Here is a 230,686-nt window from a genome sequence, read left to right on the forward strand (position 1 = left end):
GTGTTGCCGTTATTAGCGTTGCGCCTATTAATTTCGCAGGTGAACCAATCAGTTTGGCTGGCGATACAGTTGAACGGCTAAGCAAAATTTTCATTGTCTCTATCCTTCTGGACTAGGTCAGTAAGTTCGTTTTGTATGCTATCGCCAGAATATGACGCTTTCGCGCAACTTATTTGACAGTTAGGATGCATTTCCGTGGCAGTTATATTTCACTCATATGACAGCAAGCCTTTGTTTACTGTCACATTCCTGTTAACTCCGTGGTTTACCTTATTGAGCACACGAACTTATGGACTAGATCAGTAATGAGAACATTGGCTACAGGGCAATCAGGGACACAGCTAGGCAGAATTAAGGCGAGCATAAGAGAACAGCTTCAATCTGGCATCTTCACCGAGGGACAAAAACTGCCATCCGAAAGAGAGCTCAGCGAGCTATTTTCAACCACACGAATCACGCTCAAAGATGCGTTGGTCTCATTAGAAACCGAAGGTTTGATATATCGAGAAGAGCGTCGAGGTTGGTATGTGTCACCCGAACGTGTTCGCTATAACCCATTATCACGTTCCCACTTTCATCAAATGATTCGAGAACAAGATCGCATAGCAGAAACACGCCTGCTGAGCACTCGCACAGAGATGGCCGCGGGCAACTACGCCAAAGCATTAGAGATAGAACAGATAACCCCGATACACGTAATTGAGCGATTGCGCTTTATTGATGGCAGAGCGGTACTGTTCGTTGAAAACGTTTTGAAAGCGCCCCTATTTGAAAAGGTGTTGTCGGAAAACCTCACCATGTCGCTGACAGGCATCTACCGAGAAAAATATGGCTACGAGACTAAACGATCGCGCTTTGATGTGATTCCAACTTCTGCACCCGCACATGTCGCCAAGGCGCTGAATTTAGCCGAAGGCCAGCCTGTTCTAAAGATCTGCCGAGTGAACTACAAACAAGATGGCGAGTTGATGGACTGTGAATTGGAGTACTGGCGACCCGATTCGGTAGTGATTCATATCGACAGTATTGGGTAGTGCAATATTGATAGAGAGGCTTTGGTTTGTGATGCACTAGTTAGCCAAAACCAAAACTCCGACAGATTCAGTCGGAGTTTTATTTTAACAGATTTGCTTAGCAAGCAACCCTAACCTAGACAATTTTCTGTTCATGTTTGTTGGTTGATTCAGGATCTTCAGACAAGAAGCGCTCTACTATATCTCTCAACCTACCTTGATTGACAGGCTTTGATATAAACTCATCCATACCAACATCAAAACACAAATGCTTGTCTCTAGGTACAACGTTAGCGGTCAAAGCAACGATTGGAATATGCTTTGAAGAACCTTCTTCTAACGATCTAATTTGCTTAGTTGCTTCGAAGCCATCGAGAACCGGCATTTGACAGTCCATGAAGATCATCTCGTATTCGTTAGCTTTGAATTTCTCGACACCAATTTCACCGTTGTCGGCAATATCAACCTCAAAACCAAGCTTCTTAAGCATCATCTTGGCCACTTGTTGATTCACTCTAGAGTCTTCAACAACCAAAACCTTACCACTGAATGAAGCAGTGACCACTTCTGGTCTCGGGTTTTCTTTGATTGGATCTTGTTTCTCTGCTTGTTTGGGTGGAACAGAGGCTGCAGATTTAGTTAGTGGTACAGGTTCATTGTCTTTGAACGCGACTTCACCTCTGTTTGGATAGGTAAAGGTTGAGGTATCCTCCGCTCTTGCGAGCACCTCGCTAATGGTCCATTTAATCTGGTTATCTTGATAAGGACGAGCAATGTAGGCAACAAACCCCACTTGTTTAGCGTACACTTCATCTTGCTTTCTGGGATCGGCAGAGATCATCACCAACTTAGGGCATTCTTTACCAAAACGTTCTATCAAACGAGTAGCCAGCTGGAAGCCATCTATAGAAGGCATCACTTTATCAATAAGCACCAAGTCATAAGGTGCTGACTTGGCGATAGATTCTGAAACTAACTCAAGCGCTTGATTTGCCGTCTCACAACATTCAGATGCGACGCCAAAGGATTGAAGCTGTGTGGAAGTAATTCGCATGTTCAACTGACTATCATCAACCAATAACACGGAGAGTTTGTTGAAATCGATACAGCTCTCATCTATATCCAAACACGGATCAAAATCAGCAACAAAATAGAATGTACTGCCCTTGCCCTCCTCACTAGTTAATTCTAATTGACTGCCCATCAAGCTAACGATTTTATCACATATTGTGAGACCAAGTCCGGTTCCACCGTAAATACGCGTGGTACTGCCGTCAGCTTGTTGAAACTTATCGAACACCGATTTTTGCTTGTCTTCTGCGATACCAATACCACTGTCGATAACCTCAAACCTCACCCTTAGCTTTTGCTCTGGTTCAACTACTTTTTCTAAACGAAGCGAGAGCGTGACATGGCCATACTCAGTAAATTTGATTGCATTCCCCACTAAATTATTCAGCACTTGTCTTAACTGAGTGCCATCACCGATAACCATGGTTGGAATTTTAGGATCAATCGCCAACTGGAACCTGAGCCCTTTCTGTTCAGCCTTAACTCTAAACGTCGATTCAACATCCGCGACAATCCCCATCATCTTCATTGGTTCTTGCTGCAACTCTAGGTGACCCGCTTCAATCTTCGAATAGTCGAGAATGTCATTAATAAGGTCAAGAAGTGTCAGTGAAGAGGTATTGAGCATATCGATATACTCTTTTTGCTCTTTAGGCATATCCATTTCAGAAAGCAGGGAGGAAAGACCGATAATTCCGTTCATCGGAGTTCGGATCTCGTGGCTCATGTTGGCAAGAAATTCACTCTTGTTTCGGTTGGCAACTTCTGCTGTATCTTTGGCTTTCACCAACTCTTGATACTGTTTACGGATACGCTCAATAGATTGGTTATAACTGACTTCTAGCGTTGATATCTCGTCTTTATATGTGCGTTCGGTTGGCGTTAAGTAACGTGGCTTGTTGTCTTCTAATTGCTGTTGATTGATTTGAGAAGACATGGTCATCAAGCGCTTTACAACGAGACGATATACAATAATTAAACACACCACAGCTAACAAGAAAACTTTAACGGCTTCGAACGTAAGTAGTAAGAGGGCATGTTTACCTAGATGATAGAGGATCATACTTAAATCAGCCTGCACCGTTAAAGTCGCAAGAGGGTAACTTTTATCTCCCATCTGATGCACCATTTCCCATGACTGAGAATAAGAATGTTCAGAAGATATTTGCCCCAGTTCTAAGATTTTTTCATCGGGATTTTCAATGAGTAGATAACTTACAGAAGGTAGGCGTGAGATCCCCTCAGCTTGCACAAGTAATTGATCTCGATCTTCAACCCACAAGCTAGCCGTTAAACCGGAGAGGTAACCAGCTTTAACCTGTTCGATCTGAGAACTGATAAAAGTCACTCGGTTTTGATATTCCACATACAGCCCCAAGCCTGTCACTATGACTGTGAATAAGGTGCTAATTACGACAATTACCCCGATCAATTGTCGAGAGAGCCCAATATAGCGCTTTCCTTTTTTTACCATACAAAAATTACCACTATTGTTATCCCAGTAAACTACAATTACTCAATTAGTATAATAGTACTCATTCATCAAATAACTAGGGAAGGTTATGAAAAAACATCTTATCTTTTCATCCATAGTCAGTTTGTTTTCAAGCAGTTATGCTTTTTCAAGCGAACCTATTCACTACTACATTATTGCGAGCCAAGCGCAACCTTTTCAGATCGAAACTGACGATTCATCTCACAGAGGAATGGTTTCAGATATTGTTAAGGCGGTATTCGATAGTAGCCAATATGAGATCAACTATCACACCTACCCTTTTAACCGAATGATCGATAAGCTCAATGTGAGAGAGAACCCCAACTGGTTGACCTACGGCAGCCCTAGCTGGGGAAACATCCAATCCGTTAACTTGTCGAAAGACCCGATTTACAATGTAAAACACGTGTTACTCAGCAGCGGTAAAAAGCCGTTTGAGTTCAATACAATCGATGATTTAGATGGAAAAGCAGTGGTATTGCTAGTGGGATTTGAATATCCGAACTTAGAGCCTTACATCCAACAAGGTAAGCTCAACGAGATCCGAGTTAAAGATTACGCTGCCGCTTTTCGTGTCCTGAATCGAACACCAGGCGATACCGTGTTTGTGGAGATGGAATCACGAATCAAATACAACCTAAACGAGCAGAAGCTACGTATTGAGGACTACCAGATGCAAGAGTTTGGTTCTGTTATCAATAACTACCCAATCCATTTGGCGTTCGACCCTGAGATGGATCCTAAGCTGCAATCTTTCATTAACCAACGTCTAGGCCAGATGAAAGACGATGGGCAACTCAATGACATTGTGCAGAGTTATTTATAAGACCTGTACAATGTGTATCTTTGGTAGCGTACTTTAGCTCCCTCTGATAACAAGTGTTCGCCAAAAATAGTGTTCTTACTAAAACAATATTCTCACCAAAACACTATTCATACCAAAATAAGAAAGGCCGCCCTGCTCAGCTCATATACCAAATTGCAGAGTGGCCTTTATGTTGACTCTTTAAGGACACTGTCATTTATATAGTAGAGCTATTAGTGATTAATGCTAAGAGATCAAATCCAATTGTTGATTTCGAAGTTGTTGACGCACCTCCATCAAGATCTCGCCTAAACGGTTCTCACCAGTTCCATCCCCCCCATCGCCCCAAAAATGGTCTTTATGAGAATGCTCTTTGATCACTGAATCTCCAGTGTTAACAAGAAACCGCGCAAATCTGTGGTTCTGTCTAAACTTCTCGGTCACAATGAATTGCATGACTTCGACACGAATGTCATACCAATCTTCACGAACTTGCCCTTCATAATATCGGCTCAAAGAGAATGCTTCAGCAGGAGTGCTGGCTTCGAAAATGGTATTGCGCAGCGCTTCAGAGACAAATTTCATCGCTTGATAGTAGTGTTCACTGGTTGCCCAAACTTTATCATCAACTTTGATAGGACAAGCCGCAAAATTTGAAAGGTATCCGTTCGGATCTTCAGGTTCATAAAACAACACTTCTTTATTTTGGGACACAGAATTAGACATAGCCTTTTCCTTACCAAGGACATCACATATTTATACTTCAACTTTAAAACTAGTGGCGTTGCATATTGCTGTCAAACGACTTAGTTCAAGAGTACGCCATGTGCGGTTTTTAAATCTGAAGGTCGTAACTTCAAAGAGGAAATAGTGAAGCGGTACAGTGGTTTAGAGAGAAAATTTGTTGATTTAATACAGTTAGGTGTTAAAGGAAAGTGGTTATAAATTAAAGGGTGGCGTTGTGCCACCCTTCTAAATGCAATGGAGATTATTAGTGAATAAGGCCTAGTTCCCTCGCTTCTTCCAGACTAAAACCGCTTTCTCTGATTTCTCTTAGAGCTTCTATACGACGACGAGCTTCAGCAGACTTCATTTTCTTTTCTGGTTTGAAAGATACTTCTTCTTCAGCATCCCACTTATTTGCAATATTTGTCATTTCATCATGGTTGATAGAATTAATGGACATTTTTTCCTCCGAAACACCATGTAATGGACAGGTAATCTGTAGCAAATGCGATTTCGCTTGTTAAGAAGTTCTGTACTGAAATGTGATGATTCCGACGCTTCACAAACCTAATTAACAAATACCTCATTTAAACTTTGCCAAAGGCATTTTCTGCAATTACATTAAAAAAATTACCCATAATAAATGTGGTTTGATCCAACTCTCATTTTCCCCTCTTTCAACTCTTCGTTTCTTCTGAAAATTCGTGAAATAACCCAAGATAAATTTCGAGGCACTTCATTCTTTTTGTGCTCATCGCTTTCACTAAATTCACTTCATGTTAATGATAATAGTTATCAATATCATAAGTGAGTATTTATCATATCTGTGGAAAATTTGGATACACCACTTCTCGAAGTAAAGAATCTATGTGTCGACTACATCACCGATGACGGTGATTTCAATGCGGTCAAATCCGTTAGCTTTAGCATAGGCCAAGGCGAGATTTTCGGCTTAGCCGGAGAGTCCGGTTGTGGCAAAAGCACCATCGCGTTTGCCATTAACCGCCTGCATAAGCCGCCAGCTTTCATTTCTGGAGGTCAGATAGTCTTTGACGGACAAGATCTGTTGAACTTATCGGACAACCATTTGAATACATTGCGTTGGAGCGAGATCGCGATGGTATTCCAGAGCGCCATGAACTCGCTCAATCCCGTTTTAACCATCGAAGAGCAGTTTGCGGATGTGCTGCGCCACCATAAGGGCATGAATAACGAACAAGCTAAAGATCGCGCCGAGAAACTGCTCGACCTTGTGAATATTCCACGCCACCGCCTAACAGAATACCCGCACCAGTTCAGTGGCGGCATGCGTCAACGTTTGGTGATTGCCATCGCTCTCGCCCTCAACCCGAAGCTGATCATCATGGACGAACCCACCACAGCACTGGATGTGGTAGTGCAACGCGAGATATTGCAGCAGATACACCAACTCAGGGAGGAGTTTGGTTTCTCGATACTCTTCATCACCCATGACCTCGCACTGATGAGCCAGTTGTGCGATCGCATTGCCATCATGCGCCACGGCAAGATAGTTGAGGTCAATAACGCCCATGAGATTCGTAACAACCCACAACACTCCTACACCCAAAAGCTATGGAGTTCTTTCCCTAATATTCATGAACATGCTCACGCGACGGCGTGCTAGGAGAGCTCCATGTCACAACCTATTTTTCAAGTAAAAAACCTCGTTAAAGAATTCACTGTTGGTGGTGGACTTGGCAAAGAAGAGATCTTTAGAGCACTGCATGGTGTGAGTTTTGACTTGCATGCAGGCCAAACACTGGCACTGGTTGGAGAATCTGGCTGCGGGAAAAGCACCTGCGCACGATTGATGACCAAGGTTTACCCTGCGACAGAGGGAGAGATACTGTTCAAAGACAGAGACATCTCTACGCTGAAAAGCCGTAAAGATATCTTGGATTATCGCAGCCGTGTGCAAATGGTTTTTCAAGACCCCTTTGGTTCACTCAATCCCACTCACACTATTGAGCACCATTTAACGCGCCCACTTAAGATCCATAAACAGGTAGCCACTAAACAGGCTCTCACAGAGCGCCTCAAAGAGTTGTTAACGCTGGTGGAGTTACCCATCGAAACTCTCGCCAAATACCCGCACGAGCTCAGTGGAGGCCAAAGACAGAGGGTTAACCTAGCCAGAGCACTGGCCGTTGGCGCTGAGGTTATTCTTGCTGATGAACCCACCTCGATGTTGGACGTCTCGATTCGACTTGGCGTGTTGAACCTAATGCAAAAAATGAAAAAAGAGTTGGGGATTGGCTTTTTGTACATAACCCACGATCTTGCCACGGCACATTACATCGCAGAAGAGACAGCGGTGATGTACAAAGGACAGATCGTCGAGTGGGGATCAACTCAGTCGATCTTGACCAATCCACAACACCCGTACACTAAGTTGTTGATCTCTGCCGTGCCCGATCCCGATCTACCATTTGGCGAACTCGTCAAAAATGAACCAAACTATTCAATAGACGCTGATCGTATTCGAGATCAGAGCAGTGAAATACAGCATGAAATCAAACAAGTTGCTGATAATCACTTTGTAAAACAGTGGGATAACGTTGCATGAATGAACTAGACACTTGGTTAGATCGGATCGGAGATTGGTACAAAAACCGAAAGCATGATCAAGTGGACCGGTTAGAACCTTTGATCTTAACGCCTCCAGATGCACTCTGGGGGCCTTTGATCACGGATGAGCAGAGCAAAGGCATCGCATGTTGGCTAGATGGATGCCTGAGAATCTTTACTTTCTATCGCCACCTCGCGGATTCATCGAATCCGGAGTTGGATTCGCAGGAGGCTAGCAACTCAAGCCATCAAGAAAAAGCCTACCAATACCTGATGTTCGCCTATAGCAAACTGCAAGCGGTGTCATGTGATCCAAAATCAGAAACTGGATTGCAAGAGTGGTGTACACAGCGGCTACAACACTTGTGTGTATTGGCTTTGGAGTTTACAAACCAACAGCAAGAACCGCGTTGGGAAGCAGAATCAGAAAAATTGATCGAATCGCATGTACGCTTTATGACAACCCATCCCCGAAACGATGATCAAGGTACTATTGAACGTCACCTACACTGAGCAAGCCCTTCTAGATCAAACATCAAACCAGAGTCTCATCAAAGTTAGATCCATAAAAAGCATGATCTAGCCTTGATCATGCTTCGGCGTTTAATTCAGTAAACCATTGATTTTTAATGATTTACTAAATTTCAGGCAAAAAAAAGCGAGTCCTTCAGGAACTCGCAAAAATCTATTCAGTATGATGTAACAAAATATGAGCCAATCTATTAATCATAAGAAAGGACAAAGGTTGTCTATTCGGGATAAATAATAATCAACTGGATGCGTTACTTTGTCATCATTTTGTCAGCGTTAGGTGCGATTTTAATCAGCACCTAATGTGTTCAAAACTATCCATTCAGCGACGGTAAAACAGGACTATCGCGATAGGATAATGACTAGTGGCCAATCGCCATTTCATCGAGTGCGAGGAACACGTTCTCGTCAAGGTGACCTTCATGAACTTGTTTACACACTTTACGACGCACAGCTAAACCAGAGATCAAACGCTCAATGGACAGGTGTCGGTTGCTGGTGCTATCACGGTCGTTGTAAAGCTCAATTAAGCGACTCAGTGTTTCGTATGGGATAACCTCCTCCCCTACTCTCAACCAATCAAGCTTCTCAATGAGCTCTGAGCACTCTTCTTTGATTGAGGCATGTGAGTGCCCTGTCATAGCAGATAAAGCCGTTATACTGCGTTCTAGAGCCTCTGCAGAGGTATATTTAGAGAGAGTAATCATGATCTCGTCAGCGTTGATCTCAACAGAATGTTTACGCTGCTTAACTCGACGTCCCAATTTACCTCTTGGCGACGGTGCTTTACGCTGAATAGGCTCAAACTCACCATCAATAATTTCAGACAGCTCTTCCAACTTTTGTTTGGAAACCATCTCGTTGCGTAATGGGTTCGGCAGCGTTGGTGCCATATTACGCTTACCTGCGTTAGTGGTACGCGCTCTTGAGTAACGTAAGACTTCTTCCACATTACATTTGATATCTACCTGATAATCGGTCGTTTTCCCTTTTTCGACCAACGATGTGATCGTTAAATGATAACCCCACAAGTTTACTAGGAAGGTATCTTCCTGATCTCCAACTTCACCCAGCTTTCTAAGTTCGCGAATCAAATCCATAGAGAAGCGACGCCAATCGATGTTACGAGCTAACTTCTGATTCAGTTCACTCAGTAACATGCAATCCGTATGGCGACGAGCCATCCGGCTTCTAAAGTAAGAGTACATTTGGAAAACCAAGGTATGTTGCTTCAGAATTTCTGGCGGAAATAAGAAGAAGTAATCACGAGTCAGTAACTCTTCGTAGAACGAAGGTTCCCAAACGAGGATGTAGAGGTTCGGTTTAATACGAATTTCGCCGTCAGAGCCCTCTGTAGGCGCTTCTTCCGATGCGGTAATGGTTCTAGCTAAGAATCGGAAACGATCACTCTTGAAGCCTTCTGGCATGTTTTCACTAAGCCAACGACCGGTCAGCTCATGCAATTGAAAATCCGTAAATTCGATACGATCAATACTATCGCGGATCGAATCACGTGCAGGGCCACTGTCTTTCTTGCCGCGTAAAGACAAAATATCAGTGATGTAGAGTGGTGTTTTGTTCGGAGTGTGTTTCGCGTCTAAATGATAATCATCTTGGTGATGATCATGGTACTGAACGGTTAGCGTAAATAACGCGAAAAGTGTCATCAGATCATCAACCGTCATAATATTTTTAGAAGATCGTGTCTCGATCACAGCTCGAGTACCGGAGATCGAAACCATAGATTTCTGGTAACTCTTACGCGTTCTAGGTGGTGCTAGTGCCTGATCAATAATCCCAGCCCAATTTGTTGGAGAAACAATGAATTGATCGGCTTCGTCTTTCATTGTTGGTGGGGTATTAAGACCATGCTCATTCAATAAACGTTTGTTTACTTTGGTTTGAGCAAGAGCTTTGGAACGCTTTTGCTTTTCATTTTGTTTAACACTTTCTGTGACTAGGCTAGTAGCGCCTAATACCGATATCAATTGGTTTGGGTTAACAAATCGATGCAGCATGGTTTTACCCGCAAGGCCTTCTTCAAAGCGAACTGGAAGTTGTTTAAAAAGACCAATATTTACTGCGGCTCTTAACCTTTGTTGTAAGGCAGCACGAGTTACCTGACCATCGGTTGATTCAATAATCTCTGTGGTAGAAACATAACCATCTTTACTACTAAAACCACGAAGTGAAATTAAGTTAAGAAGTTCAACTATGCTCTTGGTGACACCTTTGAAGTGTTGGTATTGCTCTATCCATTCTACGGCTGTTTCTGATACCTCAAATAAATGACCATCTTTGTGGCTTCGTGCCTTAATTAACAATTTTTCTTCTGGTTTCATTTTTGATCCGTATCACACTAACCGTAATATCACTATAGTTCCTGAATGATAAAGAAAGAATGATCATAAATAAAGAGAATTTATTGGCTTTTAAATAACTGATCTTTTTGATTAATATGATCTTAAATGATTAAGTGATCTAATGATCTGGACCTTGATTTCCTTATAAGTTACTGAATTAAAATAATTAAAATAAATCCTATTGGAAAGCATGATCATAAAAAATACGAAACTATGATCATTAAACTAAAGAAAGCATGATCACAAACAATCAGAACTATGATCATTAAGTCATTGTAAGCATGATCATTATTACTTAGAAAGCATGATCATTGTACTTGTACAGCTTATCCACAGCCTCAGATTGATCATGCTCTTTTTAGCCGACGGTGTGGATATTTTTAGCGGCTAGTTTATCGGAACAATGATCAAGTAAGTGTATTTTTCTATTATTTACACCCTTTCAAATGCGAAACATAGTCATTATCGCGTGTTAGTTGCTCGCTATGATGTATATAGAGCGAACTCGCACTAGATAGGAAGCATGATCATGAAATTGTCATGTTTGTGTATTATTTATCTGTGCAGATTGAATTTCCAAGCTGTGAGGCTTGATAAGCCTTGAATCCCCATTACAAAAGCATTTGTCCGTAACTTAGCTCTCAATTTATATGCTTCCGGTACTAGATTTACTTGATCATTTTTCCGTAAGTTGATCGTTTAGAACGAACATTCACTTGGATTAATATTCAAGAGGTTATCCCTTGATCATGCTTCATAATATCGTCTTCTCAATTCTCAAGCCGGTGATGTACCCCCATGATCATTCTTCCGGTTACTCTCCTCCACTCTTTATTTATGATGCTCAGTTGTTAGGTTTATTTCTTATTCGATTGACCCCTTTGTGATTTTTTCATTGCCTTATTGAGATTCCTTCTATTTTTAATGCAACTCACACGAACCGTAATCTATGGTTGTATTTCAATCGTTCCGCCGTTTTTCCCTTTTCAATACATTTACATTGTAAATAAGTGATGCTGTAACATTTTAAATTTGATAAAGAAATAGCACGATTATGCATGGTAAAATACCCATTTTCTGTGTTTGTTTAAATCGATGTTTCATCTAATTGTAATAACATAGTCTATTTTATGTGATTTAACTCATAAATGAATGTTCATGTTTTTGTTGGATTTACTGTTAATTGCTGTACAATTTTATAATTAGTTAATCATTACGGAAACTGGCAATGAAAAGAGAACAAACGATCGATAAGCTCTATCAGCTGGCCGAACAAACTCAACAAGTTCAGGCTGACCGAATTGAGATTATTCTGGAAGAGCGAAGTGATGAACATTTTCCTCCAATGTCTAAAGCTATGATGGAAACACGTTCAGGCTTAACTCGTCGAAAATTGGATGAGGCTATTACTAAGCTTGAAGCAGATGGTCACCAGTTTACAAAGAACAACGCTAATCATTACTCGATTTCATTGACTGAAGCACACATGTTGATGGACGCGGCTGAAGTGCCAAAGTTCCACCAACGTAAGCAGCATACAGACAACAAACCTTGGGTTATCAACGTACAGAACCAGAAGGGTGGTACGGGTAAATCAATGACAGCGGTTCACTTAGCGGCTTGTTTGTCTTTGAATTTAGACAAGCGTTACCGTATCTGTTTGATTGATTTGGATCCACAAGGCTCACTGCGCCTTTTCTTAAACCCACAAATCAGTGGCGCAGAGCACGACAGTATATACTCTGCCGTTGATATCATGTTGGACAATGTGCCTGAGGACCAAGATGTTGACCTAGAGTTTCTTCGAAAAAGCGTGCTCTTGCCAACTCAATACCCAAATCTTAAGACCATTTCAGCTTTCCCTGAAGATGCGATGTTTAACGCTGAAGCATGGCAAAGCCTCTCTCAAGATCAGTCACTTGATATCGTTCGTCTTCTAAAAGAGAAGCTTATCGATAAAATCGCCGATGATTTTGATGTAATTATGATCGATACTGGCCCGCACGTAGACCCTCTCGTGTGGAACGCAATGTACGCGTCGAACGCACTTCTGATCCCATGTGCTGCAAAGCGTTTAGACTGGGCTTCAACGGTTAACTTTTTCCAACACTTGCCAACCGTGTACGAGATGTTCCCGGAAGATTGGAAAGGGCTTGAGTTTGTTCGTCTAATGCCAACCATGTTTGAAGACGACAATAAGAAGCAGGTTTCGGTTTTAACTGAAATGAATTACCTGTTGAATGACCAAGTAATGATGGCCACCATTCCAAGAAGTCGCGCGTTTGAAACTTGTGCCGATACCTACAGCACGGTGTTCGATCTTACGGTTAGCGACTTTGAGGGCGGTAAGAAAACTCTGGCAGTCGCTCAAGATGCGGTACAAAAAAGTGCTCTAGAATTAGAGCGTGTATTACATAGCAACTGGCCTTCACTTAATCAGGGATAACAAAAATGGCAATTAAAACATCTGACTTAAATGCAAAGCTATTTGGTAAAGCAAACAAACGTCGCGTGGCAACGCCGCAAGAAGCGCAAACCGCTGCTAAAGAACAGGCTCAAGTGATTGAGCTTTCTGTTGCTGGAGAAGACCTCGTTTCATTTGAACTAGTTCGAATCCCTGCTTGTGATGTAGAAACTAGAACGGTCGTTTTTGAGGATAATGCTCGTGAGCAGTCTTTCTTAAATGAACATGCTCTTTCTGATGTTCTTACAACATTAAAAGAGCGCGGTCAGCAATATCCTGCGGTTGGTCGTAAGAACAAAGATGGTACGATTGAAGTTCTTGATGGTAGTCGTCGTCGTATGTCATGTATTTTGGCTGACAAAGAATTTCTAATCTATGTTGCTGAAAACATTAACGGCGAACACGCTAAGTTTTTATCAGATGTCGCAAATGCTCATAAGCCTTTGTCTTTATATGAGAAGGGTAAAGAGATGCAAGCGAAGCTTGATAAAGGCGAAGCTGAAGACCAGAAAGCACTGGCGAAAATGTTCCAGTGCAGTGAGGCTTTGGTGAGTGGCGCATTGAAAGCTGCGGCTTTACCACTTGAATTACTTCAGGCTTACCCAAATGTGAGCGACCTTGGTCGTCCAACTATTGTTAAACTACACAAGCAGTTTGGTGGATTGACGAGTGAACAGCAGCAATCACTGCTGACTAAGTGTGATGCTTCTGAAGGTTTTGTATGGCAGCGTAGTGAAGCTCAAGGTGTAACTCGTCTAACCAAAGACGTGACAGAAACTTTGGAAGGTTGGATTCTTGAATTGGCGCCAGCGCCAGCGAAGAAAACTTCTCCAAAAGTTGAGCTTATTAAGGGCCGCGCATCATACAGCCGTAAGGGTTCAAACTTGGCGTTGAATCTTAAGAAAGTTGATGATGCAACAATGGAAGAAATCCTCGCCTTCGTTCAATCGAAGCTCGACTAACTCGACGACTTTTCATTACTCCTCTCAAGCCGCTTTATGCGGCTTTTTATTTGGCTGTGATAAACTGTGTTTAGACGAATCTGGACGCTAACTATGACAAATCCAACCAACACTTTTCTGCACACCCTTTCTAACATTGCCAACCATAACGACCATCGCTATGGCGTGGTCTTTAATGGTGATTTAGATTGGCAAAATACTGCTATTTCCACCTTCCTTCACGATGCTAAATCTCAAACCATTTTCCAGCTTGGTGGCGTTCCTTTTGATGGTGTGACTCATGCATCGGTAAAAAAAGGTCAGCAACTTCTTGGTCGGGAATGCCAGGTTCTTGTTTGTGACTTTAGAGAGCAGTTTGACGCGAACGGTTTTAGCGCCGCACTGGGTTCGTTAATTGGTGGCGGATTATTGTTGGTGCTGCCACCAAGCGCCGATAAGTCTGAGTTCGACGGAAGTTCGGGGGTTGGTCAACGTTGGTTAAAAGGACACTTTGACAAACTGATCCCTGTTTCGCAGAGTGACGAAGCTTCGGGCGTAATACCAGGTGTTAACTTATTTCCTCAAAAACTGGATCGGACGAATGGTATTGGTCGATTTGAACAGCAAAACACGGCGATTGAGTTGGTCAAAAAAGTTATGCTTGGCCGTCGAAAGCGCCCCTTGATTCTGACCGCCGATAGAGGTCGTGGGAAAAGTTCGACACTTGGTATTGCGGCGTCACAGCTTTTGGTTGAGCGCCATGGGTTAAATATTATTGTTACAGCACCTACTGTTAGAGCCATCGAGCCCGTTTTTTCTCATGCGCTACAGCGACTCGACTCTTACGAAGTGATTAACGCTACTCACATTGGCCATCAAGGTGGAAGCTTAAGGTTTGTTGCGCCAGATGAATTACTTAAATCTAAGCCTGATTGCGATCTGTTGTTGGTTGATGAGGCGGCTGCTATTCCAATCCCTATGCTCAAATCTATGGTTGGTATTTATCATCGTTTGGTCTTTTCAACTACGGTTCACGGATACGAAGGTAGTGGACGAGGGTTCGGAATCAAGTTTGAGGCTTGGCTATCTGAACATCGCCCGGGTTGGAAGGGGTACAAACTTGAACAACCGATCCGATGGAACAATAACGATCCACTAGAGTGTTGGCTGTTTGACTGCTTCCTGCTTAGCAACGATGTTCCGCCTAGTGATTTGCTCGCCAGCGACATTGCTAACTTAGGTGATGTTTCTGGTAATGCAATGAGTCACTTAAACTTGATCAAGTTGTCAAAAGCCGACTGTTTGATTAACCCAGTAAAGCTTCAACAGTGCTTTTCTCTGTTAGTTGACGCTCATTATCAGACGTCACCCAATGACTTAATGCAGTTTCTTGATAATCCTGCAATTCATTTGTACGCAGTATGGCTACAAGGTGAGTGCTTAGGTTGTATGTTGGTGACGGAAGAGGGTGGGTTAGATAAAGATTTGATTGCTCAGATTCAAATTGGAAAACGCAGGCCTCAAGGACACCTTGCTCCTGTGTTACTGGCAAACCAACTTGGCTGCAGAGAAGCAGCGACTAGTCGCTGCCTTCGAGTGATGCGCATCGCCGTTTCAACCAGTTATCAAAGCAGAGGGATCGGTAGTTGGATGTTGAGTACGTTAGCGCAACAAACTGACCAAGTAGATTATTTGGCGACAAGTTTCGGTGCCACTAGTGAGTTGATTTCATTCTGGCGCGATAACGATTTTGTACCTGTCCATATTGGCCACCAACGCGATCAGGCAAGTGGCTGTCACTCGGTACTGATGGTTAAACCGCTTCACGGAAATGCTCTGGATTGGATTAACCAACTGCAAAGCCACTTTGAAAATAGTTATTGTTTTCTCGTGTCGGGTTCTTTGTCTTCTCTTGAAATTGATATGGTACGTGCATTATTGCCAAAGGGTGTACGCGCAGTGAGCGAGTTGGAAATTCAATTAGTCAGGAATTATGTTGAGGGCGGAAATAGTTATGACAGTATTGGCTTTAGCGTATTGAAATTAATTTTGCTAGATAACGCTCGTGATTCCGTAGGTCTTCAAGCCTCGTCTTTGAGAGCTCAAGACTCTGCTGTTTCTGATTTACTCATCGCAAAGGTTGTGCAACAAAAAGAGTGGGGGACTTGTATCGACCAACTCAATCTTGTTGGGCGCAAGCAAGCCGAGATTCAGTTTCGACAAGATATCGATTTTCTATTGTCAAATTTACACTGTAAATAGAGAGGCTGGATTTTAAATTTATTTACAGTGTAAATTTAAATATGAGATTTACACTGTAAACTAAGCATCAATATAGGTGTCGCGTTAAACCGCATTCGTGTTTTTTATCTTTGTCAAAATTACCAGTCTTTCTACTCCGGCTCCGCGCTTATCAATTGCTACTTTGGTCAAGCAGCCTGTTCGTGTGGCTGCTTGCCAACGTAGCCAACCTCTCTTTATGGGTAATAGAGGAGCGAATGATTAAATAGCTCAATATTATTTATAAGTCATCTTTGAAGAATCAAAAGTAAGTGATGTAACGCTGATTATTCAAATGTGGTGATTTTAAGGTCAGAACGAATTATATAGACTAATTAATAACTGAGTCATTAGGGATACTCAATTCGAATGTGGGATAACATCATTACATTATCAGAAGATAAGCAACAAGTGATTGCGTGTCTTCCGTCGGGAATAGTGGTTGACGCAAACTTTGACAGCAAGACACTATCACCGGCCTTGGAAGCGCTAGGCGCATCTAACTATTTTATTTTCGAAGAAGAGGTGTTGCGTTTTGTTGTTCTTGCCAAAGAAGGCAAGGGTGAAGCGTACGAAGGCGTTTTGATTGCCGAAGTTCGTAATGCAAGTGTTGCGGTTGAAGTGTCTGATGATGAGATGCTCGCCACTCTTGTGGTTACTGGGCCATATAATGGGAGCGTATTACGTGGCAGCGACATCATTCACAGCTTAGCTCAGGCACACATAACAAAAGGCATTAATAAGTTAGCGCTCAGAAAAGTACTGATGATGAGTGGCAAGCTTAAGCCTGGTGAAAAGTTTACTCAGCCAGTAGCGAAGGGCACTCAACCTGTGAAGGGGAAAGATGCTAAGTTTACCGCTTTGGTTGAAGATATTACCCGCCAAGTATTGAAGCCTCATAGTGAAGATGTCGGCAAGATTGATATGCGAGATTTGGGCGAGACTATTACCGTTGGTAAAGATGACCAATTGATGAAGCGAACGCCAGCCACCAAAGGTATCGCTGGTTTTACGGTCCAAGGTCGAATTATCCCACCGCTCCCTGGACAAGACATTTTAATCAAACCTGGAAAGGGCACTTATATTTCTCCTGACGATCCCAATTTATTATTGGCTTCATACTCTGGTTTACCCATCATCAAAGAACGAACCATTGAAGTCGATGACGCCCTGTGTGTTAGCAATGTTGACGTATCAACCGGACACGTTAAATTTAAAGGTAATGTGTTTGTTTCTGGAAACATTGAACCGGGGATGATAGTTAAGGCGACGGGGAGTATTACTGTCGGTGGATTTATCGAATCGGCAGAAGTTCAAGCTCAAGGAGATATTAAAGTCGCGAAAGGAATTATTGGCCACACGACCAAAGAGGGTGATCCTAAAAGCTGCAAGGTATTCAGCAAAGGCTCCATTACTGCAAGTTATGCGCAGAATGCGGAGCTACAAACGGTGAATGATATCCGACTTAGCGTACATAGCATGAGTAATGACATTCGATGTGGCAAGAATCTTATCGTGATGGATGCTTTGAAGAAGCACGGTACACTCAGTGGCGGTGCTGCTAAAGTCGGCGGAAAAGTGGAATGTGTTTTCTTAGGGGTTGAGGGAGATACCGCAACCAAGGTTCACTGTTTTGCACGTTACGATGGATACCGACAAAAGATAGCCGAGTTGAAGGAAACCTATAAACACGCCCAAGAACAAACCATGGATGTGATCCGCCAAGAGCTAGAATTCAAAAAGCAACCAAAAGCTGAGAGAAGCGAAGAGCAAGCGTTGACCATTGAACAGCAACGCGAAAAAAACAATCACGCGATTGAAAGCACCAAGTCACAACTTGACACGCTTGAGGCTGAATTTGAAACAAACCTTGCTGAGTGTACAGTCGAGGCTCATGAAAAAGTATATACCCGAGTCACGATTCAGTTTGGTGATGAGACGGTCACAACCAAGCGAACGCATGGCGGAAGTGTTTTCTCATTCAATCAATACGAGATCCAATGTACGTTCAAGATGGAACAAGAAGATATCTCCTTGTAATTGAACACTGCTGAATAAGGCGGATCTACTTTTCTATCTAATTGAATAAATAAAGAGAGGGAGCTGACGCTCCCTCTCTTTATTTTTACTTATGTCTTAAATTTTGGCTCGTTTACTTGAGATCGGCTTAGCTTGCAGCTCTTACTTTTCCTTGTTTGAGGTCTGACAAAACTTGCGCTTTTGGACCATCGGCAATAATGCTTCCTTTTTCCATGACAATCACTCTATCTACAATGTCCAACATTGAAGTCTTGTGAGTGATTAGAATCAAGGTCTCACTTGGTAACAGTTGGCTAAGCTGATGCTTGATGTGCATTTCTGAGCGGTTATCCATGGCACTGGTTGGCTCATCCATCAATAAAACCGGTGGGCGTCCTAGGAAGGCTCTAGCAATCGCGACAGATTGACGTTGGCCACCAGATAGTAATCCTCCCCCCTCGCCGACCTGACGCTCTAGCCCTGCAGGATCTTGCTGAGTAAAAGCAGTCACACCTGCACGGTTAGCTGCATCCATCACATCACGGTCATCCACTAAAGGACGACCCAAGGTAATGTTGTCTCTTACTGAGCCATAAAATAGATTACTGTCTTGTGGTACACAGCCTATATTACGTCGTACATCGACGTGGTGAAGTTGTTCCATATCTGTGTCATCAATGCGCACATGGCCCTCTGTGGGCTTGTATAGGCCCATAATAAGGCGCTCTAAAGTCGTTTTACCTGAACCAATACGACCAATGATGGCGACTTTTTCACCTGGAGTGATATTCAGAGTCAAATCTCTTATAGAAGCCATTGGAGCGTCTGGGTAGTGGAAAGTCACTTTGTCTAGCGCAATATGACCTTGAATAATAGGACGGTGAATATAACGCTTACCTTCTTCTTGCTCGTCTGGCATCGACATTACTTGCTCGATCAAGGTCATCGATGATTTTGCTTGGTTATAACGAGTTGAAAGTAGTGATAATTGAACCAGAGGACCAATCGCACGGCCACTCAACATCGTTGCTGCAATCAATCCACCCATGGTGAGTTCACCTTCTGCTATTAGGTATACACCAAAGATGATCATCCCAACATTGGTACTTTGCTGAACAAAGCCAGCAGTGTTTTGGATACTGTCGGTAATGCGGCGACTTTTAATGTTCCAATTCGCCATGTGAGCAACGGCTTCTTCCCAACGGAATTGAAACTGGCTTTGAGCACTGAACAGCTTAACGGTTTCTAGTCCTGCCAAACTCTCAATCAAGTTCGCGTATTTTTGAGAAGCGAGACGAGAGCCTTCTTCAATCGTGCGACGCAATGGTCCCTGGATTAACAGCGCATAGATGACCAGAATGACTACACCTGTGACAGGAACAAACACAAGATTTCCGGCCATTAACCAAATTAGTGCCAAGAACATCAGTGCGAAGGGTAAGTCGATTAGCGAGCCAATGGTTGCAGAGGTAAAGAACTCACGGATGGATTCGAACTCTTGCAAGTTTTTAGCGAAGGCACCGACAGAAGCAGGCTTCGCTTCCATACGAATTCCCAGCACTTTACTAAAAAGCTTAGAGGAAATGAGAATATCGGACTTCTTACCAGCGACATCAATAAAGTAGCTTCGCATTAATTTTAAAAGTAGGTCAAAAAGGAAGACGACAAAAATACCGCTCGCCAACACCCAGAGTGTTTCGAATGCGAGGTTGGGCACCACTTTGTCGTACACCAAACGCGTGAACATTGGCGCAGCAATGGCGAAGATGTTGATCAGAATAGAGGCGATCAACACATCACGATAAATGTTTTTAGACTCCCAAATGGTGCTCCAAAACCAGTGTCCTTTACGAGTCTTTAAAACTTCGGGTGATCGTTCGTCATAGCGAAACTGTTTCTTTACTAGGAAGTAACGACCAATGAACTGCTCTTTCAGCTCTTCGACAGGAATGATGATAGGAACCATTCCACTCTCCGCTGTGATAATTTCAGCTTCTTGTTTTTCAATGTCGATACTGTTGAGAACGCATGCCTCGCCTTGTTTTAGCAATAAAACGGCAGGCAGAATCAGGTGAGGGATATTTTCTAAGTCGGAACGGTTCTCTTTTGCCACTAACCCCGCACGTTCAGCAGAACGTGGAAATAGGAAAGGGGTTAGCTTACCGTCTGATAGTGGCAGCCCATTGATCAGCGCTTCGGGTGAGTTAGCTAATCCGTAATATCGGCTAACGTAGATCAGTGAGTTTAATAGTGGATCTTGCATGCGATATAACCCTTACAACTATTTATCAACAATGAAGCCTTGGAACACTTCTACGTAGTTATCAGACAGGATATCTAGCTGAGTCTGAGTTTCTATTCGAGACGCAATGGTGGTTATGCCTAAGTTGTGAGCGGTTCTAGATATTGATGTTAAGGTAAACTTCTGTTTTTCATCATCAAGGTTATGCGTGAACAGGTAATCTAGCTTCACATAGCTTGGGCGGTACTCGTTGATGTAATCCAGCGATTGGAAGTTACGTCCGTAGTTATCGACACCAAACATGGCTTCAGTGTTGCGAATGGTGTTACACAGCAGCGCTGTGTAGTGCGGAACGTTAATGAAGCAGTTTTCTGGAATCTCAAAATGCAGCAGGTGAGCGATTGAAGCATTTTGTTCAAGCATTTTACCGATCCAACGGATGAAGCTTGGTTGAGAGATACTGCTTGGTGAAATGTTGATAGCAATCGGGCTCGTCACCTCGTTTGCATTGAGCTTTTCAATCATTTTCTCGATAACGTATTGGTCGAGAATGTGGCTCATTTCAAGTTGTTCTAGCGCGTATAGATACTGGTTGGCACCGTAACGAACACCGTCTTTCTCAATAGCAGAAAACACCTCTTGGTGATACGTTTTACCAAAGGCATTGTTTGCGGCCTGGAGACGGAAGGTAATGAGGTCGTTGATGATCGCTTCTTCAACTAACATACGCCATTGTTGTTTACCCATCACGGCACCATGGTCGTCTGCTGTTACATAACCATAAGTAAGCTCACGGTTCGCCTTGGAACTTGAGAGCGCGTTATCGACTAACGACATGATTTCAGTACTGGTTTTACGAGTGTTGCTGTAGGTGACGCCTAATGCAAGGTGTGGATTAGCCATACCTGTTGGATCTGAGCCAAGGCCTTGAATGCAGTTTACAATGCTACTCGCGACGAGTTTAAGTTCGCTCTCATCGATGTTTGGCATAATGAAGCCGAACTCGTCGCTAGAAATACGAGCAATAGTGATGTCTGGTGATGAAATTGAAGCTTGCAACTGTTCGGCCAATTGGTGAACCAAGGCATCACCTTCTTGGTAGCCTTTTTCATCGTACTCTTCACTAATAAACTCGGCCTTTAGTACTGCTAAACCGCCTAAACTGGATTCTTCTAACCACTGAGTTAGTTGGGACATGTAGTAAGCACGGTTACCTAATTGAGATACAGGGTCGATATACGCTCTTTCACGCAGCTTTTGTGCTTCTTTCGCTTGATTTTTAAAGGCCAGTTCAACTTGAGTCGACATGTGGTTGATACCATCGACAACTAGGGTTAGATCTTTTGTCTTAGGGCGGGCCAGTGGTTCGCCAAACTGATTTTTCGCGATCTGATCCATTTTAGTAATGATCATAGAGAGCGGGCGTAATGCTCGCTTAAGGATCCAAGAGATAGAAACTAAACCCAGCAGGAAGATCGCTCCAAAGGTGGTCAATAAACGGGTGAATGCTTGCCAAAGTTGATCGTAGGCGGGACCAGGGTGGCTGACAATCTCGACCTCCGCCAGCTGCATCCAGCCACTTGTTATCACACGGCGATCATGAACAGGTTCAAACAGGTTCAGATTAGTAAACCATTGCGGTACTCCTGTAGGTTTAACAGGATATGAGCGGAGAATGTCTTCACCGCTGTCGAGAAAAATCAATCGAACGACTGAATAAGAACTGCCATCAAACAGGGCGTTGATGACAGACTCTACGGCCACCTTGTCCTTTTCTTCTAGGTAAGGGGCAAGGGCCAGCCCAACAGTATTAATGGTATTACTTACCTCAGAGCGTTGCTGCTCCTCTAAGTATCCACGGGTAGTATTGAATTCGATCATAAAAACTGATGTCATCAGCAATATGAAAACCGCAACCATCCCGACCACAAGCTGTTTATATAAAGTCATTGTACTTACTCATCGTAATTTATAATGGGTTTATTTAATTTTAGAGAGCGTTCACGAGAACGTAAGTCGTTCCATAAGCTCAACCTTGAAGATTTACCTGCTAGCTTACCGCTGCCTGCTGCCGACTTGATTAACCAAAGGTTCCTACCATTGAAGCTGTAAATCGGTCGTAGATCTTGCCGCTTAGAGCCGCGTTTTATTTCAGGATTTAAGTTGTCCAGAATTAGTGGCTCCGCACTGGGTGTTGAGTAATACGCCAGCACCATATGGAACTGGTTTAGCTCAAGTGCTTTTACATACACCAAGCGTAGTTTTTTATCTGGGACGCCCAGTTCAAGCAAAGAAAAGTACTTTGCTATAGTGAAGTCTTCGCAATCACCGGCATTGCTGCCTAAAAACTCTAGTGGTGTCGCCCAATAATCGTTCTTTCCCCAAAGTATTCTGTCGTCGACAAAGTACATTTGGTTGAAGAATTGGTTAACCGACCTGAGCTTATCTTTCTCACTTAGCCCGTCGTATGACGTCATATTTGAACGCCAGGTGGCGACGCGTTTTCCTGCTCTCTCTCCGTAGGTTTCAGAGACAGCATCTATCCATCGTTGATCACTCTTATTGAGCGCCACAGAGGTAAAAGAGGTGAGTACTAGCAACAATAACGAGGCTCGAGACTTCATAGTCTTTGCTCTTGTCTATTCGTTGTATGCTGCAAGGCGTTATTAAACATCAAACGTCCTTACTCTTTTAATGCGTTGTTTTGAGCGCTTAATATCGGTTTCAACATGTATTCAAGCACGGTTCTTTTACCTGTAATGATATCGACAGAGGCCGTCATTCCCGGAATGATAGGCAGCTCTTCATTGTGCCCGAAACTGTATTTTTCAGTACGTACACGCACGATATAGAAACTGTTGCCTTCTTCATCTTGCGTAGTATCGGCGCTGATGTGTTCTAACACGCCTTCTAATCCACCATATTTAGTAAAGTCATAAGCACTAAATTTAACAATAGCGGTCAACTCTGGGCGAAGAAAAGCGATGTCTTGCGGAGCGATTTTTGCTTCAACTAGTAGCGAGTCTTCAGTTGGTACAATCTCAACAATGTCCATACCAGGCTGAATGACTCCACCAACGGTATTAATGCCCAATGTTTTTACTGTGCCTGTGACGGGGGATACCACCACGGTACGATTGACTCTGTCTTCCAGGCCAACCGAAGATTCGGTCATTGCTGAGAGTTTGTCTTGTGCTTGGTTCAGTTTTTCTTGTTGTTCTGAGCGGAAGCTCAGCGCAGCATCAATACGACTTAGCATGGCTTCTTTGATTGCGGAGCGCAGTAGAGGAATTTTGAGTTCACTAGAGGTCATTTCTCGACGAGTATCGTTTACTTGCCTTTGAAGCTTGAGTAGTTCAATTCTTGGTACTACCCCTTCGTCGGCAAGCGGCTTTGTTATTTCTAGTTCTTGGCGGGCGAATCGGTAACTCTGTCTTAAGTTATCGACGCGTGCTTTTATTTCAATAAGATCTTGTTGCTTCTGCTCAACCTGTTGATCAAAAACGGAAAGTTGATTTTTTAGATTATTAAGGTCTTGGCGATATTCTGCTTTTTGGCGGTTAACCAGTTTTGGATGAAGCTCGTAGAACTTTGGAGGGAAGGCTAATTTACCGTAGTCGAGTGAGACACTTTGTTCCCAGTTTTCGACGGAGAATTCTTCGTTGATGACCACACTGCTAAATGAAGCAGAAAGCATCAGCACGTTGGCTGTTAAGTTGGCGACTTGTTGTTCGCGTTCACGAAAGTCAGAACGGAATCGAGTGTCATCGATCAAGAGAAGCTGTTGACCTTTTTTAACGCGTTGACCTTCTCTAACTAATATCTCTTTTACTAGGCCACCCTCAAGGTTTTGGACAACTTGGATTTGGGACGAAGGAATAACTTTACCTTGACCAACGGTGACTTTATCGACTTCAGCCCAAGAGGCCCAAGCAATAGCAGCAATAAAAAACAACACGATTATCCACAGCATGATACGCGCACTGGTGGGCGTATTGAGTAGCAGTGCCGCTGTTTTATCATCGGCATACTCAAGTTCGGTGTCGTTCAGTTTGCTGTAATTCTTCTGGCTCATGACAGTCCTTGGTTACTAAATAAAGTACAAGCTCATTGAGTGTATTCTTACTTTTGATAAATGTTAAGATTTGGCACCTTTAAATATTTGAATTTATATATCTTTCAATTCTTATCGGTTTTTGAAATCCGTTTTATCGAGCTGATGCTTTCTTAGCTTGTCATAAAGTGTTTTTCGCGACACTTGTAGTTCTTGTTGTACCTCTTTTAACCGCCCTTGATGGCGATGTAATGCCTCAATCAAGATAATTTGCTCAAAGCTATCGGTACGTTGGTTTAATGATAGCTGTTGCTCCTCGATGCTCGTATCAAATTGGTGCTCATCACTTTGCTCATTTTTATCATTGCCGAGTGCTGGCTGTTTTACTTGAGTTAACACCCTGAGTTCAGCATGTTGACGAAGCTGTCGAATGTTTTCGCTCCAATGAGTGGCAATTAGCCGTTGAATCTCTTTTTCTGTGATAACTGGCGGCGGCAGCTGATAGCGGCTTGCTGCACCACGAGCAAAATGTTTGAACAAAGAGCCAATATCTTCTGGCCTTTGTGCCAACGGTAATAAATCAAAGCGGCGCAGTGCACTTATAATTGTAGTTGGAACTATTGTGCTTGCTAAAATGATACAGGTTGCATTGGTCTTGCATGAGTTTTCACGAAGTAGAGTGGGTTTTAGGTTTGCTAACCATAACCATTGCTCCTGAGTTAATACCTCTGTCTCATGGATATAGAGTGTTCCGCCCTGGTGTTTGAGAAATAACTGCAAAACAAACTGATGAAATGACGCTTCATCACTGCGTGGTAAATTGAACGCGGCGATAGGACAAAGCTCGGCCGTTTGATGGCTGTGTAAGTCATGTGTGTACTGCGCCGTAATTCTTTTGCCCGTTCCGACGTCACCGACAAACAGTAACAACGGGTTTTGTTTGCAATCTAGAGTGATTAACTCACGGCGTAATTGCTGCATAGAAGGGGATTGGCCAATGAGTTTCGGCCCCACCTGATTCTGCATTGCTAACTCTTTTCTTAATAGATTATTCTCTTCAACCAAGGCGAGTTTGTCGGCGGCTTTTTTTACTGCGGTAAGTAGAGCATCGACAACAAACGGTTTCTCAAAAAAATCATAAGCGCCGGATTTCATTGCAGACACTGCAGTTTGTACATCGCCGTGTCCTGTGAGTACGATGATTTGAAAGTTGGGGTTTTGGTTTAACAACTTTTGAGTAAATTGAATACCATTCATCACTGGCATGTGAATATCAGTGATCACTATGCCTGCCTGTGTCACATCAATTTTATTTAGCGCTTCAATGGCATTTGGGAAGCAGACAATGTCGATGCCTTCAATGAGCATCGCTTGTTCTACGGAGTCTCGGATGGCTGGTTCATCGTCTACAAAATAGAGTTTGGTCATAGAGTGCAAGAGCCGAGTCCTTAACAGTCGGTCAAAATTAGGCGTTAGCCCTCTTTTTATAAAGTGGAATATCTAGCGAGAATAGCATGCCTGAGGGCGCTCGCTGTGTTGCTTTAATCGTGCCGTGATACGCTTCAATAATCCGTTTCGATATTGAGAGTCCCAACCCTAAGCCTTCTGGTTTGGTGGTGAAAAATGGATCAAAAAGTTGCTCAAGTTTATCATCAGAAATACCAATCCCGTTATCCCAAATGATCAGCCGGCATGTACCGTTTTGCAGTTGCCATTCAACGCCAATCTGCGGGCTAGCCAGCTGATTCAAATGGTGGCCCTGGGCTTGCTGTTCTTTCAAGGTTTCCTGTTCAAGGCATTGCTGTTGAAGTGCTTGAATGGCGTTGTGAATGAGGTTAACCAACACTTGCTCAAGCTCTGTAGGGTGAATGGCAATATTAATGTCATTTGGCACTGTACTTAATCTAAGGGTAATGCCGTGCTTGAGCATCAATGTACTGAGAATAGTGGTGGCGTTGTTTATCGCTTGATGAAGATTTGCCTTGTGGTGCTGTTGTTTGGTGACCTTACGGGTGAAAACTTTCAGGCGGGTGATGATCTTTGTAATAGATGCATTCAAAGCGATCATTTTATCTAGGTTGCTTTTGACTAAGTCGGAACGTCCCATTTCAAGCAGTTTTACGCTGTTCTCACTATAGGTTCTCAGGGCCGCAAGTGGTTGGTTGATTTCGTGATTAATGCTGGCTGACAGCTCCCCAAGCACGGCTAGTTTGGCGGTTTGTGTCAGTTCTTGCTCTGTTTGTTTAAGCTTTAGCTGAGACTCTTGATATTGAAAGATGGTTTGCTGAAGCTGCTGGTTAGATTGTTTTAAATATTGGGTGCGTTTATCAACGGCTTGCTCTAAGTTTTGGTTAAGCCGAGTTAACGCCACTTTCGCTACATAGGTCTGACGCCACGACCAAGCAATGAGCACCACCAAGCTGTAAATGACGACAAAGATTACGTCTATCTGTAGAACTTTAAGGATTTCAGCATTGGTCTCTTTTAAAGCAATTACTTGGTATTGATTGTGGCTAATTTCTGTGGGGTAAAGGTTGAAATTACCAAGCTTAAATAATTGATTCGCTGTGAGGTTTCTTTGAACTTGGCTTGCTGGAATACCATTGCTCTGATTTGCTTCGTTAATTTCTTTTGCAACGCTTGAAGAGCGAAAAGCTTCGATAATCGAAATTTGGCTTTGACCATATTGGCGTTGAAGGGCGATATCTTGTTGCTGCTGCTCACTTAATGGCAGTAATGAGTGATAAAGCCAGTGAATCTGGCTTGAAAGAAAAACCACTTGGTTCGAGTCGAGTACTATGATCTCAAAGTCGTCGCTGGTTAGGATGTTTTCGAGATTCTCTAAACTCACCTTTACGGTAATAACCCCCACAACTTCCTTCGCGATATACAGCGGTGAAGATAAAAAATAACCTCGCACGTTCGAGCGAGCACCTAGCGCGACATATTGCGTATTGTTGCCTTTAATCGCAGAGGCAAAGTAGGGGCGAAACGAGAAGTTCTCACCGACAAAAGTTTGCGCTTTTTGATAATTACTTGAAGCGACCACTGTGCCGCTTGGGTTGTGGATATAGATGGTATCGGCCTGGCTTTGACTCGACCACTCAAACAACAGTTTATTGAGTTGTGTTGTGGTCATTTTATCTGACTGTGGTGACTGGTCAAAATAAGAAAGTAGGCGTGGATCGTGACTGAGTAAATCTGGGATTTGTTTGAACTTATCCAACTCAGAATCGATTTGCAGATTGGCTTTATTGGCAGCTTCGTTAAGTTGCTGTGTAACGGCTTTTTCTTGAAATTGCACTGCTAAAAAGTGAGTGGCGGTGAGTCCTGCTGTTCCCAATAACAATGAGAGTAAAACAAAAGGGGTCATCAGGTTAGACAGTATCTTAGTCACTAGGATCTCAGCTTATAATCGGTTTATATAAATATTATCAATATCGTGTCTAGAGTACCGAGATCTCGTTAACACAGCGAACCTTCTTTGAGACAAAACCAAGGCTGAGACTTGTGTTTCAAAGCATTACGGCGCAAAATCACAAAAAATTAAAAGGAGCAATCAAATGGAACTGACAGACATTCGTCGCGAATACGCTAAGGGTGGTTTGAGACGTAAAGACTTGGCCGCAGACCCGATTGAGCAGTTCAATCTATGGCTAGAGCAAGCCATTGAAGCTAAGTTGACTGACCCTACTGCCATGACAGTTGCTACGGTAGATGAAAATGGTCAGCCATTCCAACGAATTGTTTTGCTGAAGAATGTGGATAAAGATGGCTTCGTTTTTTATACCAACTTAGGTAGTCGTAAGGCGCACCAACTTGAGCACAACAGCAAGATCAGCCTGCATTTCCCTTGGCACCCGTTAGAACGACAGGTTCACATTACCGGCACGGCGGAAAAGTTGACGGCGATGGAAAATATGAAGTACTTTTCGTCTCGTCCGAAAGAGAGCCAGTTAGCCGCTATTGCCAGTAAACAAAGTAGTCGTATTTCTGCTCGTGGGATTCTAGAGGGTAAGTATCTAGAGCTAAAACAGAAGTTTGCGAAAGGAGAGATCCCAGTCCCTTCTTTCTGGGGGGGATTTCGAGTGCGCGTTAATAGCATCGAGTTTTGGCAAGGTGGCGAACACCGTCTGCATGACCGCTTCTTGTTCTCACGTCAAGACAACCGCTGGGACATTGATCGCCTAGCGCCTTAGTCTCATTAACCTTAGTTTGCTTCATCGAAATAAAAATACCGTTGATTTTGTGTTTACTCACATCAACGGTATTTTTTCGATATAGAGACACTATTTGGCTACTTAAAGTAAACCCTGAGAGTTTACAGCTCTCGTAATACTCTGAATCCTAGATAGTTGGCTGCGGTTGAAGGTGCAACGTTCAGTTCGTTATACACTTTCGCCTCTTCTGGAGAGAAGCTCCATGCGCCACCTTTCGCTAAGCCTTTCTGAGTGGCTGTCCATTCCCATACGTTCCCCACCATGTCGTAGAAGCCCGTTGGTGTTGGTAAGAATGATTTAACCGGGGATGTACTGACGTTTGACCAAGGAGTACCAGCCCAGCCGGTATTGGCTTTACCTGAACGAAATTCATTGCCCCACCAGAAGTTGGTATTCTGACCTGCTCTTGCAGCAGCTTCCCATTCTTGTGGCGTTGGTAAGCGGTAGGTGAAACCTGTGTTGTCAGATAGCCAACGAGTGTAAGCCTTGGCATCGTTTTGGCTCACACAAACGACAGGAGAGTTATTTGCTTGCATAAAGCCAGGGCTCTGCCAGTCGTTGTCAGAAACCGTCGTGATCTCGGCATTGACGAACTTATCACAAGTATTCATCAGCTCTGCGTCAGTCTGGTAGCCAGTGCTTTCAACGAACGCTTTAAAATCTTGAACACGGGTTGGCGTTGCTGCTAAAGCAAATGGTTGTTTGATTGTGACTTGCTTGGCGTTGTGTTCGCCCAACAGGTAACGACCAGAGCCGACAACAATCATTTCTGGGCTCTGAATGTTGCTCCCCATTGGGTCGGCAAACTTAGTGCCAACGTTCAATGAGTTCCGTTTGGCTTGTAATACCGCTCTTAGGTTGTGATCGCGGGTTATCTTCAATTCTTGATTGAAAGGAAGGTATCCTTCTTTCACTATCGTGACTATGTGTGGGCCCGTTGGTAACATCACTTCAACCGGAGTACTGCCATAGTTCACGCCGTTGATAGAAACTTTGTCGTTGTACTTATTTGAGCGAACCACTAAGTTGACCCAAGCGACTTCTTTTTGTTGATCGTTGGTTTGTTGCTCACTTTGCGTGAAACAGTTGGACGATTGAATATCAAGTAGGCGGCAAGGTGTATTTTTGTCTGGACGCGTTTCTAGGTTTGCAGCAATAACCGCTCGGTAACGATTATTTTCAGAGAAGCCAGAGGATTTTACTTTGTGCTGCAGAACGTGAATGTTTAGTGAAGCAGATGCGAGATGTTCTCTCACCGCTTTTGATTCAGTCGCGTTGTCCACAAGGCTTTTCTGAAATTGTTTCACCGCTTTTTGAAGCGCTAAGGTCACGGTTTGCTCTGAACATTGCGCCAATGTCATGTCATGGCTACAACGGTTAGTAAAGCTGACCGTTTGTTCTTCGGCTTGAGTTATCTCGTTTCTTAGTCGCTCAGCTCTTGCTCTTAACTTGTCTTGATCTAGATTTGCGATTGAAGCCTCTACAGCCGTTTTCTCTGCTTGAATAGCTTCTAGCTCCATAGCTAAGCCTTGCTGTTTCTGTTCTGCGTCTGAAATAGCAAGCTTGCTTTCTTTTACGGTCTTCCAAGCGTCTTGGAATCGGTTTTGAGCTGGCGAAATATCGAAATCTGGCTCATCAATCATGCGCGAGTAATCTTGCTCTAGGTCAGTTTTTGCTTTTGCGAATGCCTGCTCTGTTTGAGCTGATAACTTAGCGAGACGCGCGGCTTGCTGTGCCTGATTGTCGGCTAGATTTTGTTTCTCAGACATCTTCTTTTCAATGGACGTTAAATCGGCATGTTTTTCGAAAAGTAAGCTTTCAATATCGGTGACAGATGCTGCGATCACTGGTGGCGTCTCAGCAAAAACAGCAGGCGTCATTAAGCAGGGAGCAAGTGCAAATAGTAGAGTGGGGAAACCTTGGCGCATGTTGGGCTACTTCAATCGTAAGTTAGGTTAATCGAATAATCTAAACTAACACGCCATTTCGTCTGTAGCTACTTTCTATAACTATCAACAAAATGGCGAGTCATCATTCAGCTTTGTGAAATAGGCACGGCTATTTATATCGAGCTTAGCTTTTTATGTCGGCTGAGCTCTCTCTCACTATAGAGAGGGTTTAACTTTCCTTGCTAGGAAGGAGTTTAACCCAAATAGTATCGCTGCCGCTGATGGTTACAGTGCGGTTGTAAGACTCATAACCTTCTTTTGAAATAGTTACTTGGTGACGACCGCTTGGTAGAGCAACCTCAATAGGTGTGCTGCCGTACTTAATGCCGTTGATGGTGACTGAGTCATTGTATTGATCAGAGCGCACTGTCACATTAGCCCACTGTTTGTCACTTTTTTTAACCACAGCTGCGTCACTGCCTGTTAAACAGTAGCGTGTTGAGACATTCAATAAGTTACACGCTGCAACCGCTTCAGGTTTAGCTTGAAGTTGAGCCTGCATCTGCATGAAGTAAGAATTATTACCAGAGAAGCCGCTCTTGATCGCTTGGCTATCTTGAACATGGATATTCAGTTGAACACCTTGTAAATTTTGTTTCGCGAGTGCACTTTCTGTGAGCTGATCAAGTAATTGAGACTTAAACGTCTGTACTGCTTTTTGGTTTGTTAAGTGCTTGCCTTGAGCTGTACACTCACCCAGTGTCATTGTTGATGAACATGTGGTGGTGTAGCTGGTTTCAAGAACAGCACTTTCACGAAGTTCTGTGGCGATACGTTTAACTCGAGCTGCAACTTTGGACTCTCTCAAGTTAGCCAACTCATTATTTAGACGAGCTTGTTTTTGCTTGATTTGAGAAAGGTGAATCTCGCTCTCGTTCATCGCTTGTTGGTTATCTAGCTGAGACGATTGGTTTTCTTTCACGGCTGCCCAAGCATCTTGGTAGCTTTTCTGAAAAGAAACCAAATCTGTTTCTGGATCTTCAAGTAAGCGGCTGTACTGTTTGTCTAGCACAGACTTAGCTCTGTTGCGTTTTGCCTTTAGTTCTTCACCTTCGCGTAACAACTTGCTGTTTTGGTTCTGTAGTTGTTTTAAGTTTTCAGTCGCCGATACTTTGGTTGCTGAAATACGCTCAATATCTGAGTTTTTCTCTGTTAGCTTTGCATCGATAGCTGAAACGGGATCGACTTGATTCAGTTCTTCAGCGGATAACGATGCAGATACCCAAAGAGGGGATAGCGCAAGTAAAAGCGCTGAAATTCGAAAGTTAGTCATAGGTCCCTGCAACTTATAGATTGAAATTGGCTCGTTAATAAAGTGTCAACTTTCTAGTTGTGAGTCACTAGTTATTATCAATTAACACAGTACCCGTCTTTATACCGTTTTATTGCCATCCAATCTACTCAAAAGCCAAGTTTCGGTACTTCGGATACACTTTTTACGGGTTAAAGGTTAATTATTTGAGCTCTATAAGAAAATTCTGACGTGATTGTGCTGTTGTTACGTTCTCATCTATGAATCACTGTGACGGTCTGTGTGAGTGCTTTTAAGCCCCTAAAATTACCGGAACGATTGGTTCTACAATGGCCGTAGTTTATACACTCATGATCATCTTTCCGGAGGCATGATCACAACGATCACGGTCGTGATCTTTTCGTAAAGTGTGAAGAAATGACTCTCATGATCATTTACAAATTCATCTTAAGTAGATTTCAGAGTAGTATTATTAATATGTCGACTTCAGTATTTTGATGCCATGCCAAAACCTTTACCTTTGCCAAACCTAGATTTGTCTCCGATAGGCCTTACTGTGCCTCGTCCGGCTGAGATCATTACTTTGCCATCTCACATGGATTGCCACGATCACCATTATTCGCAGGTAGTCATTGGTTTAAAAGGACGGGCTGAGTTTGAGATCAACGGGAAAGGTAATCTTGTCGGGCCTGGGCAAGGTTGTGTGGTGACGGCTAGCTCTGATCATGCTTTCGGGGGAGTGGTCGGTCAATCGGATATTCTAGTGCTTAATATGCCAATGCCAACCGATGATGACCCTCTGATGCTAGAGAAGATTAACCAGTTAGCATCATCGAATGTCTACTTCCAATTAGACGCGCAAATTCAAAAGCTTATTCATATGCTAGTGCAAGAGATGCAGGCGAGCCCTGATGATCTCCTGTTGAGTCGTGCGTGTAATGATACGGTGATAGCGTTGATGCAAAGACATATTTCAGCATTTGAAACCTTAATAAAAGACTCGCGTTTTGATCTTGATGCATTGGATCGGTACATCGAGCAGCACCTAGTGAACAAGATCTCGGTCGCGCAACTTGCGGGTAGTGTGTTCTTAGGTGAAAGTCAGTTCCACATGCTATTTAAAGCTCAAATGGGTATTACTCCACATCAGTATGTTTTGGGTAAACGCATCGATCGCGCCCGCCGCTTAATCGAACAAGGTAATCTTAGCCTTGGTCAGGTAGCAGAACTTGCTGGTTTCTCCGGTCAATCCTCTTTTACTCACACCTTTTCGCGCCTTCAAGGCATGTCACCATCTCAATACAAAAAGCAAATTTCTGTTAAATAATGGAATGAAATACCAGGTTATATTAAAGTTTCATATGTGACGTTGTGTTTGTTTTGTTAATAAAGCGAGCTTTTGGCAAAAACCCCGGAGTTTTTGACAAGTAATCCTTATATACTCAAAATACACTGCTGCCATTGTAGAGAGCCCGAACTCTTTTCGGGTGTGAGATTAAGGAAAACGCATGTTTACAGCTACTGATGTGTTAAAACCAGAATTCAATGAGCAATCGCTTGATGATCTATGGTCGCTTATCTCACCATTGTATATGGTGGATGAAACCCAATGGCTAGAGCAGCTCCTGCCACTAGCTACCCCTTCTGAGTCTGAAAAGAAGCAAATCGCAGACAAAACGACATCATTGATCGAATCTATCCGCGCGGATAAGACTTCTATCCAGATGATCGATGCCTTGTTGCTTGAATACAGCTTAGATACTCAAGAAGGCATCTTGCTGATGTGTCTGGCGGAAGCTTTGATGCGTATTCCTGACTCAGCAACGGCTGATGCGCTGATTCGTGACAAACTCAGTGTTGCGGATTGGAAATCTCACCTGAAGAATTCTGACTCGGTTTTTGTTAACGCATCAACTTGGGGCCTAATGCTAACAGGCAAGGTGGTTGGACTTTCATCTAATGAGCAGAGTGCGGGTCAAGCCGTTAACCGTTTAGTCAACAAGCTTTCTGAGCCGGTAATTCGTAAAGCGATGCACCAAGCGATGAAGGTGATGGGTCACCAATTCGTTCTTGGCCGCAGCATTGCTGAAGCGCAAAAGAACGGTAAATCTATGCGTGACAAAGGTTTTACCTACTCATACGACATGCTAGGTGAAGCAGCGCTGACTACGGCAGACGCAAACAAATACTTCAAAGATTACCTCATGGCGATTGAAGCCGTGGGTCGAGATACCTACGTATCTTCAAAATCGAGTCCTGCTCCATCGGTTTCTATCAAGCTTTCTGCGCTTCACCCACGTTATGAAGTGGCGAACGAAGATCGCGTATTGACTGAACTTTGCGACACGCTAGAGCAGCTATTGCGCCGCGCCGTAGAGCTTGATGTTGCGATTACGATTGATGCTGAAGAAGCGGATCGCCTAGAGCTTTCTCTTAAATTATTCGAAAAACTGTACCGCACTGACCTTGTAAAAGGTTGGGGTAAATTTGGTCTGGTTATTCAAGCCTACTCAAAGCGTGCACTGCCTGTTTTAGTATGGCTAAATCGCTTGGCGAAAGAGCAGGGTGATTTAATCCCGCTTCGCTTGGTGAAAGGCGCTTACTGGGACAGCGAGATCAAATGGTCACAACAGGCTGGTTTCACTGATTACCCAGTTTATACACGCAAAGAAGCGACAGACGTAGCTTACCTTGCATGTGCGCGTTACCTATTGAGCCCAAGTGTTCGTGGCAATATCTTCCCGCAGTTTGCGAGCCACAATGCTCATACGGTTTCTGCTATCGCAGTGATGACTGAGCACAAAGATTTTGAATTCCAACGCTTACACGGCATGGGTGATTCTCTTTACAATCATGCGATGGAAGCTTACCAACAGTCAGTACGTATCTACGCACCGGTTGGCAGCCATAAAGACCTTCTGCCATACCTAGTACGTCGCTTGCTAGAAAACGGCGCAAACAGCTCGTTTGTACACCGTTTGGTTGATGCTCGCTGCCCAGTTGCTGAGTTGACACAACACCCTGTCGATATGCTTCTGGCATTTGATACGCTAAACAACACTAAGATTCCTCTGCCTCCAGCGGTATTCCCTGAGCGTAAGAACTCTTACGGTGTGAACATTGATATCGAAAGTGAAGCTCACCAGTTTGAAGAGCAGGTTAAGTCTTACCTTAACAATCAATGGACTGCAGGCCCTGTGATCAACGGTGAATCTCTTGCTGAAAGCATGATCAAGGCTGATCAGAACGTTGAGCAAGTAACCGCACCTTACGATCGTCGTATTAATGTGGGTCAGGTGGCTTTCGCTAACCTTGATCATGTTTCCGCAGCGATCACTGGCGCAGATGCGGCATTCGCTGATTGGAACGCAACATCGGTTGAAACCAAAGCGGCTGCGCTTGAGAAGTTGGCTGACCTGATGGAAGACAACCTTGCTGAGCTAGTGGCGATTTGTCATCAAGAAGCGGGTAAGACGATTCACGATAGCGTTGATGAAGTACGTGAAGCGGTCGACTTCTGTCGTTACTACGCAAAACAAGCAAACAACCTACAAGGTTTCGAACTAAAAGGTTTTGATGGCCAAACACGAATCGCTTCACGACAAGGTCGCGGTGTGTTCGTTTGTATCAGCCCTTGGAACTTCCCTCTCGCTATCTTCCTAGGCCAAATTACAGCGGCACTAGTCGCGGGTAACACGGTTGTGGCGAAACCTGCTGAGCAAACAAGTTTGATTGCAGCTCGCGCCGTTGAACTGATGAATGAAGCGGGTTTCCCTGCTGGCACCATTCAGTTACTTCCAGGTCGTGGTGCTGAGATCGGCAGTGCGCTAACTAGTCATGATGCGATTGCGGGTGTTGCCTTTACCGGTTCAACACCAACGGCACAACGAATCAACGTGTCTTTGGCAAGCCGTAACGCTAAGCCTGTTCCGTTTATCGCGGAAACCGGTGGCCAGAACGCGATGATCGTCGACAGTACCGCACTGCCTGAACAGGTGGTTCGTGATGTGATTCGTTCTGCATTTGCTTCGGCAGGTCAACGTTGTTCTGCACTGCGTGTGCTTTACATCCAAGAGGACATTGCAGACCGCGTGATTGCATTGATTCATGGCGCGATGGACGAGCTTAGTGTTGGCATCCCACATCTTCATAAAACGGATGTTGGTCCTGTTATCGACCAAAATGCGAAGCAGAAGTTGTTGGCGCACTTAGAAAACATGACCAATACCCAGAAGAAGGTGGCTCAACTTTCTCTAGGTACGGATTGTGAACATGGTGATTTTGTTCCACCAAGTGCATTTGAAATTGATGACATCAGCTGCTTAAAAGAAGAGCAATTTGGTCCTGTGCTGCATATCGTTCGCTTCAAAGCGAGTGAGTTAGCGCAAGTTGTAGATCAAATTAATCAAACAGGTTTTGGCCTAACTATGGGGATCCACAGCCGTAACGAGACTACTTACCGTTGGATCGAAAAACACGTTCGTGTGGGGAACTGCTACATCAACCGTGACCAAGTGGGCGCTGTTGTTGGTGTTCAACCATTTGGTGGTCAAGGTTTGTCGGGTACTGGCCCTAAAGCGGGTGGTCCTCACTACCTGTATCGCTTTACCGATGTTCATTTTTCTCAATCACAAGACAAGGCATAAGGAGCAGTATCATGGTTCATCAAGTGACAGGTTTTTCTGATGCTTTGCTAGCGTGGGAACAATGGAATCTTACTGACTTTGATTATAAGAGTGCTCAGGTACTTTCATTTAAATCAGAGATCGAAAGCCAATCTGCACCTTTGGCAGCAGTAGCGACTTATCATCTAGAGCAAGCGTCAGCATTACTTGCAGAACACCACCTTATGCCAGGTCCTACGGGCGAAACCAACGAGTTGTATGCTGCAGGTCGTGGTGTGGCTTTGGTGATTGTTGATGATTGCGAAGAGAAAGTGCCAGCACTGCAAACCGCAATGGCAATGATTATTGCGGCACTATTGGCTGGGAACAGCGTTCAGTTGTGCAGTGATGACGTGCAGTTCAACACCTTAATTGCCGATGCGGCGACACAAGCGAATCTGCCAACTAACTTGGTGCAAGTTGCCTCGTATGACGCTGCACAACAGCTGCTGTCTTGCGATGTACGAAGCGTAGGTTATGTAGGTAACTCAAAATCTGCACAAGCTATCAATTTACAGCTTGCTAAGCGTGACGGTGCAATCGTTGGTTTAGTAGCTGAAACGGATCTTACGGCAATGAATGTTGCTAACGATCCACACTTATCGCTGCGTTTTATTACTGAGCGTACGCGAACTATAAATATAACAGCCGTGGGTGGTAACGCGACCTTGCTCGAACTGGGAAGCGAAGCTCACTAACCTTCAGTAAAACGGGCTTTGAGGTTCCTCAAAGCCCTATATCTCCTAACTAAATGATTAACCTTTTCTCTCATGGCGAGATTAATCCATATAGTCAGGCATGGAAGGCATTCTACAAAATGAGGACTATCAAATGATAGAAAACAGCTTTGCAATAACGACGACGTTTATTGCGTATCTAATTATGATGCTAGCAATCGGTGTTATTGCTTACAAACGTACATCTAACTCAACTGACTACTTCCTAGGTGGTCGTTCGTTAGGCCCATGGCCTGCTGCACTTTCTGCTGGTGCATCAGACATGAGTGGTTGGTTGCTACTTGGCCTACCAGGTTACGCTTACGCTGCTGGCTTTGAAGCATTCTGGCTTGCTGGTGGACTACTTGTTGGTACTTGGGCGAACTGGTTAATCAGTGCTAAACGTCTACGTACTTACAGTATTACAACAGAATCACTGACGTTGCCTGAGTTCCTATCTCGTCGTTTCAATGATAATTCGAAGTTGATTCAAACGATCTCTGCTTTCTTTATCCTTTTATTCTTCCTTTTCTACACAAGTTCAGGACTAGTAGCGGGTGGTAAATTGTTTGAAACGGTATTCGGCCTAGATTATACAACAGCGGTTATTATCGGCACGGTATGTGTGGTTTCGTATACCCTGTTTGGTGGTTTCCTTGCGGTATCTTGGACTGACTTGGTTCAAGGTCTGTTGATGTCTGCTGCGCTATTGATTGTACCAATCGCAGCTATGAACGGTGGCCTTGGTCAGCTATCTACTGACCTTCATAACATCAACCCAGAGCTACTCACGCTATGGAATGATGCGAAAGGTGAGCCTCTTTCTGCTATCGCGATCATCTCGCTAGCTGCATGGGGTCTAGGTTACTTTGGTCAGCCACACATCCTTGCTCGTTTCAAAGCAACGCGTAGCAATAAAGACCTAACAACAGCGCGTCGTATCGCTGTGGTATGGACTGCACTGTCTATGATTGGTGCAATGTTGGTTGGTCTTGTTGGTTTAGTTTACGTGACTAACTCTGGCGCGCCTAAGCTAGAGGATGGCGAGAAGATCTTCATGCTTCTTGTGAACGCGATGTTCCACCCAGTAATCGCAGGTATCCTACTGGCGGCAATCCTAGCGGCAATCATGAGTACTGCGGATTCGCAACTTCTTGTTTCTTCATCTGCAATGGCAGAAGATCTGTACAAGCAAGTACTTAAGAAAGATGCGACGTCTGAAGAGATCGTTCGTGTAGGTCGCTTCGCGGTAATCCTAATCTCTCTTATTGCACTTGCTCTAGCAATGACACCAGACAGTTCAGTACTTGGCCTTGTGTCTTACGCATGGGCTGGTTTTGGTGCTGCATTCGGTCCTGCTATCGTATTGAGCCTGTATTGGTCTCGTATGAACCGCAACGGCGCTCTAGCGGGTATCGTGGTTGGTGGTGTAACGATTGTTCTTTGGAAACAGTTCACGGGCGGTTGGTTCGATGTTTACGAAATCGTACCGGGTATCATCCTATCGACTATCTCTATCGTTATCGTGAGTCTAATCACTGGCGAGCCAGAAGACCAAGTTAAGAAGCAACACGCTGAGTTCGAGAAAAACCTTGTTGAACTAGACTAATCGTCTGGACTGAGGTTTTCAGCTAAGTCATAGGGCTGGATGCTCACTAGCTCAATGATGACAAGAGTTTACAATGTAAACCCTAGAATAGAGTCACTTCGGTGGCTCTATTTTTTTGTCTATTTTCTAATGCCTTGAGTTCTTACTGGTCAATATTAGATGGAGATAATACCTTTCATCGAGCTTAGCGTGATAAGAACGTGGTGAGAGCATTCAGCGCGTGGGGGAATGAGATATGTCGCCATTGTATGTTTGATGCATACTGTTGTTCGGGACAGTTATTTGAGGATTTTACAATGTAAACTGACGATACTCAAATGCGGGGGACTGATATTAGTGACGTTTGATGTCAAAAATATAATAGAAAAATGATTGTTTTTTGAACTTGGCGCCCACTTTTGTAATTAGCTCCGTGAATTGTGGAACCTAATTGGACATGATGTGTCAATTGTCAGTAACTACTAAAGACCTATAGGACAAAGGTATGCCTGATCTCTATTGCAAAGGATGTAAAAAAACAACACCACATAAGTCGGTAATGAAACGTTGTGAATCAGAGCCTGAGACCGTTTCCGGTCGTATGATGCAATGGACGTCAAAACTATTTAGTGGCAACCTTCACTATAATATGGAAACTCAGCACTTCTGTCGCACGTGCAATTGCCGCAGTGAAACTGGAAGCACAGTTCCCCGAGTTGGTCTCGCTAACGTATAGTAAGTGTTTACTAACCTAGAGAAAAACCTCCGCTAAGGAGGTTTTTTTTTCGATGTCGTTTTGAATTCAAGTTCTGCTTCAATGCTATTGTCATCATTTTTCACTTTCCATCCACAATTTGAGTGCTCGATTTATTAGTGCTTGAGTAACATGCTTTGATTCTGCCCTTCAGCTAACACAGTACGGTTGGTACGCGATTTTTTGTGTTTTAATCATAGAATTATCCCTGACCTTTGCTCATTCTATTATTCACTTTGGTATTTCCCTTCTTTCTTTTCTGGCTCAATTTATGTGTTAATCGGGTCATGGCTACAATAGTTTGTTAATAACTTAAGATTGACAGGGGCTACTATCATTTTTCGGGTATTTACATTTTCCTTGAATGTTGTTGATGTATTTAGTTTTTAAATGTGTGAGCAGGGTTTTGCCCGATTGCTCTTAGTATGGAATATACTGAGCCGAATTTAGAATGTTTAAGGAATGTTATGTCTCAGCATCAACTTGATCGTATCGATAAAGAGATACTAAGAATTCTGCATATAAAAGGGCGCCTGCCAGTTGTTGAATTAGCGAAACAGGTAAACCTAACAACTTCTCCTTGCTCTGATAGACTGAAACGACTGGAAAAAGAGCGTTACATAACGGGTTATCACGCTGAATTGTGCTCAGAAAAGTTAGGGCTTGATGTGCAAGTCTTTATCCATATCCGTCTCGATCAAACCAGTTTTTCGATTTTTGATAAATTTGCTCAAGCGGTTGAGTTGATGCCTGAGGTGGAAGAGTGCTATTCATTGTCTGGTGACTTTGACACCATGATCAAGGTTCGAGTTAAAGATATGAAGGCATATCAAGCCTTTATGGCAACCAAACTAGGCACCTTGCCAGGCGTTATTCAGACGCGTAGTGAAGTCGTGATTGAAGAGCATAAAAAGGGTTTTGGTGTAAACCCTGAGTTGTTGGCAACCTTGAAGTAGAGCGACGTCTTCGCGGCTTCATAGCTAAAGTGGGTGTTGATTGGATATAAAAATGGAAGCTGATGAGCTTCCATTTTTTGTTGGGTGCCAGAAAAAAGCAACCAGATAAACTGAGAACGAGCAGACTAAAGGGTAATCGCCGCAGAAATTAAACCGATTATACCGCCGAACACACCACCCCAAACGACTAGCCAGCCAAGGTGTTTCTTGATCATGGTTTGAACCATCTCTTTAACGAGTTTTGGTGTTAGTTCATTCAAACGCTGATCGATTATCGCTTCAATGTTCTCTTTGATTTCATCCATCATTGCAGGTGACTCAAGTTCATCTTTAATGGCATTTTTTACGGAATCACTCTTGCTGATTTCAATCACAGATTCTTGCATCTTCTCCACAAATGGCGCTTTCATCGGTTGTAGTGCTTCTGTGCCGCCAACCATTGCCAACATGCCACCAAACTGTGAGTTCTCGATTACATGAACCAGTGAATCGAACGCAGGATTAAAGTCGATCTTCTTAATCACTGGCTCTAGATTGAGCGATTTGCCAGTCATCTCACTGCTAAGGAAGCGGTCGATGTTACTTTCAGTAAAGAACTGTTCCATCATTAGTTGCTTAATGGCTGCTTTGAACTCTTCAAAACGTGCAGGAATGACGCCTGAGCCATATAGGCCGGGTACTTTTTCGAACAACATATGGATCGCAAGCCAGTTGGTGATGGCGCCTGAAAATGCAAATAGGCCAGCATAAAGCAAGTATTGGTTTGCTGTCGCATAGCCGCCAGCAAGCAGTGCTAACGCAAGCACGTTAGTTAAGACACTTTTATTCATGGTTGATCTCTAGAATGAGTATTGCGCGCATTTTAAGAAAAAAACGCCAAGAAAAAAACCCAAAGGATCAATCTAGTGATGGAAAGGGAAATACAGAGTGCCGAATGACTAATATAAAAAAGGCTAGCCTTCCCCCGAAGTCTAGCCTTATTCCAGAACGCGCAAGCGAAGCGCCTTTGATGTTAATCTCATTATATAGTTACGAAATAACATTCTGCTATGTGTAATTCACTCGTTAATTAACAAATTGATGTGAAACACGCCGCATAATTTAAAATAGCACATGAATTAAGCGTTTGATGTTTGGTCAAGCTCATCGGCAATGAAGCCTCCTGTCTGGTGGCTCCACAACTGTGCATAGATACCATTGTGCAGAATGAGCTCTTGGTGAGTGCCTTCTTCAACGATCTTGCCTTCATCGAGTACGATTAGGCGATCCATCGCAGCGATGGTCGACAAACGGTGTGCAATCGCAATCACTGTCTTGCCTTCCATTAGTTCAATCAAACTTTCCTGAATGGCTGCTTCGACTTCTGAATCGAGTGCTGAAGTTGCTTCATCGAGAACAAGCAGTGGAGCATTCTTCAGCAGTACGCGAGAGATAGCGACACGTTGACGTTGACCACCAGAAAGCTTAACACCACGCTCACCCACCTGTGCATCGTAACCAACATTACCAAATGGGTCGGTTAGCGTTTCGATGAACTCATGTGCGTGCGCTTGCTCGGTTGCGGCATACACTTCTTCATCCGATGCTTCCGGGCGACCGTAAAGAATGTTGTCTTTGATTGAGCGGTGAAGCAGTGAAGTATCTTGAGTCACCATACCAATGTTGCTACGTAGAGAGTCTTGAGTGACCGCTGATATCTCTTGGTCATCAATCAGAATGCGGCCGCTTTCTACATCATGGAAGCGCAATAGCAAATTAACTAAGGTCGACTTACCCGCGCCAGAACGGCCAACTAAACCTACTTTTTCGCCTGGTTTGATATTAAGGTTCAGACGATTAATAACACCTTTATTTTCACCGTAGTTAAAGCTCACATTGTCGAAGTGAATGCCACCTTGTGTGACTATGAGAGGTTTCGCATCTTCTTTGTCTTCGATAGCGATGGATTTGGAGAGCGTTTTAATGCCATCAATCACGGTTCCTAGGTTTTCAAACAGGCCACCGATTTCCCACATGATCCATTTCGACATGCCGTTAATACGCAAAGCTAAGCTGACTGCAATCGCAATGGCACCTACGGTGATCGCGTTATCTAGCCACAAGTAGATAGAGATCCCCGCAATGCTGAACACCAGTAAGTAGTTAGCAAACTCAACCAATATGTTGAAACCTGTTACCAAGCGCATCTGTCGATGTACGGTGTCTAAGAAGCTCTCCATGCCTTCTTCTGCGTATTCGGTTTCTCTTTTGCTGTGTGAGAACAGTTTGACGGTTGCGATATTGGTGTAGCTATCGACAATACGGCCCGTCATCAGCGATCGAGCATCGGCTTGTTCTGAAGATACGTCTTTAAGCTTTGGCACGAAATGCAGTTGAATGCCGACGTAAATAAATAACCAAATCAACATCGGTGCCATTAAGCGCCAATCTGATTCAGCAAGCATGAACAGCATCGCCGTGAAGTAAACTGTTACGTAAACAAACACATCGACCATCTTGGTCACGGTTTCACGCACTGCAAGCGAGGTTTGCATCACTTTGGTCGCGACACGTCCGGCGAAATCATCTTGATAAAAGGACAGGCTTTGCTTCAAAAGGTAGCGGTGCGCTAACCAACGAATCGACATTGGGTAGTTGCCCAGTAAAGTTTGGTGAAGCAATAGCGAGTAAACACTTATCAAGATTGGCATCACAACCAACAGCAGAATACCGAGCCCCATCAATGTCGACTCGTTGTCTGCTAAGAAAGTGTCTGGGTTACTTGTTGATAGCCAGTCAACCAGTTGCCCCATGTAACCGAACAGCGCAACTTCGATGATCGCGATGGTCATTGTCATCAACCCGAGTATTATCAACGGCTTTTCAAAGCCCCGAGTGTAATGGCGACAGAATGCTAGTATTCCAGTGGGAGGTTGTATTGGCTCTCCCTTTGGAAAGGCTTCGGTAAAGCCTTCAAATTTCTTGTACATAAATTTCCTTTTGTAAGCCACTGCATCACGATGTGCAGTTATGTTTTTATAAGTACGATTTGAGTTCTATAAGCATTAGCGTTACGTCGTTCGAGGGGGGTTGTTTGAAGAAAACGTAAAGAGTGTTTTTAAATACGTCTATTTTAGATTGAATTAGACAGGAAAAAATTAAGCTTATTTCAAACGTAATTGATTGTTATGCAACGGTGATAATCCTAACGTTAAATGGATTAAATTGTAATCAAAACTCGTGGTTAGCTAGAAAGTGAAGTCAGAATATTTATTCAACAAGTTCCTTAATTGATATGCACGCAGTTGGTTCTTTCTGATGTGATGTTATATCGCAGTAAAAATAACGGAATAATTAAACTTATGCAGTTATTGTGTGGGATAAATATTCAAATCATTATTATTTTCAGTGAATCTTGTTGTAACAAGTTGTTTACACTTCTGAGTAAATAAAAGATAGGGATGGTTGATATGTTAAACCTACACAAGAAATCACTGCGTATTACTAATGTTCAAAACGCCAATTGCGTTGTTATGGTTCCGCCAAAAGAATTTCGATTTAACGAAGAAACTGCACGTGATAATGAGTTCCAGCACAGAGTTAACTTGACCGAATCTGAGATTAAGCTAGAGACGATGGCTGAGTTTAAGGAGATGGTGGCCTCGTTGCGTAAAGAAGGTGTGCAAGTTGTAGAGTTTGATTACCCCGAGTTAGGAGTAGAAACACCTGATGCTGTTTTTCCTAATAATTGGTTTAGCACTTGTGGCGATGGTAGTTTGTTCACTTTCCCTATGGCGTGTGAAAACCGTCAGCATGAAGTAAAGCCACACGCCTTAATTGAAGCGCTAGAAGCCTCAGGTCGTATTGTTAATCATAATGAGTCGCTAGAGTCTTATGTTGCACAGGGCTCTTATCTAGAGAGTACTGGCGTTATGGTTATCGATCATATTAATAAGACGATCTACGCTGCGCTTTCTCAGCGTTGCGACCGTGAAGTGTTAGAAGATTACGCTAAGCGTATTGGTTACTCTCGCGTGGTCTCATTTCAAACGGCACTACCGTCTGGTCAGCCGATTTATCACACTAATGTGATGATGGCGATTGGTGATAATTTCTGCGTGATTTGCGATGAAGTGATTCCTGAATTTGAGCGTCGCTTTGTTGTGAAGTCACTTGCTAAAGATAAACAGGTTATCTCTATTTCCATAGATCAGATGAATCGGTTCTGTGGCAACATCCTGCAGTTGGAGACAGTGAATGGCGATAAGGTAATCGCAATGTCTCAATCGGCATATGATGCTTTTTCTCCAGCGCAATTAACTCAGCTTGCAACGCATGGAAAGCTGTTGCCATTTAACGTAAAAACCATCGAAGACATCGGTGGTGGTTCAGTTCGTTGTATGTTGGGTGAGGTGTTCTTACCAACGCGAATTAATCGCTTGTAACACGCCATCGGTCTTTGATAATAACCGGTTAATACCATTCTATTCGTAGAGTGGTATTTTTGTCTTTAGCCTTGAAGACAAGTGTTCATTAGGTGCTCGTGAAAGCTCTGTGCTCGATAAACTGAGCAGATAGCGTGACCACTTCCTTGGAATACACAAGTGCAGTGTGATTGAGCTTGAGGGCACAGGTGTCAGTAGCGCCTCTTAGGTTCGCGTCTTCAAGTGTGACCGTACCGTCACCTGGGTTTCTGCCTAATACAATACGTCCGACTCCGGTATCGTAGGTGCCAGTGATAACACCAATCGGTACTTCGATATCGTAATCACCCAAACCATCACTTAAGATTATTTCACTCGAACCAAAGATAAATCCAAGCCCATGATTCGACAGTGTCTTAGCGATGGTTGCTCCATTGTGCGGGGTGCCCGCAGTGATGATGCAGGTGTCAGAGAACTTGGGTTGATAGAATTTAAAGTAGTGGCGAATGAGTAACCCACCAAGTGAGTGACCAAAAAAGTAAACTTCATCGTGTTCATCAAAACGAGCGTCTACAAAGCGATTGAGGCGCTTAGCGGCAGAAGGAAAACGTAAAGAGTTGTAGGCAAACTTGTGCGTTATAAAGCCACGCTTTTTAAAACTCTTATCCAGATACTGCATGATCAACGCAGGCATATACAGGCCATGAATTAAAACTATATGTTTGTTTTTATTATTCATTTTTGTCCTCCGTCTGATGATGCCTTCCAGTATATTGAGTCACCAATTTAAACTCAATAAAACTTATTGTGAATGAGAGACAATTGACGGTCATAAAGCGTGAGTTCTTTTTAATGGTATAGTTAGCAGAAAGTGAATGATTTTTAATTGAAAGAGGGATAACTATTTTAGCCCTCTTTCTGAGCCTATAGATGATGCTCCACAAGAGGGAACTTTACTTTTGTGTGTCTTCAGTTTTCACAAGAGTAGTGTGGATAGTTTCATCTTTAAGTTCCGGTTCGACTAAAACCTTGATCACGCCTTTTTGTAGAATCAGGTTGTTAGGGTAAGTGATGATGTTGCCCGAACTGTGTCGGAGAATCACGTGGAACATGGTGATATCGATGATCACGCCGCTGATGTCTTCGTCTTTCTCTGCGACTTTTACTTTGTCACCAATACGATACGGGAACACAAAGAATATCAGTACGCTGGCTGTGAGGTTACTTAAAATTGACCACTGTGCAAACAACGCGACACCGAGCACCGCAAATATGGAGGATAAAAACAGGGAGATGTCGCCAAAACCTAAGTTTAGGATAATAGTAAAAATAGCGGTGAAGAGTAGAAACAGAGTGATATTGAAACATTTAAGCACGGACTGTTTACGCTTCAATGCGACACGCTTATTTTTTGCTAGTGCTTCGATCCAATTCTGACCTAAGCGTTTTATCACCCAATACAAAACGATAAGAAGCAAGCCTAAACCTGCTTGTTTAAACCACATATTTGATTGTAAATACTCAACCATTAAATAAACCTTAATTTTCTCAAAATAACGACTTCTATCGCCACGATCATGAGCAGCCCAACACAAAACAGTGGGAATGCCACTGGGTTCTCTGTTCCTGGAATACCGGCAATATTGACTCCGAGTAAACCGGTGAAGAAACCAGCTGGTAGGAAAATACCTGCAATGATCGAAAATAGGTATGTATTTCTATTCATTTTTTCAGCTTGATGCTGACTTCGGCTAGCAAAAAATACATTAATCTGATCGATGTAAAACTCAATCGATTCATTAATTCTCAGCATGGTGTCGAGACTGTTTTTTATATGACTGTTGTGTTTGTTGAGAGGAGTCGGTAGTTCATTCATTAAATCTTCGAAGACGTATTTCTGTGGTTTCAAATAACGTCTTAATTTGAGTAGCCTTGAATGCAAAGCGTTGATGGATTTTATATCGATATGGGAGTCAGACTCCAGATCGTCAATCAGTTGTTCTACAGGAGTTAAGAAGTTCGAAATGTAGTGGTTTATTCCACGTATCATTCCAAGCAAAACATCTGGCAATGATGTTGGGCCTTGGTTTTGTTCAAGGTCGGAGAGTAAATTGCTGACTGCTTTCGAAGGGACTTTGCGTGTTGATATTAAGGTGCCTTTGTACCATAAGATGCGCAGGCTCAGCATATCATCGGGATTAGCACCTTCGTTTAGGTTAATGCCTCGTAGGATAATTAGAAAGCAATCATGGCCAAACTGTTCAAATCGAGGACGAGTGTCATCTGCGAGCAGAGAATCCACAATAGCGTTCGAAACTGTATTATTTTGAAGCCATTCTCGTAACCCTTCAGCATCTCTTTGGCAGTGATACCAAGTCGCTTGTTCGAATGGTTCTGGGGTGGTGTTGTGTTCATGTGCCACCCCCTCTGAAAATTGCCAGCTTGAAATTATGAAAGCGTCCATTCGTCGATCCTTAATGATATGAGGTATATCGAAATGACGGTGCCATTTAAGGCGCCATACTGAGCACGGTTTAATGAGGTTAGTTTGTTTTTGTGAGTAGTATGAACTCGCTTTGTTTTCTCGAACAAATGTAGCTCATTGTTTAGTCATTATAAATTAGCATTAGAGTACAGCGTTAGCGATGGATAAAAGAGAAAAAACTGAGGTATTTTCTTTGTACGCAGGAGATAAATCGATGACAGTAAGTCGCTTTTTACCATCACTAACATAACGACAAGCACAAGCTTAACGACACGAGATATTCAGTCAGGCTAATTACACACTCTCTAACATTCAGTCTAGTCTGTTATGGCGAAAGCTCTAATTGGATCTGTGTCACTTCAGAGCGTTAGCGTTTCAGAGTGTTGAAGTTAGTTTATTAGAGATGGCTGGTTATCCGATAGGTTGAGAGGTTTGAATAATGAAATTGACTATTGGGGTGAGAACGGTACAAATTCACTCTACTGAGTGACCTTCATGACAAGGTGGAACAGCAAAGTGAATGAGTATGTTTAGCTTATTCTATGTGACTCAATCACATTAGAAGTTGTATGAACCACCGAAGCTAATGCTGTTGAAGGCAAGTGTTTTGTCTTCTTTCTTAAAGCCGTAGTCGTTCTCAACACTAACTGCATCTGCTTGCGAAATTAGGCGCAGTGTTAAATGTTCAATCGGCGTGTATTCAACACCAACACCAAAGTGGAAGCCAGTACCACTGTCGTCATCGTAACCAGCACTCTTGTTTGCGTTTAGGTCAACAGAACTTAAACCAGCCAATACGAATGGGCGTATTGTGTTGTCGAATGTGTAACCGATGTTTGCGGATGCAGAGATAGATGTCGGTGACAATTTAGCCGCCCCCTTTTTGTAGTTTGCGTAATCGTTGTAGCCAAGTTCAACACCAACGATACGGTTGAATTGGTAACCGCCGTATAGGTTGTAGCCCATGCCGTCTGAATCTAAACTACCTTGACCATCTGTATCAGAACCTTGGTAGAGACTAAGTCCGCCACCAATGTACGCACCACTGTCAGTGCCTGCTGCTAAAGCTGGAAGAGAAACCGCGCTGATTAACCCTAGTGCCAATGCTGATTTCGTTATCTTGTTCATCTTTGTTACTCACTCTGTCATGTTTTTAAATGTGACTGTAGGTCACTGTCAATTTTTAATACTTGTTGTTTTTGGCTACTCGGCCGTTGTTGAATATTATCCCTGAGTCTTTTGCTCATTACTGTATGGCTTTGTAAGTTGAACCGTTACATAGTGGGTGGATTACACATCGAGTTGCTTATATGAGTCAGCCAGATTATGACAAGGAGAAAAAGATGTTAACGAGACAGAAGACGGGTTTGGTGGTTGTGGATGTGCAAGGCAAACTCGCACGCCTTGTTGATGAGAGCGATACCCTGATTTCTAATTGTGGAAAGCTGATTGAAGGAGCACAGGTTTTAGGTCTTCCTATTGTGAGCTTGGAGCAGAACCCAGAGAAGTTGGGGCCTACCGTTAGTGAGTTGAATGACTTGTTGGGCGAAGATAAGCCGATACCAAAATTTACGTTCAACGCGTGTAACGAGCCCAAGTTTGTTGAGGCAGTGCAAGCCAAGGATGTGGATACGTGGTTGGTGTGTGGCATAGAGGCTCATATCTGTGTTTATCAAACCGCCATTGGTTTACTGGATCTTGGGTACAAGGTTCAGGTAGTTGGTGACTGTGTTAGTTCACGAACCGCGCTTAATAAGAAATTGGCTATCCGAAGATTGGCTGGCTCTGGTGTTCTAATCACAGGATTGGAAATGAGCTTATACGAGCTCGTGAAAGACTGCCGCACCCCTGAGTTCAAGCAAGTCCTATCCTTAATTCGTTAATCACTCTCTTAAAGCCGCTGATTTGAATAATCTAATCGTGTTTATCAGAGGATCAAGTTAGACAACACATCGGTGATTGGGTATTTAAAAATTTAATGGCTGATGTGTGCCAGAAGTTGGGTGTCAAGTTTTCAGTACCAGTGGAACAATAAGCGAGTGCGCTACCCGTCTCCTTATTACCGATCTATTGATAAAAATATTATGTGATTTACCTCTCACTTATTTACTTAGCGCGCTAAGTAAAGTAAAGTGGTTAGCACGCTAAGTAATTAAGGCTTTCATCATGGTTCAAGACATCCACAGTCTTAAAGATCTTTCTCTGGCCGAGCAGCTTGCTCGCGTTTCTCGTCTATGGAAAATGGTCGCTGACCGTGAACTCGCACCGCTTGGTCTTACCCACCCACGTTGGACTGCGCTATGGAAACTGCAACGCCTCGGTGACAACGTGAGTCAGAAAAAACTCTCGGAAGCGCTCGAGATTGAATTGCCATCATTAATGAGAACGTTGAACCAATTAGAACAGCAATCGCTCATCACTCGACACTGCTGTGTTAGTGACAAACGTGCTCGAATTGTGAGTCTTACCGATGACGGTAAGTCGTTAATCAAGCAAATGGAAGCTCGCATTATTCAAGTTCGTCGCCAGTTGCTCAATAGTATCGATGATGACGAGATGAAAAAGCTCTCTTTCATTCTTGAACAAATTACCCATAACGCCCTTGATGCTCTTAGCGAAAAGTCAGAAACCACACAATAAAAGAGAAGTTACTATCTATGACCCCCGACGAAAAATTCGCGCGCTGGATTAAATTTTCCTGTTTCGGATTTGTTCTTGTTTTTGCATATTTTCTTGTTGCTGATCTCACCATGCCATTAACGCCTCAAGCAATGGCAACCCGTGTCGTAACTAAAGTTGCACCTCAAGTCAGTGGACAAATTACCCACGTATATGTGAAAAACAACCAAGCTATCCATCAAGGAGATCTCCTATTTGAAATTAACCCAGCGTTTTATCAGCTTGCGGTTGAACAAGCTCAATTAAACCTTAAACAAGTTATCCAAAATAATGAGCAGCTTGACGCATCCATTGCTGCTGCCGAAGCGGATCTAAAAGCCAGTGGTATTCTTGCAAACCAAAAAAACCGTGAAGCAGAACGATTAAATGCGCTTTTCTCACGCCATGGTACTTCTCAAAAGTTACGCGATGACGCTCATAGCTCCGCCGTGGCGGCTAAAGCGAATGTTGCTGCTGCGAAAGCACGTTTGAAAGAGTTACAAGTGAGTCGTGGTGAAATCGACGATAGTAATGTCAGTATTCGTGTAGCTCAAAATCAATTAGAAAAAGCCAAGCTCAATCTTTCTTATACACAAGTGATTTCAGATCACGATGGTGTGATAACGAACTTACAGTTGAAAGCCGGTACCTATGCCAGTGCGGGTAGCCCATTGATTGCGCTAGTTTCAGATAACGTTGATGTTATCGCAGATTTTCGCGAAAAAAGTCTGCGTCACTTTTCAATCGATAGTCACGCCTTGATCGCGTTCGACAGCAAACCTGGACATGTCTTTAACGCACAAGTGAGTACTCTGGATGCGGGGGTCAGTGCGGGTCAATTTGCAGCCGACGGTAGTCTTGCAACACCAACAGTCTCTAATCGCTGGGTGCGGGATGCACAACGAATGCGTGTGCATTTAGACATCGACAATGAACTCGTTAAGCAACTTCCATCTGGAGCCCGAGCTACGGTTCAATTGATCCCTAACAATGCGGTATTCGCATGGCTTGCGAAAGTACAGATTCGTTTCCTCAGTGTTTTACACTACGTTTACTGATCGGGAGGTGGCATGAAATTATGGGATCACCCGTTATCTGGAAATGATTTTCGACAATGCCTACGTATTGCCACTGGTGCTACTTTAGGTTTTACCATCAGCAAACTGTTTGGTTGGAATAACGGCGTATTTTTTACCGTTACACCAATGTTGCTATTGGGTATGGTACCTGTGATGAGCGCACACGCTGCGCGTCAATTGTTTGCATCTGCCATCGTTTGTGGGCTGGAAGTTGGTATTATTGGTGGGTTATTAATCAGTCATCCCGGCATGATGACCATGGTGGCTTTTGTACTATTTCTGATAAAGTTTGCCTGCATGTCAAAAGGCAGCTTATTTTTGTTTGGTGCAAACAGCATCATCAGTTTGAGCATTATGCTGCACTTTGCCAGTTACCCAAGCATCGATTTAAACAACCTTATTTTTACCAACTTACTTGCCTGCGTGCTGTCCGTCATCATTGCTTATTTAATGATGTTTGTAATTCCAGATGTGGAATCCCGTCAGCCACCGCCGAGGCCAACCGAAGCGAAAAAAAGCCACCGCATGCGCCACGAAGCCTTAATGGGCGCCAGTATCGCTACGCTTTCGTTTATTGTGTTCCAAGTTTTTGATCTGCAGGACTCAATGTCAGCACAGGTCACGACGATATTGCTGCTTTTTCCAATGAACTGGAATGGGGCATTGGGTTATGCTCGCAAGCGTGCGATGGGGACATTGTTTGGTGTGACTTTTGGCTTAGCCAGTCAAATTCTTTTGTATGACTGGTCAGATTTACTGTTATTTGTGGTTCCACTTTTGTGGATAGGGGCAATGATTTTTGGCTACATGCATGTGAAGGAGTCGAGTGGTTCAGGAACAGGGTTTGGTGGGTTGACAACCATCGGCATTTTATTCGGCCAGTACCTCACGCCTGGCGGTGACCTTATCTATAGTGCCCTATATCGTGTCAGCAGTATCTTGTTTGCTATTGTCGTGACGTTATTGATCACTTATTGTATTCATCGCTTGTTGAACTGCTTTCCTGCGACTCGATTTAGCCATGAAACCGCTTAATTTATCTCAATATCTCATATTCTGCCCACCCTCTGTCGGGGCGTAATTTAACCTTCCTCACTGACACGTGACCTAACCATTCGTGCGACTGGTCTTAAGTTTTATGGCGAAGGGGAGTGGAAAGTAAACAAACGATACAAATGGAAGTGTAGCGTCTGGTGAAAGCGGCATATATCAGTCGATACAAGCACTCATTCAATAATCGTGACAGAGCTGAGCTATCAAAGGTCATCGATGCAGAAGTGCTCATCACTGATTTATGTAAACATATCTAAGTATCATTGAGGAGTATCACTCCTTTAAAGAGGTTTATTTGAATAATCTAATCGTATTTACCGGTGGCCCGGGATCAGGTAAAACCTCGGTGATCGATGCGTTGAAAAGTCACGGCTATCGCTGCGCACCAGAAGTCGGGCGTAAAGTGATTCAACACCAAGTCGAGCAACAAGGGAATGCTTTGCCATGGTTAGATAAAGCAGCCTTTCGTGATGAAATGGTGCGAGAAGAACTAGCCAACTACCAAGCGTTTCAATCGAGTGAACAGCGCGTTTTCTTTGATAGAAGTATCGTAGATTCATATGGTTACAGTTTGTTGGAATCTTTACCGACTTGTGAATTTCTGTTGAATCAATGCAATGAGCTTGAATACAACAACAAGGTCTTTATCTTCCCACCATGGGATTCGATTTTCATCAATGATGAGGAACGTAAGCAAGATTTCGAGGAAGCGATCGCCACCTACGAAAAAATGGTGTCAGCCTATAATAAGTTTGGCTATCTGCTGGTGGAAGTACCTAAGTTATCTGTTGAGGAAAGAGTCGACTTTATCTTAGCTTCAATTGACTCAGGCGAGTGATTTCCAGAAAAGCCACAATTAAAAAAGCCCCGCAGTATCGACTCGATGGAGTGAATACTGCGGGGCTTTTTTATTCAGATTCAGTTTGTGATGACTTAGTTTTTGGTGACTTAGCGGCGAAAAGCTTAGTCGCGATAACATTTAATCACCAAGAGGCTGTCTATCGCCCCCACCTCGGTAGGAATCTAGCGCAACCTTCAAGCGGCGCAGTTTATCGCGCGAGCGGTTCTTGTGATTGACTGCCATGCCCATTGAAAGTACATCCACTAACGCCAGCATCGCGTAGCGAGATGCCGATGGTTTGTAGATGAAATCGGTTTCCATGTGTTTGATAGGTAACAAGATATCTGCAATCTGTGCTAGTGGCGTATCTTGTGGGGTAATCGCAATGATCTTAAGCCCGTATTGCTTAGCCAGCTCTGCGGTTTCAGTGATCACGGGTGTAAAACCGGTCGCTGAGATCATCACCATCACATCATTGGCATCTGCTGTCGCAGCAACCATGCGTGACATCAAACCATCGTTGTACGACACCACGGGATAGCCCAAACGAAACAGTCGATGTTGCAGCTCTTGAGAAGCGATGGTCGAGCCACCACCCATGCCGATAGCAATGATCTGTCTGGCGTTATGCAGCCAACTGACTGCGGTTTCAACGTCTTGCTCTTTGAACAAAGTGCGGTTGATGTCTAGGCTCTGCTTGATCGATTCGTAGATACCTTGATAGCCAGTTTGGTTTACCGGCTCGAGAATAAAGCGCTGGCCAACCGTTAGGGTTTGAGCTAGCTTGATCTTCATATCACGTACGTTGTTACAGCCAATCGCCTTAGCAAAACGAGTAATAGTAGCTTCACTGACTTGCGCGTTTTCTGCGAGTTCTGTAATGCTGGCTTTAGCGGCAAAATCAATGTCGTCCATGATCAGCTTGGCAACTTTTTTCTCGGCATCACGAAGAGCGGGAAAACGCTCGGTTATCTGTGAAATGATATCTACTTCTAAACTCAAGAATCCTGATCCTTTGTTGATGGGGCTAAGCCTTAGCCCCGTTAGTATATCTGAATGCTTCGCTGATTCTAGTTTATTGAAAAATCGAGCTAGAAGCAGGTCTCTACCCAGTTTGTTACCTGATGTTCGTCATCACTGATGGCAATGTAGCGCCACTTATCGAAAGTCAAACACGGGTGTGACGTTGAGAATGCAATCATGTCGCCCACTTCAATCTCGGAAGAACCGTCCGTTTCAACAAAGGTATGTTGATCCATCACCGCAGTAGAGGTTAAGCCTTTCACAGAGATAGCTTCGCCATTGCGATAGCCGCGCTCAGCAATTGGTAAGCCTGCATCGAACGCCACATCACGCTTGCCTAGCCCAACCACTAATTTGGTAGGCTCCGGACTAGAGATAACATACGCCCACACCTCAAGTGCTGATTCTAAATCCCCACCCAGTTCACACGCGTAACCTTGGTTTACTTGCGCACGTTGCAGCACCTTACTTTGAGCATCTAGGTAGATACCGGTATCGTGAATCGCGTAACAGCCCGGGCGGATGATCGCCAAGTAATCGGTTAGGTTCGCTAAACATTCTGCAACCACGTCATACCAAGCAGAGCCCGCACCCGTGATGATAGGTTGCCCTACAATTAGGCCATCTGATGCGAGGCTTTCGACCGAAGTCAGCGCCTGTTTCAAGAAGATGCGAATGTCTTGTTCTGCGTTGTCACCGTGAATCACACCCTCATACACCTCAATACCCGCGAACGAAAGGGCAGGTGTGTCTTGGATGGTTTGAGCCAGTTCTAGAACTTCTTGTGGTGAACGACAACCACAACGACCGCCCGGCACACCAAATTCGATCAGTACTTTTAGCGTCTGCTTTGTATTAGCGAAATATTGGCTAAGTTGCTGCACGTTTACTGATGAATCCACACAACAGTAAAAGTCGACATCAAATTCACTGATCAGCTGTTCAACGATCGCCATGTTGGTTTTACCCACCAACTGGTTGGCCATGATGATTCGTTTTGCACCCGCCATAGCGGCAACTTCTGCTTGTGCAGGTGTCGCTACTGTAATACCCCAAGCGCCATTTTCTAGCTGTTGGCGGAAAAAAGCAGGGGTCATTGATGTTTTGCCATGTGGCGACAATTTAACCTGATGGTGATCGGCGAATGATTGCATCCAATTTAGGTTATTGGTTAAGGCGGATTGTTTGATAATTGCTACCGGAAGCGAAATATCTTCATCAACCAGTCGGTAAATACCGTTCTCAGATTGTGATACTGCTCTCCCTTTTTGGCCTTTTTCAGTCAAGATGAAACTATCATTTTGATACTTTGTAACATCTTTTTGTGCAGGGTTATGTTTCATTGCTGATTCCTAACATGATTTAAGTTGTTGTTATTTAGGGTTTAAATATATCTGTGATCTAATTTGTGGTGGAAACTATCACACAAATTAAAATATTATGTGTGTTTTGTCACTGAAAATAATCGGCTGAATTTCTAATATAGCTCCATCAACACAGTGGATTGAGAGAGTGAGAAATGTTGTTCGATACGATAATTAAAAATGTAGAGGTGTTTGATGGCACCGGCGAACAATCGTTTTGTGCCGATGTAGCAATCCGAGATGGAAAAATAGCCGAAATTGGTCAAATCGATCACGAAGATTGTGGCCAGTTGGTTGAGGGAGCAGGCTTAGCATTGGCTCCTGGATTTATCGATGTACATACACATGACGATACCAACGTAATTCGTTACCCAGACTGCCTGCCTAAGATCAGCCAAGGTGTTACAACCGTGATTGTTGGCAATTGTGGCATCAGCGCATCACCAACCGTTTTGGCTGGCGATCCACCTGACCCAATGAATCTTTTAGGTGCGCAGGCTGATTTTAAATACCCAACTTTCGCCGCGTATGCACAAGCGGTAGAGCAAGCTAAACCCGCAGTAAACGTCGCTGCGTTAGTTGGCCATACCACATTGCGCAACCAAGTGATGGACGACCTGCAGCGCACTGCAAGCGAAGACGAAATCGCAGCGATGCAAACCAACCTTGATTTGGCGATGGCGCAAGGCGCATTAGGTTTGAGCTCGGGTTTGGCTTACGCCAGCGCGAAACAAGCGAATGCCAACGAAGTGATGCAGTTAGCGAAAGTGCTTTCTGGTCACGGCGGCATCTATACCACGCATATGCGTACCGAATTTGAAGAGATCTTAAGCGCGATGGAAGAGGCGTTTGAGACAGGACAATACGCAAAAGTGCCGGTTGTTATCTCTCACCTTAAATGTGCAGGTGCGGGCAATTGGGGCAGAACCGTTGAAGTGCTTGATTTGATGGACAAGGTTTCTGAGCACCAAGATGTGTCTTGCGACTGCTACCCATACTCAGCGAGCTCTTCGACATTAGATTTGAAACAAGTGACTGACGATTTCGACATCTTCATCACTTGGTCTGAAGCAAAACCAGAACACGCAGGCAAAACGCTGAAGCAGATTGCTGATGAAATGAATCTCCCCCTGATGGATGCAGCAAAAGCGCTTCAACCAGCGGGTGCGGTGTATCACTGCATGGATGAGAACGACGTAAAGCGCGTATTGAAATACAAACTGACCATGGTCGGTTCAGACGGTTTACCTAATGACCCGCATCCACACCCAAGATTGTGGGGCACCTTCCCGAAAGTATTGGGTCACTACTGCCGAGATGAAAAGCTGTTCTCGCTGCCAGAAGCGATTCACAAAATGACCGGAATGTCGGCAGAGCGTTACAACTTAGCGGGCCGAGGCGAAGTTCGCTGCGGTGCATTTGCCGATTTAGTTTTATTTGATCCAAAGAATATTAAAGACACAGCAACATTTGAAAATCCTATTTCAGTTGCTGAAGGAATAGAAAGTGTATTTGTAAATGGTGAGTTGACTTACCAGCAAGGAAAAGTAAGAAATAATCGTTCAGGCGTTTTTATTTACCGAAACTAGAATTTAAATTATTTATTAAATTCAGATGACTATAAAAACGGCGAATTAATTTAAATATATTGGAATAGAAACTTTTTATCTATAAAGCCAATATTATCTATAAATAAGTGGAGTTAAAAAATGACTATTAAACGTTACGGTGTTGAAGGCGGTACAGGTACAGGCGGACAACATTTACCATTTGCACGTGCAACTGAAGCGGGTGGTTTCCTGTACGTTTCTGGCCAGACACCGATGACAGATGGTGAAGTGGTTGAGGGTGGCATTGTTGACCAGTCTCGCCTAGCGATCCAAAACTGTGTCGATATCGTGACTGAAGCGGGCTACGGCCTAGAAGACGTAATGCACGTAAAGGTTGTGCTAACGGATTCTCGTTACTTCCAATCTTTTAATAAGGTATTCAAAGAGTTCTTCGGTGCTAACCCACCGGCACGTATCTGCATGGTCTGTGACCTAGTGGTAGACGTGAAAGTTGAAGTAGATGTGACTTGCTACCGCGCTGATCGCGTTTAGTTATAACCTAATCACAATAACCTACTTAGAGAGTATTAGGGGGTAAGCATCCCTGTTATTATCCTTTAATACTCTCACCCTACATTTATAAAAATTACTTTAATTAAAAAATATACAAAACCAATAAAGTAATTATATGAAATATAAAATTAATGGATCATAAATAAAGTTCAGGAATGAACTTAATATTTCACTGAGAGGTGTCAAATGAACAGCACACTTTTTCTTACAGGCTTCGGCGTGTACGTATTATTTTTAATTTGGTTAGGTTGGTTTGTCTCGCGTAATCAAAAATCTGGCGAAGATTTCTTATTAGGCGGCCGTGGCCTGCCATTATTCTTAGTACTGGGTACAACCGTCGCGACGATGGTCGGTACGGGCTCAAGTATGGGGGCGGTTGGCTTCGGCTACGCGAATGGTTGGGCAGGCGCTCTGTACGGAATTGGCGGTGCTGTCGGCATCCTATTGCTAGCCCTTTGGTTTGCTCCGGTTCGTAAACTGAACTTCATGACCATGAGTGAAGAGCTGGCTTACTATGTTGGTGCTAACCGAATCGTGAAAAACGTAGTTGGTCTGCTTATCTTTATCGCGTCAATCGGTTGGTTGGGTGCGCACATTCTAGGTGGCGGCATGTACCTAGCGTGGATTGCTGACATCGACCTGAACCTTGCGAAAATCATTATTGCTGCGGCATTCACTATCTACGTTGTTATCGGTGGTTACACTGCGGTTGTATGGACCGATACGATCCAAGCTATCATCCTTTTTGCTGGCTTCATCTTGATGGCGGTTATGTCTGTGGATCACATCGGTGGCATGGATAACCTTTACGCTGCGATGGACCCTGCTGCTACGAGCTTTTTAGCAATCGATAAACTGGGCATTCTGCCTGCTGTTTCTTTGTCTGTGGTTATCGGTGTTGGTGTACTGGCGACGCCTTCATTCCGCCAACGCATCTACTCTGGTAAAGATGTTTCAACTATCCGTCGCTCATTTGTGGCATCGGGTGTGTTGTATCTTTTCTTCTCAATCATCCCTGCAATCATTGGTATGGCTGCTCACGCCATCGACCCATCATTGGATAACCCGAACTACTCGTTCCCTTACGTAGCAGCAACGGTTCTTCCAGTTGGCGTAGGTATGATTGTTCTTATCGCGGGCCTATCTGCAACCATGTCGAGTGCAAGCTCAGATGCGATTGCTGGTGTGTCTATCCTACTGCGTGACGTTTACGTGATGTTCACAGGCCGTGTACCAAACAAAGAATCAATGCTGAACTACTCTCGCTTGGCACTGATTGTGGTGATTGGTTTTGCACTGTTGTTCGCGCTTACGTCGAACGACATCATTGGCTACATCACTAAGATGATTTCAACAGTCATGTCGGGCATGTTTGTGTGCGGTATGTTGGGTAAATTCTGGAAACGCTACAACTGGCAAGGTGCGCTTGCTACGCTAGCGGGTGCTTCTGTGGCTTCATTCGTAGTGATGCTAAACGCTGATTATACGGCTTTCTGGGGTAATCCTGTGATTCCTTCATGTCTGTTTGCTCTAGCAGCAGGTGTGGCTGTGAGTCTATGTACTCCGGCTAACCAAGTAACACCAGAAATGGCGAAAGCGATTCTTGATGACGAGCGTGCTCTGATGGAGATGGAAATATCTGAGACTGGCGTACTTGAAGAAGAAGCGGCACCTCAACGCCCTGCAAATCAAACAAGCTAAACCTAGTCTCTACAACTGGTTTGCTTAATTTAGGCCCTGCTTAACGGTAGGGCCTTTTCTAAAGTCAATTATCTCTATTTTTAGGAACGGCTATGTCGGCATCTTCTCTGTTCAATATTGCTTTCTTCGGCGAATGTATGGTCGAAATCAGCGGCTCTCCATTAGCCAAAAAATTTGGCGGCGACACGCTCAATACCGCACTTTACCTTTCTCGTTTAACCCAACATCAAAACTTGTCCGTTCATTACGCGACGGGTTTAGGTAGCGATGAACTGTCTCAGAATATGATTGATAGTTGGCAGCTAGAAGGTGTTCAAACCAATTTCGTTGAACGTATCCCAAACAAGTTGCCCGGTTTGTACATGGTCGAAACCGACGAAACGGGTGAGCGACATTTCCACTACTGGCGCAACGACGCGGCAGTAAAATCTTACTTTCAAATCGATAATTTAAATAAGCAAGCCGACAACCTAAACAAGCTTGAAATCGCCCTGACAGAGAAACAAGTCGATGCGATTTACATCAGCGGTATTAGTATCGCGATCTTGGATGATGCCTCTCGTGAGCGTTTATTCAAAGTCATTAGCGTGTTCTCAAACCAAGGCGGTAAGTTGATTTTCGATAACAACTATCGCCCACAGCTTTGGAGCACCGAGCAAGCTCAACACTGGTACGCTAAGTTACTGCCATTGGTAGACATCGCACTGATTACCGAAGACGACGACCTGCTTGTGTGGGGCAACTCAGAAAGCGTTCAACAACGCTGCCTTCGCTTGGGTTGCCAAGAGATCGTCATCAAACGTGGCTGCGAGCCATGCAAAATTGTTCAAGTTGAACAAGGCAATGTCGTTGAGAGTTATGTGTCAGCGACTCGTGTTTCTAATGTGGTTGATACCTGCGCGGCGGGCGATTCATTTGCCGCGGGTTATTTGGCGGCGCGCCTTACTGGCGAGAGCGCCACCGACGCCGCTGAACTTGGCCACCAACTGGCTTCCACTGTTATCCAATACTCTGGCGCGATCATCCCCGTGAGCGCTATGAGCCAACTGATTAAAAAATAAAAAGCGGAATTATTATGTCTCAAGAAATGATCAACACACTTAAGCAATTCAAAGTTATTCCTGTAATCCAAATCAACAAGGTTGAACACGCGATTCCACTGGCAAAAGTTCTAGTAGAAAATGGCTTGCCCGTTGCTGAAGTGACATTCCGCACTGAAGCGGCAGCGGACGCGATTCGTGCGATGCGCGATGCGTATCCAGAGATGTGTATCGGTGCTGGCACAGTATTAACGCCAGCGCAGATTGACCTAGCGAAAGAGTCGGGTAGTGAGTTCATTGTGGCACCGGGCCTTAACCCAAACACCGTAAAACGTTGCCAGGAGATCGGTATGCCAATCGTTCCGGGCGTAAACAACCCGAGCCAAGTCGAGCAAGCGCTAGAGCTTGGCCTTAACTTCTTGAAGTTCTTCCCAGCGGAAGCGTCTGGCGGCATCAATATGGTGAAGTCTCTGTTAGCGCCATACGTTGATGTGTCACTAATGCCAACAGGCGGTATCGGCAAACACAATGTCAATGACTACCTAGCCGTGGAACGCGTGGTGTGCTGTGGTGGTACTTGGATGGTGTCACCAAAGATGATCGAGAACGAACAGTGGGACGAGATCGCGGAGTTAGTTCGAGAAGCGGTCGCTCTTGTGAACTAACGAGAAGCGTTTGGAATAAAGATAAACAACAGCAGTGGTTGATGGTTCTGTTTTGTGAATTGCCTCCGATAAACAAAACAGAACGCCCGTTATATAGGAAAACTAATAATGAAAAAAACTATATTATCCCTATTGATTTCAGGTTCAGTAGTGTCCCCAATGGCGTTAGCAATGGCTCCAAATACCGATCTAAATTTAATGCCTTACCCACAAACAGTCGAGCTTCAAGCTGGGCAGGTTAAGGTTGATGGCAACTTCAAGGTTTACATCAAAGGCTTTAACTCTGACCGTGTTGAATACACGGCGAAACGCTTTATTGATCGCCTTGAACGTCAGACGGGTGTACCGATTCTGAATTGGCAGGTGGATAGTGCAGACCAAGCGAACCTGATCATTGATATCGACGCAGCACCAAAATCTGAAGTACAAAACATTGATTCTGTGGAGTCCTACAAAATTAGCACTCAGGGTGATCAAATAACGCTGAGTTCACCAAGCCCATACGGCACTATTCACGGCATCGAAACCCTTTTGCAGCTCGTTGAAACGACAGCGATTGGCTACCACATTCCTGCTGTCACGATTGTCGATGAGCCTCGTTTCCGTTGGCGTGGTGTTTCTTACGATACTTCACGTCACTTCATTGAATTCGATGTGTTGATTCGTCAGTTAGATGCGATGGCGTCGGCGAAGATGAACGTCTTCCATTGGCACTTCTGGGACGACCAAGGTATCCGTATTCAAACGGAATCTTGGCCGCGTCTGTGGTCTGAAACCGCCGATGGTAATTACTACACCAAAGACCAAGTTCGCTACTTAGTGGAATACGCGCGTAACCTCGGTATTCGTGTGATTCCAGAGGTGTCGCTGCCGGGGCACTCTTCTGCGGTTGCTTATGCTTACCCGCGCCTGATGTCGGGTGGTGAAGGCCAAAGCTATGAGCAAGAGCGTGGTTGGGGCGTGTTTGAACCATTGATGGATCCATTGAATCCAGAGCTCTATGAAATGCTTGGTGATGTGTTTGATGAAGTGACAGAACTATTCCCAGATGAGTACTTCCACATTGGTGGCGATGAGCCGAACTATGCGCAATGGAAAAACAGCGAAAAGCACCAAGAGTTCATTGAAGAGAACAATATCGATGGCGAGCGTGGTCTGCAGTCTTACCTCAATGTAAAAGTTGAGAAGATGCTGGAAGAGCGCGGTAAGAAGATGACGGGTTGGGATGAGATTTGGCATAAAGAACTGCCGACTTCAATCGTGATTCAAAGCTGGCAAGGGCACGACAGCATTGGTCGCGCGGCGAAAGAGGGCTACCCAGGTATTCTTTCTACGGGCTACTACCTAGATCAACCACAGCCGACGAGCTACCACTATCGCAATGACCCTATGCCAACGGGCATCACTGTTGACGATAAGCTGCACAGCGGCGAAAAGTTCGTGACGTATCAGTGGGAGAAGCCACGTTCAAAAGGCGGCCCACGTAAGGGAACACTGGCTATTATTGAAGCTAAGGACGGCACTTTCCGCGCATTCAGTGATTACAACGGCAAGTCTCGCGAAGAGATCTTCATCCTTGATTATGTGCCGGGCAAAACCTTTGTTGGTCACTTCGATAACTTCATGTCGTACACCGAGTTCAACCTAAACCTCAATTCAAAGGGTTTTGCCGAAGGCAGTTACCAATTGGTCGGTAATGTGCGTTGGCCAACTACAGGTGAAGTGATTGCGAGCAGTGATGTTGAAGGTAGCGTGATTCCAGAGCCAAATGGCGGTTACCCTGCGGAATTAACCGACAAAGAAAAAGAACTGATCTTAGGCGGCGAGATCACCATGTGGCTAGAGAACAAAGACAGCCTCACTGTAGAAAACTACCTATGGCCGCGTAGTTATGCGATTGCAGAGCGTTTCTGGTCTGATGCAGAGCTGACTGACGAACGCAGCATGTACAAGCGCTTGAAGGCGATGGACATATGGTCTGAAGTGTCTGTGGGCTTACGTCACCATGCGGATGCTGACATATTGTTAAAACGTATTGCGAAAGGGCAGGATATCCGCGATCTACGCGTGCTTGCCAAGTACACCGAGCCAGCACAGTACTACGCACGTAACTGGGAGAAGTGGAATTCTACTGAGCCTAAGGGCACTTTATACAGCCAATACGAGCGCTTAAACCGCTTCGTGGATGCACTGCCTGTGGAAAGCTACGCCGTGTATGAGATGCAAGACTTGGTCAATGAAGTGGCGACAGGCAATCAACAAGCGCTTGAGCAACTTACAGAGCATTATCAACAAGCAAAAGCGGCTGCACTCGTGGCTAAAAATGTCTTCGCTGGTAATGTGTCTTCGGTAGAGACTGTGGTTGTCGCAGAGAAAACGGCGGAAGTCGCAGACTTGGCGTTAACCTTGATTGCTAAAGCACAAGCGGGTGAAAAAGTTAGAGCATCAGATGCGAATGCCTACCAAGCGATACTGTCTGATTCTGCGAAAATCTACGACGAATCGATCATCGCGATTGTTCGTCCGACAGAGCTATTGTTAAAGCGTCTGACTGAATAGAGTGAATAACCTGCTAGTCGATTAGCTAACCGCTAAATAGATAAAAGCTGCATAGCTACTAATAAGTTATACGACAATAAGAGATTCAAAACCGCGCCCTCTGTGGGGAATAGTGATTAATTTGTCTCAATATTTTGGAGTCGTTACCAGATATTAAACTGAGACACGCCTTAAAGAGTAAAGAATATGAGTTTGTTTTATTCAACCTAGCATAAACAAATTAGCTGAAAGAATGAACAAAATGGCTGTCTATTCTTATATTTAAGGTAGGTTACATCCCCACAAATAATTTATGAGTAATATCTGGGCCTAATCTGAAAAAGGAATAGTCCCTATGTATAAGTACAAATTACCTGTCCTTGAAAAAGTCGGATTTGGCGCCGGAGATATGGCTGTCAATGTGGTGATTTCATCGATGATGTTAATCATTACATTCTTCTATACGGATATTTTTGGTATCAAACCCGAAGACTTAGCGATGTTATTCATTGTGGTCCGATTAATCGATGCGGTGACCGACCCGTTGATGGGCATGATTACCGATAAGTTTACCTCTCGCTGGGGTCGTTACCGTCAATACCTACTCTTTCTTGCGATTCCTTTTGGTGTCTCGGTCTACTTAGCTTTCAGCACACCAGACGGTGATTACAACACTAAGCTGGTTTACGCTTACGCGACATATATCCTGATCACTGTCATGTTTACGGCAGTGACAATTCCATACATCTCTTTGATCAGTGTGATGACCGACGACCCGAAAGAACGCTTGTCTGCGAACGGTTACCGTTTGTTCTTCGCTAAGATCGCGGCTTTTCTTGTCACCATTATCGTTCCGCAGTTATCAACCGCTTGGGGTCAAGATAACATCCAATTGGGTTACCAATATTCGATGGGTTTGATGGGATTGATGGGTACGTTGCTGTTCTTGTTTTGTTTCGCGACCACCAAAGAGCGTATTGAACACGTGGTCGACAAAAAGTCATTCAAAGACCAAGTTAAATTGCTGATGAGAAACGACCAATGGTTAGTGCTGTGTGCGGTATGTGTGACAGGTACTATCGGCTACGTGATTCGTGGGTCAGTTGCAGCGTATTATGCCAAGTACTACCTCAGTGGTGACGCGGGTACTATCTCAGCCTTCCTTGCAACGGGTGTAGGTGCGGCGATTCTGGCGATGGTTGCGTCAACTTGGATCACTAAAAAGTACTGCAAAATTAAACTGTTCCGTTACAGCCAAGTATCGGTACTGTTATTAAGCTTGATGCTCTACGTATTTGTTGGTCGTGAAGATTTGGCTTTGGCTTTCGTGTTGTATTTCTTAGTTTCTTTCGTCGTAGATTTGCATGCACCTGTATTCTGGTCTGCGATTGCCGAAGCCGTAGACTACGGCGCATACAAAACAGGTCAACGCGTTTCTGGCCTAGCGTTTGGCGGTATCTCCTTTAGCCAAAAGCTAGGTATGGGTATCGGCGGTGCGGTGGTTGGTTGGCTACTTACCTATTTCAATTACGTGCCAAACGAAGCGCAATCAGACTACGCCCTTACCGGTATCGCACTGATGCTGACGGTTATCCCTGGCTTTTTCCACTTCCTAATGGGCTCACTGATGTCTAAATACAAAGTGACTGACAAGTACTACCAATCGATGACGGCCGCCAACATCCAAGGCGGAAAGAAAAACCTAAGTGAAGTTCAACCTTCAAAACCTCAAACAAGTTTCGAAAATTAAGGCGAGAGTATGACTGAATTCGTAAATCCTATTATAGAGCAGCGTGCTGATCCACACATCTTCAAACACTCGGACGGCTATTACTATTTTACCGCTTCGGTTCCGGAATATGATCGCATAGAGATTCGTCGAGCAAAGAGTATCTCTGAACTCGACACCACCAGCGAACTCGTCAACGCATGGTACAAACCAGATACGGGCCCATACAGTGACTTAATCTGGGCGCCAGAGCTTCACTTTATCGATAACGCTTGGTACGTCTACTTTGCTGCCGCGCCATCACGAGAAATCATCGATGGGCTGTTCCAGCACCGTATGTATGCGATTTCCAATTCGAATCCAAACCCGATCACATCAGAATGGACGTTCGAAGGGAAAGTCGATACTGGCATAGACACGTTCTGTTTAGATGCGACGTCTTTCACTCACAACGGAGTTAACTACTATGTTTGGGCGCAAAAAGACAACAACATCGGCGGTAACTCCAATATCTATATATCGGAGTTAGAAACACCGACTAAGCTACGTACCGCTCCCCGATGTTTGACCCTTCCAGAGTTTGAGTGGGAAAAAATTGGTTTTTGGGTCAATGAAGGACCGTCGGTTATCCACCGTCACGGAAAATTCTGGATGACTTACTCTGCCAGCGCGACCGACGAAAATTACTGTATGGGTCTGCTGTACGCGGATGAAAACAGTGACTTGCTTGACCCAAAAAGCTGGGTGAAATCGAAGCAGCCAGTGTTTAAAACTAACTGGGAGAAAAAGATCTACGGGCCTGGCCACAACAGTTTTACGGTCGATGAACAAGGCCATGATCTGTTGGTGTATCACGCACGTGATTACACCGAAATTGAAGGTGACCCGCTTTGGGACCCTAATCGCCACACACGCATTAAACGCCTCATTTGGAAAGACGGCTTTCCTATCTTCGGTGAAGCGATTTAATCCAGTTACCTCAGTACCTGCAACTTGCAGGTACTGAGTTTTTGCAAGGAGTATCTATGCCTAACAGCATCATCCCACCCAGCTCGATCAAGGCTGCTATCGAGAGAGATCTTTTTACCGATGACAAGCCGGCCAAGGTTCATACCTTACGTAACCACCACGGCATGACAGCTACTTTCATGGATATTGGTGCAACATGGTTGAGCTGCCAAGTTCCAACGCCTTTTGGTCAGCGTGAAGTGTTGCTCGGCATGACATCAATGCACGATTACCAGTCTCATTCGGCGTTTTTAGGTGCGACCATAGGCCGTTTTGCCAACCGTATTGCCAAAGGGCAATTCAACTTAAACGGACAGGTTTATTCCATTACCCGTAATGATAATGGCAATAGCTTACACGGTGGTATTGAGGGTTTTGATAAGCGCCGCTGGTTGGTGAAAGACAAAAGTGATTTACACATTACTTACTGTTTGATGTCTCCCGATGGTGACCAAGGTTTCCCGGGAAACCTTTCCGCTGAAGTCGCGTATACGTTGACGGAAAACAACCAGCTGTGTATCGAATATTCGGCTATTTGCGACAAAGATTGCCCAGTCAACTTAACTAACCACGCCTACTTTAATTTAGACGGTGCGGAATCGGGCAAAACCATTCTCGATCATGAATTGCAGCTGCGTGCCAACGAATATCTGCCCACTGATGATAAGCTCATTCCGACGGGTGAACTGAAAGCGGTGCAAGGGACCAATTTTGATTTTAGTACAGCTCAGAGAATTGGAGCCCGTTTACAACAAGATGAAGACCAAAAGTTGGCCAAAGGTTATGACCACGCTTTTACTTTGCCTGAAGAATTGACTGACGGTGTGAGTACTATCGTTCGCCTAACCAGTTCCGATAAACAGGTGGTGATGTCTGTGTTTACCGACAAACCAGCGATTCAATTCTACAGCGGGAACTTCCTGTCAGGAACGCCATCTCGTACTGGGAAGTATCAAAATTATCAAGGGCTTGCGCTTGAGACTCAGTTCCTACCTGACTGTCCAAACCATCTAACATGGCCGGAAGCGAACAAACGTTTTATTACCAAAAAGTCATTCTATCAGCATCAAACCAGTTATCAGTTTATGACCCATCATAGCCAGTGATCACAAACGATTTGGGTTGGTAGGGTTCCAGCCCAACATGGCGCTTCATCACTTTCTCACAATAAAGCTTCGGGCTTAAACCCACTTTATTCTTGAACCCGCGACAAAAGTAGAGTGGTTCAGAGTGGGCCTTTACTTTCAACTGCTTGTGTTCAACTGCCTGCATTCATGATTGCTTTCAACGGAGCGTACCGGTTATTCCTGACTATTTACATTGTGCAGCGTTAGGATGAAAGTCATGCCTTGGTCTGGGTTGTTTTTCGCTATCAAAGTACCTTGCATATCACGCACGTTGTTGGCGGTGATTGCCAACCCGAGCCCCAAACCTTCGCCCATCTTTTTATTGGTATGGAAGGGTTCGAAGATAGTTTCGAGTTGGTCTTCTGAGACGCCGCAGCCATTGTCTTGAACCTTGATCACCACGCGTTGCTGTTCGGTGTGTGCGCTGACAATAATGGTGGCAGGCGTTTGATGGTTGGTGGCGTCAACGGCGTTTCTGATCAGGTTACCCAGCACTTGGCGAAGTCGTGCCTCTTCTCCCATCACCATCGAAACATTGGACGCGATACGTACTCGCATATCAATGTTTTTTAACTCGGCTTGGTGAATTCTTAGGGTTTCTTGTAGCGCCTCTGTGAGAGAAACTGGGTAGGGGCTTTCCAGCCTTTTAAAGGCAAACGACTTCAACTGACTGGTCATGTTAGCCATTCGGTCGATGAGGCTCATTACTAAGTCCATGTTCGCTTTCAACAGTTTGGTCTCGCCTCTTTCCATCAGTAATTGATTGCTAGAAAGCAGAGTTTTTAGGCCGGTAAGCGGCTGATTAAGCTCATGAGTGATCGCGCTCGACATGCGACCTAACGCTGCGAGCTTGCTTGATTCAACTAGCTCTTGCTGTGCATCTTTTAGATCTTGTGTTCGCTCTTCAACCCGCAGTTTCAGCGTTTTATTGGCGTTTTGCACCGCAATTTCCGCTTTCTTGCGTTTACTTATATCGATCACCGTACACAGGTAATAAGTAGTGTCATGCCAAGGGAAAGCGCTAATAGAGAACAACACAGGAAAGTAGCTACCATCACTGCGTCTTGCCATGGTTTCGACACTGGTGATCTCGGCCAGTTCTTGGTGTTGTTCTAAATTTTTGAGCAGTTGAAGTGTGGTTGAATTTGGATTGCCCGCCTCAAAAAGTTGCCACGCTTTGATGTTGCTGATCATTGAGTCGGACAGGGAAAAGTATTTCTTTGCCATCAGGTTGATATCGTGGATATGGCCGTATTTATCGATCAGTATTAACCCAACATGCGTCTTATTGATCATCCTAGACAGTCGTTTCTCCGACTCTTCGATGAGCTTTTGGATTCGCAAATTGCTGAGCTTTTTCTGTCGTCTTTGATAGAGGATAACCAACAATAACAGAACGAAAAGGCAGGCCACCGCCACGCTCCAACTTATCCAGTTAGTGGTTTGGTTGAGGCTAGTTAATGGGGTCAAATAGGTTAATCGCCAATTTAGATCGTCCAATTTGATCGATTGAATCAGGTAGTCCTTACCTTGTAGTTGCCATACTTGAATATGGGTTTGATCGTACAACTCGCGTTTTGTGGCTCTAGGCTGAGAATTGAAGGTGTCGTTGAACCAATCGGCACTCAATCGGTTATCACTAGAGAGGAAGAACTGATCTCGAGGATTTTGAAACAGTATAGCTTCACCATCGGCAAACCATTGATCGATAAGAAGCGATAAGTCGATTTGTACCGCAACAATACCCACCACATCGGATGCTCGATAAACCGGTGCCGCAATGAAGTAATCGGGTGTCACGCCTTTATTTTTGGTGACCACTGAGATAGCGCCACCTTGCTGGTGGATCTTAGACACAATCGTATTGGCGTTCTTTTTACTCAGCTTGCTCCTTTCGACACTGGAAACCAACAACTCACCTTCAGCAGAAAGTAGATACCACCCCTTGGTGTTGGCCGCTTTGTCTAATTGAATTAGTTGTTTTTTAATGTGTTTTTGGAGGCGACTTTCTCCATCAATAAAACGAACGCTGGTTTCATCGTTCGTGACCAGATAAGGCAAATAGTAAAAACGTTTGAGTGTGCGTCTTGCTTCAGCAATGTACCCAAGAAAGCGTTGTTCTGCATAACGCTGAGCTTGCTCAAGCTTCCACTGGCTTATCCCATTTTTAGTGGCTAGCTGAACCAAACCAATTAACAAACAGGCGAACACGAACAGCCAATATCGATTATTTTTAACCATTCTTGATTAAATCCTTTTAATTAGTTAGCTGTCTGTCTCTTTAAATGAGTGAGTGCGAAGCTTCACGGTTTTATGACTTGGAAGATGAAGTGTGAGACAAATTGAAGCTAACAAACATTACAAAACGGTTAAAGGAGTGTTATCCAAAGTGGGAGCTAGCTCCTTTTAGTCTGCGGTGTTTTTACATACCGTGGGCGACATTATTCAGATGTAAGCAGCGGAACAAAATTATGCAGCGTATTGCTTTGATTGAAGATGATGCGATAGTGCGTCAAGCAACTAGCCAATGGCTACAGTTGGCGGATTTTGATGTCACCGCATTTGAGATTGGACAAGATGCATTAAACGCAATAGAGCTTGGTGATTTCCAAACCATCATAAGTGACGTGCGCTTGCCTGATATTGATGGCGTTGAGCTATTAGGACGGTTTAAAAAGCTTGTGCCAGACGTGCCAGTTATCTTGATTACAGGTCACGGTGATGTCGATATGGCGGTTAAGGCTTTACAGCAAGGTGCCTATGACTTCATTGAGAAGCCGTTTGATCCAGAACGCCTCTCTCAAACGGTCTCTGAAGCGGTAGATAAATTCCAAAGTGGCCAAGACAGGATCAGTCGCCAAAGCTATTTAGATAATTTGAAGGGCATTGAACAGGTTCTGATTGGTCGCAGTAAAGTGATGTGTGAGTTGAGAGAGCAAATACACAAGGTAGCCTCGATTGATACCAACGTGATTATTTATGGTGAAACTGGTTGTGGTAAGGAATTGGTTGCTTCTTGTTTACATGAATTTAGTCAGCGAAAACCTCACCCTTTTGTGCCACTAAACTGTGGCGCGATTCCAGAAAACCTATTTGAAAGTGAGCTGTTTGGCCATGAAGCCGGTGCGTTTACTGGAGCCGCCAAACGACGTATTGGTAAGCTAGAGTTTGCCGACAAGGGGACGGTGTTTCTTGATGAAATAGAGAGTATGCCGCTATCTATGCAGGTCAAAGTACTGCGGACCTTGCAAGATAATGTCGTTGAGCGTGTTGGTGGTAATCAGCAACAACATGTTGACTTGCGTGTGGTATCTGCTTCGAAAAGCGATTTACTCAATCACCCCGACTTTCGCCAAGATCTTTTCTACCGTTTGAATGTCGCGCAGCTGCATTTACCGCCGCTCAGTGAGCGAGAAGAAGATGCTCTTATTCTTTTCGAACATTTCACCCAGGAAGCCAATACTGAAACACGAATTGCTAGTGAGGCTGATCGCTATGCTTTGTTGTCGTACTCGTGGCCAGGTAATGTGCGTGAGCTGCGCAATGTCGCGATTCGTTTTGCATTGGATGAAAGTCTGACAGTCGGTGATATTTTGGCGTATCGTCCTAACTCTGTTACGGAGTCCACCACTGCGGGTATCCCTTTGGCTGTCCAGGTTCAGAGCTTTGAGCGAAAAGTTATTCACGATGCGTTAGTGCGTTATCAAGGGCGTATCAATGATGTGATGCAAGACCTAGATTTACCACGCAGAACACTAAACCAAAAAATGGTCCGTTATGCATTGAACCGAAGTGACTATGTCGACTCTTAGTGAATCGTTTAACTGTCGTTATTAATGATGATTGATGAGCAAGAAATGGCTCATTGTTTATTTATCAACTTATTAACATTGATCACGTAAATGTAACGCAGTGTGATGTAACCACCTTTATGAGGGTGTTAATTACGGCTTTGGATAAGCAAAAAACAGCTCATGTAATCGCTGTCAAATAAGCAATATTTTGCCTATTCCAAATAGTTTTTTCATGTAATGTAAACCATATCAATAACTTACCTTGTTGGCATTGTGCTTGCTATCTAGCTTTTGTTGTTAACAAAAATATAACGTGAATAACTCTACATGGAGAGTAACAATGAAATACAACAAGTTAGTTAAAACTTTAGCGATCGCAATGGCCTCTATTGGCCTTATCGGCAACGCTTCAGCACAAGAAGAGCGCAGCTACATTTTAGCGACTGCCTCAACGGGTGGGACTTACTATCCGGTTGGTGTGGCCTTAGCAACTTTGAGTAAAGTTAAGCTTGCGCCTAAGCAGCACTTTTCTTTGGCGGCTATCAGCTCTGCTGGATCCGGTGAGAACGTAAAGTTGTTAAATGAGAACGAAGCTCAGTTTGCCATTTTACAAGGTTTGTATGGCGCGTGGGCGTGGCAAGGGCTTGGTCCATATGAGAAGTCAGGCAGTCAAAAGCAACTGCGTTCAGTCTCTATGCTATGGCAAAATGTTGAGCATTTCATTGTTCGTTCTGATCTGACAGAAACGGGCACCATGACTGATTTGAAGAACTTGAATGGTAAAAAGTTTTCTATTGGTAAGAAAAACTCAGGAACAGAGAATTCAGGTCGTCAAATTATGCGAGGCCTTTCCATAGACCCAGAACAATTTAAACTCGCCTTTATGGGTTATGGTGGCAGTGCGAGCGCATTACAAAATGGCACTATTGATGGCATGAATACGCCAGCTGGTGTACCAGTCGGGGCGGTTACTCAAGCATTTGCGGCCTTAGGTGAAGACATTCAAATCTTGTCGTTTACCGATGCGCAAATCAAACAAGCGAACGGCGATTACAATATCTGGACAAAATATGAGATCCCAGCAAACACTTATCCAGGTGTCGATCAGCCGATTACCACTATCGCACAACCTAACTTTCTAGCGGTTCGTGAAGACATCTCTGAAGAGGATGTTTATCAGCTCACCAAAGCTATCTATGAAAACCTACCTTTCTTACAAGGTATCCACAAAGCAACCAAAGCAATGGCACTTGAGAAAGGGATCGCAGGCCTTCCTGTTCCGCTTCACCCAGGCGCTGCACGTTACTACCAAGAAGTGGGCATCGAGATCCCTTCTGAGTTGATCGTCAACTAGCTTACCTGTTGTCAGGTAACTATTGGCTTATGAGCCATTGGTTTATGAACTATTGCTCTATGAACTAACGGTTTGCCATCAACTACCCCCTTCGTGACTTAATTGCTGGTGCACGTTCGCTCAAGAATGTGTTCGTGCGCCTCTTCACTTTATGGATATTCTCTTCGTGTTTGCTGCGGAGAGCAGGAGTTTTCTATGAGCGATTCGCTGCAGCAGGAACTGAAAAAATTTGAACTGCCGACCCGAACGGATTTCCCGTGGGTAGGCAAAGCGATAACGACAATGGGAGTGATACTCTCGCTGTTACACATTTGGTTTAATACCTTATCGACCTTGCCAGAGCTTTGGATCTCAGCGACTCACTTCGCGGGTTTTGCGATCATTTGTGCACTTTGGTATCCGGCTCATATCTCGCTTAAAAAGAGCAAAATAGCTTTAGCGGTCGATATCGGAATCGCTTTAGCGGCTCTGGCTTGCCTTATCTATATTCCCTTTGCCGAAGATGCGCTTTATGAGCGAGGCGTGAAGTTTATCGCCAGTGATTGGTTCTTCTCTATCTTGGCGATTGCGATTGTTATTGAGCTGATTCGCCGTACTATGGGCTGGTTTATTCCGGTGCTTATCTTGGTGTGTTTGAGCTATGTGGTGCTTTGGGGGCAATGGACCAGCGGCATCTTCCACTTCCCGGGGTTGAGCCTTGAGACTCTACTTTATCGAAGCTTTTATTCTTCGGAAGGGATGTTCGGCTCTATCTCAAGAATCAGTTGGACCTTCGTGTTCATGTTCATCCTATTTGGCGCATTCTTAGTGCGATCGGGTGTCGGTGATTACATCATTGATGTGTCTCGCGCGGCGGCGGGCAAAGTGATTGGTGGCCCCGGTTTCATTGCGGTGATTGGCTCTGGCTTGATGGGCTCGGTGTCGGGCTCTAGCGTGGCAAATACGGTATCCACTGGCGTAATCAGCATTCCCCTGATGCAAAAAGCAGGCTTCCCTTCGCGTTTTGCAGCAGGGGTTGAAGCCGCGGCATCGACGGGCGGGCAGTTGATGCCACCAGTGATGGGGGCGGGCGCGTTTATCATGGCGTCTTACACGCAAATCCCTTATGTCGATATCATTGCGGTTTCCTTCTTACCTGCGCTTATCTACTTTTTGTCTGTGGCTTTTTTCGTGCGTATTGAAGCGAAGCGTAGTGGTGTACAGAAGGTGGTTTCAGGGTGTGAACCGTTGTTGAAGGTGCTACTTTCAGGATGGCACAACCTGATCCCACTAGCGGTGTTGGTAACCTTGTTGGTGAAAGGCTTTACGCCGACTTACGCGGCGGGTATCTCTATCCTGTCTGTAGTCGTGGCTTCATGGTTCTCTAAAAATCATAAAATGGGTCCAAAAGCGATCATTGAAGCGCTTTCTCAAGGCGCGAAAAACATGGCGACGACGGCAGTATTGTTGGTGGGTATTGGTCTCGTTATCAACGTGATCAGCACCACCGGAATTGGTAACACTTTCTCGTTGATGATCAACAGTTGGGCGAATGGCGACTTGCTCATCATGATTGCTTTGATCGCACTCGCTTCTTTGATTCTGGGTATGGGCTTACCAGTAACGGCGGCTTATATCGTGCTGGGCACTTTGTCGGCTCCGGCTTTATATAAACTGATTGCTGAAAGCCAGTTGCTTGACCTGTTGGTATCGGGCCAGTTACCTGAACAGGCGAAAGCCATCTTTATGTTGGCGGCACCAGACAAGTTAGATTTATTGAATGCACCAATGGCACTTGAAACAGCAAAAGAGATGATTGCTTTAGTGCCTGCTGATTTTGTGGAAACGCTGCTTGAGCAAAGCCTCGGCCTAGAAGCGATTAGCCTTGCACTGCTTTCTGCACACTTGATCATCTTCTGGCTATCGCAAGACAGCAACGTGACACCGCCAGTTTGTTTGACTGCATTTGCGGCAGCGACTATCGCTAAAACACCACCAATGAGAACAGGTTTAATGGCTTGGAAGATCGCCAAAGGTTTATACCTAGTACCGTTGCTGATTGCCTACACTAATTTAGTGAGCTGGGATATTGTCTCGGTACTGGTAACGGGTGGTTTTGCTATTGTTGGCACTTACGCGTTTATCGCGGCAATTGAGGGTTACCTAGAAAGTGAAATCAATGTGATGACTCGAGTCGTGTTAGTAGTGCTTGGCGTGGCCTTGGTGTGGCCTGATGTTTCAGTCGCAATTCGCTTAGTGTGTGTTGCTTTGTTTGTCGGTATTTTTATTCACAGTGGTCGCAAATACGATGCTAACAAAGTGAAAAGAGAATCGAAAAACGAGGAAGAAACTAAACCTCAAACCGAGTCTAGAACGGTCGCTTCTTCCCTATAATTAAAAGGATTGAATGTAGGAATATTATGAATTCAATATACGACTATATTATTGTTGGTGGCGGCATTGTTGGTGTATCGACCGCGTGGCAATTGCAACAAGCTCACCCCGATAAAAGTATTCTTTTAGTGGAAAAAGAGCGTGGCTTCGCGCAGCATCAAACTGGCCATAATAGTGGGGTGATTCATGCTGGCGTTTACTACGCTCCGGGCAGTTTAAAGGCGGATTTTTGTAAGCGTGGCGTCGAGCGCACCATCGCCTTTTGTGGCCAACACGATATTCCTGTCGAAAACTGCGGTAAGTTGTTGGTTGCAACCAATGAGCAGGAAGTAGAGCGAATGAACGCGCTCTATCAGCGTTGTCAGGACAACGATATTGATGTCGATCTCTTGGATCAAGCGCAGCTAAAACTTGCTGAGCCGAACATCACGGGCTTGGGCGCGATTTATGTCAAAACCACCAGTATTGTGGATTATAAAAAAGTGACTGAAGTGATGGCTCAAGAATTTGTTGAAGCGGGTGGCAAGCTCAGCCTTGGCACTGAAGTGGTCATGGCGGATGAACAAGCAGATGAGGTCCAGTTAACTTGCAAAGTAGATGGTCAGACTCTCCAACTCAATAGCCGGTTCTTGATCACGTGCTCAGGTTTGATGGCTGACAGAATGACCAGCATGCTAGGCATTGAAACTGACTTCCAGATTGTCCCATATCGAGGTGAGTACTATCAGTTGGACGCGAAACACAACCAAGTGGTGAATCATCTAATTTATCCTATTCCAGACCCTGAACTGCCTTTCTTGGGTGTGCACTTAACACGTATGATTGATGGCTCCGTAACAGTAGGGCCAAATGCAGTTCAAGGCTGGAAGAGAGAAGGTTATGGCAAGCTTAACTTTAGCTTTAAGGACACTTGTCAGATGCTGAGCTTTGCGGGCTTTTGGAAAGTGACTGCGAATAATCTAAAAACCGGTTTGGTCGAGTTTAAAAACTCGTGGTGGAAGCCGGGTTATCTAAAGTTAGTGAACAAATATTGCCCGAGCATTACGGTTGATGATTTTAAGCCTTACCCTGCGGGGATTCGTGCTCAAGCGGTGCTCAAAGATGGCACCTTAGTTCATGATTTTCTGTTTGCCGAAAGCCCAAGAAGTTTGCATGTGTGCAATGCGCCATCGCCAGCCGCGACCTCTGCAATGCCGATTGGTGAATATATTTGCACCAAGGTGATGAAAAAGACGGCTTGATGATAACGGAAGATCATTGATCGAACTTTTTCCGCAGACAATAAAAAATCCGCGAGCTCAATTCTATTTAGGATCGAACTCGTGGATTTTTTTAACTTTGTCCATTTAACCTAAAGGATATTTCTACCTAACAAACATGTCTGATGCTCGGTGGAACTCGTATGAGTGATGGTTTACAAGGCTCATAGCGACTGAGGAACAAAGTTGGCGACGATAGATACATCGTTAAAGTTACGGTAACCGCGCACCATGATGTTGAATTCACCCGCAGGTTTATTCAATACACACTGTTCGTTACTGCCATTTGTGTATGGACGACAATCGTAGCTAGCTTTCGAAACCACACCGTTGTGTTTGACGTATAGGTCGGCATCACCACTGCGAGGTCCGGTCATTGTTACGGTTAACTGACCGGCATCTTGAGTCGTAAAGGTGAAGAATTGCTCTTCACCATATCCCGCCGTAAGGCCTTCAACAGGGACACCATTTTGCATCTCTTTAGGGCCTGAAACTGGCGAGTCAAGGCTGGTTTCAACGAGGTAAGCAATCGCCAGTTTGGCGAATTTTGTCGCGTGTGTTGCCGTAGGGTCGGAGTTATTGAGTGTATCGTGTTCCGTATGGATGTTCGGGTTGTAATCGTTGAACATGCTCTCAAACGGCATTGCTGCTGGATAGCCAACATTGTGCCATGAGGCGTGGTCAGAACAGGCGTAGCCACAATCATCAAAGCCGTAGCTGATCTCACTGGCGTAAGTATCGATAAGTTCACTCAAATAGGCGGTGAGATTGCTGTCGGTATAATCCGTAATGAAGGTGATATCGTGCGCTGAACCGTTGTAGTTAGTCATGTCTAATTGCAGTACCGAGACAACGTTTGCTTGCTCATCTCTTAAAGCGTTAGCGACATCTTGTGAGCCGCGCAGCCCCACTTCTTCTGCCGCATAGCCATAGAATTTGATGGTTTTATCGGGCTGAATCCCACTGGCAACCATAAGGCGCAGCGACTCTGTCACGGTAGCGATACCTGAAGCATCGTCATCCGCGCCCGGGGAGATGGTGCCTTCACTTGTCCAAGAACCGACTGTGGAATCAAGGTGCCCGCCAACAACGACGATCTCTTCTGGGTATTTAGCACCAAGTAGCGTCACTTCAACCGATTTTTGCGGGTATTCAGCGTGTGTGATTTGGCGCGCGGACGCATAGGGCACATCTTTAATTTCCGCTTCCCAACGCTCTAAAAGCCAATCTGAAGCAGCAACACCAGTAGAAGTCGTATAAAAACGGTTGGTGAAAGTGGTCAGATTTTCTATGGTTGTGACCATGTTATTGGGTTCAACCTGAGCGAGTAAGTCGTTCACGGTATCTTGGTGGCTGATCACTGGCTTTTCGAACGTGCTCATCGTCAGTGGCATAGCTGCCGCTTTGAGTGCACTTGCTTGGTCTTCATGCACCATGTAACCACCACAGCGGTGGGTTTCTTCGTGCATATGGCTAGAGAGTTTAGCCAGTTGTTTCTCGTTTATTTTAGCCACAATGGAGTTCTTGTTCGCAACCAGCCCTGAATAAACTGTTGCGCCGTGTTGAGTCACAAGGTGCTGGGCATCAGCATCGGTTGTGATCCAAACTTCTGAGCCCTCTGGTGGTGTAATGCCGAGTGATGCGTAAGCCGAGACACTCCCGAATATAGCGAATGCCAGGATGCTTTTTTTGATAGCCATTTGTTGTCCTTTTTATGGTTAATATCGTTGTTCTGATTGGTATCGTGTCTATGTACCGCCGTTTGTCTAGCGTTGTCTTTCTGATGCTGCTATTGGATATTTTCACTATCCAAATAGAGAAACAGGGCCCCTTTAGGAGCCCTGAATTTATTATCGATTATTGTGCTTTAATGAAACGGTAGTGCTTGGTTTCTGAACAAATATCGCTTGAGGTACACACTTGGTACTCCACATCAATCGTACCGTTGTGACGGAACTTGTCGACGTATGAGTTGTAGTCTGTCGCACCAACATTTTTGCCATTACGTTTAATCACAAAGTAGTCGTTGGTGTCGTAATCCCATGTCAGCTTAACGCGAGCTTTGCCGTTCGGATTTTTGTTACCAAACTTTAGCTTTAGTGGGAAGGCATCGTTTGAACTGCTTTCAATGTTGATGGATTTGCTGGTAGACGTAGTGACGCCAGCATCGTCTGTCACGGAAAGTGTTACCACATAATCGCCAGCTGCTGCGTAAGTATGACGAGTCATTTCACCATTCAGTATGTTGCCATCGCCTAGGTTCCATTGATAAGAGACTATTTGTCCGTCGCTGTCCGAACTTGTACTGCGTAGCTCTACTTCTTTACCAACAATGGTGTGTTCGAATGAAGAGGTTGGCGGTACGTTAGCATTGCTTGCTTCGTATGATGCTTTTAGGTTTGCATCTGCATAATCTGAGTAACCCAGAACGTTAATGGTATAGCGACCTGCTACTGGGCTTTCAATGACACAGACTTCATCGGTCACGGTTTCACTCTTACAGATATTCTCTTGAGAGCTTGGTGCATAGTCCAGGCCGACATACATATCTGGGTCACCAGTAGAGACAGCCAGATCAATCGTCAGTTTGTCTTGGCCTTCTGGTACTTCGATATCGAAGTAAGTTTTCGAACCTGTTTCGCCAGTCACGGTTTGAGCTTGGCCATTGGTTAGATTTTGATATTCCGGTTCTGGCGGCAATGGTGGCTCGCCACATGGGCTGACACCGACTAGGTTGAACGCAGCAACAACGTCATCGGCACTGTAGCCAAGGTCGGTTGCTGAGTTCTTCACGCCACAAGCACCTTGCCAGAAGTCACTGTTTTCTGACCAGTAGATCTGGTTGGCTAGCACGAACAATTCAAACGCTTTCTTCGTGTCCCAACCTTGTGTGGTTGCTAGGTGGTAGAATGCTTTGTTGAACACACCAGAGCTGTAGTGCACGTTCAAGCCATCGTAGTATTCGGAGGCGTTGTTGATTGATGAGCCATCGCGTGATGGATCGTCCATGTAACGCAAAGCTCCTTCTTCTTTAAAGATATCACGGCCGACCATCCAGTCATTGGTGCCTTTCATGTAGTATTCAGCGGCTTCACCAGCCATATCAGAGAAAGCCTCGTTCATACCACCAGATTGATTTGCATAGACTAAGCCTGAGTTTTGTTCCGTGAAGCCATGGCTCACTTCGTGCGCTGATACATCTAAGCTGACAAGCGGGTAAAAGAAGCTTTCACCATCACCAAAGGTCATTGCCTTGCCGTCCCAAAATGCATTCTCGTAGTTTTCACCGTAGTGAACACGCATCATGAGCTTGAAGGAGAGTGGTGCTGTGTCGAACCAGTTTTTGTACATGTCGAACACGATGTTGCCGAAGTAGTGTGCATCGTTGAGTGGTGAGAATGCACCATTTACGGCTTTGTGTTCGTTACGAGGGCATTCATAGCGGTAGGTGGTGTCGCCATCGGTAGCACCATTTAGGTCAACGGTGACAACATTTTCTGACTCCATCACACACTCTGTGCCATTTTCCAACACATCTAGGTAGTGGTAATCAGTACCGTATTCGTACATGCCTGTTTTTTCGTTACCACCGGGGCCAGTGCCAACCTGTGCGTGAGCAATACCTTCCCAGCGGTCAATAACTTCGCCCGTATGTGCGTCTAACATGGTGAATGGTCGAGTAGGGTGCTCGCTGCCTTCGACAAGGTAAGAGACAACGTACACTAGGCGTGTTTTATCCGCCCCTTGTGTGCCAATGCCTTGTTTACCGGATCTTTGGGTGGATGCGCCCTGATAAATAAACAGCTCATGTTGGACATTGTCTAGAGATTGGCTGGTTAAGCCTTGAGTCTTGAGGTCTTTACTCGCAAGATCAACGGCTTGAGAGCTATTGATAGAGGGTTTCACAAACGATCGTTCTAGGGTTGTTGTTTTAAGGTAGAGGCCTTGAACCGACTTAAGCGCCCCACCTTTCACACTTTGGGTCGCATTTAGGTAATGCCCCCACACTGGTGTGCCCCAAATGTTCTGTTGAATCTTAACTTTGTAGGTACCACGCTTTTTGAGGCTAACTTCTTTTACCATTTTGAAGTTAGAGGCGTTACTGACACCTAACTGGGCGTTCAACCCTGAGAAGTTGGTAAAGTTGATCGGTTGATCGATTTTAACGGATTCATTTGCATGAACTGATAAAGACATAGCACTGGCTATAGCAACGGCAACTAAACGCTTTCTTATTTTCATTGTTATTTTCTCTTTCTATATAAATTCAAAGAAAAAGTAACAAAACTAATACAATGTATTTACATCATTCGATCTGATTATTTAGTAGCATGGCAGTGATCTCTTTTATTCATGAAATTTATATTTATCGTATTTACAGATAGTTATTGTTTCTGTTTATTTTTGAACGCACCCGTGTCTTTTATTTATACAATCATGATACTTTTATTAAGTGTTAATTTTCATTGATAATTAAGATCTTAGTGCAAATTGATCTGTGCCTCAATTAATGGGGTTTGGGTTGATAGAAGGATCAACGATTTCAAAGTGTGATTTTTAGCGGAAGGTTATTCAGCGAATTTACAGGCCATTTTGATAAGAAATTGAAGATTCTTAGGCTTATTTCTCGAGTTATTAGTGACGAGAAGCTGGGGGGAATTAACTACTTACTTGGCACAGAGCACAAAATCTGCTGGATGAAAAAAGCCAGCGACGGGTCACTGGCTTAAATTAACTTGGTTTGTACAGGCTACTGATTAAAGGTACGTAACTAGACGCTTAACCATGGTTTGTAACTAAAGTGAATTACTGCTTTTTACCGCCGACTTGAACGTAGTCGATACCGATAATACGGTTGATGATACCTAGCACAGAGCTTGTATCAGAGTTTGTTGAGCGAATAGTATCAACCGTTGCACCTTCAGGTACCAATTCCATTGCACGATCTTGTGTGTTACCTGGAACTTGGAAACCAACAATGTTGAAGCTTTCAGCGTGCGCTGTGTAAACTTCTTCGCTGTGGTTGATACCTGAACAACCTGCCAAAGAAACAATACCTAAAACAACTAATAACTTTTTCATAAAAATACCTTAAGAATGATTGGAATCTAGATGGCAAGCCACAAAGGCGGTGTCATGATTATCTAGACTCAATAAGTTCATAGGGAGACAGGATCTCCCGGCCGATGTTGAACATTATTCCAGAGGTGTTTTGTAGTTACTGTATGGGTTTGTCAGCTGAATCATTACATAGCTGAATGGTTATGGTGAATACCGCCCCCTTTAAGGTTTGGCTCTGACCCACTTCCACGGTAGCGCTGTGCTGAGCACAGATCTTCTCGACGATAGAAAGCCCTAAACCATGGCCACTCTTGGCTTTATTACGCGCTTTGTCGCCAACGTAAAAGGGTTCGAACAGGCGAGCTTGATGTTCTTGAGCCACACCATCACCGTCATCGTGTACCGCAATCTGTAGTTGTTCTTGATGCTCGCTTGCTTCAATTGACACTTGCGAACGTGCGAATTTCATAGCGTTACGTACAAGGTTATCTAGTGCTCGGTTGAGTAGCGTTTCATCCGCCATTATCAATTGAGCTTGTTCAGGCAGTGATAGGTCTATATTGAGATCTGTCTCTTTGTTCCAACGAATTATCGCGTGACCGAGAAAGTCTCGTATCTCTAATGGTTGTTGTAAGTTTTCTAGGTCAGTGCTATCGAGTTTGGCGTAATACAATAGTTCATCGACCATCTTTTCCATCTCTTCCGTGTCTTCGACAATACTCTCAATCGTGCTCTCTTGCTCTGCGTTTAGCTGAGTGTCTTTCAACATTTCTGCTTGCCACTGAATACGGAATATTGGCGTGCGCAGTTCATGAGCGACAGCATTAGTGAGTGAGCGATTACTTTCTACTAAGCGATGAATTCGGTCGGCCATTAGGTTGAAGGATTTGTTCAGTGAACCAATCGCAATACCACTTGAAGTCTCGGCTCGTGTCGAGAGATCACCTTCGGCAAAACGCAGAGTGGCAGCCTCAAGCTTTTTAACTCGGCGGAAAATAATAAATAGATGACATAAGCCATATAAGATAAAGCTCGCTAAAAAGAATAACCAAATGAGGTCATCTTCTAGTTCGATTTTTTGCCGAACGAATGCTTCATTGTCAGGTAGGTAATGATAGGTATTGTCACTGCTTGCTAAGCGAAACCAAAGATCACGCTCATCATCGTGAAAGATAAAGGTATTTGGGTTGGTCGAGAAGAACTCTGAAACGGGGCTAGGTATTTCATCGTCTGGGCTGAATGTAACCAATTTATTTCGTGTGGTTTCTACAAACTGGTTTATCGCTTGATGAGCAGCTTCAAGGCCTTGATTCTTAGCGATATTCTCGATCAATTGCTGGTGGGCAGCCGCTTCGTAATCTTCCAGTACGTATTCGTAGTCGGTATTGAGCTGATAGACGCTAATCTCGTAGGCGACAATGCCGCTCATGAAGCAAACTAACAGCCCTATTAAGGACTCCAAAAAGATACGTCGCATAATCGCTCTCTTTTATTACGCTCGTAGTGAGCGAGGTTAACGCCAGGCGGTCGAAACAAATAAATAACCTTTCCCGCGAATGGTCTGAATTTTCTCTGCTGGAGTGTGGTCGTCGCCAAGAATCTTTCTTAGGCGCACTATTTTATTATCAATCGTTCGATCGATTCCGTCGTACTCAATACCACGCAGCGTTTGTGTCAAATAGTCACGTGATAGCGGAGTATCAGGGTTGCTCGCTAATAGCCACAATAGGTCAAACTCGCTGTCAGTGAGCGATAAAACGGCACCTGAAAGTTCACACTTCTTATAGGTGTTTTTCAGAACCAGTTGATCAAACTGAAGGTTGTCTGAGTCATCGACTGAAGCCGTATTGGTGTCTTGGCGGCGTAATAGCGAACGAACTCTGGCCAGTAGAACTCTTGGTTTGATTGGCTTGGTGACATAGTCATCAGCCCCTGTCTCTAAACCAGCAACGTGATCAAAGTCGTCATCGCTAGCGGTGAGCATCAAGATTTTACCTTTATAGTGCGTACGCGTCTGTCGGCAGATTGTAAGTCCATCAGTTACAGGAAGCATCAAATCCAACAACACGATATCAGGCTGTTCGGCAAGGATGGTCTGCGCGGCGTCACTGCCATCATCTAGTGTGGAGACTTCAAAGTCCTGCGTAACAAAGTAATCCTTTAGCATTCGCTGAAGTTTCAAATCGTCTTCTACGATGATCATTTTAGGTTTTGTCATTCCATTCTCAGCCTTATCGTGTGTTTAACTTATTGAGATTTTTTGAACGGGTTTGATTTTATGGTGAGCTATTGTTGCATATTGAATTCAAATGCTTCGCGAACAATATCTGACGTAAATGATTAAACACTTTCTACGGTAGTTCAATGCTGATTTTGAATTAGTGATCAAAATAAAAAACAATGTTCATAAAGCGTACTTATTCCATTACATTTGTCCGGCCGATAGTCACAGTATTAATCAATAGAGTTTACTTTTTTATACAGGAGTGAATAACGGTATGCACTACTATCGAAATGCATTACTGACATTACCGTTACCTTTAATTTTCAGCGTTAGAATCTGCTTTTAAGACGATCTGCCTAATTTTTACATAATATTAGTTTGATTGAATTTTGTACTTTTTAAGTGAAAACATTCGACCAATAACCATCACACCTCAAATCTTTAATTAATTTAATTAGGGGTCTAAATGATATTTAAGTGATTGTTTATATTTAATTTATTTATGTATTGGTGGTTCTCTGTTATGGGTTTGTTTCAAATAATCATTTGAACCCTAACTAAATTTCTGTCATTTTATATTTAACTAAACGTTCAATAAAAAATAAAAGGACTAAAAAATGCCGAAGGTTGGGATGCCTGATATACGTAAACCACAGCTCGTACAAGCCACGATGACCGTGATTGATCGAGTGGGTTTACATGCCGCAAGTATTGCTTTGATCAGTAAGGAAGCGGGAGTTTCAACGGGCATCATTAATCACTATTTTGGTGGAAAGCATGGTCTGCTTGAAGAGACTATGCGTGAAATTCTTCGCCAATTATCCAACACCATTACCACGGCATTAAAAGCACTCCCTGTTGATGCTCACCAGCAGAGGATTAATGCAATCATTGAAGGTAACTTCGAAGGCTACCAAGCCGAAAACAAGGTCGCAAAAACGTGGTTGGCATTTTGGTCATATTCGATGCATGACCAACAATTGAAAAGACTTCAGCGCGTGAATGAAAGACGTTTACTTTCGCATTTACGCCTTGAGTTGAAAGGTATTCTTAATCATGAACAGGCGGAGCTCGTTGCTCACGGTATTGCTTCTTTGATTGATGGTTTATGGCTGAGAGGCACGTTAAACCCTGAAGGTATCGATGCCCAAAAGGCACGCGCTATTATCAATGACTACCTTGATAAGCAATTGACGTTTTACTCGTGTCACTCGAATAAAACCTAGTCATAGCATTCGAATTACAAACACTCACATATAGACCTGTAGAGTCTAAAACAATAATTAAGTCAGAATCTCAAATGGAAATGAACTCATTATATATCGATGGCGAAGCAGTTAAAGCAACGTCTGGTGAAACCTTTGATAGTATTAATCCGGCAAACGGTGAATCTATCGCAACTTTGGGCCAAGCATCTTCAGCGGATGTGGATAGTGCTATCGAATCGGCAAAACGTGGATTTGCGGTATGGTCAGCAATGTCAGCCGTTGAACGCAGCCGTATTCTTTTAAAAGCTGTAGAGATACTTAGAGCTCGAAATGATGAGCTTGCTAGCCTTGAGGTTGTTGATACGGGCAAACCGTTGCAAGAAGCAATTGAAGTGGATGTGGCGTCTGGCGCGGATGTTATTGAATATTTCGCAGGCCTTGCTCCTACTCTTCAAGGCGACCAACAACCGCTTAGTGAATCTCAATTCTTCTACACACGCCGTGAACCGTTAGGTATCTGTGCAGGTATCGGTGCGTGGAACTATCCAATTCAAATCGCAATGTGGAAATCAGCACCGGCACTCGCGGCGGGCAACGCCATGATTTTCAAGCCTTCAGAAGAAACGCCGCTAACGGCACTTAAGCTCGCTGAAATTTTTACCGAAGCGGGGCTTCCTGAAGGTGTGTTTAACGTGGTTCAGGGAGATTATCGCGTTGGCCAGATGCTGACCGCACACCCAGACATCGCAAAAGTGTCATTCACCGGTGAAATTGGTACAGGTAAAGCCGTGATGGGCGATAGCGCCAAAACGCTTAAATCGGTCACTATGGAGCTTGGTGGCAAATCACCAATGATTGTGTTTGATGACGCGAAATTGGATGATGCGGTCTCCGCTTCCATGGTCGCAAACTTCTACACCCAAGGCGAAGTATGTACTAATGGCACTCGTGTTTATGTACACGAAAACATCTATAACGCATTTATTGATCAACTTAAAACACGCACTGAAAAGCTGATCATTGGTGACCCAATGAAGATGGATACTCAGATTGGCGCGTTGATTTCTAAAGAACATCTTGCAAAAGTTCTTGAAGCGATTGAGCTAGCTAAACAGTCTGGTGCAACCCTGTTAACTGGTGGTTATCAAGTGACAGACAACGGCCTAGCGAACGGCAACTTTGTTACTCCAACCGTGTTTGTGGATTGCGAAGACAGCATGCCACATGTCCAACAAGAGATCTTTGGTCCAGTGATGTCGGTAATGAAGTTTACTGACGAAGACGACGTTATTCGCCGTGCTAATGACACTAAATATGGCCTTGCTGCTGGCGTATTCACGCAAAACCTTTCTCGTGCTCACCGAATTATTCATCAAATGCAAGCCGGTATTTGCTGGGTTAACACATGGGGTGACTCACCTGCAGAAATGCCTGTCGGTGGCTACAAGCTTTCAGGTATTGGTCGTGAAAATGGACCAGAAACTCTACTTCACTACACGCAAACCAAGAGCATTCTTATTGAGCTCGGCGATTTCGCTAGCCCATATGCCTAACGCGTAACACTCAACTCAACGGAGAAACAAAATGGAACAACGCTACGATTATATTATCGTCGGCGCGGGTTCGGCCGGCTGTGTGTTAGCGGAGAGACTAACAGAGAGCGGTGAACATAGCGTTTTATTATTGGAAGCTGGTGGTACGGATAAGAGCATTTTTATCCAAATGCCAACTGCGCTTTCTTATCCAATGAATACTGAAAAGTATGCGTGGCAATTTGAAACAGAGCAAGAGCCGGGCCTTGATGGACGTGAACTGCATTGTCCACGTGGCAAAGTATTAGGCGGTAGCTCATCAATTAACGGTATGGTTTATGTTCGTGGCCATGCATGCGATTTTGATCAATGGGAAGAAGAGGGTGCTGCGGGTTGGAACTACCAAGCCTGTCTGCCTTATTTCCGCCGTGCTGAATCATGGAGCAAAGGTGGTGACGAATACCGTGGCGACAATGGGCCAGTAGGCACTTGTAACGGCAACGATATGGAGCTTAATCCGCTTTATCAAGCATTTATTGATGCAGGTAAAGACGCCGGTTACCCAGAAACACAAGACTATAACGGCTACCAGCAAGAAGGCTTCGGTACTATGCACATGACAGTAGACAAGGGTGTTAGAGCCTCAACCTCTAACGCTTATCTGCGCCGTGCATTGAAGCGATCAAACCTTACCTTGAAAAAAGGTATCGTGGCTCGTCGTTTCTTGCTTGAGTCACAAGACACACAGGGTCAATCGGGTCTGAAAGCTGTTGGTGTTGAATTCGAAAAGTCAGGCAATACCCAAGTGGCTGTGGCGAACAAAGAAGTGATCTCGTCTGCGGGCTCTATTGGTTCTGTTCAACTGCTGCAGCTTTCTGGTATCGGCCCGAAATCCGTGCTTGAAAAGGCAGGCGTTGAACTGAAACACGAGTTGAACGGCGTGGGTGAAAACCTGCAAGACCACTTAGAAGTGTACTTCCAATATCACTGCAACGAGCCTATTACTCTCAACAGCAAGCTTGGTTTAGTGAGCAAGGGCATGATTGGCGCAGAGTGGATTCTGACTCGTAAAGGTTTGGGGGCTACTAATCATTTTGAATCATGCGCGTTCATTCGTTCACGCAAAGGATTGAAGTGGCCGAATATTCAATACCACTTCCTACCAGCAGCAATGCGTTACGACGGGCAAGCGGCCTTTGATGGTCATGGCTTCCAAGTACACGTTGGTCCTAACAAGCCAGAAAGCCGCGGTACGGTGGCGATCACTTCTGCTGATCCACATGCCAAGCCAGAGATCATTTTCAACTACATCTCGACCGAACAAGACCGCCAAGATTGGCGCGATTGTATTCGTCTGACGCGTGAGATTCTGTCTCAACCTGCGATGGATCTTTACCGAGGTGAAGAGATTCAGCCTGGTCTCAATATTACTTCCGATGAAGCGATTGATGAATGGGTTAAGCAGAACGTGGAAAGCGCCTACCACCCTTCATGTGGCTGCAAAATGGGTTCAGATAACGACCCAATGGCGGTGCTTGATGAAGAGTGTCGAGTCCGCGGCATCGACAACTTACGTGTGGTTGATTCATCAGTTTTCCCAACCATTCCAAATGGCAACTTAAACGCACCAACCATTATGGTGGCTGAGCGTGCTTCTGATTTGATTCTGGGCAAGCCTGCACTTAAAGAACAAGACGTTCCTGTGTGGATTGCACCTGAATGGGAAGAGAAACAAAGAATAAGTAAACCAGTAAGAGAGGCGTAAGTCTCTGTTACTGAATAAAAATAAGAAAACCAGTAATAACAAAAATTAGTAAAAAGTTAGTAGAACTTCCCTTATTTGTATGAGTTAGGGCAGTAAAAGGAAAGATAAAAAAGGAATCATTATGACGACTCAACGTAAACAAACCGCGACAAATAAGCCTTTAGCAAGCAATGCGTTAAAAACGAAGGCGCTCGCAACATTAGCCATCAGTTCATTTGCATTTGGTGCTAACGCTTCTATTGAACCACAGCAATGTGAAAACGTGCGCTTCGCTGATGTGGGTTGGACAGACATTACCGCAACAACTGCTGTTACTTCTGAACTATTAAAAGGCCTTGGTTACAAAACCAAAACCGACCTACTTTCAGTACCGGTAACTTACTCTTCAATGGCCAACGGCGATATTGATATCTTTTTAGGTAACTGGATGCCAACTATGGAAGGCGATATTGCTAAGTACCGTGAAGCGGGCACTGTAGAAACCATTCGTGCCAACCTTGAAGGCGCTAAATACACACTAGCCGTACCAAAATATGTGTACGACTCTGGTGTGAAAAGTTTCACCGATCTCGCAAAGCATGCCGACAAGTTTAAAGACCGTATCTACGGCATTGAACCGGGCAACGATGGTAACCGTTTAATCCAATCAATGATTGATTCTGATGCATTTGGTTTAAAAGATTTTAGCTTAGTGGAATCAAGCGAAGCAGGCATGGTATCTCAAGTATCACGCGCCGCACGCCGTAGCCAATGGATTGTTTACCTTGGTTGGGCACCTCACCCAATGAACAGCAATGTTGAAATGGAATACCTATCAGGTGGTGATGAATTCTTTGGTCCTAACTACGGCGGCGCAAATGTTTACACCAATGTTCGTTCAAACTACCTGTCTGAGTGCGCAAACGTCGGTCAACTTCTACAGAACCTAGAGTTTACTTTAGAGATGGAAAACCAGTTGATGGAAGAAATCCTTAACCAAAACGTTAAGCCTGAAAAAGCGGCTCAACAATGGCTAAATAGCAACCCACAGCAAGTGGAAGCTTGGTTAGATAACGTAAAAACACATAAAGGTGAATCAGCAACTCAAGCCGTTACTGACTACCTAAAGCAGGTAAAAGCTTAGTTCTCTACCCAGTTACATAAATAACAAAGGTGAGCTTCGGCTCACCAATAATCAAAGGCAATATTGTGAATTTTATTACGGAAAACAAAATCCCTGTCGGACAATGGATGGAAACTGGTGTTGACTGGTTAACAATTAACGCAGCAGGTTTTTTTGATGCTATTTCTATCTTTTTGGAAACCGTTATTCTTTTTTTAGTTGATGTATTTAAATGGATGCCACCTGCGCTGCCAATCGTGATAACGGCGGCAATCGCATGGTATTTACACCGTAAACTGTCGTTGGTGATCTTTGTCGTCGCAGCGCTTCTCACTATCCTCAACCTTGGCTATTGGCAAGAAATGCTGGAAACCTTTGTTCTCGTCTTTGCGGCGACAACGATTTCCGTATTAATTGGTGTGCCAGTTGGCATCATGGCAGCTCATCGTCCTTGGCTCTATACGCTGCTACGTCCAGTACTTGATTTAATGCAGACAGTCCCAACGTTTGTGTACTTGATTCCGACCTTAGTGCTATTTGGTTTAGGCATCGTTCCTGGCTTAATCTCGACGATCATTTTCGCGATAGCATCGCCGATTCGTTTGACCTATTTGGGGGTCACAAAAGTACCAGAAGAATTGATTGAAGCAGGTAAAGCTTTTGGTGCTAGCCGCATGAAGTTGCTACTCAAAGTTGAATTGCCGGCGGCTTTACCCAGCATCATGGCGGGTATCACACAGTGCATTATGTTATCGCTTTCAATGGTAGTTATTGCGGCACTGGTAGGGGCTGATGGCCTTGGCAAGCCAGTCGTTCGAGCTCTAAACACAGTCAACATTTCACAAGGCTTTGAAGCCGGATTAGCGATTGTTTTAGTAGCAATTATTCTTGATCGCTTGTGCAAAACACCCAACCAGAAGGAAGCTTAATTATGTCTCTAGTAAACAAAGATGTGCTTGAAGCAAGTAAAGCTATGGATGCTATTACTATTAAGAATCTCGACGTTGTGTTTGGTGACAAAGCTAATCAAGCGCTTGAACTGCTCGACCAAGGCAAAACTCGCCAAGAGATCATCGATGAAGCGGGCCAAGTGGTGGGTGTCGATAATGTTTCACTGACCGTTAAAGAAGGCGAAATCTGCGTACTCATGGGTTTGTCTGGCTCGGGTAAATCTTCACTGCTTCGCGCTGTTAACGGTTTGAATGAAATTAGCCGTGGTTCATTGGCAATCAAAGATGGCGATAAGCTGGTTGATTTAGGCAAACAGTGCGACGAAGCGACATTGCGCCACCTACGTACACACCGTGTTTCTATGGTGTTCCAAAAATTTGCTTTAATGCCGTGGCTAACTGTATTAGATAATGTCGCGTTTGGCCTTGAAATGCAGGGTGTCGCTAAAGATGTTCGTCGTGCTAAAGCGCGTGAGCAACTGGAGATGGTTGGCTTATCAGAGTGGGAAACAAAATTCCCTCATGAGCTTTCTGGTGGTATGCAGCAACGTGTGGGTTTAGCACGTGCTTTTGCGATGGATACTGACATTCTATTGATGGATGAACCCTTTTCTGCGCTTGATCCTTTGATTCGTGCGCAACTCCAAGATGAACTGATAGTGCTACAAAATAAGCTTAACAAAACGATTTTGTTTGTGAGTCATGACCTTGATGAAGCGCTGAAGATTGGTAATAACATCGCTATCATGGAATCAGGAAAATTGATTCAACACGGCAAACCTGAAGAAATCGTGTTAACGCCAAAAACGGAATATGTGAAGGACTTTGTTGCCCACACTAACCCGTTGAACGTATTGAAAGGTCGTTCACTTATGCAGCCTCTTGATTCACTGAGGCAAGATAATGAGAGTTGGAAGATTTGTGATTCAAAAGATTTATGGATAGAACAGACTGAAGGCTCATTATCGGTAAAAGGTGAGCCAACTTTGGCGCTTGTTGAGTGGAATGAATCTGACGATCTAACCGCGATTAGCGCGTCGAGTGTTGTAGTGGCGAGCCCTGAAATTGGAATGCGTGATGCAATTAAATTGAAACAGATAAGTAACAACCCAATTTTGTTGGTTGAAAACAATCAATTGGTTGGTATTTTGGATAACAGTGAGTTTTACAACGCGCTAATAGGGAATTTTCAACTCAACAGTGCCGCTTAATGGTTTGAGCTGAGTTAACTCGTTTTCTAACGGATAAAATAGGTAGTGAGGTCGCGAGATCTCGTTACCTATTTGACTAAACCGTCTTTTTATTTACTTACAACTTCTCGCCTTTTCTTACCCTGTTCGTCTCTTTAAGGCCAAATATCGGCACTTGTTAAACAAAAATGTTGGTCTGCGTAAATTCAGAGGCATAGAAAAGATTGAGAATACTATGAACATAAGTACAATGCGGAAAAAATCAATGAATTAATTTATCAATTTACAGTGTAATTCGAACGTGCCCGACTTAATCACTCAGGACATCTAATCACTTCGACGCTGTAAAGCCACTCACAATATATTAGTACAAAGGTCTGCATCTTGGACAAACATGACGAAATCCTGGTCGCTATTCGACAAATTATTCGCGCTATCGATTTACACTCGAAAAAGCTGAGTAAAGAGTATGGTATGACTGGCCCTCAATTAATCTTAATGAGAGCAATCCAAGAAATGGGTAATGTGACAATCAAAGAATTGTCTAATCAGACCAATGTAAGCCAAGCGACGACGACGACGATCATCGACCGTCTAGAGTTAAATGGTTATGTACAACGAGTGCGCAGTTCGTCGGACCGCCGCAAAGTACACGCGAACTTGACTGAAAAAGGGCAAGAGTTGCTTAATAACGCACCCCCACCACTGCAAGATAACTTTGTTAAAAAGTTCCAAAATTTAGAACCGTGGGAGCAAAGCTTACTGCTTTCTTCAATGCAGCGAGTATCATCAATGATGAACGCAGAAGACATCGACGCCGCTCCAGTACTTCAGCTTGAAGGCATTGCAAACGTAGCTAAGAGCTAACGTTATTTGTAAATTATTCATTTAGAACAACAACTTAAACATTCATTAAATGGTCGCACTAAGCGGCCATTTTTGATTTTTGCCTCCCTACTCCTCAGATTTTACTGGTACAAATCACCTTTTAGTTGTGGTCTGTCGATACAAATTGGGCCTGAGAAAGACCGATTATCAGCGAGTGTATCTGTATAGGGTATTGCATCAAGTTCATACTGACATATGATGATTATCTCCTCGTTGTGTCTCATCTTATATGCTCCTTCTAAGCGACAAAACTTTTTTCAAGATAAGCACATCCTATAAATCGAAAATAACAATCTTAAAGGGCTTGTTTGGTGTCTTAAAATGGCTAAATTAGGGTGTTTTAAGTTGCTGTTTTTGTTGGTTTTTAATTTGGTGTTTTCTTAAGATCGCAATGGTAGTCTTAGCTTAATTTCTTTAGGGGGCTAAATGGACACCAATAACAGCACTTATCATCACCACAGTTTTGCTCAGCAAGACTTATCAGAGCTTACATTTACAGCCTGTACGTTTATCCGTTGTGATTTCAGACGTTCGAACTTACGTGACGCAACGTTTATTAACTGTAAGTTTATTGAACAAGGCGATATTGAGGGATGCCACTTTGATATTGCCGACTTACGAGACGCAAGCTTCCAGAATTGTCAGTTGGCGATGGCGAATTTCAGTAACGCGAATTGCTATGGTATTGAGCTACGTGAATGCGACTTGAAAGGGGCGAACTTTACTCGTGCGAATTTTGCCAACCAGGTGAGCAATCGCATGTATTTTTGCTCGGCATACATCACGGGTTGCAACCTGTCTTACGCTAATTTTGAACAGGCTTGTTTAGAGAAGTGCGAATTGTTTGAGAACCGTTGGATAGGTACTTACCTTGGCGGCGCGTCACTGAAAGAGTCTGATCTCAGCCGGGGTGTGTTCTCGGAAGACGTATGGGGGCAATTCAGTATGCAAGGGGCGAATTTGTGCCATGCGGAACTAGAAGGATTAGATCCTCGCAAGGTCGATACATCTGGAATTAAAATTGTCGCTTGGCAGCAAGAGCAACTGCTTGAAAGCATGGGTATTGTTGTAATGCCTGACTGATTTTTTTCATTCGGTTGTAATCAACCACAGTCGCTAGAAGAAAAGCCCAAAGCTAATAACTTTGGGCTTTTCCGTATCTGGAGTTTCGTCTGGCTTTCTATACAGGTCGTTTGCATGTCGCGAGGCTGGATGAGTTAGCAGCTTGTTATGTCGTAAAATTTCAGCTGAATGGTGTTTAGATTTCATACGCGATCTTTGTCACTGATTTTAGCGTGTTACATTCCTTGCTTTACGAATATAAACATAACCATTATCACAATTAACTGATGGTCAACCGTCTAACCTGAACTCATGTCTCACTTTTTTGTTTTAAATTGATTTTGGTTATTGAGGCTGATATCAAACTTAAACTGTTGACTTGTTTTTAATTATAAATTTGTTATTTAATTACAGGTTGAATTTGAGCGGTGACGCAGAAATATCCGGTTGACAGTTATTTATAGGTGACTAAAGTCACGTTTGTTTGTCATTTCTCGATTCGACAACTTCCATTGATAATAATCCCAACAACAACGAACAAGAATAACTGGGATATATTATGCTTTATGACCTTATTGACCACGACTTAATTGATGTCATTAACCACTCTGAATATAAGTGGGAAGATGCAGTTAAAGAAACGACTCGTTATTTGCAAGATAAAGGTTACGTTACCGATAATTACGCAGACGCGATCATTCAGTCAACGCATGATAATGGACCTTATTATGTTCTTTGTCCAGGCATTGCTATGCCTCATGCCCGTCCAGAAGCAGGTGTACTAAAGACTGGGTTGGGCATCCATGTTTTTCCAACCCCAGTTGATTTCGGTTCAGAAATGGGACCAGCGAATGTCTTATTAACATTAGCTGCAAAGGATTCAGATACACACATCGAGGTTATTCAAGCACTTAGTGAAATGTTAGTTGATGAAGAAAACATTGCCAAGCTGGCGGCTTCATCTTCAAAAGCTGATGTACTTGAAATTATTAAAAGCTATTAAGAATAACCTTTGAAAATAAGGAATATACCGTGTCTACAAATATAAGAGCAAAAGTGCAATCTTTTGGTGGTCATCTGACCGCGATGGTATTGCCAAATATTGGAGCCTTCATCGCATGGGGCTTTATTACAGCATTATTTATTCCAACAGGTTGGATGTCTAACGAATATTTTGGTGAATTAGTGGGTCCGATGATCACTTATTTACTTCCTCTGCTTATTGGTTATACCGGTGGACAAATTGTCGGGGATAAGCGTGGTGCAGTTGCTGGTGCGATAGGTACCATGGGTGTTATCGCTGGCGCTGAGATTCCAATGTTTGTTGGCGCAATGATCATGGGCCCATTGAGTGGCTGGGTGATCGTTCAAATCGATAAACGCTTACAAGACAAGATCCCTTCAGGTTTTGAGATGGTGGTAAACAACTTCTCGCTAGGCATCTTCGGCATGTTGATGTGTTTATTTGCTTACGCGATTGTTGGCCCTGCTGTGACTGCTGCGAACCTATTCGTTAAATCGGGTATCGAAGCGCTTGTAGCAACTGGTTTTCTACCGTTACTTGCCATTATTAATGAACCAGCAAAAGTCTTGTTCCTAAACAACGCTATCGACCAAGGTATCTACTACCCACTAGGTCTACAAGCGGCGGCGGAAACGGGCAAATCGATCTTCTTTATGGTGGCGTCAAACCCAGGTCCTGGCCTAGGTATGCTTTTGGCTTACGCGAAATTTGGTCAAGGTCTAAGTAAGAAATCAGCACCAAGTGCAATCATCATTCACTTCTTCGGTGGTATCCATGAGCTGTACTTCCCATACGTGCTAATGAAGCCAATCATGATTGTTGCGATGATTGCTGGTGCGGCGACAGGTATTGCCACGTTCAACCTACTTGATGGTGGTCTGGTTGCTGGCCCTAGTCCTGGCTCGATTTTCTCTTACTTAGCACTCACACCAAAAGGAAGCTTCTTCGCAACCATCGCAGGTGTGGCTTCAGCAACGGTTGTGTCTTTCCTTGTCGCAAGTGCAATCCTGAAAGTGAATAAGAAAGAACAATCAGAAGATGAGTTTGAACAGTCGATAACCGACATGAAAGATATGAAAGCAGAAGGTGTGGTAGCAAAAGCATCAGCTCAGGCTTCAACAGAACAGCCAAAAGAAGTAAAGAACATCAAATTTATTGCCTTTGCATGTGATGCGGGAATGGGCTCAAGCGCCATGGGAGCATCGACTTTCAAACGCAAACTAGAAAAGGCTGGCTACGATGTTCAAGTTAAAAACTTTGCCATCGAAAAAGTTCCAACTGATGCCGATGTGGTGGTGACTCACGAGAGCTTAGAGAATAGAGCAATTAAGGCTACGGGCTTACCAGTGGTCACTATCAAGAACTTCTTACATGACCCTGCATTAGACAACCTAATGAACACCATTGGTCAACAAGCTTAAATTAAATTTTGGGGCCACTCAGTGGTCCCACTTTCGGAGAGAAAATCATGACTCAAACAACTGCTGCTGTTATCCGTGGTGAAAAAGACGTTCAACTTAGAACGTTCGATCTTCCAAAAATTTCTGATGATGAACTATTAGTTAAAAATATCTCAAACAGCATCTGTCTTTCTACTTACAAAGCAGCACTGTTAGGCAGCAACCATAAACGTGTACCGGAAAATATTGCTGAAGTTCCCGTAATGACAGGCCACGAATACGCAGGTGTGATTGTGGAAGTGGGTGCAAACCTGAAAGATCGTTTTACGGCAGGTGAACCTTTTGTACTGCAGCCAGCAATGGGTCTGCCAACAGGCTACTCGGCAGGTTATAGCTATGAAACGTTCGGTGGCAATGCGACGTACTCAATTATCCCTAAAGTAGCAATCGACTTGGACTGTGTATTGCCTTACAAGAGTTCGTACTACGCTAATGCCTCTTTAGCTGAACCTATGTCATGCATCATTGGTGCGTTCCATGCAAGCTACCATACAACGCCTTACGTATATGAACATCAAATGGGCATTAAAGAGGGTGGCTCTCTTGCATTGTTAGCGTGTGCAGGCCCGATGGGTATTGGTGCCATCGACTACGCGATTAATGGTCCAGTCAAACCAAGTCGAATCGTTGTCACCGATATTGATGAAGCGCGCCTAGAGCGAGCAGAAAGCCTAATTCCAGTATCAAAAGCAGCAGAGAACGGTATCGAACTTTTTTATGTGAATACCGCTAAGTTAGAAGATCCTGTATCACACCTTAAGCAGTTGAATTATGGTAAGGGGTATGATGATGTCATGGTGTATGCCGCAGTTGCACAAGTGCTTGAGCAAGCGGATGAGTTGCTAGGCAATGATGGTTGCTTAAATTTCTTTGCTGGTCCAACGGACAAGCAGTTCAAAGTACCATTTAACTTCTATAACGTTCACTACGAAGCGACTCACATTGTTGGTACTTCTGGTGGCTCTACGGGTGATATGGTCGAGTCTATTGAGCTTTCAGAAGCGAATAAAATCAACCCTTCATTTATGCTGACACACGTTGGTGGTCTAGAAGCGGCACCGCATACGATTCTCAATCAGTTAGATATTCCGGGTGGCAAGAAATTGATTTACCCACATATCGACTTACCGCTGACTGCGATTGACCAATTCCATACACTGGCAGAGCAGTCTCCATTCTTCCTAGAGCTTGATGAAATCTTGAGAGCCAATAACTACGTTTGGAATGAATTGGCAGAAAAAGCGCTACTTGAATTTTATGATGTGAGCTTAACCGTTTAATATGGTTCATTATTGTGGTGGCGAGCCAGCCACCACAGCTTCATGAGGTAATTGATATTTTGTTGCAAGATGAATTATTGGATGCATTGGAACAGTGTGATTCCGCGACGAGTTTGATCGAAGCGTCTAATAAGTTAATAAACCAAAAACTGAAAAAGCTATTACCGAACGTGTTTGTTCAAGATGCTTTGGTGATGGAGTACGCCGTCGTACCTCTTTTAAAAGAAAATGGGCCTCTTGTGACAACCGACGTCGCCTCTAAATTGATGTTTGCAATGGGTAAGATCTCTTTGGAAACCTACGCAGATATTGGCTTATTCGACCAAATGTATGAATACACTAGTAAGCAATCGCAAGTGCTGACATTTGGCGATGACATGGTTTACGACTTCCTCAGTAATCAATCAAACCTCTCGAAAGGCAAAGATAGCTTCTACTTAGATTCAATTAACCAATTAAAATTCTCGTCATTCGATTCATTCACTCAAACACGTTACGAATCGCTGATTAAAACAGTGCTGAAACTCTGTTGCGAGAACTTGTTGGAAAGTATTGAGAAAGAGATATTAGGATAAGGTTGAACATGAAAGTTTCCTTAAATGTGAGTGGCTTTGAAACCGAAGCGACATTCCCTGATAAAGATATTGAACAGATTCATAAACCACTGGTTGAAAAATTTACGCGACTTTTTGAGCAGAAAAAAGAACGTACGATTATCTTTTTGTGTGCCCCTCCTGGCAGTGGTAAATCGACGTTAGCCGCGTTTTGGGAGCATTTGTCCCATCAACAAACCAACGTTGAGCCACTTCAGGTATTGCCATTTGACGGTTTTCATTACCCCAATGAGATATTGGACTCAAACTACATCGTTCGTGATGAAGAGAAAATTAAACTCCGTACCATTAAAGGTTCTCACGAAACGTTCAATTTAACCTCGTTGATTGATAAGTTGAAACAGCTGAAAGTAAAAAATCCTACGTGGCCGTACTACGATAGAAATCTTCATGATCCTGTGGATGACGCAATCTCGGTAGACAAGAACATTGTCGTGATTGAAGGCAACTGGTTGTTACTGAATGAGCCAGTTTGGAATGGATTGCATGAGTTGGCTGATTTCACCATCTTCATAGACACCGACGCTAAGTTCCTCGAAGAGCGCTTAGTAAACCGCAAGGTGCGAGGAGGTACCACTTTAGAAGAGGCGGTCGAGTTCTATAAAAATTCAGACTCAAAAAACGTCGATAAAGTGTTAGACCATTCTATTCCTGCTGACCTAACACTCTTCATGAGTCAAGACGGTTCGTTTCAAATCAATTAAACAATTTAGGAGGTCATAATGGAGATTGTTGTTGACAGCCATACTCATACATTGGCAAGTGGCCATGCCTATAGCACCATTATCGAAAATGCACTGGCATCGAAAAATAAGGGGCTAAAACTCCTCTGTACAACGGATCATGCTCCTGAAATGCCGGGAGCCCCCCACTACTGGTTTTTCAATAACCAAAGGATTTTGCCCCGCTTTCTGCACGATGTAGGTATCTTGCGTGGTGTGGAAGCCAACATATTGAACACTGCTGGAGAGTTGGATCTTCCTCCCTCTTCTTACCAACACCTAGACTGGGTGATTGCGAGCTTACATGAGCCAGTTTTCAAGTCATCGACGGAACAAGAACATACACAGGCGTTAATGAACGTCATTAAGAGTGGCAAAGTTGATGTGCTAGGGCACTTAGGGAACCCAAACTACAAGTTCGATATGGAAGCAGTTCTTCAGTGCGCAAAGGATCACAATGTTGCGATTGAAGTGAACAACACGTCATTGACAGGCAAGAGCCGAAAAGGAAGTGATGTGCGATGCTCAAAAATTGTCGAGCTTGGTAAGCGAATTGGCGTTTACTTCTCTACGGGCTCTGATGCGCATTTCTGCGAAGAAATTGCTTGTTTGGATCTCGTAAAAGCATTACTTGAGAATCACGGCGTGGAAGAAGACAAAATAATCACGACCTCAACATCCCGCTTTTTGAATTTTTTATTATTGCGCGGTAAGAGTCGAATAGAAGAGTTTTCACACTTATATTAAGTATGTTGGTGAGTTAACAATTATTGAGATAAAAGCGCCCGAAAGCGAACACCTTTGGGCGTTTTTGCTTCTCTGGAAACGATCAGTTTAATATCGCTGATCGAAAAGAGATGGCAAGTTATGAAAAGTGGAGTTTAGTGCATGCCTGAACGCATTTTGTCACTGAGCGCAAAGAAAACGAATAGAACAATACACACAAGGGCTACACCCAGTGCCATTAGTATTGTTGTTGCATCTGTCGAGATCAGTGGAACAACGATAGAAGCTAACGCTACCAACATAACAAGGATATGAACGATTCGTCCGAGAATTGGATTTTTATGACAGAATGAAGCCCATAGGTAACGCATTTTTAACACCAGTATAAAATTAGTGGGTTTATTCTATTTTATTATTGAGTGTTTTGTAAGTTATTTTCGTTACAGGAAACGGTAAGTATGATCCAAGTCGTTTTAGTATAAAACTGATTAAATAACAGCAGGTTATTGGTTTTAAAGAAAGCGATTATTGACTAAATGATAATAATATGTCGTATTCTTTATAATGATAAGTCAAATTTTATTCGATTTTTAGTTTCTTGGCTGAAAGTCTCATTTATTGAGTTTTTGGTAAAAAAAGGTGGTTTTTTGGACCATTAAACATTGTGGATGGCATTCAAACTAGAATCCTTTCCCAGACGGTGATTCGTTTATGGTTTTATCAGGAAGAGTGTTCGATTTGGGAGCACGGTAATCTTGTGAACGATACCTGTTTGATATACTTATCGTTCGCTCAGTAAAGGTGATGGAGATAATATGTCGAAAACCGCGAAGATCATTAATGAAGATAAGCTGGTGAAAAAAGCAGTAGAGGTCGGTTTCAAAATGGCAAAGTTGCAGGGCTTTGATTTGCCACATTCATCTCAACCAATAAAGGTTAAAGCGGTGTATTTGTTCCTCGTTGAAGTGAATCAGATAACGCCACTACCCGAAAGTAAGCTTGATGGAGCAAACATTAAAAAGCGCTTAGCGTTATGGATACACAAAGCACTACCTGATAATGATCCTCTAAAGTAAGTAATACTTAAACGGATGTATCTGAATACGTTTCTTTTTCAGCTCGTTATTACTGCTTTTATACTAGAAACCTAACGATTCGTCGCTAGGTTTTTTTTTGGCTAACATTTTCAATATTAACTTATAGATACCACTGTTTGGAGTGCTTTCAGTTAACGAGTTATTGGACGCTGACGGCCATCTCTTTAGCTAGAAATTACTTATCAATTAGGTTCTAGGTCTGACTCAGTAAATTGCTTACTACCATTAAACGTGGGCGACTCGGCTACTTAACGCCATGCGCAAAAAGCTCCTATCCTCAACCTCTGTCTAACTACTTTTTTGTGTTTGTTCCTTGAAAAATACATCTCGATAACTTCACCTCAATAAATACATTAGAACTCAAAGTATTGTTTGATTCATGCAATACGCTAAATTATGTGATTAACATCACATAATTTAGCTTTGTAGCGTTAATTTGTTGATCTTTATGCTGTGAAAATGCTCATAATGGAAAGGAATTTAATTAGAGTTCGAAGGAAAAAACTAGATATGATTACATCAGCGCCTTGGGGGCTATATTCGGAGATTGTAGAAAAAAGCAATGAGAAATGGATTTTTCGTGAGCCCGAAGTTTCTGATGGCAACGATATCTACCGCTTAATTTCAGAATGCCCACCATTAGATGTTAATTCTTCATATTGCAATTTTTTGCAGTCTACTCACTTTAGTAAAACTTGTATCTTGGTTGAGCACAAAGGGGACCTTGCCGGTTTTATTTCTAGTTACCAGAAGCCGAATGAGCCTAATGTACTATTTATTTGGCAAGTAGCCGTTGACCCTCGGTTTAGAGGTAATGCATTAGCTTACAAGATGATTGATGCTTTACTTAAGAGAGAATGGATGGAGGGTATCGACGCTATTGAAACCACCATTACCAAATCAAACCAAGCATCTTGGGCACTATTCAAAAAGCTAGACGCTAAAAATGGTAGTTCCGGAGAGGTGACAACATTCTTAGATGAGAATGTTCACTTCAACGGTCGGCACGATACTGAATATTTATATCGAATTCCCTTAAATAATCACAAACTAATAGGAATTAAATAACGGCCTTATCATGGATATTTTTAAAAAGCAGGAATCTAACGTACGTTCATACTCGAATAGTTTTCCAGTCACCTTTAGCAAATCAAAAGGTTGCTGGCTTGAAACAAAACAAGGTGATCGTTACCTCGATTTTCTTGCTGGAGCAGGATCTCTAAATTACGGTCACAACAACCCAATTCTTAAGCAAGCACTGCTTGAGTACATTGAAATGGATGGAATTACACATGGCTTAGATATGCATTCAGAAGCCAAAGCTGAATTCCTAGAAGCACTGAGTCGCTTCATCTTGGAACCAAGAGCATTAGATTACAAAGTTCAATTTACCGGCCCTACAGGAACAAATGCAGTGGAAGCTGCAATCAAGTTAGCTAAAAAAGTGAAAGGTCGAAGCAGCATTGTTGCGTTTACTAATGGTTTTCATGGTTGTACTGCAGGTGCACTGGCTGCGACTGGTAATCAACATCACAGGCAAGGTGCAGGTTCAGATCTCAACAACGTTACGCGTTTGCCGTTTGAAGGTTACGCTGACATTGATGGATTAAAATTGTTCGAAACGATGTTAACCGATAATTCAGCCGGTATGGATAAACCAGCAGCTGTCTTATTGGAAACGGTTCAAGGTGAAGGCGGGCTTAATGTCGCTTCAAATGAATGGTTACAACGATTAAGTAAAATTTGTAAGGCCCACGATATATTGTTAATTGTGGATGACATACAAGCTGGCTGTGGGCGAACGGGTACCTTTTTCAGCTTTGAGCCTTCAGGTATTAAGCCTGATATTGTAACACTGTCTAAATCTATTAGTGGTTATGGGTTACCGATGGCCATCGTTTTGTTAAAACCTGAATTAGATAAGTGGGAGCCGGGAGAGCACAACGGTACCTTTCGAGGTAATAATCATGCCTTTATCACCGCGGCTAAAGCGCTGGAAATCTATTGGGCAAATGAGGATTTTGAAACTCATGTCCAACACTGTTCAAGCTTGGTTGACGAGGTTATCCAACGCAATATCAAACGCTACCCTGAGTTGTTTGTTCAACGTAAAGGGCGCGGAATGATGATTGGTATTGAATGTAAAGATGAAAACACTGCTGACGATATTGCTAAAACATGTTTTGACAACGGCATGGTAATTGAGACAGCAGGTCCAAACGATGAAATATTGAAGTTCTTTTGCCCGCTAACTATATCGGAGTCGGAGCTTATACAAGGCCTAACTATTTTCGAAAACTCAGTTGAAGTTATAGCAACCAAGTATTTCAAAAAAGCATCGTAATAAGGATAATAAAATGATTGTTAGAACACTTGATGAATGTCGTAATAGCGAAAGACGTATTGTCTCAGATAACTGGGAAAGTACTCGTATGCTGTTGAAAGAGGACAATATGGGTTTTTCATTCCATATCACGACAATCTACGAATCGACAGAAACACATATCCATTACCAAAATCATTTAGAATCAGTTTTTTGTATGAGTGGAGAAGGGGAGATCGAAGTGGTTGGTGGTAAAACCTATCCAATTAAACCTGGAACGCTTTATATCCTTGATAAGCATGACGAGCACTATTTACGCGCATATAAAAACAAAGAAATGGTCATGGCTTGTGTGTTTAACCCGCCAATTACTGGGGCTGAAGTTCACGACGAAAACGGTGTCTATCCACTGGTTGACTAGCGTTTTTTTGGGAGGGGGGAACATCCCCCCCCATTCTTTATTTACTTAGCCTTCCAATTTCTTAATTATTAAGGTCTTTTATGACATTTACCGTAGAAAAAATCGGCGGTACATCAATGACAGCATTTGATGCTGTGCTCGACAATATTATTCTCCGCCCCAAAAACCCATATAACCGAATCTTTGTTGTATCTGCGTATGGCGGTATGACAGATGCATTACTGGAATGTAAAAAAACTGGTAAACCAGGCGTTTATCAACTAATTGCTAAACGTGACGACTCATGGAAAGACTCTCTGTCTTATATTGAAAGCCGTATGTTGTTGACTAATGAACATATCTTCGCTGATCCAATGAATCGTATTAGAGCGGATAAGTTTATCCGGTCTCGCATTTCAGAAGCAAAAAACTGTATCGCGAATATTCTTGAAACATGTCAATACGGGCAGTTTTCACTACGACATTACTTGCCGCAAATTCGAGAGTTTCTTGCTTCTATTGGCGAATCACATAGTGCATATAATACGGCTCTTAAACTGAAAAATATCGGTATAAATTCAACTTTTGTCGATTTGTCTGGTTGGGATAACCAACAACCTCTAAGTTTGGATGAGACAATTAAAGAGGCTTTCTCTAAAATAGACGTGACTAAAGAATTACCTATTGTTACCGGTTATGCCTATTGCAAAGAAGGGTTAATGCATACCTATGACCGTGGCTACAGCGAGATGACATTCAGTCGCATAGCAACAATAACTCAAGCATCGCTTGCGGTTATCCATAAAGAGTATCATTTCAGCTCGGCAGACCCTAGAGTCGTCGGTGTTGGCTCAGTGAATCCCATTGGATTAACTAACTATGATGTTGCTGACCAATTAGCCAATCTTGGTATGGAAGCTATCCACTCAAATGCGGCTGCAGGTTTACGTGAATGCGGGATTGAGCTGCAAATTAAGAACACTTTTGAACCTGAGCATGAAGGTACACTGATCTCTTCGAATTATCGACCAGATACGGATCATGTGGAGATCATTGCTGGAAAACAGAAAGTCTACGCGTTGCACATCTTTGACCAAGGAATGGTTGGTAAGATAGATAATGTGAGTTATGAGTTAATGGAAATTATTGCGGATGCAAGAGTTAGCCTGATAGGCAAGGAGATGAATGCCAACTCTATTACTTATTATCTTGGTGGTAACCCTGAAAGCTTAAATCAGGTGCTTTATAAAGCTGAGAAGCGGTATCCAAAGGCATCAATTGCTGGCCGTATGGTAGCCATAATTTCAGCGATTGGTTCTCAGATTGATACCAACAAAACACTTGCTAATGGCGTACTGTCATTGATGAATAATAGCGTAACTCCTATTGCATTACACTCGTCGATGAGAAATGTCAATGTGCAATTTGTTGTGAATGATGACAAGTATCAACAAGCGATTTGTGCACTACATAAAGAGTTTTTTGATCAAAATAAAAAAGCTAAAAAATCGGTGAGTGCTGCTTAAAATATAGTAGTGGGGATGAGGCATCTCCACTACTATATTTTTGTAGAATGACTATATTTTTATAGAATACAGAAGAAAAGTGATTAGAGTCCTAAAATAATCTTTAGTTTATTTTGGGGCTCTTTATCGTTCTCCATAAAGGTATCAACAGAACTACTCCTGATACTTATCAAGCTTGTTATAAAGCGTTTTAATACTTATCCCTAAATCTTGAGCTGTTTCTTTTTTGTTGCCTTCGTTCTCTTCGAGTGTATTGATTATTGCGGCTTTCTCTATTTTTTCGAGAGAAACACCAGCTGGGACCATCTCTTCAACCGTTGTTCCGGTTTCCAAAGGTGGAGTGTCAAAAATTAAGTGCTCATCTTTAATAGTATCGTCAGCTAATATAAATGCTCGTTCAATACAATGTTTTAATTCCCTTACATTCCCTGGCCACGCATGGGCAGAGATCTTTTGAAGCGCTGAGGTAAAAATAGTTTTTGCTGTAGCTTCATTTGCGTTGCGATGAGCAATGAAATGTTTAGCCAAACCGACGATATCGTCGCCTCGTTCACGCAAAGGGGGAATATGTATAGGAAAGTGAGCTAACCTAAAGTATAAGTCTTCTCTCAAAAACTGCTCTTCAATCGCAACTTGTGGATCTCGGTTTGTAGCAGCAATAACCCGAGTATTAGCGATGCTAAATGTGTTACTTCCTACTGGGCGATACTCTCCAGTCTCTAATACTCGCAATAATTTAACTTGATGTTCAAGTGGCATCTCAGTGATTTCATCGAGAAATAGTGTGCCACCTTCTGCTTGTCTAAATACACCTTGGTGCGTTCGATTTGCGCCTGTGAAGGCTCCTTTTTCATGACCAAATAGTTCACTATCTACTAATTCTGGGCTGATTGCACCGCAGTTAATCGCGATAAAAGGTTGGTTCTTGCGATCGCTAGCGAGATGGACTGTTTGTGCTACAAGCTCTTTACCTGCACCACTTTCTCCGACTATTAGTACATTGGCGTCCGTTTTAGCGACTCTTCTTAACGTTCGATACAGCTTATGCATCGGCTTAGAAGAACCAATTAACATCCCAAATTGATCTAAGTCGCTTGTGGAAACTGTACGCCCTTCTTCCTGTTTTTGCAGGAAGTACTGACTAAAATCAGCTAGGGTATCTTCTAAAATCTGTATATCAATGGGCTTTCTATAGTGGAAAATCGCACCATGGCTCATCATTTTTTCTAAGTTTTTATTTGGCGAACCGGAGCTAATAATGATTAGGTCAGTTTCGTCCAAACTTTTCGCATTAGATAGAGTTTTAAAATCATCGTTAGTGAACCGAGATACTTCCACAATAGCAGTATTTGGCTGGAGTTGTTGTAACTTATCAATCCAATGGACATCCGTTGTGCTCTGTATGATTTCAAAGTTTGACGATTCATTCAGAGAGTTTACTTGAGACAGTAATTGTTCGTCTCTTAGCTCTAAGAACAGTGTCGGTAATGACATGATTTAACTCTCTTTTTATACGACAAGAAGTGATATCGATAATACCACGATACCCTTCAAAGACGAATCTATCATTTACTATACGCCGCCAAATAAGTGAAATACTAATAATGTTATTAACCAGAGTAAGGGGTGATATTAATTAATATTGGTCTGATTTTGGTGATAATTTTTACAACTCTCTCATGTAATTAATACATACGACTTTTATTTTAGTAGTGGGAAACCCAGAAGAAAAGGTGTTAAATCATTTGATATCAATGGGTTATATATCTGGCATGCTGATTGCTTATGTTATAGGTGTAAGTGAACTAAAGGAGATAATTAATGAAAATTACTATAAGTAAAATATTATTAGCTACTTTGATTGCTACTTCTTCTTCTGCAGCGGTTGCTGATAGCATGTGGAAGAAAGAAACTCTCGACGCGTGGGTTGATGGAAAAGCAGAGACGACCTTATTATTGAACTCTAATTTGAATTCATTTGATATTAATACTTATGTTATAGGTCAAGTTGTTACTTTAACTGGTTCGGTTAGAAATAAAAATGAAAAGATACTTGCTGAAGAACTAGTGTTAAGTTTAAAGGATGTTAAGGCTGTGAAAAATAACCTTACGGTTATAGAAGAAGATGATGAAAAAACGCAAGAAGCCGTACAAGCCTTAACAGACTCTCATATAAAGACGCTTGTTATAACTCGTTTGTTAATGAATACCAATGTTAGTGGTACCGATATTAAAGTAGAAACTGAAAACAGCGTTGTCATATTGAAAGGTTCTGTAGAATCTGGCGGGGAACACGATGTTGCATTATCTATAGCGAACAATACACCGAATGTAGAGGAAGTGATTGATAAATTAGATATTATTTAATTTTATCTATTTTTAATCACTTTATCTAAAAATAGAGCAACTATTACGATTCGTTGTTCCTTAACATTTTTAACTTTCATTACTGGTTTCAATGGTAATGATTCTAATTAATAAAAAATACACACTAGGAGTTTATATGAAGATCAGATCAATTGCTTACCGTGTTCTTACTGTTATGGGTATTACTCTTGCTCTTGCTGCATGTAGTGACGATGGTCCAATGGAACAAGCGGGAGAAAACGTAGATGAGGCAGTAGAAGAGACTCAAAATACAATAGAAGATAGCTGTGAAAATGTTAAAGAGCACCTAGGTGCGGAAGACGAAGATTGCTAAAACTGTCATCTAGAGTGCAATGAGATACTCCAATCCTCATAAAAAACAATTAATTGAAGTAGGAATTAGACATGAAAAATATATTTGATGTACTCAAAGACAGCCATGAAAAGCAGCGACTCTTGATGGATGCGCTACTCCAAACATCGGGTAACACTCAGGCTAGGCAAGAGTTTTATATCAGCCTTAAAGATGAGCTAACCAAACATGCGATTGCAGAGGAGCGTCATTTTTATGCTCCCTTGATCGAGAGTGATCAATCGATTGACATGACAAGACACGGGATAGCTGAACATCACGGCATTGATAAAGTACTCGCTCAATTAGATGATACGGATATGTCTTCACCCACTTGGCTTGCTTTAATGAAGACATTAAAACACAAAGTCGAACATCATTTAGAAGAAGAGGAACAGCGTTTCTTTCAAACGGCAGGGCGAGTTTTAGATGCAGAACAAAAAGAAACATTGGCTCGAAAATACGAAAAAGAGATGGCTTGATTCGCGATGCACTAGGAATTAAGCGCTAAAATATTTGTTAAGTGAGATAGGGACTCATATCTGAGTCCCTCTTTGATTACTTTATAGATAATTTATGCACAGATAAATTAAGGCGCCATTATGTTTATTATTAAGTATTATATACTAATATCCACCGCTTGCTTTTTTGCTGCTGTTTTTATACCCCAGCTAATGATTCGTGGAGTTTTTGCCTGGTGCGGCTTATCTATGCTAATCGTCAGTGTCGCTTATATTTTCGATATACCGTCAATATTTAGAAAAAATAGCGATGGGAAAATTGTGTGGTGGATTCGATGGGTGTTTATTCCATTTTTCCTAGGTGTTCGATTATACAATTTATGGGCTATCAAAAGAGATCAAGTTGATCCAATACAGCAAGTTGGTCAGAACTTATATGTATCACGTCGCTTATTTCCATCCGACTTATCGTTCTTAGAGTCTCAAAATATCAATTGTATTGTTGACGTTACGGCTGAATTTTCTGGTTTAGAAAGTGCAATGACGGGTGACCAATTTAACTACCTAAACACACCGGTTCTTGACCATAAAGCCCCTAAGTTACATAAGCTTAAGCATGCTATAAATTGGATTGATACTCAAATCAACCAATCGAGATCGGTTGTTGTTCATTGTGCGCTAGGTCGTGGCCGTTCAGTCTTTGTAGTTGCTGCATACTTATTAGCTAAAAACCCCTCACTTACAGTGGAACAGGCTTTGAAAAGTATCAACGATGTTCGAAGTACGGCTCGATTAAATAACCTCCAGTTAAAGGCTCTTCATGCAATCAGTGATAAAGGTTTACTTACCCTTCAGCGTACGGCTTGTCTTATTGTCAACCCTGTCGCAGGTGGTGGTAAATGGCATACGTACGAACAACAGGTTATACGTCGACTTACTAGGAAATACAATTTAGACATTTCTATTACCAGTCAAGGGGTATCTGCAGAAACTTTAGCTAAGCAGGCCAAAGAACGAAATGCTTCTCATATTATCGTTTCCGGAGGCGATGGAACGGTTAGTGAAGTGGTTAGACAACTTATGGATACCGACACGTTATTAGGAATTGTACCGTTAGGGACAGCGAATGCGCTATGTCATATGCTCTATGGCTTTGCGACGAAAGTATCCCCTGTTGAAAAAGCGTGTGAAGTGATTCTATCTGATAACTCAAAGAAAATGGATTTGGCTTTCTGCAATGAGCAACCAATATTACTGCTTCTTGGTATTGGGTTTGAAGAGCAGATGATCGACTACGCACATCGACAGCAAAAAAATGAAAATGGACAGTTCGCGTACTTGATGGGCTTCTTTAATGCTGTTGTAGCTGAAGGTAATCAGCGTTTTCTAATGTCGGTCGATGGAAAGCCGCTACAAGACGTGAGATTACAAAGTTTGGTGGTGGCGAATACTTCCCCTTTTAGTACTGTACTTGCTCAAGGTGGGCTGACTCCCAAGCCGGATGACGGGAAGTTACATATCACCTATCTAGAAAACACTACTTCACTTGGTGAACGAGTTATCGCTTTATCTGATCTATTGCTTTCTAGTTTTGGAATGAAAGAACAAGCAAGCTACTTTAATTATTTGTCAGCGCAGCACGTTAAAATTGATTCTGATCTCCCGATTGATTACGTCATTGATGGGGAAATGTATTCGGCTGAGTCACTGGAGATCAGTATTAAAAAGCAGGCCTTAACAGTTTGCGCACCATAAGAAGTGAATAATGGTGACTATTAAATAGTAGGAGAAACCATAGACAAAAGCCTTATTAGAACGCTGGATTTGTCGTCTAAAGGTGGTAAGAGTTCTCCATTTTTGTGCGGATAATATCGCAGGAACCACATAAAAGAAGTTGTGATGTTATCTCATAAAAAAGCGTCAAGGCTTTACACTTTGACGCTTTTTTATGAGATAACATCAGTGGTGTTTAATGTAATTCCGATAAGTTTAACTAGATTAATTTTCAACTATGCCAATTATAGGTGTTTTGCCATTTCATCATTTTCAACTTGCAATGCTGCAACCCAATAAGAAAAAAATGAGGACATATGTTGGTTGTTAAACTTCCGGATAATATTTTTTAAGTAGGAAATTAAGCTTAGGTTACTTCTGTACATATCATTATAGTCAACGATGGAAGTGGACTGCTGGCTTAAGATTGAATGATCGCTATCCGTTCCGTCAACGCAGAACTTAGTGTTTACTTCTTTGATCATTGAACGTTCTATTTTTATAAATCGATTAGCAGCCCTTGATATGTTCCCATTGGTTTTTTGTTCGACTAGATCAACACATGAAAAATAGTGCTCTTTCAATGTGCATAGGATCTTATCTATGCCTTTATACTGAATTACCTCAAGTGAGTCATTGTCCTTGTTAAGTAACATGTTATTACCCCTTCTATCTCAGTAGCATTCTTATACTTTTAGAACAGTTTATACTTACTACGATGTATTTTGTGCAGGTAGTATTTCCTGCTCTCTTTATTTATCACTAGTAAGAGCTAGTGTTCACGCATTCTGTGTATTTGATCTCGGCAGTTTTCCATTTCATTTTTCACCTTCTGTAACTTGTTTTTCCCTTCTAAGTTAGGGGTTGTTGTTAACAGTGATTCAATGTCGGAAATGATCTTCTTCTCTACACCTTCTAAGTGCATTAAATAGAGATCTTCATTGTTTGTTCCGTTTTTTTCTTCTGCTTCAATGCAACGCTCTCTCGCGTTTATCGTGTAGCTAGCTGGTATCTCATCTTGCTGGTTTTTTGCGTAGTAGGTTAAAGATCTCAACTTCAATTCTGCACATTTTTTTACTGTGTATATGTCGAAAAGGTTATTTTTCATCTTGTCACTTTTTATGTTTGATATTGCTCTTTCATAAATAATGTTCCCACTTTTTATCAAGCTAACGATCGACAATATGTTTTGGTTGCTCATGATTCCTCATTTTACTTAAATGTGTATCTTATTAAATGCACTTTATATGCCAGATAATGAGTTGTCATATTTGGTAATTTAGATTGGTTTTTATATGTTTTTTGTAAAAAATACATTAATAGGTGATTTTCAATGAAATTATTACACCTTTACGGTCATGATTTAACTATTTCGGCGTTTAATACTAATAATTACGGGATTAATAAAGTTGGCATGAAGTTAGCTTGTATTACTACAGCGATTAGCAATTTATATTGTTGCTGGTCTTTTTAGTCAAATAAGGAGAGATTTTATGCCAAGGTCAAATGCTAAAAGTTCAGAGTCTAAACAGCAAATTGAAGAGACTTATGAGAAGGCTGAAGAAGCTGCGGTAGAAGCAATCGGAAGTATCAAAGATACGGTTCATGAAACGCTCGAGGCTAGTTCTGAAAGTATGAAAAATACGACAGAAAAGGCTGAAAATGTAATTAAAGAGCGTCCGCTGTTAAGTGTGGGGTGTGCGTTTCTTGCTGGTTGGGCTGTGTCTAAGTTAATCAAATAGTCACATATTAACAATGCAATTGAGAGAGCACAGTTATGCAGGAAAATAGTCAAAATGATTCGTCTAACTTCGTCGATAGTAAATCGTGTGATAGAGAGGTGGATGATCTTAAACGTGCAGCTTCTGAATTAAATGGACTATGGAAGGACTTAACCCTACTGCAAGCACATACAGAGCAATGGTCTAAGTCGACCTTCGAACTGTTTTTATTAGAGTTACGTAATAGTGTTACGGCTTGTAAAAAGCTTTTTGTGTTCCAATTTATCTTTATTGTGTTGTTACCGATTTTTCTTTTTAGTGTCGCTGTCGGTGCTGGGGTTGTGAGCTACTACTTCACTTTAAACCTGTTGGTGGGTTACGGCGCGTTCATGTTGATGCTTAGCTTTATTCTTATAAGCTTGGTGTTTTGTCATAAGTACCTAAAGCAGTTTGTCGGCTTTGAATATACCAAAGAACAATTGAAGGAGGGGTTACATGTCAGTACTCAGAAAACGACAAAGAGAAATACAGATGAAAAGGCTTGAGGGGAAAAGTAGAGCTCGTCAAGCGGCACTCTGTATCGGACTCATTCGCCATAAAGGAAAAGAGTTTATTGAAAATCGCCCCTTATATGCATTAGGCGTAACAACACTTGGGGTAGCGTTTCTTAGCCAAACGAGGCACTTTAAGTCATCTATTTTTGGCTACCAACCCGTGTCATTAATACTTGGTTTACTCAAATAAAAATAAGCATTAATTTAATCCCGGTTGGGCTCAAGTTTTTAGTTAAATATCTGATTTAGCCTTTATTCGTTACCTCTGAAATCGCAAGTTTACTACCATATAGGAATATAATGACAACAAAAAAATATAAGCTTTTGACAGCTAGTTTTATGTTCTTTGCGATCTTAATGATGTCTATTTTTACATTATATATAGCCAAGCCAATTTTGCTGCCTATCATTTGTGGCGCCTTTATTTCATTATTATGTAGCCCATTGGTCAATTATCTAATTCGTTTCGGAATTCCTCGTGTCGTTAACGTAAGTGCAGTATTGATTGGCCTTGTAGGCTTTGTTGTGATTAGTCTAAATATGCTAAGTGAACCCGCTCAGCAATGGTGGTCGAAATTGCCGATGTTGCTTGAAAATGTATCCAATGAAGTGAGTGAAGCGGCTCAAAGTAGCAGTCTGACTGACGCTACTGGGTTTTCTATGAGTAGTACTGTGGCTAATGATGGGCTTACTAACAATACGGCTTTTTCCATTATAAAATCGGTGCTCACCACAACGCCTACTATTGTCACGCAGTTAATGGTGGCATTTCTTATGGCATATTTCATGATGAATTATGGCCGAAGAATTTATGCCAAAAGCTTATCTTTGTTTGAACGATTTTCAGACAAGCGTAAGGCTGTTGAGTTGGTTAAAGTCCTGCAAAAGGATTTGTCTCGTTATATAGGCTCGATCACCATAGTTAATGTTTGCCTGGGACTTATTGTCGGTTGTGTTTTTTATATGATGGGATTGCAAGACCCTTTTCTTTGGGGGGCATTTGCAGGCTTGATGAATTACATCCCTTATCTTGGTCCAATGGTTTCAGTAACATGTTTCGCGTTAGTGTCATTTATACAATTTGAGTCATTCAGTTACGCGTTGACCGTTGCGGCGATTTTCTTAACCATCAACTTGATTGAGAGTCAGCTAGTGACGCCTACTTTGTTGGGAAAAAGATTTAGTCTCAATCCATTGGTTTTGTTTGTATGGCTGGTATTTTGGGGTTGGCTGTGGGGATCAATGGGGATGCTGATAGGGGTACCGTTACTTGTTTGTGTAAATGTACTTTTTGATCAGTTAAGCCACCCAAAGTCGAGTTTATATGATACTAAAATAGAAAAAAGAGAGACTGGATAGTCCCCACTATTAGCCTTTTTGACTTAGTTTTTAAAAGCACCATGTCTTTAAAAACACCATTTACATCTACTGGACTTATTGATTTGATCAAGGACATGCTTTTTATGATGCCATTGTTCTAGAGCTTGTAACCGTGTTAGTTATTCTACTTATCGGTATTTAAGTGTCGAATCAGCTTCGCAGGTGTGCCTCCATACAGGCAATCTGGCGGTACATCACTGTTGACTACGGAGTTAGCCGCGATGACTGAGCGAGCGCCAATCGTCACGCCTTGGTTGATCACCGAGTTGCCACCAATCCACACATCATCTTCGATTGTTATCGGTAAACAGAAGGTTTCCCATTTACGACGGCTACGATAATCAAGGGAGTGTGACGGAGTATAGAATTGAGCGCTTGGTCCAATTAAAACATTATTGCCGACTTTGATATTGGCACCGTCGAGCATTACCACGTTCATGTTGATGAAGGTGTCGTTACCGATCTCAATGGTTTTACCAAACTCACAGTGAAATGGAGGTTGGATTAAGCTGTTACTGCCGACCTTCCCGAACAGTTGCTCTTGCAATGCGTGTTGTTGGTCTGGGTCTTGGTGGTTGTTGAAGGCCATTAACGATTTTTTTGCATTGGTACGTATGATGTCAATTTTTTGGTCGGCGCCATCATACACTTGTCCAGATAGCATCTTTTCTAATTCAGTTTGAGTGTTAGTTTTACTCATACTTGCCCACTTTCCGAGAGTCTCGGTTTCAATGATTAATACTGCAAGATTAGCGATTTTTAGACATAAAAAAAGAGAAAAGCCTCAGCCTTTCTCTTCCGGTTTTCATCGCTAAATGAGAGCAGGAATACAAGTTAATTAGATCTGTTCAACGAAACCCATTAGGTGCTGTTTCACTTCGTCTGAAGCAAAAGCGCTCTCTACAGAGTACTTGTAGATCTCTGCGTAGTCTTCTTGGGTTAGACCGAACGTTTCACATACACGCTTCACTTCGTTAGTCATGGTTGTGTTCGACACAGTGCGGTTGTCTGTGTTGATCGTCACAACGATACCGTCTTTCTTGAATTCAGCAATTGGGTGGTCGCTGAATTTGTGAATACATTTAGTTTGCACGTTACTTGTTGGGCAAGTTTCAAGCGCAACCTGCTTCTCTTTAACGATGTTGTATGCGTCTTCGTTACCTTGGATGTGAACACCGTGGCCGATACGCTCTGCGTCTAGCATAGTCACTGCATCGTAAACGTTTTGACCATGCCATTGCTCACCAGCGTGAACCGTCACACGGTAGCCTTGTTCAATAGCGTATTGCGTGTATTCAGGGAATTCAGCGCAGAAGCCCGGCTTTTCACCGCCCGCAATATCAAACGCAACCACGCCTTTACCAAGATATGGTTTACCTGCGTCGATTACATCTTTGATTGAGTCTTTAGGGAACATACGCAGTACGGACATGATGTAGTTGCCCTTGATGTCGTACTTCTCTTCTGCACGCTTCATACCTTTAACCGCACTTGCGATGATCGCATCAAGAGACAAGCCCTTGTTTACGTGGAGAATCGGTGCAAAACGAACTTCTAGGTATTTAACGTTCTCTAGTGCTGCGTCTTCGTAAAGCTCAAAAGAAATACGCTCAATCGCTTCTTCCGTTTGCATTACTTGCAGTGGCAGGCTAAAGCAAGCCAGGTACTCATCAAGGTTTTTGCAATCTTCAGGCACTGTTAGAGACTTTACTACCGCTTCACGGTCTTCTGGAAGTTCGATTCCATACTGTTTCGCCAGATCAATAATGGTGTCTGGACGAACGCTTCCGTCTAGGTGGCAGTGCAGATCAATCTTAGGGAGTGCTAGAAAGTTCATGAGTATTCCTTAGGTCTATTATTTTTTGAGTTATTAACTCATAGGTTACATGGGCTTAAATTAACAAGTTTGTGATATGATTTAAAGTGACATAAAGTCATCATTAATTTGAATCTAAGGAATATCATGGTAGATGTTAAGGGCTTACTTAAGTGTGATATGAATTTACTGCTGTGCTTGCACGTGTTGCTTGAAGAGCGCAGCGTGAGTAAAACGGCAGAGCGACTGTTCCTTAGTCAGTCAGCGGTGAGTAAGCAACTCACCAAGCTACGCTCTCTGTTTGATGACCCGCTGTTTGAACGTGAGTCAAAAGGTCTGTTTCCAACTCCGAAAGCTACTTCTTTAGCGCCTAAGATTCATCAGATCCTTCTGCAAGTTGAACAGCTAACCATACCGGACATATTTGAGCCGAAAGACAGCGAACGCACTTTTAATATCGACCTTGTTGAAACCGCTTATACCGCGATTTACCCTAAATTTATGCCTAACGCGTTGGCAGATGCGCCGAACATTACGGTAAACAGCACTACTTGGAGCAGCGAAACTTTTAAGCGCTTACTAAAGCGTGAGGTAGATTTCGGGATTGGAATTTTTGAGCTCGATGAAAGGGCGAGTACCCACATTCAAAACATCCCTGCTGAGCTAAACCATGTTGAATTGCTGCAAGATTACTCTGTGTGCTTGATGCGCAATGATCACCCAGTGCTTCAAGAAGAGTGGAACCTGCAAGCCTTCCTTAAATATCGTCATATTCAGTTAGTGACCGGCGGCGTTGGCGACTGGTTGCTACTGGAAATCTTGCAAGCCAAACAGCTTCAAATTAACAAAGCCGCCAACGTGTCGGACATCACCAGCGCAGTAAAGCTGTGTAAGCAAAGCGATTTGCTGATGTGTTATCCGTACAACTCGGTTCGTGACTATATTGAGAGTGGCGAACTGGTGATGAAGCCGATTCCCATTGAGTTGGTTCCCGGTGGTTTGTTTCTGCTTTGGCATCATTACTTTGACTCTGAACCAAGCCACAAATGGCTTCGCGACCTCATAGTCAATAAGACCCAAGAACCTCTGATGTAAACCGCGAGCTACGATGATCAAAACGGCGAAATAAGTTTTTTTAAATTTATTTCGTCTTTTTAGAATGAGCATCGTCTTATTACGGGTGCCAAATGCCCGCCAAGAATGAGATATCTAAATGAATCCAATGCCATCGATTCCGAGAGAAACCCGTTAGCGTAAATGAAGGTGGAATCCACAGTGGCAAAGGGATTCTCGATTCGTTGGTGTTGATTGATTAGTTCTGAATTCTGACGAGTAACAGATAGCAGTAAGGCCAACGTGTATACGCTGGCCTTTTTATGATTCTTTGCAGATTAGTGCCAAGTTGGATAAGCGGCTCGGCTTGTCGTTACGTTATGCTGGAACCTTAAAACAAGAATCTTGATTGCTGTATTTTGGTACGAAGCACAATTTATCTGCCGACATTTTTAAGCCGTTTTGCATCTGGATATGTGTTACTGCCCAAATCACGCAGCCGTGAGGTAAATTGAATAGCGAGCGAGTTTGAGTGAACAACACGCCGTCATCATAGGCTGGTGTAATGTTCGTCGCTTTGCCTTGCCACGCCTTATGAGTGGTTTGCACATCAATATTTGGAACAATCAATGAGAGCATTTCTGGCTCAACGTCTTTTACGACTTTCAAGCAGATACGACACCCATCGTAGTATTGTTCTATCCAGATTTTATGTGGAATAGCGTGATCATCCCAACCCAGTTGTAAGATATGTTCCATGACTTTGTCCTTGGTATCTAAGGAGGAAAGGCAGTGCTCAACACTGCCTGAATTAGCTCAAATATTATTCGTAACTTAAACCATGTCCGAACGGGTAAAGGGTGTCGGCTTGATCATACCCAGGGTAATCTGAGTCCTGGTTTTGAATGGCTTGGGCGCTGTTCGCTAAAGCAAATGGCAGTTTTCCTTGAGGAGCAAAGTTGCCTGAAAGCACTTCCATTAGGTTGCTGTCCGAGACACCAAATGTGGCTATCACGGCACCGGCTTGCTTAAGATTACTTTGATCGTCTAAGACGAAGGGTTGTCTAAAGTTGATGGACAATACCGTTTTGTCAGCACCCACTTCGTTCATAATGGCTTTGATGTCGCTTAGGCTTGGTTCAATATGCCAAGATGCAGCTGTAGCCATTTCACTGAATGCAAGAATATCGAGTTCGTCTGGGTTCGCGCCACCAAAGATAAGATCAGGATCTGAACCTTCGTTAGATACGCGAACACGAATAACCGCATAGTCCGTATCGGCTGGTACTGGTGGACGCGTTTCTCCCGCTTCGTAATCACCAGAAGTCACGGTAAAGTTGTACTTGTCGTCTCCTGCAATGTTTTCGTCCATTCCCATGACATATAGAGCAACAGGAGCTTGTGCGGTTGATTCAGCTAAAGGTAAAGTCTTATTGGTATTTTGAAGTAAGACGACAGATTTTTTCTGTGCGTAATCAGCACGTTCCTGGTACTTCTCATTGCCTAAAATTTCTTGGGCTTTTTTCTCATCAACGTAAGTGTTTTCGAAAAGGCCAAGCTTGAATTGTTCTTCAAGTAAGCGTGTTACTGATAGGTCGACACGCTCTTCGGTGACCAGATCCTTTTCAACCAGTTTCACAATGACTTCTTTATCATGGAAACCAGAAAGAACATCGACTCCAGCGTCAACCGCCATTGCAACCTGTTCATCAATCGTTTTGTGTTCCACACCCCATGCTCGATCGCCAATAATGCCGGTATCTGAGTTCACGTTACCTGTGTAGCCTAATTCGTCTCTCAGCAGGTCGGTGACAATGCCTTTTGAGAAGGACATGCCAACATCGTTTGGCATCCACTTTTGATCTACCGGGATGCCGTAGTAAGGCATAATTGAAGAAGCGCCAGCCTCAATCGCAGCAATAAACGGTTTTAGGTGGTAATCAAAATTGTTCTTTGGGTAGACTTGGTTCTTACCGAAGTCATAGTGTGGGTCACCGCCGTTTTCTTGTGGACCGCCGCCAGGGAAGTGTTTGATGGTTAGCGCGATACTGTCTTCGTTAACCTCACCGCCATCCTGTAAACCTTTGATCAGTGAACGCATAATGTCAGACGCTAAATCTGCATCTTCGGTAAAGGTTTCGTGTACTCGATGCCAGCGAGGTTCTGTCGCCAAATCCATCATGTATCCGTACATACTGCGCAGGCCAATTGAAGACCATTCTTCATTCATGATACCAGCAAATTCAGTGATTAAATCCATGTCGCGCGTAGCTGCTAAACCTGCCTCTTTAGGCCAAGCAGAAAAGGCACCTGAAGAAACGTTGATCCCTGCTTTTGCTGATGGGTCAATGTGGTTACGAGCATTGGACTTGAATAGAGCGGGGATACCCATTCGAGTTTGTTCACGCAGTTCTTGAACACTATTCATGAACTGGGCAGCTTCTGTTGGGGTTATCTGACAGCCAGAGCGTCCAGCATCACAATCAGGTGTGTTGGTTGGGGTTTCAACTACGCTGTTACGGAAGATAAAGCGCGTCATTTGGGCATCGCCAATCATGTCTTGCCCTTTACTACTAACGAGCCCACCTTCGGACGAGTTTAAGGTGTCAATGAGCATCATGCCGGCTTTCTCGTCTAGTGTCATTCGGCTAACCAAGTCTGCTGCTCGTTCTTCTGGAGGTAATCGCCAGTCTTCAAAGGGTTCCAGCGTTCCATTGCCGTTAGAATCTCGGAATTGGTAACCTTCAACGTTCAATACATCATGAATACGAGAGTGAACTTGGGGTTGTTGGAGGTTATTGTCGCTATCAGATGAGTTGCATCCTGCAAGAAGCAACGCGATTGCTATAGGTGTCAGGTTAAGACGCTTCATGGTCACGGTCCTATTGTTTGTATAGTAAGTACATGACCAATTTTAATGATTAATGGAATATTGGTTAACCAAAGTAGGTAAAAATAAAGATTTGGATCACCATATGAATTTAATTGGTGATTTAATTCAATTTAGTATTGGAAATATATTGACGACGTTTAAATAACGTAAACTTAATTAGATTTACTTTTTTGATATCCAATTAATTTCCCATTTAATTAATGGTGCATTACTTCCATATTTTAAATCTAGAATACAAAATGTATTGCCTATTTTATAGTTAACAATCTGCGTTGATGTAAACGATAGATAGTGACCATGTTGGTGACAATAAAGGTGATTTCGACAAAGGAGCCGCCAATCGAACCAATCCAAATGTTATGGCTAGCCCAACAGAAAGAATTGAATAAGATCAAGGACCTCAATGCGATGCCTTGTCTTGAAAAGAGTGCCCATGTCGCAACGGATGAACCAACAACCGTAATAAATTCAAAGAAATGATTCATGTTGGGTAAAGTCATACACCACATCAAGCCAATAAAGAACCACATCACTTTGCGAGATTGAGTTTTTATCGATACATAGCTGCGAATAGCATTAATAATTACGCCTATAGCAGCCACTATGGCACCCATTAATATGAAATGGATACTCATGACAAAACAAAAGATCATCATCTGGTAGCGAAAACGCATATCATCTTTTTGCCAAAAGGCCATTACACCGATACAAAAAGCCAGGCCGCCAACGCCTTGTGTTATCCAGTTTTCCATATTTAGCCTTTATTTTTAGATGCTATCGAGCACGATTAAATATTAACTTTGAGAGAATAATTCTCAATCATAAAATAACCCTCCAAAAGGAGGGTTAGATATAACGCTAAAGGTGCTATTGCATTACGTTTAATTGACTAACTTAACGGCTTCACGAGTTAAATGAGCCAGCTCTTCCCAATTGCCTTCTTCAATCAGCTTCTTATCCACCATCCAAGTACCACCGCATGCGAGTACTCGAGGTATCGCTAGGTAGTCTTTAATGTTGTTTGGATTAATGCCACCTGTCGGCATGATCTCAATATCCGTGTAGGGCGCAAGAAGTGACTTAACCATGTTGATGCCGCCAGATGCTTCAGCAGGGAAGAACTTTAATGTGGTTAAGCCCATTTCTAGAGCGGCTTCTACTGTACTCGGGTTGTTGACCCCAGGAATGATATCAATACCAATCTCTTGGCAGGCTCTTACCGTGTTTGGGTTAAATCCAGGAGAGACTACAAACGTTGCGCCTGCCTCTTTAGCCGCGATAGCTTGCTTACGATTGAGCACAGTGCCCGCGCCGATCAACATATCTGGTTGTGATTCACGAAGTAGACGAATAGCTTCAACTGCAGCCTCAGAACGGAACGTAATTTCTGCTGCAGGTAAACCATTCTCAGCTAACACTTTACCCAGAGGGATGATGTCTTCAGCGTTGTCGATAGCGATCACAGGGATAACTTTCAGTGTTTTCAGTTGTTGTTTGATGTTAGACATTGGTATTCCTTAAATGGCTGTGATGGCCGCTTGAGTTAGTTCTTTTGCAATAATGGCACCACGATGTTGGATAACTACGCCTGCCATGGTATTGCCGCGTTGGCATGACTTTGTTAAGTCTTCGCCCGCAAGGTAAGCAGATAAAAATCCGCCATTGAATGAGTCTCCTGCCGAGGTCGTATCAACGACATGTTCAACAGGTAGGGTCGGCACCGCTCGTGGAGCCGAAGCGGTACCAGAATCTGGATTTATGTCACCCTGAATGGTGGCATCTTGAATGAGACAGCCATCTGCACCCAGTTTGACGATGCATCGCTTAACACCCAGCGCCGTTAGACGTTCGATAGTTTGTTCTGGAGATCTATCGCCCCAAATTAATTGTTCATCATCGAATGTGACCAACGCTAAATCCGTCAATGTATACATGGCCTGGTAGCTGTTTTTGACGGTTTGGTTTTCGTCTTGTGGCCAAAGTGCAGGGCGGAAGTTACTGTCGAAGGCGATCTCAACGCCTTGTGTCTTCAACTCAACCAAGATGTTCAATAGCTCGATACGATCTTGTTCAGGCAGAATCGCTAATGTGATGCCGCTGAGAAAGACCATATCGACATTGCGCAGTGCCTGCTTTATCTGATTGAAATCTGAGTGCTGTAGCAGGTAGCGTGCAGCCGACTGGTTTCTCCAGTACAGAAAGGTACGTTCACCTGCGTCATCAAGCTGAATCAGGTATAGGCCTGGAGTCCGTTGGCTGTCTTGTAGGACAAAGTCCGTCGACACCCCCTCTTGTTGCCAGCGTTCTAACATTCCATTGCTAATCGGGTCTGCGCCCAAAGCCGTGACGTAGGACACTTTGATGTCATCTTGATGGAGGTTCGCCTCGCAGCCGCGGATTAGATAGACCGCAGCATTGAGTGTGTCCCCGCCAAACGTTTGATGCATTGAGCCGAACGGTTTACCGTTAAGCTCGATCATGCACTCACCAATAATGGCGATATGTTTCATGGATTACGCCCTCTCTTCAAAGTAGCGTTTTGCGTTACCAAAGCAGATGTCTTCGACCATAAGGCCAAGCAGTGACATGTCGTTTGGTACCTCGCCGTTTTCAGCCCAACGACCAAGCATGTCACACAGAATTCTGCGGAAGTATTCGTGGCGTGTGTACGACAAGAAGCTGCGAGAGTCAGTCAACATGCCTACAAACTGGCTAAGCAGACCAAGCTGAGATAGCTGCTCCATTTGGCGTTGCATGCCGTCTTTCTGATCGTTGAACCACCAACCAGAACCAAACTGCACTTTGCCCGCGATGCCGCCACCTTGGAAGTTACCAATCATGGTGGCCATCATCTCGTTATCGCGAGGATTTAAGCAGTAAAGGATGGTGCGAGGCAGTTCGTTGCTTTGATCCATCTCGTCCAACAGGTGAGCCAACTCGAAGGCAAACGTCTTATCGCTAATCGAATCAAACCCTGCATCTGCGCCTAACAGTTGGAACATGCGCGTGTTGTTATTGCGCTGAGCACCAATGTGAAGCTGCATTACCCAACCTATTGCGGCGTAGCGCTTGCCTAACCACACCTGAACCGCTGTTGAAAACTGCGCACATTCTAAATCGGTGAGTGTTTCGCCATTGAGGCGTCGAGCTAACAAGGCATCTAAATCCGATTCTGATGGAATAGGTGCGTAGCGAACCACTTCAATACCGTGGTCTGCTGCACGGCAACCATGGTCGCTGAAGTGCGCTAGGCGGCTGTCTAAAGCACTCAATAGATGATGGAAGCGAGTGATTTCAACGTTAGCAATCATGCCTAATTTTTGTAGGTAATCAGCAAAGCCATCAAGTTCAATTTTGAACGCTTTATCTGGGCGCCAGCTTGGTAGAACCTTCACATCAAATGAATTGTCTTGAGCGATCGCTTTATGGTGTTCAAGAGAATCAATTGGATCGTCTGTTGTACCTGCCATCACCACATTCATCTGCTTCATGATGCCGCGAGCACTAAATTCTGGTGTCGCTAATAGCTCGTTGCCTTCGTGCCAAATTTGGTCTGCGGTTTCTGGACCAAAGAGAGTGCCAGTAATACCAAATGGGCGGCGTAGTTCTAAATGAGTCCAATGGTAAAGTGGGTTGCCCAAGGTTTGAGGGACGGTTCTAGCCCAGGCCATGAACTTATCATAATCGCTTGCGCCTCCAGTAATCAGACGCTCATCAATCCCTGCTGAACGCATGCCACGCCATTTGTAGTGGTCACCTTCAAGCCAAATCTTAGACATGTTTTCGAACTGACGATCTTGAGCCACTTCTGCCGGGTTTAGGTGGCAGTGATAGTCATAAATCGGCTGGTGGCTTGCGTGTTCATGATACAAACGGCGTGCTGTCTCATTCGACAGTAAAAAGTCTTCACATAAGAAACTCTTCATTGTTTGTGCTCCTTATAACGCAGCCACGGTCGCAACGGCACCGTGTTCAATTAGTGATTGGTACGCTGAACTTACCGCATCAATGACCTGCGGGTTTTGGCCTAGCTCGGCAGGGAAAATCGCTTCAACCGCAAGTAATGCTGGAACCACAGAAACATTGAGTCCATGCTGGTCGCAGATCTGGCGAAGTGTGTCTGCCATTGGATCGCGGACATCAATCTCATTGCCTTGCTCATCAACGCCAGATACGTAGCGCATCCAGCCAGCGATGGCGGTTGCAAGCCACGAGAAATCTGAGCCTTGATCTAAATGGAATCGTAAGCTGCCACCCATACGTTGAGGGATCTTCTGGCTGCCATCCATCGCAATCTGCCACGTCTTGTGCTTCAAGCTTGGGTTAGTGAAGCGGTTGATCAGCAAGGTTGCGTAACCTTCTAAATCAGTCCCTTCAGGCATCGTTAACGAAGGTGCCTGTGATTTCATCATCATGTCAAAAGTGGCTTTTCGGTAGCCAGCATCCGTCATAGTGTCGGAAATATGGTCGTAGCCACCAAGGTATCCAAGGTAAGCAAGGAAAGAGTGACTGCCATTGAGCATACGCAGTTTCATCTCTTCGTAAGGCACCACATCTTCTACGAACTCTGCGCCAGCGACATTCCAATCTGGACGACCTGCCACAAAGTTATCTTCAATTACCCATTGGCGGAAGGGTTCACAGGCGATGCCACATGGGTCTTCACAACCAAGCAGTTCTGCAATTTCTGTCAGTGTTTCTTCTGTTGCTGCGGGTACGATGCGGTCAACCATGGTGCATGGGAAGGTGACATTGGTTTCAATCCAATCACGTAATTCTGGGTCAAGCAGTTGAGCAAACTCAATGATCGCTGCTTTTGCTACATGACCGTTCTCTTGCACGTTATCGCAAGACATGACCGTGAATGGTGTTAAGCCACGTTCACGTCGAATTTTGAGCGCTTGCACAATGTAACCTAATGCTGATTTAGGTTCGCTTGGGTTAGCTAGGTCAGCGATGACTAATGGGTTATTTTTGTCGAGTTTTCCTGTCGCTGGGTCTGCGCAGTAGCCTTTCTCTGTGATGGTCATAGAAACGATAGCCACTTGAGGTTCGGCCATTTTTTCTAATACGGTTTCGATGCCGTCTAGGCTTGGGTGAAGAGATTCGGCCACTGAGCCGATCACTTTAACGTCTGTGGATTCAGCGCCTTTTTCAGCAACGGTGTAAAGGTGGTCTTGTGCGCGAAGTGACTCAATCAAGTCTTCGCCGCCGAATAGGTTTATCTCACAAATGCCCCAATCAGTGTTGGTTTTGCTGAGCATTTCATTGGTGAACAACGCTTGATGCGCTCGGTGAAATGCGCCGAAACCAAGGTGCACAACACGGCTTTGGATCGATGAACGGTCGTAGTCAGGTCGTAACACAGTGTTTGGCAGCGTAGAGTTAGCAACAGTCTTCATTATTCAGTTCCTTTCCCCGCCAGCGAACCAGCGGGATTTTATTATTTGATAAAACGTTTGAGTGTTTAGTAGTCTTAGAATGTATCTGTGACCAAATTACGAACCGTAGCCCAGTACCAATTCAGGTAGGAACAAGCTCAGTTCAGGGATAAAGGTAACGGCCATTAGGGCAGCAATCAGTGCAGCATAGAATGGCAGCAAAGGCTTGATGACTTTGTCGATGGCAATGTTGGCAACCGAACAACCGATGAACAGAGCACTACCTACTGGAGGTGTACAGATGCCGATCGCTAGGTTGAAGGTCATCATAATGCCGAAGTGCACAGGGTCGATGCCAAGGTCTAATGCGATAGGTAAGAAGATTGGTGTGAAGATAAGAACCGCAGGGGTCATATCCATAAAGATGCCAACAATCAACAGAATCACGTTGATAATCAGTAGGATCATTAGTGGGTCTTCAGAAACTGCGAGTAGAGCATCGGCAATCATGTAAGGTACATCGGCGTTCGCCATTGCCCAAGACATGCCCATTGATGCGCCAACCAGTAATAGAACGATAGATGTTGTTACTGCAGACTCAAGGATGATCTTTGGAATATCACCCCATTTCACTTCACGGTAGACAAGCACAGCTAAAACAAACGTGTATACCACAGCAATTGCGGAAGCCTCAGTAGCAGTAAAGATACCGCCAATGATGCCGCCCATGATGATGCCGATCAGTGCTAGAGAAGGTGCTGCTTTTAGGAAGGTATTCCATACCATTGATGTGGAAGGACGAGCAGCGACTGGGTAGCCACGACGTTTCGCGATAATACCTGCCACAATCATGATGCTCAGCCCCATCAATAGACCTGGGATGTAGCCTGCTAAGAACAATGCTGCAATAGAGGTACCACCTGAAACTAGTGAGAAAACGATCAGCGTGTTACTTGGTGGGATAAGTAAGCCCGCAGGGCATGAAGTGATGTTTACCGCAGCCGAGTAGTTTTCGTCATATCCATCTTTCTTTTGCAACGGAGACATGGTGCCACCAACTGCAGCCGCCGATGCAACCGCTGAGCCTGAGATAGACCCAAACATCATGTTTGCCATCACGTTTACGTGGGCGAGTGAACCTGGTAGACGACCACCCAACACTTTCGCGAAGTTGATCAAACGCAGCGCGATGCCGCCTTGGTTCATGATGTTGCCCGCCAAAATGAAGAACGGGATTGCTAATAGTGCAAAGTTATCAAGGCCTGCCGCCATACGTTGAGCAACTACAGCAATTGCAGGCTCAAGCGGTAAGCTCATTAAGATGGTTGCTAGTGACGATAAACCAATCGCAAAAGAGACCGGTACACCGATTGTAAGCAGTACAGCGAAACTACCGAATAAGGTCAGTATTACTTGCCATTCCATTGTGAAATCCTTTTATCAATCAAGTTGTGAGTCGGTGACTAGGTCGTCGCCAGATATTAATTTTTGAACACATTCGTAGGTAAATACAGCGGAGTAAAAAATCATCAAAGCGCCACTGATAGGCAAGCAGAAATAGATGTAACCCATTTCTAAACCAAGTGCGGGTGTCAGTTGCCCCATGGCGAGTGTCTTAGCCGCTAACTGGCTTCCACCGTGAACCAGAACAATATAAGAGAAGGTTGCAATGGCGATTTGAATAACGATTTGGTTAATGAGTTTGCGTTTACCCGTCAACTTCATCGTTAGTAGATCAATAGCTAGGTGGCGTTTCAGGCCTGTTGTGTAGGCGGCGCCAATGAGAGCAACCCACATAAAGAGGTAACGAGCGAGCTCGTCAGTAACGGTACTTGGTTTACCAATGACGTAACGGGACAAAACCTGCCAGATCACACACAGCACTAAAAAAGACGAAAGAGACACAGTAAAGGCGGCCAACCCTTTATTTATATAACTGACCAATTTATTCATTTTTATTTCCTTTCAACAAAGTTGCGTATCTCATAACAATTGGTTTACCAATGTGAGGGGGGGGTTCTATGTAGGATAGGTACGCTCTAAAATCTGGCTGAATCATAAGCTATTTAATCTAAATGTTGCGTGATCGAATTCACAAATGATTTTGGTTGACCAATTTGTGGGTTTTTATTGTGATATTGGTCAATCAATTTCAATTTCAGCTTTGACGAGTCAATTTTTGATCGCCAATATGAGCCCATAACAAAAAACACCCTACACATTGGATAACCAATCCACGGAGAATAAGAATGATGATGACGCGTAAAACTCTGATTAGTGCTGTTGTCGGTGCTGCTTTCACTTTTGGTGCAACAGCTTCTGCTTATGCAGCGACAACGTTAAAACTGAGCCATAACCACCCTCGTGACCATGCGGTGCATGAAGCGATGACGTTTATGGCGAAAGAAGTACGAGAATTGACTGACGGTGAAGTGCGTATTCGTATTTATCCTGATGCTCAATTGGGTACACAACGTGAATCTATGGAGCTGATGCAGAACGGCGCTTTAGATATGGTGAAAAGTAATGCTGCTGAGCTAGAAGCTTTTTCTCCTGCTTATTCATCATTCAACATGCCTTACTTATTCCGCGATCAAGCGCACTACTACAGTGTGACTGATGGTGAAGTAGGCCGTGACATTCTTAACTCTTCTCGTGACAGCGGCTTTATTGGTGTGACTTACTACGACGCTGGTGCGCGTAGCTTCTATACCAACAAGCCAATTAACACACCAGAAGACCTGAAAGGTTTGAAAGTTCGTGTTCAGCCAAGCCCATCAGCAATTGCGATGGTGAAAGCGTTAGGCGGTAACCCAACGCCACTAGCTTACGGTGAATTGTACACAGCACTGCAGCAAGGTGTAGTGGATGCGGCTGAAAATAACATTCCTTCATTCAGCTTGAGCCGTCACAGCGAAGTGTCTAAATACTTCAGTTTAGATGAGCACACGATGGTTCCGGATGTGTTGGTTATCTCAACCAAAGCATACGACAAACTGACTACAGAACAACAAGATGCATTAATGAAAGCAGCAAGTGATTCATCGGAATTGATGAAGAAACTGTGGGCTGAATCGGAAGCAAAAGAGCGTGCTAAAGCCGAGAAAATGGGCGTAACGTTCGTCGAACCAGACAAAGCAGCGTTTGCGTTAGCGGTTCAACCAATGTACGACGCATTAGAAACATCAAACCCTGAATTGAGTGCGCTGATTGACCGTATTCAGTCTGTTAAGTAATAAGCAAATCAAAAACAAGGTGTTACTGTATTTTTGGATATAGAGGTTGACCAATTATTTTTGGTCATTATGATGGCGAGAGAAATATAATGGAAAAAAGTGACAATATCATCATGATGCCTTTCGAGCCGAAAAGACCTTATCAGGAGATAGGGTTAGTACTAAGAAGAGAACTGATTGAAGGCCTGTATAAGGTCGGAGATAGGTTACCTCCAGAACGCGATATTGCTGATCGTCTAGATGTAAGCCGCACTGTGGTGCGTGAAGCGATCATCATGCTGGAGCTTGAAAACTTAGTTGAGGTGAAAAAAGGGTCGGGTGTTTATGTCCTGAACATTCCAACTCATTCTCGCGAGAATGTGGTCAGCGATGACGCTGGTCCATTCGAGATGCTGCAGGCCCGCCAATTACTGGAAAGTAATATCGCGGAGTTTGCGGCAACTCAGGTCACTCCGGGCGACATCATTAAGATGCGCTCTGCACTCGAACTCGAGCGCGAAGAGCTTGCAAGCGGCACCACCGATTGCAGCGGAGATGAAAGATTTCACATGTGTATTGCAGAGGCCACTCAAAACTCTGTGTTAGTAGATATGTTGAAACAATCCTGGGAGCGACGCGAAAAGAGTCCAATGTGGAATAAACTCCACTCTCACATCAGTGGTCAAGATTACCGTGAAGAATGGTTAGATGATCACGCTCGTATCCTCGCCGCCTTACAGCGTAAAGACCCTGTCGCTGCTAAGAGCGCAATGTGGCAACATCTTGAGAATGTTAAACAGCGTTTGTTAGCGCTGTCAGACATTGATGACCCAAACTTTGATGGTTACTTATTTAGCTCCAACCCAGTGGTGCTGCTTAGCTCAGAAAGCTAGTTCTGACGCTAATGTTGAATTCAGCGACAAGGTTCCTCTTGAAAGCTGATTCATTCACTAGGTTGTAGATAGGTAATCGTCTTTAGACCGGCGTAGACCGGTGCTATCTCGGGCAGTAATTGTCATTGCTGCCATTAAGAAGTCGTTATTGCATTTAGCTTGATTAATTCGAGCCGGCTAAGTGCGTCTTAAAGAAAGGTAAGTCTCATGGAACAAACGTGGCGTTGGTACGGCCCTAATGATCAAGTTTCGCTAGACGATATTCGTCAAGCGGGCGCAACTGGTATTGTGAATGCACTGCACCATATTCCAAATGGTGAAGTTTGGACAAAAGAAGAAATCCTTAAGCGTAAAGCCATTATCGAAGAGAAAGGTTTAACGTGGTCGGTCGTAGAAAGCGTGCCTGTGCACGAAGAAATCAAAACTCAAACTGGCAACTACCAGCAGTGGATTGATAACTATAAGCAAACTCTGGCTAACCTTGCTGAGTGTGGCATTGACACAGTTTGCTATAACTTCATGCCAGTGTTGGACTGGACGCGTACCGATTTAGAATTTGAAATGCCTGATGGTTCTCGCGCATTGCGCTTTGATCAAATAGCATTTGCGGCATTTGAGCTACATATTTTGAAGCGCCCGGGCGCAGAATCGGATTACTCAGAGTCAGAACAAGTACAAGCGTTGGATTACTTCAACAACATGACGCCTGAGCAAATTCAACAGCTGACCAATAACATCATCGCGGGTTTACCTGGCGCTGAAGAAGGCTATACGCTTGAAGCCTTTCAAGCACAGCTGGATCGCTATGCGGGAATCGACAAAGACAAGCTGCGCGAGCACATGTCTTACTTCCTTACTGAGTTGATGCCTATCTGTGATGCGAGTGGCTTGAAGATGGCGGTTCACCCAGACGATCCACCGCGTCCAATTCTAGGCTTGCCTCGCATTGTTTCAACTATCGAAGATATTGATTGGTTGACCGAGCATGTACCAAGCAAAATGAATGGTTTGACGATGTGCACGGGTTCATACGGTGTGCGTGGCGACAATGATCTGGTCAATATGATTAAAAAGCACGGTGACCGAATTTACTTTACGCACCTGCGCTCAACCAAGCGTGAAGAGAGCAACCCAATGACATTCCATGAAGCAGCGCACCTAGATGGTGATGTGGACATGTACAACGTTGTGATGGCTATCTTGGATGAAGAACACCGTCGTGCAGAAGTGGGTGACCATCGCTTAATTCCAATGCGTCCGGATCACGGCCATCAAATGTTAGATGACCTGAAGAAAACCACTAACCCAGGTTACTCGGCAATTGGCCGATTGAAAGGCTTGGCTGAAGTTCGTGGTTTAGAGATGGCATTGAAACGCGCTTTCTATACCAAGTAACGACGGCATCTAGCTTTAAAATACTTCTAAAAACCAGAACTCATGTTTTGGTTTTTTGTATTTGAGCTAAGTAAAACTTCAGAGTTTGGATAACAACAATTACGCTGCTAACTTGGTAAAGGCCAACGGAGTTTGACCGGTTTGCTGTTTGAAAAAAGCGATAAACGCACTGTTGGACGAGAACTCTAGCAGGTGTGCCACCTCGCCGACTTGTCGGTTTTCTGAGAGCAGTTCAATTGCTTTAAACAAGCGCCATTGCTGTCGCCACTCTTGATAAGTCATGCCTGTTTCGGCTTTGAATAATCGAGTAATCGTTTTGGTGCTTGCGCCAACCGAGTTCGCTAATGTCGACAGGGCTGGGGCAAGGAACGAAGCGGTTCGGACTCGTTTGCAAAAGCTTTTAAAGCGGCGATCTGTCGGTAGCGGCAAGATAAACGAGTGTTGGTTAGCGCTGTAAAACTCTTCCCAGAATAGGTTGGCAGTATTGGTGGTTTGCTCGCGGGCAATGTCCCAATCCCAGAAAGCCATCTTATTGATTAGGGCTTTTAAAAGCTCATTCACTTCCACAATTTCAATCGCTTCTGGGCAGGTGTAAATACTGCTATCAAAATAGAGCGACCGATAAGCAACCACATTGGTCATCTGCGCGCGATGTTTGGTATAAGGCGGGATCCACACGGCTTTGGTCGGTGGCAAAATACAAATGGCGTTTTCTAAGGTCAAGGTGATGCAACCCTGCGGAGCATACAGCAGCTGTCCTTTTACGTGGTGATGTATTCCTGAATCATGCTGACCTAGCTCTGCCGCAATCCCTATGACGGGCGCAGGTAAGCTGTCTGCATCAAATTCAATCGTTTCGCTGATTAATGCCATTTGTCCTAATCTTGTTGTTTTTGGTATTAATGTTGTTAACGAGCCAAGGTTAGTTTCCCCTAGACTCTTCGTCAAGTTCACTGGTCTTGGAAAAATGATGAAAACAAAACCTTCTTTATGGCAAATGGTGCTATTGCTGATGTTCCCTCAGATCGCAGAAACCATCTATAGCCCGACTCTGGATTCAATATCGAAATCCTTTGATGTGAGTTACGCACAAGCGGCGCAAACCCTCTCGATCTATTTCTCAGCGTTTGCGCTCGGTGTTGTGGTATGGGGCATTTTGGCAGACAAATGGGGGCGCCGACCAACCATGTTATTGGGCATGGGGTTATTCGCGTGCTCTGCTCTGATCGCAATGCAAACCAATAGCTTTGTTTGGTTGATGATAGCCAGAGCCATGGGCGCTTTCGGGCTTGCGGTTGGCTCGGTGGTGACACAAACCATGTTGCGAGATGCCTTTAGCGGCGCTGAACTGGCCAAGGTGTTTGGTTACATGGGCATGGGGCTGTCGATTAGCCCAATCATCGGGCTGCTTCTTGGCGGTCAATTAAGCCAAGCGGGCGGGCATCAATATGTGTTTATTGCCCTGTTTATTATGGTGTTAGTGCTGTTGGCACATAGCCTATGGTCATTGCCTGAAACGCAACAATCTAAGCAGCCATTGCAGTTAAAGTCACTCAGTATTCACATGATCAAAGATAGCGATATATGGATGTCTGCGTTGCTGGTCGCGTCGTTCAATATTGCGCTGTTTTCCTATTATCAATTGGGTTCATTTGCCTTCATTCAACTTGGATTTAGCGTCGAGCAGTTTGGCTACAGCGGCATTGTGCTTGGATTCGGGACCCTGTTAGGAAGCTTGGTAAACAAGACATTATTGAAGCGACAGATGTCTTCAATGTCTTTGATTGGTATCGCAGCAGGGCTTCAAACATTAGGTGCGGTGGGTGTCTATTTTTCACAACACTCAATATGGTTTTTACTTCCGATGATGCTGGTGGTCATGGCATTTGGTATTGCGATTCCCAATGTGTTGAGTCGCGCATTAGTCAGCTACCAATCTCAAGCGGGAAGTGCAGGCGCACTGTTTGGTTTGATGTATTACACCTTGATCGGTTCAGGGCTCGCTTTAGCGGGAATGATTCAAGATTTAGGGGGGGTGTTGGTACTTTGCGGCGCTTTATCTGTGTTGGTGACGATACGCAGCCGACTCTCTCTTAAACGCTAAGTCTTTCATCTATATTGATAAATTCCGTGCCCCGTTTGGCGTGGAATTTATCATTTTCTTGGTTCGTAAATTTGGATATTGACAGGGGTAGAGTGATCGTTCTACCCTGTAAGTAGAACAATCATTCTACCCTTTATTGGGTATTGAGAGAGCACTATGTTGAGAGAACAGATTGCAGCAAGCCTTGAAGTAGCGTTCAGCCAACAAGGTTTTGCTGAGCCGAGCGTTGCAAAGCTGAAAACAGCGTGCGATGTAAGCCTAAGAACCTTGTATAAACACTTCCCTTCAAAAGAAGCGATGATCGTTGGTGCCTTGGAATATCGACACCAACGCTACTTAGATTTCTTGTTGGAAACGTCGCCTGAAAAGGGGCTCGCATCGGTTACGCATATCTTCAACAAGCTTCAACAATGGTTAGAAGAATATGCGCCGCACGGGTGTATGTCGATGCATGCAATGGCTGCCTTTCCTGATAATACGCTTATCAGCCAAGCGGTTACTCAGCATAAACAGCAAGTTCGTTCATTGATTGCTCAGCAGAGTTTGCGAGAGGATCTCGCGACACCGCTGTTTCTACTTCATGAAGGTGTATCAGGTGCATGGCCAGTATTGGGCGAAGAAGCGTTGGCATCGGCACACAATATGGTGAAAAAACTACTCGAGGAGACAGTATGAATTTTGAGATACCTAAAACAATGAAGGGCGTAGAGATGCTTGGACACGGCGGGGCAGAGATGCTGGTTTACCGTGAAGACATTGTTGTTCCACAAATCGAGCCGAATGAAGTGCTGATCAAAGTGCTGGCTGCGGGCGTTAATAATACCGATATCAACACGCGAATTGGTTGGTATTCTAAAAGCGACGACTCTGACGATGCGAGCTGGTCTGGTAACGCTTTACAGTTCCCTCGCATCCAAGGTGCCGATGTGTGCGGTTTCATTGTAGGGGTCGGGCAAGACATTTCTGCTGATCGCATTGGTGAGCGTGTTCTGATTGAGCCCTGCGTAACTGAGGTGTACGGGCAAGATTTACCGCAACCATGGTACTTCGGCTCAGAGTGCGATGGCGGTTTTGCTGAGTACACCAAAGTGGCCGCGAAACACGCTTATGCGGTGAACAGCACTATGTCGGATGTTGAGCTAGCGTCTTTCCCATGTTCTTACTCGACGGCAGAAAACATGCTGACTCGCTCGAATGTGATTGAGGGTGATCGCGTGCTTATCTCTGGCGCATCGGGCGGTGTGGGCTCTGCGGCTATTCAGCTAGCAAAAGCTCGTGGCGCGTATGTTATTGCCATCACTAGCCCAAGCAAGAACCAACAGTTACTTGAACTTGGCGCTGATGAAGTGATTACTCGTGATGCGGATTTGGTTAAAGCGCTAGGTCAAAGCAGTGTGAATGTGGTTATCGACTTAGTCGCGGGTGACAAGTGGCCGGAATTCCTTGAAGTGCTGAAACCACATGGTCGTTATGCAGTCTCTGGTGCGATTGGTGGTGCGATGGTTGAGCTTGATGTTCGCACTTTGTATCTCAAAGACCTTAGCTTTTTTGGTTGCACGGTTTTAGAACCACAAGTATTCCAAAATCTAGTCGACCGTATTGAGAAGCAGCAGATTGGCGCTATCGTCGCAGAGGCTTATCCGCTAGCCGATATCCATAAAGCGCAAGATGAGTTCCTAAAGAAAAAGCACGTCGGTAAGATCGTGTTGGAAGTCGCTCAGAGCTAACTTTAGACAGCCACACATCTAATCTATGTAAGAGCGAGCAAGTGTTATTTGCTCGCTTTTTTTGTTTCTGGCGAATACGGGCGGGCATAGTCTCGCAGCGTGTTGAGTAACAGGTCCTATACAGCTGAAAAATTAATGATTCATTTGTCACTGTGTGGTTTATGAATTAACTGTGCGATAATCACCGCCCTTATATATCCCGAATTGTTTGATAATCATCTAGGAGCCGTATTGATGTTTAAAAGGGTATTGCAGGCATTATTCTCACCGTTTGTTGATTCAAAAAACAAACCCTCTGCAGAGCCTGCCCAACAAGAGCAACAACAAGCCGTTGCTACTGATTCTGTTCAGTCTTCAATCTTTATTCCGCCTTCGTCAGCTCAACCATCATCATTGATCGTCGATAAGACGCTTAGCCTTCACGATGGTGAATTCCTTGATTATTTGTTTGGAGAGTCTCGCCTTCGCACGGAGTCAGACCCGTTTAGCGATTTTGTCGCTTGTCAGATCGAACGTTTGATTCGCTCTCCAAAAGCTTTGCTTAATGAACTGCCAGTGATGCCAGTCTCTGTGACCACGTTAATGGCAGAATTACAGAGCGATGAGTTTGATGTCGATGCACTGTTAAGAGTGATTGAGCGCGAGCCGAGTATGGCAGCTGATGTGATTAAATTGGCTAACAGCGCATTCTACAAACGCAATGAAAAACAGGTTACCGATCTAAAAACCGCATTTCTAAATATGGGTTCTCAAGGGCTTATAGAAGGGGTAGTGAATAGTTACATGAAGAACTTCACGCCGGGCAACAATATTTACTGGCGTCATTTCGGTGAGAAAATTTGGAATCACAGTGTTCAAACCGCGTCGTTTTCTAAGGAGTTGATGAAAGACTCTTCATCCCAAGAAGATCAAGCGGCGGCGTACTTTGTTGGGTTAATTCGCAACTTAGGCAAGATGATCATTTTCCAGATGATGGTAGAAGCCTTCAAGCATGTTGATCCTTCTGTTCCGCCTAACTCGTTAGCATTGAAGCGCCTGATGAACAGCTACTCTATTCGCCTGACTTACACTATTGCTAAGTTCTGGGAGCTGCCAGAACCTGTGTTGACCGTGATTGGCTACCAAGAGTCTAGCCGATACGAATGTACACCACTTGGTCAAGCTGTGTTTGAAGCTAACTACTTGAGTGAGTTGTACTATTTATTGGAAGAACAAACGATTGAAGTCGAGCAATTTAAGTGCAGATGTAAAGAGACACTAACGTCGCCTACGGCATACAAAGTAGCTAACCGTATCTATAAAGAGTCTCAATTAGCGCTGGTAGGACAATAACGGCTGGCGTTGGCTAGGTTGATTCTGAAGTCGTCATAAAGCGGTATTTTCTAAATGGTCTTACTAAACAGTAAGACCATTTTTGTTTTAATTATCGATTAAGGTATCTTAGCCAGTTCTTGTTTCAATTTATCGATTTTACGCAGTTCTTTTTCGATTTTACCCTCATACTTTCGGATTTTATCCGCTCTATCGTCTCTTTTGGCTTCTTCTAGGTCAGCTTGGTATTCAGCTAAATCTTGTTCATTGGATTCAATCTTCTCGCGGAGTTCATCCTTCAAACCCTCATTAGTGCAGTTCTCTTTCGCCGCTTTCAAGGCCGTGGTTAATCGCTCTACTTTGTACTGATTGTCGTACTGTTCCGCTTTCTTTATCTGATATTCGATCTCACAGAACTTCTTTTCACAGCCTGTAAGTGCGTCGCATTGGGTGCTCGCCATGCTGTTAAAAGAGAATGCGCAAAGAAATAGTAATGAGCCTTTTAGGTGTCGAGTCATGGTTTACCTTCTTATTGGGGCTATTTAGTTTGTACTTATATTTTTTGAGTCTCACTTCGAGAGTACATTAGCACCTGCTCACTTTGCTATTGGCAGGGGAGCGTTAAAGATAAGTCGCTGTGCCTAATGACTTATTTTTGAACATGGCTAGATTTACAAATGGCTAATCCACAGCTTGTCGAGTTCGCACCAACCGAAACCATTCACTTGCGCGCCGTGTATCTTTTCAGAAATCTCTAAGTTGAACGCCTCTTGCTTGAGTTCAGTCACAACCCCAGATTCATGCAACCAATGCCGAAGCGCCAACAGTGCATTCATCGCTAACTCAAAGTCTGGCTGGTTTGTTATTGAGGTTAATCCATGTTCGATTGTCTCTAGCATCTCAGCAGGCAAAGTTAAGTCCTCAAACGGGAAGCGAGTGAAAAAACTTAACCACGAAGTGAAGGTGTCGTTCTCATCAATAATGCTACACAACGCGACGTCTTTGGTTGTCAGGTAGTTAGTTTGGTAGTGGCCATATTCCACGTTGGTTTTGTGGTCGCTAGACACTGACAATTGCTCGAAAAGGGTTTGGCATTCAGATGTGTCTTCAACGGTGAATTCACGCTCTGTTTTCGACAACGATGGGTTTTGAATCTTAAAGAAGGTTGAGCCGAATTCCGGTTTGGAATAATGGTCATCGCCACGCACGGTGGTCGTCTTTTCGGGCAGTTTCACGCACACCTGATTTTGAGCGCAGGCTTTGCTCTGTGCCCATTCTGGATAGACCCACAACTCGACTCGATTGAGAATCGGCGTGCAGTGAGAATAGGCGCTATTACGGCTCAATCTCAACATTTTGCTTGAGAAGATGTCTAATGAGAACGCGCCAGAACCAATCAGCCTATCAGTCGATGATGAGTGATCAAAAATGGATGCTTCAACTCTGGAAAGTAAGCGAGGTAAATGCCAATCAGGTTGATTCAATTTCACGACAACCACACTACCTGCCGAGACAGAGACCTCATCAATATGTTGATAGCAGCGACGCCATATTTTGCTTTGGCAGAGCGAGTTAAGGTTACGTGCTATGTCTTGAGGTTCGAGTGTTCGACCGTTATGAAAGTGAACACCATTACGAATTTGAAAGTGCCATTGCGTCGCATCTTGATTAGGCTGCCAATGATAAGCCAAATCGCCGCTGAGTTTGCCGTGCTTAACTGAGGTTAGGCGTTGGCAAACTTGCATCACTAAGAAGCGTTCGGTGCGTCTAAGTACTCGTTGAGGGTGAAGCGCTTCGAGTTCTCGGTGAAAGGGGATGTACGCGATATTTTGCGCCGGCGGATTGGTATTGCTTAGAAAGGCTTGCAACTCAGTGCCAGCATTGCGGCCGTTGAAGCTTAAGGTGCTAAACACCTGTTCTATGTTGCCTGCGTCAGCTTGGGTTTGTGCGTATCGGTAACACGCCTCAATGGGCTCAACCAGACACGTCAGCTGTGCCTTCTTGCTGCGGCCTGAGCTAGCTTGCCACTCAATCCAACCTTGCGCTGTCATTGCTTTGAGTAAGGTCTGAACGTGACGTTCACTCACGTGCAGCAGTGTGGCCAGTTGGTTGACCTGACAGTGCGATACTCCAGGCCCAAAAGCCTGAAATATCTTTTCATACAGTTCAAGCTTGCGCTTAAGGTTGCCCAATTTGCTTTTCCTAACGACGAGGTTGAGTTAAATGTGGATAGCCAGAGTCAATCAGTGCGTTTTCCATCGCATCGAGAACTCGAGAGGTTATCTCTGAGCTTAGGATATTCGATTCAGTTTTGCCTTGAAGGACTAACTCTGAAAAATGGTCGATTTCAAACTCGAACCCATTGCCCTTCACTCGGCAGTTGATGGTCGACTTCTGGCCTTGATGCTCAATCTCAATAAAGGCCGGATTCCACCATTTTTCGTGAATGGTGATCTTAGTATCGGGCCCATTCAAGTGCGCTGATCGGGGAAGGTTTTGCACTGTTGATGCCGATATCTTACCGCTTATATCGCCAGAGAAGGTAAAGCACGCATTAGTATCAACATTTGCCCCCTCATACAGACACGACATCTCTACCTGAGGCTTTGAAGGGTTCACACCCAGCGTTCGACACAGGTCGTAGAAGAACCAAAGCCCATAGACGCCGACATCGAGCGTTGCTCCGCCTGACAAATCCGGATTGAAGATAAACAAATCGGGCTCATAGTCGTGATGGTTACCAAAGCTAGCTTCGATAGAATCTATCTGAATGTTGTTGTCGACCAAGAATGATTGGAGCTCACGATACGCGGGAAACACCACGGTTTTCATCGCTTCTAACAGCATCACGCCATTTTGTTTCGCAAGGGCTTTCATCTCAAGCCAATCACCAAGATTGGTGAAAGCTGGCTTCTCGACCAATACGTGCTTGTTATTCTTCAGAAACAGTTCAGCAAGTGGCTGGTGGTATGGGTGAACCGTAGCGATGTAAACCGCTTCAACGCTTGGGTCATTCGCCATCTCTTCGTAAGAGCCATAAGCCTTGTCGCAACCAAACTTATTGGCAAACGTAGCTGCGCGTGAGTGATCTCTTGCGGCAACGGCATACAATTCACCATGCAGACAGTGCTCGGTTACTGCTGTTGCGAATCGATTCGCGATATTACCTAGCCCTGCGATGCCCCATTTAATTTTGCGTTGCGTGTCGCTCATCAGTTGCTCCAAATCGTTGTTTTGTCTCAGTGTACTCAGAGACGCCACATAAAAATAGAGAACAGATTTCTCAACCTGTTCTCTATTTATTTTATTCTAGTTGAAGCTCAGGATTAGCTCTGTAGGGAGCGTTTCCAATCGGCTAGGGCTTGAATGTGTTTTGGCCCGATGCCACAACAGCCACCGATAATATTCGCGCCAAGAGCATGCCAGCGTTTGGCGTAAGCTAAGTAACCTTGGCCATCCAGTTCACGCATTTCTTGAAACATGTCATTCGCTTCATGTTCGCTGCTGATAGGTGCAAAGTTATTGGCGTAGACACCAATTTCTAAATCACTGCCTAGCTCATCGATCACTTTCTTGGCATCGATAATCGCTTGATCCATCACTTCAGGCACTGAGCAGTTAAACATTATGCCTTTCGCGTTTGATTGGCAGGCAAGTTTGATGGCGTCTGTTACGCTCTCGCCAGAACGAATATTGGCAGAATCGCCCTTGGTATCTTCCAAACTGAATGCGTAGTAACACGGCTTATCTGACTGCTTAAGTACCGCATGAATGGAATCGAATTCTTGCAGGCTACAGATGGTTTCCGCTATCCAAAGATCGATGTTTGGGTCTTGAGCATCGTAAAGCGTTTGAATGATTGGCGCTGCTTCTTCGACCTTAAACAAGTCTGGTCGGTAGCTGCCAAATGGCGGTGGAATTGCACCCGCAACGTTTACTGTGTGAGAAGCATTGTCAGCAACTGCTTTAGCCAGCTCACCAGACAGTGTGGTTAGTTCAAAGCCTCGTTGCTCGAACAGCTCTTCACCCAAGTGAAAAGGTACACAGGCGTAGCTATTGGTGATCAGGATTTCAGCACCTGCATCGACAAAGTTTTGATGCGCTTGGCTGACAAATTCGGGGGCTTCAATCAGCGCTTGAGCACTCCAAAGCGGTTGAGAAAATGGCGCGCCAATTTCTTTGAGTTCTCGGCCCATGCCGCCATCAAGTATGGTTAGTGTTTTCATATTCAATACTATCTAAACAATTGCTGAAGTTCTGCCGCCACCATATCAGACAACCTTGTCAGACAGAAGTTATCAAATTATGTGTTACTGAGAACGAAATGGGTTATCAATATTTCAATCCAAACTAACGTGATGCCGCATTAGATCAAAGGCGTGCCTCTGACGTTGTTGATTAACTAAAAATGGGGCAAGTTTAGAGACTAGATTGAAATAAAGTCGATACGCCAATTTTTAATGGGTCAGTATTTCGATCAAAAAAAGATTTTCAAAGTATTGCTGAAATCGGTTTCATCATATATCTTTGTTTTTAGTTGAAACCGGTTTCAGTATTGCGATTTTTAGTTTTTAACCCGAAACCAATTACTTTTTAGCGAATATTTTTCTTAGCGAGTAACAGTATGAACAACGAATTTCCGAACGATTTTTTATGGGGCGGTGCAGTAGCAGCGCATCAGTTAGAAGGCGGCTGGGATGCGAATGGTAAAGGTGTCAGTGTTGTTGATGTATTAACAGCGGGCGCTCATGGTGTACAACGTCGAATCACCGATGGTGTGATTGATGGCGAAAACTATCCAAACCAAGTCGCAGTGGATTTCTACCATCGCTATAAAGAAGACATTAAGTTATTCGCTGAGATGGGCTTTAAGTGTTTCCGTACCAGTATTGCTTGGACGCGTATTTTCCCAAATGGCGATGAAGCTGAGCCATGTGAAGCGGGTTTAGCATTTTACGATGATCTGTTTGATGAGCTGTTGAAATACGACATTCAGCCTGTGGTAACACTGAGCCACTTTGAAATGCCTTACCACCTAGCCAAAGAATACGGCGGCTGGATGAACCGCAAAGTGATCGATTTCTTTGTTAAGTACTCGACTACAGTGATGGAGCGCTACCAGCACAAGGTGAAGTATTGGATGACGTTTAACGAGATCAACAACCAGATGAACACTTCGGCGGACATTTTCGGTTGGTTGTGCTCTGGCGTGAAGTTTCCACAATGTGAAAAGCCGCAAGAAGCGATGTATCAAGCGGTTCACCATCAGTTTGTGGCAAGTGCTTTGGTGGTTAAGAAAGGTCACGAGATTAACCCAGACCTTCAGATCGGCGCAATGTGTGCGATGGTGCCTTTCTACCCTCGTTCATCTAAACCGGAAGATATTATGGTGGCACAGCAAGCGATGCGTGATCGCTACTTCTTCTCGGACGTGATGGTGCGCGGTCATTACCCAAATTACGCTAAGCGTGACTGGGCAATCAAAGGCTTCAACATTGAGATGCAGCCCGAAGATGAGCAAATCTTGAAAGAAGGTAAAGCGGATTACCTTGGCTTTAGCTACTACATGTCTAATACCTTGGATTCTTCTTCTCACCAATCTACAGAAGAAGCGATGGACGGCGGTCATGAAAACTCGGTCGATAACCCGTTTATCCAGTCTAGCGATTGGGGCTGGCCAATTGACCCAACGGGTTTACGTTTCTGTTTAGCGTCTCTGTATGAACGTTATGAAGTACCATTGTTCATCGTTGAGAACGGTTTTGGCGCTGTTGATACTATTGAAGAAGATGGCGGCATTAATGACGACTATCGCATTGCTTACCTTGGCGACCACATCAAAGAGATGAAAAAAGCCGTTGCGATTGATGGTGTTGATTTGATGGGTTATACCCCTTGGGGCTGTATCGATTTAGTGTCGTTTACCACGGGCGAGATGAAAAAACGCTACGGATTCATTTACGTAGATAAGCACAACGACCAATCTGGCTCACTAGAACGCAAACGCAAGAAGTCTTTTGAGTGGTATAAAGGCGTGATTGCATCTAACGGTGCCACTATTTAGAATGCATTTCCCAGCGCAGTTTTGTGAACTGTGAGCTGTCATTTTGCAATGAATTAGTCGGCCTATGTCGGCTAATTTTTTATAAAGGAAGAGAAGCCAATGGTAACCATGCTTGATGTCGCGAACCGCGCGGGCGTATCTAAATCGACTGTTTCTCGTGTCTTAAATGGCAAGAACATCGTGCGCCCGGATGTGGTGAAAAAGGTATTTGATGCGATTCAAGAAACAGGTTATCGACCGAACTTGTTGGCTCAGCAATTGGCGACCAAGAAGACCAATTTCATCGGCTTTGTAATCACCAATGAGTTGTTCAATGGCCCTTACTTTTCTTCCTTGATGTATCACGCGGCTTCTTATAGCGAAAAGTCGAATCACCAACTGGTGATCACCGATGGCAAACACAGCGCTGAAGACGAAATAAAGGCCATCAACTTCCTGCTGGATATGAAGTGCGCGGGCATCATCATCTATCCGCAATGCTTAACCGAAAGCGAGATTGCAAAGATCATCGAAAGCACTGACACACCGATTCTGGTACTCAACCGAGAAATGCCGTCGAAGCCTAACCATGCCATTACCACCGACCATTATCAGAGCGCTTGTTTGATGGTTGAGCACATCATCGATCAAGGCCATACAGACATTGCTGTGATTCGAGGTAAAGCCGGTTCTTCGACCGATGAGCTGCGTTACCAAGCCTATCAAGATGTGTTAACTAAACATGGTATTACATTGGATGAGTCCAAGGTTGTTCAGGGTGATTGGACGATGGAGAGCGGTTATCACGCGGCTCAGGCTCTGGCAAAAAGCAAAACCACATTTACTGCTATCTTGTCGGAAAACGATGACATGGCGATTGGTGCGATTAAGGCGTTAACGGATCTGGAATATTCATTGCCTCAAGATGTTTCTATCGTCGGTTTTGATAACAGCAAAGTGGGGGCGTTTTTAACGCCAAGCTTAACGTCTGTGAGTGTGCCATTAGAGCAATTGACGCAAAAGGCGATCCTGCAAATTGTCGGTGAAACAGAGCAAGCGACCACCATCAATACCACTGGCAGTTTGGTGTTACGTGATTCGATAGCGAAGATAAATTAACACTGTTCGAATTTCATATTTCACCTACAAAAAGTGACGAGCTGCGCATCTCTTAAACCAAGCTTAAACACTCCTTATTCACTGTTATTTAGATGTGCGATATTGCGTTTTTTGGTCGATGAATTGACCACCATTAGTTAAGTAATATGAAACTAGCTAAGTAATATAAAAATAGCTAAGTGATGTGAGAACAGGTAAGTAACGTGAAAACAGAAAAACAAAAAATGCTAGCAGGCGAACCTTATCAGGCTTGGGATAAAGAGCTTTATGCTGCTCGTATCGAATGTCGTAAAGTACTGCAAAAGCTCAATAACAGCATTCCTGACACACCTGAGTGGAAAGCGGCAACGCAAGAGCTGATTCCGGGCTGTGAAAACGCGCATCTAGAACCTCCATTTCGTTGTGATTACGGCTCGAACATCAAGCTGGGCAAGAACTTCTACGCTAACTTTAACTGCGTGATTTTGGATGTGGCTGAAGTGACTATTGGCGATAATGTACTGCTTGGTCCGAACGTTCAAATCCTGACCGCAGGCCACCCACTCGATGTGAAAGGCCGAGTTGAAGAGGGTGTTGAGTTTGGCACACCGATTAACGTCGGCGACAATGTTTGGCTTGGCGGTGGTGTGATCATTTGCCCCGGAGTCACCATTGGCGAAAACAGCGTGATTGGCGCAGGCAGTGTGGTGACCAAAGACATCCCAGCCAATGTGGTTGCAGTCGGTAATCCATGTAAAGTGCTGAAAGCGATCGATAACGGACAATAATCAGATTTAAATGACAAAGCCCGAACCTAGGTTCGGGCTTTGCTTTTTCTATCCTTACTAGATGCTAGATGGAACAGCTTGTTGTTCTTGCTTCTTATCTAACGCACCACTGAATCGAGTCAGAACAAGAGCGATCAAAACGATCACAGCACCTATCCAAGGGGTGTTCATTAATCCAGATTTCGCGACAATCAAACCACCGCCCCATGAGCCTAATGCAATACCGACGTTGAAGGCTGCAATATTCAACCCAGAAGCGACATCGACTGCGTCTGGTGTGTATTTCTCAGCCAGTTTCACAACATACACTTGTAGTCCTGGAACGTTACCGAATGCAAATGCACCCCAAACCAAAATGGTAGCAACGGCTGCATAAGGGTTTACTGCGGTAAAGTTGAATACCACCAGTACTGCGGCTAAACCAGAGAAGATAACGGTTAGCGCTTTAATCGGCCCCATCTTGTCAGCCATTTTTCCGCCCCAGATGTTACCTACCGCTACTGACACACCGTAGACCAACATGATTAAGCTGATTGAGCTCGAATCAAACCCTGATACGTTTTCCAGTATTGGAGCAAGGAACGTAAACGCTGTGAATGTGCCGCCATAACCCAGTGCTGTGATAGCGTAAACCAACAGTAAGCGTGGTTGAGTTAGAACCTTTAGTTGTGCCGAAATCTTCGCCGCTGGTGGTTGCTTAAGGTTGCTTGGAACCAAGATAGCGCTACCGATAAGAGCAATAAGGCCAAGCAGAGCAACGATCAAGAAGGTCGCTTGCCAGCCGAAGGTTTGGCCGATGTAAGTACCCAGTGGTACGCCAGTCACCAATGCAACTGTTAAACCCGTAAACATGATTGCAATGGCACTGGCTGCTTTATCTTTTGAAACCAAACCTGTCGCGATGGTCGATCCAATCGAGAAGAACACACCATGGGCAAGGCCAGTCAAAATTCGTGCGGCGATCAGCGTGTTATAGCCTGGAGCTTGCCACGCCAATAAGTTACCAATGACAAACAATGCCATCACAGTCAGTAACACCGCTTTACGATTCCATTTACCGGTTAATGCCGTTAATACTGGTGCGCCAATAGCAACGCCAAGCGCGTATAAACTGACTAATAGGCCTGCCGATGGCAGAGATACATTCAAGTCGCTCGCCATGGTAGGAATCAAGCCTACGATGACAAATTCTGTGGTTCCGATGGCAAAGGCGCTGAGCGTCAATGCAAGTAATGCTAGTGGCATAGTCATCTCTCTTACTGTTCTTTGTTAAATACCGAGCGCGATAAAATGGGGCAGCTTGTGACTGCAATAGGAGCGCTTCGTTTGATGGCGAGGATTATCTAGTAAAATATATTTGTGAAAAAATGCCATTATTAACAAATAACCTTTGTGAAATTTGCAATAATTAAAGAGTTAGCCGATCATTGGGTAAAGCTGATGAGATCGAAAAGACACAGATGATTTGAGCTGTGATGAGCACAAGCGAGATGACATTAAACAAAATGAAGATAGCGAAGGAGCCTCATGTTAACCCGTTCAGATGATTTAGAAATGGTACTCACCGTCGTCGATGCGGGTGGTTTTTCTGCGGCGGCAGAGGCGCTGGATGTGCAGGTCGCCAAGGTATCTCGCTCGGTGAGTAAGGTTGAGTCGCAACTCGGCGTCTCGATATTCTACCGAACAACGAGACGCGTGGAACTGACGGAGGAAGGGCGGCAGTTTGTCGATTCAGTCAGGGTGGGATTACAAATGATCCAGAGCGCGGAAGAAGAAATCGTGTCGCGCGGTGAGTTGCCAAAAGGTCGTTTAAGAGTCGATGCCGCCAGTCCATTCGTATTCCATCAGCTAGTGCCGTTGGTGCAGTCATTCAAAGAGGCTTACCCAGACATTGAGTTGGAACTCACTTCCAACGAAGGCTTCGTTGATCTTCTAGAAAAGAGAACTGATGTTGCGATTCGAATCGGTAAGTTGTCCGATTCAACACTGCACGCTCGCCCGTTAGGAAAAAGTTTACTCCATATTGTGGCGTCACCTGATTATCTCGCTAAGCGTGGGCTGCCCACCAAACCTGAAGATTTGAGTTCGCATCAAATTGTGGGTTTTGCAGGGAACAAAGTGCTTAACCATTGGCCTTTACCAAACCAAAGTGATGTCGCGCCTACCGTGACAGCCAGTAATGGTGAAACCGTGCGTCAACTAGCACTAGCTGGAAACGGGATTGCTTGTTTATCGGGGTTTATGGTGCAGGAAGATATGGCAGCAGGGCGTCTAATCCCTATTCTAGAACAAGACAAACTTGCCAACACAGATCGAGAGCGAGTGAATGCGGTTTACTACAAGTCGTCTTCTGTCTCTAAACGTATCTCGGCGTTTATTGATTTTATACAGCCCCGTTTGAAGCTCTAACTATGGCAGACTACTTGGACTGTAACTAAGCGATCTTAGTCATCTCGTTAAGTGTAAATAACGTAACATCCAGTTTTCATTAATTCTAATTTTTTACCAATACTACTTTGCCTTGGCTGATGATGTTGTTCTTCTTATCTTGGATAATTACCTATAAATTTCCGGCTTTAGCAGTAATAATCAATTAATAGATCGGGATAGCTTGTTCATTGAAAAGCTGTACGGAAAGTTTCTAAAGACGTCATCGTGAAAAGGAAGTCAGATACATGCCTGTGCTCCAACGCATCAGTTTAACGTTAATCTTAATCGCCGTTTTAGGTGGGTGTTCTTCACTTCCTGAAGGCATCGATCACCCGACAGAACCGCCAACCTCTCCTGCACCTAGCTTTTTATCGGTTCTAACCAATGAATTTCAGCCTGAAGCTTTAGAGCAAGGCACTACCGCGGTTCGTCTGCAAGAGTCGGGTTGGGATGCTTTGGCACAGCGATTAGCACTGGTTGAAAGTGCAGAGCACACCATAGATATTCAATACTACATCTGGAACTCTGACGAATCGGGCCGTTATCTAGCCAGTCGTCTGTTAGAAGCAGCGGATCGGGGGGTAAAGGTGCGCGTGATGCTTGATGATATTAACCTCAATGAGCGCGAAGGCCTGTTGTCGGCTCTGAATGCACACCCGAATGTAGAGATCCGAATCTTTAACCCAACCCCAACACGCCGTGGCTTCAGCAAATGGTTGAGCTTTGTTGGTGACTTTTCTCGCTTAAATCGCCGCATGCATAATAAATCGTTTACCGTCGATGGCACCTTGTCTGTGGTGGGCGGGCGCAATATCGGGGATGAATACTTCGACCTTTCCGATGAAATCAACTTCCGAGATCGCGATGTGCTAGTGATGGGCTCAGTCGTTACCACTATCCAAACTAGCTTTATAGAGTACTGGAATAGCCGTTGGTCTTATCCCATCGATATGTTGGGTGATGAGGTGTTGCCAGATATCTCTATTTTGATTGGCACTGAACCTCCTTCTTATAAACATTTTCCTGAGTTACCAATAGACGGTAAATCAGCGGCTAAATTATTGAAAAGTACATTGAGTCAAATGACCTGGGTCAATGCTCGTTTTGTATACGATCCCCCCGTGCCTATCGACTCGGATAATACCGACTTACCGAAAGTTACGGCAGTTTTACTGGCAGATTTAGCGCGCAAGTCTAAATACGAAATCTTATTGGAATCCGCTTACCTGGTGTTTGACGACGGCCAACTTGATGAGTGGCATTCATTAAGTAACAACAACGTTGAAATAAAGGCGCTCACCAATTCAATGGCCTCGAATGATCTGGTGACCAACCACTCTGCTTACGCAGGAAGGCGTAGCGATATGTTAGAGCATGGCATTGAATTATTTGAGCTGAAGCCTGAATCTAAGTTATGTGAGGCATCTACCAAAGACGCTTCTAAATGTGCACCATCAACAGCTTATGGTTTGCATGCGAAGTCGGTCGTATTTGATAAACGCATTGCCAGTATTGGATCATTTAACTTCAATTTACGTTCTACGTATCTCAACACGGAATCAGTGCTAATCATCGAAAACAAAACCATTGCCGAAAAACTAGCAGAAACCATTGAGCAAGCAATGAGCGAAGAAAACAGCTGGCGGTTAAAACTTAATGAGGGTGATGTGAATTGGTATTCCGGCGAGCAAAGTTGGGACAGCGAACCTGAGACAGGTCAATGGGAACGAATACAGTCAGGCTTCTTACAATTGTTACCGATTGAGAAATATCTGTAACAAAACAATTACCGTATAAACAAAAAATGTCAGCGTATATTGCGCTGACATTTTTGTTTGTGCTGCTTTTTGCTGCAATAGCTTAACGACTCAACGCTTGGTCAACTGCTTGCTGTTCAAGTAAGGCAGGATATGCGGTCGAGATTCACCAGACAGCTTTTGTGTGATTTGTTGTGACCAACTGCTTTGTTTCTGATTGCTTGAACGGTTCGCGTAGTAGCTTTGCATTGAATCATCGTAACATGCAATCTCATTGAGACTCAGCGGCTGGTATTGGTTCTCATGCATCACTACGCGTGCAGGAAGGCGAGGCTTAATTTCCGGTTGTTGAGCTGGATGGCCTAAACACATCCCAAATAGCACTGCAGTGTGCTGTGGAAGTTCCAACAGTTCATCAACTTTTTGTGCGTTGTTACGCAAGCCACCAATGTACACACCACCTAAACCAAGTGACTCGGCAGCCAGCATACAGTTTTGTGCCATGATGCCAGAATCGACAGCGCCAATCAGAGTCAGTTCAGTGAAATCTGTTTTAACCTCTGGGTTGATTTGAACGTGGCGTTGATAGTCGATACAGAACACCAAAAACTCAGCCGCGTTCTCTACATAAGCTTGATTACCTGCGTATTCCGCTAGCAGCTTACGCTTCTCTTTATCTGTCACTCTGACGATAGAAACTGCTTGCAATAAGCTAGACGATGAGGCGGCTAGGCCTGATTGAATAATAAGATCGAGTTGACCCTGCTCTATCGGTTGTTCGGTATATTGGCGAATCGAGCGGTGCCCTAAGATGGTACCAATCGTGCTGTTCATGCTATCAGACAGTCCTTGTTTTTTTATGATTATTACGAATTACCATAACGAGATTTACGGTTGGGGTAAACCTCAAAACGATCATGTTTGAGCGAAAGATTGAATGTTGGCTCTCGTTGTCCTGATGAGAAATAAGTATCGGTTATAGTGTTTATAAGTGGAAAATCAGAGCAGACCAACTAGGATGAATTACATTAAACCCTATAATTAATTCAACCACATGGTAGTGCTATGAAAAAAATAACCCTTTTGTCAGTTGCAATTTTATCTAGCCTTTCTTTCTCATCTTTTGCTAAAGATTGTGATCCTAATTTGCTGCCTTCTTGGAAGGATGGTGAGAGTAAATCAGCCATCGTGGATTTCGTTGGTCAAGCCACCAAAGCAGAGTCTGATACTTTTGTATCGGTTCAAGATCGTATTGCAGTGTTCGATAACGACGGTACGCTATGGTCAGAAAAACCTTATTACTTCCAACTGGCCTTTGCGCTAGATCGTGTAAAAGAGATGGCGCCTGAACACCCCGAATGGAAAACAGAAGCACCGTTTAAGTTTGTACTTGAAGAGGATATTGAGAGCGTTCTAGGTAGTGGTCAAGAAGGGTTGTTGAAAATTATTATGGCGACACACTCTGGTATGACCGTTGAGCAATACCAACAAGATGTTAAGCAATGGTTGGCGGTAGCAAAAGACGAGCGTTTTAACAAAGCCTACACAGACCTGACTTATCAGCCAATGAAAGAGATGCTGACTTATCTGCAAGATCATGACTTTAAGACTTACATCGTGTCGGGAGGTGGCGTTGATTTTATGAGAGCGTGGGCTCCGCAAGCGTATAACATTCCGCCAGAGCAGATCATCGGCAGCGCGCTTAAATACAACTACAGCTACAACGATGGTAATCCGACCGTGACCAAGGACTCGTCCATTTTGACGATTGATGATAAAGCCGGGAAAGTCACTAATATTCAGCATATTATCGGTAAGAAGCCGATTTTGGCGGTGGGTAACTCAGACGGTGATCAAGCGATGATGCAATGGGCAACCAGTCAACCAAATTCAATGGCAATGATTGTTCACCATACTGACGCCGAGCGCGAGTGGAAGTACGATCGCGAATCTCATGTCGGTAAGCTTGATAAAGCACTCGATGAAGTGAATTCTAGAGATGATTGGACACTGATCGACATGAAATCCGATTGGTGTGAGGTGTATTAACACCTAGCTAACTCTTCACTAAAACAAAAAAAGGCTCGGATTTTTAATTCGAGCCTTTTTGGGAACGGACGTTTTTTAACTCAGAATTACGGGGAACGGTTTTGCAAACAATAGAGGCCTAATGTCTCGCTTTAAGCAAGAACGTACTATAAATTTTTAGCGCATGGCGGTTTAATCGGGGTAGTCGGAAAATAAAGGAATAGAAACATGAAAACGATCGGTTTACTTGGCGGTATGAGTTGGGAGTCGACAATGAGCTATTATAAATCCATTAACGAAGGTGTAAAAGCCACACTCGGCGGACTCAATTCTGCAAAGGTTTGTATGTATAGCTTGAACTTCGATGAGATAGAAAAACTGCAACACCAAGGTCGTTGGGCTGATACTGCAGACATCTTGTCGGACGCGGCTTTATCGGTTGAAAAAGGCGGGGCGGATTTCATCCTGATTTGTACCAATACTATGCATAAGGTCGTTCCTGAGATCGAAGAGAAGATCACGATTCCTATCTTGCACATCGCTGATACCACCGCGCAGAAGTTGATTGAGCAAGGTGTACAAAAAGTAGGACTGCTTGGTACGGCTTTCACGATGGAGCAGGATTTCTACAAAGGGCGCTTAACCGATAAATTCGGTATCGATGTTGTGATTCCTGATGAAAGTGATCGAAAACAAGTGCACAACATCATTTACCAAGAGCTGTGCCGAGGCGAAGTCAAAGAAGAATCTCGTACTATCTATAGTCAAATTATTAAGAAGTTAAGCCAGCAAGGAGCTCAAGCGGTCATTCTTGGTTGTACCGAAATCGCCCTGTTGATTCAGCAGCAACACACCGATGTTCCGTTGTTTGATACCACTGCCATCCATGCTGAAGCGGCAGTTCGTTTGGCGACGAGAGATTAGCTTATAATCACTTCCAGATCGTTAAGCGTGTCTTTCGATCATGCAACAACCATAAGCTGATTGGTGGTGCCAATTACTGGCCGCTGGATGATGAACAGTTAAAAGTTTATAGCTTTCATAAGGTTATTAATTTTTCTCTGAGAGCGAATTACGAGCAGCTTTTCTCCTAATGAAGCCCAAAACTAAGTTTAATAAGCACTCTGTGTCACACTTTTTATAAATTTTAAGATGTGATGGTACACATTTATTTGTCTCATGAATAGAATCTCGGCCTAGTGTTATTTTGGCTATGTAATCGAATGAGAATAAAAATGAAATTGAAATCTATTTTCTTGGCTTGTCTGTCTACAACTGCTCTGTCTGGCTGTTTGACAGTTCCAATTGAAGAGTTACAACCAACGGCAGATCAAGAAACAATTGATACCGCTATTGAGCATCTAAGCGATATAAAAGGAATGACGATTACAGAAAATGGCGTGATTTATTATGTTGCGTCACTGCCGGGTAGCTCTCGATGGTTAAAAGTGCATATTTTGGAATCGAGCTATCGTTACTCTTGCCAAGACCTTCGCTGGTTTGTCGAGCGAGGTATGATCGTGAGAATGAAATTCCTAGGTAGTAGTGGCACGACGCAAGATTATGATCTTGAGCGTTGTGAAACGGAAGTCCCTACAAGATTATATGAACCTAAACAGTAGTTTCTCGATTTTCCCACATGAGATTTAAGCTTTTTTATTAGCTGAGCACGGATTACCTTCTTAAGATTTTGGATAAGCTGCGTCATACCTTTCCTGAAAGCAGAAAAGTATCGCTTTATAGTGGCCTGAACGATTTCCGTCGTAAAAGCTTGAGCGAACTTAAAGAGCTAAAGAGTGCTGGTATAACCATGGCTTATGCAGGTATTGAGTCGGGCGATGCCGTTGTACTCGAGAACATTAAAAAGCGCATGACACCTGAGCAAATAGCGCCAATGGCGTTAGCTATTTAGCCTAGCACTGTGATGGAACATGAAGTGAAAGACGGTAAGTTCATTATGCCGACGCAACTTCAGATTCTGGAAGAAGAAAAATACTTGCTTGAGAATCTCAACATCGACACTTTCTATTGGGGTGACCATGGTAACAATATCGTGACTCAGACGTTTGCTTGGTAACGTTTATTGAAAATCGATACCTATAAACAAAGAGAGAAAAGAGTAGTGCTTATGAGGTGAAATACCCGTCTTGAGCCTACTTTTGTTATTGAGACAATTCAAAATCAACAAGGTTATTTTCTAGGTACATGTTGTAAATTTGTGAATCTGAATTGTCGATATTCTATGCTGTGTACTGGATCCCATTTGTTATTCCTGCCAATTGCTAAGGTGATTAGTGAATATGTAGTAGACATACCCAATCACTTTACTCAACTGAAGAGGTTTCTATGCTAGGTGAAAATCACTCTCTTGTTCACGAATTTCCTGAAATGAAAGACAAAATTGCTGAGCTCGCTAAAACAGACGATGGCTTTGCAACAGACATGAAGACATACGACAACCTTGATAAAGAGATTCGTAAACTAGAGCTGAAAGATTCACCCATTGATGACAGTTCGATGCAGCTACTAAAACATGAGCGCTCTGTGCTTAAAGACTCATTGCATATTCGTTTATCTGCTTAGTTAGTCGATGTGCTCTAGTTTTAAATAATTAAACTCCTTCGGGAGTTTAATTATTTTGGTTCAATGTAGAGCAATGGCATGTTCATAAAGCGCTCTAATGCTGCCAACTGCCAATGTGAGTGACTTGCACACGATTATTAATATTTTTTTATCAGATAATAAAAAAGCTTAGCGTGGGTAGCGCTAAGCTTTGTGACTTTCATGAGCGATTAATTCTATAAGAATAATTATCCTACTTGAGAAAAATTCACCACTTTGCTTTGAAGTTTCTCTTTCAAGTAATCAGAAACGGCTTGCTGCTCTGCTTCGTTTAAGTACAGGCCAAGCTTGGTTCTGCGCCATAAGATGTCTTCGTCTGTCATCGCCATCTCTTCGTTGATCAAGTAATCGATCTCAGCTTGATAAACGCCATGTGCTTCGTTTGAAAAGTTAATTCCAAGGTCAGCTTCGCTCGTTGCACCTTCCAATAGGTTCCACGTGTAGGTACCAAATTGAGTCACGTAACGCAGCAGAAGTGCTTCTGATACCCAAGGGTATTTAGTGTGGATCATCTTCGCCAGTTGTTCTCTGCTGCAGCTGAAGTTACCACCTGGCAGAGTATCGTTAGCCGTCCACGGAGCCCCCATGTTTTTCAGGTATGGTTCAAGCTTTTTAAGTGCCGCTTCACCGAGCTTACGGTAGGTCGTTAACTTACCGCCAAAAATTGAAAGCAGTGGTGCTTGGTCTAGCTCTGCATCTAACTCTAGTGTGTAGTCGCGAGTGATCGCTTGTGGAGAATCAGATTCGTCATCACACAGTGGTCGAACGCCGCTGTATGTCCAAACTACATCCTCACGAGTTAGTTGATGAACAAAGTGCTGGTTAACGATGTCGACCAAGTAATCTACTTCGTCATCAGAGATAGCAACTTCACGTGGGTCGCCTTTGTATTCAAGATCGGTGGTGCCAATGATCGAAAACTTATCTAGGTAAGGGATCATAAACACAATGCGATTGTCTTTGTTTTGCAGAATGTACGCTTGGGGTTCGTCGTGAATACGCGGTACAACAATGTGCGAGCCTTTAATAAGACGAATATTACGGGGTGAAGCCTGCTCTAAGCCATCATCGAAGAATTGCTTAACCCAAGGTCCTGCCGCATTGACGAGTGCCTTTGCTTTGCGTTCGAAACGTTGATCCGTCATTACATCGTGGATCGTCACGTGCCAGATCCCACCTTCACGGTGTGCTTTCTCAACACGGCAGTAGTTACGTGCTTCAGCGTTATTCTCTTTGGCTGCAAGAACGTTAAGCAATACCATACGCGCATCATCAACCCAACAATCTGAGTATTCGAATCCTGTCTTCATTTCTGGTTTCAGTAGGCCAGATTTCGCTAAGTTGACTGTCTTACTTCCAGGAAGCGTGGTGCGCTTACCTAAGTTATCGTAAAGGAACAGGCCACAACGAATCATCCAAGCTGGGCGTAAAAATGGTCGATGGGGTAAACGGAAACGCATGGGTTGAGCAACATGAGGCGCTTTTCTTAGTAATACTTCACGTTCAGCAAGAGCTTCCGATACCAAACGAAATTCGTAATGTTCAAGGTAGCGTAGGCCACCGTGGATAAGCTTTGAGCTAGCAGAAGATGTCGCAGACGCGAAATCATTTGCTTCGTATAAGCCAACGTTAAGACCACGACCTGCTGCATCTGCCGCGATGCCTGCACCATTGATGCCGCCGCCGATCACGATCAAGTCTAAAGTGGAAGGTGTACTATTTTTTGAATTATTTTGTTGAGCACTCATGATTTTGACCTCTTTCTGAGCGAACGAGCATTTTAGAACATAATTGAATCCTATATGAACTTTCGTTTTTGGTCATTATTTATTTTCGTTTATGCGCGTTTTATGTGATTTGAGCATAAAAAAACCTCTGCTTATGAAAGCAGAGGTTCAAATAAGTCTAATTCGAGCATAGAATTGGTATAGATAAACAGCAAGGTATACTCGCTCAATGCTAATCAATAATCGCGTTTTTTACAAAGAGCGCGTTTACGTGATTCCCTTGTTCACGTGTTTCTTACGTTACGATTCTTCAGCCGTTACTTGAGCCGTATTGATAACTTCGAGCGGTATGGAGAAGTCCTTAAGTATGTTTGTAATCTCTTCTGGTGGTTGTTTATTGGTAAACACCATGTGTGCTTGAGATATATTTCCGAGCTTAACCATCGCATTACGACCAAATTTACTGTGGTCGACGGCTAGCAAGATGCTACGGCTGTTGTCGATGATCGCTTGTTTCACACGAACTTCATGGTAATCAAAATCGAGCAGTGAACCATCGAAGTCGATGCCACTGATCCCTAAGATGCCGAAGTCGAGACGGAATTGCTTCACGAAATCGAGAGTGGCTTCACCCACGATACCGCCATCGCGATTCCGTACTTCGCCGCCTGCCAATATAACCTTGATCTCTGGATTAGACAGAAGAATGCTCGCAACATTGATGTTGTTGGTGACAACTCTAAGTTGCTTATGATTCTTGTTGAGAGCTCGGGCTACCGATTCTGGTGTGGTGCCGATATCAACAAACAAGGTAGCACCATCTGGGATATGCTTAACCAGTTGATCCGCTATCACATCTTTTTCGTTGAAGTTGAGTGCTTTACGAGTGCTGTAAGAGGTGTTTTCTGAGCTTAAAGGAATAGTTGCACCACCATGATAGCGACGAATCTTATTGTTATCGGCGAGTTCGTTTAGGTCGCGTCTTATAGTTTGAGGACTGACATCGAACTTCTCTACTAGCTCTTCGGTACTCACATATCCTTGTGTTTTAACCAGGTCGACTATTTGCTGGTGTCTTGGTATTTGCTTCACTTTACTTACCACTCCCTGCGCGCTGCTGTGTTTTAGCGCACCTAATTCTAAACATAACCTCGCGCTATTGTGCTCGAATTGATACGTAGAGAGAAGTAATGATGGTAAGGAATCATGTCTAAACCGCAAAAACGAAGCTCAAAATACAAAAACAAACGCTGAAACGCAAAAAAGAGCACAATAAAGTGCTCTTTTTAGTTTCGTTTACTGCGACTCGAACAACTGTACCTGTCCGATATAGCCTATTTGTATCTTAGTCTTCGCCTTCATCTTCAGTGTGAAGCTCAGACCAAACTTGAGCACACTTGATTGCGCGTTTCCAGCCTTTGTAGCGGCGGTTACGCTTCTCTTCATCGTGGTGAGGCATAAATGTACGGTTTAGAACGGCTTTGTATTGAAGCTCGTCAATATTGTCCCAGAAACCAACCGCCAGGCCAGCAAGGTAAGCCGCACCAAGCGCTGTTACTTCTGTTACTTCAGGGCGATGAACTTCAGTATCCAGCACGTCTGATTGGAATTGCATTAGGAAGTTATTCGCTACTGCTCCACCATCAACTCGTAGGTTTGCTAGCTTGATGCCAGAGTCTGCTTGCATCGCGTCTAGTACGTCGCGAGTTTGGTAGGCAATCCCTTCTAGTGTTGCACGGATGATATGATTAGAGTTAACGCCACGAGTGAGGCCAACGATCGTACCACGAGCATAAGCGTCCCAGTATGGCGCGCCTAAACCAGTAAACGCAGGCACCACATAAACGCCGTTTGAAGTATCTACTTTCGTCGCGAAGTATTCAGAGTCTTCAGCGCCATCCAGTAGCTTCATCTCATCACGTAGCCATTGGATTGATGCCCCTCCCATGAATACCGCACCTTCAAGCGCGTATGCAGGTTCGCCTTTAGGGCCACATGCTAGCGTTGTTAGTAGACCGTTTTTAGACGTTACTTTCTCTTGGCCTGTGTTCATTAAAAGGAAACAACCTGTACCGTAAGTGTTCTTAGCTTGACCTGCTTCTACACACATTTGACCGTAAAGTGCAGCTTGTTGGTCACCCGCAATACCCGCGATTGGGATACGAGTACCACCTTTACCACCAAGGTTTGTTTGACCGTATACCTCAGAAGAACGTTTCACTTCTGGCATCATTGACGTTGGAATACCCATTTCGTCAAGTAGCTTCTGATCCCAACATAGGTCATTGATGTTGAACAACATAGTACGTGACGCGTTGGTGTAATCCGTAACGTGTACACGTCCTTGGGTCATTTTCCAAACCAACCAAGTATCAACCGTACCGAACAATAGCTTGCCTGCTTCAGCGTCTTCACGAGCGCCTTCAACGTTGTCTAGAATCCATTTTACTTTGGTACCTGAGAAATACGGGTCAAGGACTAAGCCTGTATTATCACGTACGTAGTCTTCTAGGCCACGTGCTTTAAGGTCTTCACAGATATCTGCAGTACGGCGACATTGCCATACAATTGCGTTATAAACTGGTTTGCCAGTTTCTTTGTTCCAAACAATAGTGGTTTCACGTTGGTTAGTGATACCAATGCCTGCCAATTCATCGCTGCGAATACCCGCTTTAGCTAGGGCTTCAACCAATGTAGAGCTTTGAGAGGCCCAGATTTCCATTGGATCATGCTCAACCCAACCGGCTTTAGGGTAGATCTGAGTGAATTCTCGTTGAGAAGAACTTACGATGTTTGCATCGTGATCGAGGATTACAGCGCGAGAACTTGTGGTGCCTTGGTCTAGGGCAACAATGTATTTTTGCTCGGTCATGGTAAGAATCCTTTTTTGTCTTGTTATTTATATTTTAGTAAATGTACGGTCGCTTAGGGATTAAGCTTGAGCTTGTTCAGCTTCTTCTTCTGTTTCACATTGGTTTGGAATCGTGCAACCTTGGCCTTCTATTGGTAAGTAAGCACCGATAGCTTTTGGGTACAACCAACCACCAAAGCACGCGCCAGCAATTGGAGCGATAATTGGTACGATGAAGTAAGGGATATCACGAGCACCAGTCAGGGCGAAGTCCCACCCAGCAAAGTAAGCAAAGAGTTTTGGTCCAAAGTCACGAGCAGGGTTCATTGCAAAGCCTGTCAGTGGGCCTAAAGAACCACCAATTACCGCGATAAGAATACCGATTAGCAGTGGGTTCATTGCACCGCGAGATGCGCCATTGTTCTCATCACCTAGTGCCAAAATTGCAAACATCAACACAGCTGTAATCACGAATTCCACAGCAAAAGCGCCAAAGAAAGAAAGTGAAGCATGTGGGTAAGTTGAGAAGATACCAGCGGTTGATAGTGCGTCTTGGCTGCTACGAACGAAGTTATGTGCAATCTCGTAGTCAGTGAATAGGTTGCTGTACAGGCTGTAAACTAATGCCGCAGAGCAAAATGCGCCAAGTAGCTGAGAAATGATGTAAGGCACAACTTTCGCTTTATCAAAGCCATGGAACATTGCCAGTGCGATGGTGACTGCAGGGTTAATGTGTGCGCCAGAAACACCGGCAGTACAGTAGATTGCGATAGCAACACCTAAGCCCCAGATGATGCTGATTTCCCATTGTCCGAATGTCGCACCAGTTAATACCAGAGCGGCCACACAGCCAACGCCAAAGAATATGAGTAATCCTGTACCGATAAATTCAGCCAAGCATTGCCCAAATAAAGAAGGGTGTTTGTTTGTTGTCATGTTCGAGTCCTTTTTAGTTTTGCTTATCTAGCACGTGTATTGTGCATATATTTGCGAACTCGAAAATAAACGAACATCAAAAGTGAGCGTTTGAGCATAAAATTGTTAATTAAAGTCACTTGAAATGTTAATCCGAACACTTTTGCTCGAAAAAGATGCTCGCATGAATGTCATTGCTCTAATTGATAGGTTGCGAAGCCGCTCAAACTACCTATATGTAAATGAATGCGCAACTGGTACGAGGAGTTTATGTTTGGATTTGTGATGCTACTTCGTGAGTGGCGGATTATTAGACTTAATTAGGAAGGGCTGTGTGATGTTTTTGCTATGTAACAGGGGCGTTAACAAATGAGCTTATATGCATAAATGAATAAACTGCCAACTATGTTGTAGTTTGGCAGTTTTAATTTGGGTGTATGTTCTTGTTATACGATACGAACTTACCGCTCTAAACCAGAGCTGCCACTTTTCCTTTCGCTACCAATTGATCTCGAACCGAGTCATATACCCAGTTGAACGCAATCGCGTAAAGTACGAAGAAAATAACTAGGCCGATGTCCATGATCAGTACGGTTAGGAAGTCGAGTTGTAGAACCCACATCAGGACAGGAAGAGTCACTGTCATCAAGCCAAGCTCAAACCCTAACCCGTGTAAAACGCGAGTCCTCTTAGTCCGTGTACTGCGGTCGGCTCCGAATACTTTATCGTAGCCGTAGTTGTAAACGTAATTCCAAGCCATTGCGATGAATGACATCGCAAGTGCTAACCCCGCCATTTTTCCTGCACCATCTCCGGTGATATACGTTGCAAGCCCTGCCATCAAAACCAAAGCAACCAATTCAAATAGCACCATGTGCAACATGCGTTCTTTATGTGACATTTTTCTAACTCTCTTTACGATTAAATAGCCGCCGATGGGCTAATGACTTGGCTAGATAGTATCTACTTAAGTGATAATATAAAGATAGTTAGAATCACATATTGTGATAGTAAGTTTTGGGAGAAACCGAATGTACAACATTGAACAGCTGAAAATGTTTGTGTATGCCGTTGAATTAGGGTCATTTTCTGCCAGTGCTCGTCATTTGGGGAAGGTGCAGTCGGCGGTAAGCCAAGGCATCAGTAATCTTGAAATAGATTTTAATGTTGAGCTTTTTGATCGCTCGACTCGAAAGCCTTCACTAACCAAAGCGGGCGAGCAGTTATTTAAACAGGTGAAAGCGATCGTACTTCAGGTTGAAGATCTTAATGTAACGGTTAACGCGATGGGTAGCGGTGAAGAGGGGCTCATCAAAATTGCATTAGATGATTCACTATTGGTCCCGAACCTATCTAAGATCCTTAGTGGATTCAGTAAGCAATTCCCTGCGACTGAAGTTGAACTGGTTGCGTGTACCACAACAGAGGTCAATCCATTAATTATCGAAGAGAGAGCCGACATTGGACTGATGTTTACCAATTTGGCTTTTGATGTAGGCTCTGAGCCTTGCTTTATCGGCCACTTACCGTTTATTGCTGTGTGTCATCCAAGTCATTCGCTCGCAAAACCAAGTATCGCGAAACTCTCTGATTTACTCCCGCATCGTCAATTAATGTTGAGGGGAGACAAAGGCAAGGTGATGGATCAGTTTCCGCTGATTGCCGGTAAGGCGTGGTGGTCAAACAGCTTTATTGTTATCAAAGAGATGGTGCTTGGCAGCGATATTGGCTGGGCATACTTACCCAAGCACCTTGTCGAAGAGGAGCTGAATAAGCAATGTTTAGTGGAGATTAATGTCTCATTCGATCACAAGACATGGTCACCGCCCGTTGATCTTGTTTTGTCTAAAACACGCTCAAAAGGTCCTGCATTACTTTGGCTTGAACAAGCATTGAAAGGCTTATTAGACGAAACTGAATAAAGAAAAGGCTCACCGTTTAACGTGTGAGCCTTTCTGTTTGATGTGATGCAGCTTTTTGTTAGCTGTAACTCTAGATGCTAGATGCTAGGTTTAACTGTTTGACCATTGTAGTACTTGTCTTTCATCTTAAGCGCTACGTTCACTAGGTAAATCAGCACTGGTACTTCAATCAGTGGACCGATAACACCAGCAAACGCTTGGTCTGAGTTGATACCGAACACTGAGATAGCAACGGCAATCGCTAGCTCGAAGTTGTTACCTGTCGCTGTGAATGCAATTGATGCGTTCTTGTCGTATTCAATACCCATCTTCTTACCAATGAAGAAGCTGATGAAGAACATCGCTGTGAAGTAAATAGTCAGTGGAACCGCAATCAACAATACGTCCATTGGCAGTTCTACAATCATCTCGCCTTTTAGGCTGAACATCAGAACGATAGTGGTCAGTAGTGCAATCAGTGTGATTGGAGAGATACGTGGAATAAACACGTCGTTGTACCACTGCTCGCCTTTCATCGACACAAGGATCTTACGGCTTAGGAAGCCCGCTAAGAATGGGATACCTAGGTAGATAAGTACACTGTGTGCAATGTCGATCATCGAGATATCAACCAACATGCCTTCGTAACCAAATACTGGCGGAAGAACGCTGATGAACAACCACGCCATAAAGCTGTAGCTCACTACTTGGAATGCACTGTTTAGAGCAACCAATGCCGCGCCATACTCTTTGTTACCGCCGCCGATGTCGTTCCAAACCAGCACCATCGCCACACAACGAGCAAGACCAATCAGAATCACGCCGACCATATAACCTGGGTGATCGCCTAAGAATGTTAGCGCCAACACGAACATCAGAATCGGGCCAACAAGCCAGTTCATGATCAGAGATAGTTTGATGGCTTTCTTATCTTTGACCACAGTACCTAATAGGTTGTAGTTAACCTTAGCCAGAGGTGGGTACATCATTAAGATAAGGCCAATCGCAAGCGGAATGTTGGTGGTACCAACCGACATCGATTCATTCCACTGTTCGATCTGTGGGAACAGGATGCCAAGCAATACACCAAGGCCCATGGCAATAAAGATCCACAGTGTTAAGTAGCGATCTAGAAAACCTAACTTTGGTTTCATGATATTTTCTCTTTGGTTGATATCGCTAATCGTCGAAAGACGATACTGGAAAGCAAAAAAATACGCTTAGTTTATTCCGTATTCGGCAAACTAAGCGCGATAAATCTATTTCAAAATGGTGCCGATTAGCGTCTCAAATTGCTGAATATTATCTCGGTTAATGCGATAACACATCTTCGGTGGTATCGATTCAGCAGTGATGAAACCTGAGGTTTTCAAGATTCTTAGGTGCTCTGATACTGTCGATTGCGCCAAACCTAATTCGCTAACCAAGTCACTGTTCAAACAGCCCCCCGATTTTTCTAAAGCTGACAAGATACTAAGTATGCGAATTCTCGCTGGATGAGCGAGTGCTTTGGCTAACGCAGCCATCTCTTTTTCTGCTTCAGCATTACTCGGCGGAAGAGGTAGAGAACAGCTATCTGTTGCTTGGCATGTTGCAGTCATACTTAGTGGACTCATTGCTACTAATCGTTAAAAGACGATTGATAGTAAGACTATTTTTGCTAGGGGTCAATGCGAATTTATTTATTAGCCTGCATGGACGTTCATTACTTGGCTCTGCCATCTATTAGCCGTTTTCGATTTTTGATTTCCCTACCCAATACAATGGCCATTTTTGTTGTGGCGACGTGTTATTGAGCATGGCTCCAATACAAACCAGTGCAATGCTGCCGACTAAGACGGGGGTGAATAAGAAAGTCCAGTCTACGGATGCTGTGCCTGCCAGTGTAATTACGATTGGATTGGCTCCCGCTGGTGGATGAACGGCGCGAAAGTACAGCATCAACATAATTGCGGATCCTACCGCCAACGCCATCACTAAATAAGAATCACCAAACCCATACAGTGCGATCAACCCAACCACGGCAGAGATAAAATGACCAGCGATGATGTTTCTGGGTTGAGCTAGCGGCGATGTTGGAACTGCGAATAATAGAACACACGTTGCTCCAAACGGAGCCATTAACCAAGGTACTTCAGATTGCTCTGCGAGCATGCACAATACGAATATCCCTGCGGTCCCTCCGATAAAGCCTTTTAACAGCTGACTGATCGTCGCGCGTGGAGGAAGTTCACCTCCGCCGGTTAGCTTTTTAATCATCACGATTTCCTTCATTTAAGATTAAGAATATAAAGTGTACAGATCTGTACATGTTGAGTTAAATGATACAGATCTGTACACTATTGGCAACAGAAAATTTAGCAATACTAAATTTTATCGGATTTGAGATGGGGGGCAGGCATGAGTAAGAAAGAGCAGATCTTGGATGTAGCTGAGTCTTTGTTTAACCAATTTGGCTATACCGCGGTTGGTGTAGATATGATCCGAGATGAAGCTGGAGTTTCTAAGACATCGATGTACCGCCACTTTGGGTCCAAAACCAGACTAATTGAGGCGGTATTGACTAGGCGTCATCAGCGGTTTGAATTGAGCCTAGAAACGTTTCTTATATCGGGTGCTGGTGCTGAGGGTCAACTTGACGCGTTATTAGACTGGCACTTTGCTTGGTTTGAGCAACCTGATTTCAAAGGATGCATGTTCATGCACGCTTTAGCGGAGTTTAAAGCGTCTGAGGATGATATAGCGATGCTATCCCAGCAACATAAAGCCTGGCTTAAAAACACGATTCTTCGTGTGATTAATCATGATAAAAATGGAGATGATGCGTTACTGGAATTGTGTAGTGAATCGGTGATGACCTTTATTGAAGGTCTTATCGTGAGGAGTGAGTTTGGAAAATTAGGTTTAAATAGAGAACCTTATCGAAAAGCTTTGCATGCATTGGCTGATCTAACGATATAATCGAACGCAGAACCGTTACACAAGATAACGAAAATCATAATTTGCTATTTAATTTTCATACCAATCACAGTAAGTAAATGATCAGAAATAGCGCAGGAAAAAGACTTGAGAACAAGGCGGAATTTTTTGATAAGTAGTTATTCTACAATCAAAAATTCTAACGCAGTTATCGAGTATTTTAACCAGCTAGGATGAACAGTTATTTACTACGATTGGTATTACTTATAGGTAAGCCCGGAAATGCCACAACAGAACATCAAATTTATCGCTGCTGATATGGACGGCACTCTGCTTAATGAACACGGGAAGTTAGACCCGGAATTTTTCAAGCTTTATGAGCGTTTAGAAGCCCAAGACATTATTTTTGCTGCGGCATCGGGTCGTCAGTACTACAGCTTGATGGAAACCTTTGCTCCACTTAAAGATCGCATGATGTTCGTTGCTGAAAACGGCACATTGGTGATGCACAAAGGCCAAGAGCTTTATAGCTGCTTGCTTGATACCGATGCCATCAAAGAGATCATCAAAGAAGCTCGTGCTATTGAAGGCGCGCATGTGGTGCTATGCGGTAAGAAATCAGCATACATCGAAACTAAAGATGAGCGTGCTCTAACTGAGATCTCCAAGTACTACCACCGCCGTGAGCAAGTCGAAGACTTGCTGGCGGTAGAAGATGATTTTATTAAGGTAGCTATCTGCCATTTTGATGGCTCACAAGAGAAAGTGAATCCAAGCATCAACGCCAAGTTTGGTGACAATTACCAAGTGGTGGTAAGTGCGAAAATTTGGCTGGATGTGATGAACGCAGAGGCATCAAAAGGTGCGGCGATTAAACACCTACAAAACACACTCGGCTTCACTTACGAGCAGACAATGAGTTTTGGTGATTATCTAAATGACTTGGAAATGCTTAAAGAGAGCTACCACTCTTACGCAATGGAAAACGCACATCCTAAGCTAAAAGAGATCGCACGTTTTGGCGCGCCAAGTAACGTTGATGCGGGTGTGTTCCAAGTACTAGAGAAGCTGCTAGCGTAACGTGGTAAAGCTCAATCAGATTGTTATCAAAGCCAACTCGGTAATATGAGTTGGCTTTTTTGTTGGTTACTGGTTTATCGAGTTTAATTTGAACGCTTGTTCAAATCATTGTAGTCTTAGTGACAAAGATGGGTATCCACTTTGAATTGGATACGCCTTAGTAACGATAATTGGAATGATTATGAGCAACAAACTTCAACTTGATATTATTTCTGACGTAATGTGCCCGTGGTGCGTGGTCGGTTACAAAAACTTAGAGCAAGCCGTTTCAGAACTTGGCTTAGAACAACAGGTTGAACTTGAATGGCAGCCGTTTGAGCTCAACCCTGATATGCCACAAGAGGGTGAAAACCTGCGTGATCACATCATGAGAAAATACGGTTCTAGCGCAGAAGAGAGTCAACGTTCACGTGAACAGCTTGCGGCTCGTGGAAAAGCGGTTGGGTTCGATTTCAATTTCTATGACAGCATGAGAATGGTCAATTCACGTCATCTACATGTGCTTCTCGATTTTGCACTAGCGCACGGTAAACAGACTGAGTTAAAGCTACGCTTCTTTACTGCTCACTTTTCAGAGCAGAAAGATCTGGCTGATCTGGAGGTTATCGCGCAAGAGCTTGAAGCGGTTGGCTTAGACTCAACGAAGGCACTGAAACGCTTGAAGAACACAGACAACTTGAAGCAAATTGAAGCGCAAGAATTTGAATGGCAACGCATGGGCATCTCTGCGGTTCCTACTGTGGTGTTCAATCGTAAGAGTGCTGTGACAGGCGCGCAGACGGTAGAAACGTACAAGCAAATCCTTCAAGAGCTTATTGCCGAATCATAAGCCGATCATTGGTACCAATTAGGTCTGAATTTCATGGAATCACTGTCACTCGCTCAAGCGCAAAAAATTGTACTGCTTTCGCAGAAGCTCCCCCCAAAGAAGCAACGCAATGGCAGCGCTTTGGCGAATACCCTGTCTGCGATTGAAAACCTTGGGTATGTGCAAATCGATACCATCTCTGTGATTCAGCGAGCCCACCATCATACGTTGTGGAATCGTAATCAAGACTACCAATTGAACCATCTTGATAAGCTGCTAGAGCGTCGAGAGGTGTTTGAGTATTGGTCGCATGCCGCCGCGTATTTACCCATGCGAGACTTCCGATTCAGCCTACATCGCAAGAATGGTTTTGCGAGCGGTAAGCTCAAGCATTGGTATAAAAAGGATGACGCACTGATGGCTCATGTTCTCAAGCGAATTGAGAATGAAGGGCCGTTGATGGCGAAAGACTTTGAAGGGGATAGGCCAAACCCTGGTGGATGGGGCGGAAAACCTGCCAAACAGGCGCTAGAGACTTTGTTTATGCAAGGTAACTTAATGGTGCCGAGCCGAGTGAACTTTCATAAGGTTTATGACCTAACCGAGCGAGTGTTGCCGAGTGGCATTAATACCTCTGAACCAACGGAACAAGAGTACATTGAGCATCTGATCAAGCGTTATTTAGAAGCCAATGGTGTGGGAATCGTATCGGAAATGAGCTATCTCCTTAAGAATACGAAACCACTGATTCAGAAAACACTCCAACAGATGTTTGAAGATAAACAAGTCGTGAAGGTGGATATTCAGGGTTCTGAATATTATGTGTTGCCTGATGCGTTTGAACTGCTGAATCAGCCTCTTTCTCGAACTAAGTTAAAGATACTTTCTCCGTTCGATAATCTGTTGATTCAACGCAAGCGAATACAATCACTGTTCAATTTTAACTACCTTCTTGAGTGCTATGTTCCTGAAGCCAAGCGTCAGTTTGGTTACTTTAGTTTACCAATTCTGTGGCAAAGTGGGCTGGTGGCACGAATGGATTGTAAGGTTGACAGGAAGAGTCGAATACTTCATATCCGTAACTTGGTTGTTGAAGACAGAGTTAAAAGTCATGAGTCATTGATTCACGCTTTATGCAATGAACTTAAGCATTTTATGGTGTTCAATCAGTGTGATGAGATGATTGTTTCCACCACCACGCCCACAAACTTTGGTCAAGGCTTGATGGAGCATTGGCATAGTGGTCGCCGTTAAGTCTTAATGCTTAATCTCGATATATCTGATTTGATAAATACTTTGCATTTGCAATAGTCACAGTGTCCAATGTCGGTTAAGACAATATTGACCGAAAAACCTTATTTTTTAAGGTGTTAAATAGGAATCTCGCTTCATGCGAAAATCAGATAAGAAAATAGAGAATCAAATCAGAGACGTACTAACGGACGTTTGCGAAGACACGTTGAAAAGCTATGACGGTTTTTTGTGGGTAACGCACGTGGTCAACTTTTCCTCTTTCCCGCAAAGCTTAAAAATCATCTGCGTATTCGATACCAATCAGGATAGAACTAACTTTTTGAATGGCGAAGGCAAGCAGAGTGTTTCTGAGGCAATCAAAAAGGCGTTTAATCAGGTTGGGATCCAACTGAAGAATATCGATAAGCATATCAGTTACGATACACAGGAAAACTGTGACCGTGATCACCAAGGGAAATGGAGTAAGAGGTTGTAAGCGTTTTGGTGGGGAGCTCACAGAGTGGTGGCCCTCGTGATGATGCTTTCCCAATACTGATAATCGGGACTCGACGAATGCTATTTGGAAAATTTACTTATCATTAACAGATAGCTTGAATGCCTTTTTCTTCAAGTTCTTCAATAACACTAATGGATAAGTTTTTGTCAGTAATGACACCATCAAGTGTATCCAGGTCTAAGGCGTGAAAGGTTGCAATTCGACCATACTTAGTAGAGTCAGATATTAGGTAGTTGGCTTGTGCTGCTTTTACAATGGCCTTTTTAACCAACACTTTATTTTCGTTTGGTGTCGATAAGCCTTTTAAACTCCAAGAAGAAGAGGAAATAAACGCAATATCAATATTCATCCCTGCCAAGAACTCAGCGACTTTCCCACCAACACTCGATTGGTTCTCTCGATCGACTTTACCACCCGTATGATAAATCTCGCATGGTGAGTGGTTCATTAAATAAGCCGCGATTGAGAAGTCATTGGTGATGATTAACAGATCTTCACGTGTTGTTAACTGATGGGCGATTTCCAATGAGGTCGTTCCTGCATCTAAATAGACAGTGGCATCTTTTTCGATAAGTTGGGCAGCAAGCTTACCGATTTGGACCTTTTCGTTTGCTTGTTGTTCTACTTTAGCATCATGAGACAGCTCGCGATGCAAGGCTTGAGCTAATTGGACCCCTCCAGATACTGAAACGACTTTTCCAGAAGCTTCCAGCTTTACTATGTCTCGACGAATGGTCATGTGTGACACGTCGAGCTGTTCTACTAACTCAGAAATACTAATCACTTCTTGGTGTGATAACAGTGACAAAATGGTTCTCTGACGCTCTGCTGGAATCATGGTTTTCTTCTATGTTCTTGTTTTTCATCATCCTAACAACCTTTACCTTATTTGTGAAGATCTGTGAACTTATGTTCCCTGTTTGGGCTTTAAAGTATGATATCCGCCTTTTACGTGAATTTTTGCTGCCTCTAAAGGGCTAAATTGAGTGATTGTGTTAAGTTTTGTTAAAAATGTGACTTATCACTAAGTCGTTGGTATCTACTTCACATATAATCACAAACATAAACAAGAATTAACAAGCTTAAAGTTTACGAAATTACCAAGAAGGCATTGATATTATGAGTGAAGTTCAATCTGTCGGAGTGATCGGTTTAGGTTCAATGGGAATGGGCGCAGCGAAATCATGTGCGCGTGCTGGCCTTGATGTCTATGGTTTTGACCTAAATGCACAAGCATTAGAAGAGCTGGGTTCGTTTGGTGCAAAAGCGGTATCGACGAATGCTGTCGAGTTTGCAGACAAACTTGATTCTGTTTTGGTATTAGTTGTGAATGCTGCTCAAGTTAACACGGTACTGTTTAAGACTGGTCTTGCGGCGGCACTAAGACCTAACACGCCAGTTATGGTCTCGGCTACGATCTCAGCAGAAGACGCGAAACAAATCGAAGATCAGCTTGCTGAATATGAGCTTGTGATGCTGGATGCGCCAGTGTCCGGCGGTGCAGTAAAAGCAGAAGCAGGCGAAATGACGATTATGGCTTCAGGTGCGGCGACTACATTTGAAGCACTGGCTCCGGTACTTGATGCAACTGCCGCGAAAGTCTACAACATCGGTGAGGACATTGGCCTTGGTGCGACCGTTAAGATTATCCACCAGTTACTAGCAGGTGTTCATATTGCTGCGGGCGCTGAAGCGATGGCACTCGCCGCACGCGCCAACATTCCGCTTGATTTGATGTACGACGTTGTGACGAATGCAGCAGGCAACTCTTGGATGTTCGAGAACCGCATGAAGCACGTAGTCGATGGTGATTACTCTCCAAAATCTATGGTTGATATCTTTGTGAAGGATTTGAACTTGGTATCAGATACCGCTCAAGACCTGAATTTCCCACTTCCACTATCAAGTGCTGCACTAAATATGTTCGTTAGCGCGAGCAATGCAGGCTTTGGTCAAGAAGACGACAGCGCTGTGATTAAAGTCTTCCAAGGTATTGATCTTCCTGGTGTAAGTACGTCAAAGGTGGAGAAGTAATCATGTTATTAGGTGTAATTGCAGACGACTTCACTGGTGCAACAGACATTGCAGGTTTCTTGGTTGAAAACGGTATGCGCACTGTTCAATTAAATGGCATTCCTACAGGAGAGTTTGACGCATCAGCAGATGCTGTGGTGATCAGCCTTAAATCTCGCTCTTGCCCAGTTGACGAAGCGGTAACTGATTCTGTTGCTGCGCTTAAATGGCTTCAATCTCAAGGTTGCCAACAGTTTTATTTTAAATACTGCTCAACGTTCGACAGTACTGCTGAGGGCAACATCGGTCCCGTAACAGATGCACTTTTGGCTGAACTTGGAGAATCTTTCACTATGGTTTGCCCTGCATTACCAGTAAATGGTCGCACGGTTTACAACGGTCACTTGTTTGTTTTTGGTGAGTTGCTCAGTGATTCAGGTATGCGTAATCACCCTGTTACACCAATGACGGATTCAAGTGTGGTTCGAATGATGGACGCACAATCAGAAGGTGTTTCCGGTTTAGTTAACTTTCAAACGATTGAACAGGGCTCTGATGCGGTTACCGCTCGTTTTAACGAACTCAAAGCTCAAGGTAGTCGCTACGCTGTGGTAGACGCATTTAATGCCGAGCACTTGGTGACGTTAGGTCAAGCAGCTAAATCTCTGAAACTAATCACAGGTGGCTCAGGCTTAGCTGCTGGTATCGCTAAAAATTGGACAGAACATCTTGCTGACCAAAGTGATGCAAAACATGCAGGTAGCCCAGTAAAAGCACCAACCGTTGTGTTCTCTGGTTCTTGTTCAGTGATGACTAACCAACAAGTTGCGGTATACAAGCAGCTTGCTCCTCATTTTGTTATCGATGTGAAGGCTTGCTTAACCAATGATCAATACGCCAATGAAGTGTTCGATTGGGTGATGACCAATAACCAAGGTGAATTTGCTCCTTTGGTTTATGCAACCGCAGATGCTGCCGAACTTAAAGCAATTCAAGAAAAATACGGCGCACACACTTCAAGCTACGCCGTTGAACAGTTTTTTAGTCAACTCGCTATCAAACTAAAACAACATGGCGTGAAAAACTTCATCGTTGCTGGTGGTGAAACCTCTGGTGTCGTAACTCAAAGCTTAGGGGTAAAAGGTTTCCATATCGGTCCTCAAATTACACCGGGTGTTCCTTGGGTGAAATCGGTTGAAGGTGAACTTTGTCTGGCTCTTAAGTCAGGCAATTTTGGTGACGAAAACTTCTTTGCTAAAGCACAGTCATTTTTTCTATAGGTGGTGATTCGATGGGTAATAATTTAATGAATGTACAGCCACTTTTGAGCGAGCAGCAGTTGCGTGAACAAATGGTCACGCTCGCTCGTTCAATGTTCGAACGAGGTTACGCGACAGGTGGCGCTGGTAACCTATCTATAAAATTGCCAAATGGGCATTTTCTAGCAACACCAACAGGCTCTTCATTTGGTCGTCTTGTGGCTGAGGAATTGTCGGTTGTTGATATCGATGGTAACCATATTTCAGGTAAAAAGCCTTCGAAAGAGGTCGAATTCCACTTAGCTATTTACCGTAACAATCCTGTATGCAATGCGATTGTTCATCTGCACTCTACCTATCTTACCGCACTGTCGTGTCTTGAAGGGTTGGATCGTAACAACGCGATTAAGGCTTTCACACCGTATTTCGTGATGCGAATTGGTGAGTTACCAGTGATTCCTTACTTACGGCCTGGTGACCCACAAATCGCTGAAGAATTGGCAAAGCGAGCGGGAGACTATCGAGCATTTTTGTTGGCGAATCACGGCCCGGTAGTAACAGGCACTGACTTTGTTGATGCCGTTGATAACGCTGAAGAGCTAGAAGAGACCGCCAAATTAGCATTCTTATTGAAAGGGAATGATATCCGTTACCTAACGGACGAAGAAGTGATGGATTTAAAAGGGAGAGGCAAATAATGGCTAAGTTCGCAGCAAACTTAACGATGTTATTCACAGAAGTACCATTTCTAGAACGTTTTGAGAAGGCACACCAAGCGGGCTTCAAAGCAGTTGAATACCTATTCCCTTATGCATTTGAGGCCGAAGAGCTTGCAGACAAAATGCAGAAATTTGGTTTTGAACAGGCGCTGTTCAATATGCCTCCTGGTGATTGGGACGCAGGTGAACGAGGCTTCGCTGCTATTCCTGGCCGTGAAAATGAGTTTAAAGCCAGCGTTGATACAGCACTTATGTACGCTAAAGTGCTGAACTGCAAGAAAGTTCATGCAATGTCGGGTTTGATGAATGACAACTTTACTCGACAGCAGCATGTAGAAACCTTCATTTCAAACATTCGATTTGCCGCAGATAAATTTGCCGAGCATGGTATCGAATTGATGATTGAACCTCTTAACAGCCGTGACGTTCCTAACTATTTTGTGGCGCATCAACGCAATGCTGTTGAGCTCATTAAGTTGGTAGCGCGTCCAAACGTAAAGCTGCAGCTAGACCTTTACCACGCGCAGATCATGGATGGTGATCTGAGTACATTGATTCGTGACGTTGCTGCTTATACTGGCCATATTCAAATCGCATCGGTACCTGAAAGGCATGAGCCTTCTGAAGGTGAGTTGAGTTATTCACATCTATTTGATGTTTTGGATGACTCAGGCTACCAAGGCTGGATTGGCTGTGAATACAACCCGAGAGCCTCGACTGAAGAAGGTTTGGGATGGTTAAAGCCCTATTTATAGCAACAGTTAGTAAGCATAAGCTTTTAGCACTGATTCTTTAGTACGTAATAACACAATAAAGCAGCCCGAATAATAAGCCGCTGTATAGAAAGTACAGCAGGAGGCGCACCCATGTCTCTTGTATGCAACCCCTACACAACAAAAATAGACATAAAAAGGAATACACAATGGATGGAGCACTGATAGGCATCGTGATTGGCATTTTAGCCATGATGGGCATGATTATAAAAACAAGAATTCCAGTGGCGCTTGCGATGATTATCGCAAGTATCATCATGGGTCTGTTTGCTGGGATGGTACCCACAGAACTTATTAATGCAATCAAAGCGGGCTTTGGTGGCGTGCTTGGTGGTATTGGGTTAATTATCGCGTTTGGCGTAATCATGGGCGCATGTTTTGAGCGTTCTGGCGCTGCTGTAAGAATGGCAAAAACGTTTGTAAAGCTATGTGGTAAAGGTCGTGAAGACTTGGCACTTGGTTTGACTGGTGTACTTGTTGCTATCCCAGTATTCTGTGACTCTGCGTACATCATTTTACACTCGCTTGTTCGCGCAATTTCACGTGATACAGGTAAGTCAGCGGTAGGTTTAGGGGTGACACTGGCACTTGGCCTACTGATCACCCACGCACTTGTTCCGCCAACACCGGGGCCAGTTGCTGTTGCGGGTATTCTAGGCGTTGATCTAGGTGAGTACATGATGTGGGGCTTGATGGTTTCGATCCCTATGATGCTACTTTCGATGATTTACATTCGCCGAGTAAGTAACGAGTACTACCGCGTACCAAACGGTGAAGCATGGATTACCAACCAAGCTGATTGGGCAAACCTTGAAAAAGTAAAAGAAACAGATGACAGAGAGCTACCAAGTAACTTTTTATCATTCGGTCCAATTCTGCTGCCAATCGCATTCATCCTAATCAACACGCTTGTTGGCCAAGGTGACACTGCACTACACAGCGTTATTTCGTTGATTGGTAACCCTGTGGTTGCCGTTGGTATCGGTGTTCTTATGGCGCTATACGGTCTTACTCGTCATATCGAGCGTAAAGACATGGTTAGCTCTATGGATGATGCTCTGTCTACTACAGGTCTAATTCTTGTGGTAACTGGCTGTGGTGGCGCAATGGGTGCAGTACTTAAAGCTTCTGGCGCTGGCCCCCAAGTGGCTGAAGCGATTGCAAGCAGCGGTATCCCACCACTACTTGTGCCATTGGCGATTGCATCTATGCTTCGTTTAATCCAAGGGTCAGCAACAGCTTCTATGATGGTTGCAGCAACTATGACGTTGCCATTGGTTGAAACTCTAGGCCTAGACCCCGTATTTGTTGCGCTTGCTTGTGCTGTTGGCCCTGTCGGTTTCTCACACTTAAATGACTCTTACTTCCATATTATTAACCGTACTTTAGGTATTACTGAACTTGCTGACCAAATTAAGATCTGGTCTGTATCTTCAACCGTCGCATGGGCAATCGGTGCAAGTATCATTATGATCTTGAACCTTATCTTTGGTAAAGGTGGTACGTTGATTGACCCACTTATCCCAATCGCGGTTCTAGGTGCTGTATTTGTATGGCTAAAATCAAAAGAGAAATCACAAGTAAAGCCAGCAACTGCTAACTAATCTTCTTTTGCCTATATACTGCCCCTATTGCTTGATTGGCTTGCTAATCTGACATTGGGGCATTTTTGGATCGGCGAATTGTCAAAATTACTATTCCTTTGGATTTATCAATATGAAAATTGTTATTGCACCAGACTCGTTTAAAGAATCTTTATCGGCGGTATCGGTGGCGGCGTGTATTGAAAAAGGCTTTCGTGAAATCTTCCCAGACGCTGATTATGTGACCTTACCTTTGGCTGATGGTGGTGAAGGTACGGTAGATGTATTGCTGCAAGGTTTGGCGGGGCAAAAACGAACGCATCAAGTGGAGGGGCCATTGGGTGAGCAGATTAATGCCGAATGGGCGATGCTTGAAGCTTCAGATAGCAACCCCAATAAAACCGCACTCATTGAGATTGCTGCCGCATCTGGCTTGGATTTACTGACTCCAGATCAGCGTGATCCTTTGCTAGCCTCTTCATTCGGCACTGGGCAATTGATTTTAGAAGCGATAGAGCAGGACGCTCAAATGATTATTCTTGGATTGGGTGGCAGTGCGACTAATGATGGTGGTGCGGGTATTGTTCAAGCTCTAGGTGGTCGTTTGTTAGATGGTAAAGGACATGAACTTAACCGAGGTGGTGTTGCACTCTCAAAGCTAGCATCAATAGATCTTACAGGCCTAGATTCGCGCTGCGCTGATGTCGAGTTGATTGTGGCATGCGATGTTGATAATCCACTGTGTGGTGAGAATGGGGCTAGCTATATCTTCGGCCCACAAAAAGGAGCGACGCCTGACCAAGTCTTACTGCTTGATACAGCGATAGCGAATTTTGCACAAATTGCTGAATCGAAAGGTTGTGTTGGTGGCGATGAACCCGTTAACAAGCGCACAGGTTATGGTGCAGCTGGTGGTGCGCCTATGGGGCTTGGTTTGTTATTTGATATGCAGATGAAGCCCGGTATCGAGATGGTACTGGACGTTTTGCAAGCCGATGATGTGTTGAAAGGTGCCGACCTTGTGATTACCGGTGAAGGGCAGATGGACAATCAAACTCTGCAAGGAAAAACACCTTATGGCATTGCTAAACGTGCGAGCTTACAAGGCATTCCAACCATAGGGATTGCTGGATCTTTAGGCTCCGAAGTTGAAGCACTTTACGGTGAAATGAGCAGCCTGTTCGGCACAGTACGTTCCCCTCAACCTCTCAATCAGGTATTGCAAGAAGCGGATATTAACCTAACACGAACCGCGAGAAATATTGCTGCAACATTAAAATTAGGCCAGGAGATTATTGAATAAATGCATGTTAAACAAGCTCTTACTTAATGTTTTAGTTCGATAGGTTTTATAAATAGTAGCGATATATATAAACGATTATATTTTATTCCAACTCAGGTCTATTCTTTTTTGATAGTAATTTAGTGGTTTTTAATTGGGAAACCCACTCAAATCTAAGATGTGGTAAGACGATTGCATCTTTAACTCTAAGGAATAGATCATGAGTAAAAAACTAACTACAGCGGCAGGCTGCCCCGTTGCTCATAACCAGAATGTTCAAACTGCGGGTAAACGTGGTCCACAACTTCTTCAAGATGTTTGGTTTTTGGAGAAATTGGCTCACTTTGATCGTGAAGTGATTCCTGAGCGTCGTATGCACGCGAAAGGTTCAGGCGCTTACGGTACATTTACTGTTACGCACGACATTACCAAATACACCAAGGCAAAACTGTTTTCTGAAATAGGTAAACAGACCGACCTGTTTGCACGTTTTACAACAGTTGCGGGTGAGCGTGGTGCCGCTGATGCTGAGCGTGATATCCGCGGCTTTGCATTGAAGTTTTATACTGAAGAAGGCAACTGGGATATGGTGGGTAACAACACGCCAGTATTCTTTCTTCGTGATCCTCTTAAGTTCCCAGACTTAAACCACGCGGTTAAACGTGACCCGCGCACCAACATGCGCAGCGCGAAGAACAACTGGGATTTCTGGACTTCTCTGCCGGAAGCTCTACACCAAATCACCATCGTAATGAGTGACCGTGGTATTCCTGCTACTTACCGTCATATGCATGGTTTTGGTAGCCACACGTTCAGCTTTATTAACGCAGACAACGAGCGTTTTTGGGTGAAATTCCACTTCAAATCTCAGCAAGGTATTAAAAACCTGTCTGATGCAGAAGCGGCACAAGTGATCGGTGACGATCGCGAAAGCCACCAACGTGATTTGCTAGACAGCATCGATAATCAAGACTTCCCTAAATGGACGCTGAAAGTACAAGTGATGCCAGAAGCGGATGCGGCGAAAGTGCCTTACAACCCGTTCGACCTTACTAAAATCTGGCCACACGCAGATTACCCATTAATTGAAGTGGGTGAGTTTGAATTGAACCGTAACCCGCAAAACTTCTTCGCTGAAGTAGAACAGTCTGCATTCAACCCTGCAAACGTGGTTCCGGGTATTAGCTTCTCACCAGACAAGATGCTACAAGGTCGTTTGTTCGCTTACGGTGATGCGCAGCGTTATCGTTTGGGTGTTAACCATCAGCATATTCCAGTGAACGCACCTCGCTGCCCAGTACACAGCTACCACCGTGATGGTGCAATGCGTGTTGATGGTAACTTTGGTAGCACACTAGGTTATGAGCCAAATAACGAAGGCCAATGGGCAGAGCAACCTGATTTCGCTGAGCCAGCACTGAACCTTGATGGAGCAGCAGCGCACTGGGATCACCGCGAAGATGAAGATTACTTCTCGCAACCGGGTGACTTGTTCCGTCTAATGACCCCAGAAAAACAAGCGATTCTGTTTGATAATACAGCTCGTAACCTAGGCGGTGTGCCGAAAGAGATTCAACTACGCCACCTAAGACACTGTTACAAAGCCGACCCTGCATACGGTGAGGGGATTGGTAAATTGCTTGAAATCGATGTCAGTGAATTTAAGTCATAATCAATAAGTTTGATTAGTTAAATGAAAGGCTGTTGAGTGGCTCACTCAATGGCCTTTTTTGATCTCGCTGTTCATCAAGCCCCCTAGAATGTTGAAAAATCGAACTATTTATATTGATAGTTTTTACCTATCGAATTGATAAATTTATCCCATTATCTTTATAAGATGGACAGGATTATCCTACCGTCATCAGTTTATAAAATAGTGGAGTTTGAGATGAGTAAAAGCGCATTAATCGTTGAAGGTGGGGCTATGAGAGGCATCTTCGCTGCGGGAGTGTTGGACGCCTTTATGCAAGACGATTTCCGTCCTTATGATTTTGCCATTGGCGTATCTGCGGGTGTGTCCAATCTGGTTGGTTACTTATCTCAAGCACCAAAACGCAGCTATAACGTGATCACCACGATGGCGACCGACAAAACCTTCTTCAACCCCGCTCGCTTTGCCAAAGGTGGCAACCTGGTGGACGTGAAGTGGTTATGGAATGAATCAAACCAACGCTATCCACTTGATTGTGGTGAGATGTTTTCAAGTATCCCATTGATTGCCGCTGTGACTAATGTTGATACGGGCAGTGCAGATTACTACCACATTAAGCCAGAAAACCTCTCAAATGTGGTTGAAGCGACAACCGCATTACCAATTGCTTACCGTGAAACACCTTGTTTCTCAGGTGGTTGCTATACCGATGGTGGGGTCGCCGATTCGATTCCAGTTCGTGAAGCCTATCGTCGTGGTGCTCGTGATATTACCGTGATTCTGTCTCACCCATTAAGCTACAGAATGAAGCCGCAGAAATACCAGTGGATGCTGAAAAAGATGCTGAAGAAATACCCAAACATCGCTGAGTCGATGGCGGTTCGTGCCGAGAATTATAATCAGTCCCTCGACTTTATTCGTCATCCACCAAAGGATGCGATCATTAAGGTGATTGCGCCGCCTGAAGCGTTCGCAGTTAAGCGTTTAACGATGGATCAAACCATTTTGAATGCAGGTTATGAGATGGGCATAAAGGCTGGCGCAGAGCATCTGGCGATTCGCAAAGGCATTTATGGTTTGGATACCGAGGATTGTCACTTTTGTGTCTAGTTCTGTTCCTGATAATGGTATCAACCAAAAAGCCACGCTGTTCATCAAGAATTAGCGTGGCTTCATATTTTAGAAACGAGTCTGTTTTAACTCGGTCTGTTATTAAACCAATCTGTTATTAAACCAGTTCGTTGCCACTGGTGTTGCCTACAAAGAAAGCATCGACGCTGGTTAGCGTTGTATTAGCAATGTTGAACAGAGCATCTTTAGTCAAGAAGGCTTGGTGACCGGTGAACAGCACGTTATGACAAGCAGACAGGCGACGGAACACGTCATCGACAATCACATCGTTAGACTTGTCTTGGAAGAACAGCTCTTTCTCGTTGTCGTACACATCTAGGCCAAGCGCACCAATCTTGCTCTGTTTGAGCGCTTCAATTGCGGCTGTTGAATCAAGTAACTCACCACGACTGGTGTTGACGATCATCACGCCATCTTTCATCTTCTCAAATGCAGTCGCGTCTAATAGATGGTAATTCTCTTTGCTCATAGGGCAGTGTAGAGAAATCACATCAGACTCTTGGTAAAGCTCGTCGAGTTCAACGTATTTAGCGCCTAACTCAACAGCTAACGGGTTTGGATATGGGTCGTAGCATAGAATGTTCATGCCTAAACCTTTCAGAATTCGCATGGTCGCCAGGCCAATCTTACCCGAACCAATTACTCCGACCGTTTTACCGTGGAAGTTGAAGCCAACCAAACCCTCAAGAGAGAAGTTCGCATCACGAGTACGTTGGTATGCCTTGTGTAGTTTACGGTTCAAGCACATCATCATGCCAACCGTGTGTTCTGCTACCGATTCTGGTGAATAAGCAGGAACGCGAACCACTTGTAGACCAAACTCTTTGGCCGCGTCTAGGTCGACTTTATCAAAGCCCGCACAGCGCATCGCAATCAGCCTAGTCCCGCCTTGTGCAAGAACCTTTAACACGTCTCGCGATAGGTCGTCGTTTACAAATGCACAAACGACCTCGTTGTCGTGCGCCATTTTCGCTGTGGTTGATGTGAGGCGAAAATCATGGAAATGAAACTCAGCGTTGAGTTCACCTTTCGCAAGATTGAATGATTTTTCGTCGTATGACTTTGAGCTAAAAAAAGCAATGTTAAGCATGGCTTCCTCTCTTACCTAAAAAATGAATACCCCAACTATTTTGATTTGATGTGGGGTTAAAGCTAACAACTCTGTTCAGTGTGCTAGAGTTTTATAACCTTGTCTATCAACATTAGTTATTGTAACTACTATGGTTATTTGGCTTTTATCATCACTTCTGAACATCGAAAATCACATTACGAAGTCGCTTGCTCATAAGTTCATCAATATGAATGAATCTTACTTTCGCGGGTTGAACCTCTTCTCTAGTTCTAACTGTCCTTTGAAGCTTGTGCTTCTGCGCTTTTATGTTTTTGTGCTTTTATGTAACTGGTGGAGGCCCAATGTTTACCAGTAGTTCTCACTACTGAATTGGCCGGGCTTTCTGCGTAAGTGCTTATCGAACCCTAAGCTGATTAACGCTTCACTTGTGTCGCGAACCATTTGCGGATTGCCACAAAGGTAGAAGAAGCTATGGGTTTGATTGAAAGCGACAGACGCGGTTTGCTCAAGGTCGCCTCTAAGTAACAAGCTTGGTATTCGTCCGCGCAAAGTCCCGGTGACTGATTCTCTAGAAATAATTGGCACATATTTTAGTTTCCCCTGAAAGTGATTAACGAGTTGAGCGATACGATCTTGGTAAGTTAGGTCTTGTTTTGTTCTTACCGCGTGAACCAGTATCAGGTTTTTGAACGAGGTAGCTTTTTTTGAATTAGATCCATGCTGTTGCTGTATTTGCATGCTTTCAAGCATTGAAATAAATGGGCCCACTGCAGTTCCGGTTGAAAGCATCCATAGATCGTCGGCGATCTCTGGGATCTCATCTAATGTCATAAAACCGCTTGGGTCTTTGCCGACAAAGATGTCATCGCCGACCTTCAATTCGTGAAGCTGAGGAGAGAGCAGACCGCTCTGATCCTTAATAATTAAAAACTCAAGATGTTGGTACCCTTGCTCATGCTCTGGCGCATTCACCATTGAGTACGCACGTCTGACGAACTCACCTTCACTGTTAAGTAAGCCAAGCTTCGTGAATTGGCCCGCCTGATAGGGTGAGACGGGAGCACTGACTTGGAGTGAGAACAGTTGATCTGTCCATTCTGTCTTGTGTAAGACTTTACCAGTTACCAAACCATGGGGAATATCTGTCATATCATCACCTTTATTTAGATAAGCTACCTCATTAAGGATACTCAACTATCTTACTTTTTGGCGTTGCATGTGTCATGCCATAGTGAGAATGCTTATCAATTGTAGGTTGGTGATTGATGTTAATTTTATTCATGTCACAAAGACTGATGATTGGGTTAGTCTATATGACTCGAAATGGTCTTTTGATAGGTTGTTAACGCGGATTTAAAGTGATCTCTTACCAAGCTTGTGGAGTGGTTTGACCCCTGAAGTTTGCATTAATAACTACAGAGAATAATTTGCAGATGCGTATAATGGCGGCTTTCGATCTCAATATAGCTGTGTTTTATGCTTGATAATCTTCGTATGGTCTTGAACGTATTGTTCGTGACCATTAATACCGCAATGACTGCGTTTACTGTGAGTTTCTTTGGCCTCATTAAACTGATTCTTCCAATCTCTTTTGTTCAAAAGTCATGTACTCGTTTAGCGAATTTTACATTTTGGTGCTGGGCTTCGCTCAACCTTTGGATGCTGAACGTGAATAATGACATCGAGTGGCAAGTGGAAGGTGGGGAAGATATTTCGACCAAGCAGTGGTACTTGATGATGTCGAATCATCTTAGCTGGGCGGACATTGTAATTTTGTCTTCTATCTTGAAAGACAAAATGCCGATGACGAAGTTTTTCCTTAAGCATGAACTTCTGTACGTGCCATTTGTCGGTTTGGCCTGCTGGGGCTTGGATATGCCATTCATGCGACGTCACTCACGCGAGTTTTTGCTGCGTAACCCTGAGCGTCGTAATGATGATTTCGATGCGATTAACAAGGCATGTACTAAGTTCAAGCTAGCGCCTACAACATTGGTTAACTTTGTGGAAGGGACGCGTGCTAACCAAGATAAATTGGCGACAGCGAAAACACCGTACCGACACCTACTCAAACCGAAAACCGGTGGTGTGGCGTTTGCTCTTTCGGCAATGGGCCCAATCTTAGATGGTATCGTGGATGTCACGTTGGCTTACCCAGAAAACCAAATCTCTCCGTTTGAAGATATGCTGAAAGGCAAAATGACCAAGGTGGTAGTGCGTATTAAACTGCACCCAATGGATGAGAACGTAAACGGTAATTACTTTGAAGATAAAGCGTTTAAACGTCGCTTTCACAGTTGGTTGAACAACGCGTGGAAAGAGAAAGACGCCTATCTTGATACAATTTATGAGGGTGATATGTCCCGTGAGGTTGAAACGGTGGATGGACCTGATGCGGTTTATAAGCAATAAGAGCAGTAAGCTCAAACCAAATCGATAGCATCAAAAAAGCCGATCGTTCATTGAACTATCGGCTTTTTTATTGATCAGGCTCTATCAGAGGTAAGCGATAAAGTTAGTGCTTACTACAGTTAAATCGCATGGTAAGCATCGATGATGTGCTTCACTTGGCTAGGCTTACCTTGCTTCTCTTGGCCTTGATGGATGCGTAGGTAGTGCTGCAATGTTTTGGCTTTATATTGCTGAGATACTTTCACCTGAGTTTCACAACTGGGTGTCCAGATCTTGTCACCCACGTTTGATATTTCGCTCACTGCTCGGTTATTTTCAGCTTCACCTTGGTTATTGCTGACCAATAAAATCTCGTAGTAACGGCGGTTCTCTTCAATTAATACTTCGTCAATCAAACTGAACTTGAGTGTTTTTAAATGGCTTCTTAGCTCAAATTGTTGATGCACAGGGCACAGCAAGAAGTCGATCGCTTTGTCTGGGTGTTGACGGTGAATATCATCGACTAATTTCTGAGTCAGATCGCCACCCACACCCGCTATGATGACCAAATGTCTGCCAGTGTGCTTATCCAGTGGTATAGCTGCGACATCTAAACAATAGATTTTCCATTGACTCTGCTTGTGTTGCTCAACGTTGTTATCTTGAGGAAAGTAACGCGTAAGTTTACCTTCCAGCTCACTCATCAGAGACGGGACAATATCGACAAAGTGAATCTGAGGGGCTTTGTTATCCGACAACAATTGAACACCCAAGAAGCCATGATCACAGCAACAATCCCAAATGTGTTGGTAGTCATTACTGACAAGAGAGCGGAGAGTTTGTAGTCGGTTGCTGAGCTTCATAAGGTTCGTGTCGTTAGGAATAGGGTATTGTCGTGGCGAAGGCGCATTGTAATGACTTTATACAAAAACGAAAGCACCTAGGGGATGAATCCTAGGTGCTTTGGTGTTGTCAGTATCGTATGAATCGGTTCGATACGAGTGCGTTAGCGTATACCTATGAGGCTTTGGCGACAGCCTTGATATGGCCTTCCACTCGATTCTTACCAAGCTGTTTCGCAATAATCTTCGCTTGTTCCGCAAGTGCCAAAGCCGAATCTCGTTCTCCTTCTATCTGTGAGAATCCGATGCTGACTCCTAGTAATAATGTGATGTCTGGTGTCACAATGGCTTTCTCTGCGACGCCAATTCGACATTGTTCTAACTGGAGTTTAGCGTCCTTGGCGTCATTAGCTTGGAACAATATGGCGAATTCTTTCCCTCCTATACGAGCAAGACAAAGCCCTTTTGGCATAGGAAAATAAGAGTGTATTGCTTCTGCCGTCAGCTTGATCATCTTGTCGCCAACCGCTTCACCGTAAGCTCGGTTTACGTGGTCAAAGTTGTCGATATCAAGCAGAGCAACATAGGTACCGGGCTCGTTTGCGTAACTCTCGATCGCAATGTTGAAACTGCTTCTGTTGTCTAGCTGTGTCATCAAGTCTTTGCTGTTCAGTTGATGCTGAAGTAGCAAGTTAGATAACGAGACCTCAGCGTAATCTCTGATCATTCTCAGAATGCTCTGGCTGATTGGTAAGTTAACGTTTACGTAGATCACCGCGATCAATTGTTTACGAGAGTACAAAGGAATGCAGTAATGGCGTTGGTGTATTTTTAGTTTACACGCCAATGGATCGGCGTATTTTCCAGATCTGTAAGCTATGGTGTCTGGCGAAAAACGCTCGGCGAGGGAATCATCACAATGTACTGTTGATTTGTTTCCGTGATAGTCGATGGTACTGAATGATTGATTTTCAGGCTGATACAGACAGAATTGGATGCCTTTGTGGTGCGTAAAGCTATCAAATATGGACTTTAGCTCACGCTTGAAGCTCGCTAGCTCATCAACCTTGTTGAGTCGTGAAAGTGAAATGTTTAGTTGATAAGTGAGATAGTGGGCTCCAATCCATAATAGAAGCAGTGAGCCAAGTACGATGCCTGTCAGCGTAAACTGATGAGAGCTGGTGAGAGTATCGCGGCGATCAGTGCTCGCAATGAACACCCAATTTAAGCGGTTGTTCGCATCAAATTCCGATATCTTGAAGCTGTCTTGATAGTAGTATTCACTCTGACCGTTGGTTTCACCTTGTGAAAGTTGGTGGCTTATGCCCGCATGGTAGCTGATAGACTTGGAGCCTATGCGTTTAGGATTGGGATGGAATACCAATCTTTCAGTTGCTCGATCGACAATGAATACATAGCCGTTGTTTAGTGTTTTAAGATCACTCAACTCTTGTGTGGTGTGTAATAGGTCAAATTCAATCCATATTTCTTCGTTCAATCTTTCCGCTGTGTGTTTGACAGCGAAAACCCAACGACCATCAGCCTTTTGATAAACCGAAGAGAGGTAAAATTCCTCAACGACACTGTCTATTGAACGCCACTGTATCGCTGCGATTCGTTCATTCGAAAGAGGAAGGCCTCGAGCGGAAATATAACGCTGAGATTGAGGTCGATATCGAATGATATCGGAGAAATTTGGCGTGCTTTTTAGAATATTGTCACTGAGTTCTCGAAATTTTTTGTAATCAATGCTAGTAACTTTAGGTAAGGTTAAGCTGGCTTCTAGGAGGTAGAGCTTGCCAAACACCGCTTCGATGTTGGAGCGAATGATGGAGTTGGCAATTCGAATATTTGATGATGATTGATTAGCTGCAGTTTTCTCAACTTTTTCCAATTGAATGACTGCAAGGTAAAACATGCCTCCAGTTAACAAGAGTATGTATGGTTTGAAAAGCCGAATAAGTGTTTTAGGTAAAGCCATGATATCCAAAGACGTTATAGATTCATTTTTATAGTACGGTCATACTAAACAGTTTTCAAAATCACATCAATGCAAATGATTCCATATAAATAAAAGGGTTTTGTGATATTCAACCTAAAAAAGCCAGTGATCAATATGACTGGCTTTTTAGGTTTTCGATATTTTACTAAGCTGGATTCGTCTTGTTTGGCGAATAGTGCAAAATAGCCATTGAAGTTGGAGAGAGTAGCATTTCACCTTCTGCATGACCTGGTTTTACGTTTCGTAAGTTGGTATCACAGATAGTGGCCCAGCTTTGTTTACGGTCGTTAGGTAATGAAAAACGAGCTGGAGCATTGGTTTGGTTGATTAGATAAATCAATTCGTCTCCATCTTTACCAATACCTAGATGCAATGCCACTGAGCTTAAACGGTTCCAATCATCATGTCCCATTAAAGTGCCATCAACACGGCTCCAGAAGATACGGTTAGAGTTACGTTTATCGCCACTGAATGCCTTAATAAATGGCACCATGTATTGTTGACGAGCGGAGATCATTTCCGATAGCCAAGTCTTGAAGTATGTCTTGCGCTCCGAGTCTTCCCAATTTAGCCAACTTGTCACACCGTCTTGACAGTAGGCGTTGTTGTTACCCTTTTGAGTATGAGATAACACGTCCGCTGTTAAAATATGCGGAATCCCAAAGGCAAACAGCAAGCTCGCCATGAAGTTTCGTTTCTGCTTTTCACGCGTCGCAATGACTAAGAGGTTTTCGGTTTCACCCTCTACACCATAGTTTTCAGAGCGATTGTCACCGTGTCCATCACGGTTATTCTCACCATTTTCTTCATTGTGCTTATGCTTGTAAGAGACAAGATCTTGCATGGTGAAGCCATCATGGTAAGTGATGTAGTTGACCGTTAATCTGTGTGGCCAATGCGCTGCACTGTAGATGTCACGCGACCCCATCAAGCGCGTTGCAAACTCTTTTAAGTAACCTTGGTCACCCCGCCAGAAGCTGCGTGTGATGTCTCTGAGCTTGTCGTTGCACTCATTCCAACCCATCGGGAAATTACCAACTTGGTAGCCATTGGGGCCGATATCCCATGGTTCTGCGATTAATTTGGTTTCTTTGAGTAACGGATCTTGAGCGACAGCTTTGAAGAAAGCAGCCTCAGGGTTGTAGTTGTCACCTTCGCGTCCTAGTGTTGCTGCCAAATCAAAACGGAAGCCGTCGACTTGGAATTCATTAACCCAGTAACGAAGCGTATCCATCACTAAGTTCAAGGCTGGTTGGTGAGTGAGGTCAACTGTATTGCCACAACCAGTGAAGTTCGCATAATGGCAGCCATGTTTGATGTAGTAGCGGCTATCTAGCGCTTTTAAGTTGAAAGTGGCACCGCCTTCACCGCCTTCAGCCGTGTGGTTGTATACAACGTCTAGAATAACTTCGATGCCATTTCGGTGCAGCTCACGAATCGTAGTCTTAAGTTCAGAGACTGCGTCTTTTTCTGCGTAGCGAGGGTCTGGCACCATAAACAAATAAGGGTTGTAACCCCAATAGTTCACCTTATCCATATCTAATAGGTGTGGTTCATGCATACACGCCGCAATAGGTAAAAGTTGTAGCGAGTTGATGTTTTGCTGCTTGTAGAACGCAAGCATTTCAGGGCTAATTAACCCCAAATAACGACCTTTGGTGTTGGCTTCTACTTCTGGGTGAAGTTGAGATAGGCCTTTTACATGAGTTTCAAAAAGAATGGTCTCTTCGCGTGCAATACGAGGTTTTTCTACGCCTTGCCAATCGAAGGTGTCATCGACAACAACGCATTTCGCCATCGCAAAGCTTTTCTCATTGGTATAGGGCGTTGCGTAATGAAGGGGTTCGCTGATTGCTTTGGCGTACGGGTCTGAAAGTAGGATAGGGCCATCTTCAGTTTCAGCGACGAAACCATATTTTTGTCCCGCTTTGATCCCGTCAATAAATACATATTGAATATCAGCGTATTCATATTCCAATTTATAAGTGGTGAATTCATCGTTCTCGTCAAAAAGCGCGAGCGAGATGGATCCACATTCAGGAGAATAAATAGAGAAGTTGCAGCCAGTGTTACCTAGCGTTGCGCCTAGCGGATATGGGCGAGCGAGCGTTCTAGTCATTGATTGATTTCTTGTTCGTTGATCAACATCAGTGAACTATAAGTAAAAAGCTTTGTCTCAGTAAGGTCAAGAAACTTCATAAAATAATTACGGTTATAAAAATAATTCATCGATGAAGTTCAAATTATATATTTGAAGTAGATCTCACTTAAGGTGAATAATTAGATCTGTGTGCTGTCTACTCCTCCTAAATTAAGTGATCTACCTCTTTAAAACACCGTTCTGTATGTTTTCTACTCCCTTCTCATCCCCCTTAATTTAGTTAAGGGTGGAGGAAGCCAAACTTGTCATCCCCTCTTAATATAAACCCCGTTGAAACGAATCAGGGGAAACCCTAAACCTCTCTATCTTACGTCCGCCATTACTGCCTTTGGTTGCCGCAAGAGAGCAAAAATATAAAAACCTAAAATAAATCGTCCTTAATGGAGTTAAGAATGAAAAAAGTAAGTTTAATTGCTGCTGCAGTGGCAACTACATTAGCTGCTGGCTCTGCGTTCGCTGTGGATTTTAATGGTTACATGCGTGCTGGTACAGGTATTAGTGGTAATGATGGTGGTGATGTTGCATTCATGAAGAACGGTATTGGCCGTCTAGGTAATGAAAGCGACAACTATTCTGAGTTTGGCTTAGCTGAAGAACTAAAAACTGGTGAGCAAACTTGGCGAGTTGAGTCGATGATTGCTTCTGGTGCTGATGGCGCAAATGGTTGGGAAGACGGCGACTTTAACGTCGCTCAGTTCGCTGTTAAAGCAAAAGGCGTTCTATCTTTTGATGAAGAAGCGACGCTTTGGGCTGGTAAAACATACTACCAACGTAAAGATATCCACATCACTGACTTCTACTTCCTAAATACATCAGGTACTGGTGGCGGTATTGAAAATATCTCGGTTGGTAACCAAAAACTTTCTTTAGCGATTATCCAAGACGGCGAAGATGAGAATGGCGCTGGATACATGGCTGATGCTCGCTTGGCTAATATCGGTCTATGGGAAGATGCTAGTTTAGAGCTTGGTGTTGTTTACAACTTCGGTACTGAAAACAAGAATGGTAAATACGATGGCGATGATGGCCTTCTAGCTACAGGTATTATCCATCAAAATATGAGCAATGGCTTTAACCAAACTGTTGTTCAGCTAGGTACTGCTGGTTACGGTGTTCAAATGGCTAACTTCTGGGGTTCAGGTGCGTACTATGATCGCTCTGGTGAGCAAGATGATGGTTTTGGTTACCGTATTCTGAACTGGGGTGTAATGAATCTAGGCGAATCTTGGGAAATGGGTCACCAACTTGCATACCTAGCAGGTTCTGACTTAGGTGTTGATAAGCATGATTCAAGCCAATACTCTATCGTGGCTCGTCCAATGTATAAGTGGAACGACACAATGCGTACTATCTTCGAAGCGGGCTATAACGCTGGTGAAGTAGATGACGTTGACTTTGGTGGCGCTAAATTTACTGTTGCTCAAGCATGGGCAATGGGTGATAGCTTCTGGGCTCGTCCTGAAATCCGTGTATACGGTAGCTACTTGATGGATCTAGAAGGTGATTCATTCGGTGAGGTTAAAGATGCAAACGGTGTTGTGACTGGTCAAGGTGCAGACAACGATTTCGTTGTTGGTATCCAAGTTGAAGCTTGGTGGTAAACACTTAGTGTAAAAAATCCTAAACTGTCCTAATTCATAGCCGGCTCGCGTCGGCTATTTTTTTAAGGAATGTACGATTAAGTTGATCGTTCACCTAGGTGAATAGTTCTCTTTGTGGTAATTAAAGTGAGTAAATTTCTTAAAAAAATAACAAGAAGGAAGGGTTATGTATTTTAAAGCTCTAATGTTGAGTGGCTGTGTTGCGTTGGCCGGTTGTCAATCTGCGCAAGTTGTCGAGCAAGTGCAAGTGGCACAAGCTGAACAAGTTAACTCTATTGCTGGTCTTCAATTTGCTCCGATGAAGCTGCCAAGTTCAGCTATTTTCGATGTGACACCCGATAGCCAAGTATTAAACTATCAAGGAATAAACAGCCCTGTAGTCGCGATTGAACTGCCTGCAAATCGCGGTGAGTACTCTATTAACATCACTAGTATAATTGGTGACACCGCATTTGTTCCTAATGCTGTCATCTATGACAAGAACGGTCGTGAGTTAGAGCATTATGGAAAAGAGAGCTTTGAGTACGCAAAACCAAGATTACACTTGGGGAACCGTTTGGTTGCTGAAAATGATTTTTACCCGCCAACAACGGCTGAATCGGTTTACTTAGTAATCTATACAGATCAAAACGATTTGGATGGTTTTACCGATGTGATTCATCCGGCTCGCTTAGATGCGGAAGGCCGTGGTAATTATTTACCTGAAGTGAAAGATATCCCGATTCCAAATGCGAACGTGGGTAAGATAGAAGTTACAATCGATAAAGCGAGCTTCTTCTCAATTGGTTCTAGCAGTGACTCTAATGCTAATCCAGCGGCAGCAGCCAAGGTTGAAACGGTTCAACCAGAAACGCAAACTTACTACCACAACGCGATTCAAACGGCAGTCGACGCAGACAATATTCCAAAAGCTCTAAGCTTATTAGATGAAGCAAAAGCACTTGGTATTGAAGGTGCACAAGAAGTGTTTGTCAAAGCCGTAAATAAAAAGTAGTCGAATAGTTCGTAAATACTGATTGATATAAAAGAGAAGGGCTCCTAGTAGGGAGCCTTTTTTATTGTTTGAGATAAATGAACAAGTATATATTCACCTAATTATTGAAATTAAAGTGACCACTGGCTTACGCATAATTATAAATAATCAATATAAGTGCAAGTTAGCAGTTATTCATAGCTCTGAGTCAATAGGTGGTGACGAAAATTACTTTCACCTCTTTCACTCATCTTGAGTAACTAGATACGAACTCTATAGACTAATAGCTACTCTAATTATTGATCTTAAATTATATTCATGATGTCCCCTCAGTTAAACTAAAAGTTCACTCCGAAGCCGCCATCCTTTCTACTAAGAACTAAGAACTAAGAACTAAGAAGGCTCGTTTATCACTTAACTCTGAGTATTTATCTATGATAGGCAAAGACCATTGTGTGGTGCATTTGGATTGGTATTTGTTGAGGATAAAAAAGGGAGACTGACGTCTCCCCAAAGGCTAGCTTTCGCTGGTTTATTATCTGTTTATTAGATTCTAAGCTTTTAGGCTTAATTCTTGATGACTGAAACCACGGCCTTATCTACATTGTCATCTAGCTCGTGCGTCGCATTCAAGGTGAACGTGTAATCACCACTCTCCGCTACGCTCAATTGACAGTTACCGTCAGTACCTAGGTTGATTGAACCATCAGAAAGTTCAACAGAATCACAACCAAAGTTAGGTGTTTTCCAATCTGCATCCGCAAACTTGAAACCATAGTCTCCCGCTTCCAAAGTACCCGTTACAGAATAAACCCCATTAGCCACAAAGCTCATCGCCCAATCATCAGATGTGCCCCATCCATTCATGTCACCACGAACATACACGGTTGTTTGACCGTATGGTGGAATGCTAGACACATCTTTGCCTGAGTTATCAACTGGCAAGCCAACACCTTGTGCGTCACCTTGAGCTTGCACAAATACAGCGGTGGTTAATGCAGGTACGGTGAAGGTTTGAGCGGCAAAGCTTGCACCTTTCACGGTATCGTCAGCCGAGTTTTGTTGAACGTCATGAAGCGTAAAGCCTGTCGCTCCGGTGATTTTGAACGATTGAGATTTATTAGTTGAATTTACAATAGCAACAATCGCATCATTGGCAGGGTCAAGATCGTCGCCCGCAGACACGCCGTCATCGATAGACATTACAATCAGGCCTTCGACTTGATCTTCGCCAACATTGCGGAAATCGACACGCTTCATGACTTCGTCTGCTGTGTCTAAGCGGAACAGTTCGCTTGAGCTACGAATTTTTAATAGCTCTAGGAATTGCTGTTTAGTCAGGTCAATGTCGTCTGCGTCTGGTTTAGCCGTACTGTCAGCAATGATAGTTTTGATCAGATCCCAGTTAGCACCATCTTTGTCTTCACGTGGCAAGCCGACGTTCCAGTTGTTGTCAGTACCATCGAACATGACGCGGTTGTACCAGTCACCAGAATCGTAAGAGTCACGCTGCATAGACTTAGAACGAAGTAGTTCAGAACCCATGTGGATGAATGGTATGCCTTGGCCCAACATCACAGTGGAGAGCGATACAGACTGCATACGCGCGCGGTTTGCAGAGCTCGTACCTGCAGCGATTTTGTAGGCGTTGTTATCCCAAAGCGTTTGGTTATCGTGTTTTGAAACGTAAGAGATGTTCTCTGACGGCACCTTGGTGTAACCAGCAGGTGCACCGTTATAGTCAACGTTTTTACCCAGTTTGGTATCGCCTTTGTAATCAATCAGCACGTATTCTGCGAGGTTACCTGCCATCCCTAAACGAACAAGATCTTGGTTATGTAAACGACCATTGATCGAATCTTGATCAACTTTGGTTTCTTCATTGGCAATAGCTGCGTTACCAAAGCCTTGGTTAAAGCGAAGTGGGTGGTTGCCCTCAGAGTCGACGCCACCATCGAACGGGCTACCACCACGTACGGCGTCACGCAAACGGTCTGAGAACGTGCCGATCTCTGTGCCTGCCATGTTGATTTGGTTCGCTTGGTCGAAGCGGGCATTGTTTGCTACTTCACCAAAGTCCCAACCTTCCCCATAGAACAAGGTATTCGGATCGATCTTACGCACTTCTTCCAATGCCTCTACCATTACGTCTTTTGGTTGGTGAGCCATTAAGTCAAAACGGAAACCATCTACTTTATAATCGTCAGCCCATACCTTGAGTGAGTCGACCATCAATTTACCCATCATTAGGTTTTCGGTCGCGGTGTTGTCACAACAGGTCGAGTTTTCCACGCCACCTGTGTTGACGTTAAGACGGTGATAGTACCCAGGGACAATCTTATCCAGTACCGACTTATCGTTCACACCAGACGCATTGGTGTGGTTGTATACCACGTCCATGATCAGCTTGAGATCCATGTCGTGCGTGGCTTTGACCATCTGACGGAATTCGAGAATACGCTGAGAGCCATTAGGATCGGTCGCGTAACTTCCCTCTGGCACCGTGTAATGGAATGGGTCGTAGCCCCAGTTGAAGCTATCAAGCATACGAAGGTCATTCATTAATGCTTGTGCGTCACCCGTTGAAGGGTCATAACCATCGAGTACATCTTCGATGACTTTGTTTTCGTCTTCGCTTCCACATAAGGTAGCAGTCGGTTTTACATCACACAGTTTACCAACGGTGTCAGTAATATCGACACGGCTCGCGGCATCTTCATCGACGGTAGCAATATCAAATGCCGGTAAGATATGCAGCGTGGTTAAACCCGCATCTTTCAGAGCTTGTAGGTGCTTGACCGACTCACGATCGGCTTCTGTAAGAGCGAGGTACTTGCCATTTAGGCTAGCTGTGCCGAGCTTATCGCTGAAGCTAAAGTCACGTAGGTGTGATTCGTAAAGTACGTGGTCTTCGTCTTTCTCTACGGTTGGTCGTAGGTAGTGGTCCCAGTTCACTGGTTTCAAGGTTGAATCATTCAGGTCAATCACTTGAGAATATGCAGAGTTCTTCGACAAACTGAGAGAGTATGGGTCGGTTACAAGGCGAGTCTCGATGTTGCCTGTGGTTGGATGGTACACCTTCACTTGGTAACGATAGTAACTGTTGACTGCATTAGACACTGCGTCAGTCGCCCAAATACCCGTCTCAGTGTTTTCCGTCATTTGGAGCACTTGTGAACTTTGCAGATCTTCGCTGTATAGGACGAGCTCAACATCTTGCGCGGTTGGTGCCCAAAGCTTGAAGGTCGCTGCACTGCCTTCAACAATCGCGCCTAGTTCTTCACTCATCGCATTACCAGCATCTTCACTAGCAAATACCGCATCAAGTACACCAGCTTTTTGAACCTCAGTTGAAGAGATAACATCGCCATTAGCGTTGTAGGCAACAAGAATTATCTGAGATTTTAAGATGGTACGTAAAGTATTGTCGTCAACGTCAATAGCAAGGGCCGGTAAACTTGCAAGGTGGCGGAAACGTTCTTTTAATTCAGAAGATAGATCTCCGTCTTTGCTTAGTTCAATTGCAGTTCCGCCGACAATCTCTTTGTCATCGTTCATTGTGATGCTGTTGTCTAACGCATAGAAGAGTTTTACAGAATCAGTATTACTTGCCGCTTCCCAACCAATCGTGGTTGCATCTAGCCAGTGTGCTTTTTGACCATCAATATTGACTGGTTGTTCCGAGATCGGGTCGTAGTACAACTCGCTGCTGCCATGGAAACCGAATACACCTTGTGAATCGCCAAGCTTAGTTAACTCGACCTTCGAGTTCGCACTGCCAAATGCTTTTTCATCACCATTGTGCAAGATGAAGTTCATGCATTTGTGTGGGTCAGAGGCATCTGGGTCAACTTTCAATATGTAGTAGGCACCGTAGGTATCGCTGATACCGTCAAATTCATAAGGTGCTTCCCAGTTGGTTCCGGTTTCGCTTAACCCCATGCCGATTAAGTCTGTGCTAGTACAACCTTCGCCATTCCAAAGATGAAGACCCCAACCGTCGTAGGTCGAGTGAGACGCACTTGCGGCCGCGATATCACGTTTGTAGTAAACAACGACTTCGTTTTCGCCAGCTTTGTATAAGCCACTGCTGGCTGCGTCCGTACCGTTGTCGCTATTATTATCACTGCCACATCCCGCGATTAAAGTAGCAGTGAAGAGAGGTAAAATCGCTTTGGCCAAGGTAGATCGTTTGAAACGTCTTTTATTCAAAATATTGACCGTGTTATTGAGATTTATAGTTCTATTGTTCATGTTCACGTTTGATATCCATATGTCACTTTTAATTAGTTGGATATCGTAGTGTTTGTTATGGTCAGCTATTTGTGACCGCTATATATAAAGTTATTTTCAACGGGTAAATATAAGAAACTTAGTGAGCAAATCACAATTTGCGTCGGGTATTTCAAATTTTATTGGGTCGATAACACATAAAAAAGAAGTATATTATCAAGGGCGTAGAGCCTAGGCGTAGGCAATAAGGGGGAGTACTCATCCTTCTTTGTGTGAGGTAATTATCACTATGTTAAGTGCTTATTTTTTAATAGGAATAAAGATCTTTAATATCGTTGGAAAATTATCCGTATAGATAAAGTGAGTATTTTGATTGAGTATCTTTATAATTGAGCCACTTTTATTAAAGCGGTATAGGGGTTTACTATGAGATTGCGAAGTCGAATAGTAAATGAGTAGTCTGTCTTAATCATCCTTATGACAATTGATAGGGCGTAATTGCTAGAGAATGTGAGCTGTTAGCTAAAAAGGGGTCGATGTTGTCTTCATCTATTCAAATCTCCATCACTTATCTGGTGATGGTAGCGGTGTCTGTGTTGTTTGTAAAAAGTTCGAAAGTACTATTAGTGTGGTATTTAGCTGTCGGAGTGGTGACGTTTTTTGTGTATGCAAAGGACAAGAAAGCGGCAATTAATGGCAATTGGCGTGTGCCAGAGAAAACTCTGCACATCTTCTCTTTTGCTGGTGGTTGGCTAGGGGCTTTGATTGCTCAAGATAAACTGCGTCATAAAACGAAAAAGCAGCCGTTCAGAGCGATTTATTGGCTAACAGTAGCAATGAATGTAGCGGCGTTTGTGTGGACGTTAACACCGAGCGGGCAGGCGATATTTGGTCGTTGGGTTAGTGAAATTACCGGGTTTCTTTAAAAACAATGATGGTTAGCAGCTGTGTGCTAACCATCAATAGCTATAGTGAGTCGATTAGAGCATTGGAATCGTTGATGCTAACAGCAAGCCCGCCATACCGTAATTAAAGCTTTTGATGCGTACTGGTGTTGTTAGCCAGTGTTGCAGTTGCTTGCCTGCTGCCGTCCAGAAGGTCACTGATGGTAAGTTAGCGAGAGTGAAAATAGCCGCGATGATCGCAAGCTCCCACCATGAACTGCCACTGCTGTAAACGGAAATGGCAGTCAACGCCATTGACCAACCTTTTGGATTCACCCACTGAAAACTTGCAGCGCCGATGAAGGTCATTGGCTTATAAGCTTCGGTACTTTTAGCTTTGCCACTCAATGCTATCTTAATCGCAAGGTACACGAGGTAAGCAAGACTTAGGTATTTCAAAATTTGGTGTGTCACTGGGTATGCATTGAAAATACCCATTAAGCCGAAACCTACCAATAACAACATCGCTGCAAACCCCAGAGCAATGCCAAGCATGTGCGGAATCGTACGTGCAAAGCCAACATTGGCACCTGATGTCATGAGCATGATGTTATTGGGACCTGGTGTGAAGGTCGAGACAAACGCAAACAAGGCAAGCGCGCTAAGTTGTTCTAAAGGCATTATGGTTCTCCAGCAATAAAATGAACGAAGGTGACTGACCGGTCATGACTTTCACGCGTTGAGAAATATAGTATGTGGAAAGTGAGGCAATTATGTGCTTTTATTATCTCTATTATCACTTAATGCACAATAATAATTAGCTATGGATAGATTTGACGAAAGGATATTGCAAGAACTTAAGTTGGACGGCAGAATCTCCAACATTGAGCTCTCTGAACGAATTGGTTTGTCGGCTTCAGCAACGCTCAGACGAGTACAAGATCTCGAACGTAAAGGTATCATTCAAGGTTACCGCGCGGTTTTGGATAACGGCCTGATGGGGGTGGGCTTTATTGCGTATGTTTCTATTGGGCTTTCTAGTCACAGCAAATCGGCTCAGTTAGAATTTGAACAGCACGTCAGTTTGGAAAAAGAGGTGGTGGAGTGCCACAATATTACCGGTGCGAATGAGTACTTGATCAGGGTAGAGACCAAAGATCTTCCAGCCTATAAAAAGTTTCATGCCAATGTACTTGGCGAGTGTGCTCAGGTTCAATCTATAACGACCATGGTGGTCATGGATACCCCTAAAGACGAACGTTAGTCGAGTTGTATGTCAGGAGAGGCGCAGTGCCCAATACTAATCAGTTGTTATTGTTCTTAGATGTGGTTCAACAAGGGTCGTTCACCAAAGCGGCAACCTTACATGATATGGATAACTCATCCCTCTCTAAACAGATTAAAAAGCTTGAGCAAGACTTAGGTGTGCAGCTGCTCAATCGTTCTACGCGCTCGTTTTCTTTAACGTCGGCGGGTGAAGATATTCTCGCGCAAACCTATGTGTTAAAAGATACCATCAATCAGATACAAGGCATTGCTGATTCCTATCAGTCTGAGCCTAAAGGTGTGCTACGAATTACGTCGCCGATCTATTTTGGTCAGCAATACCTGCAACCTATCATCACTCAGTTTATGAGAAGGTATCCTGATGTTCAGATTGTGCTGTCGCTAGACGACAAGATAGCCAACATTATTGCTGGTCAGTTTGATATCGCATTTCGCTTTAGCAAGCTTGTTGAATCAAATTTGATCGCAAAGAAGATTGCCGATAGTAACTTCATGCTGGTTGCGTCAAACGACTTTGTGAAAAAACATGGTGAGCCTAAGACGCCACAAGACTTGCTCGCGTTACCTGCTGTTATTTATACCAATGGCGATATGACGGTCGATCATCTAAGTATCAGCGAAGAGCCGCATGGTAACACTTTCCAAAGTCTAACGATTCGTGGCAATTATAAGGTGAGCGATGTCCGCACTATGGTGTCTTGCGTTAAAGATGGCTTAGGGTATGGCTTTGTTGACCAATCTAATCTGTACGCCTCAATGAAAGAGCTGGGCTTGGTCACCTTACTTCCTGATTACCCAATCTCAACGATAGATACGGCTATCTACGCTGTGTATCCGCACCGCAAGCAGACTAAACTGGTGAAAGAGTTCATCACTACAGTTCAAGACTATATTGGATCTCCAACGATTTGGGAGAAAATGCAGCAAGGTTAGTTGTATTTTAAATATATCAAACGTGAAAAAGGAGCCAGATCGTCATACGATCTGGCTCCTTTTTATTATTCCCGCGAGAACCGATTTACAATGTAAAGTATAGCTATGACTGACGTGAACGGCTATTTGTATTCACAAATGTCTATCAATGAATCACGTCCTTTCCGCTTGGGTAGGCTTTTGAACCTGTGACATGACCGTCGACTTTTTTACCATAGTAACCTTGGTGATTGTGGTAACGCTTAGCATTGCCAGCAACATCCCCCTTATATCGAGGGTCTTGTGGACGTTCATGGCTGTTGACGAAGGCAGCCACATCCCATGCTTCCTGAATAGAAAGCTGTTGGCTCTTTCCAAGCGGCATGTTTTCGTAAATGAAGTATGCAGCCGTGTTTACGCGATGCATACCTGCGCCCCAGTTGAATGAGTTCTCGCCCCAAAGTGATGGTAGATATGAGTGACCGTCCGCGCCTTTAATGCCTTCACCATTTTGACCGTGACACGTCTGGCAGCTCGCCTGGTAAACCTTTTCACCACGTGCTATTGATGGTTCTTTTTCAGGGTTATCGATCTTAGGGTAGCCACGACCTGCTAGCTTGCTGCGGTCATCGATTGGGTATTTGCTTAGCAGCTCCTCAGGAAGAGGGAAGCTTTCAGTTTTACCACCGACTTGTAAGTCTGCATCGCTTATCTCAGGAACGGGCGTATCTTGTAGGCCATTCTTGTCTAAGATTCCTCCCATGGTTAACCAGTATGAATAAGCTGTAAGTGCGACCATCTCTTTTGAATCAACTGCTGGTGGTAAGCCATTCATAGAGTAAGTGAAACAACCTTGGATCCGTTCCGCGTAGCTATTTACCTTATCGTTTTTCTTACGGTAAGCAGGGTAGGCCATGTATGCACCCCAAAGAGGCGCGGCATTTGGTTTCATGCCCGCTTGCATGTGGCAGTTTACACAGTTTTGTTCATTGCCAACGAACGTACCACGCATCTGCTGTGAGTCGACAAACAGCGAATAGCCCAGTTTGACTTTGTCACCAAATTCCCCTGCAGGAATATTGACTAAATCTCGTGGCACCAGATATTTGTTATCTTGAGGTTTCTCAACGGCTGGCAGTTCGGTTTGACGATCGGGCAATTCACCTTCGGCATAAGCGATTCCAGAGGCAAGGGTTGCGGTAATTAAGAGTAATGTTTTCATGCGAGCCCTTTAGTATCGGAAAGATGCGAAGTAGTAAGATAGGTTTTTGATTTCATCGTCGGTCAACTTGCCAGCGATATTGCCCATCATGTTCAAATCATCCCCCTTGCGAGTGCCGCTTTTCCAAGCGTTGAGCTGGGTTTGAATGTAGTCGGCGTGCTGGCTCGCTAGACGTGGGAACTTGTCTACGCCCATACCACTTGGCCCGTGACACGTAGCACACGCTGGAATGTTTCGATCCCAATCGCCTTGGAATACCAGCTTGCGATACGGGTTATCAATATCAGCCTGTGAGCCGCGCTGCTCTAAATCGGTGAATTCGTAAGAAGGTAATGATGCGAAGTACTCTGCAACTTCACGACGAATAGCAGGGTCGGATACACCATCCGCCATGCCTTTCATGATTGCACTTTGACGCTCGCCACTAGAAAACAAAATCAGTTGATGTTCGAGGTAATCAGCATTGAGCCCTGCAAGCATAGGGGCGATGTTGGGCATGCCTTTTCCATCAGCTTGGTGGCAGCCGCTGCAGGTTTCTGCGGCTTCTGGCATTGGATTAGGCGCGGCTTGTGCAAAACCAGCTAAAGAAAGGCTTCCTAAAGCTGCGATGCAAAGCGTTAAAGTTTGAGTTCTAATTTTCAGCTTAGTCATGAGGTGTCGCTATTGGTTATAATGCACGCATTTTCGGCATAATTGATTGTTGGCGCTATTGTGGATTTCCACATTAATTCATTAATAACTTGAGGTAAGTCTCACATTAATAACCTCACTTAACTTAGTGGTAATAACTCAACCTAGCGGTAATGGTGTGAAGTCCGGTTGGCTGATCCAATTACTGTTAATGAAACGCAAGGGAGCTGCCATGTTCGCCTCAGTGTCAATGTTTGTTAAGGCTCTTTTATGGCACCGATAGTGTAAGCATAGCCGCTTGATAGGGGCTGGCTAAAAAAGTTGTGGTGAAGTGAAGATTGCCTGCTTTCTATATAAAGGAGGGGAAGAGCAGAGCAACCCCAAAACGATGGATTGCTCTGTTGTACCCATAATTGCGCATGAGTCGAGGCGTGTGTGGCCCCAATAATGCGACCTTGTATAGCTCGGCTTACACTTTGTAGATCTTAGCCGGAAGCGCTTGCCTTGCTGCCGCGCCCACAACCCAATCGAGCATGACGCCTTTGCCTTCTCTCGTCGGGTCAATCAAGCCTATATCATTGATGTTAACGCCATCGTTCGACTTCATTTTTACTGGTTGCTGCGTGTCACCAATCCAGTGTGCACGCTCACCGAGTTCTTTATGGCCAAAGCCGTGTTCAAAACCTAATGTGCCCGGCTTGATACCATCAATAACCATCGCCAATGCCTGTGTGGTTGAGCTCGGTGTTTCAATGGCAAATACGTCACCGGTTTTGATGCCTGCTGAAGAGGCGTCTTGTGGGTGAATGTAAACCGGGTTCACGCCCTTGATGGACTCTAAACGTGGTGACAAGTTAGACACTGCACTGTGAATGTTGGATTTAAAGTTCGTCAGGGTGAACGGCCACTCTTTTACTGGGAACTGCTCTGCTAAAGGTGTGCCGTCTGCCAACTTTTGTGGATACCATGTCGGACAACCCATGTACTGTTCGCCACTAATGGTGTTGCGAGAGGTGCCCAGCTTTTCATTCCAGATAGCCAATGGTTTGGTCCATTTGTACTTCATGGTTTCATTGGTGTACGCATTGGTTGCATCTTCAAAACGACCGCCACGCGCAAAGATATACGCCACTTTAAGCATCTCTTCTGGTTTGAGCGTTTTGTTCATCACGGGTACTAGGCGTTCTAAACCAGACCAAACGATATCTTCAGCATCGACATTCGGCACGCCGCCTTTTACGAATGCCAAGTTAGTCGCTGAGCGCAGGTAGAAATCTTCAGCGCTATGAATACCGTGCCAGTTACCTTGGCTATCTTTAATTACGTTGTCGCCAAAGCCACCTAAGCCAAGCGTTTTCGCCAGATCAATAAAGAAATTCTCTAGGTTGATGGCGCGCCCGTCTTGAGTTCGTGAGGTTTTCGGTTCAACAATCGGCCAACGAGCGGTGATCGTTTTAGTTGCGACGCCATGCCACGGTGTGGCCATGCCCCAGCTTTCGTAGGTCACTGTGTCTGGCACGAGGTAATCCGATAACGCTGTGGTCTCATTGATGAAGGCATCGATAGAGACGATCAAGCCAAGCTGTTTTGGATCTTTAAGCTTCTCACCCAGCAAGTTGTCTAAACCCGGAACCCCATAAAGTGGGTTCGCCATGTGATTGATCCACGCTTTTGCTCGGTAAGGATAGCCATCAATGGCAGCTGATAAGTGCTCAGTTAAAAGCGGTGCAGAGATTGGGTACCAAGGCGCGCGTGTTGGGTAAGGTGATTCACCGGCTGCAACACGACGTTTGTATTCGCTGGTTTTCTGATACGGAAACTTGCTGCGAGACAAGAACACACCTTGAGGCTTAGTCTTACCCTTGAACTTGGTAAAGTCGTAACGTGGGCCAGCAACAGAAGTTGGGTAGCCACCCGCTTTCGCCATCGCCCCGCCTTTCGCGTTGATGTTACCGATCAGCGCATTCAACATTAAGATAGAGAACGAGTTGTAGAAGCCGTTGGTGTGCATGTTACCACCGTGAGTATCCACGACGGCTTTCGTTCCGTAGCTAGTGAAGCGTTTTGCCAGCGCAATAATTTGGTCTTGTGGGATTTCACACTGCTCGCTGTAGTAAGCAAGGTCATATTTGAAGGCTTCTTCTTTCAATCTTTGTAGAGAAGACTTAACACGAACGGTCTGACCATCGATCTCTACGTCTTGATCGACAAACAGAGCTGCTTCATCTACTTGAATATGTGATGTTAATAGTGACGTTGTCACATCAAGCGTGATGAATCCGTCATCGTCAGATAGTGGTTCGCCCGTTTCTAGCAAACCAATATCCGATGTGCGAAGCATGCGCCCGTTTTGTGGGTGTGTTTCGTCGCTGATAACAAGGTGAGATGCATTACACCAGTGTGTGGTGCCAGCTTTCTGCATCGCTTGTGCGCTTGGGCGAGACAAGAAGTCGTGATTGTAGCGCTGGTTTTCGATGATCCATTGGATCATGCCCAGAACTAATGCTGAATCGGTGCCCGGCTTGATCGGCAGCCAGTTGTTGCGATCGCCCGCCGCGAGGCTTGATGACCCTGCAGGAAGGCTTGGTGTCACTATGGTGTAGCTTAGCTTTCCGTTCGTGCGAGCTTCAGCAAGTTGTCGTGCTTGACGCTTAAACGGGTTACCCGCTTGAGCCGGAGACATACCGATGAACAGAATGAACTCAGCGTTGTTGAAGTCGGGCTTTAAATGCGAGAACTTGTCTAGATCGTTCATGATTGCACCTGAACCTGCGCGGAACGCGTAACCACAGTAAGAGCCGTGGTGACCGAAGTTGCGAGTACCGTAACTGTTGAATGCAAAGCGCTTCAAGATATCGTCACGACCTTCATTACCGGCATTGGTCACAAGCAGTTGGTTGGCTTTTGGTCCGTATTCAGTGTTGTTTGGATCAAGTGGTGTTTCAATGTCGCGAATTGATCGCAAGCCTTCCACTTCGCCTTCACCGAACAAGTTACCACCTTCGGTGATCTCAGAGATAAGTTGTTCGTAGCTGATTGGTTCCCATTTGCCTTCACCACGTTTACCAACACGTTTTAACGGTTGAGTGATTCGGTATGGGCTGTTTTGAATCTCTAGCATGCCATTACCACGAGCGCAGGCTGTCGAGCGGTTATTGATACCGGATTCACCAGACAAGCCAATGTAGGCATCTTTTACCGGTGTTTTGAACGGGATCTGTTGGTCGCTTGATAGCGGATGGTACGGATTGCCTGAGATACGCAAGATCTCGTCATTGCGATTATCGATACGTACACGCAGGCCACACAGTGTCCAGCAACCAAAACACATAGAGGGTGCAACACGTTGGTTTGGATTTGGTGAGATCTTACCTTGTTCATCGACACTGTATTCCGTCTCTAATGAATTACCGTGGTGGATGTGGTTGGTTTTTTTACCCGCGGTTCCATCGATAGCACCGTGAATCATGTGTTTTGTGGTTGTAGCATAGCCTGCAGCAAAAGCTCCAACACCACCGGCAGCAAGGCCTGTTTTCAAAAATTGACGACGTTTGTTATCCATAATGATTCCTTAGACTACAAGCTATGTGAACGGTTAAGTGGTGACGATGTTTTATGAGCTGATTTAACCGATAGGGCTTTTGTTGATACGATTTCAGAAGCGAACAACGCAAGTGCTAACCAAAGGCCACACATACCAACAATGCCGAGTAAACCAGAGCTGCCTATTGGCAGTTCGTAAGGGAATGGACCCACATCAAAACGTGGAATGGTTTGAACTTCCATCATGGTGACCCAACGTACTACCCATGCTGAAAGGATGGTCGCAAGCGCAATACAGACGATTCCAAGCTTGCTTCGCGATAGGCGCTGCAGTGGCAGAACTAAAATCATGCACAGCAAAATGCTCGTGGTCATGATGCCTAAATTGATGCCCCACGTGTCATTCTCATATAGGTTGAAGTGACCATGGTTAGATGCCCAAATTGATGTGAGAATGATGGCAAGGCCACCTGTTAAGGTAATGGTTTTCTGTACCAGTGATAGATCAGTTGTTTTTAGGTTTGGCTCACTTGATGGCAAAAGAGCCCAAATCAATAGCGCTAAACCTATTGCGGCAAAGAATGCCGTGGAGAACCAAAGTAGTGGAGATGCAGGTTGGTGCCAAAGTGGTCGGCTCGCCAAAATTGCAATCTCGGCACCGGTGTAAAGCGCAATGCTTAAGCCCGATACAGCCGTCACAGCAGCGAGTGCAATCATTAGCTTGGTTGAAACCTGCCATTGGCCTAGCGTAAGCCAAGACAAGCGTTTTAACAGTGGATTTTCACTCTCTTTAAGCTGTGCGATGTCGTCACGTAGGTAAACCCACGCGGTAGCAACAGCAAGGCCTGAAAATAGAGGCAGAAACAGAGAACCCACCCACATCCACGACCAAGGTGTGATGTGAGCATAAAAATGCCATGCGCGTCCCGGTTGGTGTAAGTCACCTGTTAGTGCGAGTGGTCCAACAATCCCGCCAATCGCCATGACAAGCACAAGCGCTGATCGGAATTGGTGACTGGTTGAGTCTTTGAATATCAGAGCAATCAAAAACAGAATAGCGGCCGCGTAAGCCGAACCAATGTAGAAAAAATATTGAACCGCCCACGGTAGCCAAGCCATTTCTTGAGCGGGAACTAACACCTCAGTGATATTCATGCTGTCTCTCCTTGTTTACCTTGTGTCGCGATTGCCAGTTCTTGTTTGCTAGAGGACAAGTTATCAATGGCGGCTGGATCATAAATCGCAGGCTGACCTTCGATATGGCTAACGAAACGCTCGTTCATGCCGATATAGAAAACATGTGGGTTGGTATTTTGCTCTGGCTTGAGCACCTTGATGTCGTCTTGGTTTTCATTAAGCAGGCGGTTGATCTCGCTGTTTGGGTCTTTGAGGTCACCAATAACGCGCGCACCACCAACACAGGTTTCGACACAAGCGGGCAGTAAGCCATCTTCAAGGCGGTGTGCACAGAAGGTACATTTGTCTGCGGTAAGGGTGTCGTTATTGATGAAGCGAGCGTCGTAAGGACAGGCTTGAACACAGTAAGCACAAGCTACGCAACGTTCGTTGTCGACCATTACAATGCCGTCTTCGCGTTGGAAGGTCGCTTGAACAGGACAAACCTTAATGCACGGAGCATCGTCGCAGTGGTTACACAGACGAGGCAACATGAATGACTTCACCTCTTGTTGAGTAGTCGAACCATCATCAAGGGAGACTTCATACTGTTTTACGGTGGTTCTGAACTGGCCAATTGGCGCTTGGTTTTCAACGCTACAGCCAACAGTACATGCCTGACAGCCAACGCATTTACGTAAATCAATCGCCATGGCGTAGCGTTTTCCTACTTCGCCTTTGCGGTCTGGTTGGTTGTTATTACGAATGGCTGTGCTTGCGACTGCGGTATTAATTCCAGTAATGGGGATGAGCGCAGCACCCGCGGAAACTTTACCGAATTGGCTGAGAAACCGTCTTTTCAATGAGTCCATATTGGTACCTATAAATGGGTATTCGTTCTGTTGGGCTCATTGTCAGTTTTTGACCGTTCATGGGATATTGTGGATTTCCACATACCCAGATCAAAGTTGATCTAGAACAAATGTGGTTTTGCCAATCTAGCTGTTATGCTTTGTTTTAGAGGCTTATTTAAGGCGATCTAAAGCATAAGTTGAGCGTTCAACATGTTGCTGACATAAAATGAATCGAGAATAAATTGAATAAACAGTCCGTTTGGAGAAATAGATTTTAGTGAGCGTTCGAAAACTAATGGCAATCGTTAGCCTTTGTTGGTTAAGCCTAACCTCAGGTGCGTGTTTCGCGGCTCGATCTGAACAAGCGACAGTAGCCCCAAGCCCAAGCCCAAGCCCAAGCCTCACTGAACCCGACCAGGTTATCGAAGTTGGCGTGTTAGCAACTCGAGGTAAGCTTTCGGCGCGGCAACGCTGGCAACCAACAATGGATTGGTTGTCTGAGCGAATCCCAGGTAAGCACTTTGTCCTCAAACCATTTAACTTGGAAGAGATGGCCGAAGCGGTGAAAGACGTCAACGTCGATTTTGTTGTCACCAACCCGGGGCAGGCGGTGCGATTAGGGCGTCAGTATGCGCTCTCTTGGATAGCAACCATGACCAGTCACAATTACGACGATCAAGGTGTGAGCAGCACGCGCAGTATCGGTTCCGCATTGGTGGTGAGAAGAATGTCACCTTATATCTCTTTTGAACAATTGAGCGGAAAGCCAATTGCTGCCGTGTCAGAAAATGCGTTTGGTGGTTACCTGACTATGCGTTATCAAATAATGCAAGAGGGGCTCAATCCCAACCACTTTTTCTCTAATACTCAGTTCTTAGGTTTTCCTATTGATGCCAGCTTATACCAGCTGCGAGAAGGGCACATTGAAGCGGCTGTGGTACCTGTGTGTTTAGTTGAGAGCATGATCAGCGAAGGTTTGCTAGTCGCTGGCCAATATCGAATTATCGGCAATCAAGCGCCTGAAGGATTCCGATGCCAAGTGTCTACGCCGTTGTACCCTAACTGGTCGTTTGCCAAAACAGAAAGAGCCTCTTCAGCACTGGCTAAACAAATGAGTCAGGTGCTGTTTTCAATGGCAAAGAGTAGTGCACCCGCCATTGCGGCAAATGCTTCGGGTTGGACGTCACCGACAAGCCTGCTCTCGATAGACAAGCTCTATCAACAACTCGACATGCACCCACTGCAACAGCCTTGGTGGAAAGAAGCGTTAATTTGGCTTAAGTACAATCAGCAATGGGCGTGGGCGTTCTTTATTCTTGTCGTATTACTGAATGCTTACCATTTTTGGTTGGAATATAAATTTAGCCGCAGTAAAAAACAGTTAGAAGCCACGTTGCACAAGTTAAAAAGTAAGAGTGAGCAGCTCGAGCATTCGCAACGGATCGCGGTAGTCGGTGAGTTGGGAAGCAGTTTGGCACACGAAATCAATCAGCCTCTGGCAGCGATTCGTAACTATAGCGAAGGTGGTTTACTGCGGGTTTCGAAGAACAAACCATTGACCGATATTGAACCTGTGTTCGAGAAAATTCAGTCTCAAGTGGATCGTGCTGATGCGATCATTCAACGCTTAAGAAACATGATTAAGAAACGCTCATCTGAGAAGTCTCAGACCGACATCGAGCAGCTACTCACAGACACCATTGAGTTGCTGCAATTTCGATTACAGAAGCACAATATCACTATTAAACGCTACGCGGTCGGACAGCCTATTACTTTGTATATTGATCCTGTGGGCATACAACAAGTAATTGTAAACCTGATCAATAATGCGACAGATGCGTGTAACATACAGCAGCAACGCGAACACAGCGCGATGTCTGATATTAATAACAAAAACGGCAAGCTTGCGACAATTAAAGTGATTACCGAGTATCAACCGGATAAAATGATGTTGTCGGTTATTGATAACGGAACGGGGTTAGATCTTGCCGAGCAACAAGTTACCCAAGCCTTTGTGAGCAGTAAAGAAAATGGCTTGGGATTAGGGCTTTCGATTTGCCAAGACGTGATTGAAGACCACAGTGGTAAAATGGCCATTGTGTCACTTGCTCCTCATGGCTGTCACGTTGAGGTAACGTTACCTTTTTCTCTTTCAAATGATTCATAAGGAATCTTGTTATGTCAGAACTTCATCAAACGTTGCCGGTTTATGTGGTTGATGACGATGAGTCGATGCGTGACTCATTGGTGTTCTTATTGAAAGAGCATGATTTTACAGTGTCAGCTTATGAAGATGGCCCGAACTTTCTAGATTCTGTCGACTTGAGTGCTCCGGGGTGTGTAATTTTGGATAGCAGAATGCCAGAGATGAGAGGGCAGCAAGTCCATGAGTTGATGGTGAAAGCGCAGAGTCCATTGTCGGTGATTTATCTGACGGGTCATGGTGATGTACCAATGGCGGTGGAAGCCTTGCAATCGGGCGCGGTGAACTTCTTCCAAAAGCCGGTGAAAGGTGGTGAATTGTCCGAGGCAATCAAGCAAGGATTAGAGGCTTCTGAAAAGCATCTTCATATGAATGTGTATCGCCAAGCTTATGCGTCGTTGACCGAGCGTGAAATCGACATTCTTAAGCAGATCATTGACGGCAAGCGTAACCAGAAAATCGCTGACGAGTTGTGTATCGCGATGAGAACGGTAGAAGTACACCGAGCGAGTTTAATGAAGAAATTTTCTGCAAAAACGGTTGCTGAGTTGGCATATATTTATGGGCAGTTAACTTAATCATATAGCCACCACGATACGAAATGACAGTGATAGGTGCCATATCGTGGTCGCTTTTAAGGTGACTTTTCTGGAAGGTTATCTTCATAAGCAAACTAATATTGAAGTAAGATCACACCATTTATGGAGTGCATACTGAGATGTATCAGGAATCTGTTTAACGCCATGTATTCCTGAGATACTAAGTTCATTTTAGGGTGAAACGTTTTAACTACTGCGCTTTTCCCTGTAATTTAGAAACATTCACTATGGTTGGGTACTCCTCTGGATTGGGTCTTGTATCAACCGAGTTAGGTTAAAAAACTTTATGAGTACAATGGGAATCGCAATTGGTGCGACGGCTCTTTCGTTAATACTTGTGGCCGTTTGGCTGATCTCTCTATCGCTAAGAAAACAGCGCTTGGAACAGGAACGTAAAGCACGTGCAGTCGCTTACCGAAAAGCGATTGAAAAAGCGCGTATACAAGAGCAAAAAGAGCGCCACTTCAAAGCTGAAACCGGGCATGTTCCGTCGATTCTGTATTTGGCGAAAGAGGCCGAACGTAACAATATCAAGGAAGCTCTGTATTGGTACGATAAAGCGGCGCATTTAGATAATGTCAACGGTATGTACGGTATTGTACGCCTTAGTATGAAGCGTAAAGAAGACCTAATTTTAAAAGAAAAAGCCAATTTTTGGCAACTTGCTATATCTGCATTAGACAATGATCTGGCTGCGAAATTTGAGATGGGTAAAGCGCTCGTCTTTGGCCGTGGAACGGATAAAAACATCCCCAAGGGCTACACTTGTATCGAAGAGTCAGCAGCTGGTGGCAATAGCGAAGCAATGCTGTTTATGGGGGACTGGTGTCTAGACAAAGAAAATCCGGACTATTCAGCCGAGAATGCAGTCGAGTGGTATCACAAAGCGGCGGACAAGAATAGTTTAGAAGGTAAGATTAAGCTTGGTTCGTGTTATTTGAATGGTATTGGCGTTGAATCCAATCATGGTGAGGCCATATATTGGTTTGAGACTGCGGCGGAAAAAAACAGTGCCGAAGCGATGTTTAGAGCCGGTGAGGCTTGGATCGATCATGGTGAAAACGGTAACGCTATTGCTTATATTTGGCTCTTCTTATCGGCTCATTTCGGATATTCCGATGCGAAACATTTGAGAGACAAAGTGGGTGGTGAGCTTGGTGTGGATGCAGTGGTGGGCTTACAAGCTCTGACTAAGCCAATAATGACTAAGTTAACTCAAGAAGCGATAACCAAGCACTCAATCATCAAAGCGCTCAATAAGCTCTACAAACGTAATATACCTATCCCAAAGAAAGTGAAAGAAGTGCTTGATGAAGAAGATACCGATTTAAGTGTCGATGGTAGTCATATAAAGACTAAAGAGCTTAGTGAATCAATTTCTAACGTTGATTACAGCCAACAGCAGATGAATACAGGTCAAGCATTAACAGATAAACAAGCTAACCAGAATAGCGACCCTCTGGACTTCAGTCAGCCAGTTGTTGAGTCTAACTGGAACAGAAATCAATAGTCGTGTTCAGTAGCTTTATACGGTGCTTCTGTGAAGCAGTTTTCTTTGGTTATCAGTTAACTGTAGTTCTCACCCTAATCAAGAAAACTAGGCAACAAAAAAGGGAAGCCGATGCTTCCCTTTTTATTTGTGTATGATTTGCTTTTAGAGCTTAGAGCTTAGAGCTTAGAGCTTAGAGCTTAGAGCTTAGAGCTTAAAGCTTATTGAGCTTTGTTTTGCTCAGCTTTACATACAGCAGCAGTGAACACTACGTCAGTTGAGCTGTTAAGCGCCGTTTCAGCAGAATCTTGAATCACACCGATAATGAAACCTACTGCAACAACCTGCATCGCTACATCGTTAGAAATACCGAATAGGCCACATGCTAGTGGGATAAGCAGTAGTGAACCGCCAGCAACACCAGAAGCGCCACATGCAGATACCGCAGCCACAAGGCTTAGTAGAATCGCAGTGAAGATATCAATTTCAATACCCATTGTGTGTACCGCTGCAAGCGTTAACACAGTGATGGTAATTGCAGCACCCGCCATGTTGATTGTTGCGCCTAGAGGGATAGATACAGAGTAAGTATCTTCGTCTAGGTTTAGCTTCTTACAAAGGTTCATGTTTACTGGGATGTTTGCAGCACTTGAACGAGTGAAGAATGCTGTTACGCCAGATTCACGAATACATTGCAGTACGAGTGGGTATGGGTTCTGTTTCGTTTTTACAAATACAAGCAGAGGGTTAACCACAAGTGCGATGATCAGCATTGAGCTTAGTAGAACCGCTAGTAGTTGACCGTAGCTTGCTAGAGCATCGAAGCCCGTTGTTGCGAATGTCGTTGAAACAAGACCGAAGATACCGAAGGGTGCAAGACGAATAATGAAGCGAACAATGTGTGAAACACTGTGGCTTAAATCTTCGAAAACCGCTTTAGTTGTTGCAGATGCGTGGTGCAGTGCAAGGCCAAGGCCGATTGCCCAAGCAAGAATACCGATGTAGTTCGCGTTCATTAGCGCACTAACTGGGTTATCTACAAGTTTGAATAGAAGCGTATGAAGAACTTCAGCAATACCTTGAGGAGGGTTGGCACCTTCAGCGCCCGCAACCAGTGTCAAAGTGGTTGGGAACATGAAGCTCAACACTACAGCTGTAAGTGCAGCAGAGAACGTACCAATCAGGTATAGCACAATGATTGGACGCATATGGGTATGCTGACCTTTCTTTTGGTTTGCGATAGAAGCTGCGACAAGAATGAAAACTAAAATGGGGGCAACTGCTTTCAAAGCACCAACAAACAGACTACCGAGTAGACCTGCATCTTGAGCTGCTGAAGGAGAAACCATGGCGAGAACGACACCGAAAACAATACCTGCAAGGATCTGTAGGACAAGGTTCCCACGAGCGATGCGGGCGAGTATGTTGCTATTTTGCATAAAATACCTGCAATTGTTAAATTATTATAGTGATGTATCTTTTTATAAAGCTGTACCAATTCCAACTATACACTAGTGGAATGGGCGCTAATATTAGCGAGATCTAAGAGGGTGTCTAGGAATAGTTTACTTTTAGGGTGATTGTTTGCGCTACGTGGTGTTTTTGGGTTGAAATGTTAAATAAATGTACATATGTTGAGTTATAAGCCTGCATGCTGATGTTTATCAAGCCCAATATTCTGTGAGTATAAGAATGTAAACAGCTTTTGATAAGATCATCGCTTGCAGCAATAGCCATATAGATAGCAAATTGAAATAAATAAGCCCTATGTGATGAACACAAAGGGCTTGTCCTCTCAATTATTTTTGATAGTTTGTAAGCCTTCTTCCAGGCTGCTCACCACTTTCAATCGCTTTGCGTAGTCGCACGCCGGTTCTGATTCATGGTTGCAATGAGAAAAACGATAGTACGTGGCTAAATTTTCCACATCGGTAAATGTTTCACGCACGCCTAGTGCGCAACCGACGAATATTCTGCATCCTGTGCTGAGCAATTAGTGATGATCGTGGTTCATCTTTTTCATGCCGCTCATTACTTTCTTAACCGGCGCATCGAAGGTCTGCGTTTCACCGTTGGCGAAGGTCAGTGTCATCTCGATTTGCTCACCTTCTTTTAGGCTGCTTGCTAGGTCGAACAACATGATGTGTAGGCTACCTGGTTTAAGTACTGCTTCACCGTTCGCAGGGATGATGATCTCTTGAACTTGGCGCATTTTCATAACATCGCCATCCATGATTACATCATGAAGTTCTACTTTACCTGCTGCCGGTGTTGTTGCAGAAACAATAGCGCGTTCTTTATCGCTGTGGTTCATCAGAGTCGTGAACACCGCGCTGTTCACTGCTGAAGGCGGGGTTGCACGAGCGTACGCATCATGAATCATAATATCGCTACTAGCCTGAGCAAAAGGGGTGAGCAATAAGCCTGCTAGAGCAAGTGCTTTTAACTTCATGTTGTTGTCCTTAATTTTTATGTTTTTGGTCTGGGACCTGACTTTTTGTTCGAACTTTATTAGTTAAGTTCTCTATTTTTTTACACGTTGTTCCTAGTCGTTGATGACTTGATACGCTAGCGTGTTAACGTGTTGATGGCCTCAACAATTGGCGCTGGCGTCAACGTGTGCGGTACTTTGGTTATCAAAGTACCGTCGGGCTTTAAAAAATAAAAATATGAGCTGTGGTCTAGGGTGTATTCCAACTCTGACCCTTCAAGTTTGGTCTTTCTGAAAATAACACCGTAGTTATGCGCAAGCGTCGTTGTCACATCTAATGGGCCACTTAATCCTTCCATCATTGGGTGGAAGTATTGTGCGTACTCATAAGAAGCTTCTGCAGCATCGCGCTCTGGGTCAAGAGAGACAAACATCGGGCGAATCTTCGCTTTTGCTCCATCTGACACTTGGTTAAGCGCTCCAGCTAACATCGCCAGAGAAGTAGGGCAGACATCTGGGCAACGTGTGAAACCAAAGTAGACGATACGAATTCTGTCATCGGTTTGGTCAAAGATTTCCGTTGGTTGGTTATCTTTACCGAAAAGAGTCGTTGCGGAAAACTCTTGCTTTGCTGCGTGTTGTTCTTGAGATTTATTTTGTCCGTCAAGATAGCTTTTGACACCAAAGCCAAGTACAAAAGCAACAACCAATGCTAACGACCAATTTCTACTCATCTTGTCATCCTTATTGCAGGGTTTACAGTCTCGACACCATCAGTGAGCTCACCGATCCATGTCATCTTATCTAAAGTACATACAGGTAAAATCACATCACCTTCATAAGTATTATTGCCAATGCTCTTTAGTTGAAAACGCGCTGAGCCCATTTCCATTTCTAAGCCGGTGAGTGACAACATTAGTGTCTCAGATGCGGCACCTTCCCAAACAACCTTTATTTTCGTGGGTAGAAGAGGTTGTGCGGTTTCACGGTCAAGCGACATTGAAATCGATTCTTGCTCACACGATGTTGTTGAAAGCATACAGTAGTCATCTAAATTGACTTCGGCCGTTGAATGTTCAATGACCGACTTGAGTTTTTGAAATACGGGTGGCCCATAAAAGCCTGCCACGAGAGCGATTCCAAGAGCAGCCACTTTTAATGCTGGGTGCATGTCGTGTTCTCATCTAATTCTATAAGAGCGGCGATGTTATCATACCCCTCAATACGTGCTTGTATCAAAAAGCAATTTTGTGCGTATGGTAGAACTAAAAAGCGAAGCCATTGGCTTCGCTTTTGTCTGCTTAATAGAGAGGTGAGCTTAGTATTTCTAAGTTCTATCCGTTCTGAACATGTTCCAGAAGTACGCTGAATGATTAGTCAACGTTACGCTCTGCAAATTTCTCTAGCCCTAGAACTAAGGCAATGGCTACAAGCATCATCACAATTGCCAACACCAGCTGAGAAGGTTGCGAGGTCACAGCTTCAAAATCGAACGGTGATAGGTTTTCTTGAATCAGAGGTACTTGCTCACCTTTCGAGTTGATGCGCCAGCTGATGGTTTCTTTCCACGGCCATATCTTAGGTAGCGTACCGATCATCAAACCGGTTAAGAATACCAATGTGAAATCGCGGAATGAGCGTAATAGCCAAGAGAGCACGTGTGAGAAAGTCAGTAGACCGATCACACAACCACCTAAAAATAGGGCAAGCACATCGATTTGAAACTCTTTAACGGCACCAAGAATCGGGCCATACATGCCAATCAGTAGCAGAATAAAGCTGCCTGAGATACCCGGCAAAATCATCGCACAGATCGCAATCGCACCCGCAATCAAGATGTTGATGCTGGTTGGTTCCATTTGTAGTGGTTTAAGAACCGTAATGCTATAAGCGAAGGCAACGCCAAGTAATAGAAAGACGAATCGAATCATATCGCGCTTTTCTACCTGCTTAAGAATATGGAATACCGACACCAAGATCAGCCCAAAGAAGAAAGACCATAGTGGAACAGGGTGCGTGACCAATAACCAAGAAATCAGTTTTGCGAATGTCGCAATACTCGTGAACACGCCTGCGAACAGTGAAATCAGGAAGAAACCATTGATGTGGTTAAACGCGGCTTTGAAGCCTTCGCGCTTCCATAAGCCAAGTACGCTTGGGTTAATTCTACGGATGCTTTCTAGCAGCGTATCGTAAATACCAGTGATGAATGCGATGGTTCCGCCTGAAACGCCAGGGACAACGTCGGCTGCGCCCATTGCCATGCCTTTAAAAAAAGTACTTAAATAGTTCATTGATTCATAGAGTTGAGAATGATTTTGTGCAGTATACAAACTTTAAGGTAAAAAAAGTATGAATATGCCTTTGGCGAGGTGTTTTAATTATCTTCTTAATTGCAACGCAATAAGTTGAAGTGAACATTTGCCTAATATTTAAAATACAAGCACTTAGTGATCTATCATTAGTGTTCTATGATGAAACTGATATCCTATCAATATTGCATTTTTATTGCACTATGCAAATGCACTTTGCAATTAGTATGTTGAATTAGAGGCTTTTATGAGATTTAGAGCTTATAAAACGCTGAATTAAAGTTGGCACGCTAACTGCATTAATAAATTTGACCCTTCTTAAGCCGAGGGTCACCTAGCCAACTGACGTTGTTAGTGAACTTTTGATTTGTTCACAAATATATAGAGCCAATCGCGATTATTGCGGTTGGCTATTTTTTTGTCTGTCGTTTGGCTATCTCTAGTTTTTGATCGGTAACCCCTCATTCTCCAAGCGAAAAAAAGCCAGCCACCATGGGTGACCAGCTTATGCTTTTTTCGAATCTCGAATCCGTTTTAGTATCCCATCAACTGCAACAAATTTTCTGCTGTGCTAATGGCTTCTTTACGGTTGGCAATGTTTAGCTTTTGGTAAAGGTTACGGATGTGAGTTTTGATAGTCGTGCCTGCAACATCAAGTTCTTGAGCGATCTGTTCATTACTGAACCCCGAGTAGATAAGACCAAGTACCTGCCATTCACGTTGTGTGAGTGGGCTGGTGCGTACCAGTTCAGGAATATTCGGGTGATTAACCAGATTCTCCACAAAGTCTTCGTCAAAGTGAACCGAACGGCTGCGTTGGGTAGTCGAGATATCTTTCATGATCTGTTGGGCTCGGTGACGTTCTAAATCACCTAAGCCAGGTTTGTTACTCAGCTTGTCCAAGATATGCCCGATAGTGCCACCATCGACTAGGAAGTTACCGACCATACCTGTTTGGTTGGTCATGTGTAGGGCTTCTTCTAGTAGCACACGAGCACTGTCTTCATCGTTGAGCTGTGTGCGTAACACGGCTTCGACGATCAAATTTCTGTTGGTGTCCGTAATCAAGTGTGAACGCTGGGCTTCGTTTTTCAAGAAGGTTAGCGCTTGTTCTGCTTCCTCATACTGCTCAAGGATGATGTGAGCACGCACGATGTTACGCCATTGAAGTTGACAAAAGTGGTTGCTTGCTGATTCAGGACGAACAGCAACGCTCAACCAGTCACGGATGGCGTCTTTATTGCCTTTTACTTGCCAGAACAAGATCAGAGACAGTGAGGCATTCGCCGTCCAATCTACGTGGTAAGTTGATTGGCGCAACAAGTGCTGAATCTGGTCAATAAACTTAGACGCTTTATCAATTTCTCCCCGACTCAATGAGATTCGAGCCAGCATTGAGTAGCTATGTAAGTGCTTACTTGGTGCGTGATGGCCAAGAATATCTAAGCCCTTATAACAACACTCTTCTGCTTCATCTAATCGATTCCAACACCAAAAAATCTGAGCTCTAACTCGCAGTAAAAATTCATGCAGTGGCACGTATTGCAGTTGGTGTTCTTCAATCAATTTAAATGCACTGTCTTGCAGCTCAAATGCAGCCTGAACATAACCTTGAGCAATTAATATTTCACTCTGTTGCAGAATTGCCCACAGCGCCTGATGGTAAACTTGATACTGACGTGCGAGTTTTTCTGTTTGCTGCATCATCGGTAGCGCACGGCTAAGGTTGCCCATAACATGGTTCACTTCACCAACAACAGAGGTCGCTACTATACGGCTACGGTATACCGTTGTATTTAGTTGACTTAATGAAAGTTCGGCTAATTCTAGCGCTTTTTCAGGTTCATTACTGTTGATGGCTACTTGCGCACGCAGGGAGTTGTACTGCCCTTGTTGTTGAGTATCAAGCTCAATATTTCGAGCTTGATATTGCGCTTCGGCTTCTTCCAGCAAGGTTCCTACTTGATCATATCGATGCTGACTTTGTGCCAGCCATGCGCGCAACATTGACAGTTTAGGTTCACTGTAAAGTTGGTCAGGTGTCAGTTGCTTGATCGCCATCTCTAATGAAGAGAGCTCACCTTGGTTGAACATCTGCCATCCGTGATCACTTAAGATCTGAACAATCAATTGTGGGTCGTCAGCACGCTGTGCATGTCGAAGAGCTTGATGAGGAGTTTTCTGTTTGATCCAAGCTTTAGCCGCACTTCGATGTAATTCAGCTTCTTGTTGCGGAATTCGTGCTTGGCGTTCGTGCGCGAGAAATTCACCAAATAGGTTATGGAAGCGGTACCAGTTTTTCTCACCTTCAAGAGGGTAGATGAACAGGCCAAATCGATTGAGTGACTCGATCATACCGAGCGCGTCTTCACGTTGAGTGAGTGCACATACTAGCTCGTCGTTGAAGTGATCAAGCACAGAGCACTGCATTAAGAATTGTCGAGTTTCTTTGTCTAACAAGTCGAACACTTCTTCCACCAAATAGTCCCAAAGATGAGCATGGTTAAAGTGTGAGAACGACTCCGCTGATTGCGCTAGAGTACGTTTTTGATGTTGGGCTTGCAGCGCTATAAGTTGCAAGGCAGAAGGCCAACCCTCTACATAAGTACAAATGCTGTCTGCTGTGATGTCATCAATGCCATCGGCTACGCGTTGGTTGAAAAAGCGCGTGGTCTCTTCAGTATCAAAAGCCAGTGAATCGTTACCTAGCTCTATCATTAAGTCACGTACGCGCAGGTTGGCGGTACCGAGTGGTGGTGTTCCTCGGCTGGTTACAACGAGCGTCAGGTTGTCGGGCATATGTTTTAGGAAAAAGCGCATTGCTTCATGAATGTCATCATTGTTAACCAAGTGGTAGTCGTCCAACACAAGGAAACATTCATGATGGAACTCAGACATTTCTGCGAAAACTTCACTTAATAACGAATGCAGCGATGAAAACTGTCTTTTCTCTGCCAGCTTTTGGGCATTAGGACAGATATTTTGAGTCGCTTTATTGAGTGATTGCAATAGATAGTTAATAAAGCGAAATGGATCGTTGTCACTATCATCAATGCTGTACCAACCCACATTAGGCTTATCTACTAGCCATTGCGCGGCCATTGTGGTTTTGCCATACCCTGCTGGGGAGCGAAATAGCACCAGCTTGTAACAATCTGCGTTCTGAAGCAGATCGAGAACCCTAGGTCGTAGAATCGCATTGTGTAAGCGGCCGGGACGGGTCAGTTTTGAAGGGATCCACATATCGAAGTTTTTCACCTATTTCGTGGCTTATGTTCTGGATTATCCCAATCTATTGTTGAGTGCTTGTCCAATGACATTAGCCTAATTACTTAAGTCTTCGTTTATGGTACGTGAAGCGAAACGATACCGACTATGATCCTCCACAGAAACCTTGCACTCCTGCATGTTTTTGATGTTCTACGCCCTTTATTTGTGATTTAAGTCACCTTAGGTGCGGTTTGTGAATGTGACTTCTCCTTCTCTTACACCGGTTTCTCTGTAAAAGAATGAGAGGCTAAAAAAAATTCGTGATCTGAATATCAGATTTAGCAATGACTTTTAGAGACGTAAATAAAAGTTACATCAATTGAAGTTAAGTTATCCGACGGGAGCTTGTGATCTTGGTCACTCCAAGATTTTGTTCTAACTCAGAACATGAGAGTCAGATCACTAACCAAATCTCGGTACGCCCCCTACGCCCTCTAATCTACTCCTAGTTAGTTGTAAGGCCGGGAGGATGTTTAGTTTATGGTGACCATGCACGATATGTCATAGATGAATTAGAACTATTAAAAGCGAGATTTCTGAAATGAAACCAACTCAGCAAAAAACTTTCGATAAAGTGTCGTTCCAAGAGAGCGTTAAGAAGCATTTGTCTGCGACCTACGCAACAACAATTGAAAACGCAGATAGCCGTGCATGGTACCTAGCAATGGGCCGCGCGTTAGCAGAATTGACAACCTTTGACCTGCTAGCTACTGAAAATGACGAAAAAATTAAGAACGCGAAGAGCGTTAACTACCTATCACTAGAGTTTTTGATTGGTCGTCTAACAGGTAACAACCTGATCAGCATGGGTCTATACGAACAGATCACTCATGCAATGGAAGAGCTAGGTCAAAACCTAACTGACCTTCTAGAAGAAGAACGCGACCCGTCATTAGGTAATGGTGGTCTTGGTCGACTAGCTGCTTGTTTCATGGATTCTTGTGCCGCTCAAGAATACCCAACAGTAGGCTACGGTCTTCACTATGAATACGGCCTATTCAAACAGTCTTTTCAAAACGGTCGCCAACAAGAATCACCAGACGCATGGCGTGGTGTTGAAGGTTACCCATGGGAAGTCGCTCGTCCAGAACTAGCACAACACATTGGTTTTTACGGTCATGTAGAAGTTGAATACATCGACGGTAAAGAAGTTCGTACTTGGGTTCCTGGTATGGAAGTAAAAGCAATGCCTTGGGATCTACCTATCGTAGGTTACGAGTCAAACACGGTTTACCCACTGCGTCTTTGGGAATGTCAGGCAATTGCACCATTCTCACTAGCAAGCTTCAACAACGGTGACTACTTTGAAGCGCAACACTCGCTAATCGATGCTGGTAACATCACTAAAGTACTTTACCCGAATGATAACCATGAGAAAGGTAAGACTCTGCGTCTAATGCAGCAGTACTTCCACTCAGCAGCGTCTGTTCGCGATATTCTACGTCGCCACGAAGCAGCTGGTTTCTCTCTAGAAGATCTGCCGAAGCAAGAAACGATTCAACTGAACGATACGCACCCAACGATCGCGATCCCTGAACTAATGCGCATTTTGATCGACGAGAAAGGTCTATCTTGGGATCAAGCATGGGAAATCAGTGCTCACACGTTCGCTTACACGAACCACACACTACTTCCAGAAGCGTTAGAGACTTGGTCTGAATCTTTGATCAATCGTCTTCTCCCTCGTCACATGGAAATCATCTTTGAAATCAACCACCGCTTCATGCAAGAAGTTCGCAAGATGTGGCCTGGTGACGGTGAGAAGCAAGCGAAGCTTTCTATCATCCAAGAAGGTTTCCACCGCATGGTTCGCATGGCAAACCTATGTGTAATTGGTTCTTACAAAGTAAACGGTGTAGCAGCACTTCATTCACAATTGGTTAAGAAAGACTTGTTCCCAGAGTTCAACGAAATCTTCCCAGGCAAACTGACTAACGTAACGAACGGCATCACGCCACGTCGTTGGCTGAAGTTCTGTAACCCAGGCCTATCTAAGCTAATTACTGGTAAGATCGGTACTGAATGGCCAGCAAAACTTGAGCAGCTAGAAGGCATCGCTAAGTTTGCAACAGATGCTAAATTCCAGAAAGAATTCATGGCGGTTAAGAAAGAAAACAAACAGCGTCTTGCTGATTGGGTTCAAGAGAACATGGGTATCGAGCTAGATACTAACGCTATCTTTGACGTTCAAATTAAACGTCTGCACGAATACAAGCGCCAGCACCTAGATTTACTACACATTCTATCTCTGTACCACCGTATTCTTAACGAACCTGGTTTCGAATGTGAGCCACGCGTATGTTTCTTTGCCGCGAAAGCAGCGCCGGGTTACCACCTAGCGAAAGAGATCATCTTCGCGGTTAACAAGATTGCAGAGAAGATCAACAACGATCCTCGTATCGGTAACAAGCTTAAAGTGGTATTCATCCCTGACTACCGTGTAAGCATGGCTGAAATCATCATCCCTGCAGCAGACGTTTCTCAGCAAATCTCACTGGCTGGTAAAGAAGCATCGGGTACGGGCAACATGAAGATGGCTCTAAACGGCGCGCTAACTATCGGTACGATGGATGGTGCAAACGTTGAGATTCGTGAAGAAGTGGGTGATGAAAACATCTACATCTTCGGCCTAGACGTTGACGGTGTTGTGGCATTGAAAGCTCAGGGTTACAACCCATACGATTACTACAATGCAGATCCACTACTGAAAGCATCTCTAGACTTATTGACTGGCGATGAGTTCACTCCGGGCCAGCCAGGTCTTCTATGTGCAACGTTTGACAGCCTGCTAGACGGTGGTGACCCTTACCTATGTCTTGCTGACTTCGCATCTTATGTGAAAGCGCACGAAGACATGAGCACGCAATATAAAGACCAAGCAGGTTGGGCTAAGAAAGCGATTCTTAACACAGCATTGGTTGGTAAGTTCACATCAGACCGCTCTATCCGCGACTACGTGAACAACATCTGGAAACTTGAAGCGGTTAACCGTTAATACTTCTAAAGTAGCCAAGGCAGTTTCTGCCTTGGCTCAATTAGCTTGTGGGCAAATAGATGGTTGAGGCATTTTTTGTTTATAAACTGGTCGCTTACAAACTGATTGTCACAAGCTAATTGATCAGTAACAAATTAAATAAACAACCCTACAAAAATTGAAAGCGTTAAGGCGTTTTCGGAGAGAGCGATGAAAGAACAAAACGTATTAAAACAAATCGCAGAAATGGCAAATATTGCCGATAGTTACGTTAGTGCGTGGGGCGATGAAGCACAAGTATCAGACGATACTATTACGTCTCTATTGGCTTCATTGGGCTACGATACAAGCAGCGATGATGCACTGCTTAAATCAGCAGAAAGAAAACACAAAAAAGATGTACTAGACCCAGTTCTTGTATTGCGTGACGGTGAGCCAGTAGAAGTGGCGCTGAATTTAGGTGTTAGTGCTCGTGAGAGCGAGTTCAACTGGCGTCTAGAAACCGAGCAAGGAGAGGTACTCGAAGGCTATCTTCAATCTCAAGTCGTTCGTGATGAGCGTGCAGAAGGTGGCCCTTTAGTGTTTGAATTGCCAAGTGATTTGGCATGGGGGTACCACAAGTTAATTGTAAGCCGTAAGCGCCGTAAGAAGCCTTATGAGATGACACTGATTATTACGCCAAAAGCGTGTTTCAAGCAGTCACCAATCGAGCAAGGCAAAAAGCTTTGGGGCCCAAGCGTTCAACTTTACACACTCAGAACTCAGCACAACTGGGGTATTGGTGATTTCGGTGACCTAAAACAGCTTGTTGCGGATATCGCTTCTCGCGGTGGTGATTTCGTTGGTCTAAACCCAATTCACTCATTGTTCCCTGCAAACCCTGAAGGTGCGAGCCCATATAGCCCGTCTTCTCGTCGCTGGTTGAACATCCTATACATTGATGTGAGTTCAGTACCTGAATTCGCACTAAGTGCAGAAGCACAACAGACTGTAGGCAGCGCAGAGTTCCAACAACGCCTACAAAAAGTGCGTGAAGCGCATTGGGTGAATTACACCGAGGTGTCTGAACTGAAGATGGGCATCTTGCCTCTGTTATTCGCAGAATTTAAGACTCGTCATCTAGATAAGAACAGTGACCGTGCTCAAGCCTTCCTAGCTTTTGTGGAAGAGGGCGGCGATAGCTTGATGCATCAGGCGGCGTTTGATGCTCTGCATGGGGCATTGCATGCTGAAGACTCTGGCATGTGGGGATGGCCGGTATTTCCTGAGAAGTACCGTACATTCGACAGCCCAGCGACACAGAAGTACATCAAAGATAACTTAGATCAGGTACATCTTTACATGTACCTGCAATGGTTAGCAGATTGTCAAATCAACGATGTTCAATCGCTTGCTGAAGAGAAAGGCATGGCCGTTGGCTTATACCGAGATCTTGCGGTAGGCGTTGCGGATTCAGGCAGCGAGACTTGGGCTGATCAAGGCAATCTAGTGATGGATGCAAGCATTGGTGCTCCACCAGATATTCTTGGTCCTTTAGGCCAAAACTGGGGATTACCACCACTGAACCCTGAAGTGCTTCAAGAGACAAGCTACGATGCATACATTAAGTTGCTTCGTGCAAACATGAAACACTGTGGTGCGCTGCGTATTGACCACGTGTTAGGTTTATTGCGTTTGTGGTGGATTCCAAAAGGTGAAAACGCAACGAAAGGTGCGTACATCTACTACCCAGTGCAAGATATGCTGTCGATTCTGGCGCTTGAATCCCACCGTTATCAATGTAGCGTTATCGGTGAAGATTTAGGTACAGTTCCAGATGAGATCGTCGACATCCTAGCAGATGCTGGTGTGCACTCTTACAAAGTATTTTTCTTTGAAACATCAGAAGAAGATGGTGGTTTCATTTCACCAAAACATTACGCATCACAATCAATGGCGGCACTGTGTACGCACGATATGCCAACACTACGTGGCTTCTGGCACTGTGATGACTTGAAGATGGGTCAAGATATTGGTCTATACCCAGATGCAGCACAGCTAGAAACTCTGTTCGATGACCGTCTAGAGTGCAAACAAGGGATCTTAGATTCGGTGGCATGGCATGGTTTTTTACCTGAAGGTGTTGGCCGTGATGCAAGCCTAGTCCCTATGGACTCGTACCTTGCTGAAGCACTTCAACTGCACGTTGCGGCTGGTGGTTCAACATTGCTAAGTGTTCAACTAGAAGACTGGTTAGAGATGGACAAGCCAGTCAACATTCCTGGCACTGTAGATGAGTACCCTAACTGGCGTCGTAAATTATCAATGAACTTGGACGAAATCTTTGCTCACGAAGGGGTAAATCGTATTGCTTCTAAGCTGACAGATGTTCGAGAGAAAGCAGCGAAGTAATGATATTGAGTGACTTGAATATACGTGGTTTTTTGCTTACGCCGTACGAAACTATAACCTCGGTCACTCAATGATCAATGCTCATCTGGTAGAATAAATAGTCGTTATATTGCCCGCACTAATAGCGGGCATTTTTGTATTATATTTTTTTGGATGTTTGGTTAGGGAGAAGCGTTTTGGAACTAAGTTCTATTTCAAAGCAAAAACAAATATATGCCCAACTATCACAGGCTTGCTTCACAGACCCATTTGCATTTTTAGGGCCATACTTACCTTCTAATCAAGGAGCATTACGTGTATGGATTCCTGGGGCAGATAAAGTCGAGTTGATTGTTGGAAAGGAACCTCGTATAGAGTTAGCGCGAGAGGGTGAAAGTGGTTTCATTCTTAAGCAGAAAAGAGACTTACGCTTTACTCACTATAAGCTTGCAGTTGATTGGGCTGGAGTCGAGCAGATCATCGATGATCCATACCAGTACCATGATCTGTACGCAAGTTATGAAGATCTTCATACACCGAAAGATATGTATCATCACATGGGGGCTCAGTTTATTACGCTAGAGCGTGATGGACAGACGATTTCAGGTACGCGTTTCTTGGTGTACGCTCCGCATGCTACAGCGGCAAGCTTGGTGGGAAACTTCAACGCTTGGGATGGTCGTCGTCACCCAATGCAACGTCTGGACTACGGTATGTGGGGCCTATTCATTCCTGAACTGGAAGAGGGCGCTCAATACAAATTTGAATTAAAAGGACCAAATGGCGAAGGCTTACCACACAAAGCTGACCCATGGGGTTTCTACTCCGAACAATACCCATCGTTCTCATCTGTGACTTATGATCACGCTCGTTACGAGTGGCAAGATACTCAATGGCAGAATCGCCCAGTCACGCAAAAGCGTAAAGAAGCGCTTTCATTCTATGAATTACATGCTGGTTCTTGGAAGCGGAACGCTGACGGTGAATTCTTAAATTACCGTGAGCTAGCTGCAGAGCTGATTCCATACCTAACGGATCTTGGTTACACGCACGTTGAATTGATGCCAGTTTCAGAGCACCCATTTTATGGCTCTTGGGGCTATCAGCCAGTAGGTCTATTTGCACCAACGAGCCGTTTTGGCTCACCAGATGACTTTAAATACTTCGTAGACCAATGTCACCAAGCAGGTCTTGGTGTGGTACTTGATTGGGTTCCAGCTCACTTCCCAAGTGATGATCATGGCTTAGCAAACTTCGATGGTACGCCGTTGTTCCATGACCCGGATCCTCGCCGCGGCTGGCACCAAGATTGGAACTCGTACATCTATGATTTAGGTCGTGAACATGTACGTCGCTTCTTAGTTTCTAATGCTCTCTACTGGTTCGAGCAATTCCACATTGATGGCATTCGTGTTGATGCCGTCGCTTCAATGCTCTACCTCGATTACTCGCGCAGTCATGACCAATGGATTCCAAATGTGGACGGTGGTAACGAAAACTACGACGCTATCGCAACGCTGAAGTGGATGAACGAAGAAGTTTACAAACACTTCCCAAATGCGATGACGATAGCTGAGGAATCAACAGCTTTCCCTGGTGTTTCAGCCCCAACTTTTATGGGCGGCTTAGGCTTTGGCTTTAAGTGGAATATGGGTTGGATGCACGATAGTTTGTCTTACATCCAAGAAGATCCAATCAACCGTAAATACCACCACAATACAATTACGTTCCCATTGGTTTACGCACATAGTGAGAACTACGTATTGCCTCTGTCTCACGATGAGGTGGTTTACGGTAAAGGCTCTATCCATAACAAGATGCCTGGTGATGAATGGCAGCAAACGGCTAACTTACGCGCTTACATGGGCTACATGTACGCACAGCCGGGTAAGAAATTGAATTTCATGGGGACTGAATTTGGCCAGACGGCGGAATGGAACCATGATGACCAGCTGCAATGGTTTTTGCTAGATTATGATCGCCATCAAGGTGTTCAGCGCTTGACCAAAGATTTGAACAACTTATACCGCTCTGAAGTCGCTATGCACGACCTTGATTTTGACCCGAAAGGATTTGAGTGGCGTCTTCAAGACTCTGCAGAAGCAAGTGTCTTAGCTCATGAACGTATTAGTGAGTCTGGTGAGCGTGTCTTGGTGGTATCTAACTTTACCCCTGTTCCTCATGAGCACTTCCGTTTAGGTGTTCCAGCACAAGGCAAGTACTCACTATTGTTGAATACGGACTCGACTGATTACGCTGGTAGTGGTTTTGAAGTGAAGCAGACTGCTGAAATTGAATCCGTAGAAAGCGAAGGCTTAGACACATCGATCGAGCTACGCCTACCACCGTTATCGACGATTTTCTACAAGCTCAATTAGCCTATAAGTGAAATTAACCAGCGGTTAAAATAAAGAATGGGAGCACTAGTCTCCCATTTTTACTGCTTAAAAACTCTTTCTTACGGTGCTCTAAGGTTCGTTAGTTGTAGAAGGGATCTACCTAAAACGATCTCAATGATTTGTTGAGTATCTTCACCAAAACTTTCCATCATTTTGTGACGAAATACGCCATTAACCTGTAGGTTAAGCTCTTCAGAAGCTGGGTTCTGTGAGGCATGGAAAAACATAAGCTTGATAGCGTTTTTGAATGGCTTGTCATTCAACGCTGCTTTCCAAGAGTCATAGAATGCAGACTTCGTAGAGAAATCTAAAGGTGCCATCATAATAGACAAAACATGTTCGTGTAGAACAGCTCTTATTGCACATGTTGAAGGAAAATATCCCTGTAAAGTTGTGAGGCTAACGCCCGTTTCTTGAGCAATCCTTGCATAGGTGAGCGCTTCGTGTCCTTCAGATAGAAACAGCTGTAATACAATATTGTTGTATTTCTTTTGGTTTTCTATTTTCTGTAGTTGAGTTATTCGAGCCATTACAAACCTATATTAGGTGTGACATTCTGTATAGAAATTACGGAAAATGGATGTTAACAAAATCTCGAACCATAGACCTTAAAAAAACAAAAAATCGCGTATAAAAAAATATAATTAATACATATTTTAGACTAATTTATTGTTTATTTAAAAAAGACCGCTTTATCAAACGGCCTTTAGGGAGGCATTAATATTTTATATTGTTGTACGAGCCTAGAAAGGGTACCAAAACAGTTGCTCTTCGAGCACTCGCTTTGCGATAGCGACTACCACTACTAATGTAATGACAGCGAGACAAATGAAGTCAACACGCTGCAAAGGTGCGTAGCTATACCAAGTTCGATCTTTGTGTCTGCCAAAGCCTCGTAACGTCATCGCATTTGAAATTTCGTCTGCGCGGTCCAAGCTAGAGAAAATAAGCGGGCCTAGAACCTTAGCCACATTTTTGATTCGAGTAATTAGGGGAGCCTTCTTTGAAAGCTCTACACCACGAGCCTGTTGAGCATGCATGATATTGATGAAGTCTTTTTTAACTTCTGGCAAGTAACGCAGTGTTAAGCTCACCGCGTAGGCGATCTTGTAGGGAACACCCATACGGTTGAGGCTAGCTGCAAACTCAGTCGGATGCGTTGTGAAGACAAAAATCAACGCTATCGGGAACATGCTCATGTATTTGAGCGTCACAGTGACTAAGTAAAACAGGGTCTCTTGGCTCAATGAGTAATTGCCAGGAAGCGTCAGTAATAGCGTTTCACTGCCGATAAGTTCAGTACCCTGCTGCGGCGCAAGCAGGTACATGAACAAAGCATTTAGGCTTAATACACTCGCCGTTCCTAATAACAAAGGCTTATACACGCGTACAGGCACATTGGTAAGCTTTAGTAGGTATAAACCAGTCACAATAAGCAGCGTAATCAATCTTAGGTCGAACGTAGTCAATACCACGGTTACCCAAGCTAAGAAGAGTGCAAATTTGGTGATGCCGTTAAGTGCATGAAGCGGTGATTTTGTATCAATGTAATTGATGCCGAATTTTACTTTTGATGCGTTCATTAAGCGCTTCTCTCGTAGTCGATGAAGTACTGCATGAACGCATTGGTGTCGTCGATTTTCATCATAGTCGCGAGTTCATAAATGCTGGTGGTACAAAGATTTGCACGTTCTAGAAGTGATGGTTGGCTAAACACTTCCGTCATCGCTGCATTCGCAATCAACTTGCTGTCTGCTATTACGATCGAACGTGTGGTGTACTCAAGAACGAGATGCATGTCGTGTGAGATGATCACAACAGTAATACCCAAATCACGGTTAAGCTTTTGGATGAATGCCAGCATGGATGTGTAGTTACGGTAGTCTTGACCTGCTGTCGGTTCATCCAAGATAAGAAGCTCAGGTTCCAGCACTAAAATAGAAGCGATGGTTACACGCTTTTTCTGGCCGTAGCTCAGTGCTTCGATTGGCCAGTGGCGGAACTTGCTCAGCCCACACAACTCAAGAACATGTTCTACTTTTTCTGTGATCAGCTCTTCTGCAATGTTGCGGTTACGAAGGCCAAATGCAACCTCGTCAAAAATCATATGATGCGAGATCATATGATTTGGGTTCTGCATCACGACACCGACTTTCTGGCTTCTTTCAAAGATAGAAAGTTCAGATAATTCTTCGCCGTTCAGATACGAAGAGCCAGAATCCGCGTCAATCACACCCATGATAATCTTGGTAATGGTCGATTTACCGGAGCCGTTTTTACCCAGTATTGAAACAAACTCACCCTTGCCAATCTTAAAGCTGACATCTTCGAGTGCGTTTTTATCACCGTCATAAGAGTAAGTTAGTCCATGAACTTCGAGTAAGGGAGTGTATTGCTTCTCTGCTATCGGGGCAGGGCACTTTGCAAACCAAGCTTGAACCGCAGGACGGAACCTTTTGTAATCCAAAGCTTTTAGGTTGGACAGCTTGTCTTCGCTTGTTAAAGGTGCTTTGGCTGCTTTAAGTGCTGATAGGTAAAGCGGCTCACGAATACCGTGTGTCTCAAGCAGTTCAGAAGCCAAGATTTCATCGGGTGTCATGTCGGCAACGATTTCGCCGCGTTCCATTAAGATCACACGATCAATATCGCGATGCAGAACATCCTCAAGGCGGTGTTCGATAATCACAATAGTCTTGTTGGTTTCTTTATGAAGTTGGTCGATGATCTCAATCGTTGCCTTGCCTGTTTTAGGGTCAAGGCTTGCTAAAGGCTCATCAAACAGTAAGATATCGACATCATCAACTAAGATACCCGCTAACGATACTCGTTGTTTTTGACCACCAGAAAGGTCATGTGGAGAACGATCAAGCATATCCGCCAAGTCGACCATTTTTGCTGTCGACTTAACCAACGGATACATATCTATATTCGACATCAGCTGGTTTTCCAATGCGAATGCGATGTCTTCGCCGATACTTAAACCCACAAATTGGCTGTCCGTATCTTGCAATACCGTGCCGATTTGCTCGGTATAGTCGTGCATTGAAAATTCAGAGATGTTCTTGCCGTTGATCTCTAAAGAACCGGTGACCTCACCTTTAATAGCATGAGGTATCAAACCATTCAGACACTGGCCTAGGGTAGATTTACCACTACCACTTGGTCCAATAATGACGATTTTCTCTCCTTTCTCTATCCTTAGATTGATATTTTTTAGCGTCGGTTTATCCAGCGACTCATATCTAAAAGAGAAGTTCGAAAATGCTATAGTCATTATCGCCTATGCCTCAGTCAGGTTACGGCTTTGTTTGTTACGCTTAGCGACTGATTTTAGGATCAGGAAGCCAACAACTGCGATCAGAACGGTATTACCCGCTGCGATGATAGACAGTTGAGTAAAGACTTTGGTAAACGGTTCTGCGTATAGAATGGTATCTAGGAATGCGGAACAGCCGTAGCCGACAACGTTACCTGCGAGAGCAAGCACGACAAATAGCGCGAAATCTTTCATTGGTAGTTCGCCTTTTTGAAGACGGTTTTTAGTCATAATAGGGAATAGACCAATAACCAACCCTACGATACCTGAACCTAATACCCACGTTAGCCATACGCCCCAACCTGCGAATAAGTCTGTTACCCAGTGACCGATAAAACCAACCAGGAAGCCAACAATCGGGCCGAACAAAACAGAAAACAGTGCTAGGACTGCCATTGCTGGTTTCAATGTCGTGTTAGCAAACACTGGGACACCAAACATAGGTAGACCACCAATGCCGTACAGTGCCGCGCCAATGGCGATAACGACGACTGTTTTCGCTGAAAAGTTCATAGATAACCTCGAATACTGAAAGATAAAGCATGATAAAGAACGAATATTCGCCATTATTAATATGCGTCTCAATGAGAACGTTTTTTAGGCAAATATGAAAAATAAGGCGCGCATTATACAGTAGAATCCTTCCATAAGGGAAGGTAAGTGTCTAGATGTCTAAAATTCCGTCTGAACGCCCAAATATCATAAAAAATGCGTGATTTTACGGTTAATTGAGCAATAAAAAAGCCAGAACAGGTCCGGCTTTTTTACTTATATTAACAATATGTTAGGTCCACTTGAGGGCTAAGTGCCGTTAATTTAGTGACCTAGAGAGCTGTGACTTAGTGATCTAGGTATAAATAATTCTGCCAGCTCTTCATGCGAATAAGGACTTTACGCATGATAGACACGTGAGTGAAGCTGTCTGAATAAACAGCAACCTCAACCGCGGTACCCATAGGCAAGTGGTATTCCGACAGATCGTCCGTTATGGATAACTTAACAAATACACGGCCGTTAGTGCGTAGGGCATCAGTACCTAATAGTGCGCCTCTGGCTTGGAATTGACTTTCTCCAATTGCTGGAATTACTTCGTCAATACGTCCTTTAAAGACTTTCCCTGGTAGCGCTCTGAATAAAAATTCAGCTTCGTAGCCAGGCTTTAGACGTTGTAATGAATTTTGTCTGAATGCTGCGGTATAGAATTTATCTTCGGTATGAACAAAAGTCATAACTGGAGCGAGAGGCAGCGGGACTGACATTACGCCAGGGCGGAGAGCTAATTGAGTCACGTAACCATCGGTTGGTGCTCTAACTACGGTTTGCTCAAGGTCGAACTTAGCTTTGCGCAATTCAGCTAACAAGCTTAAAACGGCTGTGTTCTCGCCACCTATTTCAGAATCTAAGGCTATTTTTGTTTGTTCTAGGCTAGCGTTGGCCACTTTTACCGCAGCTTCCGATGCCTTGTACGCTTGCCTGCGAGTGTCGAGTTGTTGCTCGGTAAAGGCCCCGCTGTCATAACCACGCTTATAACGAGAGAATTCACGCTGGGCTTTATCTCTCTCTGCTATCGCTTTGATTCTTGCGGCCTCTGCTTCGGCTACTTCTGATTCCATCCCAAGAGCACCTTGGCTTGCTTCTTTTACTTTAGCCTCTAATCTTGCGACTTCAGCTTCGAATGGAACAGGATCGATTTTGAAAAGTATATCCCCTTGTTTAAGAGGCTTGTTTGCCTTTACAGGCACTTCGATAACTTTGCCCCTAACGCCTGAAACGACTGGCGTTGTTGAGTAAACTTGGTTACCAATTTGCGTGAAAGGGTGGTTGTAGTTCATCAGCAGGATCAAAGTACCAATGATGATAACACCACCAAGAACAGCCGTTGGTACAGTCCACTTGTTTAGCGGGATCTTAAATACTTTGAATATGGTGATACAAAGTGCCGCATAGGTCATTATCAGCAGTAAATCCATTATTTAGCCTCCTGATCTTGAACGTTATTTGTCTCTTTCTCTAGACTGCTTTGCTTAGTACTCGCTTGCTTGAGTTGTACGATTTCTTCCTGAAGGGTACTCACTTGATCGATGAGAATATCGACGCGATGATGAATGTCGTGCTGTTCTTCTTCAAGCTTAGCGAAGCCCCAACCACGATCTTTGCGCCATAGCGTGGCCCAAATCCAGAGAAACGGCCATATTGCATGTAAGGTGAATAGGCTAACCCAACCAGAGACGTGAATAGCATCTTGATGAGGGTGGTTACGTTCTTTTGCTATTTCATAAGGAATATCGTGAATAACGATGATGCCGTAAAAGATTACTAATGCTACGAATACAAGTAAACCTAGTGCAAAGTAGTCTAAAAACATAACAGATCCTTCCAATGATAGATATTAGTTATAAATATATTACGCTATGATCCAAGTAATTGTTATAGAAATGATTTACCAAGTTGAAAATAAATGTGTTTGCTTTTAACACGAGTACTACCCTTGTGAAATCTTATTGAATCCTATTCACGTTAAGTTAGGAAGCTACTGTTATCTTGGTTGGAGTTGTCAGAACGAAATTTTGTCGTAAGCCTATTCACTCATAATTGCTCACAACCAGAAATTGAGGTGATGAAGATTACTATTTTTAGTGAAATGCATAATTACTGAGGATAAACACGGATGTATATAGGGGAATTAGCGGCCATAGGTGCTGCGATTGTATGGGCCTGCGCGACATGGATTTATGGGCAATTCGGACATCGCTTTTCAGCTATGCAACTTAACATTGTTAAGGGTATTGTGGCTTCAGGCATGATGCTGCTTGTGATGCCTTTTATCCCAATGCCTGAATTTGAACTCAGTGCCAACCATTTTTGGATATTGGCTATTTCGGGTGTTATTGGCATCGCTATTGGAGATAGTGCTTATTTTGCGGCATTGAAAAGAATCGGTGCCAATAAGACCTTGTTACTTGAGTCTTTAGCTCCCCCTCTTTCTGGCGTACTGGCATTAATGTTCCTTGGCGCTGTATTGACGTTACAAAGCTGGTTTGCTGTCGTAATAACGACGGTAGCGGTGACGTTTGTCGTCTTTCAACCGTCTGGGCTAGCGAGCGGAGACTCTCTTTATAATGACAAAGTACAATGGAAAGGTATTGGATTTGGGCTTGTGGCGAGTGTGTGTCAGGCTTCGGGCGTGGTCATTTCTCATTACGCTCTTGTGGCGGGCGATCTTCCACCATTGCTAGGGGCATTGATTCGCCTGACCGTTGGTGTACTTGCTGTGATGTTTATTATTCCTTTTGTTGAGAGTAAGCCTTACTCATCTATAAAAAGAGATTTATGGGAAATGACGAAGCTCGACAAACTTTGGCTATCAGGGGCGATATTTGTTGGAACGTTTTTGGCGTTGTGGCTTCAACAAGTTGCGTTGAAAAATGCTAACCCTGCTATCGCACAAACGTTGATAGCGACTAGCCCAGTCTTTATTTTGGTGATTTATGCCTTACAAGGGGAAAGAGTCTCAAAACAGAGTGTTATTGGGACAATTGCTGCTTTAGGTGGAATCTCTCTTTTTTTCTATCAATAGTTCTTTTTCTATCAATGGGTGTATTTTTCTATAAGTAGCGGCATGCCGGTCCATTGTGACCTTAGAGGGAGTGAAGGTACAGACCGTTATTTACATAGTAAAAATACTACTCTGTACATACTTGATTTCGGCCATTAGCTTTGGCTCGGTACAGAGCTTTGTCTGCTCGGTAGAAGGTGCGCTGAGTATTTTCTCCCTCGCGATGCATAGTGATACCAATACTGACGGTTAAGCCTCGCTCTCCCAATATCTCATGCCAGCCGAATTGGAAAATGCGTTCTCGATAATTTTCAGAGTGCATTTCTGCTTTTTCAAGATTGGTGTTCTCAATAATGACCAAAAACTCTTCACCACCAAACCTGACGCATGACGCGCCTTTAAACTTAAAGTAAGAGTGTAATTCTTGAGAAACACTGACAATCGCTTTATCACCGACTAAATGGCTAAGCTCGTCGTTAATCGATTTGAAGTGATCAATATCGACAACCATCAACGCGAAAGGTGTTTCGTGCAACAGCATATCTTTAAGCTTTACATCTAACCATCGTCTGTTATGTAGGCCTGTTAGTGGATCGGTGAATACATCTTGTTGTAGTTGAGCAACTGCATTTTTATGTTGTTCAGTGGTTTCTTTCAACTCACGATTTTCTTGCTCAGACAGAATTAGCTTTAGTTGTAGCTCAAAACGCGAAAGACGGCGCAGTTGGCTCGATCCGAGTTCGCTGATCGGGATCTGTTTCATGAGATCCGTTTCAATCCGGTAGCCCTTTTTCTCATAGTTCAGTGCTTCTTGAAAGCGACCTTGATTCATACACACATCGCTCAAGGAGTCGTAGAAACGCTTTGCAAGAACGGGGGATGAGTATTCATTCACACGTTTGCTTGTATTCGAAAGAATCATGCTGGCGTATTCTTGTTTGCCATTCGCGCTGAAGCAATGCGCGAGTTCTAGACGCGTCATGATAGAAAGCCAACTCGCTTGGGTGTTGTTAGCAGAATAGTGAACTTTAGATAGGCAGCGTAGTGCATCGTGATATTTTTTCTTGGCGCGGAGCACTTTTGCTTGATAAAGCAGTATCTGAGCCGTGAGTAGCTTGTCACTTACCAAAATACTCAGTTCTTCACATTCGTTCAGTAAATCATTGGCCGCTGTAATACGGTTGAGCAACAAGAGGCTAGCCACCATATGCAGTTTGAATTTGAGTCGCAGTGAACGACTACTTATCGCATGGTCAATGCTATTTATTTTTTGGTAATAACGTAAAGCTCGGTTGTGATCACCATAGGCATCACACAGGTTGCCCATACCTAAAATGGCCATCACGTACTCATCGATGTAGCCGTATTCAACAGCGATGGACGAAGAACTTACGAATTCATTCAGTGCAGAGGTGTAATTACCTATTTCAACTAAGCGATCACTTAGGCTAGTCTTGACCGTAAGAATGTCTTCTATATCAGTGGGTAAATGCAGTAAGTCGAGAGCAAGTTTCAATTCTTCTATACTGGTTTGATTTTGTTGCAACTCAGCTCGATATTCAGAGCTGATAATATAACAGTGTGCTTGTTCTGTTTTTGTTGTTGAAACGTGCTGACGAATATGATTCCAGAATATGATCGCCTCTTCACCAGAAACTGATGATGGGTCTAAACCAGCATCCGTGATCTTGCTTAATAGGATTTCCATCATAATCTTACCTTTGCATCGTCTTCTTCAAGTTGTTCAAGAGTAAACGGGAACGTCAATATGTCGTTGAGACTAACGGTAGGCTTCGAACCTTTTAGCCCTTTTCTGTGCCATGGGTATATATCAAGCATGGTGGTAAGGGTTTGAAAAGTTTCCTCTGCGGCCTCTCCTTTTTCGGAAAGCATAAGAGCAACACGTTCTGAACTTAACCTTGAAATGAAATCGTTTTGGTTACATAAAGTGTGAGCAATTTCGGTGCAGACATCTAAGTAATCGGTATCGATGTGCTGAAACATAATAATGCTGTGGTTTGAACGTTTGAGCTCTGTTTTAAAGAGAACCAGTTGCT

The 230,686-nt window shown here is 44.0% G+C and carries 187 protein-coding genes and 4 pseudogenes (2 of these 191 cut by a window edge); 107 read left to right on the forward strand and 84 right to left on the reverse strand.

Going from position 1 to position 230,686, the window contains the following annotated elements; all coding sequences use genetic code 11:
* Positions 1-94: the start of an ABC transporter substrate-binding protein gene (locus tag ACED48_RS00555; RefSeq protein WP_017057691.1), read on the reverse strand. It extends 1,010 nt beyond the left edge of the window; the window shows 94 of its 1,104 coding nt (coding positions 1-94); it begins with the start codon at positions 92-94; its stop codon lies off the left edge, out of view.
* A 211-nt stretch (positions 95-305) separates the two neighbouring features.
* Here ACED48_RS00555 and ACED48_RS00560 point away from each other — a divergent pair, with 211 nt between their 5' ends.
* Complete coding sequence (locus ACED48_RS00560; protein WP_017057692.1) at positions 306-1,034, forward strand: UTRA domain-containing protein; 729 nt, start codon at positions 306-308, stop codon at positions 1,032-1,034.
* A gap of 115 nt (positions 1,035-1,149) precedes the next feature.
* Here ACED48_RS00560 and ACED48_RS00565 read toward each other — a convergent pair whose 3' ends face one another.
* Entirely contained in the window at positions 1,150-3,558 is a 2,409-nt protein-coding gene (locus ACED48_RS00565) for a response regulator (protein WP_017057693.1), read from the reverse strand.
* An 88-nt stretch (positions 3,559-3,646) separates the two neighbouring features.
* Here ACED48_RS00565 and ACED48_RS00570 point away from each other — a divergent pair, with 88 nt between their 5' ends.
* The gene (locus ACED48_RS00570) at positions 3,647-4,405 is read left to right on the forward strand and encodes an ABC transporter substrate-binding protein (RefSeq protein WP_017057694.1); all 759 of its coding nucleotides are present in this window, start codon (positions 3,647-3,649) and stop codon (positions 4,403-4,405) included.
* Between the two features lie 225 nt (positions 4,406-4,630).
* On the opposite strand, the gene ACED48_RS00575 is transcribed toward ACED48_RS00570, so the two are convergent.
* Positions 4,631-5,140, reverse strand: coding sequence for an NADAR family protein (locus tag ACED48_RS00575; RefSeq protein ID WP_315897563.1), 510 nt, complete (start codon positions 5,138-5,140; stop codon positions 4,631-4,633).
* Between the two features lie 235 nt (positions 5,141-5,375).
* Complete coding sequence (locus ACED48_RS00580; RefSeq protein ID WP_004732575.1) at positions 5,376-5,570, reverse strand: PA3496 family putative envelope integrity protein; 195 nt, start codon at positions 5,568-5,570, stop codon at positions 5,376-5,378.
* Positions 5,571-5,930: 360 nt separating this feature from the next.
* Here ACED48_RS00580 and ACED48_RS00585 point away from each other — a divergent pair, with 360 nt between their 5' ends.
* Genes ACED48_RS00585 through ACED48_RS00595 form a run of 3 tightly spaced genes read left to right on the forward strand, consistent with a single transcriptional unit; the run spans position 5,931 to position 8,212 of the window.
* The gene (locus ACED48_RS00585; RefSeq protein WP_029627162.1) at positions 5,931-6,755 is read left to right on the forward strand and encodes an ABC transporter ATP-binding protein; all 825 of its coding nucleotides are present in this window, start codon (positions 5,931-5,933) and stop codon (positions 6,753-6,755) included.
* A gap of 9 nt (positions 6,756-6,764) precedes the next feature.
* Positions 6,765-7,697, forward strand: coding sequence for an ATP-binding cassette domain-containing protein (locus ACED48_RS00590; RefSeq protein ID WP_017057697.1), 933 nt, complete (start codon positions 6,765-6,767; stop codon positions 7,695-7,697).
* Positions 7,694-8,212 (forward strand): hypothetical protein, encoded by a 519-nt coding sequence (locus tag ACED48_RS00595; RefSeq protein ID WP_017057698.1) that lies wholly within the window; start codon positions 7,694-7,696, stop codon positions 8,210-8,212. The genes ACED48_RS00590 and ACED48_RS00595 overlap by 4 nt, the downstream gene beginning before the upstream one ends.
* Before the next feature lie 380 nt (positions 8,213-8,592).
* Here the strand turns inward: ACED48_RS00595 and ACED48_RS00600 are convergent, their stop codons facing one another.
* The gene (locus tag ACED48_RS00600; RefSeq protein WP_017057699.1) at positions 8,593-10,572 is read right to left on the reverse strand and encodes a replication initiator protein RctB domain-containing protein; all 1,980 of its coding nucleotides are present in this window, start codon (positions 10,570-10,572) and stop codon (positions 8,593-8,595) included.
* Positions 10,573-11,821: 1,249 nt separating this feature from the next.
* Between ACED48_RS00600 and ACED48_RS00605 the strand changes: the two genes are divergently transcribed.
* From ACED48_RS00605 to ACED48_RS00625, 5 genes and pseudogenes are all read left to right on the forward strand, one after another.
* On the forward strand, positions 11,822-13,039 hold the full coding sequence (locus ACED48_RS00605) for a ParA family protein (protein ID WP_017057700.1): 1,218 nt from the start codon (positions 11,822-11,824) through the stop codon (positions 13,037-13,039).
* A 5-nt stretch (positions 13,040-13,044) separates the two neighbouring features.
* A complete protein-coding gene (locus ACED48_RS00610; protein WP_017057701.1) occupies positions 13,045-14,019 on the forward strand; it encodes a ParB/RepB/Spo0J family partition protein in 975 nt (324 codons plus the stop codon).
* Between the two features lie 93 nt (positions 14,020-14,112).
* Positions 14,113-15,196: pseudogene (locus ACED48_RS00615) on the forward strand (tRNA(Met) cytidine acetyltransferase TmcA domain-containing protein); the annotation flags it as partial.
* A gap of 65 nt (positions 15,197-15,261) precedes the next feature.
* Positions 15,262-16,260, forward strand: a pseudogene (locus tag ACED48_RS00620) (GNAT family N-acetyltransferase); the annotation flags it as partial.
* Positions 16,261-16,647: 387 nt separating this feature from the next.
* Positions 16,648-18,318, forward strand: a complete 1,671-nt coding sequence (locus tag ACED48_RS00625) for a DUF342 domain-containing protein (protein ID WP_017057703.1) — start codon at positions 16,648-16,650, stop codon at positions 18,316-18,318.
* 127 nt (positions 18,319-18,445) lie between these two features.
* Here ACED48_RS00625 and ACED48_RS00630 read toward each other — a convergent pair whose 3' ends face one another.
* From ACED48_RS00630 to ACED48_RS00655, 6 genes are all read right to left on the reverse strand, one after another.
* Positions 18,446-20,560 (reverse strand): type I secretion system permease/ATPase, encoded by a 2,115-nt coding sequence (locus ACED48_RS00630; RefSeq protein ID WP_017057704.1) that lies wholly within the window; start codon positions 20,558-20,560, stop codon positions 18,446-18,448.
* 18 nt (positions 20,561-20,578) lie between these two features.
* Positions 20,579-22,489 carry a LapD/MoxY N-terminal periplasmic domain-containing protein gene (locus ACED48_RS00635; RefSeq protein WP_017057705.1) on the reverse strand — a complete coding sequence of 637 codons (1,911 nt, stop codon included), beginning with the start codon at positions 22,487-22,489 and terminating at the stop codon, positions 20,579-20,581.
* 5 nt (positions 22,490-22,494) lie between these two features.
* Entirely contained in the window at positions 22,495-23,163 is a 669-nt protein-coding gene (locus ACED48_RS00640) for a transglutaminase-like cysteine peptidase (RefSeq protein WP_017057706.1), read from the reverse strand.
* Positions 23,164-23,222: 59 nt separating this feature from the next.
* Complete coding sequence (locus tag ACED48_RS00645; protein WP_017057707.1) at positions 23,223-24,614, reverse strand: HlyD family type I secretion periplasmic adaptor subunit; 1,392 nt, start codon at positions 24,612-24,614, stop codon at positions 23,223-23,225.
* A 111-nt stretch (positions 24,615-24,725) separates the two neighbouring features.
* Positions 24,726-26,021: a sigma-54 dependent transcriptional regulator gene (locus ACED48_RS00650; RefSeq protein ID WP_017057708.1), complete on the reverse strand. Its 1,296-nt coding sequence runs from the start codon at positions 26,019-26,021 to the stop codon at positions 24,726-24,728.
* Positions 26,022-26,058: 37 nt separating this feature from the next.
* Entirely contained in the window at positions 26,059-27,990 is a 1,932-nt protein-coding gene (locus ACED48_RS00655; RefSeq protein ID WP_029627164.1) for an ATP-binding protein, read from the reverse strand.
* 166 nt (positions 27,991-28,156) lie between these two features.
* Between ACED48_RS00655 and pdxH the strand changes: the two genes are divergently transcribed.
* On the forward strand, positions 28,157-28,792 hold the full coding sequence (gene pdxH, locus ACED48_RS00660) for a pyridoxamine 5'-phosphate oxidase (RefSeq protein ID WP_017057710.1): 636 nt from the start codon (positions 28,157-28,159) through the stop codon (positions 28,790-28,792).
* Between the two features lie 122 nt (positions 28,793-28,914).
* On the opposite strand, the gene ACED48_RS00665 is transcribed toward pdxH, so the two are convergent.
* Both ACED48_RS00665 and ACED48_RS00670 read right to left on the reverse strand, forming a co-directional pair.
* Entirely contained in the window at positions 28,915-30,741 is a 1,827-nt protein-coding gene (locus ACED48_RS00665; RefSeq protein ID WP_017057711.1) for an SUMF1/EgtB/PvdO family nonheme iron enzyme, read from the reverse strand.
* Positions 30,742-30,931: 190 nt separating this feature from the next.
* Complete coding sequence (locus tag ACED48_RS00670) at positions 30,932-32,035, reverse strand: PEGA domain-containing protein (protein WP_017057712.1); 1,104 nt, start codon at positions 32,033-32,035, stop codon at positions 30,932-30,934.
* Between the two features lie 481 nt (positions 32,036-32,516).
* On the opposite strand from ACED48_RS00670, the gene ACED48_RS00675 reads away from it, so the two are divergent.
* From ACED48_RS00675 to ACED48_RS00695, 5 genes are all read left to right on the forward strand, one after another.
* Positions 32,517-33,341 (forward strand): AraC family transcriptional regulator, encoded by an 825-nt coding sequence (locus ACED48_RS00675; protein ID WP_017057713.1) that lies wholly within the window; start codon positions 32,517-32,519, stop codon positions 33,339-33,341.
* Between the two features lie 181 nt (positions 33,342-33,522).
* On the forward strand, positions 33,523-36,660 hold the full coding sequence (gene putA / locus ACED48_RS00680; RefSeq protein WP_017057714.1) for a bifunctional proline dehydrogenase/L-glutamate gamma-semialdehyde dehydrogenase PutA: 3,138 nt from the start codon (positions 33,523-33,525) through the stop codon (positions 36,658-36,660).
* Between the two features lie 11 nt (positions 36,661-36,671).
* On the forward strand, positions 36,672-37,376 hold the full coding sequence (locus ACED48_RS00685; RefSeq protein WP_017057715.1) for a 1-pyrroline-5-carboxylate dehydrogenase: 705 nt from the start codon (positions 36,672-36,674) through the stop codon (positions 37,374-37,376).
* A 100-nt stretch (positions 37,377-37,476) separates the two neighbouring features.
* Positions 37,477-39,003, forward strand: a complete 1,527-nt coding sequence (putP, locus tag ACED48_RS00690; RefSeq protein WP_017057716.1) for a sodium/proline symporter PutP — start codon at positions 37,477-37,479, stop codon at positions 39,001-39,003.
* Positions 39,004-40,203: 1,200 nt separating this feature from the next.
* Positions 40,204-40,692, forward strand: a complete 489-nt coding sequence (locus tag ACED48_RS00695) for an Lrp/AsnC family transcriptional regulator (RefSeq protein WP_017057717.1) — start codon at positions 40,204-40,206, stop codon at positions 40,690-40,692.
* Positions 40,693-40,817: 125 nt separating this feature from the next.
* On the opposite strand, the gene ACED48_RS00700 is transcribed toward ACED48_RS00695, so the two are convergent.
* Both ACED48_RS00700 and ACED48_RS00705 read right to left on the reverse strand, forming a co-directional pair.
* Entirely contained in the window at positions 40,818-41,522 is a 705-nt protein-coding gene (locus ACED48_RS00700) for a DUF445 domain-containing protein (RefSeq protein ID WP_017057718.1), read from the reverse strand.
* 288 nt (positions 41,523-41,810) lie between these two features.
* Positions 41,811-43,661: an ABC transporter ATP-binding protein gene (locus ACED48_RS00705; RefSeq protein ID WP_017057719.1), complete on the reverse strand. Its 1,851-nt coding sequence runs from the start codon at positions 43,659-43,661 to the stop codon at positions 41,811-41,813.
* A gap of 480 nt (positions 43,662-44,141) precedes the next feature.
* On the opposite strand from ACED48_RS00705, the gene ACED48_RS00710 reads away from it, so the two are divergent.
* On the forward strand, positions 44,142-45,116 hold the full coding sequence (locus tag ACED48_RS00710; RefSeq protein ID WP_029627169.1) for an arginine deiminase-related protein: 975 nt from the start codon (positions 44,142-44,144) through the stop codon (positions 45,114-45,116).
* Between the two features lie 88 nt (positions 45,117-45,204).
* On the opposite strand, the gene ACED48_RS00715 is transcribed toward ACED48_RS00710, so the two are convergent.
* The 4 genes from ACED48_RS00715 to ACED48_RS00730 form a co-directional block, all read right to left on the reverse strand.
* A complete protein-coding gene (locus ACED48_RS00715) occupies positions 45,205-45,834 on the reverse strand; it encodes a triacylglycerol lipase (RefSeq protein WP_017057721.1) in 630 nt (209 codons plus the stop codon).
* Positions 45,835-46,048: 214 nt separating this feature from the next.
* Positions 46,049-46,624, reverse strand: coding sequence for a mechanosensitive ion channel family protein (locus tag ACED48_RS00720; protein WP_017057722.1), 576 nt, complete (start codon positions 46,622-46,624; stop codon positions 46,049-46,051).
* A complete protein-coding gene (locus tag ACED48_RS00725; RefSeq protein WP_017057723.1) occupies positions 46,624-47,559 on the reverse strand; it encodes a zinc transporter ZntB in 936 nt (311 codons plus the stop codon). Before ACED48_RS00725 ends, ACED48_RS00720 begins: the two co-directional genes overlap by 1 nt.
* A 579-nt stretch (positions 47,560-48,138) precedes the next feature.
* Entirely contained in the window at positions 48,139-48,708 is a 570-nt protein-coding gene (locus ACED48_RS00730; protein ID WP_017057724.1) for a porin family protein, read from the reverse strand.
* A 215-nt stretch (positions 48,709-48,923) separates the two neighbouring features.
* On the opposite strand from ACED48_RS00730, the gene ACED48_RS00735 reads away from it, so the two are divergent.
* The 6 genes and pseudogenes from ACED48_RS00735 to ACED48_RS00760 all read left to right on the forward strand — a co-directional run bounded on the left by ACED48_RS00735 (position 48,924) and on the right by ACED48_RS00760 (position 53,208).
* Positions 48,924-49,463 carry a hydrolase gene (locus ACED48_RS00735; RefSeq protein WP_017057725.1) on the forward strand — a complete coding sequence of 180 codons (540 nt, stop codon included), beginning with the start codon at positions 48,924-48,926 and terminating at the stop codon, positions 49,461-49,463.
* A 283-nt stretch (positions 49,464-49,746) separates the two neighbouring features.
* Complete coding sequence (gene slyA, locus ACED48_RS00740; protein WP_017057726.1) at positions 49,747-50,220, forward strand: transcriptional regulator SlyA; 474 nt, start codon at positions 49,747-49,749, stop codon at positions 50,218-50,220.
* A gap of 17 nt (positions 50,221-50,237) precedes the next feature.
* Positions 50,238-51,296 carry an HlyD family secretion protein gene (locus tag ACED48_RS00745; protein WP_017057727.1) on the forward strand — a complete coding sequence of 353 codons (1,059 nt, stop codon included), beginning with the start codon at positions 50,238-50,240 and terminating at the stop codon, positions 51,294-51,296.
* A 12-nt stretch (positions 51,297-51,308) separates the two neighbouring features.
* On the forward strand, positions 51,309-52,352 hold the full coding sequence (locus ACED48_RS00750) for a DUF2955 domain-containing protein (RefSeq protein WP_017057728.1): 1,044 nt from the start codon (positions 51,309-51,311) through the stop codon (positions 52,350-52,352).
* Between the two features lie 72 nt (positions 52,353-52,424).
* Positions 52,425-52,600: pseudogene (locus ACED48_RS00755) on the forward strand (IS5/IS1182 family transposase); the annotation flags it as partial.
* A gap of 65 nt (positions 52,601-52,665) precedes the next feature.
* The gene (locus ACED48_RS00760) at positions 52,666-53,208 is read left to right on the forward strand and encodes an AAA family ATPase (protein ID WP_017057729.1); all 543 of its coding nucleotides are present in this window, start codon (positions 52,666-52,668) and stop codon (positions 53,206-53,208) included.
* 141 nt (positions 53,209-53,349) lie between these two features.
* On the opposite strand, the gene ACED48_RS00765 is transcribed toward ACED48_RS00760, so the two are convergent.
* Positions 53,350-54,213, reverse strand: a complete 864-nt coding sequence (locus ACED48_RS00765; RefSeq protein ID WP_017057730.1) for a MurR/RpiR family transcriptional regulator — start codon at positions 54,211-54,213, stop codon at positions 53,350-53,352.
* An 89-nt stretch (positions 54,214-54,302) separates the two neighbouring features.
* Complete coding sequence (locus ACED48_RS00770) at positions 54,303-55,577, reverse strand: amino acid deaminase (protein WP_017057731.1); 1,275 nt, start codon at positions 55,575-55,577, stop codon at positions 54,303-54,305.
* A 176-nt stretch (positions 55,578-55,753) separates the two neighbouring features.
* On the opposite strand from ACED48_RS00770, the gene ACED48_RS00775 reads away from it, so the two are divergent.
* From ACED48_RS00775 to galM, 9 genes are all read left to right on the forward strand, one after another.
* Positions 55,754-57,187, forward strand: a complete 1,434-nt coding sequence (locus ACED48_RS00775; RefSeq protein ID WP_017057732.1) for an amidohydrolase family protein — start codon at positions 55,754-55,756, stop codon at positions 57,185-57,187.
* A 120-nt stretch (positions 57,188-57,307) separates the two neighbouring features.
* The gene (locus tag ACED48_RS00780; RefSeq protein WP_017057733.1) at positions 57,308-57,700 is read left to right on the forward strand and encodes a RidA family protein; all 393 of its coding nucleotides are present in this window, start codon (positions 57,308-57,310) and stop codon (positions 57,698-57,700) included.
* A 207-nt stretch (positions 57,701-57,907) separates the two neighbouring features.
* Positions 57,908-59,422, forward strand: coding sequence for a sodium:solute symporter family protein (locus tag ACED48_RS00785; protein WP_017057734.1), 1,515 nt, complete (start codon positions 57,908-57,910; stop codon positions 59,420-59,422).
* A 92-nt stretch (positions 59,423-59,514) separates the two neighbouring features.
* Positions 59,515-60,483 (forward strand): sugar kinase, encoded by a 969-nt coding sequence (locus ACED48_RS00790; RefSeq protein ID WP_017057735.1) that lies wholly within the window; start codon positions 59,515-59,517, stop codon positions 60,481-60,483.
* Positions 60,484-60,497: 14 nt separating this feature from the next.
* On the forward strand, positions 60,498-61,127 hold the full coding sequence (locus ACED48_RS00795) for a bifunctional 4-hydroxy-2-oxoglutarate aldolase/2-dehydro-3-deoxy-phosphogluconate aldolase (RefSeq protein WP_017057736.1): 630 nt from the start codon (positions 60,498-60,500) through the stop codon (positions 61,125-61,127).
* 108 nt (positions 61,128-61,235) lie between these two features.
* On the forward strand, positions 61,236-63,686 hold the full coding sequence (locus tag ACED48_RS00800; protein WP_017057737.1) for a family 20 glycosylhydrolase: 2,451 nt from the start codon (positions 61,236-61,238) through the stop codon (positions 63,684-63,686).
* Between the two features lie 334 nt (positions 63,687-64,020).
* Positions 64,021-65,415, forward strand: coding sequence for an MFS transporter (locus ACED48_RS00805; RefSeq protein WP_017057738.1), 1,395 nt, complete (start codon positions 64,021-64,023; stop codon positions 65,413-65,415).
* A 9-nt stretch (positions 65,416-65,424) separates the two neighbouring features.
* A complete protein-coding gene (locus ACED48_RS00810; protein WP_017057739.1) occupies positions 65,425-66,363 on the forward strand; it encodes a family 43 glycosylhydrolase in 939 nt (312 codons plus the stop codon).
* A gap of 56 nt (positions 66,364-66,419) precedes the next feature.
* The gene (galM, locus tag ACED48_RS00815; protein ID WP_017057740.1) at positions 66,420-67,508 is read left to right on the forward strand and encodes a galactose-1-epimerase; all 1,089 of its coding nucleotides are present in this window, start codon (positions 66,420-66,422) and stop codon (positions 67,506-67,508) included.
* A gap of 195 nt (positions 67,509-67,703) precedes the next feature.
* Here the strand turns inward: galM and ACED48_RS00820 are convergent, their stop codons facing one another.
* Positions 67,704-69,770: an ATP-binding protein gene (locus tag ACED48_RS00820; RefSeq protein ID WP_017057741.1), complete on the reverse strand. Its 2,067-nt coding sequence runs from the start codon at positions 69,768-69,770 to the stop codon at positions 67,704-67,706.
* 230 nt (positions 69,771-70,000) lie between these two features.
* On the opposite strand from ACED48_RS00820, the gene ACED48_RS00825 reads away from it, so the two are divergent.
* The 4 genes from ACED48_RS00825 (at position 70,001) to lhgO (ending at position 76,291) form a co-directional block, all read left to right on the forward strand.
* Positions 70,001-71,341, forward strand: a complete 1,341-nt coding sequence (locus tag ACED48_RS00825; RefSeq protein WP_017057742.1) for a sigma-54 dependent transcriptional regulator — start codon at positions 70,001-70,003, stop codon at positions 71,339-71,341.
* A 322-nt stretch (positions 71,342-71,663) separates the two neighbouring features.
* Complete coding sequence (locus ACED48_RS00830; protein WP_017057743.1) at positions 71,664-72,677, forward strand: TAXI family TRAP transporter solute-binding subunit; 1,014 nt, start codon at positions 71,664-71,666, stop codon at positions 72,675-72,677.
* A gap of 195 nt (positions 72,678-72,872) precedes the next feature.
* Positions 72,873-75,050 (forward strand): TRAP transporter permease, encoded by a 2,178-nt coding sequence (locus ACED48_RS00835; protein WP_017057744.1) that lies wholly within the window; start codon positions 72,873-72,875, stop codon positions 75,048-75,050.
* 26 nt (positions 75,051-75,076) lie between these two features.
* The gene (gene lhgO / locus ACED48_RS00840; RefSeq protein WP_017057745.1) at positions 75,077-76,291 is read left to right on the forward strand and encodes an L-2-hydroxyglutarate oxidase; all 1,215 of its coding nucleotides are present in this window, start codon (positions 75,077-75,079) and stop codon (positions 76,289-76,291) included.
* A 182-nt stretch (positions 76,292-76,473) separates the two neighbouring features.
* On the opposite strand, the gene ACED48_RS00845 is transcribed toward lhgO, so the two are convergent.
* The 5 genes from ACED48_RS00845 to ACED48_RS00865 all read right to left on the reverse strand — a co-directional run bounded on the left by ACED48_RS00845 (position 76,474) and on the right by ACED48_RS00865 (position 83,588).
* Entirely contained in the window at positions 76,474-78,009 is a 1,536-nt protein-coding gene (locus ACED48_RS00845; RefSeq protein WP_017057746.1) for a M28 family metallopeptidase, read from the reverse strand.
* Between the two features lie 157 nt (positions 78,010-78,166).
* Positions 78,167-80,551 carry a M4 family metallopeptidase gene (locus ACED48_RS00850; RefSeq protein ID WP_017057747.1) on the reverse strand — a complete coding sequence of 795 codons (2,385 nt, stop codon included), beginning with the start codon at positions 80,549-80,551 and terminating at the stop codon, positions 78,167-78,169.
* A gap of 564 nt (positions 80,552-81,115) precedes the next feature.
* Entirely contained in the window at positions 81,116-81,391 is a 276-nt protein-coding gene (locus ACED48_RS00855; protein ID WP_017057749.1) for a hypothetical protein, read from the reverse strand.
* A gap of 136 nt (positions 81,392-81,527) precedes the next feature.
* Positions 81,528-82,847, reverse strand: a complete 1,320-nt coding sequence (locus ACED48_RS00860; protein WP_029627172.1) for a cell wall metabolism sensor histidine kinase WalK — start codon at positions 82,845-82,847, stop codon at positions 81,528-81,530.
* A gap of 36 nt (positions 82,848-82,883) precedes the next feature.
* Positions 82,884-83,588, reverse strand: coding sequence for a response regulator (locus ACED48_RS00865; protein ID WP_017057751.1), 705 nt, complete (start codon positions 83,586-83,588; stop codon positions 82,884-82,886).
* A gap of 623 nt (positions 83,589-84,211) precedes the next feature.
* Here ACED48_RS00865 and betI point away from each other — a divergent pair.
* The 14 genes from betI (at position 84,212) to ACED48_RS00935 (ending at position 99,138) form a co-directional block, all read left to right on the forward strand.
* The gene (gene betI / locus ACED48_RS00870) at positions 84,212-84,820 is read left to right on the forward strand and encodes a transcriptional regulator BetI (protein ID WP_017057752.1); all 609 of its coding nucleotides are present in this window, start codon (positions 84,212-84,214) and stop codon (positions 84,818-84,820) included.
* A 74-nt stretch (positions 84,821-84,894) separates the two neighbouring features.
* Positions 84,895-86,355: a betaine-aldehyde dehydrogenase gene (gene betB / locus ACED48_RS00875; protein WP_017057753.1), complete on the forward strand. Its 1,461-nt coding sequence runs from the start codon at positions 84,895-84,897 to the stop codon at positions 86,353-86,355.
* Between the two features lie 31 nt (positions 86,356-86,386).
* Positions 86,387-88,099 (forward strand): choline dehydrogenase, encoded by a 1,713-nt coding sequence (gene betA / locus ACED48_RS00880; protein WP_017057754.1) that lies wholly within the window; start codon positions 86,387-86,389, stop codon positions 88,097-88,099.
* Between the two features lie 121 nt (positions 88,100-88,220).
* A complete protein-coding gene (locus ACED48_RS00885; protein WP_017057755.1) occupies positions 88,221-89,222 on the forward strand; it encodes a choline ABC transporter substrate-binding protein in 1,002 nt (333 codons plus the stop codon).
* 65 nt (positions 89,223-89,287) lie between these two features.
* Complete coding sequence (gene choW, locus ACED48_RS00890; RefSeq protein ID WP_029627173.1) at positions 89,288-90,130, forward strand: choline ABC transporter permease subunit; 843 nt, start codon at positions 89,288-89,290, stop codon at positions 90,128-90,130.
* A gap of 2 nt (positions 90,131-90,132) precedes the next feature.
* Entirely contained in the window at positions 90,133-91,362 is a 1,230-nt protein-coding gene (choV, locus tag ACED48_RS00895; RefSeq protein WP_017057757.1) for a choline ABC transporter ATP-binding protein, read from the forward strand.
* Positions 91,363-91,725: 363 nt separating this feature from the next.
* Positions 91,726-92,208: a MarR family winged helix-turn-helix transcriptional regulator gene (locus tag ACED48_RS00900; RefSeq protein ID WP_017057758.1), complete on the forward strand. Its 483-nt coding sequence runs from the start codon at positions 91,726-91,728 to the stop codon at positions 92,206-92,208.
* 447 nt (positions 92,209-92,655) lie between these two features.
* On the forward strand, positions 92,656-93,312 hold the full coding sequence (locus ACED48_RS00905; RefSeq protein ID WP_017057760.1) for a QnrS family quinolone resistance pentapeptide repeat protein: 657 nt from the start codon (positions 92,656-92,658) through the stop codon (positions 93,310-93,312).
* Positions 93,313-93,850: 538 nt separating this feature from the next.
* Positions 93,851-94,294, forward strand: coding sequence for a PTS sugar transporter subunit IIA (locus ACED48_RS00910; protein ID WP_017057761.1), 444 nt, complete (start codon positions 93,851-93,853; stop codon positions 94,292-94,294).
* A 29-nt stretch (positions 94,295-94,323) separates the two neighbouring features.
* Positions 94,324-95,736: a PTS mannitol transporter subunit IICB gene (locus tag ACED48_RS00915; RefSeq protein WP_017057762.1), complete on the forward strand. Its 1,413-nt coding sequence runs from the start codon at positions 94,324-94,326 to the stop codon at positions 95,734-95,736.
* A 47-nt stretch (positions 95,737-95,783) separates the two neighbouring features.
* On the forward strand, positions 95,784-97,055 hold the full coding sequence (locus ACED48_RS00920) for a zinc-binding dehydrogenase (RefSeq protein ID WP_017057763.1): 1,272 nt from the start codon (positions 95,784-95,786) through the stop codon (positions 97,053-97,055).
* A gap of 56 nt (positions 97,056-97,111) precedes the next feature.
* Positions 97,112-97,630 carry an MltR family transcriptional regulator gene (locus ACED48_RS00925; protein ID WP_167514246.1) on the forward strand — a complete coding sequence of 173 codons (519 nt, stop codon included), beginning with the start codon at positions 97,112-97,114 and terminating at the stop codon, positions 97,628-97,630.
* An 8-nt stretch (positions 97,631-97,638) separates the two neighbouring features.
* Positions 97,639-98,373, forward strand: coding sequence for a nucleoside/nucleotide kinase family protein (locus ACED48_RS00930; RefSeq protein WP_017057765.1), 735 nt, complete (start codon positions 97,639-97,641; stop codon positions 98,371-98,373).
* 18 nt (positions 98,374-98,391) lie between these two features.
* Positions 98,392-99,138: a phosphatase gene (locus ACED48_RS00935; protein ID WP_017057766.1), complete on the forward strand. Its 747-nt coding sequence runs from the start codon at positions 98,392-98,394 to the stop codon at positions 99,136-99,138.
* Between the two features lie 134 nt (positions 99,139-99,272).
* On the opposite strand, the gene ACED48_RS00940 is transcribed toward ACED48_RS00935, so the two are convergent.
* A complete protein-coding gene (locus ACED48_RS00940) occupies positions 99,273-99,488 on the reverse strand; it encodes a hypothetical protein (RefSeq protein WP_017057767.1) in 216 nt (71 codons plus the stop codon).
* A gap of 444 nt (positions 99,489-99,932) precedes the next feature.
* Here ACED48_RS00940 and ACED48_RS00945 point away from each other — a divergent pair, with 444 nt between their 5' ends.
* From ACED48_RS00945 to ACED48_RS00965, 5 genes are all read left to right on the forward strand, one after another.
* Positions 99,933-100,193, forward strand: a complete 261-nt coding sequence (locus tag ACED48_RS00945; RefSeq protein ID WP_010431978.1) for a DUF5062 family protein — start codon at positions 99,933-99,935, stop codon at positions 100,191-100,193.
* A gap of 531 nt (positions 100,194-100,724) precedes the next feature.
* Positions 100,725-101,282, forward strand: a complete 558-nt coding sequence (gene ectA / locus ACED48_RS00950; RefSeq protein WP_017057768.1) for a diaminobutyrate acetyltransferase — start codon at positions 100,725-100,727, stop codon at positions 101,280-101,282.
* A 10-nt stretch (positions 101,283-101,292) separates the two neighbouring features.
* Positions 101,293-102,558 (forward strand): diaminobutyrate--2-oxoglutarate transaminase, encoded by a 1,266-nt coding sequence (gene ectB, locus ACED48_RS00955; RefSeq protein ID WP_017057769.1) that lies wholly within the window; start codon positions 101,293-101,295, stop codon positions 102,556-102,558.
* A 13-nt stretch (positions 102,559-102,571) separates the two neighbouring features.
* On the forward strand, positions 102,572-102,958 hold the full coding sequence (locus tag ACED48_RS00960; protein WP_017057770.1) for an ectoine synthase: 387 nt from the start codon (positions 102,572-102,574) through the stop codon (positions 102,956-102,958).
* 80 nt (positions 102,959-103,038) lie between these two features.
* Positions 103,039-104,463, forward strand: coding sequence for an aspartate kinase (locus ACED48_RS00965; protein ID WP_017057771.1), 1,425 nt, complete (start codon positions 103,039-103,041; stop codon positions 104,461-104,463).
* 153 nt (positions 104,464-104,616) lie between these two features.
* On the opposite strand, the gene ACED48_RS00970 is transcribed toward ACED48_RS00965, so the two are convergent.
* Complete coding sequence (locus tag ACED48_RS00970; protein ID WP_017057772.1) at positions 104,617-105,957, reverse strand: sigma-54-dependent Fis family transcriptional regulator; 1,341 nt, start codon at positions 105,955-105,957, stop codon at positions 104,617-104,619.
* Positions 105,958-106,284: 327 nt separating this feature from the next.
* Between ACED48_RS00970 and ACED48_RS00975 the strand changes: the two genes are divergently transcribed.
* The 4 genes from ACED48_RS00975 to ACED48_RS00990 all read left to right on the forward strand — a co-directional run bounded on the left by ACED48_RS00975 (position 106,285) and on the right by ACED48_RS00990 (position 109,398).
* A complete protein-coding gene (locus ACED48_RS00975) occupies positions 106,285-106,830 on the forward strand; it encodes a BON domain-containing protein (RefSeq protein ID WP_017057773.1) in 546 nt (181 codons plus the stop codon).
* Between the two features lie 136 nt (positions 106,831-106,966).
* A complete protein-coding gene (locus ACED48_RS00980; protein WP_017057774.1) occupies positions 106,967-107,164 on the forward strand; it encodes a hypothetical protein in 198 nt (65 codons plus the stop codon).
* Positions 107,165-107,235: 71 nt separating this feature from the next.
* Entirely contained in the window at positions 107,236-107,664 is a 429-nt protein-coding gene (locus tag ACED48_RS00985; RefSeq protein ID WP_017057775.1) for a hemerythrin domain-containing protein, read from the forward strand.
* A gap of 120 nt (positions 107,665-107,784) precedes the next feature.
* Positions 107,785-109,398 carry a diacylglycerol kinase family protein gene (locus ACED48_RS00990; RefSeq protein WP_029627178.1) on the forward strand — a complete coding sequence of 538 codons (1,614 nt, stop codon included), beginning with the start codon at positions 107,785-107,787 and terminating at the stop codon, positions 109,396-109,398.
* Positions 109,399-109,661: 263 nt separating this feature from the next.
* Here ACED48_RS00990 and ACED48_RS00995 read toward each other — a convergent pair whose 3' ends face one another.
* Positions 109,662-110,072 carry a hypothetical protein gene (locus ACED48_RS00995; protein WP_017057777.1) on the reverse strand — a complete coding sequence of 137 codons (411 nt, stop codon included), beginning with the start codon at positions 110,070-110,072 and terminating at the stop codon, positions 109,662-109,664.
* 116 nt (positions 110,073-110,188) lie between these two features.
* Complete coding sequence (locus ACED48_RS01000; protein ID WP_017057778.1) at positions 110,189-110,617, reverse strand: DUF2383 domain-containing protein; 429 nt, start codon at positions 110,615-110,617, stop codon at positions 110,189-110,191.
* A 292-nt stretch (positions 110,618-110,909) separates the two neighbouring features.
* Here ACED48_RS01000 and ACED48_RS01005 point away from each other — a divergent pair, with 292 nt between their 5' ends.
* The 3 genes from ACED48_RS01005 (at position 110,910) to ACED48_RS01015 (ending at position 113,050) form a co-directional block, all read left to right on the forward strand.
* On the forward strand, positions 110,910-111,158 hold the full coding sequence (locus ACED48_RS01005; RefSeq protein ID WP_017057779.1) for a hypothetical protein: 249 nt from the start codon (positions 110,910-110,912) through the stop codon (positions 111,156-111,158).
* A gap of 35 nt (positions 111,159-111,193) precedes the next feature.
* Positions 111,194-111,682, forward strand: coding sequence for a hypothetical protein (locus ACED48_RS01010; protein WP_017057780.1), 489 nt, complete (start codon positions 111,194-111,196; stop codon positions 111,680-111,682).
* A 309-nt stretch (positions 111,683-111,991) separates the two neighbouring features.
* Positions 111,992-113,050: an AI-2E family transporter gene (locus ACED48_RS01015; protein WP_017057782.1), complete on the forward strand. Its 1,059-nt coding sequence runs from the start codon at positions 111,992-111,994 to the stop codon at positions 113,048-113,050.
* A 145-nt stretch (positions 113,051-113,195) separates the two neighbouring features.
* Here ACED48_RS01015 and ACED48_RS01020 read toward each other — a convergent pair whose 3' ends face one another.
* A complete protein-coding gene (locus tag ACED48_RS01020; protein ID WP_017057783.1) occupies positions 113,196-113,771 on the reverse strand; it encodes a sugar O-acetyltransferase in 576 nt (191 codons plus the stop codon).
* Positions 113,772-113,909: 138 nt separating this feature from the next.
* Positions 113,910-114,908: an adenosine deaminase gene (gene add / locus ACED48_RS01025; protein WP_017057784.1), complete on the reverse strand. Its 999-nt coding sequence runs from the start codon at positions 114,906-114,908 to the stop codon at positions 113,910-113,912.
* A gap of 126 nt (positions 114,909-115,034) precedes the next feature.
* On the opposite strand from add, the gene ACED48_RS01030 reads away from it, so the two are divergent.
* Complete coding sequence (locus tag ACED48_RS01030) at positions 115,035-115,982, forward strand: LysR family transcriptional regulator (RefSeq protein ID WP_017057785.1); 948 nt, start codon at positions 115,035-115,037, stop codon at positions 115,980-115,982.
* A 336-nt stretch (positions 115,983-116,318) separates the two neighbouring features.
* On the opposite strand, the gene ACED48_RS01035 is transcribed toward ACED48_RS01030, so the two are convergent.
* From ACED48_RS01035 to ACED48_RS01075, 9 genes are all read right to left on the reverse strand, one after another.
* Positions 116,319-116,699, reverse strand: coding sequence for a hypothetical protein (locus ACED48_RS01035; protein ID WP_017057786.1), 381 nt, complete (start codon positions 116,697-116,699; stop codon positions 116,319-116,321).
* A 64-nt stretch (positions 116,700-116,763) separates the two neighbouring features.
* Positions 116,764-118,812 carry a glycoside hydrolase family 3 N-terminal domain-containing protein gene (locus ACED48_RS01040; RefSeq protein ID WP_017057787.1) on the reverse strand — a complete coding sequence of 683 codons (2,049 nt, stop codon included), beginning with the start codon at positions 118,810-118,812 and terminating at the stop codon, positions 116,764-116,766.
* A gap of 269 nt (positions 118,813-119,081) precedes the next feature.
* Positions 119,082-119,585, reverse strand: a complete 504-nt coding sequence (locus ACED48_RS01045) for a YgjV family protein (RefSeq protein ID WP_017057788.1) — start codon at positions 119,583-119,585, stop codon at positions 119,082-119,084.
* Between the two features lie 129 nt (positions 119,586-119,714).
* Positions 119,715-120,341 (reverse strand): bifunctional 4-hydroxy-2-oxoglutarate aldolase/2-dehydro-3-deoxy-phosphogluconate aldolase, encoded by a 627-nt coding sequence (locus ACED48_RS01050; protein WP_017057789.1) that lies wholly within the window; start codon positions 120,339-120,341, stop codon positions 119,715-119,717.
* Between the two features lie 9 nt (positions 120,342-120,350).
* Positions 120,351-121,343, reverse strand: coding sequence for a sugar kinase (locus ACED48_RS01055; protein ID WP_017057790.1), 993 nt, complete (start codon positions 121,341-121,343; stop codon positions 120,351-120,353).
* A 3-nt stretch (positions 121,344-121,346) separates the two neighbouring features.
* Positions 121,347-122,759: a glucuronate isomerase gene (gene uxaC / locus ACED48_RS01060; protein ID WP_017057791.1), complete on the reverse strand. Its 1,413-nt coding sequence runs from the start codon at positions 122,757-122,759 to the stop codon at positions 121,347-121,349.
* Between the two features lie 12 nt (positions 122,760-122,771).
* Positions 122,772-124,235 carry a fructuronate reductase gene (locus tag ACED48_RS01065; RefSeq protein ID WP_017057792.1) on the reverse strand — a complete coding sequence of 488 codons (1,464 nt, stop codon included), beginning with the start codon at positions 124,233-124,235 and terminating at the stop codon, positions 122,772-122,774.
* A 96-nt stretch (positions 124,236-124,331) separates the two neighbouring features.
* Positions 124,332-125,639, reverse strand: coding sequence for a TRAP transporter large permease (locus tag ACED48_RS01070; protein WP_017057793.1), 1,308 nt, complete (start codon positions 125,637-125,639; stop codon positions 124,332-124,334).
* Between the two features lie 15 nt (positions 125,640-125,654).
* A complete protein-coding gene (locus ACED48_RS01075) occupies positions 125,655-126,167 on the reverse strand; it encodes a TRAP transporter small permease (protein ID WP_017057794.1) in 513 nt (170 codons plus the stop codon).
* A 299-nt stretch (positions 126,168-126,466) separates the two neighbouring features.
* Here ACED48_RS01075 and ACED48_RS01080 point away from each other — a divergent pair, with 299 nt between their 5' ends.
* The 3 genes from ACED48_RS01080 to uxuA all read left to right on the forward strand — a co-directional run bounded on the left by ACED48_RS01080 (position 126,467) and on the right by uxuA (position 129,717).
* Positions 126,467-127,450 carry a TRAP transporter substrate-binding protein gene (locus tag ACED48_RS01080; RefSeq protein ID WP_029627179.1) on the forward strand — a complete coding sequence of 328 codons (984 nt, stop codon included), beginning with the start codon at positions 126,467-126,469 and terminating at the stop codon, positions 127,448-127,450.
* A gap of 89 nt (positions 127,451-127,539) precedes the next feature.
* Entirely contained in the window at positions 127,540-128,322 is a 783-nt protein-coding gene (locus ACED48_RS01085) for an FCD domain-containing protein (protein WP_017057797.1), read from the forward strand.
* 207 nt (positions 128,323-128,529) lie between these two features.
* A complete protein-coding gene (gene uxuA, locus ACED48_RS01090) occupies positions 128,530-129,717 on the forward strand; it encodes a mannonate dehydratase (protein ID WP_017057798.1) in 1,188 nt (395 codons plus the stop codon).
* 99 nt (positions 129,718-129,816) lie between these two features.
* On the opposite strand, the gene ACED48_RS01095 is transcribed toward uxuA, so the two are convergent.
* On the reverse strand, positions 129,817-130,590 hold the full coding sequence (locus ACED48_RS01095; RefSeq protein ID WP_017057799.1) for a helix-turn-helix domain-containing protein: 774 nt from the start codon (positions 130,588-130,590) through the stop codon (positions 129,817-129,819).
* A gap of 97 nt (positions 130,591-130,687) precedes the next feature.
* On the opposite strand from ACED48_RS01095, the gene ACED48_RS01100 reads away from it, so the two are divergent.
* From ACED48_RS01100 to ACED48_RS01115, 4 genes are all read left to right on the forward strand, one after another.
* Positions 130,688-131,821 carry a multidrug effflux MFS transporter gene (locus ACED48_RS01100; RefSeq protein WP_017057800.1) on the forward strand — a complete coding sequence of 378 codons (1,134 nt, stop codon included), beginning with the start codon at positions 130,688-130,690 and terminating at the stop codon, positions 131,819-131,821.
* Positions 131,822-131,977: 156 nt separating this feature from the next.
* On the forward strand, positions 131,978-132,496 hold the full coding sequence (locus ACED48_RS01105) for a TetR/AcrR family transcriptional regulator (protein ID WP_017057801.1): 519 nt from the start codon (positions 131,978-131,980) through the stop codon (positions 132,494-132,496).
* Positions 132,493-133,548 carry an alcohol dehydrogenase family protein gene (locus ACED48_RS01110; protein ID WP_017057802.1) on the forward strand — a complete coding sequence of 352 codons (1,056 nt, stop codon included), beginning with the start codon at positions 132,493-132,495 and terminating at the stop codon, positions 133,546-133,548. Before ACED48_RS01105 ends, ACED48_RS01110 begins: the two co-directional genes overlap by 4 nt.
* 234 nt (positions 133,549-133,782) lie before the next feature.
* Entirely contained in the window at positions 133,783-134,880 is a 1,098-nt protein-coding gene (locus tag ACED48_RS01115) for an HDOD domain-containing protein (protein ID WP_017057803.1), read from the forward strand.
* Positions 134,881-134,978: 98 nt separating this feature from the next.
* Here ACED48_RS01115 and ACED48_RS01120 read toward each other — a convergent pair whose 3' ends face one another.
* From ACED48_RS01120 to ACED48_RS01135, 4 genes are all read right to left on the reverse strand, one after another.
* The gene (locus ACED48_RS01120) at positions 134,979-135,377 is read right to left on the reverse strand and encodes a DUF1090 domain-containing protein (protein ID WP_017057804.1); all 399 of its coding nucleotides are present in this window, start codon (positions 135,375-135,377) and stop codon (positions 134,979-134,981) included.
* A gap of 153 nt (positions 135,378-135,530) precedes the next feature.
* Positions 135,531-137,051: an SgrR family transcriptional regulator gene (locus ACED48_RS01125; RefSeq protein ID WP_017057805.1), complete on the reverse strand. Its 1,521-nt coding sequence runs from the start codon at positions 137,049-137,051 to the stop codon at positions 135,531-135,533.
* Between the two features lie 10 nt (positions 137,052-137,061).
* The gene (locus ACED48_RS01130; RefSeq protein WP_017057806.1) at positions 137,062-138,072 is read right to left on the reverse strand and encodes a Gfo/Idh/MocA family protein; all 1,011 of its coding nucleotides are present in this window, start codon (positions 138,070-138,072) and stop codon (positions 137,062-137,064) included.
* 113 nt (positions 138,073-138,185) lie between these two features.
* On the reverse strand, positions 138,186-139,085 hold the full coding sequence (locus ACED48_RS01135) for a homocysteine S-methyltransferase family protein (RefSeq protein ID WP_017057807.1): 900 nt from the start codon (positions 139,083-139,085) through the stop codon (positions 138,186-138,188).
* Between the two features lie 398 nt (positions 139,086-139,483).
* On the opposite strand from ACED48_RS01135, the gene ACED48_RS01140 reads away from it, so the two are divergent.
* The 3 genes from ACED48_RS01140 to ACED48_RS01150 all read left to right on the forward strand — a co-directional run bounded on the left by ACED48_RS01140 (position 139,484) and on the right by ACED48_RS01150 (position 142,788).
* Positions 139,484-140,923, forward strand: coding sequence for a 6-phospho-beta-glucosidase (locus tag ACED48_RS01140; protein ID WP_017057808.1), 1,440 nt, complete (start codon positions 139,484-139,486; stop codon positions 140,921-140,923).
* Positions 140,924-141,022: 99 nt separating this feature from the next.
* Complete coding sequence (locus ACED48_RS01145; RefSeq protein WP_017057809.1) at positions 141,023-142,021, forward strand: LacI family DNA-binding transcriptional regulator; 999 nt, start codon at positions 141,023-141,025, stop codon at positions 142,019-142,021.
* A 203-nt stretch (positions 142,022-142,224) separates the two neighbouring features.
* Entirely contained in the window at positions 142,225-142,788 is a 564-nt protein-coding gene (locus tag ACED48_RS01150) for a sugar O-acetyltransferase (RefSeq protein ID WP_017057810.1), read from the forward strand.
* Positions 142,789-142,845: 57 nt separating this feature from the next.
* On the opposite strand, the gene ACED48_RS01155 is transcribed toward ACED48_RS01150, so the two are convergent.
* Complete coding sequence (locus ACED48_RS01155) at positions 142,846-144,033, reverse strand: MFS transporter (RefSeq protein ID WP_017057811.1); 1,188 nt, start codon at positions 144,031-144,033, stop codon at positions 142,846-142,848.
* 282 nt (positions 144,034-144,315) lie between these two features.
* Between ACED48_RS01155 and ACED48_RS01160 the strand changes: the two genes are divergently transcribed.
* Together ACED48_RS01160 and ACED48_RS01165 are read left to right on the forward strand one after the other, a co-directional pair.
* On the forward strand, positions 144,316-145,197 hold the full coding sequence (locus ACED48_RS01160) for a LysR family transcriptional regulator (RefSeq protein ID WP_017057812.1): 882 nt from the start codon (positions 144,316-144,318) through the stop codon (positions 145,195-145,197).
* A gap of 266 nt (positions 145,198-145,463) precedes the next feature.
* The gene (locus ACED48_RS01165; protein WP_017057813.1) at positions 145,464-146,996 is read left to right on the forward strand and encodes a phospholipase D family protein; all 1,533 of its coding nucleotides are present in this window, start codon (positions 145,464-145,466) and stop codon (positions 146,994-146,996) included.
* Positions 146,997-147,086: 90 nt separating this feature from the next.
* Here the strand turns inward: ACED48_RS01165 and nfsA are convergent, their stop codons facing one another.
* Positions 147,087-147,809 carry an oxygen-insensitive NADPH nitroreductase gene (gene nfsA / locus ACED48_RS01170; protein ID WP_017057814.1) on the reverse strand — a complete coding sequence of 241 codons (723 nt, stop codon included), beginning with the start codon at positions 147,807-147,809 and terminating at the stop codon, positions 147,087-147,089.
* Positions 147,810-148,040: 231 nt separating this feature from the next.
* On the opposite strand from nfsA, the gene ACED48_RS01175 reads away from it, so the two are divergent.
* The 5 genes and pseudogenes from ACED48_RS01175 to ACED48_RS01195 all read left to right on the forward strand — a co-directional run bounded on the left by ACED48_RS01175 (position 148,041) and on the right by ACED48_RS01195 (position 151,586).
* The gene (locus tag ACED48_RS01175) at positions 148,041-149,024 is read left to right on the forward strand and encodes an HAD family phosphatase (RefSeq protein ID WP_017057815.1); all 984 of its coding nucleotides are present in this window, start codon (positions 148,041-148,043) and stop codon (positions 149,022-149,024) included.
* A gap of 207 nt (positions 149,025-149,231) precedes the next feature.
* Positions 149,232-149,927 carry an aspartate/glutamate racemase family protein gene (locus ACED48_RS01180; protein WP_017057816.1) on the forward strand — a complete coding sequence of 232 codons (696 nt, stop codon included), beginning with the start codon at positions 149,232-149,234 and terminating at the stop codon, positions 149,925-149,927.
* A 311-nt stretch (positions 149,928-150,238) separates the two neighbouring features.
* A complete protein-coding gene (locus ACED48_RS01185) occupies positions 150,239-150,625 on the forward strand; it encodes a hypothetical protein (RefSeq protein WP_017057817.1) in 387 nt (128 codons plus the stop codon).
* Between the two features lie 47 nt (positions 150,626-150,672).
* Positions 150,673-151,065, forward strand: a pseudogene (locus ACED48_RS01190) (radical SAM protein); the annotation flags it as partial.
* A gap of 284 nt (positions 151,066-151,349) precedes the next feature.
* The gene (locus tag ACED48_RS01195) at positions 151,350-151,586 is read left to right on the forward strand and encodes a YdcH family protein (protein WP_017057820.1); all 237 of its coding nucleotides are present in this window, start codon (positions 151,350-151,352) and stop codon (positions 151,584-151,586) included.
* A gap of 227 nt (positions 151,587-151,813) precedes the next feature.
* Here ACED48_RS01195 and glpD read toward each other — a convergent pair whose 3' ends face one another.
* The 5 genes from glpD to ACED48_RS01220 all read right to left on the reverse strand — a co-directional run bounded on the left by glpD (position 151,814) and on the right by ACED48_RS01220 (position 158,019).
* Positions 151,814-153,373 (reverse strand): glycerol-3-phosphate dehydrogenase, encoded by a 1,560-nt coding sequence (gene glpD / locus ACED48_RS01200; RefSeq protein WP_017057821.1) that lies wholly within the window; start codon positions 153,371-153,373, stop codon positions 151,814-151,816.
* A gap of 279 nt (positions 153,374-153,652) precedes the next feature.
* A complete protein-coding gene (locus ACED48_RS01205) occupies positions 153,653-154,444 on the reverse strand; it encodes a DeoR/GlpR family transcriptional regulator (RefSeq protein WP_029627181.1) in 792 nt (263 codons plus the stop codon).
* A 253-nt stretch (positions 154,445-154,697) separates the two neighbouring features.
* Positions 154,698-156,224 (reverse strand): glycerol kinase GlpK, encoded by a 1,527-nt coding sequence (glpK, locus tag ACED48_RS01210; RefSeq protein ID WP_017057823.1) that lies wholly within the window; start codon positions 156,222-156,224, stop codon positions 154,698-154,700.
* A gap of 60 nt (positions 156,225-156,284) precedes the next feature.
* Positions 156,285-157,139 carry an MIP/aquaporin family protein gene (locus ACED48_RS01215; RefSeq protein WP_017057824.1) on the reverse strand — a complete coding sequence of 285 codons (855 nt, stop codon included), beginning with the start codon at positions 157,137-157,139 and terminating at the stop codon, positions 156,285-156,287.
* 448 nt (positions 157,140-157,587) lie between these two features.
* Positions 157,588-158,019, reverse strand: a complete 432-nt coding sequence (locus ACED48_RS01220; RefSeq protein ID WP_017057825.1) for a PACE efflux transporter — start codon at positions 158,017-158,019, stop codon at positions 157,588-157,590.
* Between the two features lie 130 nt (positions 158,020-158,149).
* On the opposite strand from ACED48_RS01220, the gene ACED48_RS01225 reads away from it, so the two are divergent.
* Positions 158,150-159,040, forward strand: a complete 891-nt coding sequence (locus ACED48_RS01225; RefSeq protein ID WP_017057826.1) for a LysR family transcriptional regulator — start codon at positions 158,150-158,152, stop codon at positions 159,038-159,040.
* 77 nt (positions 159,041-159,117) lie between these two features.
* Here ACED48_RS01225 and arsB read toward each other — a convergent pair whose 3' ends face one another.
* From arsB to ACED48_RS01240, 3 genes are all read right to left on the reverse strand, one after another.
* Entirely contained in the window at positions 159,118-160,173 is a 1,056-nt protein-coding gene (gene arsB, locus ACED48_RS01230) for an ACR3 family arsenite efflux transporter (RefSeq protein ID WP_017057827.1), read from the reverse strand.
* A 105-nt stretch (positions 160,174-160,278) separates the two neighbouring features.
* Positions 160,279-160,620 carry a helix-turn-helix transcriptional regulator gene (locus ACED48_RS01235; protein WP_017057828.1) on the reverse strand — a complete coding sequence of 114 codons (342 nt, stop codon included), beginning with the start codon at positions 160,618-160,620 and terminating at the stop codon, positions 160,279-160,281.
* Between the two features lie 124 nt (positions 160,621-160,744).
* Positions 160,745-161,278, reverse strand: a complete 534-nt coding sequence (locus tag ACED48_RS01240) for an HPP family protein (RefSeq protein WP_017057829.1) — start codon at positions 161,276-161,278, stop codon at positions 160,745-160,747.
* A gap of 141 nt (positions 161,279-161,419) precedes the next feature.
* On the opposite strand from ACED48_RS01240, the gene ACED48_RS01245 reads away from it, so the two are divergent.
* The 5 genes from ACED48_RS01245 (at position 161,420) to ACED48_RS01265 (ending at position 165,555) form a co-directional block, all read left to right on the forward strand.
* Positions 161,420-161,980, forward strand: a complete 561-nt coding sequence (locus ACED48_RS01245; protein ID WP_017057830.1) for a TetR/AcrR family transcriptional regulator — start codon at positions 161,420-161,422, stop codon at positions 161,978-161,980.
* Positions 161,981-162,220: 240 nt separating this feature from the next.
* Positions 162,221-163,018: a Cof-type HAD-IIB family hydrolase gene (locus ACED48_RS01250; protein ID WP_017057831.1), complete on the forward strand. Its 798-nt coding sequence runs from the start codon at positions 162,221-162,223 to the stop codon at positions 163,016-163,018.
* Between the two features lie 181 nt (positions 163,019-163,199).
* Positions 163,200-163,847: a DsbA family oxidoreductase gene (locus ACED48_RS01255; protein ID WP_017057832.1), complete on the forward strand. Its 648-nt coding sequence runs from the start codon at positions 163,200-163,202 to the stop codon at positions 163,845-163,847.
* Between the two features lie 33 nt (positions 163,848-163,880).
* Positions 163,881-165,080, forward strand: coding sequence for a winged helix-turn-helix domain-containing protein (locus ACED48_RS01260; protein ID WP_017057833.1), 1,200 nt, complete (start codon positions 163,881-163,883; stop codon positions 165,078-165,080).
* A gap of 136 nt (positions 165,081-165,216) precedes the next feature.
* A complete protein-coding gene (locus ACED48_RS01265; RefSeq protein WP_017057834.1) occupies positions 165,217-165,555 on the forward strand; it encodes a hypothetical protein in 339 nt (112 codons plus the stop codon).
* Positions 165,556-165,658: 103 nt separating this feature from the next.
* On the opposite strand, the gene ACED48_RS01270 is transcribed toward ACED48_RS01265, so the two are convergent.
* The gene (locus ACED48_RS01270; protein ID WP_017057835.1) at positions 165,659-166,414 is read right to left on the reverse strand and encodes a DeoR/GlpR family DNA-binding transcription regulator; all 756 of its coding nucleotides are present in this window, start codon (positions 166,412-166,414) and stop codon (positions 165,659-165,661) included.
* A 281-nt stretch (positions 166,415-166,695) separates the two neighbouring features.
* Here ACED48_RS01270 and ltnD point away from each other — a divergent pair, with 281 nt between their 5' ends.
* From ltnD to ACED48_RS01310, 8 genes are all read left to right on the forward strand, one after another.
* Entirely contained in the window at positions 166,696-167,610 is a 915-nt protein-coding gene (ltnD, locus tag ACED48_RS01275; protein ID WP_017057836.1) for an L-threonate dehydrogenase, read from the forward strand.
* A 2-nt stretch (positions 167,611-167,612) separates the two neighbouring features.
* The gene (gene otnK / locus ACED48_RS01280; RefSeq protein ID WP_017057837.1) at positions 167,613-168,869 is read left to right on the forward strand and encodes a 3-oxo-tetronate kinase; all 1,257 of its coding nucleotides are present in this window, start codon (positions 167,613-167,615) and stop codon (positions 168,867-168,869) included.
* Between the two features lie 11 nt (positions 168,870-168,880).
* Complete coding sequence (locus ACED48_RS01285) at positions 168,881-169,546, forward strand: aldolase (RefSeq protein WP_017057838.1); 666 nt, start codon at positions 168,881-168,883, stop codon at positions 169,544-169,546.
* On the forward strand, positions 169,546-170,322 hold the full coding sequence (gene otnI / locus ACED48_RS01290) for a 2-oxo-tetronate isomerase (RefSeq protein WP_017057839.1): 777 nt from the start codon (positions 169,546-169,548) through the stop codon (positions 170,320-170,322). The genes ACED48_RS01285 and otnI overlap by 1 nt, the downstream gene beginning before the upstream one ends.
* Positions 170,323-170,489: 167 nt before the next feature.
* On the forward strand, positions 170,490-171,944 hold the full coding sequence (locus tag ACED48_RS01295) for a GntP family permease (RefSeq protein WP_017057840.1): 1,455 nt from the start codon (positions 170,490-170,492) through the stop codon (positions 171,942-171,944).
* Positions 171,945-172,056: 112 nt separating this feature from the next.
* Positions 172,057-173,226, forward strand: coding sequence for a glycerate kinase (locus ACED48_RS01300; protein ID WP_017057841.1), 1,170 nt, complete (start codon positions 172,057-172,059; stop codon positions 173,224-173,226).
* 199 nt (positions 173,227-173,425) lie between these two features.
* Positions 173,426-174,877 carry a catalase gene (locus ACED48_RS01305; protein WP_017057842.1) on the forward strand — a complete coding sequence of 484 codons (1,452 nt, stop codon included), beginning with the start codon at positions 173,426-173,428 and terminating at the stop codon, positions 174,875-174,877.
* 216 nt (positions 174,878-175,093) lie between these two features.
* Entirely contained in the window at positions 175,094-175,966 is an 873-nt protein-coding gene (locus tag ACED48_RS01310; protein WP_017057843.1) for a patatin family protein, read from the forward strand.
* A 118-nt stretch (positions 175,967-176,084) separates the two neighbouring features.
* On the opposite strand, the gene ACED48_RS01315 is transcribed toward ACED48_RS01310, so the two are convergent.
* Together ACED48_RS01315 and ACED48_RS01320 are read right to left on the reverse strand one after the other, a co-directional pair.
* Entirely contained in the window at positions 176,085-177,077 is a 993-nt protein-coding gene (locus tag ACED48_RS01315) for a 2-hydroxyacid dehydrogenase (protein WP_017057844.1), read from the reverse strand.
* A gap of 327 nt (positions 177,078-177,404) precedes the next feature.
* A complete protein-coding gene (locus ACED48_RS01320; RefSeq protein WP_017057845.1) occupies positions 177,405-178,208 on the reverse strand; it encodes a ferredoxin--NADP reductase in 804 nt (267 codons plus the stop codon).
* A 327-nt stretch (positions 178,209-178,535) separates the two neighbouring features.
* On the opposite strand from ACED48_RS01320, the gene ACED48_RS01325 reads away from it, so the two are divergent.
* Positions 178,536-179,471 (forward strand): acyltransferase, encoded by a 936-nt coding sequence (locus ACED48_RS01325; protein WP_017057846.1) that lies wholly within the window; start codon positions 178,536-178,538, stop codon positions 179,469-179,471.
* A gap of 119 nt (positions 179,472-179,590) precedes the next feature.
* Here the strand turns inward: ACED48_RS01325 and ACED48_RS01330 are convergent, their stop codons facing one another.
* The 3 genes from ACED48_RS01330 to glgX form a co-directional block, all read right to left on the reverse strand.
* Positions 179,591-180,313, reverse strand: a complete 723-nt coding sequence (locus ACED48_RS01330) for a tRNA (adenine(22)-N(1))-methyltransferase TrmK (protein ID WP_017057847.1) — start codon at positions 180,311-180,313, stop codon at positions 179,591-179,593.
* Positions 180,314-180,467: 154 nt separating this feature from the next.
* Positions 180,468-182,210 (reverse strand): diguanylate cyclase domain-containing protein, encoded by a 1,743-nt coding sequence (locus tag ACED48_RS01335; RefSeq protein WP_017057848.1) that lies wholly within the window; start codon positions 182,208-182,210, stop codon positions 180,468-180,470.
* 229 nt (positions 182,211-182,439) lie between these two features.
* The gene (glgX, locus tag ACED48_RS01340) at positions 182,440-184,413 is read right to left on the reverse strand and encodes a glycogen debranching protein GlgX (protein WP_017057849.1); all 1,974 of its coding nucleotides are present in this window, start codon (positions 184,411-184,413) and stop codon (positions 182,440-182,442) included.
* 434 nt (positions 184,414-184,847) lie between these two features.
* Here glgX and lamB point away from each other — a divergent pair, with 434 nt between their 5' ends.
* Positions 184,848-186,056 (forward strand): maltoporin LamB, encoded by a 1,209-nt coding sequence (lamB, locus tag ACED48_RS01345; protein ID WP_017057851.1) that lies wholly within the window; start codon positions 184,848-184,850, stop codon positions 186,054-186,056.
* A gap of 166 nt (positions 186,057-186,222) precedes the next feature.
* Complete coding sequence (locus tag ACED48_RS01350) at positions 186,223-187,050, forward strand: MalM family protein (RefSeq protein ID WP_017057852.1); 828 nt, start codon at positions 186,223-186,225, stop codon at positions 187,048-187,050.
* 546 nt (positions 187,051-187,596) lie between these two features.
* Here ACED48_RS01350 and pulA read toward each other — a convergent pair.
* A complete protein-coding gene (gene pulA / locus ACED48_RS01355; RefSeq protein WP_139151209.1) occupies positions 187,597-191,244 on the reverse strand; it encodes a pullulanase-type alpha-1,6-glucosidase in 3,648 nt (1,215 codons plus the stop codon).
* Between the two features lie 554 nt (positions 191,245-191,798).
* On the opposite strand from pulA, the gene ACED48_RS01360 reads away from it, so the two are divergent.
* A complete protein-coding gene (locus ACED48_RS01360; protein WP_017057854.1) occupies positions 191,799-192,188 on the forward strand; it encodes a DUF1294 domain-containing protein in 390 nt (129 codons plus the stop codon).
* A gap of 54 nt (positions 192,189-192,242) precedes the next feature.
* On the opposite strand, the gene ACED48_RS01365 is transcribed toward ACED48_RS01360, so the two are convergent.
* Positions 192,243-192,827, reverse strand: coding sequence for a LysE family translocator (locus ACED48_RS01365; RefSeq protein WP_017057855.1), 585 nt, complete (start codon positions 192,825-192,827; stop codon positions 192,243-192,245).
* 142 nt (positions 192,828-192,969) lie between these two features.
* Here ACED48_RS01365 and ACED48_RS01370 point away from each other — a divergent pair, with 142 nt between their 5' ends.
* Together ACED48_RS01370 and ACED48_RS01375 are read left to right on the forward strand one after the other, a co-directional pair.
* Positions 192,970-193,410 (forward strand): Lrp/AsnC family transcriptional regulator, encoded by a 441-nt coding sequence (locus ACED48_RS01370; protein ID WP_032547968.1) that lies wholly within the window; start codon positions 192,970-192,972, stop codon positions 193,408-193,410.
* A gap of 26 nt (positions 193,411-193,436) precedes the next feature.
* Positions 193,437-194,366, forward strand: a complete 930-nt coding sequence (locus tag ACED48_RS01375; protein WP_017057857.1) for a LysR family transcriptional regulator — start codon at positions 193,437-193,439, stop codon at positions 194,364-194,366.
* 145 nt (positions 194,367-194,511) lie between these two features.
* Here ACED48_RS01375 and ACED48_RS01380 read toward each other — a convergent pair whose 3' ends face one another.
* The 5 genes from ACED48_RS01380 to dsrO all read right to left on the reverse strand — a co-directional run bounded on the left by ACED48_RS01380 (position 194,512) and on the right by dsrO (position 201,728).
* A complete protein-coding gene (locus tag ACED48_RS01380) occupies positions 194,512-195,567 on the reverse strand; it encodes a c-type cytochrome (RefSeq protein ID WP_017057858.1) in 1,056 nt (351 codons plus the stop codon).
* Between the two features lie 9 nt (positions 195,568-195,576).
* A complete protein-coding gene (locus tag ACED48_RS01385; RefSeq protein WP_017057859.1) occupies positions 195,577-196,218 on the reverse strand; it encodes a c-type cytochrome in 642 nt (213 codons plus the stop codon).
* A gap of 448 nt (positions 196,219-196,666) precedes the next feature.
* Complete coding sequence (locus ACED48_RS01390) at positions 196,667-199,759, reverse strand: tetrathionate reductase subunit A (RefSeq protein WP_017057860.1); 3,093 nt, start codon at positions 199,757-199,759, stop codon at positions 196,667-196,669.
* 14 nt (positions 199,760-199,773) lie between these two features.
* Positions 199,774-200,895 (reverse strand): NrfD/PsrC family molybdoenzyme membrane anchor subunit, encoded by a 1,122-nt coding sequence (gene nrfD, locus ACED48_RS01395; RefSeq protein WP_017057861.1) that lies wholly within the window; start codon positions 200,893-200,895, stop codon positions 199,774-199,776.
* A complete protein-coding gene (dsrO, locus tag ACED48_RS01400) occupies positions 200,892-201,728 on the reverse strand; it encodes a sulfate reduction electron transfer complex DsrMKJOP subunit DsrO (protein ID WP_017057862.1) in 837 nt (278 codons plus the stop codon). Before dsrO ends, nrfD begins: the two co-directional genes overlap by 4 nt.
* Positions 201,729-201,987: 259 nt before the next feature.
* Here dsrO and ACED48_RS01405 point away from each other — a divergent pair, with 259 nt between their 5' ends.
* The 3 genes from ACED48_RS01405 (at position 201,988) to ACED48_RS01415 (ending at position 206,022) form a co-directional block, all read left to right on the forward strand.
* The gene (locus tag ACED48_RS01405) at positions 201,988-203,877 is read left to right on the forward strand and encodes a sensor histidine kinase (RefSeq protein ID WP_029627185.1); all 1,890 of its coding nucleotides are present in this window, start codon (positions 201,988-201,990) and stop codon (positions 203,875-203,877) included.
* A gap of 11 nt (positions 203,878-203,888) precedes the next feature.
* Entirely contained in the window at positions 203,889-204,491 is a 603-nt protein-coding gene (locus ACED48_RS01410; protein ID WP_017057864.1) for a response regulator transcription factor, read from the forward strand.
* A gap of 316 nt (positions 204,492-204,807) precedes the next feature.
* Positions 204,808-206,022 (forward strand): tetratricopeptide repeat protein, encoded by a 1,215-nt coding sequence (locus ACED48_RS01415; protein ID WP_017057865.1) that lies wholly within the window; start codon positions 204,808-204,810, stop codon positions 206,020-206,022.
* Positions 206,023-206,222: 200 nt separating this feature from the next.
* Here ACED48_RS01415 and sstT read toward each other — a convergent pair whose 3' ends face one another.
* The 6 genes from sstT to malT all read right to left on the reverse strand — a co-directional run bounded on the left by sstT (position 206,223) and on the right by malT (position 213,987).
* A complete protein-coding gene (gene sstT / locus ACED48_RS01420; RefSeq protein ID WP_017057866.1) occupies positions 206,223-207,440 on the reverse strand; it encodes a serine/threonine transporter SstT in 1,218 nt (405 codons plus the stop codon).
* Positions 207,441-207,994: 554 nt separating this feature from the next.
* Positions 207,995-208,453: a copper chaperone PCu(A)C gene (locus ACED48_RS01425; protein ID WP_017057867.1), complete on the reverse strand. Its 459-nt coding sequence runs from the start codon at positions 208,451-208,453 to the stop codon at positions 207,995-207,997.
* Between the two features lie 116 nt (positions 208,454-208,569).
* Positions 208,570-209,166 carry an SCO family protein gene (locus ACED48_RS01430; RefSeq protein ID WP_017057868.1) on the reverse strand — a complete coding sequence of 199 codons (597 nt, stop codon included), beginning with the start codon at positions 209,164-209,166 and terminating at the stop codon, positions 208,570-208,572.
* Positions 209,163-209,603: a hypothetical protein gene (locus ACED48_RS01435; protein WP_017057869.1), complete on the reverse strand. Its 441-nt coding sequence runs from the start codon at positions 209,601-209,603 to the stop codon at positions 209,163-209,165. Before ACED48_RS01435 ends, ACED48_RS01430 begins: the two co-directional genes overlap by 4 nt.
* A 202-nt stretch (positions 209,604-209,805) precedes the next feature.
* Positions 209,806-210,726 (reverse strand): DUF368 domain-containing protein, encoded by a 921-nt coding sequence (locus tag ACED48_RS01440; protein ID WP_029627186.1) that lies wholly within the window; start codon positions 210,724-210,726, stop codon positions 209,806-209,808.
* 552 nt (positions 210,727-211,278) lie between these two features.
* Complete coding sequence (gene malT / locus ACED48_RS01445; RefSeq protein WP_017057871.1) at positions 211,279-213,987, reverse strand: HTH-type transcriptional regulator MalT; 2,709 nt, start codon at positions 213,985-213,987, stop codon at positions 211,279-211,281.
* Between the two features lie 568 nt (positions 213,988-214,555).
* Here malT and ACED48_RS01450 point away from each other — a divergent pair.
* The 3 genes from ACED48_RS01450 to glgB all read left to right on the forward strand — a co-directional run bounded on the left by ACED48_RS01450 (position 214,556) and on the right by glgB (position 221,736).
* Positions 214,556-217,009, forward strand: coding sequence for a glycogen/starch/alpha-glucan phosphorylase (locus tag ACED48_RS01450; RefSeq protein ID WP_017057872.1), 2,454 nt, complete (start codon positions 214,556-214,558; stop codon positions 217,007-217,009).
* A 189-nt stretch (positions 217,010-217,198) separates the two neighbouring features.
* A complete protein-coding gene (malQ, locus tag ACED48_RS01455; protein ID WP_017057873.1) occupies positions 217,199-219,379 on the forward strand; it encodes a 4-alpha-glucanotransferase in 2,181 nt (726 codons plus the stop codon).
* A gap of 176 nt (positions 219,380-219,555) precedes the next feature.
* A complete protein-coding gene (glgB, locus tag ACED48_RS01460) occupies positions 219,556-221,736 on the forward strand; it encodes a 1,4-alpha-glucan branching protein GlgB (protein ID WP_017057874.1) in 2,181 nt (726 codons plus the stop codon).
* An 80-nt stretch (positions 221,737-221,816) separates the two neighbouring features.
* Here glgB and ACED48_RS01465 read toward each other — a convergent pair whose 3' ends face one another.
* From ACED48_RS01465 to ACED48_RS01490, 6 genes are all read right to left on the reverse strand, one after another.
* Positions 221,817-222,287, reverse strand: coding sequence for a TetR/AcrR family transcriptional regulator (locus ACED48_RS01465; RefSeq protein WP_017057875.1), 471 nt, complete (start codon positions 222,285-222,287; stop codon positions 221,817-221,819).
* Between the two features lie 213 nt (positions 222,288-222,500).
* Positions 222,501-223,340, reverse strand: coding sequence for an energy-coupling factor transporter transmembrane protein EcfT (locus ACED48_RS01470; protein WP_017057876.1), 840 nt, complete (start codon positions 223,338-223,340; stop codon positions 222,501-222,503).
* The gene (locus tag ACED48_RS01475) at positions 223,340-225,031 is read right to left on the reverse strand and encodes an ABC transporter ATP-binding protein (RefSeq protein WP_017057877.1); all 1,692 of its coding nucleotides are present in this window, start codon (positions 225,029-225,031) and stop codon (positions 223,340-223,342) included. The genes ACED48_RS01470 and ACED48_RS01475 overlap by 1 nt, the downstream gene beginning before the upstream one ends.
* A gap of 6 nt (positions 225,032-225,037) precedes the next feature.
* Positions 225,038-225,586 (reverse strand): ECF-type riboflavin transporter substrate-binding protein, encoded by a 549-nt coding sequence (locus ACED48_RS01480; protein ID WP_017057878.1) that lies wholly within the window; start codon positions 225,584-225,586, stop codon positions 225,038-225,040.
* Positions 225,587-225,912: 326 nt separating this feature from the next.
* A complete protein-coding gene (locus ACED48_RS01485; RefSeq protein WP_017057879.1) occupies positions 225,913-227,043 on the reverse strand; it encodes an HlyD family secretion protein in 1,131 nt (376 codons plus the stop codon).
* Positions 227,043-227,438, reverse strand: coding sequence for a DUF3302 domain-containing protein (locus tag ACED48_RS01490; RefSeq protein WP_017057880.1), 396 nt, complete (start codon positions 227,436-227,438; stop codon positions 227,043-227,045). The genes ACED48_RS01485 and ACED48_RS01490 overlap by 1 nt, the downstream gene beginning before the upstream one ends.
* A gap of 303 nt (positions 227,439-227,741) precedes the next feature.
* Here ACED48_RS01490 and ACED48_RS01495 point away from each other — a divergent pair, with 303 nt between their 5' ends.
* Positions 227,742-228,650, forward strand: coding sequence for a DMT family transporter (locus ACED48_RS01495; protein ID WP_017057881.1), 909 nt, complete (start codon positions 227,742-227,744; stop codon positions 228,648-228,650).
* 106 nt (positions 228,651-228,756) lie between these two features.
* Here ACED48_RS01495 and ACED48_RS01500 read toward each other — a convergent pair whose 3' ends face one another.
* Together ACED48_RS01500 and ACED48_RS01505 are read right to left on the reverse strand one after the other, a co-directional pair.
* A complete protein-coding gene (locus tag ACED48_RS01500; protein ID WP_029627193.1) occupies positions 228,757-230,337 on the reverse strand; it encodes a GGDEF domain-containing protein in 1,581 nt (526 codons plus the stop codon).
* On the reverse strand, positions 230,337-230,686 hold the 3' end of the coding sequence (locus tag ACED48_RS01505) for a hypothetical protein (protein WP_017057883.1). It continues 1,120 nt past the right edge of the window; the window shows 350 of its 1,470 coding nt (coding positions 1,121-1,470); its start codon lies beyond the right edge, outside the window; the stop codon is at positions 230,337-230,339. The genes ACED48_RS01500 and ACED48_RS01505 overlap by 1 nt, the downstream gene beginning before the upstream one ends.

The organism is Vibrio sp. 5S239, assembly GCF_041439575.1.
In the GTDB taxonomy this organism is placed as follows: domain Bacteria; phylum Pseudomonadota; class Gammaproteobacteria; order Enterobacterales; family Vibrionaceae; genus Vibrio; species Vibrio kanaloae.

What these genes read in the sequence shown, in the direction of transcription:
- ACED48_RS00560 (WP_017057692.1), top strand. Translation starts at nt 306, where the DNA reads ATGAGAACATTGGCTACAGGGCAATCAGGGACACAGCTAGGCAGAATT.
- ACED48_RS00565 (WP_017057693.1), bottom strand. Translation starts at nt 3,558, where the DNA reads ATGGTAAAAAAAGGAAAGCGCTATATTGGGCTCTCTCGACAATTGATC.
- ACED48_RS00570 (WP_017057694.1), top strand. Translation starts at nt 3,647, where the DNA reads ATGAAAAAACATCTTATCTTTTCATCCATAGTCAGTTTGTTTTCAAGC.
- ACED48_RS00580 (WP_004732575.1), bottom strand. Translation starts at nt 5,570, where the DNA reads ATGTCCATTAATTCTATCAACCATGATGAAATGACAAATATTGCAAAT.
- ACED48_RS00590 (WP_017057697.1), top strand. Translation starts at nt 6,765, where the DNA reads ATGTCACAACCTATTTTTCAAGTAAAAAACCTCGTTAAAGAATTCACT.
- ACED48_RS00595 (WP_017057698.1), top strand. Translation starts at nt 7,694, where the DNA reads ATGAATGAACTAGACACTTGGTTAGATCGGATCGGAGATTGGTACAAA.
- ACED48_RS00600 (WP_017057699.1), bottom strand. Translation starts at nt 10,572, where the DNA reads ATGAAACCAGAAGAAAAATTGTTAATTAAGGCACGAAGCCACAAAGAT.
- ACED48_RS00605 (WP_017057700.1), top strand. Translation starts at nt 11,822, where the DNA reads ATGAAAAGAGAACAAACGATCGATAAGCTCTATCAGCTGGCCGAACAA.
- ACED48_RS00610 (WP_017057701.1), top strand. Translation starts at nt 13,045, where the DNA reads ATGGCAATTAAAACATCTGACTTAAATGCAAAGCTATTTGGTAAAGCA.
- ACED48_RS00625 (WP_017057703.1), top strand. Translation starts at nt 16,648, where the DNA reads ATGTGGGATAACATCATTACATTATCAGAAGATAAGCAACAAGTGATT.
- ACED48_RS00630 (WP_017057704.1), bottom strand. Translation starts at nt 20,560, where the DNA reads ATGCAAGATCCACTATTAAACTCACTGATCTACGTTAGCCGATATTAC.
- ACED48_RS00635 (WP_017057705.1), bottom strand. Translation starts at nt 22,489, where the DNA reads ATGACTTTATATAAACAGCTTGTGGTCGGGATGGTTGCGGTTTTCATA.
- ACED48_RS00640 (WP_017057706.1), bottom strand. Translation starts at nt 23,163, where the DNA reads ATGAAGTCTCGAGCCTCGTTATTGTTGCTAGTACTCACCTCTTTTACC.
- ACED48_RS00645 (WP_017057707.1), bottom strand. Translation starts at nt 24,614, where the DNA reads ATGAGCCAGAAGAATTACAGCAAACTGAACGACACCGAACTTGAGTAT.
- ACED48_RS00650 (WP_017057708.1), bottom strand. Translation starts at nt 26,021, where the DNA reads ATGACCAAACTCTATTTTGTAGACGATGAACCAGCCATCCGAGACTCC.
- pdxH (WP_017057710.1), top strand. Translation starts at nt 28,157, where the DNA reads ATGGAACTGACAGACATTCGTCGCGAATACGCTAAGGGTGGTTTGAGA.
- ACED48_RS00665 (WP_017057711.1), bottom strand. Translation starts at nt 30,741, where the DNA reads ATGCGCCAAGGTTTCCCCACTCTACTATTTGCACTTGCTCCCTGCTTA.
- ACED48_RS00670 (WP_017057712.1), bottom strand. Translation starts at nt 32,035, where the DNA reads ATGACTAACTTTCGAATTTCAGCGCTTTTACTTGCGCTATCCCCTCTT.
- ACED48_RS00675 (WP_017057713.1), top strand. Translation starts at nt 32,517, where the DNA reads ATGCCAAAACCTTTACCTTTGCCAAACCTAGATTTGTCTCCGATAGGC.
- putA (WP_017057714.1), top strand. Translation starts at nt 33,523, where the DNA reads ATGTTTACAGCTACTGATGTGTTAAAACCAGAATTCAATGAGCAATCG.
- ACED48_RS00685 (WP_017057715.1), top strand. Translation starts at nt 36,672, where the DNA reads ATGGTTCATCAAGTGACAGGTTTTTCTGATGCTTTGCTAGCGTGGGAA.
- putP (WP_017057716.1), top strand. Translation starts at nt 37,477, where the DNA reads ATGGAAGGCATTCTACAAAATGAGGACTATCAAATGATAGAAAACAGC.
- ACED48_RS00695 (WP_017057717.1), top strand. Translation starts at nt 40,204, where the DNA reads ATGTCTCAGCATCAACTTGATCGTATCGATAAAGAGATACTAAGAATT.
- ACED48_RS00700 (WP_017057718.1), bottom strand. Translation starts at nt 41,522, where the DNA reads ATGAATAAAAGTGTCTTAACTAACGTGCTTGCGTTAGCACTGCTTGCT.
- ACED48_RS00705 (WP_017057719.1), bottom strand. Translation starts at nt 43,661, where the DNA reads ATGTACAAGAAATTTGAAGGCTTTACCGAAGCCTTTCCAAAGGGAGAG.
- ACED48_RS00710 (WP_029627169.1), top strand. Translation starts at nt 44,142, where the DNA reads ATGTTAAACCTACACAAGAAATCACTGCGTATTACTAATGTTCAAAAC.
- ACED48_RS00715 (WP_017057721.1), bottom strand. Translation starts at nt 45,834, where the DNA reads ATGAATAATAAAAACAAACATATAGTTTTAATTCATGGCCTGTATATG.
- ACED48_RS00720 (WP_017057722.1), bottom strand. Translation starts at nt 46,624, where the DNA reads ATGGTTGAGTATTTACAATCAAATATGTGGTTTAAACAAGCAGGTTTA.
- ACED48_RS00725 (WP_017057723.1), bottom strand. Translation starts at nt 47,559, where the DNA reads ATGGACGCTTTCATAATTTCAAGCTGGCAATTTTCAGAGGGGGTGGCA.
- ACED48_RS00730 (WP_017057724.1), bottom strand. Translation starts at nt 48,708, where the DNA reads ATGAACAAGATAACGAAATCAGCATTGGCACTAGGGTTAATCAGCGCG.
- ACED48_RS00735 (WP_017057725.1), top strand. Translation starts at nt 48,924, where the DNA reads ATGTTAACGAGACAGAAGACGGGTTTGGTGGTTGTGGATGTGCAAGGC.
- slyA (WP_017057726.1), top strand. Translation starts at nt 49,747, where the DNA reads ATGGTTCAAGACATCCACAGTCTTAAAGATCTTTCTCTGGCCGAGCAG.
- ACED48_RS00745 (WP_017057727.1), top strand. Translation starts at nt 50,238, where the DNA reads ATGACCCCCGACGAAAAATTCGCGCGCTGGATTAAATTTTCCTGTTTC.
- ACED48_RS00750 (WP_017057728.1), top strand. Translation starts at nt 51,309, where the DNA reads ATGAAATTATGGGATCACCCGTTATCTGGAAATGATTTTCGACAATGC.
- ACED48_RS00770 (WP_017057731.1), bottom strand. Translation starts at nt 55,577, where the DNA reads ATGAAACATAACCCTGCACAAAAAGATGTTACAAAGTATCAAAATGAT.
- ACED48_RS00775 (WP_017057732.1), top strand. Translation starts at nt 55,754, where the DNA reads ATGTTGTTCGATACGATAATTAAAAATGTAGAGGTGTTTGATGGCACC.
- ACED48_RS00780 (WP_017057733.1), top strand. Translation starts at nt 57,308, where the DNA reads ATGACTATTAAACGTTACGGTGTTGAAGGCGGTACAGGTACAGGCGGA.
- ACED48_RS00785 (WP_017057734.1), top strand. Translation starts at nt 57,908, where the DNA reads ATGAACAGCACACTTTTTCTTACAGGCTTCGGCGTGTACGTATTATTT.
- ACED48_RS00790 (WP_017057735.1), top strand. Translation starts at nt 59,515, where the DNA reads ATGTCGGCATCTTCTCTGTTCAATATTGCTTTCTTCGGCGAATGTATG.
- ACED48_RS00795 (WP_017057736.1), top strand. Translation starts at nt 60,498, where the DNA reads ATGTCTCAAGAAATGATCAACACACTTAAGCAATTCAAAGTTATTCCT.
- ACED48_RS00800 (WP_017057737.1), top strand. Translation starts at nt 61,236, where the DNA reads ATGAAAAAAACTATATTATCCCTATTGATTTCAGGTTCAGTAGTGTCC.
- ACED48_RS00805 (WP_017057738.1), top strand. Translation starts at nt 64,021, where the DNA reads ATGTATAAGTACAAATTACCTGTCCTTGAAAAAGTCGGATTTGGCGCC.
- ACED48_RS00810 (WP_017057739.1), top strand. Translation starts at nt 65,425, where the DNA reads ATGACTGAATTCGTAAATCCTATTATAGAGCAGCGTGCTGATCCACAC.
- galM (WP_017057740.1), top strand. Translation starts at nt 66,420, where the DNA reads ATGCCTAACAGCATCATCCCACCCAGCTCGATCAAGGCTGCTATCGAG.
- ACED48_RS00820 (WP_017057741.1), bottom strand. Translation starts at nt 69,770, where the DNA reads ATGGTTAAAAATAATCGATATTGGCTGTTCGTGTTCGCCTGTTTGTTA.
- ACED48_RS00825 (WP_017057742.1), top strand. Translation starts at nt 70,001, where the DNA reads ATGCAGCGTATTGCTTTGATTGAAGATGATGCGATAGTGCGTCAAGCA.
- ACED48_RS00830 (WP_017057743.1), top strand. Translation starts at nt 71,664, where the DNA reads ATGAAATACAACAAGTTAGTTAAAACTTTAGCGATCGCAATGGCCTCT.
- ACED48_RS00835 (WP_017057744.1), top strand. Translation starts at nt 72,873, where the DNA reads ATGAGCGATTCGCTGCAGCAGGAACTGAAAAAATTTGAACTGCCGACC.
- lhgO (WP_017057745.1), top strand. Translation starts at nt 75,077, where the DNA reads ATGAATTCAATATACGACTATATTATTGTTGGTGGCGGCATTGTTGGT.
- ACED48_RS00845 (WP_017057746.1), bottom strand. Translation starts at nt 78,009, where the DNA reads ATGGCTATCAAAAAAAGCATCCTGGCATTCGCTATATTCGGGAGTGTC.
- ACED48_RS00850 (WP_017057747.1), bottom strand. Translation starts at nt 80,551, where the DNA reads ATGAAAATAAGAAAGCGTTTAGTTGCCGTTGCTATAGCCAGTGCTATG.
- ACED48_RS00855 (WP_017057749.1), bottom strand. Translation starts at nt 81,391, where the DNA reads ATGAAAAAGTTATTAGTTGTTTTAGGTATTGTTTCTTTGGCAGGTTGT.
- ACED48_RS00860 (WP_029627172.1), bottom strand. Translation starts at nt 82,847, where the DNA reads ATGCGACGTATCTTTTTGGAGTCCTTAATAGGGCTGTTAGTTTGCTTC.
- ACED48_RS00865 (WP_017057751.1), bottom strand. Translation starts at nt 83,588, where the DNA reads ATGACAAAACCTAAAATGATCATCGTAGAAGACGATTTGAAACTTCAG.
- betI (WP_017057752.1), top strand. Translation starts at nt 84,212, where the DNA reads ATGCCGAAGGTTGGGATGCCTGATATACGTAAACCACAGCTCGTACAA.
- betB (WP_017057753.1), top strand. Translation starts at nt 84,895, where the DNA reads ATGGAAATGAACTCATTATATATCGATGGCGAAGCAGTTAAAGCAACG.
- betA (WP_017057754.1), top strand. Translation starts at nt 86,387, where the DNA reads ATGGAACAACGCTACGATTATATTATCGTCGGCGCGGGTTCGGCCGGC.
- ACED48_RS00885 (WP_017057755.1), top strand. Translation starts at nt 88,221, where the DNA reads ATGACGACTCAACGTAAACAAACCGCGACAAATAAGCCTTTAGCAAGC.
- choV (WP_017057757.1), top strand. Translation starts at nt 90,133, where the DNA reads ATGTCTCTAGTAAACAAAGATGTGCTTGAAGCAAGTAAAGCTATGGAT.
- ACED48_RS00905 (WP_017057760.1), top strand. Translation starts at nt 92,656, where the DNA reads ATGGACACCAATAACAGCACTTATCATCACCACAGTTTTGCTCAGCAA.
- ACED48_RS00910 (WP_017057761.1), top strand. Translation starts at nt 93,851, where the DNA reads ATGCTTTATGACCTTATTGACCACGACTTAATTGATGTCATTAACCAC.
- ACED48_RS00920 (WP_017057763.1), top strand. Translation starts at nt 95,784, where the DNA reads ATGACTCAAACAACTGCTGCTGTTATCCGTGGTGAAAAAGACGTTCAA.
- ACED48_RS00930 (WP_017057765.1), top strand. Translation starts at nt 97,639, where the DNA reads ATGAAAGTTTCCTTAAATGTGAGTGGCTTTGAAACCGAAGCGACATTC.
- ACED48_RS00935 (WP_017057766.1), top strand. Translation starts at nt 98,392, where the DNA reads ATGGAGATTGTTGTTGACAGCCATACTCATACATTGGCAAGTGGCCAT.
- ACED48_RS00940 (WP_017057767.1), bottom strand. Translation starts at nt 99,488, where the DNA reads ATGCGTTACCTATGGGCTTCATTCTGTCATAAAAATCCAATTCTCGGA.
- ACED48_RS00945 (WP_010431978.1), top strand. Translation starts at nt 99,933, where the DNA reads ATGTCGAAAACCGCGAAGATCATTAATGAAGATAAGCTGGTGAAAAAA.
- ectA (WP_017057768.1), top strand. Translation starts at nt 100,725, where the DNA reads ATGATTACATCAGCGCCTTGGGGGCTATATTCGGAGATTGTAGAAAAA.
- ectB (WP_017057769.1), top strand. Translation starts at nt 101,293, where the DNA reads ATGGATATTTTTAAAAAGCAGGAATCTAACGTACGTTCATACTCGAAT.
- ACED48_RS00960 (WP_017057770.1), top strand. Translation starts at nt 102,572, where the DNA reads ATGATTGTTAGAACACTTGATGAATGTCGTAATAGCGAAAGACGTATT.
- ACED48_RS00965 (WP_017057771.1), top strand. Translation starts at nt 103,039, where the DNA reads ATGACATTTACCGTAGAAAAAATCGGCGGTACATCAATGACAGCATTT.
- ACED48_RS00970 (WP_017057772.1), bottom strand. Translation starts at nt 105,957, where the DNA reads ATGTCATTACCGACACTGTTCTTAGAGCTAAGAGACGAACAATTACTG.
- ACED48_RS00975 (WP_017057773.1), top strand. Translation starts at nt 106,285, where the DNA reads ATGAAAATTACTATAAGTAAAATATTATTAGCTACTTTGATTGCTACT.
- ACED48_RS00980 (WP_017057774.1), top strand. Translation starts at nt 106,967, where the DNA reads ATGAAGATCAGATCAATTGCTTACCGTGTTCTTACTGTTATGGGTATT.
- ACED48_RS00985 (WP_017057775.1), top strand. Translation starts at nt 107,236, where the DNA reads ATGAAAAATATATTTGATGTACTCAAAGACAGCCATGAAAAGCAGCGA.
- ACED48_RS00990 (WP_029627178.1), top strand. Translation starts at nt 107,785, where the DNA reads ATGTTTATTATTAAGTATTATATACTAATATCCACCGCTTGCTTTTTT.
- ACED48_RS00995 (WP_017057777.1), bottom strand. Translation starts at nt 110,072, where the DNA reads ATGTTACTTAACAAGGACAATGACTCACTTGAGGTAATTCAGTATAAA.
- ACED48_RS01000 (WP_017057778.1), bottom strand. Translation starts at nt 110,617, where the DNA reads ATGAGCAACCAAAACATATTGTCGATCGTTAGCTTGATAAAAAGTGGG.
- ACED48_RS01005 (WP_017057779.1), top strand. Translation starts at nt 110,910, where the DNA reads ATGCCAAGGTCAAATGCTAAAAGTTCAGAGTCTAAACAGCAAATTGAA.
- ACED48_RS01010 (WP_017057780.1), top strand. Translation starts at nt 111,194, where the DNA reads ATGCAGGAAAATAGTCAAAATGATTCGTCTAACTTCGTCGATAGTAAA.
- ACED48_RS01015 (WP_017057782.1), top strand. Translation starts at nt 111,992, where the DNA reads ATGACAACAAAAAAATATAAGCTTTTGACAGCTAGTTTTATGTTCTTT.
- ACED48_RS01020 (WP_017057783.1), bottom strand. Translation starts at nt 113,771, where the DNA reads ATGAGTAAAACTAACACTCAAACTGAATTAGAAAAGATGCTATCTGGA.
- add (WP_017057784.1), bottom strand. Translation starts at nt 114,908, where the DNA reads ATGAACTTTCTAGCACTCCCTAAGATTGATCTGCACTGCCACCTAGAC.
- ACED48_RS01030 (WP_017057785.1), top strand. Translation starts at nt 115,035, where the DNA reads ATGGTAGATGTTAAGGGCTTACTTAAGTGTGATATGAATTTACTGCTG.
- ACED48_RS01035 (WP_017057786.1), bottom strand. Translation starts at nt 116,699, where the DNA reads ATGGAACATATCTTACAACTGGGTTGGGATGATCACGCTATTCCACAT.
- ACED48_RS01040 (WP_017057787.1), bottom strand. Translation starts at nt 118,812, where the DNA reads ATGAAGCGTCTTAACCTGACACCTATAGCAATCGCGTTGCTTCTTGCA.
- ACED48_RS01045 (WP_017057788.1), bottom strand. Translation starts at nt 119,585, where the DNA reads ATGGAAAACTGGATAACACAAGGCGTTGGCGGCCTGGCTTTTTGTATC.
- ACED48_RS01050 (WP_017057789.1), bottom strand. Translation starts at nt 120,341, where the DNA reads ATGTCTAACATCAAACAACAACTGAAAACACTGAAAGTTATCCCTGTG.
- ACED48_RS01055 (WP_017057790.1), bottom strand. Translation starts at nt 121,343, where the DNA reads ATGAAACATATCGCCATTATTGGTGAGTGCATGATCGAGCTTAACGGT.
- uxaC (WP_017057791.1), bottom strand. Translation starts at nt 122,759, where the DNA reads ATGAAGAGTTTCTTATGTGAAGACTTTTTACTGTCGAATGAGACAGCA.
- ACED48_RS01065 (WP_017057792.1), bottom strand. Translation starts at nt 124,235, where the DNA reads ATGAAGACTGTTGCTAACTCTACGCTGCCAAACACTGTGTTACGACCT.
- ACED48_RS01070 (WP_017057793.1), bottom strand. Translation starts at nt 125,639, where the DNA reads ATGGAATGGCAAGTAATACTGACCTTATTCGGTAGTTTCGCTGTACTG.
- ACED48_RS01075 (WP_017057794.1), bottom strand. Translation starts at nt 126,167, where the DNA reads ATGAATAAATTGGTCAGTTATATAAATAAAGGGTTGGCCGCCTTTACT.
- ACED48_RS01080 (WP_029627179.1), top strand. Translation starts at nt 126,467, where the DNA reads ATGATGACGCGTAAAACTCTGATTAGTGCTGTTGTCGGTGCTGCTTTC.
- ACED48_RS01085 (WP_017057797.1), top strand. Translation starts at nt 127,540, where the DNA reads ATGGAAAAAAGTGACAATATCATCATGATGCCTTTCGAGCCGAAAAGA.
- uxuA (WP_017057798.1), top strand. Translation starts at nt 128,530, where the DNA reads ATGGAACAAACGTGGCGTTGGTACGGCCCTAATGATCAAGTTTCGCTA.
- ACED48_RS01095 (WP_017057799.1), bottom strand. Translation starts at nt 130,590, where the DNA reads ATGGCATTAATCAGCGAAACGATTGAATTTGATGCAGACAGCTTACCT.
- ACED48_RS01100 (WP_017057800.1), top strand. Translation starts at nt 130,688, where the DNA reads ATGAAAACAAAACCTTCTTTATGGCAAATGGTGCTATTGCTGATGTTC.
- ACED48_RS01105 (WP_017057801.1), top strand. Translation starts at nt 131,978, where the DNA reads ATGTTGAGAGAACAGATTGCAGCAAGCCTTGAAGTAGCGTTCAGCCAA.
- ACED48_RS01110 (WP_017057802.1), top strand. Translation starts at nt 132,493, where the DNA reads ATGAATTTTGAGATACCTAAAACAATGAAGGGCGTAGAGATGCTTGGA.
- ACED48_RS01115 (WP_017057803.1), top strand. Translation starts at nt 133,783, where the DNA reads ATGTTTAAAAGGGTATTGCAGGCATTATTCTCACCGTTTGTTGATTCA.
- ACED48_RS01120 (WP_017057804.1), bottom strand. Translation starts at nt 135,377, where the DNA reads ATGACTCGACACCTAAAAGGCTCATTACTATTTCTTTGCGCATTCTCT.
- ACED48_RS01130 (WP_017057806.1), bottom strand. Translation starts at nt 138,072, where the DNA reads ATGAGCGACACGCAACGCAAAATTAAATGGGGCATCGCAGGGCTAGGT.
- ACED48_RS01135 (WP_017057807.1), bottom strand. Translation starts at nt 139,085, where the DNA reads ATGAAAACACTAACCATACTTGATGGCGGCATGGGCCGAGAACTCAAA.
- ACED48_RS01140 (WP_017057808.1), top strand. Translation starts at nt 139,484, where the DNA reads ATGAACAACGAATTTCCGAACGATTTTTTATGGGGCGGTGCAGTAGCA.
- ACED48_RS01145 (WP_017057809.1), top strand. Translation starts at nt 141,023, where the DNA reads ATGGTAACCATGCTTGATGTCGCGAACCGCGCGGGCGTATCTAAATCG.
- ACED48_RS01155 (WP_017057811.1), bottom strand. Translation starts at nt 144,033, where the DNA reads ATGCCACTAGCATTACTTGCATTGACGCTCAGCGCCTTTGCCATCGGA.
- ACED48_RS01160 (WP_017057812.1), top strand. Translation starts at nt 144,316, where the DNA reads ATGTTAACCCGTTCAGATGATTTAGAAATGGTACTCACCGTCGTCGAT.
- ACED48_RS01165 (WP_017057813.1), top strand. Translation starts at nt 145,464, where the DNA reads ATGCCTGTGCTCCAACGCATCAGTTTAACGTTAATCTTAATCGCCGTT.
- nfsA (WP_017057814.1), bottom strand. Translation starts at nt 147,809, where the DNA reads ATGAACAGCACGATTGGTACCATCTTAGGGCACCGCTCGATTCGCCAA.
- ACED48_RS01175 (WP_017057815.1), top strand. Translation starts at nt 148,041, where the DNA reads ATGAAAAAAATAACCCTTTTGTCAGTTGCAATTTTATCTAGCCTTTCT.
- ACED48_RS01180 (WP_017057816.1), top strand. Translation starts at nt 149,232, where the DNA reads ATGAAAACGATCGGTTTACTTGGCGGTATGAGTTGGGAGTCGACAATG.
- ACED48_RS01185 (WP_017057817.1), top strand. Translation starts at nt 150,239, where the DNA reads ATGAAATTGAAATCTATTTTCTTGGCTTGTCTGTCTACAACTGCTCTG.
- ACED48_RS01195 (WP_017057820.1), top strand. Translation starts at nt 151,350, where the DNA reads ATGCTAGGTGAAAATCACTCTCTTGTTCACGAATTTCCTGAAATGAAA.
- glpD (WP_017057821.1), bottom strand. Translation starts at nt 153,373, where the DNA reads ATGAGTGCTCAACAAAATAATTCAAAAAATAGTACACCTTCCACTTTA.
- glpK (WP_017057823.1), bottom strand. Translation starts at nt 156,224, where the DNA reads ATGACCGAGCAAAAATACATTGTTGCCCTAGACCAAGGCACCACAAGT.
- ACED48_RS01215 (WP_017057824.1), bottom strand. Translation starts at nt 157,139, where the DNA reads ATGACAACAAACAAACACCCTTCTTTATTTGGGCAATGCTTGGCTGAA.
- ACED48_RS01220 (WP_017057825.1), bottom strand. Translation starts at nt 158,019, where the DNA reads ATGTCACATAAAGAACGCATGTTGCACATGGTGCTATTTGAATTGGTT.
- ACED48_RS01225 (WP_017057826.1), top strand. Translation starts at nt 158,150, where the DNA reads ATGTACAACATTGAACAGCTGAAAATGTTTGTGTATGCCGTTGAATTA.
- arsB (WP_017057827.1), bottom strand. Translation starts at nt 160,173, where the DNA reads ATGAAACCAAAGTTAGGTTTTCTAGATCGCTACTTAACACTGTGGATC.
- ACED48_RS01235 (WP_017057828.1), bottom strand. Translation starts at nt 160,620, where the DNA reads ATGACTGCAACATGCCAAGCAACAGATAGCTGTTCTCTACCTCTTCCG.
- ACED48_RS01240 (WP_017057829.1), bottom strand. Translation starts at nt 161,278, where the DNA reads ATGATTAAAAAGCTAACCGGCGGAGGTGAACTTCCTCCACGCGCGACG.
- ACED48_RS01245 (WP_017057830.1), top strand. Translation starts at nt 161,420, where the DNA reads ATGAGTAAGAAAGAGCAGATCTTGGATGTAGCTGAGTCTTTGTTTAAC.
- ACED48_RS01250 (WP_017057831.1), top strand. Translation starts at nt 162,221, where the DNA reads ATGCCACAACAGAACATCAAATTTATCGCTGCTGATATGGACGGCACT.
- ACED48_RS01255 (WP_017057832.1), top strand. Translation starts at nt 163,200, where the DNA reads ATGAGCAACAAACTTCAACTTGATATTATTTCTGACGTAATGTGCCCG.
- ACED48_RS01260 (WP_017057833.1), top strand. Translation starts at nt 163,881, where the DNA reads ATGGAATCACTGTCACTCGCTCAAGCGCAAAAAATTGTACTGCTTTCG.
- ACED48_RS01265 (WP_017057834.1), top strand. Translation starts at nt 165,217, where the DNA reads ATGCGAAAATCAGATAAGAAAATAGAGAATCAAATCAGAGACGTACTA.
- ACED48_RS01270 (WP_017057835.1), bottom strand. Translation starts at nt 166,414, where the DNA reads ATGATTCCAGCAGAGCGTCAGAGAACCATTTTGTCACTGTTATCACAC.
- ltnD (WP_017057836.1), top strand. Translation starts at nt 166,696, where the DNA reads ATGAGTGAAGTTCAATCTGTCGGAGTGATCGGTTTAGGTTCAATGGGA.
- otnK (WP_017057837.1), top strand. Translation starts at nt 167,613, where the DNA reads ATGTTATTAGGTGTAATTGCAGACGACTTCACTGGTGCAACAGACATT.
- ACED48_RS01285 (WP_017057838.1), top strand. Translation starts at nt 168,881, where the DNA reads ATGGGTAATAATTTAATGAATGTACAGCCACTTTTGAGCGAGCAGCAG.
- otnI (WP_017057839.1), top strand. Translation starts at nt 169,546, where the DNA reads ATGGCTAAGTTCGCAGCAAACTTAACGATGTTATTCACAGAAGTACCA.
- ACED48_RS01295 (WP_017057840.1), top strand. Translation starts at nt 170,490, where the DNA reads ATGGATGGAGCACTGATAGGCATCGTGATTGGCATTTTAGCCATGATG.
- ACED48_RS01300 (WP_017057841.1), top strand. Translation starts at nt 172,057, where the DNA reads ATGAAAATTGTTATTGCACCAGACTCGTTTAAAGAATCTTTATCGGCG.
- ACED48_RS01305 (WP_017057842.1), top strand. Translation starts at nt 173,426, where the DNA reads ATGAGTAAAAAACTAACTACAGCGGCAGGCTGCCCCGTTGCTCATAAC.
- ACED48_RS01310 (WP_017057843.1), top strand. Translation starts at nt 175,094, where the DNA reads ATGAGTAAAAGCGCATTAATCGTTGAAGGTGGGGCTATGAGAGGCATC.
- ACED48_RS01315 (WP_017057844.1), bottom strand. Translation starts at nt 177,077, where the DNA reads ATGCTTAACATTGCTTTTTTTAGCTCAAAGTCATACGACGAAAAATCA.
- ACED48_RS01320 (WP_017057845.1), bottom strand. Translation starts at nt 178,208, where the DNA reads ATGACAGATATTCCCCATGGTTTGGTAACTGGTAAAGTCTTACACAAG.
- ACED48_RS01325 (WP_017057846.1), top strand. Translation starts at nt 178,536, where the DNA reads ATGCTTGATAATCTTCGTATGGTCTTGAACGTATTGTTCGTGACCATT.
- ACED48_RS01330 (WP_017057847.1), bottom strand. Translation starts at nt 180,313, where the DNA reads ATGAAGCTCAGCAACCGACTACAAACTCTCCGCTCTCTTGTCAGTAAT.
- ACED48_RS01335 (WP_017057848.1), bottom strand. Translation starts at nt 182,210, where the DNA reads ATGTTTTACCTTGCAGTCATTCAATTGGAAAAAGTTGAGAAAACTGCA.
- glgX (WP_017057849.1), bottom strand. Translation starts at nt 184,413, where the DNA reads ATGACTAGAACGCTCGCTCGCCCATATCCGCTAGGCGCAACGCTAGGT.
- lamB (WP_017057851.1), top strand. Translation starts at nt 184,848, where the DNA reads ATGAAAAAAGTAAGTTTAATTGCTGCTGCAGTGGCAACTACATTAGCT.
- ACED48_RS01350 (WP_017057852.1), top strand. Translation starts at nt 186,223, where the DNA reads ATGTATTTTAAAGCTCTAATGTTGAGTGGCTGTGTTGCGTTGGCCGGT.
- ACED48_RS01360 (WP_017057854.1), top strand. Translation starts at nt 191,799, where the DNA reads ATGTTGTCTTCATCTATTCAAATCTCCATCACTTATCTGGTGATGGTA.
- ACED48_RS01365 (WP_017057855.1), bottom strand. Translation starts at nt 192,827, where the DNA reads ATGCCTTTAGAACAACTTAGCGCGCTTGCCTTGTTTGCGTTTGTCTCG.
- ACED48_RS01370 (WP_032547968.1), top strand. Translation starts at nt 192,970, where the DNA reads ATGGATAGATTTGACGAAAGGATATTGCAAGAACTTAAGTTGGACGGC.
- ACED48_RS01380 (WP_017057858.1), bottom strand. Translation starts at nt 195,567, where the DNA reads ATGAAAACATTACTCTTAATTACCGCAACCCTTGCCTCTGGAATCGCT.
- ACED48_RS01385 (WP_017057859.1), bottom strand. Translation starts at nt 196,218, where the DNA reads ATGACTAAGCTGAAAATTAGAACTCAAACTTTAACGCTTTGCATCGCA.
- ACED48_RS01390 (WP_017057860.1), bottom strand. Translation starts at nt 199,759, where the DNA reads ATGGATAACAAACGTCGTCAATTTTTGAAAACAGGCCTTGCTGCCGGT.
- nrfD (WP_017057861.1), bottom strand. Translation starts at nt 200,895, where the DNA reads ATGAATATCACTGAGGTGTTAGTTCCCGCTCAAGAAATGGCTTGGCTA.
- dsrO (WP_017057862.1), bottom strand. Translation starts at nt 201,728, where the DNA reads ATGGACTCATTGAAAAGACGGTTTCTCAGCCAATTCGGTAAAGTTTCC.
- ACED48_RS01410 (WP_017057864.1), top strand. Translation starts at nt 203,889, where the DNA reads ATGTCAGAACTTCATCAAACGTTGCCGGTTTATGTGGTTGATGACGAT.
- ACED48_RS01415 (WP_017057865.1), top strand. Translation starts at nt 204,808, where the DNA reads ATGGGAATCGCAATTGGTGCGACGGCTCTTTCGTTAATACTTGTGGCC.
- sstT (WP_017057866.1), bottom strand. Translation starts at nt 207,440, where the DNA reads ATGCAAAATAGCAACATACTCGCCCGCATCGCTCGTGGGAACCTTGTC.
- ACED48_RS01425 (WP_017057867.1), bottom strand. Translation starts at nt 208,453, where the DNA reads ATGAAGTTAAAAGCACTTGCTCTAGCAGGCTTATTGCTCACCCCTTTT.
- ACED48_RS01430 (WP_017057868.1), bottom strand. Translation starts at nt 209,166, where the DNA reads ATGAGTAGAAATTGGTCGTTAGCATTGGTTGTTGCTTTTGTACTTGGC.
- ACED48_RS01435 (WP_017057869.1), bottom strand. Translation starts at nt 209,603, where the DNA reads ATGCACCCAGCATTAAAAGTGGCTGCTCTTGGAATCGCTCTCGTGGCA.
- ACED48_RS01440 (WP_029627186.1), bottom strand. Translation starts at nt 210,726, where the DNA reads ATGAACTATTTAAGTACTTTTTTTAAAGGCATGGCAATGGGCGCAGCC.
- malT (WP_017057871.1), bottom strand. Translation starts at nt 213,987, where the DNA reads ATGTGGATCCCTTCAAAACTGACCCGTCCCGGCCGCTTACACAATGCG.
- ACED48_RS01450 (WP_017057872.1), top strand. Translation starts at nt 214,556, where the DNA reads ATGAAACCAACTCAGCAAAAAACTTTCGATAAAGTGTCGTTCCAAGAG.
- malQ (WP_017057873.1), top strand. Translation starts at nt 217,199, where the DNA reads ATGAAAGAACAAAACGTATTAAAACAAATCGCAGAAATGGCAAATATT.
- ACED48_RS01465 (WP_017057875.1), bottom strand. Translation starts at nt 222,287, where the DNA reads ATGGCTCGAATAACTCAACTACAGAAAATAGAAAACCAAAAGAAATAC.
- ACED48_RS01470 (WP_017057876.1), bottom strand. Translation starts at nt 223,340, where the DNA reads ATGAACGCATCAAAAGTAAAATTCGGCATCAATTACATTGATACAAAA.
- ACED48_RS01475 (WP_017057877.1), bottom strand. Translation starts at nt 225,031, where the DNA reads ATGACTATAGCATTTTCGAACTTCTCTTTTAGATATGAGTCGCTGGAT.
- ACED48_RS01480 (WP_017057878.1), bottom strand. Translation starts at nt 225,586, where the DNA reads ATGAACTTTTCAGCGAAAACAGTCGTCGTTATCGCCATTGGCGCGGCA.
- ACED48_RS01485 (WP_017057879.1), bottom strand. Translation starts at nt 227,043, where the DNA reads ATGGATTTACTGCTGATAATGACCTATGCGGCACTTTGTATCACCATA.
- ACED48_RS01490 (WP_017057880.1), bottom strand. Translation starts at nt 227,438, where the DNA reads ATGTTTTTAGACTACTTTGCACTAGGTTTACTTGTATTCGTAGCATTA.
- ACED48_RS01495 (WP_017057881.1), top strand. Translation starts at nt 227,742, where the DNA reads ATGTATATAGGGGAATTAGCGGCCATAGGTGCTGCGATTGTATGGGCC.
- ACED48_RS01500 (WP_029627193.1), bottom strand. Translation starts at nt 230,337, where the DNA reads ATGGAAATCCTATTAAGCAAGATCACGGATGCTGGTTTAGACCCATCA.